Source organism: Streptomyces sp. NPDC096323 (assembly GCF_040302845.1).
GTDB lineage: Bacteria > Actinomycetota > Actinomycetes > Streptomycetales > Streptomycetaceae > Streptomyces.
The window spans coordinates 113452-344137 of sequence record NZ_JBEOSI010000010.1 but is presented as its reverse complement, the minus strand read 5'-3'; the positions used below and the strand labels follow the sequence as shown (position 1 = coordinate 344137).

Below are 230686 nucleotides of genomic sequence, written 5' to 3'. Positions count from 1 at the left end.
GACGGCACCCCTCCGGTGTCACCGGCCGTGGTGAGCCGGTGAATACCGTGCAACTGCGTCATCACGTCCCGCAGCGACCGGCAGTCCCGGGGACCCGGCCCCGGTGCCGGCCGCGCGACGCGGTGGCCGTCCTCCAGGGCGTCCGCCAGCACGGACAGCGCCGTCGTCACCCGTTCCACCTCGCCGGACGAGGGCCGCGGCACCCCGTTGCCGACCCGCAGCGCGCACGCGGTCGCCGCGTCGACGACCAGCTCGGCGGCCACCGTCACCGCCGACCAGTCGTGGCGCCGCTCGCCGAACGGCCCCGGCAGCTCGGCCGCTACGGTCTCCGCCGCGGCCCGGGCCTCTGCCAGCGCCCGGTACGAGGCGCCGCGCAGCGCCAGCCCCTGTACGTCGCCGCGCTGGCGGTCCCCGGCCGGGTCCGGCGCGTCCAGCACATGGCGCAGATACCGCTCCGTGCACCGCAGGGTGACGGCGAACCGGTGGCCGACCCGCACCCGGGGGTCGGTCACCCGCGGCAGATGGCCGACGAGCAGCACGATGACGCAGGCCAGGAACGTCTCCAGCAGCCGGGACGCCGCGGCCTCGGTGTCGCCCGCGGTGTGCACGAACGACAGCACCAGCACGGTGATCACCGCGGTCTGGAACGCGAAGTGGCGGGTGGACAGGGGCACCAGGGCCCCGGCCACGACGACCGCCGCCACGACGAGCGGCCGGCCGAGACCGCCGGCCGCGGCCATGAGCGCCACGAACACGAGGACGCCGGCCACGGTCCCCGCGAACCGGTTCACCACCCGCGAGAACAGCGGACCCATGTCCGGCTTCACCAAGAACGCCGCGGTGGCCGGCAGCCAGTACCAGTGGTCCTCGTGCAGCAGCAGCGCGACGGCGGCCGTGACCGAGACGCAGAGCGCCACCCGCAGCCCGTACTCACGCCCGGCCGCTGTGAACAGACCCGGGCGCAGACGTCGTTCCGTGCCGGTGGCCCGAGGACGTGCCGGGCCGTGCGGGGCAGGCGCGCCGGTCGTCGTCCGGTCGAAGACCACCGCGGCCTCCAGCACCGCCCGGTCGAAGGCGAGGCGTTCGACGGTGTCGGGCCGCGGGCTCGGCAGCGTACCCGCCGGTCCGCCGGAGCGGACCGCCGCGGCCAGCCGGCGGGGGCCCTCGGCCACGGCGTCCGGGACGGGCCGGCCCTCCCACAGCAGCGCGATGCTCGCCTCGCAGAGCGCGACCCCCGAGCCGAAACGCTCGGCGAGGACATGAGCCGCTCCACCGGACCGGCGCGGCCACGGGAGCAGCCGCATCAGCCGCAGCGCCTCGTCCGCCTGCTGCTGCGCGGCGACGAGCGCGCGCCGCGCGGAGAGCGCGCCCGGCCCGCCGAGTGCGCCCAGCGCGTCCGCGAGCGCGTCGAACACGGCGGCGACTGCCTCGCGTTCGCCGCTCCACCGCGTCGCCTCCCGCGACCGCGGGGTGCGCAGCAGCAGCCGCAGGACGACCAGCCAGAGCGCACCGGCCAGGAAGCACAGCGCCTTCAGCCATGCCGGCCCGCCCAGCGGCATCCCCATGCCGATCGTCGTGGCGACCAGCATCTGCAGCGCGGCCGCCGACCACACGGCGCCCCTGGCACTCAGCGCCCCCGAAACCCAGCCCACCAGGAAGAGCACGGGGACCGCCGCCCACCGCCCCGCCGACTCCGCGACCAGCGCGCCGGCGAGCAGCCCAAGCGATCCGGCCGCGGCCGGCAAACCTATGTGGACGAGCCCCTTGCGACGGGTGCCCGGCCGGTCGTTGACCCCCGCGAGCATCGCCCCGAGCGCGGCGAGGACACCCGCTCCCGGCTGCCCGGCGGCGATACCGGCCCCGAGCAGGGGACCCGCGCCGAGCGCGCCGCGCACCATCGCCGTACGGGGCACGGGGGCGCGGCGCAGCCGCGTCACATGGGCGAGCCAGATGGGAGCACGGCGCCCGGACCTCGTGCTCTGGGCCAGGATTGCCGGAACGCGCACCGCGGACCTCCTCGTTCACCGGCCGGACCATGGGTCCGGGGGCGGATGGAGCGGGCAACGGCGGCCGCGTACCCCGAACGTAACAGGGGGATTTGTCCGGCGGGCTGCGGCGATGTTTCGGGCGTGTGATCACCGGGGGAGCCGGCGGCTGGCGTCACCGGTCGATGTACTGGTGGTCGCTGACGATGAGGCCCGCCGCGTCGAGTACGAGAAAGTCGAAGCCCACGGAGACGGTCGCGCCCGTCGCCGCCTTCGCCATCTCCCAGTTGAAGCGTACGGTCCCGTGGTGACCGTCCGCGTTGGGCACGGCTCGGAAGAAGTGCGTGCCGGGGGCGACCCACTCGGCATGGGCGGCGGTCACCCGCGCCACCATGTCCGCACGGCCGCGCACTTCGCGTGACGGAGTGAAGTGCACGCACCCGGGGGCGAACAACTCGTCGACCAGGGCGCGGCGCAGGGCCTGGTCGGGCTCGTTCCACATCGCGATGTACCGGCGGGCGAGGGCGTTCAGGATGCCGGTGTCGGTGGTGTTCACGCGGGGGCTCCTTCTCGGGCGGACGGGGTGGCGGCGCTGCTCTTCACGGTGCTGCGGGGAAGGAACTGGACGAGCGCGGTGAGGACGAGGGCGACGGCGATCAGAAAGACCAGTCCGTGCCGGAAAGCGGTGGGCACCCCTTCGGTGACGCTGCCGTAGTAGACGATGCCGACCGCGCCCACCCCCAGTGCCCCGCCCACCTGCTGGGTGGTGGTGAGCGCGCTCGCGGCCGCGCCGGCGTGCTGCTGCGGGACCCCGGCCAGCGCGGACGTCATGATCGGACCCAGCGCCAGCCCCATGCCGATCCCGTCGAGGAGGAGCGCCGGTACGAGCCCGACGACGGCGACCTCCTGTCCCACCATGACCAGGAGCGCCGTGAGGCAGAGTGCCCTGGTGAGTCCGCCGATCGTGATCACCTGCCTGCCGAGGCGGCCCGCCAGCCGGGGCGCGATGAGCGAGGCGGCCAGATATCCGGCGCCGATCGGAGCGAAGGCGAGCCCGGCCTCCAGCGCGTCGAGGCCGCGGCCCTGCTGGACGTACAGCGCGAAGATCAGGAAATACGCCGCCATGCCCGACGTGAACGCCAGATACGTGAGCAGGCCCACGACGAAGCCACGTTGGCGGAACAGCGCCGGGTCGATCAGGGGCGAGTGCGGGAGCCGCCGCAGGCCGAAGGCCGCGAAGAGTGCCGCTGACGCGGCGAACGAGACCCAGGTCCATGCGGGCCAGCCCTGTTCGCGGCCCTCGACCAGCGGCAGGAGTGTGGCGGCGAGTGCCGAGGTGACCAGGGCGGCGCCGGGCAGGTCGAGGCGCGCGGCATCGTCGGCGCGCGTCTCCGGGATCACCCGCCCGGCGACCGCCAGCACGGTGATGCCGATGGGAACATTGAGCAGGAAGCAGGCCCGCCAGCCGAGTCCGAACAGGTCCGCCTGGATCAGGACCCCGCCGATCAGCTGTCCGAACACCGCTGCCAGCCCCATCGTCAGGGCGTAGGCATTGATGGCTCTGAGCCGCTCGGGACCCGCGTAGGCGGTGCGGATGATGGCGAGGACCTGGGGGGAGAGCAGCGCGGCGGCGGCGCCCTGGGCCACCCGCGCCACGACCAGCGCGGTGGCGGTCGGCGCGAAACCGCACGCGATCGAGGCGAGCGTGAACAGGGCGATGCCGAGCGAGAACATCCGGCGGCGCCCGTGGATGTCCCCGAGCCGCCCGCCGAGGATCAGCCCCGACCCGTAGGCCAGGGCGTATCCGGCGACGACCCACTCGATGGCGGCCGGGCCGGCGTGCAGATCGTGCTGGGTGGACGGGACGGCCACATTGACGATGAAGAAGTCGAGAACCGTGATGAACACGCCGGTCAGCACGGTCGGCAGAGTTCCGGAACGGGGCATGGCTGCTCCTTGGAAGGGGAGAGGGCTCGCTGCGGTGAGAATGGTCGGTCTACTTTCCTGCCCACAGTAGATAGACTGGTTGTTCTACCGTCAAGTGCGTGTCAGAATCGATGACGTGACGACGACGAGACCGGGCCCCCGCGAACGGCTGGTCGAGGCCGCCCGCGACCTCACCTACACCCATGGCGTACACGTCGGCGTGGACGCGATCCTCAAGAAGGCCGATGTCGCGCGCCGTTCCCTCTACCAGCACTTCGGTGGCAAGGACGGCCTGATCGCCGAGGTGCTGCGCAGTCACCCGACCCACGCCCGCTACACCGCGGTGATGGACGAGGCCGGTGATGATCCGCGGGCGCGCGTTCTCGCGGTGTTCGACGAGCTGGAGGCGATCACCCAGCGCCCGGGCTTCCACGGTTGCCGCTACACCACCGCCGATGTGGCCCTCACGGACCCGGCGCACCCCGCCCACGCGGAGGTCCGCGCCTTCAAGGACGGGCTGCACCAGCTGTTCGCGGCGGAGCTGGCCAGGTACGGACACCCGGACGCCGAGTTCGGCGCGGACCAGCTCCTGGTGCTCGTCGACGGCACACTGGCCCACGGCGTCACCCGCCCCGACGCGCACCCGGCGCTCGCCGCCCGGGACATGGCCGACATGTTGCTCGACCGCGGGCGCACCGGGCGCTGACGGCACGCGACGGGTGCGCGCGGCGCGGGACGCCGAGGCCCTACGCTCGAAGGTCTGATGACGACGATCCGTCCCACCTCGCCCGGCGCCAAGGCCGGAACCGAGTCCGTGCGCCGCAACAACCTCGGCCTCGTCCTGCGTGCCGTCCTCGAGGAGGGCGAGGCGACCCGCGCCCGGGTGGCGGCCCGTGTCGGGCTGACCCGGGCCGCGGTGTCCTCGCTCGTCGAGGAACTGCTGGCGCTCGACCACCTGACCGAGTCGGGCAAGACGTTCAGCGGCAGCGCCGGACGCCCCGGCACCGTGCTGAAGGTGTCGGACACCGGCCCCGCAGGGCTCGGCGTCGAGATCAACATCGACTACGTCTCCGTGTGCGCGGTCGGGCTCACCGGCACCGACCGGGTCCGCGTCACCGAACACACCGACAACCGCGACACCCCGCCGGCCGAGGTGCTCGCCCACGCGGCCCGGCTCACCAACCGGGTCATCACCTCGACCGGCGAGCAGGGGCTGAGGGCCGTCGGTGTCGAACTGGCCCTGCCCGGACTCGTCTCCGGCGGAATGGTCCGCCAGGCACCGAACCTCGGCTGGTACCGCGTCGCGGCCGAGGGCATCTTCGGCCAGGCGCTCAGCACGCTGCGGCCGGCCGGACGGGCCCTGGCGGTCAGTTCCGACAACGAGGCCAATCTGGCGGCCCTGGCCGAGCTGTGGTTCGGCGCCCTCGGCGACGCCGGCTCCTTCCTCTACCTCACCGGCGAGATCGGGGTCGGCGGCGCTCTGGTGCTCCAGGGGGAACTGCTGCGCGGCGCGCACGGTTTCGCGGGCGAGGTCGGGCACGTGGTCGTCGACCCCGAGGGCCCGCTGTGCGGATGCGGCGCGCGGGGCTGTCTCGAGCAGTACGCCGGTCAGGCGGCCCTGCTGCGTGCCGCGGGCATCGACCCGGCGGCGGGCGTGCGCGGACTCGGCGAGCTGGAGAGGCGGGCGGGCGCGGGCGACCCGGAGACCCTGGAGGTGCTGCGGGCGGCCGGTGACCGGATGGGCGTGGTGCTGGCCGGGGCGGTCAACCTCTTCGATCTGGACACCGTCGTGCTCGGCGGTATCTACCGGGGCCTGATGCCATGGCTCGCCGGGGCGGCCGAGGCGCAGCTCGCGGACCGGGTGGTGTCGGGCCGCTGGCGGAGCGACGGCCACGGGCTGCGGGCCTCCTCGCTCTCCGGCGACGCGGCCCGGGGCGCGGCGGCGCGCGTGGTGCGCGAGGTCCTGGACGACCCGGCGGCGTACGCGGCACGCTGAGAACGGGTCCACGCAGCAGGCCGCCCCGCCCGCCGTGCGTACGGCGAACGGGGCGGCACAAAAAGAAACGGGGCGGCACAAAAAGACGGGAAACGGCTACTTCCGGTGCGCCGCGATCAGCTCCTGGTACCACCGGTAGCTGTCCTTCGGCGTGCGCTCCAGCGTGTCGTAGTCGACCCGGATGATCCCGAACCGCTTCGCGTACCCCAGCGCCCACTCGAAGTTGTCCAGCAGCGACCAGACGTAGTACCCGCGCACGTCCACGCCCGCGTCCATCGCCGCCCGCAGGGCCGTCAGATGCGTCTGCAGGTACGCGACGCGGTCCGCGTCGTGCACCGAACCGTCCGCGTCCACGGTGTCGAACTCCGCCGAGCCGTTCTCCGTGATGTGCACGGGCGGCAGCGCGTCCCCGTATGTCTGCTTCAGCGCGGTCAGCAGGTCGGTGAAGGACTCCGGCACGACCGGCCAGTTCATCGCCGTCTTGCGGACGCCCCGGTACTCGCCCTCGCTGTAGCGGTTGTCGGTGGCGACACGCAGCGCCGGGTCGGCCTCGCGGTGCGGGGCGGCGGCGACCACGATGGGGCGGTAGTAGTTGATGCCCAGGAAGTCCATCGGCTGGGAGATCAGTTCCAGGTCGCCCTCGCGCCGGAAGTCCTGCGCGGTGATGAGCTCGCCCCAGGTCTCCTCCTCGGTGGCCGGGTAGCGGCCCGCGAGGATCGGCTCGGTCCACACCAGGTTGTGCTGGGTGTCCGCGCGGACGACCGCCGCGAGGTCGGCGTCCGACTCGGTCGCCGGGACGTTGCGGTCCAGGTTGAGTGTGATGCCCGCCTCGCGGACTCCCGCCGCCCGCAGCGCCTTCATCGCCAGGCCGTGGCCGACGAGCAGGTGGTGCGCGGCGGCCAGGGCCCCGCGGCCCTCCTTGGCGCCCGGCGCGTGCCGGCCGACCGAGTAGCCGAGGAACGCGCTGCACCACGGTTCGTTCAGCGTGATCCAGCGCGGCACCCGGTCGCCCAGGTGCTCCGCCATGATCGCCGTGAACTCCCCAAAACGCTCCGCGGTCTCCCGTACCCGCCAGCCGCCCTTGTCCTCCAGGGCCTGCGGCAGGTCCCAGTGGTAGAGGGTGGCGGCCGGCTCGATGCCCGCTTCCAGCAGCTCGTCGACCAGCCGGGAGTAGAAGTCCAGGCCCTTGGGGTTCACCGCCCCGCTGCCCTCGGGCTGGACGCGCGACCACGCTATGGAGAAGCGGTACGAGTCCACACCGAGGTCGCGCAGCAACGCCACGTCCTCGGGGTAGCGGTGGTAGTGGTCGCACGCCACGTCACCCGTGTCACCGCCGTCGGTCTTCCCCGGCGTGTGGCTGTAGGTGTCCCAGATGGACGGCCCGCGGCCGTCTTCGTCCACAGCGCCCTCGATCTGGTACGAGGCAGTGGCGGCGCCGAAGACGAAACCGGGCGGGAAGACCGGGAACTCGCTCATGAAAACCCTTACTTGACCGAGCCGCCGGTGATCCCGGCGGCGATGTATTTCTGCGACAGGACGAGCAGGACCGCGGCCGGCACGGCCGAGAGGACCGAGGCGGCCATGACCGACCCCCAGTCACCGACGTGGGCGCCGATGTACTGGTAGATGCCCAGTGTGATGGGCTTGACGTCGTCCGTGGTGTTCAGGGTCAGCGCGAACATGAAATCGCTCCACGCGTACAGGAACGAGAACAGGCCCGCCGTGATCAGGGAGTTGCGGCTCATCGGCAGGACGACCTGGATGAACGTACGCACGCGACCGGCGCCGTCGACCTCGGCGGCCTCGATGACCTCGCGCGGGATCGACACCATGAACGAGCGCATCAGCACGATCGCGAACGGAATGCCGAGCGAGGCGTCCGCGAGCATCAGGCCGAAGTAGGAGTTGACCAGGCCGAGGTCCACGTACGCGCTGTACAGGGCGTTCGCGATGACGATGCCCGGCACCATCTGGGTGATGAGCGTGCCGAAGACGATCGTCTTGCCGCCGCGCAGGTTGAACTGCGCCAGCCCGTACGCCGCCGGAGCGGAGATCGCCAGACAGATGGCCACGGCGCCCAGCGCCACGGCCAGTGAGGTCAGCAGGTTGCCGCCCTGCTCGCTGAGGGCGGAGGTGAATCCGGAGAAGTCCACGCCCGTCGGGACCGGGCCGACGTCGACCAGGCTCGCGTCCGGCTGCAGCGCGGTGTTGATCATCCAGTACAGCGGGAACAGCATCACCGCGAGGACGACGACGCCGAAGACGGTCGCACCCCAGCGGCGCTTGGGCCGGTGGACGGCGGGAGCCGGGGCGGCGGGGATCTGGGTGGTGGTCGCCATGCCGGTCACTTCCCCTCATTGCGGTTGGCGCGCAGGTAGAACACCGCGAAGACGGCGGAGATCAGGATCAGGATGTTGCCGACCACGGCACCGGCCCCGAAGTCCATCTGGACGAACGAGTTCTGGTACGTGAGCGTGCCGAGCGTCTGGGTGGAGTCGGCGGGCCCGCCGTCGGTGAGGGCGAGGACCAGGTCGAGGATCTTCACCGTCGACATGAAGCCGAGCACGAGCACCACGGTGATGACGGGCCTCAGCATCGGCAGGGTGACCGAGCGGAACGTACGCCAGGCGGACGCGCCGTCGAGCGCGGCGGCCTCGTTCAGCTCCTTGGGGACCTCCTGCAGGCCGCCGTAGAGGATCACCATGTTGAACGGGATGCCGATCCAGATGTTCACCAGGACCACCGAGATCAGCGCCATGCTGGTGCTCGTCAGCCACGGCGTGTCGGCGGGGAGGCCGACCGTGCCGAGGAACGAGTTGAGGACCCCGGTGTCCTGGTCGAAGATGCGCCGCCACACGATGCCGGAGACGACCATCGGGACCAGCCACGGCAGCAGGATCAGCGAGCGCAGGATGCCGTTGAGCGGGAAGCGGCGGGCGAAGAAGACGGCGAGGGCCAGGCCGATGCAGAACTGGCCGACGAGCGAGCCGACCGTGAAGAGGATCGTCTGCCACAGTGCCTTGCCGAACAGCCCGTCGTTGAAGACGTTGCTCCAGTTGTCGAAGCCGTTGAACGGCGCCTCACCGGTGAAGAAGGTGGACGGCGAGTAGTCCTGGAAACTCATCACGATGTTGCGGACGAGCGGATAGCCGAAGAACAGCGCCATGAAGATCACGGCGGGGGCGATGAACCCCCACTGGGCGAGCGCCCTGCGCCGCTTGGCGCTCCGCGGGTTCACGGGCTTCTTGGCCGCACCGGCGGCGGAGGCCTTCGGGTCGGCCGGCAGCGCGGCGGCCGAGGCTGTGGTGGATGACATGGTTCGTATACCTCAGTTCCCGCTCGTGACCTGCTGCTGGGCACGCTTGAGCGCGGCCTCGCTGGACTCACCGGTGAGCGCGGACTGGAAGGCGCTCTGCAGGGCCAGCGACGCGGACGACCACTTCGCGCCGAGCTTGGCGGTACGCGAACGGGCCGTGGCGACCTGGTCGGCGAGGGCGGCCAGCTCCGGAGTCTGCTTGCGCCACTCGGCGGCGGCCTTCTGGTTGGCCGGGACCATCCAGCTGTTGATCGCGTACGTGATCTCTTCCTGCTCGCCCGACATGCAGCCGATGATCCGGGCGGACATCTTCTCCCGCGCCTCGTCACCGGTGTTCGGCACGGTCAGCACCCCGCCGCCCAGCGGACCGACGGAGTCGTCGCCCGCCTTCGGGACGGGGATCTGGGCGATGCCCCAGTTGAGCCCCTTCTTCGCGTTGAGGGTCTCGACCTGCCACGGGCCGTTGATCATCATGGCGGCGTTGCCGGCCATGAACTGGTCGTTCACATCGGCCTGCGTCCAGTTGACCGTGGACTTGGACAGGGAGCCGTCCTTCAGGAGGCTCTTCCAGTAGTCCAGCGCCCCGGCCACCTGCGGGCTGTCGAGCTTCGTCTCGTCGCCGCCGTTGGACCACATGAACGGGGTGAACTGGAAGACGCCGTCCTCCGCGCCGCCCGCGCTCAGCGCGAGGCCGTACCGCTTGCCCTGGGTGAGCTTCTTCGCGGTGTCCCGCATCTCGGCCCAGGTGGTGGGCACCTGAAGACCGGCCTTGGCGAGGGTGTCCTTGTTGTAGAACAGCGCCAGGGTGTTCACGGTGCGCGCCGCACCGTAGTACGTCCCGTCGTACGAGCCGAAGTTGACGATTCCGTCGGGGATGTCCTTCGTCGTCAGACCGAGGTCCTTCAGCGGGATCAGCCCGCCCGCCTCGGCGAACGTCGGCATCTCCGAGGCGTCCAGCTGGAGCACGTCGGGCAGCGACTTCGAGGACGCCATCCGCAGGGCCTTCGTCATCACCTGCGCGGCGGGGACGCTCTGCTGCTCGATCTTCACCCCGAGCTGCTTGCTGCACCGGGCCAGGGTCTGGGCGTCCCAGCGGTGGTAGGACTCGTCGGTCGAGGAGTTCATCACGGTGTACACGTCCGCGTCGCGCTGCTGGCCGCAGCCGGACAGGACGACGCCGCCGAGCAGCGCCGAGACGACGGTGAGCGGGACGATGACCCGCCGGTGAGGACGGCGGCGCGGCCGGCGCATGCCGTCCGGAGAAGGTGCTGTCACGATGGTGCCCTTGCGTGAGAGGGGTGCCGGCCCGGGGGGACCACTGTGTCCCGACGAGGTGGATCCGTCCGCCCGGCGCGGGTCCGGCAGGCCCGCGCGGGGGAGAAGGGGTGTCCGACGGCGACGGTCCGCGCCGGACACCCCGGTGGCGTCAGCCGACGCCGAGCAGGTGCTCCATGGCGAGCTGGTCGAGCGCCTCGAAGGCCATCGAGCGCTGGGCCGCGCCGTCCACGTCGAAGTCCTCGTACGCGGTACGGTCCGCGAGCAGGGCCTTGACGCCGTCGGCGGCGGTGGGCTGCGCCAGCTCGTCCAGACGGGAGGCGGCCAGCGCCTCCTTGACGGCCGGGTCGGCGCGGAAGGCCAGCGCGCGCTCCTTGAGGATCAGGTAGTTGCGCATGCAGTTCTTCGCGGACTCCCAGACCCCGTCGATGCTGTCGGTGCGCACCGGCTTGAAGTCGAAGTGCAGCGGGCCGGCGTACTCCGAGCTCTCCAGCAGGTCGACGAGCCAGAAGGCCTGGCGCAGGTCGCCGGCGCCGAAGCGGAGGTCCTGGTCGTACTTGATGCCGGACTGGCCGTTGAGGTCGATGTGGAAGAGCTTGCCCGCCCACAGCGCCTGTGCGATGCCGTGCGCGAAGTTCAGCCCGGCCATCTGCTCGTGCCCGACCTCGGGGTTCACGCCGTACATCTCGGGGCGCTCCAGGCGCTCGATGAACGCCAGGGCGTGGCCGACCGTCGGAAGGAGGATGTCGCCGCGCGGCTCGTTCGGCTTGGGCTCGATCGCGAACCTCAGGTCGTAGCCCTGGTCCACGACGTACTCGCCGAGCAGGTCGAACGCTTCCTTCATGCGGTCCAGCGCGACCCGCACATCCTTGGCCGCGCCGGACTCGGCGCCCTCACGGCCACCCCAGGCGACGTAGGTCTCGGCGCCCAGTTCGACGGCGAGGTCGATGTTGCGGATGACCTTGCGCAGCGCGAACCGGCGGACGTCACGGTCGTTGGACGTGAAGCCGCCGTCCTTGAAGACGGGGTGCGTGAAGAGATTGGTGGTGGCCATGGGGACCTTGAGACCGGTGCGGTCCAGGGCGGCCTTGAAACGCGTGACGATCGCGGCGCGCTCGCTGTCGGAGGCGCCGAACGGGATGAGGTCGTCGTCGTGGAACGTCACGCCGTGCGCGCCGAGCTCCGCGAGGCGCTCGACGGACTCGACCGGGTCCAGGGCGGGGCGGGTGGCGTCACCGAAGGGGTCGTTGCCTCGCCAGCCGACGGTCCAGAGTCCGAAGGTGAACCGGTCGGCGGGGGTGGGGGTGAAGCGGTTCGACATTCTGCTGCCTCTTGTCGACATGGCCCGGACGGCTGCTCTGCCGCCCGACCGAATTGTTTGCTGACAGAACTAATACGGCATCTCGGCGTTTCTTTCTAGACCATCCTGGTGACACATCGGTCACGCAGGGGCAACACACCACCTCGCCGGGGGTCTTGCGGCTCGGATCGAGCGGGATCCGGGCGGCCGAGGGAGGTGTCGAAGCGCTTCGACAAAATATTTGTTTTGTGTACGATCAAAAGCGGGCGCCCCGACGACGTACCCCCGCACACACCTCCGTACCGGCTAAGGAAGACCCCCCATGAAGTTCACCGACGGCTTCTGGCAGATGCGAGACGGTGTGAACGCCTCGTACGCCACCGAGATCCGCGACCTCCGCCTCGACGCCGACCGCCTCACCGCCCACGCCTCCGTCAAGCGCGTGACGCGGCGCGGGGACACGCTCAACGCCCCCCTGATCACGGTGGAGGCGTACGCCGCCGCCGAAGGCGTCATCGGCGTCCGCATCACCCACCTGTCGGGCAAGCGCCGTCCCGGCCCGGAGTTCGAGCTTCCCGGTGCCGTCGGTGACACCTCGGCCACCACCCGTGACGAGGGCCCCACCGCCGAGCTCACCAGCGGACCGCTCACCCTGCGCCTCCCCACCGAGGGCGGCTTCGGCCTGGAGTTCCTCGACGCGGACGGCCGCCTGCTGACCGCCGCCGGGCGCAAGGGCACCGCATTCGCCACCGTCCAGGACGGCGGCCACCACATGTTCGCCCAGCTCGCCCTCGGCGTCGGCGAGACGATCCACGGTCTCGGCGAGCGGTTCACCCCGTACGTCAAGAACGGCCAGACCGTGGACATCTGGCAGGCGGACGGCGGCACCAGCAGCGAGCAGGCCTACAAGAACATCCCGTTCTACCTCTCCTCGCGCGGCTACGGCGTCTTCGTCAACCACCCGGGCAAGGTCTCCTTCGAGGTCGGCTCGGAGGCCGTCGGACAGGTGCAGTTCAGCGTCGAGGACCAGACGCTGGAGTACTTCGTCGTCGCCGGTCCCACGCCCAAGGACGTCCTCACCCGCTACACCGCGCTCACCGGCCGCCCGGCCCTGCCCCCGGCCTGGTCGTTCGGCCTCTGGCTGACCACCTCGTTCACCACCGACTACGACGAGGCCACCGTCACCTCGTTCGTCGACGGCATGGCCGAGCGCGGCATCCCGCTCTCCGTCTTCCACTTCGACTGCTTCTGGATGCGCGAGTACCAGTGGTGCGACTTCGAATGGGACCCGGACACCTTCCCCGACCCGGCCGGCATGCTCGCCCGGCTGAAGGACAAGGGACTGAAGATCTGCGTCTGGATCAACCCGTACATCGCGCAGAAGAGCGCCCTGTACGCGGAAGGCGCCGAGAAGGGCTACTTCGTCCTCACCCCCGACGGCGACATCTGGCAGTGGGACAAGTGGCAGGCCGGCATGGCGCTGGTCGACTTCACCAACCCCGAGGCCACCGCCTGGTTCCAGGCCAAGCTGAAGACCCTCCTCGACCAGGGCGTCGACGGCTTCAAGACGGACTTCGGCGAGCGCATCCCCACCGACGTCATCTGGCACGACGGCTCCGACCCGGAGCGCATGCACAACTACTACACGCACCTGTACAACAAGGCCGTCTTCGAACTCCTGGAGAAGGAGCGCGGAGCGGGCGAGGCCGTCCTCTTCGCCCGGTCGGCCACCGCCGGGGGCCAGCAGTTCCCCGTCCACTGGGGCGGCGACTGCTGGTCCTCCTTCGAGGCGATGTCCGAGTCCCTGCGCGGCGGCCTCTCCCTGTCCCTGTCCGGCTTCGGCTTCTGGAGCCATGACATCGGCGGCTTCGAGGGCACGCCCGACCCGGCGGTCTTCAAGCGCTGGCTCGCCTTCGGCCTGCTCTCCTCGCACAGCCGGCTGCACGGCTCCTCGTCCTACCGGGTGCCGTGGGAGTTCGGCGACGAGGCCGTCGCGGTCGCCAAGCAGTTCACCGAACTGAAGCACCGCCTCATGCCCTACCTGTACGGCGCCGCCGTCGAGGCCCACCGCACCGGCGTCCCGACCATGCGCCCGATGCTGCTGGAGTTCCCCGACGACCCGGCCACCCGCACGGTGGACCGCCAGTACCTGCTGGGCCCGGACCTCCTCGTGGCCCCCGTCTTCACCGAGGACGGCCAGGTCGAGTACTACGTCCCCGAGGGCACCTGGACCCACTTCCTGACCGGCGAGACCGTCACGGGACCCGCCTGGCACCACGGCACCCACGGCTTCGACAGCCTCCCGCTCCTGGTCCGCCCCGGCGCAGTCCTCCCGCTCGGCGCGGACGACCAGCGCCCCGACGCCGAATGGACCCAGAACCTTGAGCTGCGCGTGTACGCCCCCGAGGGCCTCGGCGACTTCACCCGCACGGTGACGGTCCCCGACCTCACGGGCGCCCCGGCCGCCACGTACGAACTGGTCCGCGAGGGCGGCACACTCCGCGTCACGGCGGACACGGACCGGCCGTACACGGTCGTGGTCGCGGGCGACGAGTCGCTGGACGTGGTCAAGGGCTGAGAGCGGGGGGCCGGCCCCTTCGGTCACGGCGCCGGCGCGTCGGGACGGAGGGCCGGCGGCCGGTACGCGCGGAGACCCGACGGCGCGCCCTGCCGCTCCCCGCCCGGCGAGGCCAGTCGAGCGGAACTGGCGTGGCGTCCCGTTGTGATGGCCCTCCAGGGCGCGTCGCTCAGGTGCAGGCTGATGACGCTGTGTCAGACAAAGCCTGTGAAAACTTCGGTGACGGCTTCGCCGGTCATGGTCGGGTCTCCTTCGCAAGGAGGCGGGTTCTCGCCGGTGGCGGCGTTCCGGAATCCGGCCACGGCGCCCTGGGGCGCTCCTGCGGGATCGGGGGCGGTCGAAGCGGTGTTCGTGGACGAATCCGGGGTGTTGCGGTACCTGACCTCGAACGGCGGCGTGTGCTGGGGTGTGACCGACCTGCCGGGCGGGCCGTACACGCTCGGCGGGGGCGACAGACAAGCAGGGGGGATCCTCGCCGTCACCGGATGCTCCGGGGACCCGGCCACGGTCAGCGTGTTCTGGACCGACGATTCGGGGACGCTCGGACAGCTGGAGCTGACCGGGGGAGGCTGGAGCGACTCGCCGCGGTACCCGGTGGGGCAGGTGCCGATCGTCAACGGTCTGAAGGCCTCCTATTCCCCGCCGGTCGGTGACGACCCGCCGCGCCCGGTCCTGTACGGCGCACGGGACTCCTCCACCCTGGTCGTCACCGCGTTCGACGGCGAGGCGTGGACCCCGTACCAGGTCTTCTGCGACCCGGACTTCGCGCCCCAGTACAACGGCATGGCGCTCACGCCGACCGAGGCCGGCGGCAATCCGCATTTCAATGTGGTCTTCAACGGAAGTGGCACGCCCGGCGTCACGCAGCTGTCCGGCTCGGGGGGCTTCAACGTCCTTACGCCGTGGCACACCCTCGGGTCTCCCGGGCTCAGCGGCGGGGTGGGCGTGGCCGGCGGCGTCTTCCCCGGAGGGCTCGTGGCGCTGACCCAGGCGTACTCCGAGGGTCAGCCGCTCAGTCCTGCCTGTGTCTACCTGGACGAGCAGCCGGACGGCGAGCGGAACCTGATGGTCTGGCCGGCCGGATTCACCGGGGCGATGGCGCTGCCGGTGCCGAATCTGGGGAGCCGGCTGGCTGTCGCCGGGCAGTCCGTGGCCGGCTTCAACACGACCGTGTACGTCATCGGCTCCGACAACAGCGTCTACGCCATCCCGCAGATCAGCACGTGCTTCGACGCCCAGACGCCGATCATGGGCCCCGCCTCGCAGATCTACGTCGGAGGTTCCGGAACGGACCCGGTGCAGCTCGGCCCGGACCAGGTGCCGGGCGACGCTCCCGCCCTGTTCGTCGTCGGTGACGACCAGAGCCTCTGGCTCTACGAACCCACCGGCCTGCCCGGCAGCTACAGCACGACGCTGCCCGGCTCCACCGGCCAGTGGACCGGCTGTCAGGTGCGGCAGAACAGCCCGCTACCGCCCGTCGAGCTGCTCAGCCCCATGCCCGCAGGCACGGCGCTGCCCACGGGCTCGAGCGTCAGCACGCCCCTGAACACCAGGCTGACCGTCCAGCCGACCGGACTGCTGCTCACCGCGGGCGACACCCCGGTGTGGTCCGTGCCCCTCGCCGGCGTCGGCGGTGCGATACTGACCGAGAGCGCCGACCTGACCGTCGTCGGCCTGTCCGGCGACACACTCTGGGCGTCGGGTACCGGCACCACCTCGGGTACGGCGAGCCTCAGGATCGTCGACGCTCCGCCCAGCGTGCAGCTCGTCGGGGACGACGGCTGTCCGTTCTGGTACTCGAACCGCACGTACGGCCCGTGTTCACCCGGCACCCCGATCGCCCCCGGCGCCCAGATCGCCGCCGACGGCGTGGTGCTGGTCATGCAACTCGACGGCAACCTGGTCCTGCTCGACCGGTCCGGTCAGCCGGTCTGGAACACCGGCACCGACGGCAGCGACGGCAACACCCCCGGGCACTCCGCCGCCTTCACCGATGCGGGCGCGCTGGAGGTCTGCGACAGCACCGGGGTGAACGTGGTGTGGAGCTCCGCCGGCTTCGGGGGCAGCCCCGGCGACACCCTCACTCTGTCGAGCGGCCCCGCACCCTGCCTGGAGATCACGTCCGCCGGTGCCCTCGTCTTCCGGGTCGGGCCGCCCCCACCCAGCAGCGACGACACCACCGGCTGCCCTCCCGGCTGGTGGTTCACCCCCGGCACCGGCATGACCGGCCATGAGGGCTCCCAACTGCTGATGCGGAACGAGCAGTTGCTGCTGTGGGACCAGGTCGGGACGGACTACTGGTCACAGCCCGGATCGGGTGCCGTGTTCACTGCCGACGGCGATCTGCAGCTGCTCGACGCACAGGGCGCCGCCATCTGGAAGGCAGGTGTGAACGGCGCCCAGCTCATCGTGGACAAGACTCCCGGCAGGCTCTGCATCGTCGACGAGCACGGCAACGACCTCTGGATCGTCCCCCCGTCCGGTTGACCGCGCGCCGACCGTCGATCCACTTCCCGAAGCCGCCGCCACCTTACGGAGACCGCCCGTGAGTACGCCGTACCCCAAGATGCCCTTCAGCGCGCAGGTCAGCAGCGTCCTGATCCAGGACGCCGTCAACACGAACAGCGTCATGGTCAGCCTCGATCAGGACCTTCCGCAGCGCGTGGCCCCCTGGGTCGGCACGTTCTGCAACCCGTTCAAGAACGGGCTGGCCGAGGCGTTCGTCATCACCGACACCGCTTCGGACGGGACCTCCAGCGGTACCTGTGCGCTGAACTACCTGGCCCAGGATCCCACCGCGGCGCACGGCTGGACCCTTACCCCGATCTCCGGTATCCCGGGCGGCTGCACGCCGGTATCGGTCGTCGCGTGCATGGCCGACGGGCTCCCCAACTTCTTCTGCAGCCTACGAGACTCCGGTGGTGCGTCGGGCGCCGTCTGGCACGGCCGGCTCGACGGAGAGGGCAACATCTCCTCGGAGACGCTCGGCTTCGGCATCCCGTCCGGGGTGTCGACGCTCAAGGTGGCCTACTACGACCCCGCTGTCGAAGGTCCCGCCAACGGTCCTCTCCCGACCACCGGCCCAGGTCCCTTCCCGATCGTCTACACCGTGCTCAGCACCGAGTTCCCGTGTGTCGGCACCTTGAACTTCGACGGAGACAGCTGGCACGGCAGCTTCGACGCCTGGGAGGTGCCGGGCTGGGACTCCCCCTACTCCGACTGGACACTGTTTCCGATCCCCGGGGAGTTCGGCAACTGGGTCATGGTCTCGGCCGACGGGTCGTCATCCGCCGCCAATTCGCTGAACTCGTATTCACTGCGGAACGGGAACCTGCTCACCCAGGATCCGTACGCCAGTACCGGCACTCCCGTCTCGCCTCCACCGGTCACGGCGGCTCAGTCGTTCGCCGGCGTCTGCTGGGAAGGGGTCGAATACGGCTCCCGGCCGTTGTACGTCGACACCAAGAGCGTGCCGTTCCTCTACGACGCCGAGTACGGCAGCATCGTGCTGCCCGTGAACACGAGCGGCACGATCACCGAGGCCCAGGCCGTGACCGACAGCGCGGGCATGACCTCGGTGTTCTTCACCGACTCGGACGAGAACCTGTTCTTCCTGACCCAGACGGGCTGCTTCACCAGCAGCTCCGCACCTGACAAGTACACGATCCAGTGGGCCCCCAGCATCGCGATCGCCGGCAGCTCCAACGACAGCGGCGGAGTCAACGAGGGCTGCTCCGCCCTGTATCCCTCGCTCTTCCCGGGCGATCCGCCCACCCTGTTCACCGCCAACGCCGCCGGCGAACTGAGGCTGCGCCAGCTCAACCCGGCCACCGCCGCCGGTCCGGGCGGCTGGATGAGCCACACCCCGTCCCTGGCCCAGGTGAGAACGTACGAGCTGGCGACCTACCGCACCCAGTTCACCCTCACCGACGTCAACGGCCTGCCGGTGGGCAACCGGAGGATCGAGGTCACCGCCTCGACGGTGACCGGCGCGGTCCTCAACGGCACCGTCCAGGTGATCGGGCCAGGCGACGGCCAGTCCGCCACCGTCACCACGACAGCGGCCGGCACCGCCACCGTCGCCCTCGTCGCGAGCGACTTCGCCCCGGCCACTCTCACCTTCGCCGACGTGCCGGGCCAGTCCGGTGCCGACGTCGACCCCGCGTTCGAGACGCGGACCGCCGCACCGGCCGCCCCCGTACAGGCCTACCTGGCGGGCAGTTCCGACGGCGTCAGCAACGGATGCCTCGGCACCACCGGCTCGCTCCCCTACATGGGCAGCGGCAACACGACCTTCACCTCCGACATGATCTCGGGGGCGCAGAACCCCAACCCCCAGCGTCCCGGCAGTCTGTTCCCCGGGGTGCAGGGCGACAACCCGGTCATGTCCGCCGACCAGGCGCACACGGCGGTCCAGAGCCTCATGGCCAAGGGAACCGGTCAGCCGAATAAGGGAGCGGACGGCGGCCTGGCGGGATTCATCATCAACCGTGACATCGTCACGGGCCGGCCCCGCTACCAGGAGTTCCACGACCGCGACGCCTACCGGCGGGAACTGGCCCACCACAACACCGTCATCGGCGAGAGCCTGTGGGGGGACATCAAGCGCATCGCGGACAGCATCTGGCAGGGCATCAAGTCGGCCGCGATGGAGGTGTATCACCTCGGCGTGAACCTCGTCGACGGCATCGTCCAGATCGCGGTCAAGATCGGCGACGCGATCGTCAACATCGGCAGCATCATTATCGAGGGCATCGAGGACGCGGTCAACGTCGTCATGGCCGTCTTCTCGGCCATCGAGGCGTATGTCAAGGACGTCATCGACTTCCTGAAGGCCCTGTTCGACGGCAAGGCGGTCTTTGCCTGCCAGAAGGCCCTGACCACCGCGCTGAACGACACCATCGACGCCGTGGCCGCCGCCCTGACCAACGCCCAGACGAACCTCGGTCCGAGCGGGACGTTCTTCTCCGATCTCACGGGCGATGTCCAGCGCTGGTTCCGTTCCGGCGCCGACGGCATCGGTTCGGACGAGACGCTGGGCACCAATTCCACGTTCCAGCAGTACGCCGCCGCGAGCACCGTCACGGGTAACACGAACTCGATCACGGCGACGGCCGCCGGCGGCACAGCGGTCTCGCCGTCCGACCTGACAGCGAGCCCGCATGCCCACTACCTGACCCATCAGACCTTCGGCGCGGTCCCACCGGTGGCCGGCGGCAACGGCAGCACGCGCGACGGCGGTCGGGCCCAGGCGCGGCCCGGGCCCACTCCGCTCACCTTCAGCGAGCTCATCGAGGACCTCGGCCGGCAGCTCACCGAGTCCCGCAAGGAAGACGCGGGCGACGACTCCGACCCGTTCTGGAATTTCTGCAAGGAACTGTACGCATCGGACGCGACGCAGGAACTGTTCCAGACGTTCGGCACAGCCCTCCAGCAGGTCGTCGCGTGGATCAAGACCCAGATCGATCCCTCCGACCCGAGCCAGTGGCAGAACGTCAGCGTCGGAGACCTCCTCGCGACGCTCGCCGACGAACTGATCGAGGCCTTCCTCGCCCTGCTCGATGTGGTGGTCGTCGACATCCTCGGGCTGATCGTGGACTGCATCGAGAGCATCAAGGCGTTCCTGGAGACGCAACTCACCGGACCACTGGCGCTCCCGCTCCTGCTGGGCTGGAACTTCTTCGCTCTGCTCGCCGGTGATCCGCTCGTCGACAGCATCACCATCGGGGAAGGGCTCACGCTGCTCGCAGCCGTGCCCGTGCACGTCATCGGCACCATCATCGAAGGAGAGTCCACGAGCCTGACCTGGCCCCCGGTCTCCGCCGCGCAGCGCCCCTCCGGCGACCGAGGTCCCGACCTCGCCGGTCCGTGGGAGTCGATCTACTACGTCAGCGGGGCGTTGTGCAGTGTCGCCGAGGGCTTCTGCCTCATGTACATGGACGTGTGCTCGGCGGCCGGCCAGTCCTGGTCGGAGGGCTGGGAGGCTTTCGGCGGTGTCGTCACCGCGCTCGGGATGGGCCTCAACGGGCTGTCGGTCGCGCTGACCCTCCCGCTTCCCCTGGACGCCCTCAACGCCTGGCCGATCGCCGACTGGTCCGTCGGAGCCCTCTTCGCCGCTCTTTCCACGGTCGGCTGGCAGTTGTTCAAAATGTACTATTTGAACAACTATCTCGGAGGCTTGACGCCGCCGGAATCCGAGGGGCTGAAGCTGTTCGCCCTGTCCATGTTCAACATGCTCCTCGGTCTGATCGATCTCGTCGTGAACATCGTGGGCGACTGCGTGGAGGGCGGCGCCTGGACCACCGATCGCATCCTGTCCGCCATCAGCGCGGGACTCGGCCCGATGGCCAACATCTTCTCTCCGTTCGGCACCCAGCCCCTCCAGGACTTGTTCGGGGCGGACGTGGCGTGGATTCCGCCGGTCGCCGACGTCACGAGCTACGTCGTCGGCGCGCTCATCGGCCTCTTCGCCAACCTGGGGGTGTAGGGCGCCGGTACCTCCCGCTCGAAGTACCGGCTCGGCGCGGCCCCGGTCGTGCGGCTTTCCCGTGCCGCGGGCCCGGCCGGGGATCCTCGCCGATCAGCGGCAGCGCGCGTAGCCGCATCAGGTCACTCCCGGGCGCGCCCGCCCGCCTCGCCGCGGCAAGGAATGCGATCGTGGACCAGCGGGTTCTCACCGTCGACAGCACGCGAGCGGCAACAGCACTGAGAGCGGATGGCCTTCACATGGGCGAGTTGATCCTGATCCGGCACGGCGAGACCGAGTGGTCCCGCAACGGACAGCACACAAGCCACACCGACCTGCCCCTGACACCCCTGGGTGAGCGCCAGGCCCGCGCCCTCGCACCCCTGCTCGCCGACCGCGACATCGCCCTCACCCTCGTCAGCCCTTCGGTACGCGCCCGGCGCACCGCCGAACTCGCCGGGCTGGCCGCACCCCGCATCACCCCCGAGCTGCGCGAGTGGGACTACGGCGCGTACGAGGGCATCACCACGCGCGAGATCCGCCGCACCCGTCCCAGCTGGAACCTCTGGACCGACGGCGTCGCCCCCGGCCCCGACGCCCACCCCGGCGAGACCCCGGCGGAGGTCGGCGAACGGGCCGACCGGGTACTGGCCGAGGTCGGGGAAGCCGCCGCGCGGGCGGGTGACGAGGACATCGTGCTCGTCGCCCACTCCCACTTCCTGCGTGTCCTGACAGCCCGCTATCTCGGCCTCACCCCGGCCGAGGGCAAGCTCTTCCAGCTCGCCACGGGCGCCGTGTCCCGCGTCGGCACGGAGCACGGGCAGCCGGTGATCACGGCCTGGAACGTGACCCTGCCGGAGAGCCTGTTCCCCACGGCCGTTCCGGAGATCCCCGAACACGCCTGAGCGCACCCGGGGGCGAGCGTCAGAGCCGGCCGTCTCTGAGCGCCGCCACGAAGGGCGCCCAGCAGCCCGTCGTGAACGTGATGGCCGGACCGCCGGGGGCGGCCTTGCTGTCGCGGACGGGGACGATGCCGGGGAGGTTGCCGGCGATCTCCACGCAGTCACCGCCGTCCCCGTTGCTGTACGACGACGTACGCCAGGCAGCGGTGCTCAGGTCAGGTGTGGTGCTCATGGCGTCGCGAACTCCTTCGCCGCCGAGACGATCCGGTCCAGGGATGCCTCCGGCGACAGAGCGGCAGCCCTGGCCAGATCGTATGCGGCGCTGTACTGGGCCACCAGCAGCGGTTCTTCGACGAGTTGACCGCTGTAGGCGCTTTCGGTGTACACGATGGCCGGAGCGTCGGTGAACCGCATCAGGAGCATGGACGCGTGCAGGAAGGGATGTGCCCCGGCGGAGAAGGGGAGTACCTGCGTCACCACGCGCGGGCGCGAAGCCGTCTGCTCGGCAAGGTGGTTGAGCTGCTCACCCATGACCGACGCGCCTCCGACCGGCACGAGCAGGGCGGCCTCGTGAATCATGGCCCACAGCACAGGCGCATCGGGCGAGTCGAGGAGATGAGCACGCTCCATGCGGGTGGTGACGTGCCCTTCGATGACTTCTGCGGCGGCGAAGGGATGCGCGGCCCGAGTGAGTGCCCGTGCGTAGCAGGCGGTCTGCAACAGGCCCGGGACGAGCATCGCCGTATAGCTGTCGATGGAGGACGCGTGCCCCTGGAGTTCGACGGCGTCCGCGAAGTACCCCGCCACCTTCGACTTCTGCGCCAGCCGGCACACCCGCTGAAGGTGCTCGCCGCTCCCCAGCAACTCGTCCAGCGCCCGGGACATCTCCAACTGCGGCCGGCGCGTCGCCGCCTCGAACTGGCCGATGTACGAGCCGGAGCAGAAGACCCGCTCACCCAACTCGCCCTGCGACAGTCCGGCCACCTCGCGCAGACGGCGTAACTCGGCGCCGTAGAAGGCGCGGGCGTCGGTGTACGGGTCCAGGTCCTTCGGCTGCGGCATGCCACGGAATGTAGCGGTTGCCCAGCGCCCCGCGCCTCCGAACGGCGCCCAGCCACCCGCACGAGTGGCCCCCCGAGAACGCGCCCGGCCGGCGCCCCCGCGAGAGGCACCGGCCGGTCGTGACGCGCGCGGGATCAGGAGATCAGCTCCACCTCCGCGAGCGTCGCCTCACCGTCGAGCACCAGGCGGTAATGCGCGTACAAGCCCCGCGCGTTCACCGAGAAGGCCCGCGTCTGCTTGTTCCAGGCGAACGACTGGCCGGACCGCTTGTCGAGGTCCTTCCAACTCGTGCCGTCCGACGAGCCCTGCAGCACCCAGCCGCCCGGGGCCTTGGCCGCCTCGCCCGAGGTCAGCGTGTACTGGACCGCGTTCGTCGCCGAGGGGAGCGGCAGCTCCACCGTGGAGACGGTGGCCGAGGTGGCCGAGGTGTTGTCGAACAGCGCGCCCGCGCCCTTGAGCACGTCCTTCTGCGGCGACGGCACCTTGTCGTCCTTCGTGATCGAGACCGGGGCGGCGTCCTTCCCCGTGCCCCAGGCCGACGGCTTCGCGCCCATGTCGAACTCGAGCACCCCGCCCTTGGCCAGCAGGTCGTGCGGCAGCGAGGTGGAGGTCCACTTCTTGCCGTTGACCTTCAGGCCCTGCACGTAGATGTTCTTCGCACTGTTCTTCGGAGCCTTGACGACCAGGTCGTGGCCGTTCTCCAGGTGCACGGTGGTCTTCGTGAACAGCGGGGAGCCGATCGCGTACTCGCCACTGCCCATGACCAGCGGGTAGAAGCCGAGGGAGGAGAAGAGGAACCAGGCCGACTGCTCGCCGTTGTCCTCGTCGCCGTGGTAGCCCTGGCCGATCTCGCTGCCCGTGTACAGACGGCCGAGGACCTCGCGGACCTTCTCCTGCGTCTTGTACGGCTGCGAGGCCGCGTCGTACATGTACGTGACGTGGTGCGCGACCTGGTTGCTGTGCCCGTACTGGCCCATCCGCACATCACGGGCCTCCGTCATCTCGTGGATGACGCCGCCGTACGAACCGACGTACTCCGGGCCCGCCGTCTCGGGGGTCGAGAAGTACGTGTCCAGCTTCTTGGCCAGACCGTCCCGGCCGCCGTACAGGTTGGCGAGGCCCTTGCTGTCCTGCGGGGCGGTGAAGGCGTAGCCCCAGCCGTTGGTCTCCGTGTAGTCGTAGCCCCAGACCTTCGGGTCGTACTGCTCGGAGGGAAGCCGCCAGTCGCCCTTGGCGTCCCTGCCCTGGAAGAATCCGGCCTTGTCGTCGAACAGCTCGACGTAGTTGCGGGCCCGGTTCAGGAAGTAGGCGGACTCGTCCTTGTAGTGCTGCTTGTGCGTCTTCTTGTAGAGCGCCTGGCCCATCTGCGCGATGCCGTAGTCGTTGAGGTAACCCTCCAGCGACCAGGAAAGGCCCTCGTGGGTCGAGGTGTTGGCGTACCCGGCGAACGGAGACGTCTCCATGCCCTTGCGGCCGACGCCCGAGGTCGGCGGGACGACGGTGGCGTTCTTCAGGGCCGCGTCGTACGCCGCCTCGGCGTCGAACTTCACGCCCTTGACGTACGCGTCGGCGAACGCGACGTCCGAGGAGGTGCCGGTCATCAGGTCCGCGTAGCCGGGGGAGGACCAGCGGGAGATCCAGCCGCCGTCCTTGTACTGCTGGACGAAGCCGTCGACCATCTCGCCGGCCTTCTTGGGCGTGAGGAAGGAGTACGCCGGCCATGTCGTCCGGTAGGTGTCCCAGAAGCCGTTGTTGACGTACACCTTGCCGTCGACGATCTTCGCGCCGGTGTGCGTCGGGGTGTCCGAGCCGACCTGCGGGGAGAAGGGGGAGGCGTACTGGTCCTTGCCGCCGACCTTCTCGAAGCCCGAGTTCGGGTAGAGGTAGAGGCGGTACAGGCTGGAGTACAGCGTGGTCAGCTGGTCGGCGGACGCGCCTTCGACCTCGACCTTGCCCAGCAGGCCGTCCCAGGCGTCCTGCGCCTGGTCCTCGACGCGGGCGAAGGAGCGCGAGGCGGGGATCTCGGCGGCGAGGTTCTGCTTCGCCTGGTCGATGCTGATCAGCGAGGTCGCCAGCCGGAGGTTGACGGTGCGGTCCTTGCCCGCGTCGAAGCGCAGGAAGCCCGTGACGTCCGCGCCGCCACCGCCGGAGAGCTTGCCGCTGTCGGTGACGGGCGCGTCGAAGACGCCGTACACGAACAGCCGGGTGGCGCCGGTCGAGCCGCCGCTCTTCACGTCGGAGAAGCCCGTGAAGGAGCTCGTCTCCGGGTCGAGGGTCAGCCCGCCGTCGTTGGAGACGTTGTCGAAGACCATGCTCGCGTCGTCACCGGGGTAGGTGAACCGCATCCGTGCCGCGTGGTCGGTCGGAGTCATCTCGGCCTTGAGACCGTTCTCGAACGTCACCCCGTAGTAGTGGGGCCTCGCCGTCTCGTTCTCGTGCCTGAACGGCAGCGCGCGCGCCGTGCGCGAGGCGTCCGGGGTGCCGGAGGCCGCCGACGGCATCAGCTGGAAGGTCTGCCGGTCGCCCATCCAGGGGCTCGGCTCATGGCTGGCGCTGAAGGCCTGCAGGGTGGGCAGGTTGTCGTCGTTGTTGCCGCGCGCGTAGTCGTACAGCCAGCTGGTCGATCCGGCGTTGGTGACCGGCGTCCAGAAGTTGAAGCCGTTGGGGACCGCGGTGGCGGGGAAGTTGTTGCCCCGGGAGAAGCCGCCGCTGGAGTTGGTGCCGCGCACGGTCGAGGCGTAGTCCGAGAGGTGCGCCTTGCGCTTCTCGGGCGCCTTGGGAGCGATCTTGACGTCGTCGATCCAGCCCTGGAACTTCGACGGCCCCTTGGGGGAGTCGTACGCGACCAGGATCCGGTCGACGGTCTTGCCGGCCGCGACCGCGCCGATCCGCGCGTCGACCTTGTTCCACTGGTTGACGTACAGCCGCTTGGCGTCCGCCTGGCCCGAGGGCGTCAGCAGGCCCCCGTTGGTGTCGGTGGCGCGCAGATCGCTGAGGTAGGTGCCGTCCGTGAAAGCGAGGTCCACCGCGACATGCGTGGCCGGGTAGGACAGATCCGTCTGGCCCATCTGGGGGTACACCAGGTAGGAAAGTTCGGTGTCCCGGGTGACGGCCGTGTTGACGTCGAAGATCTTGTTGTACGAGTAGGCCCGGCCGTCCGCCTTGTGCGTACCCGCGTACCGCAGCGCCTTCTTTCCGGTGAAGCCCGCACCGGCCTTGGCGGTGGGGGAGCCGGACGGGCCGCGGTCGATCTGGCTGCGCATGTCGTCGGGGGCGGGGGCGGAGGTGTCCCCGTCGGAGAACTGGACGTCGGCGAGCTGGGTCGCGTCCGAGGCGCCGTTGTTCTTCGTGATGTCCAGGCGGAAGTGCTGGTACGCCTTGTCCGCGGTGAAGTCGTACGACTTGGTCTGGAAGCGCTCGCTGAACGCCTGGCCGGTTCGGGTGTCCAGGTCCGTCCAGGTCTTGCCGTCCTCCGAGCCCTGGAGGGTCCAGTCCTTCGGGTCCCGCTCGTCGTGGTCGTCGGCGGAGGTCAGTGCGTACGTCACGACCTTGACCGGCTCTACGAGGTCGAACTCCACCCAGGCGGTGGGCTCGAAGGACAGCCACTTCGTGCCGGACTGTCCGTCGACGAGGTTCTCCTTGACCTCGCCGCCGCCCGTGTTCTCGTCACTGGCACGGACATCGGTGACCTTGTCGGTGACATTGCCCGGTATTCCGGCGGAGAAGCCGCCATCGATCCCCGATGCCCGCTTTTTGCCGTCAGGGCCCTCTTCCACGGTATTGCGCCAGTCCGGCTGCTTTTCATCTGCTTCGAACGATGAGCTGAATGTCCCGTCACCGGTGGACTTCTGACCTTGTGCAGCCCTTTCGGCCGAGGAGGCCGCGGCGGCGGTGGGAGCTGTCACGAGGAGGACGAGGGAGGCCGCTATCAGCGCGGCCGTGCTGCTTCGTCTCGTACGAGAACCATGTCGGGGCTGCATGACGAGCCATTCCTCCCGAGGAAGTGCGCTTGGACAACGTTGTCAGTGGGGGGCGCAGGAACCAGTAGGGAGTGAAGTGGCGGTGGGTGTCAAGGGTGTTGGATCAGGGCCCGGGTTCGAATCGACCGGAATGCGGAAATCGTTACATCCGAAGGAGGCCGTGCGGTGCCGAGGTGTCCGCGAGGTCTCAACTCGGGAAAGACTGCCGCCCAAACCTGCATTCGATCTTGCTCAGTTGGCGACAAGTGGACTATACCTGTCGGCGTCTGCACAGCTTCTTTCCAACTGTGCGGTCAGGGAGACACGGGGGCAGGACACCAGGGCGCCGCAGGTGCGTCCGCTGTTCGGGTTCCCCGCGCCCCCCACTGCAATGGCTAGCCTGAAATCTGTACCACCCAAGCGCAACTGAACGCGGTGGCGGGGCCCTTCGCCTGTGGCGAATATCGACGGGCGACCGGTACACACCGCCTGAGTCCTGGAGAAGGCGAGGACTTGAGCATGGGATCCACCCTCGGCGTAGGCCATCGCAGTCTGATCAGGAGCGTCGATCACCGCGCCATACACCTCGCAGCTGATCACCATCGGCGCCGTTGAGCGGCCCGAAACGACGGCGAATCACCCCGGGTGTGCCTCTCCGTCGATATCCCGCGCGGAGACTCATCCGAAGTCGCGCTCACTGAGAAGTGCGGCAAGCGCGTCGCCCACGTGGCCCTGGGGGCCGCACACGCAGTGAAACCCATCAAGATCGAATCGATCAGTGAGGATGCAGAGATGACGACTCGTATCGGGTCTCTTGACAGGCGGACGTTCCTGAGGGGGGCGATCGCGGCAGCGGCAGTCGCATCGATGGCGACTGCGTGCAGCTCTCCCTCCTCCGAAGGCGGTGGTCAGGGCGGCACGAAGGGCGAGACCTCGGCCAAGAACCCGTTCGGTGTCGCCAAGAACTCCAAGGTCGAAGCCTGCATCTTCAACGGCGGCTACGGCACTGACTATGTCGGTTACGCCAACAAGGTCATGGGCAGTCAGATCGCCGGCGTCACCGTCCAGGTCAAGCCGGTCGTCGACATCGCCCCGGAGCTCCAGCCCCGGTTCGTCGGAGGCAACCCGCCGGACCTCATCGACAACTCCGGTGAGGACCAGATCGGCTTCCTCAGCATTCTCGACCAGCTTGAGACGCTGGATGACGTATTCGAGGCCAATAACTACGAGGGCAAGAAGATCGCCGACACGGTCTACGCCGGCGTCAAGGATCCCGGAACGTTCAACGGCAAGTTCGTCGCGCTCAACTACGTGATGACGGTGTACGGCGTCTGGTACTCGAAGTCGCTGTTCGCGGCGAACGGCTGGACCGCGCCGAAGACCTGGGACGAGGCGTACGAGCTCGGCAAGAAGGCCAAGGCGAAGGGCAAGTACCTCTTCGTCCACGGCAAGGAAGCCGCGACGTACTACCAGACGCTGGTCATCGACTCCGCGATCAAGGAGGGCGGCGACGAGGTCCGGATCTCCCTCGAGAAGCTGGAGGCGGACTCCTGGTCGCAGAAGCCCATCCAGGACATCTTCAAGATCATGGAGAAGATGGTCAAGGAGGGCATGTTCGTCCCCGGCGGCTCCGGCACCCAGTTCCAGAAGGCGCAGGCGTCCTGGAGCAACGACCAGAAGGCTCTGCTCTACCCGACCGGTGGCTGGATCGAGAACGAGATGAAGAAGGCCACCAAGGCCGACTTCCAGATGACCGGTTTCCCGGAGATGGTGCTCAGCGCCAGTCCGAAGATGCCCTACGAGGCGGTTCGTGCTGCCGCGGGTGAGCCGTTCATCGTTCCCAAGAAGGCCAAGAACGCGGCCGGCGGCAAGGAGGTCCTGCGGGCGATGCTGTCCAAGGAGGCTGCCTCCAACTTCTCCAAGACGAAGCTGGCCCCGACCATCGTCAAGGACACCGTGCCCGCCGACGGCTATGGATCCACGGCGCTGGTCTCGCAGTCGAAGATGCTCGCCGACGCGGGCGAGAACATCTTCGACTACAAGTTCGTCAACGCATACGGGATCAACACCGACATGCTGGTGCCGTGGAACTCGTTCCTCGCCGGTGACCTTGACGCCGCGGGCCTGACCAAGGCGCTGCAGAAGATCTCCGACAAGATCCGGAACGACGACTCCATTCAGAAGTTCGAGGTCAGCTAGCATCACCATGAGTGACATGATCACCAAACCCGAGACCGCGAGCGGCCGGTCGACACCGGCCGCTCGCGGCGGGCGTCCCCGACGCCGCAAGCTCACCTTCGACCGGGTGACGTTCTTCCTCGCGTTCCTCGGTGTCCCGTTGGCCGTCTTCGTGACCTTCGTCCTGATCCCGTTCGTTCAGGCGATCTTCTGGGCCATGACCGACTGGCGCGGCTTCAGTCCGGACTACAAGTTCATCGGGCTGGACAACTTCACCAAGATGTTCCAGGACGACGTCTTCATGAAGGCGTTGCGCAATGTCGCGTTGCTGGCGGCCTTCGTGCCGTTGGTGACGTTGACGCTCGCCCTCGGGGTCGCGGTGGCCATCACCCTGGGTGGTCCCAGCAAGGGTCCTGTCCGAGGAATCCGGGGAGCGTCGTTCTACCGAGTCGTCTCGTTCTTCCCCTACGTCGTGCCGGCGATTATCGTCGGCCTGATCTGGGCGCAGATGTTCGACCCGAATGCCGGCCTGCTCAACGGCATGCTCACCAAGCTCGGGCTGGGCGGGTTCAAGGAGTTCGCCTGGCTGGGTGAAGAGTCGACGGCGATGCCGGCCCTGATGTTCGTCTTCGTCTGGGGCCTCGTCGGGTTCTACGCGGTGCTCTTCATCGCTGCGATCAAGGGAGTTCCTGCCGAGCTGTACGAGGCGGCCAAGATCGACGGGGCCGGCCGGTTCCGCACAACGATCTCGATCACCCTGCCCGCGATCCGGGACACTGTGCAGACGGCGTACATCTACCTGGGCATCGCCGCGCTGGACGCGTTCGTCTACGTACAGGCGCTGTTGCCGAACGGTGGACCGAACAACTCGACCCTGACGATCAGCCAGCGACTGTTCAATGTCGCCTTCCGCCAGGGGCAGTTCGGTTATGCCACCGCGATGGGGGTCGTCCTCGCCGTTGTCACCCTGGTGTTCGCGTTGCTGGTGTTCACCGTCAATCGCCTGACCGGCGGTGGCGAGGACAAGAAGAAAGCGCGTGGGTCCAAGGCTCGGCGTGCGGGAGCCAAGGGAGGTGCTCAGTGAGCGCCGTAACCGCAGACCGGAAGCTGGCGAGAGGCGCCGCAGGCAGTGACCGCAGGTTTGCGGTGTTCTCGCACTTCTTGCTGATCCTTTGGTCCGTGATCGTGATCGTGCCCATGTTGTGGGTGCTGATGTCGTCGTTCAAGTCGACCGGCGAGATTCTTTCGTCGCCGTTCACGCTGCCGGATCACTGGAGGCTCGAGAACTACTCGCACGCGTGGAGCGACGCGAGCATCGGGAAGTACTTCCTGAACTCGGTGGTCATCGTTGTCTCCGCGCTGTTCCTGGTGATGTTGTTGGGCTCGATGTGCGCCTATATCCTGGCGCGGTTCGAGTTCCCCGGACGCCGGCTGATCTACTACGTGATGCTGGCGGGGTTGACCTTCCCGGTATTCCTGGCGATCGTGCCGCTGTTCTTCCAGCTGCAGAACCTCGGGTTGCTGAACACGCGTCTGGGATTGATCCTCACCTACGTCGCTTTCGCGCTGCCGTTCACGATGTTCTTCCTCTATTCGTTCTTCCGGTCACTGCCGCATGACGTCTACGAGGCCGCGTTGATCGACGGTGCCGGTGACTGGCGGGCGTTCTTCCAGGTAATGCTGCCGATGGCCAGTCCGGGCATGGCCGCGGTGGCGATCTTCAACTTCCTGGGGCTGTGGAACCAGTTCCTGCTGCCGGTGGCGCTCAACACCGATCAGAACAAGTGGGTCCTGACTCAGGGAATGGCCGCCTACGCGTCCTCGCAGGTTTACGACGTCGACTACGGTGCGCTGTTCGCGGCGATCGTGATTACGGTGGTGCCCGTACTGGCCGTCTACGTCATCTTCCAGCGCCGGATCGCCGGTTCGGTGTCGCAGGGCACCTTCCGCTGACACCTGCTGTCCGACAGACCAAGTGCCCCGGCGGATTTCTCCGCCGGGGCACTTCGTCGTGCGGATCAGGACGAGGTTCCGGATTCCGGCTCGGGCGGGAGGCGGCGAAGGCCGTCGTACACACTCTGGCGCAGCCGGACAGCAGGGGCTCCGGGGCTGCTCGGGGAACTGGTCACCGCTGAACTGCTCGGCTCACCGCAACCTTTTCGTGACCTGAACGATCAGGTGATCGCTCGGGTGGAGCGCGCTCAGAGCGCCCCGAAGTCGCTGACCGGCCTGGCTCCGGCCGTGAACAGGGCGGCCGAGGCGGGCGACCCGAAGGCGTTGGAGATCAAACGAGGAGGAGCGCGTCGCCTCGTCGCCACAGCAGCACGCGTGCACCGCGCCGAGGGCCCGATCGTGCTCGCCGGATCCGTGCCGACCAGCGAAGGGATCCTTCGCTCGGCGGTAAGGGAACCTCTTGCCGCGAGGGGGACGGACCGATCCGTTCGGCGGGAAGCGGCGCCGGGGCGGCCGCGTGGACGGCGGCGGGCGAGGTTGTGAACCCAGCGGAGGCGGCCGTGCACGCCTCACTGCACCCAGAATTTACCGGCGGCAACCCGTCCGTATGGCTTCTGCGCCCGTCGCGTCCGTCTGACCTGCGCTTCTATCTCAACTGTGCTCAGAGGGGGCACCGCTCATTGGTGCCTTCCCCTGCTCAAGGTCTTGACGGATAGGAACCCCAAAGGCTCATCTTAGAGTTCACATGTTGGAGAGAGGGCGGGGTCTCATTGCTGCGATCCCGCGCGGGGGGCGGCCGTCGTGCCGTCTGCCATAGGCGGGAGTGGATGAGTCGATGGAGACTCCGGGGTCGCAGACATCTCTGCACCGGGCCAACCTGGAGCGGGTGGTGCGGGCCGTACGTATGGCGGGTTCGCTCACCCAGGCGGAGATCGCCAGGAGCACGGGCCTCTCCGCGGCCACCGTCTCCAATATCGTTCGCGAACTGAAGGACGGCGGCACCGTCGAGGTGACGCCCACCTCGGCCGGCGGCCGACGGGCCCGCAGCGTCTCCCTCAGCGGCGACGCGGGCATCGTCATCGGCGTCGATTTCGGACATACGCACCTGCGGGTGGCGGTCGGCAACCTGGCCCATCAGGTGCTCGCCGAGGAGTCCGAGCCGCTGGACGTGGACGCCTCGTCGGCCGAGGGCTTCGGACGGGCGGAAGCGCTGGTCAACCGGCTGATCGAGACCACCGGGATCAGTCCCGGCAAGGTCATCGGGGTGGGCCTCGGTGTACCCGGCCCGATCGACGTCGAGTCCGGCACGCTGGGCTCGACGTCGATCCTGCCGGGGTGGACGGGCATCAACCCCAGCGAGGAACTCGGCGGACGTCTCGGCGTGCCGGTGTACGTCGACAACGACGCCAACCTCGGGGCGCTGGGCGAGCTGGTGTGGGGGAGCGGCCGCGGGGTCCGCGACCTCGCCTACATCAAGGTCGCCAGCGGTGTGGGCGCCGGTCTGGTGATCGACGGGCACATCTACCGGGGGCCCGGCGGAACGGCCGGCGAGATCGGCCACATCACCCTCGACGAATCGGGCCCGGTCTGCCGTTGCGGCAACCGCGGGTGCCTGGAGACCTTCGCGGCCGCGCGCTACGTCCTGCCCCTGCTCAGGCCCAGCCACGGGCCCGATCTCACCATGGAGCGGGTGGTCCAGCTGGCCCGTGAGGGCGACCCGGGCTGCCGCCGGGTGATCGGCGACGTCGGACGGCACATCGGCAGCGGCGTGGCCAACCTGTGCAACCTGCTCAACCCGAGCCGCGTGGTGCTCGGCGGATCGCTCGCGGAGGCCGGCGAACTGGTCCTCGGGCCGATCCGCGACTCCGTGTCGCGCTACGCCATCCCCAGCGCCGCACGACAGCTCTCGGTGCTCCCCGGAGCCCTCGGCGGGCGGGCGGAGGTGCTGGGCGCGCTGGCTCTCGTACTCAACGAAATGGGCGATTCGTCCCTTTTGGAGAGCACTCTCCCCGCAGCGACCCCTGCCTTCACTTAGATAACGAATGGCACCGTTGTCATCTCGTTAAGGATTTACTCCTTGACGCCGCTCTCGCGGCCGAGTTGACTTCCAGCCACCTCGGCCGCAACGCTGCGGCCTCGTCAGGGAGGCACACCCGCAATGAACGCAATGACGCGACGCATCGTCATAGGCACGGCCGCCGTTTCGATGGCCGTCTCCCTCGCCGCTTGTGGCAAGGCCGGCGACGACAAGAAGGACTCGGCGGACTCGGGCAGCAAGACCAAGATCGGTCTGCTGCTCCCGGAGAACAAGACCGCTCGCTACGAGACGCTGGACAAGCCGCTGTTCATCGAAGCGGTCAAGAAGGACTGCGCGGACTGCGAGGTCGTCTACAACAACGCGGGCGGTGACGTCGGCCAGCAGAAGCAGCAGTTCGAGCAGCAGATCGCCGACGGCATCAAGGTCATCGCGATCTCCTCCGTCGACTCCGAGAAGTCCGCCGGGTGGATCGCCGACGCGCACAAGAAGGGCGTCAAGGTCGTCGCGTACGACCGCGCCATCGTCGGTGCCGACGCCTACGTCAGCCACGACAACGAGAAGATCGGCAAGCTCCAGGGCCAGGCCGTCCTCGACGCCCTCGGCTCCAAGGCGGCCACCGCCAACCTCGTCATGATCAACGGTGACGAGAAGGACCCGAACGCCGGCCTGTTCAAGAAGGGCGCTCACGCGTCCCTCGACGGCAAGGTCAAGATCGCCTACGAGGCGTCCGGCGAGTGGGACCCGAAGATCGCCGGCGAGAAGATGACCGCCGCCATCTCCTCGGTCGGCAAGGGCAAGATCAACGCCGTCTACTCCGCCAACGACGGCATGGCGGGCGGCATCATCACGTCGCTGGACAACGCCGGCATCAAGGACATCCCGGTGGGTGGCCAGGACGCCGAGCTCCCCGGTGTCCAGCGGATCATCGCCGGCACGCAGACCTTCACGATCTACAAGTCGCCGAAGCAGCTCGCCCCGACGGCCGCCCAGTTCGCCGTCAACCTGCTCCAGGGCAAGGACATCGGCGCCGCGGGCGAGACGGACGGCGTTCCGTCCACGCTGCTCGAGCCGACCGTGGTGAACAAGGACAACATCCAGTCCACCGTGGTCAAGGACGGCATCTACAAGGCCGCCGACATCTGCGTCGCGGACATCGCCGCCAAGTGCACCGCACTGGGCATCAAGTAGTCCCTCCTCGCGCCGGGGCCTCGCGGCCCCGGCGCGTACGGGTGTGATCCGCCGCATCGCGGAGTCCGCCCACCCCATGACTGTCCGGCATCCGGCCGGCCCAATACCCCGCTGCCGGCCGGGTGCCGGACATTCCTTTTCCCCAGTACTTCCAGTACGTCGACGCTGCCCCTCGTGGCGCGGCGTCTCCGCCGGTCAGGCGGTACATCCCCGCCGGTCAGGCGGCGAAGGAGATGGTTCACGTGTCACAGACGCCCGTGCTGGCGTTGCGTGGAGTCTTCAAGCGATTCGGAGCGGTCCAGGTCCTCTCCGGTGTCGATCTCGAAGTCCACGCCGGAGAAGTGGTCGCCCTGGTCGGCGACAACGGCGCAGGAAAGTCCACGCTGGTCAAGACGATCGCCGGCGTTCACCCCATCGATGAGGGCGTCATCGAGTGGGAGGGCGAGAAGGTGGACATCAACCGTCCGCACGACGCCCAGAACCTCGGCGTCGCCACCGTCTACCAGGACCTCGCGCTCTGCGACAACCTGGACGTCGTCGCCAACCTCTTCCTCGGTCGCGAGATCAAGAAGGGCGGCGTCCTCGACGAGGTCGCCATGGAGAAGCGGGCCCAGGACCTCCTGTCCACCCTCTCCATCCGTATCCCCAGCGTCCGTATCCCGGTCGCCGCGCTCTCCGGCGGCCAGCGCCAGGTCGTGGCCATCGCCCGTGCCCTGGTCGGCAACCCCAAGATCGTGATCCTGGACGAGCCCACCGCGGCCCTCGGTGTCGAGCAGACCGCACAGGTCCTCGACCTGGTGGAGCGGCTGCGCGAGCAGAACCTCGGCGTCATCCTCATCAGCCACAACATGGCCGATGTGAAGGCCGTCGCCGACAAGGTCGCCGTGCTGCGACTCGGCCACAACAACGGCATCTTCCCGGTGGCGACGACCAGCCACGAAGAAATCATCGCCGCGATCACGGGCGCCACCGACAACGCCGTGACCCGCCGCAAGTCCCGCAGCGCGGAGGCATCCAAGTGAGCAACATCAACGAGACTCCGGCCAAGGTCCCGGCCCAGGCGGAGGCCCCCGAGGCTCCCGCGGCAGCGGCCGGCGCGGTCAAGGTCGTCGACCCCCGCCTGCTCGTCCGCGAGCAGGGCTTCAAGGGCTACTGGACCGAGTTCAAGCGCAAGGTCCGCTCGGGCGAGATCGGCTCGCTGCCTGTCGTCGTGGGCCTGATCATCATCGGGATCGTCTTCCAGCTCGAGACCGGCAACTTCCTCACCTCGTACAACCTCGACCAGATCACGCTGTACGCGGCGGGCCCCGGCATCATGGCCGTGGGCATCGTCTTCGTACTGCTGCTCGGCGAGATCGACCTCGCGGTCGGTTCCGTCGCGGGTCTCGCGGGTGCGGTGTGGGCCGTGCTCGGCACGGACATGCCGGACGCCCTCGCCATCGTGCTCGGCATCCTGTCCGGCACGGTCATCGGCGCCTTCCACGGCATCGTCTTCGCCAAGATCGGCGTGCCCGCGTTCGTCGTGACGCTGGCAGGCTTCCTGGGCTGGGCCGGTCTGCAGACCTATGTGATGGGCGAGAAGTCCACCATCACCACCCCGCTCGGCAGCTTCGTCCGCGACCTGACCAGCTACTACTTCGCCGACGTCGCCGCCGCCTACGGTCTCGCCGTGTTCGTGATCGTCGCCTTCTACCTCGCGCAGCTGCGCGACTCGAAGCGCCGCAAGGCCGCAGAGCTGCCGCACCGCCCGCAGAGCGAGATCATCCTGCGTACCGTGCTGCTCGCCGTCCTGTGCCTGCTGGCCGCGTACGCGTTCAACCAGGAGCAGGGCCTTCCGCTCTCCCTGGTGATCTTCCTCGCGATCCTCGTCGTCACGGACTTCGTTCTGCGCCGCACCACTTACGGCCGTCAGGTCTTCGCGGTCGGCGGTGGCATCGAGGCAGCGCGTCGTGCCGGTATCAACGTGTCCTGGATCCGCATCTCGGTGTTCATGATCTCCGGCACGCTCGGTGCGGTCGGCGGTCTCTTCCTGGCCTCCGCGACCGGCGGCGCCGACCGTTCGCTCGGTGGCGGCAACCAGCTCATGATGTGCATCGCGGCAGCCGTCATCGGCGGTACGTCCCTGTTCGGCGGACGCGGCAAGGTCTGGTCCGCACTGCTGGGCATCCTGGTCATCCAGTCGATCGTCCAGGGCCTCAACCAGATGAACCTGTCGTCGAACGCGATCCAGTACATGATCACCGGTGGAGTCCTCCTCATCGCCGTGATCATCGACTCGGTCTCGCGCAAGACCCAGAAGACCGCGGGCCGCGCCTGACCACGGCACCGGCAGTACGTGCCCGGCACCCCTTCCCGGGGTGCCGGGCACTGTCACGTACCGGCGCGCGGTGGGGCAGCACACGCCCCGCCCGATGTCCGCGGGGGCGGGCGGAACATTAGACTCATCGGATCGGCATGCTCGACCAGCACAATCGCAAGGAGGCACGGTGACACAGCCGCGCGAAGCGCGTCAGGCACGGGCGGTGGCGGGCGACGGATGGGATCTGCTGTCGCGCATCGGCGGACCGCGTGACCTGGACCGGCTCACCCCCGAGCAGCTGGAGCAGCTGGCCGAAGAGATCCGGACCTTCCTCGTCGACGCCGTCTCCAAGACCGGCGGCCACCTGGGACCCAACCTCGGCGTGGTCGAGCTGACCATCGCCCTGCACCGGGTCTTCGACTCGCCGAAGGACAAGGTCCTCTTCGACACCGGCCACCAGAGCTATGTGCACAAACTCCTCACCGGCCGCCAGGACTTCTCGAAGCTCAAGAGCAAGGGCGGCCTCTCCGGCTATCCCTCGCGCGCCGAGTCCGCTCACGACATCATCGAGAACTCGCACGCCTCCACCGTGCTCGGCTGGGCCGACGGCCTCGCCAAGGCCAACGAGGTGCTGGGCAAGGACGACCACGTCGTCGCCGTCATCGGTGACGGAGCGCTCACCGGCGGTATGGCCTGGGAAGCGCTGAACAACATCGCCGCCGCCAAGGACCGCCCCCTCGTCATCGTCGTCAACGACAACGAGCGCTCCTACGCCCCCACCATCGGCGGCCTCGCCAACCATCTGGCGACCCTGCGCACCACGGACGGCTACGAGCGCTTCCTGGCCCGCGGCAAGGACCTCCTGGAGCGCACCCCCGTCGTCGGGAGGCCGCTGTACGAGACCCTGCACGGCGCCAAGAAGGGCCTCAAGGACTTCATCGCGCCGCAGGGCATGTTCGAGGACCTCGGGCTGAAGTACGTCGGCCCGATCGACGGCCACGACCTGGAGGCCCTGGAGTCGGCGCTCCAGCGCGCCAAGCGCTTCGGCGGGCCCGTCATCGTGCACTGCCTCACGGAGAAGGGCCGCGGCTACACCCCGGCCCTGCTGGACGAGGCCGACCGCTTCCACGCCGTCGGCAAGATCCACCCCGACACAGGCCTGCCCGTCGCCACCTCCGGCCTCGACTGGACCTCCGTGTTCGGCGAGGAGATGGTCAAGCTCGGCAAGGAGCGCGAGGACATCGTCGCGATCACCGCGGCCATGCTCCAGCCGGTCGGCCTGACCAAGTTCGAGAAGGCCTTCCCGGACCGGATCTACGACGTCGGCATCGCCGAGCAGCACGGCGCGGTCTCCGCGGCGGGCCTCGCCACCGGCGGTCTGCACCCCGTCTTCGCGGTGTACGCCACCTTCCTCAACCGCGCCTTCGACCAGGTCCTGATGGACGTCGCCCTGCACAAGTGCGGTGTGACCTTCGTCCTGGACCGGGCCGGTGTCACCGGTACGGACGGCGCCTCGCACAACGGCATGTGGGACATGTCGATCCTGCAGTGCGTGCCGACGCTGCGGATCGCCGCCCCGCGCGACGCCGACCAGGTCCGCGCCCAGCTGCGCGAGGCCGTCGAGGTCGACGACGCGCCGACGGTCGTCCGCTTCTCCAAGGGCGCGGTCGGCCCGTCGGTCAAGGCCGTCGGCACGGTCGGCGGCATGGACGTGCTCCGCGAGCCGGCCGCCGAGCGGCCGGACGTCCTGCTCGTCTCCATCGGGGCGCTGGCCCCGATGTGCCTGGAGATCGCGGACCTGCTCGACGCCCAGGGCATCTCGACCACGGTCGTCGACCCGCGCTGGGTCAAGCCCGTGGACGAGGCCATGGCCCCGCTCGCGGCGAAGCACCGGGTCGTCGTCACCGTCGAGGACAACAGCAGGGCCGGCGGCGTCGGCTCCGCGGTCGCCCAGGCGCTGCGCGACGCCGACGTCGACGTACCACTGCGGGACTTCGGCATCCCGCCGGTCTTCCTCGACCACGCCTCCCGCAAGGAGGTCATGGCCGAGATCGGGCTGACCGCGCCGGACATCGCCCGTCAGGTCACCGGTCTGGTCGCCCGGCTGGACGGCCGGTACGAGACCGAGGCGGAGAGCCGCTCCGTGGTGGAGCCCGTCCGGGACTGATCCGTACCACCGCGACCACCGCACGGCTGATTGGGCCGGTTGCCCACCCTCTTCGGGTGGCGCGACCGGCCCATTCGCGTGAATTCCGGCGGCGGACGGGTGCTGCGGACGGCCGGGGGGTGAACGGGTCCCGATCATGGCGTCCACGACGAGTGCGTGGAGGTACGCCGGTGAGCACACAGCAGGACCTGCCCCCCAGCGGAGACGGACTGTTCAGGACCAAGACGGTCGAACAGTCGATCCGCGACACCGAGGAGCCGGAGCACGCCCTCAGGAAGTCCCTCTCCGCCTTGGACCTCACGGTCTTCGGAGTGGGCGTCATCATCGGAACCGGAATCTTCGTGCTCACCGGCAAGGTGGCCAAGGAGACGGCCGGACCCGCCACGGCCATCGCCTTCGTGGCCGCGGGCGTCGTCTGCGCGCTGGCCGCGCTCTGCTACGCGGAATTCGCCTCCACCGTCCCGGTGGCCGGTTCGGCGTACACGTTCGCCTATGCCTCGCTCGGTGAACTGGTCGCCTGGATCATCGGCTGGGACCTGGTCCTGGAGTTCGCCCTGGGCACGGCGGTGGTGGCGGTCGGCTGGTCCGGCTATGTCCGCTCACTGATGGACAACGCCGGCTGGCACCTGCCGGACGCGCTCTCCGGTCCCGATGTGGCGGACGGATTCGGCTTCGACATCCTCGCCTTCGTCCTGGTGCTGGTGCTGACCGTCATCCTGGTGCTCGGCATGAAGCTCTCCGCCCGGGTCACGACCGTGGTGGTCGCCATCAAGGTGACCGTGGTCCTGATCGTGATCATCGCGGGGCTCTTCTTCATCGACACCGCGAACTACTCGCCGTTCATCCCCAAGGCCCAGCCGCAGCCGTCCGGATCGGGCCTGGACGCCCCGCTGATCCAGCTGATCTTCGGGTACGAGCCGACGAACTTCGGCGTGATGGGCATCTTCACCGCCGCCTCCGTCGTCTTCTTCGCCTTCATCGGCTTCGACGTCGTGGCCACGGCCGCCGAGGAGACCAAGGTTCCGCAGCGCGACATGCCCCGTGGGATCATGGCGTCCCTGTTCATCTGCACCGCGCTCTACGTCGCCGTATCGATCGTCGTCACCGGGATGCAGCACTACACCGAGCTGTCGGTCAGCGCCCCGCTCGCCGACGCCTTCAAGGCCGTCGGGCACCCCTTCTACGCCGGGGTCATCAGCTTCGGCGCCGCCGTCGGACTCACCACGGTCTGCATGATCCTGCTCCTGGGGCAGACCCGGGTGTTCTTCGCGATGAGCCGCGACGGCCTGCTCCCGCGGTTCTTCTCGAAGACGCACCCGCGGTTCCGCACCCCGTACCGCCCGACCATCCTGCTCGGCGTGCTCATCGCGGTCATCGCGGGCTTCACCAGCATCAACGAGCTCGCGACGCTGGTGAACATCGGCACCCTCTTCGCGTTCGTGGTCGTCGCGCTGGGCGTCATCGTCCTGCGCCGCACCCGCCCCGACCTGCACCGCGCCTTCCGCACGCCCTGGGTCCCGCTGGTCCCGATCCTCTCGGTCGCGGCGTCGGTCTGGCTGATGCTCAACCTGCCGGCGGAGACCTGGCTGCGGTTCGGCATCTGGATGGTCATCGGCGTGATCATCTACTTCGCGTACGGACGCGGCCACAGCCGGGTCAGCCGCACCCGGGTGTGAACGTGAACGACACCGAAGGCCCCGCCCGCCCGGGATCGGGCAGGCGGGGCCTTCGCGTGGCCTGCCGCTGTGTCAGCCGCCGGTGGCAGGCGACTTCTTGGCGGACTCGGGAATGGCGGAGTCCGTACGGATCGCCTTCCAGAGGGTGTCGGCCTGCGGCTGCGCGGAAATCACCCGGTTCGGATCGATCTTGTCGTAATTCACGGGGAGCATGATCGTCTCCATCGTGGCCGGGTCGACGCCGTTCATCGAACGGGCGAATTCGGTCAGCGACGTGAGCGAGGCGAGGCCCTCGTCCGTGGTGAGCGACTTGGTCGCGGAGTTGGCGATCTTGTAGGCGCTGGTCGGGCTGCCCAGCAGGTCCTGCTTCTTGACCTCGCTGAGGAGGGCGAACATGAACTGCTGCTGGAGCCCGATGCGTCCGAGGTCGCTGCCGTCACCGATGCCGTGCCTGGTGCGGACGTAGGCGAGGGACTCGGTGCCGTCGAGCTTCTGGGGCCCGGCCTTGACGTCGAGGCCGGTGGCCGTGTCGTGGATGTCCTGGGGGACGTCCACGGTGACGCCGCCGATGGCGTCGACGAGACCCTTGAACCCGGCGAAGTTGATCTCCAGGTAGTGGTCGATGCGTACGCCGGACATCTTCTCGACGGTCTTGACCACGCAGGCGGGACCGACCTGCGAGTAGACGGAGTTGAACATCTTGCGCTCCGCGGAGGGCACCTTGGTCCCGTCGGCCTTGGTGCACTCGGGCCGGGTCACCAGGGTGTCGCGGGGGATGGATATGGCGACGGCCTTGCTGCGGCCCTCGGGGATGTGCACGACCATCGCCGTGTCGGACCGGGCCCCGCCGACGCTGCCGCCGCCGCCCAGCTCCTTGTTCTCGGCCCCGGCGCGCGAGTCCGAGCCGAGGACCAGGAGGTTCTGCCCGCTGGTCGGGAGCTTCTCGGGGCGGTCCTCGCCCAGCGCCTTGTTGATGTCGACGCCCTTGATGTTGCCGTCGAGTTGGCTGTAGAGCCAGTAGACGGTGCCGCCGGCGGCGAGCAGCAGGACGAGCAGCACACCGAGGGTGATCTTGAGGCCGCGGCGCCGCTTGCGAGGTCCCCCTCTGCGCTTCCGTCCGCCGCCATGAGATGCCGTGCGGCCTTCGTGCGTGTCGTGGGACGTGGCGTCGTGGCTCATCGTGGTCGAGTCCTCAATTCTCGTGGCCCTGGGGAGGCTGTGGAGTGCCTGGGACTCGGGTGGGGGGTGTGGCCGGTCCATGTGTGCATGACTGAGCGTGCACTATAGAACAGACGATCGCCCGAATGGGCGCTTTGGCCGCCGGAGGGCGTCTCTGCCCGGCAGGACCAAGGCGTGGGCGACCCGCCGCAGAGCGGGGCCGTGCTGAGCATATGATGTGGTCGGCCCCGTGCGGGCAGGATGAAGAACTGGTGAAGTGGAGAGGGTGTCACGGGTCATGCGGAGAAGAGGAGCGGACTCCGCGATCAGTGCCTCACCTCTCGCCCCGTCGTCCGGGCGGGTCAGCGGAACGCCGCGCGGCCGCTGGATGCCGCTCGGCAAGGACGGCAGGCTCACGCTCTACGCCCGCACCGACGGCGGCCTCTTGCGCTGGACGCAGCAGAGCCCGGGCGGGGACCGATGGGACGGCCCGGACTTCGTGCCGGTCGCGGACCTCACCGACCTCACGGTCGTTCAGGGCGCGAACACGTACGTGCACTTCCTCGGGCGGCGCGAGCGTGCCGGTGCCGACGGGCCGAGCGTGGACTTCGTGCACGCCGTCCAGTACCAGACCGGCCGTCCGGTCACCGAATGGCGCTCCCTCGGCAACTTCTACCGCGACGCGGAGACGGGCCGGAAGGTCGGCCCGCCGGCCGGGGCCGTGGACGCACAGGGGACCGTATTCGTCTTCGTGCGCAACGCGGGCCGCGGGCTGCAGATGCGCCGTGAGGGCAAGGGCGGCAAGTGGGGAGCCTGGGAGGACCTCAAGGGGGCCGGGCTCGCCGCCGACCTCGTGCCTTCGGTGACCTCCGGCGGGATCGTGGAGGTCTTCGCTCCCAGTGACCGGGGGGTGCGGCAGTGGCGTCAGGAGGAACCGGACGGTCCGCTGCGGATCGCCCCGCCTTCGCAGTTTTATGCGCTGGAGGGTTCCGCGACAGCACTCGAGACGGCGCCGGAACGCCTCACCTATTACTGGACCGACGCGAATACGGCAGGGGTCGTCTCCTACCGCGCGGGCGCATGGCCCGTGCCCGTGGGCGGACAGCCGGGAGACGGCGCGGTTGTGGCCCTGCGCACCCCTCTCGACGGCTACGACTGCACGGTTCTCGCGCAGCGCGGGGCGGGCGGGACTCTGCTGATCGGTGTGTGCGGCACCGAGCAGGAGCAGGGTGGAGTCTGGTGGTCGGACACCGCCCAGGAGTGCGTCGGTGATCCAGCGCTCGCACTCGACGGACACGGTCGCGTCGTCGTCGCGCTGCGCGGTCAGGACGGGGTAGTTTCCATCGCCCGCCAGGAAGAGGGACCGGGGCTCGCGCTCTCGCCCCAATGGCAACGGCTGTGACCTGAACAGCACCTTCCGGGGCGCTGGGTGACACTTGTGGCTCACCTTGGCTTCATGTGATGTTTCCATGAAGCTATAGAAGGTTGTACAAAAACATGGTGGGATTCATCACGGGTATTTGACGCGTATGTCCGGTTTTTTGGCTGGACGTTGATCGGCTCTTTATGTGAAGGTTCTGTGACCTGCTCGCGAGTGAGCAGATGTGATCGTCCCGTGGGGCGGTCGTAACGGGGATGACAAGTTTCGGTCTTATATCGTCCGTCGTCCGGGCCCGAAGTGGTGCCCGGTCTTGGCTGGCGCTGGACCGCAGTGGCGTGGGTGGTGGATGCCTCGTGGTCGGTTCCGGCAATCCGGAGGCGGGATCGCTGGTTTCGGCGTACCGGTCTGTGGTGCCCGCGGGCGCGCGACGGGGCATTGTCCGCAAGGTGCCGGCTCCGCTCCGCTCAGCTGTGAAGTCTTCGTTCAGCTCCGTCGACGCCATCCGGTCTGCAACCGTCGTCTGGGCGATGGGCGGCCGCCGGAATGCACCCCGGCATAGCGCTGCCTCCACGCGCCGGGTGGTGCGCGTCGCAGGTCGGCACATGCATGCGCTGGTCGTGGAGGGCGCCACGGCGTGGGCGGCCCGGGCCCGCAATTTGCACATTCTTGTGGCGGCGCTGGAAGCCGGGGGAATCGAGTACTTCTGTGTCCGCGGTACCGCGAAGGATGTCCCGACAGTCGCGGTGCCGGTCGCGTCGCGCGAGTCTGCTGAGGAGATGCTCCGGATCGCCTTCGAGCAGACTCCGGGCTATGTGGGTGTGGCCACCGCGTCGGAGTCGGGGATGCGGCCGGGTGACGACGACAAGTCCTGGCGACAGCTGCGCAAGTACGACGCCCTCCGGATCGCCTGGTACGTCACCGACCCCACGCAGCACCTTGTCTTCGGGGTTCAGGAGGGGTGCGACCTCGAGTTCTGGACGGAGCGGGACGGTCAGTACGAAGCCCCCCGCCCCAATCGCGTGGTCGATCTCGTTCCCGCGGACACGCCGCGACCCCTCGCTCCGCAGGCCCTGTTTGCCCTCGTGCCGGGGGCATATACCACCGGCGTCACACGCACCCTGCCGGAGTTCACGCAGCCACTGCCGGATGACCACCTCTTCCCCGTCGACGTCGTATACACCTGGGTTGACGACGCCGACCCGGTATGGGCGGCGGAACGGGATGCAGCCCGCTCGGGCCGCCCGGGCGCGCCTGCTCCGAACCTGCACGCCCAGGCGGTGAACGATGCCCGTTTCACCAGCCGCGACGAGCTGCGCTACTCCCTGCGCTCCCTGCATCAATACGCACCGTGGGTGCGCAACATCTACCTGGTCACCGCCGGGCAGGTGCCGGCTTGGCTTGATACCGACGTGCCGGGCCTGCAGGTCGTCGACCATCGTGAGCTCTTTTCGGACATCAGCGCTCTGCCGACGTTCAACTCGCATGCCATTGAAAGTCAGCTGCACCGAATAGACGGATTGTCCGAGCACTTTGTGTACCTCAACGACGATGTGTTCCTTGGTCGCCCGCTCACTCCTGGACACTTCTTCCACGCCAACGGGCTGAGTAAGTTCTTCCAGTCCAAGGCCCTCGTGCCGACTGGTGCCCCGGACCACGGAGATCTTCCGGTGAACGCCGCAGGGAAGAACAGCAGGGCGCTGATCGAGCGGTCCTTCGGGACCAGGATCGCGCAGAAGATGAAGCACACCCCGCACGCCCTGCGCCGAAGCGTCCTCGCCGACATCGAACTGGTGTACAGCGAGGAGCATCGCCGCACCCAGCACTCGCGTTTCCGCTCACCACAGGACGTCCCGATCGCCTCTTCCCTGCACCACTACTACGGTTTTCACACCAGTCGTGCGACCGTCGGCAATTTGCGCTACGTCTATATCGACCTCGCCGCCGACCAGGCTCGGCGCCGCTTGAACTCGCTACTCGCCCGCCGTGACTTCGACACGTTCTGCCTCAACGACACGGTCGTGCATCCCGACCCCGAGGCGCAGGACCGTATGGTCCGGTCGTTTCTCGAGGGCTACTTTCCCGTCCCCAGCCGATACGAGCTGCCCGACGGGGCCACGGGTCCCACTCGACTTACCGACCGCCGCGCCCTCCACCCGAGTGTGGACGCGGTTCCCACCCACTACGGCCTCGACGACGGAGTCGCCCGATGAAGCTCCGACGACCACTGCGCGCACTGCGCCGCCGGATGCGCAGACCGATAACTCGCCTCCGGTCGTTTCTGCTGCGTCGTTTCTTCCTGCCCCGGCGCAAGGGCCGGTCGGCTGTCCTTCACTACGCCGCGGTGCTCGACGGCCAGACCGTCAATCTGCACGCCCGGATGCCTGGCTGGGCGCGGCCGGACGAGGGCGCCCGGATCGAATTGAGGCGCCGAGGCCGCCGGCTCGCCACATCAGCCAAGGTCTACACCGACCATGACGGAGGCGTCGCGATGGACGCCGCGATTCTGCTCGGGAGCGACGTGAACGGCCTGCCCCTGACTCCCGGCCGCTGGAAGATCAGGTTGCGCCTGTCACGGGGGCTGCGTCGGCGCGCGCTGCCCCTGCTCCTTGTCGATCTTCCCGTGCCTTACGGCGGCCCCACACGGCCCATGGAAGCGTCCGCGTCGACCGGAGCCCGATACCGGCTGGGCCGCAGTGTCACCGGGAGCGCCCGCGTGACATTCAGCCCGTCCCAGCCTTCGGCCGAGGTCGTGCGTGTCCGGGCGACCCACAGCGACGTCGAGGTCGCGTTCCGCACGGTCGGGGGCGAACCCGAAGCTCCCTGGGTGGAGTTCGTGGCTTCCGGGCGCCGGCTGGAGGCTGAGGTCGAACAGTCCGATGGGGGGCTGTGGCAGGTGTCCGTGCCGCTGCACCTTATGGTGCCGCGCCGTGACCGGGCCGAGCAGTGGGACCTGGTTCTGTGTTCGGACAACCTGCGTGACATGCGCCTGGGGCGGCGTCTGCACGACGTCCGCAACCCCGGACGGGTCTTTGCTTTCCGGCAGACCGCGATATCGCCCGTCGGAGGAAACCCCATGCTCGTACTGCCCCGCTACACACCCGCGGGTAACTTCCGCATCCAGTGCAGCCCGATGACGGAAGCCGCGTAACCGCCCACAATGAAGATCACCTTTCTCCTGCTCACTGCGGACGCCGTCGGAGGCACCGAACGAGCAGTGTTCAACCAAGCCGCCGAACTCGTGGGCAACCATGATGTGCGCGTGCTGAGCATTCTCAAGACCCAGCCGCAGTTGTTCTTTCCGATCGACGAACGCATTCGTGTCGACTATCTGATCGACCGGACCGGGCCCGCTCCCGTCCCGATCCGCCCCACCGGCCTGACCGCAGAGGCGTGGGCGCAGGTGGCCGATCGGCCGAGCACACTGGTGGATCCCGCCTGGGAAGCGGCATTCAGTAGACTGACCGACCTGGAACTGGAGTACGCACTCCAGCACACCGACACGGACCTGCTGATCACCACCACACCAGCGCTCATGGCGCTTGCGGTGCAGTTGGCACCCCCGCAGGTGATGACGCTCCACCAGGAGCACCGTGTATCGGAACTGCGTGGCGCCAGTGCGGAACCGCTTCTGCGCTACGCCTCCCGCCTCGACGCGCTCGCTGTGCTCAGCAACCGTACGCGCGACTGGTTCGCCGAGACTCTTGGCCACAGTGCTCCGCGCATAGATGTCGTCCCCAACGCGCTTCCGCGCGGGTTCCGGCCGCGCTCCACCCTGGAGACCCGGACCGTCGTCATCGCCGGTCGCCTGGTCGGCGAGAAGCAGATCGATCACGCCATCACCATCTGGGACATCGTTGCCCGCCAGCACCCCACCTGGACACTGCGCATCTTCGGTGACGGCCCGCTCGCCGGTGCCCTACGGCGACAGATCGATGTGCTCGGTCTGCAGGACAGCATCCAGCTCAATGGCAACTCCCCCCACTTGGCCGAGGAGTGGGCCAAGGCCAGCCTCGCTCTCATGACCTCGCGCAACGAGGCATTCCCGCTGGTGCTGACCGAGGCGCAGGCCGCCGGTGTGCCAGTGGTCTCCTACGACTGCCCCAACGGCCCGCGCGAAGTGGTTTTGGATGGGCAGACCGGCATACTCGTGCCGGCAGGTGACTCGGCTGCCGCCGCCCAGGCGCTCATCCGGCTCATCGAGGACGCCCCGCTGCGCCATGGCATGGGGCGCGCGGCCGCCGATTCGGTCGCCCGGCTTGCTCCGCCGGTGGTGACCGCGATGTGGGAGAAGATCTTCGCTGGGCTGGAAAGCGAGCGAGCATCCGGGCAGCGTGAGGCTCGTAAGGCCGAGCGGCAGGCCATGCACTCCTTGATGAGCGGCCAGGACGGGATTCTCCTTCCGGCCGCTCCGGTCCCTGCTACCTCTGTCGACTCCAAGGCCCAGCGCGCCTTGGAGGAGCGCCTGCTCCGTTCCGATCGAGGCCTCGTCCGCGACGGCGGGCAACTGTGCCGTCGCATGGGCAGCGAGTCGCCCTGGGACGTGGTCCAGCACAATCTGGCATTGGTCGGCACGGCGCTGGAGCGGGCGCAGATCCCGTACTTCGTCACACGCGACACCAACGTCCGGCATGCAGTCGCCGTTCACGTCTCCAATCGGGAGCTCGTCCTCAAGGCGCTCACGGCAGCGCACGGCGGCAGCGCGGTCTACGTGGCGCTGCTCAACGAACGCCAGAGCCCGACCGCCACAGTCCTGGCAGCGTTTGCCGAGCAGCATGCCCAGACCCCCTGCGCGGCTGTGCGCGTCTACCAGAACGCCGTCACGCCCGCCCGCACCCTGCGCCTCGCGGGGGTCTACGGCTGCACGATCAACTTCTGGGAGGAGGACCCGGAGGACCCGCACATGATGGTCTCCCCGGTCCGCACAGTTCTGGGCGACAAGGTGCCCACGCATACCATGCACGTGACCGCGACCGTGCTCGGCGGGCGTACCTATCCCACGATCGAGCCGTATGCCCATGCCGTCCACGGAGACGTCAAGTTCCCTATCGACGCCGTCTATACCTGGGTCAAGGGAGGCGACATTGCCTGGCTGGAGCGGAAGAACGCGGTGATGCACGCCCTCGGTATGCAGACCGAGGACTCGGCGAGCAGCGCCGCCCGCTTCCGTGACCGGGACGAACTGCGCTACTCGCTGCGCTCCATCGACATGTACGCCCCGTGGATTCGTACCATCTACCTTGTCACCGATCAGCAGGTGCCGGAATGGCTGGACCTGAGCCATCCGCGGGTCCGTGTAGTCGACCACAAGGAAATCTTCGCCGACCCGTCGGTGCTGCCGACCTACAACTCGCACGCCATCGAGAGCCAGCTGCACCGAATCGACGGGCTGGCCGAGCACTTTTTGTACTTCAACGACGATGTCTTCATAGGCCGTGTGCTCCAGCCGAGTATGTTCTTCCACAGCAACGGCGTCGCCAAGCACTTCATGTCCCCGACGACCGTGCCCGTGGGCCCCACCACTCTCGGCGACGAGTTCAACGTGAGTGCTGCCAAGAACAACCGAGGCCTGATAGCCCACACCTTCGGACAGGTTCTCGCGCACTCGTTCCTGCACGCACCGCACCCATTGCGCCGCAGTGTCCTCGCGGATATCGAGCGCTACTACCCGGATGCCGTCGCGGCGACCGCCGCCAGCCGCTTCCGAAGCCACTCCGACCTTGCGATCGCATCCTCTCTGCATCACTACTTCGGCTTCCACACCCAGCGTTCGATCCCAGGCAGCATCAACTGCGGCTTCGTCAACGTGGGCCTGAGCGAGCACAAGCAGCGGCTCTCCCGGCTACAGCTGAACCGCCCCCATGACGTCTTCTGCCTGAACGACTACCACGATGGCGATGTCACTGAGGACGAGCAGGACGCCGTCCTGGCGGCGTTCCTGCCCTCGTACTTTCCGGTGGCCAGCCAGTTCGAGGCGGGTTCACCACGCAACCAGCGCTTCCAGACCGGACATCTGCCGGGATGGCCACTGTGAGCGTGTCCCACACCGCCGGCGGTTCGTCAGCCGTTTTCGATCGGAGCGTCCACCAGCCATGACCCAGCCCGCCGAGGTGAACTCCGCCTCGCTGTTCCAGATTTTCGCCCACGCCGACGACGATCTCTACTTCGTCAATCCTGATCTGTACCGACTGCTGGCCGCAGGCCACCGTGTCACCAGCGTCTACCTCACCGCCGGTGAGGCGGACGGGCGCAACGTGGATACCCGCGACCCGCTGCGGGAGCAGGCTCCGATCGACTTCGCCGGCTACATGGAGGCACGCCAGAACGGCCTGCTTGCTGCCTACGCCACCATGGTCCTCGGCAAGAGGGAAGCCGTCTGGGCCCGGGAGCCGGTCGAGCTCGTACCGGGCGTGGCTGCGGAGCGGTGCTATCTCTCCGAGGCGCCGCATGTGCAGCTCTTCTTCCTGGGCCTGCGGATGGCGGATGCCGCGCATGGCTTCCCCGCCGACCAGCCGACGGCGAGGCTTACAAGTCTGTGGGACGGACGCGCCGCCCAGCAGCCCACACTTCTCGCCGCCGAGTCCGCCCTGCACCAGACGCAGGCCCTCGGCCGCGAGGACGTCGTCGCCGCGCTCACGCAGTTGCTCTCCTACGCGCAGCCCACTTTGGTGTGGAGCATGGATCCGGACCCGCTGCACGAGTCGTATGACGAGGCACGCGGTATCACGTCGAGTGACCATGCGGACCACACCGCCACCGCCCAGTTCGCCCGTGAGGCGCTCGGCCGTCACCTGCGTGCCGGAGGCCGTCCGCCGCTGATCGAGCACTTCACTGGGTACGGCAACAAGCACTGGCCGAACAACCTGAGCGAGCGCTCCCACGCGCTGAAGAAGTCCCTCGTCGACGTGTACGGGGGGGCCGACGGACACGTCTGCGCGCACCGCTACTGTGGCGACCTCCAACTCGGTGACGGAGCAGACATCCGCCGGTACGGGTGGAGCACCCGCAGCCGCTACCCGCACGGCACGCAGTGGCTGCACCGGCAGATGGACGGCCGGCTTGCCGCCTACGCGGTCCTCGGTGACCAGGCCGCGGTGTGGACCGAGACAGAAGCCGGCGCCGGACGCTTCGACGGCCCGCTCCTGCTGCCCGGCGGTGACCTCCTCCCGTGCCTCGCGGTCGCCCCCGACCGGACCGGCGGCGTCCACCTTGTCGGACTGCGGCGCGTCCAGGGCGCTGAGGGCCGGGTCGACGTCGATGTGGTGCGCATGTGGCGCCAGGGCCGCACCGGCTCCGTGCTGCCCTGGGAGTCCGCTGGCAACCCCGATGAGGCCACGCGCGACTGGCGGCGCTGCCGCGAGGTCGGCGTGCCCGCGGCCGTCGTGGACCCGGCCGGCCACCTCCACGTCTTCGTGCGCAATTTCTCGGTGGGCGTCAGTATGCGACGCGAGACGCCGGAAGGTCTGGCCGCCTGGGAGACGCTCGGCGGGCGCTGGATGCAGGACTCCCTCGCTACCGTGCTGCGTTCCACGGGCCGTATCGACATGTACGCCACGAACCGCACCGGAGGGGTGCGGTGGCGCCAGGAGACCGTATACGGACCGTTCAAGCTGGAGGACCAGTTGGTCACCGGCGTGCCCGAGAGCTGGAGGCCCGCCTCCGGCCTCACCCCCGTGCAGATCGGCCGTAACCGCATGGCGCTGTTCTACCGGGAGGAGGACTCCGGGGCGGTGATGCGCCACCAGCAGCGTCCCAACGGCACGTGGGAGCAGCACGTGGAGCGGCTCAGTGCTGACGGTGGCACCGGAGCGGTCGCCGCAGCTCGGCTGGTGGCCGCGGACCATGATCTCCTGGTCGTCGCCCGCAGGGACGAGCAGAGCAGGCCCGCGGTGACAGTGCTGCCCGCAGACGGCCGAGTCCCGGTGCGGCCCGACTGGGAACGCCACGAGATCCAGATGGTCGGGGCACCGGCGATCGCCGCCGACGCACACGGCCGCGCGGTCGTTGCGGCACTTGGCGCGGACGGTCGGCTGCACTGGGCCCGGCAGGAAGAATCACGGCCGGGTGTCGGGTTCGGCCCCTGGCGGGCGTGCTGACCCCGCCCGGGGCCACGTGACAACGGAGACGAGAAGAAGACATGCGAAAGATCTGCGTCATCGGTAACTCGGTGGCGGCCTCCCGAACCGAGGAGGAGGCGCCACTCGCGGGCTGGGGTCAGTACCTCGAGGAGTTCCTCGGACCCGACTGCGACGTACGCAACTACGCCCGCGACGCCATGACGCTGCGGAGTTACTACACCGAGCGATTCGCGGCGCTACTCACACTCGTCGGTCACGGCGACCTTGTGCTCATCGCCTTCGGCCACGTCGAGCAGCGCATCAACCAGCTCAACCGGTACCACGGCCCACAGGAGTTCAAGGAGTACCTGCGGCTGTACGTCGAAGCGCTCCGTGCCGAAGGTGCCGTGCCGGTTCTCGTGACCCCTGCCGCCCGCTGTGTCTTCGACACTGCGGCCAATCCGGTGGATACCCACGACGGATACCAGCAGCTCACTCTGGAGGCAGGCGCTGAACTCGGCTGCCCTGTCATCGACATGACTGCATCCACCACCCAGCTTCTTGGCGAGCTGGGACCCATGCGCGCCCGGGGTCTCTTCCGATGGCTGGACCCGGGAGAGCACCCGGCGCACCCGCAGGGCATCGTGGACGCCTCTCACTTCAACCACGCCGGGGCCCGGGAGGCGGCGCGACTGGTGGCGAGCGGTCTGGCCGGCGTACCGGGACTGCCGCCGGGGATGGTGGACGTCCAGCGGCTGGTGCCAGGGCCGATGCCGCCGGTGCAGACCGAGTTCACCGTTCAGCAGCCACAACTCGCGTTGACCGCGCAGCCCGAAGCAGCTGTCGCCCCGTCCTTCGCGTCGCCGGCCCCCGGAGCCCTGGTCGGTGCCGGACGCAAGCTGTCCGGAACGGCGCCGGAGGGCGCCGAGTATGTGATCTTCTTCGAGGAGGGCAACTACCTCGGAGGGACTCGCCCGGCCGAAGACAGGACGTGGCAGTGGCGGCGTGCCGTGCAGTGGCCCGCCGGTTGGCACAAGGTGACCGGTATTGCCCTGGCGGGCAACACGGTTTCCACGGCGGCGGAGACGGAGTTCGAGGTCCTCGACCAGTTGGAGGCTCCCGAGACGATTGGGCCGCGAAAGGGAGCGTGGAGCGGCCCCCGACCCCGATTTTCGGGCAAGGCCGGGCGTGGCGCTCAGAAGGTCATGGTGCTGGAGCAGGGCCGACTGATAGCCGAGGCCCCCGTGCAGGAGGACGGAAGCTGGCGGGTCGCTCACGCCCACGACTGGCGGCCGGGAACCTACACGGTGGAATTCGTGGCGGTGTTCAGCGCCATCCACTCGCCTCCGTCGCGGCTGGAACTGAAGGTGCACGGCGTCCCCGAGGACAGTTGGCTCCACACGTCGATGTCCGCGCGCGTGCCCTGCGGCCCGGGCTGCGAACACTATCCGGCGCTGCCTGCCTGGTGAGGGGTGCGGCGGACCGCCGGCCCGGCCACACAGCCGGTCGGCAGTCGCCCCACCCCTGAGTCATCCGGAACGGAGCCACTCCGTTATGCCGGAACCCTGGCCACGCCCGGCGGTGCCAGGAGCTTCTTCCCGTTCACCCGCTCCGAGACGCTTTCGCGGTCCAGGTGCGGCGTTCCATGCCCGTCAGGCGACGCCGACGCTTTCAATCATCACGTGGTGATCCGAGTACGCCGAGTCGGCCACCACGCACCAGCGCCTGGTCTCACTGCTGAACAGGTAGTCGATCTTCCCGCCGAATCCATGCGTCGGCCGCCCCGTTCGTGCCGTTCCCGTCTGGTCGCACTCCTGATACCCGGCGGTACCCGGCCCCGACGAGTAGAGGTCGGCCGGCCAGATCCGCGCATCGGTGTTGTTCGGGTCGTCCGGCGGGAGACTGTTGAAGTCACCGCCGAAGACGGTCCTGGGGAACGTGTTGACGACCGCCTTGATTTCCAGGAGCTGATCGTCCCGGTAATCCCAGGTGGGGTGATCAGGGTTGACACCAGGACCGGCGAAATGGGTGACACATAGCCTGGTGTCCCAGTAGGCGGCCGTCGCGCAGTGGAAGGGGTACTGCAGCCCGGTCCACGGCTGGGTCGTCGGATACCGCTGAGCATCGGCCATCTGGCCCTTGATGACGATCGCAGTACCGATGCGGTCGCTGCGGCCGTCGTCGTCGCCGCAGCGGCTGTTCCACTTGACCCCGTCCTGCGACCACTGGTACGGCTGGAAGCTTTTGCTCCATCCGGCGCCCAACTCGTTCATCAGCAGGGTGAGATCGTCTTCGCACACCTCCTCCAGCAAGGCGGCGTGCACCCAGGTGCTCAGGACGTGCTGCTTGACCACGCCGACCTTCTGCTGCGGTGTCCCCGTACCTTCGCAGTGCCAGCCCGCTCGCTGGGAGCCGCACATGTTCCAGGACATGACCTGCAGATTCTTCGGCTCCTCGGCCGCAGCTGTCGATGTCGCCAGAGCGGCGGTGCACACCAGAGCCGCCAACGCCCCGATGCACCCCCGGACAACGCGCTTGACCGAAGTCCTCACATGACCCCCCATGTTTGTTCGCGACTTTCCGGAGTGGGCAGCATACGGGGACGCAGCAGGTCAGGGGTCGCCTCCGAAAGCAACGAGGGCCGTACGGGAGCGAATCCCGTACGGCCCCCGCCGCGTGCACAGAGCCGGCGTTACGCCGGAACGCTCGCCACACCCGGTGCCAGGAACTTCTTCCCGTTCACCCGCTCCGAGACGCCCTCGCGGTCCAGGTACGGCGTGATGCCGCCCAGGTGGAAGGGCCAGCCCGCGCCGGTGATCAGGCAGAGGTCGATGTCCTGGGCCTCGGCGACGACGCCCTCGTCCAGCATCAGGCCGATCTCCTGCGCGACCGCGTCCAGGACGCGGTCGCGGGCCTGCTCCTCGGACAGGACGACGTCGCCCTGCTTCAGGAGTGCGGCGACCTCGGGGTCCAGCTCCGGCTTCCCGGAGTCGTAGACGTAGAAGCCGCGCTTGCCGGCCTTGACGACCGCGGCCAGGTTCCCGGAGACGGTGAAGCGCTCCGGGAAGGCGCGGTTCAGGGTCTCGGAGACGTGCAGGCCGATGGCCGGGCCGACCAGCTCCAGGAGGACCAGGGGCGACATCGGCAGGCCGAGGGGCTCCACGGCCTTCTCGGCGACGGCGACCGGGGTGCCCTCGTCGATGATGTTCTGGATCTCGCCCATGAAGCGGGTCAGGATGCGGTTGACGACGAACGCCGGGGCGTCCTTCACCAGCACCGCGGTCTTCTTCAGCTTCCGCGCGACGCCGAAGGCCGTGGCCAGCGAGGCGTCGTCGGTCTGCTCACCGCGGACGATCTCCAGCAGCGGGAGGATCGCGACCGGGTTGAAGAAGTGGAAGCCGACGACCCGCTCGGGGTTCTTCAGCTTCGACGCCATCTCGGTGACCGAGAGGGACGAGGTGTTGGTGGCGAGGATCGCGTGCGCCGGGGCGACCGCCTCGACCTCCGCGAACACCTGCTGCTTGACGCCGATCTCCTCGAAGACGGCCTCGATGATGAAGTCGGCGTCGGAGAAGCCCTCCGCCTTGTCCAGCACACCGGAGACCAGGGCCTTCAGACGGTTGGCCTTGTCCTGGTTGATGCGGCCCTTGCCGAGCAGCTTCTCGATCTCGGCGTGGACGTAGCCCACACCCTTGTCGACGCGCGCCTGGTCGATGTCCGTCAGGACGACCGGGACCTCGAGGCGGCGCAGGAACAGCAGGGCGAGCTGGCTGGCCATCAGGCCGGCGCCCACCACGCCGACCTTGGTGACCGGACGGGCCAGGGCCTTGTCCGGGGCACCGGCCGGGCGCTTGGCGCGCTTCTGGACCAGGTTGAAGGAGTAGATCCCGGAGCGCAGCTCGCCGCCCATGATCAGGTCCGCCAGGGCCTCGTCCTCGCGGTCGAAGCCGGCGCCCAGGTCGCCGTCCTTGGCCGCGGCGATGATCTCCAGCGCGCGGTACGCGGCCGGGGCGGCGCCGTGCACCTTCGAGTCGGCGATGGCCTTGCCGCGGGCGACGGCCTGGTCCCAGGCGTCACCGCGGTCGATCTCGGGGCGCTCCACCGTGACCGTGCCGTTCAGCACGTCCGCGGTCCAGATCAGCGACTGCTCCAGGAAGTCGGCGCCCTCGAAGAGCGCGTCCGCGATCCCGAGCTCGAAGACCTGCTTGCCCTTGAGCTGGCGGTTCTGGTTCAGCGAGTTCTCGATGATGACGGAGACCGCGCGGTCGGCGCCGATCAGGTTCGGCAGCAGTGCGCAGCCGCCCCAGCCGGGGACCAGACCGAGGAAGACCTCGGGCAGCGAGAACGCGGGCAGCGCCTTGGAGACGGTGCGGTACGAGCAGTGCAGACCGACCTCGACTCCGCCGCCCATCGCCGCGCCGTTGTAGTACGCGAACGTCGGGACCGCGAGGCCGGAGAGGCGGCGGAAGACGTCGTGGCCGCCCTTGCCGATGGCGAGCGCGTCCTTGTGCTCCTTCAGCAGCTCGACGCCCTTGAGGTCGGCGCCGACCGCGAAGATGAACGGCTTGCCGGTGATGCCGATACCGGTGATCGCGCCCTCGGCGGCCTCCTTCTCGACCTGGTCGATCGCGGCGTTCAGGTTCGCCAGCGACTGCGGTCCGAAGGTGGTCGGCTTGGTGTGGTCCAGGCCGTTGTCCAGCGTGATGAGGGCGAAGCGCCCCGCACCGGCCGGAAGGTCCAGGTGGCGTACGTGCGCCTGCGTGACGACCTCACCGGGGAACAGCTCGGCCGCACCCTTCAGAAGCTCAGTGGTGGTCGTGCTCACTTGTTGCCTCCGTCGAAGTTCGGGTTCTCCCAGACGACCGTGGCGCCCATGCCGAAGCCGACGCACATCGTCGTCAGGCCGTAGCGGACCTCCGGCTGCTCCTCGAACTGGCGGGCCAGCTGGGTCATCAGCCGGACACCGGACGAGGCCAGCGGGTGGCCGTACGCGATCGCGCCGCCGTACTGGTTGACGCGGGCGTCGTCGTCGGCGATGCCGTAGTGCTCCAGGAAGGCGAGCACCTGCACGGCGAACGCCTCGTTGATCTCGAAGAGACCGATGTCCGAGATGGACAGGCCGGCCTTCGACAGGGCCTTCTCCGTCGCCGGGATCGGGCCGTAGCCCATGACCTCCGGCTCGACGCCCGCGAAGGCGTAGGAGACGAGGCGCATCTTGACCGGGAGGCCGAGCTCGCGCGCGACGTCCTCGGCGGCGAGCAGCGAGGCGGTGGCGCCGTCGTTGAGACCAGCGGCGTTGCCGGCCGTCACGCGGCCGTGGGCGCGGAACGGGGTCTTCAGACCAGCCAGGGACTCCATCGTGGTGCCCGGACGCATCGGCTCGTCGGCGGTGACCAGGCCCCAGCCCGTCTCACCGGCCTCGGGGTTGGTGCGGCGCACGGAGACCGGCACCAGGTCCTGCTGGATCTTGCCGTTGGCGTACGCCTTGGCGGCCTTCTCCTGCGAACGCACCGCGTACTCGTCGGCACGCTGCTTGGTGATCGTGGGGTACCGGTCGTGCAGGTTCTCCGCGGTCATGCCCATGAACAGGGCGGACTCGTCGACCAGCTTCTCCGATACGAAGCGCGGGTTCGGGTCCACGCCCTCGCCCATCGGGTGGCGGCCCATGTGCTCGACGCCACCGGCGACGACGACGTCGTACGCGCCGAAGGCGATGGAGCCGGCCGTCGAGGTGACGGCGGTCAGGGCGCCCGCACACATGCGGTCGATGGAGTAACCGGGAACCGACTGCGGCAGCCCGGCCAGGATTCCGGCGGTGCGGCCGAGCGTCAGGCCCTGGTCACCGATCTGCGTGGTCGCGGCGATGGCGACCTCGTCGATCAATGCGGGGTCCAGGTCCGGGTTGCGGCGCAGCAGCTCCCGGATGGCCTTCACGACGAGATCGTCGGCGCGGGTCTCGTGGTAGATGCCCTTCGGGCCCGCTTTGCCGAACGGGGTGCGGACGCCGTCGACGAAGACGACGTCCCGGATGGTACGAGGCACGGTGGCTCTCCTCCAGGGTGCGGGATGGCACTGCTGCGGGGCACGCCCGGAAGCGTGCCGCCACCCACATGCTACTTGCGGGTAACCAGACTGCCCAGTCCTTGCGGCGGGAGCGGCGAAGGTCACATCCGCAAAATGGCCCGGTCGGCCCCACGAGGGGGCCGGCCGGGCCATGAAGAGAACGATGAGAGCGGCAGGTGCCGCGCCAACCTGGCGTGAATACGCCCCTGCCGGATGCCTGCTCAGGCCTCCGGAGCGAGCGCGCGCAGGAGGATCGGGGCGACTTGCCCGATCTGCCAGCTCCGCGCCCCGTATCCGGCGAGCGCGCTTTCGACCGTTTCCGGAGTCAGGTTCTTCGGCGGCTCCCAGCACACCCGGCGCACGGTGTCCGGGGTGATGAGGTTCTCCTGCGGCATGTTCAGGCGCTCCGCGAGCGCGGAGACCGCCGCGCGGGCGGCCGACAGACGGGCCGCGGCGGCCGGGTCCTTGTCCGCCCAGGCGCGGGGCGGCGGCGGTCCGGCCAGGGGCTGGCCGGGCTGCGGGAGCTCCGCGTCGGACAGTTCCTTCGCCCGGTCCACGGCCGCCTGCCACTGCTCCAGCTGGCGGCGGCCCATGCGGTGGCCGAAGCCGGGCAGCGCGGTCAGCGCCTGCACGTTCGGCGGAAGTGCCAGGGCGGCTTCCACGATCGCGGCGTCGCCGAGCACCTTGCCGGGGGAGATGTCGCGGCGCTGGGCGATGTGGTCACGCATGGTCCACAGCTCGCGGACCACCGCCATCTGCCGACGGCGGCGGACCTTGTGCATGCCGGACGTGCGGCGCCAGGGGTCCAGACGCGGGGGAGCGGGCGGTGCCGCCGCGATGGCGGAGAACTCCTCCTGCGCCCACTCCAGCTTGCCCTGCCGGTCGAGCTCGTCCTCGAGGGCGTTGCGCAGGTCGATCAGCAGCTCGACGTCGAGTGCCGCGTAGCGCAGCCAGGGCTCGGGCAGCGGGCGGGTCGACCAGTCGACGGCCGAGTGCCCCTTCTCCAGGGAGTAGCCGAGGACGCTCTCGACCATCGCGCCGAGGCCGACCCGGGGGAATCCGGCCAGCCGCCCGGCCAGCTCGGTGTCGAAGAGTTCGGTCGGCGTCATTCCTATGTCGCGCAGACAGGGCAGGTCCTGCGTCGCCGCGTGCAGGATCCACTCGGTGCCGCGCAGCGCCTCTCCGAGCCCGGAGAGGTCGGGGCAGCCCACCGGGTCGACGAGCGCGCTGCCCGCGCCGTCCCGGCGCAGCTGTACGAGGTAGGCGCGCTGTCCGTACCGGTAGCCGGAGGCGCGCTCGGCGTCCACGGCCACCGGGCCGGAGCCCGCGGCGAAGGCGGCGATCACCCCGGCCAGGGCATCGTCGGAGGCCACCACCGGCGGAATGCCCTCGCGAGGTTCGAGCAAGGGGATCGGCGCCGGGGCGACGTCGTCCGGGGGGGCGCCCCCGGTGGTTCGCAGTGAAGTGTCTGCTGCGGTCTCTTGGGCGTCGGTCACGTGTCAAGGGTATCTGTGTATGTACGAAGCCCGTCGACGGAATGATCCGCCGACGGGCTTCGATGCATGTAATCCAGCCGGTTCCGCATCTCCGCACACCGGCGGGGGTACGGATTCGGGGGAATCGTGGGAATCAGTGGATGATGCCCGTCCGCAGGGCGACGGCGACCATGCCTGCGCGGTCTCCGGTGCCGAGCTTGCGGGCGATTCGGGCGAGGTGGCTCTTGACGGTGAGGGCGGAGAGCCCCATGGAGACGCCGATGGCCTTGTTGGACTGCCCTTCGGCGACAAGCCGCAGGACCTCCACCTCGCGGCCGGACAGTTCGCGGTAGCCGCCCGGGTGGCTCGGGGCGCCGGGGGGCCGGCGGTGCATACGGGCGGCGGTGGCGCCGATGGGTGCGACGCCGGGACGGGTGGGGTGGCCGATGTTGGTACGGGTGCCGGTGACGACATAGCCCTTCACGCCGCCCGCGAGGGCGTTGCGTACGGCGCCGATGTCGTCGGCGGCCGAGAGAGCCAGGCCGTTCGGCCAGCCGGCGGCTCGGGTTTCGGACAGCAGGGTCAGCCCGGAACCGTCGGGCAGGTGGACGTCGGCTACGCAGATGTCGCGCGGGTTGCCGACGCGGGGACGGGCCTCCGCGATGGACGACGCCTCGATGACGTCACGTACTCCGAGTGCCCACAGATGGCGGGTGACGGTGGAACGGACGCGCGGGTCGGCCACGACGACCATGGCCGTCGGCTTGTTCGGGCGGTAGGCGACCAGGCTTGCGGGCTGCTCGAGGAGAACGGACACCAGGCCTCCTGGGGAGTGGCGGGAACGGGCCGGCTCGGGGATGAAGCCGGGGCGAACCGTGCTTGAAGGGTCATTGACTCCTTCGGCAGCAGACGCCTGCTCCTTTAGGGGAAGATCACTATTTGGTGAGTAACAATTCGGGCAAATAGGACGCGCGATCGATTGTACGAAAAGAGAACCGGTGCCTGTGCGAGGCTTGTGACTCTCTGTCAGGAACAGGAAAGGGTGACCGTCGAGCGGCCTGAACGCGGGGGACGTGCCGCCCTACGAAACCTGAGGCCCGCGCCGCTGCGGCAGCGTCACCACCGCCGCGTCCACCGGCTCCGAGGGCGGCAGACCGGCGATCTGACACAGCAGGTCGCCCCACGCCATCAGATGGGCCGCCGTGTCCGGCGCACCGCCCCGGCCCTCGCGCGGCGTCCACGACGCCCGGATCTCGATCTGCGTCGCCGGACGACGGGTCGCCAGCGCACCGAAGTAGTGCGAGCCCGCCCGGGTCACCGTGCCGCCCGCCTCCCCGTACGACAGACCGCGCGCCTCCAGCGCACCGGTCAGCCACGACCAGCACACCTCCGGCAGCAGCGGGTCGGACGCCATCTCCGGCTCCAGCTCGGCGCGCACCAGCGTCACCAGCCGGAAATTGCCCTGCCACGCCTCGTGCCCGGCCGGGTCGTGGAGCAGGACGAGACGGCCGTCCGCGAGATCGTCCTCGCCGTCGACGACCGCCGCCTCCAGCGCGTACGCGTACGGGGCCAGGCGCTTCGGCGGCCTCGTCGGCTCCACCTCCAGCTCGGGACGCAGGCGCGCCGAGCGCAGCGCGTCGACCGCCGAACCGAACGCGGGCGGGACGGAACCACCCTCCGCACTGTCCGTGCCGTCAGCACCATCGGATTGATCGGAGAAGTGTCCCTGCGCCGGAGCCATGCGGGGAAGAGTAGGCGGAACGGGAGCCGCGCGCGCGGAAGGACACCCGTGCGGGGCAGGGCTCATTCGGCACGCATGCGAAGATTCGGTGCGTGAGTGCCATTGACCGCCCCTCGGGCCACCAGACGAAGACCTCCGCCACCCACGACTCGGCGTTCCTGAAGGCGTGCCGGCGCGAGCCCGTGCCGCACACACCGGTCTGGTTCATGCGCCAGGCGGGGCGCTCGCTGCCCGAGTACCTGAAGGTGCGCGAGGGCATCCCGATGCTCGACTCCTGCACGATGCCGGAGCTCGTCGCCGAGATCACGATGCAGCCCGTCCGCCGCCACAAGGTCGACGCCGCCGTCTACTACAGCGACATCGTCGTCCCGCTCAAGGCCATCGGCATCGACCTCGACATCAAGCCCGGCGTCGGCCCGGTGATCGCCGAGCCGGTCCGCACCCGCGCCGACCTCGCCCGGCTGCGCGACCTCACCCCCGAGGACGTCTCGTACGTCACCGAGGCCATCGGGCTGCTCACCGCCGAGCTGGGAGCCACGCCGCTCATCGGCTTCGCGGGCGCCCCGTTCACTCTTGCGAGCTACCTCGTGGAGGGCGGCCCGTCCCGCAACCACGAGCACACCAAGGCCCTGATGTACGGCGACCCGGAGCTCTGGGCCGACCTGCTCGACCGCCTCGCCGAGATCACCGGCGCCTTCCTCAAGGTCCAGATCGAGGCCGGCGCCTCCGCGGTGCAGCTCTTCGACTCCTGGGTGGGGGCCCTCGCCCCCGCCGACTACCGCCGCTCCGTGCTGCCCGCCTCGGCGAAGGTCTTCGACGCCGTCGCCCCGTACGGCGTCCCGCGCATCCACTTCGGTGTCGGCACCGGTGAACTGCTCGGCCTCATGGGCGAGGCCGGCGCGGACGTCGTCGGCGTCGACTGGCGCGTCCCGATGGACGAGGCCGCGCGCCGCGTCGGCCCCGGCAAGGCGCTCCAGGGCAACCTCGACCCCGCCGTGCTGTTCGCCCCGACCGCCGCCGTGGAGGCCAAGACGCAGGAGGTGCTGGACGCGGCCGCCGGCCTGGAGGGCCACATCTTCAACCTGGGCCACGGCGTGATGCCCAACATGGACCCGGACGCGCTGACGCGGCTCGTCGAGTACGTCCACACCAGCACCGCGCGCTGACCGGCCGGAGGCGGGCGAAGCCCTAAGGGCAGCCCTCAGGCGGTGCCCGCCTCCCGCAGTGCCGTCACCGTCTTGCGGGCCGCAACCAGGACCGGGTCCCAGACGGGGGAGAAGGGCGGCGCGTAGCCCAGGTCGAGGGACGTGATCTGCTCCACGGTCATCCGGGCGGTGAGCGCCACGGCAGCCGCGTCCACCCGCTTCGCCGCCCCCTCACGGCCCACGATCTGCACGCCCAGCAGCCGCCCGGTGCGGTACTCCGCGAGCATCTTCACCGTCATCGGCCGCGCCCCCGGGTAGTAGCCCGCCCGGCCCGTCGACTCGATCGTCGCCGTGACGAAGCGCAGACCCACCGCACGGGCGTCCTTCTCGCGCAGACCGGTGCGGGCGATCTCCAGGTCGCAGACCTTGCTCACCGCCGTGCCGACCACGCCCGGGAACGTCCCGTAGCCACCGCCGACGTTGGAGCCGATGATCTGGCCGTGCTTGTTGGCGTGCGTGCCCAGGGCGATGTGGCGCGTGCGGCCCGCCACCAGGTCGAGGACCTCGACGCAGTCGCCGCCCGCCCAGATGTTGTCGTGGCCCGCCACCCGCATGGACAGATCGGTGAGCAGCCCGCCGTGCGGGCCGAGCGGCAGCCCGACGGCGCGGGCCAGCGTCGTCTCCGGCTCGACGCCGATGCCGAGCACCACCACGTCCGCCGGGTAGGACGCGCCGTCCGTCTCCACGGCGCTCACCCGGCCGTCCGCACCGGTACGGATCGCGGTGACGGCGGCGCCGTTCACCGTCGTGATCCCGAGCCCGTCCATCGCCTCGTGGACGAGGCGCCCCATGTCCGGGTCGAGCGTCGCCATCGGCTGCCTGCCGCGGTTGAGCACGGTCACCTCGAAGCCGTGATTCAGCATCGCCTCGGCCATCTCGACGCCGATGTACCCCGCGCCGACGACGACCGCGCGCCGGCCCTTCGCCCGGTCCAGGGTGTCCAGCAGCGCCTGCCCGTCGTCCAGGGTCTGCACGCCGTGCACCCCGGGCGCGTCCATGCCCGGCAGCGCGGGGCGCACCGGGCGGGCCCCTGTGGCGATGACCAGTTTGTCGAAGCCGGTCCACGAGGTCTCGCCCGAGTCCTGGTCCAGGGTGCGTACCCGCTGCCCGGCGACATCGATCTCCGTCACCTCGGTACGCGTCCGCAGGTCGATGCCGCGGGCCCGGTGCTCCTCGGGCGTACGCGCGATCAGGTCGTCCCGGTGCTCGACGTCACCGCCGACCCAGTACGGGATGCCGCAGGCCGAGTACGAGGTGAAGTGGCCCCGCTCGAAAGCGGTGATGGCCAGTTCGTCGGGGCCCTTGAGCCGGCGCGCCTGGGACGCGGCGGACATGCCCGCCGCGTCGCCCCCGATGACCACCAGTCGTTCCGCCGCCATGCCAGGTCCCTTCGACGCCACTGCGAAGGGCCCACGCTACGGCGCGGCCGGTCCCGGGGACGCGGCGGCGTCCCCGGGGAACCTCACTCGCCGGCCGTCGGCGGCTCCTGCGCCTTCCCGCCCCGGCGGCGCAGCAGCCGCCACACGACCAGCAGGACGGCCGCGGCGGCCAGGAACGGCGCCGTGGCGCCCACCGCCATGGCGAGCCACCGCAGCATCGTCAGGAAGGCGTGCCAGCCGCCGCTCAGCGCGTCCAGGAATCCGGGGTCCTCGTCCTCCTCGGGCGCCGTCTCCGGTTCCGTCAGGTCGAGCGTGATCGTGGCCAGCGCCGTACGGTCCTTGAGCGAGGCCTGCTGGGCGAGCAGGGACTCCAGCGAAGCCTGACGGCTGCTCAGTTCGCCTTCCAGCGTGACGACATCGGCGAGCTTGTCTGCCCGCTCCATCAGCTTGCGCACCCGCGCCACACTGGAGCGCTGGGTGGCGATCCGGCTCTCCACGTCGACGACCTGATCGGTGACGTCCTTGGCGGTGGACGTACGGGAGAGCAGCTTCCCCGCTCCGGCGAGTTCCCGCAGCACGTTGTCGTACTCCTCCTGCGGCACCCGCAGCACGAGATGCGAGGAGTCGTGTGTGTCGTCCACCTGCTCGGTCGTCTCGTTCGCGACCAGCCCGCCCGCGTTCTGCACGACCGTACGGGCGGTGGCGGCCGCCCTGGACGCGCTCTTGACCTCCACCGACAGGGCCGCGGTACGGATGACGTGCGTGGCGGTCACCGGATCCGGCTTCTTCGGTTTCCCCGACTCGGGCGCCCCCTCCTTGCTGTCCGCGGCCGCCTCCCCGGCGGGGGCACCCGCCTTGTTCCCGCTCTCGGCGGACAGGGCGCGCCCGCCGGCGTCCTCGTCGGAACTGCTGTCACCCGCGCCGCAGCCGCTCAGCGCGAGGACGGCGGTGAGCAGCCCGGCGGCGAGCGCGGTGCGCGAGCGGCGGGCCGCTCGTCTGCCGGTACGGGTGATGGGTGCTGCGTGCATAACTGTCCCCCCAGGACGGGTGATTGATGGCTTCGCTTCGACGTACGGGGTGGCGGTCCGGGTTTCGGTGAACCGGTTTCGAAGCGGTCACGGTCAGGACTCGGAAGAGGTTTGAGAGAGTGGGGGTATGCAGCGTTCAGCACACCGCGCGGACAGAACCCCCGGCCACGTCGTCGTCATCGGCGGCGGCATCGCCGGACTCGCGGCCGCACACCGGCTCCTGGGGACCGGCCTGAGGGTCACCCTCCTCGAGGCGACCGACCGGCTCGGCGGCAAGCTCATGACCGGCGAGGTCGCGGGCGTGCGGGTCGACCTCGGCGCCGAGTCGATGCTCGCCCGCCGGCCGGAGGCGGTCGCGCTGGCCCGCGCCGTCGGCCTCGGTGACCGGCTCCAGCCGCCCGCCACCGCCGCCGCCGCGCTGTGGACGCGGGACGCGTTGCGCCCCATGCCCAAGGGCCATGTGATGGGCGTCCCCGGCGACCCCTCGGTCCTCGGTGAGGTGCTCTCGCCCGAGGGCCTCGCCCGCATCGCCCAGGAACGCGAGCTGACCCCGACCGCCGTCGGCGACGACGTGGCCGTCGGCGCGTACGTGGCCGACCGGCTCGGCCGCGAGGTCGTCGACCGGCTGGTCGAGCCGCTCCTGGGCGGGGTGTACGCGGGCGACGCCTACCGGATCTCGCTGCGCGCCGCCGTACCGCAGCTCTTCGAGGTCGCCCGGCAGGAGGGCTCCCTGCTCGACGGGGTGACCCGCATCCAGGAGCAGGCCGCCGCCCGGCAGCAGACCGGACCGGTCTTCCAGGGGATCGACGGAGGGATCGGCACCCTGCCGGGCGCCGTGGCCGCGGCCGTACGCGCCGGCGGCGGCGAGATCCTCACCGAGACCCCTGTGCTCGGCCTGACCCGCAGCGCCGAGGGCTGGGACGTGCGCACCGACGCCCGGGTGATCGCCGCCGACGGCATCGTCCTCGCCGTCCCCGCCTGGTCCGCCTCCGCCCTTCTCGCCGCCGCCTCCCCGGCCGCGTCCGCCGAGCTCGCGGGCGTCGAGTACGCCTCGATGGCCCTGGTCACCATGGCCTTCCGGCGCTCCGACGTGACGGGCTCCCCGGCCTTCGACGGCCGCTCCGGCTTTCTGGTGCCCCCGGTCGACGGCCACACCATCAAGGCCGCCACCTTCTCCACCCACAAGTGGCAGTGGGTCGCCGACGCGGCGCCGGACCTGTTCGTCCTGCGGACCTCGGTGGGCCGCTACGGGGAGGAGGACCATCTGCACCGCGAGGACGGCGAGCTCGTCGACGTGTCGCTGAGCGACCTCGCCGCGGCGACCGGACTGGCCGCGAAGCCCGTCGCCACCGAGGTCACCCGGTGGATCGGCGGCCTGCCGCAGTACCCGGTGGGCCATCTCGGCCGCGTCGCCCGGATCCGCGAGGAGGTCGCCGTACTGCCCGCGCTGCGCGTCTGCGGCGCGGTCTACGACGGGGTCGGCATCCCCGCCTGCATCGCGAGCGCCCACCGCGCCGCGGACGAGATCGTCCGGGACCTCGCGGGAGTCAACGGCGGGGGGAACGGCACAGGGAACCCCGGAGAGATCATCGCCACGCCGACCCTGGTTCAGGGCACACGGAGCGAGGCGGGACAATAGCCGTATGAGTGCTCCCGAGACTGTGACATCAAGCAAGGCCCCCAACGCCGGCAAGAAGGCGAAGGACCTCAACGACGTCGTCCGTTACACCTTGTGGTCCGTCTTCAGGCTTCGCGACGTGCTGCCCGCGGACACGGACCGCGCGGCGTACTCCGGCGAGGTCCAGGAGCTGTTCGACCAGCTCGCGGCCAAGGACATCACCGTGCGCGGCACCTATGACGTCTCGGGCCTGCGCGCCGACGCCGACGTCATGATCTGGTGGCACGCCGAGACCTCGGACGCGCTGCAGGAGGCGTACAACCTCTTCCGGCGCACCCGGCTGGGCAAGAGCCTCGACCCGGTCTGGTCGAACATGGCGCTGCACCGCCCCGCCGAGTTCAACAAGTCGCACGTCCCGGCGTTCCTCGCCGACGAGACGCCGCGCGACTACATCAGCGTGTACCCCTTCGTGCGCTCCTACGACTGGTACCTGCTGCCGGACGAGGACCGTCGCAGGATGCTCGCCGACCACGGCAAGATGGCCCGCGGTTTCCCCGACGTGCGTGCCAACACCGTGGCCTCGTTCTCCCTCGGTGACTACGAGTGGGTGCTGGCCTTCGAGGCCGACGAACTGCACCGCATCGTCGACCTCATGCGTCACCTGCGGGCCTCCGAGGCGCGGATGCACGTCCGCGAGGAGGTCCCCTTCTACACCGGCCGGCGCAAGTCGGTCGCGGACCTGGTGGCCGGGCTCGCGTAGCGAGCGGGTTCCGATCACCCCAACCCGGAAGATCAGACGGCGGAACCCGCGGCACGGTGTGCCGCCCGCCGTTCCAGCGACACCGGGTTCGGCTCCCGGTGCGGCGCGCTCCCAGCGCGCCGCACCGGTGTCATTTACGGCAGGAGCCGTGCGGCGCGGCCGCCGCCGAGCGCGGCCCGCAGCGCCGGGTCGGCGACCGCGCGTACGCCGCGCACGGCGACCGCCACCAGCACATCACCCTGCGGACCGCCCCCGGCAGCCGTGCGCGCGTTCAGCAGCCGCTGCCCCGCGGGGGAGGCCCAGGAGCTGTACGAACGCACTTCCATCCGGGCGATGACGAGGCAGCCCAGAGTCAGCACGAGCGGCAGCCCGAACCAGACGAGCACGGGCACCCCCGAGCCGCCCGGGTCCTGCTCGCGGCCGGGTACGAGCAGCGCGGTGGCGCCGAGCACCGATATCAGCAGGGCGGCCCCGCGGACCGCCCGCAGCGCGGACACGATGTCCGTCCGCGCCCCGCGCGGAAGAGCCAGCCCGGCGGCGACGAGACGGTCGGCGAGGGCGCGCACGGCGTCGGCCGCGGCCGCTGCGGTGCGGACCGGCGTTATGGGGGACTGGCCCTGCGGGCCGATGGCGCGGATCACCGTGCGCTCCACCTCGTCACGGCCGTCCGGGTCGACCACCGTCGCCCAGCCGGTGTGCGCGAGCAGCAGCCGACGGCGCAGATGCATGGTGACGAGCGCCAGATCGGCGACCCGGTGCGGGCCGCCGGCCAGGAACGCGGTTTCGTACAAGGTGAGTTCGGCACTGTCCGCAGCGTCGGGCGACTTTCCCGGCGGGAGCAGGCGAGCGGCGGCGAGGCAGAGCCGGACACAGGACAGGGCCGCCGCACCCCATGCGACCAGCAGAAACAGAACCCAGAGCATGCCGGAGTTGTATGCGAGAACGGGCCGGAGCACCAGGGGATTTCCAGGATGCGGACAGTGACCGCTCAGGAACTGCTGCCACAACTGGAACCGGAACTGCAGCTGGACCCGGAACTGCAGCTGGACCCCGAACTGCTGCCGCAGCTCGATCCGGAACCGCAGCTGGAGCCCGAGCCGCAACCGGACCCCGAGGAACCGCACCCGCCGCCCCCGCTCCCGCCGCTGCTTCCGGCGGAGCTGCCGCAGCCGCCGTCGCCGGGACTCGACCCGGCGCACCACACCGTCGGTACGAGCAGCAGTCCGGAGGAGTCGGACGAATGGTGCGACGGCGAGGGCGTGGGCGCTCCCGCGGTCCGCATCCGGGCCGCCGTGACCAGATGCGCCCGCAGCGCCGGGTCGGTGAGCGCCCGCGGCCCGCCCGTCGCCACCAGATGCGCCGCGCCCGTCGCGTACGCGTGAGCGGTACGGAACTCCGCCGCGGCCCTGCGGCCCGCCTTGGTGATCCGGGCGCGGGCACCGCTCGCGACGACCATCCCGATGACGGTGCCGGCGACGAGGGCCGGGAACACCAGGAGGAAGAAGGGGAAGGTGTCGAAGTCGCCGTCCGACTCGACGGCCTGGCCGATGGTCAGCACGAAGGCGGCCGGGAAGCCGAGCAGGCAGCCAAGTCCTTGCGTCAGGCCCCAGCGGCGCCACTTCCGGTTCGTCCCGGGCAGGTTGAGCAGACCACGTGCGGCAAGGCCGTCGCCGAGCTCCTGGACGGCCGGGTGGCGCATCACCGCGTTCCGCAGCGTGTGCAGGGCTCCGCTCGGAGCCGCGGCATGCTCGTGGAGCACCGCCCGCTCCACCGGGTCGTGGGCGACGGACCGTTGCACCGCGACGATCCCGGGCCCGCCGACGATCAGCCGGCCGTCCTCGAGCATGGCGGCGAGCGCGGTGTCCACCACCCGGCCGGGCCCGCCGTTCAGGAACGCCACCTCGGACAGGTCGTGGGCCGGGCCGCCGAGCCCGTGGCGGGCGCGGCGGGAGCCAAGGATCAGCAGCGTCGAGGAGACCGCCACGGCAAGCGTCAGGACCAGGGCCAGTGCGTTCATCCCGGTCACCTTCCTACGAGTACGGAACGGGCCGCACGGGCCAGCCGGGCGGCGCGGCGGGGCGGCCGGGCAGCGGCCCGGTCCTGCCACCATTGGGTGAGCCGACGGCGGGCCGCCTCGTCGGCGGGGAGGCCGGCGATGAGCAGCTGCTCGGCGAAGTCCAGGGCGTCACGCCGGTAACCGTCGGACATCGGGCGGCTCCTGGCGTACGCGAGGAACGCGTCCCGGTAGCCGCGGCCCAGGATGTCCGGGAGTTCCGGGGCCACCTTGGCGACGACGTCGGCGCGCTTGGCGGCCAGGGCCCGGCTCTGGACGCCGAGCCTGCGGTGGTCGAAGCCCTCGGGCGCGGGGGTGCCGGCGACGAGGGCGGAGAGCAGCGAGGCCTGCGCGACCGCCACCCGGTCCCGCAGCGCGTCCGGGTCCCCGGCCTCCCGCGCCGCGGGACCGGCCCCCGTCGTACGCCGGACGGGCTGCCGCCGCACGCCGCCCCGGTCCGCGTCGAGCGTGGCGCGGATCGCGTCGAGTTCACCCGCCAGCTCGGAGGCCGGCGGGAAGTCGTCGTCGCGCTCCAGCAGGACCCCGGGCGGGGCGACGCGGGAGCGGAGTTCGGCGAGGACGTCGAGCACGGGCGCGGTGACGGGGTGGGCGTGCGTGTCGTGCCAGACGCCGTCCTTCTCCACGCCGCCTGCCACGTGTACGTACGCGATGGCCTCCACGGGCAGTTCGTCCAGGGCCGTGGCCGGGTCCTCGCCCCGGTTGACGTGGTTCGTGTGCAGGTTGGCCACGTCGATCAGCAGCCGCACCCCCGTGCGGTCGACCAGCTCCGCCAGGAACTGTCCCTCGGTCAGCTCCTCGTCCGGCCAGGAGATCAGCGCCGCGATGTTCTCCAGTGCCAGCGGCACCGGCAGCGAGTCCTGAGCCACCCGCACGTTCTCGCAGAGCACGTCCAGCGCCGCCCACGTACGCGGCACGGGCAGCAGGTGCCCCGCCTCCAGCACCGGCGACGCGGTGCGCGCGCCGCCCGCCCGGACGAACGCGATGTGCTCGGTCACCAAGGGCGCGCCCAGCAGGGCGGCCCGCGCCGCGAGGCCGGCGAGCCGGCCGGGGTCGGGGCGGTCGGCCCCGCCGAGGCCGAGCGAGACGCCGTGCGGCACCACGGTGACGCCGCGCTCCCGCAGCCGTACCAGGGAGGCCGGCAGATGGTCGGCGCAGAGGTTCTCCGCCACCGCCTCCACCCAGTCGATTCCCGGCAGCGCCTCCACCGCGTCGGCGATCTCCGGCCGCCAGCCGATCCCGATTCCCAGCTCCATGGTGTCCCCCTCCGCCGCTCCGTGCAGGGGTCATGGCCCCGCCGCACCGCGGTGAACCCGAAGAGGGGGACGTTCAGAGCTTGATTTGAGGTTCCCGGCACGCCCCGTCGGCCGGGCGCGCCTGTCACGGCATGGGCATCGGCATCGTGGAGGGACGCGAGGTGAACGACTGGTCCCCGGTCGGCGCCGCCGGGACCGGCTGCGGCAGGACCGAGCCCCTCGGCGCCACCGGCGGTCCGGTCGGGCTGGCCGTGGCCGCCCCCGCAGCCTCGCGGGCCAGGGCGTCGAAGTCGACGAAGCCGGTGGACTCCAGCATGGTGATGTGGTCGAGCACGGTCACGTTGGCGTCGCTCGCCAGCTGCCTGATCAGCGTGTTGCGCGTGGTGTGCCGGACCTGGGCGATCAACGCGAAGACCTTGCCGTGCGCGTTCCGCAGCAGGTTGGCGAACTTCCGCTCGTACTCCTCGCCGCTCGCCGCGGTCATCTCCCGCAGCCAGCCCTGCTGCTGCTCGGTCGGCTGGTTCGGCAGCTCCACCCCCAGCTTGGCGGCCACCTCACGCGACCTGCGGTCCAGATCCGTGTGCCCGACGACCAGATGGTCCCCGGCCGCCTTGATCGCCTCGGTCGGTGCCCGCTCGATCGCCTGCTGCCCGGCGGGCAGCTCCCAGAGCCCGGCCAGGCGGACCTTCACCAGGAAGTCCCGGTCGGTCGCGGAGAGCGGGCCCCACTGGGTCGCGGTGGCCGACGCGTCTAGGTTGGCCTGGCCGGTGCCGGAGCGGTCGGCGTACGACCAGACCGGATAGGCGAGGGCGCCGAGCGTGGCGACGAGCGCCGCGATGATGAGGGCCGTTCCGTTGATGCGTCGCACAGAGGTCTCTCCCGGGCCGAGGCGTGACGGCGTCCAATCAACCGCCGGTCGCAACGGCCGGGTACTGACCGGCCGTTCAACCTACCGGGCAGTATCGCCAGTGCGGCGGCGCCAGGAGGTACGTATCGGCGGACCGCTTTGTTCAGCGAGCCGGGAGAAATCCGCCGATGAGTGAGTACGTGAACGGCTCCCCGTCCGTCAGCGGCGCAGGGCCGGATGGTCGGCGACCACCGTGCACGAGCCCGGGGCGATCTCCGTGAACCCCGCGTCCCGCACCACCGGCAGCCCGCTCACCGTGAGTTCCCGCCAGCGGTCCGCGTCCGGGGTGGCGACCGAGAGCGGGAAACCCGCCTCGCGCCACGCCTTGCGCTCCGTCTCCGACAGCTCCCACCAGGCGAGCTGGGCCCCGTGCCCGGCCTGCGCCATCTCCTTGCCCGCCGACATGCCGAGCTCCGGGTTCAGCCAGAGCACCGGGCCCGTGAGGTCGGGCGCGGCCGGCGGTTCGGGGTCGTCCAGATCCGTGCCCGACACCTGGAGCTTCGCGAGCTCCTTCGGCCAGCCGTCCAGCGGCACCGGAGGGTAGACCCGCACCTCGGCCTCGTCCCCCACGACCGTGATGCCGGGAAGGGCACACGCCTTGCGCCACTCCGCCCCGCGCGCCCGCCGCACCACCTTGCGGATCCGGGCGTCCTGCCAGTCGCGCATCACCTGCGCCCACTCGCCCTCGCCCGTCGACCGCTCGTCGGAGAGCATCACCAGCACCGCCCGCGCGGCCGTGCGCAGCGCGTCGGTACGGGCCGGGGGCGCCGCCTTCTCGATGTGCACGACCAGGGGGAGCACGTACTGAGGTGCTTCGTCACGGTTCGTCCGCTCGGAACGGAAAGGGCTGGCCGCCGGCAGACCGGCGGGAACGGAAGGGGACTCGGGGATGTCGTCGCTGCTCACCCGTCCAGTCTGCCAGCCGCCCTGGAACCGGTCCTTGGCGGAATGAAGTCCTCCGGGTGAGGATGCCCCGCATGAAGAGCGATCTCTTTTCCAGCGAGCACATGGCACAGCAGGCCACCGCGCCCGGAATGACCCTGCAGAACGCCAAGTCCATCAAGTACGCGGTCAACGGCGAGATGCACGCGCGCCAGGGATCGATGATCGCCTTCCGCGGCGACCTCCGGTTCGAGCGCAAGGGCCAGGGCCTCGGCGGCATGCTCAAGCGCGCGGTCACGGGCGAGGGACTGCCGCTGATGGCGGTGCGCGGCCAGGGCGAGGCGTGGTTCGCGCACGAGGCGGCCAACTGCTTCATCGTGGAGATGGAGCAGGGCGACGTCCTCACCATCAACGGCCGCAACGTCCTGTGCTTCGACGCCACGCTCGCGTACGAGATCAAGACGGTGAAGGGCGCCGGGATGACCGGCGGCGGCCTCTTCAACAGCGTCTTCACCGGGTACGGGAAGCTCGGCCTGATGTGCGAGGGGCACCCCATCGTGATCCCCGTCACGCCCCAGCAGCCGGTGTGTGTCGACACGGACGCGGTCGTCGGCTGGAGCGCCCACCTGAACACCTCACTGCACCGTTCGCAGAGCGTCGGCTCCATGCTGCGCGGCGGCTCGGGGGAGGCCGTCCAACTGCGCTTGGACGGCGAGGGATTCGTGATCGTACGGCCGAGCGAGCTGAAGCCCGAGAAGGCGTCGTCGAACTGAGTACGGACCTCCTGCGCCTGCATGCGGTGGGCCGGCGGTACGGGCTCGCCGGCCCCTGGGTGCTGCGCGGCGTCGACCTGCGGCTGCCCGCGCGCGCCCTGGTGCGCGTCGAGGGCGCCAACGGCACCGGGAAGTCCACCCTGTTGCGGCTCGTCGCCGGGATCGACGCCCCCACCGAGGGCCGCATCACCGGCGGCCGGCCGCGCACGGCGTACGTCCCCGAGCGGTTCCCGGCGACGCTGCCGTTCACGGCCGCCGGATACCTCGTCCACCTGGGCCGGATCCACGGGCTGGGCCGGACCGAGGCGGCCGGGCGGGCGGCGGAGTGGCTGACCCGCTTCGGGGCTGCCGAGCACGCCGGCACCCCGCTCTCGGAGCTCTCCAAGGGCACCAGCCAGAAGGTCGCCGTCGCCCAGGCGCTCCTGGCGGAACCGGATCTGCTGGTCCTGGACGAGGCCTGGACCGGCCTGGACACCGCGGCCCGGGACGAACTGGACCGGGCCGTCGCCGCCCGCGTCGCCGCCGGATCCACCGTGGTCTTCGTCGACCACGACCCCCGCCGCCTGGCGGGCGCGGCCGATACGGTCCTGCGAGTCGACGGGACCGGGCTGACCGAGGCAACGCCCGCCCCGGCCGCGCGGACGAAGCCCGGCCGCCGGGTACGGATCGAGGTCACGGGCCCGCCCGGCACCCCGCTTCCCGCCGGACTGCCCGGCGGCCCCGTCCGGACCACCGCCCGGGACGGAGCGCTGGGGCTCACCGTCGACGCCGCGCACTCGGACGCCCTGCTGAGCGCCCTGCTCACGGCCCGCCCGCCCTGGCACATCAGGCACCTCTCCGCCCTGCCCGGCAACCCCGACGAGGCGGCATGACCGCGCTGATCCGCTACCAGACCGCCCTGCTGCTGCGCTCCCAGCGCTGGCTCGCCCCCGTACTGCTGTACGTGGCCTTCCTCGGCGTCGGCGTGCGCCCGGGGCAGCCCGTCCTGGACTCGCTCGGCTACACCGCGGCCGGGCTGCTCCCCGTCACCGCGTGGCTCGTGCAGGTCTGCGCCACCCAGGAACCTCCCGCCGCCCGAACGGTCGTCGCCGCGGCCGTGGGCGGGCAGCCGCGGGCCCACCTGGCGGCCCTGCTCGCAGCGCTGGGGTGCGCGGGCCTCCTGGGTGCGGCCGCCACCGCGGTCGTCCTGCTGATCAGTGAGCCGGCCGGCACGGACCACACGGTCGAGGTGCCGCTGCCGTCCGCCGGGCTCGCCGGACTGCTCGCCACCGCCTGCTGCGCCCTGCTCGGCGCGGCGGTCGGCGCCCTGTGCACCCGGCCGCTGCTGCACCGGCGCGGCTGGTCCCTCGCGGCCACGGTGCTCGGGGCACTGCTGGCCCTGGTGACCAGCGGATCGCCCGCGAAGTGCGCGGTGACGGGGCTGGTCACCGGCTCGTACACCGGGACGGTCCACGTGCCGGTACTGCCGTTCCTCGGGGCGGCGGCCGTGGCAACCGCGGCCGCCGCGCTGACCTGCAGGCTCACGTCCGTACGCGGCTGAGTAGGCTCGTACGCATGACCCAACCCGCGCAAGAGCCGTACTGCGAGACGCCGGCCGTTCCGATGACGCGCACCCTTGAAGGCCCCCCGTACGCCGAGTGCGTGCTGTGCCGGAAGCCGACCGAGTACGCCGAGTCCGTCAAAGGCATCACGCTCTGCCCGGTCTGTGAATGGCAGGAGGCCCAGCGCACGGCCTGCTCCGGCTGAGGGGCTGCGGCCGGGTCAGCCGGCCATCAGGTCCGACACCTTCACGAAGCGGTACCCACGCTTCCGCAGCTCGGGAACCACCTGGCCCACCGCCTCGTCCGTGACCGGAGCCGCGCTGCGGGTGCAGTGCATGACGACGAGCGAGCCGGGCTTCACCCCGTCCAGCACCTGCTGCGCCACCGCGTCCGCGTCCGTCGCGAACGCGTCGCCGCTGACGACGTCCCACTGCACGGCCGTCACCTTCTCCGGCACGAGCGCGCGCAGCGAGGCATCGTCGTAGCAGCCGCCGGGGAAGCGGAAGTACGGCACCACATGGCGCGCTCCGGTCTTCCGGATGGCGCCGAAAGCCCGCTCCACCTCGTTACGCATGGCGCCCTTGTCCACGGTCGGCAGTCCGTAGCAGGGGGAGGTGAAGGCGTAGTGGCTGTACGAGTGGTTGGCGATCTCGAAGAGCGGATCGGTGCCGATCGACCGGGCCTGGGCGGGATACTCCTCGGCCCACCGGCCGGTCATGAAGACGGTCGCCGGCACCTTCAGCCGGCGCAGCAGGGCGATCAGCTCCGGATTGTCGAAGTGCTCCCCGGAGGCCGCGCGCGGCCCCTCGTCGGCGGTCATGTCGGCGTCGAAGGTGAGCGCGACGACCTTGTCCGTGCGACTGGGCCCGCGCTCGAGGACCGGAGTGAGTCCGGCGGGGCCGGGCGCCATGGTGGGCGGGCCCTTCACGGACGGAGTCTTCACGGGCGGGGACGCGCTCGGGGGAGCGGCGGACGGGGAGGAGGGAGAAACCGGTGCGGAGTGCTGGGGCAGGGGTGCATGGACCGCGGTGGTGGACTTCCCGCCGTCCGAGCCGCAACCCGTCAGAGTCATGCCCAGCACAGCCGCCAGAGCCGTCCCCAGCGCGGCCGGTACCGTGAGTTTTCGTGCAGAGGTGGTCACTGACGGAACTTAGCCGATCGTATGACCGGTGGCGGGTCCGGCGCTCCGGCCGGAGACAGCTCGACGCACCGCTGCCTCCGACCGGCCCAGCGGACCGTCAGACGACCGCCCGGAGGACCGCGTCCACGGCCCCCACCACGGTCAGCGCCACGGCCCCGTCACCGCGAACGTCGTGCCGGGCGTGTAGCAGTTGACGAACATCGTCTCCTGGTCCGGCGAGAAGGTCACTCCGGCGAACTCGCCCCACTCCGGCTCCTCGGCCGTCCCGATGTTCTGCCGGCCGCGCGCCATCGCGTACACCTCGCCGCGCCGCGTCAGACCGAACACGTGCTGCGCCCCGCCGCCGTCCTCGCACACCATCAGGCCGCCGTCGGAGGCCAGGCAGATGTTGTCCGGCGACTCGCCCGGCAGCTGGATGTCCGTGTCGGGGCCGAAGGAGATGACCAGCGTGAGGCGGCGCCGCTTCGGCTCGTACCGCCAGACCTGCCCGAAGTGGTCGGCCGCCGACCCCTCGGCGCTGTGCGCGAAGCTGGAGACGAAGTAGACCGAGGAGCCGCCCCAGTAACAGCCCTCCAGCTTCTGGCCGTGGGTGATGCCCTTCGGCCCGAAGTCCTGGAAGCGGATGGCCGTCCCGGCGGCCAGCGGATCCGGTACGGGCACCCACTCGATGCCCTCGAAACACGTCCCGGTCTCCTGGACCGCGGAGAGGTCGGGGACCCCCGGCACCCGCATCGCCTCCAGTTGCCCACCGGCCCGGAGCGAGCCCGTGCCGCCGAGCGGTTTATGGGGCAGGAAGCGGTAGAAGAGGCCGAACGGCTTGTCGAACGCGTCCTCCGTCTCGTAGACGATGCCGTTGCGCGGATCGATCGCGATCGCCTCGTGCTGGAAGCGGCCCATCGCGGTCAGAGGGACGGCGCCGGTCCGGTGCGGATGCGCGCCGTCCACCTCGAAGATGAAGCCGTGGTCCTTGGTGTAGCCGTTGGTCCCGGCCCTGTCCTCGGTCTCCTCGCAGGTGAGCCAGGTGTCCCAAGGGGTACGTCCCCCGGCGCAGTTGACCGCGGTGCCCGCGATGGCGACGCGTTCGTCGAGGACGTTGCCCCGGCCGTCGAGCTCGAGCGTCGTACACCCGCCCTTGCCCATCGGGTCGTACGTGAGTCCCTCGACGGTCGGCACGGCGATCTCCGCGGTGACCCGGTTCTCGTGGTTGCGTACCAGTTGGACGTGCCCGCGGCGGCCGGCGAACGCCGCCATTCCGTCGCAGTGGCTGGGCACCGGCCCCTCGCCGGAGCGGAGCGGATCGCCCTCCCGGGACAGGACCCGGTAGCGGAACCCCTGGGGGAGATCGAGCAGTCCGTCCGGGTCGGGTACCAGCGGGCCGTAACCCGCGTGGCCGCGGGCGGCCGACGTGCCCGCGAAGAGTTCGGTGAACGCGCCGGTGAAGGCGATCGTGGCCACGGCCGCACCGCTGCCGGCCAGGACCTGACGCCGTGTCGCAGACGGTTGTGCTGATGCAGAGGACATGAGGCAACTTCCTGTTGGCGGACAGGAGAAGTGACTGCATGTGTCTACCACGCGACTCACCGCACGGGAACCACGCGGGTCACCGGCCTCATGCGTGTCCCGGGCCGCACCGGGCCCGGGACACGCCGTGAGAATCAGGCGAGCGAGGCGCTCAGCGTGATCGTCGTGCCCGTCAGCGCCTGGCTGACCGGGCAGTTCGCCTTGGCGTCCTCGGCCGCCTTGACGAAGCCCGCCTCGTCGAGGCCCGGTACCTCGCCCTCGACGGTGAGGTGGATGCCCGTGATGCCGGTGCCAGGCTGGAAGGTGACCTCGGCCTGGGTGTTCAGCCGGGTCGGCGGGGTGCCGGCCGTGGCGAGACCGTTGGAGAGCGCCATCGAGAAGCAGCTCGAGTGGGCCGCGGCGATCAGCTCCTCCGGGCTGGTCTTGCCGTTCGCCTTCTCCGCGCGGGACGGCCAGGAGACCGGGTACTCCCCGATACCGGAGGAATCGAGGGTGACGACACCCTTGCCCTCGAGCAGGTTGCCTTCCCAGACCGTGTGCGCCTGACGCGTGGTAGCCATGCTGGTTCCCTTCAAACGGAATGCGCGGTTGTACGGGGGTGGCGAAGGCACTCCGTCGTGCCTCGCCGTTGTCACGCCCCCGAACCTACTGCGCCACCAGCCCCTTCGCGTCACGCGCCAGCGCCGTCAGCCGGGAGATTGCCCGGAAGTACTTCTTCCGGTACCCGCCGTTCAGCATGTCCTCGCTGAACAGCCGGTCGAACGGCATCCCGGACGCGAGGACCGGAACCTCCCGGTCGTACAGCCGGTCCGCGAGTACCACGAGCCGCAGCGCGGTCGACTGGTCGGGCACCGGCTGCACCTCGGTGAGGCACACCGCCCGGATGCCGTCCGTCAGCGCGCCGTACCGGCTCGGATGGACGCGGGCCAGGTGGTCGAGCAGCGCGGGGAAGTCGTCCAGGCTGGCGCCCTCGGTCGCGTACGCCGCCCTGGTCACCTGTTCCTCGGAGTACGGCGGCGGGGCTTCGGGCAGGCCGCGGTGGCGGTAGTCCTCACCGTCGATGCGCAGCGGGCGGAAGTGCGAGGACAGCCCCTGGATCTCCCGGAGGAAGTCGGCCGAGGCGAACCGGCCCTCGCCCAGCTTGCCGGGCAGTGTGTTGGAGGTCGCGGCGAGCGCCACCCCCGCCTCGACCAGCCGGCTCAGCAGCGAGGACACCAGCACGGTGTCGCCCGGGTCGTCGAGCTCGAACTCGTCGATGCACAGCAGCCGGTGCCCGCTCAGCGTCCGCACGGTCTGCTGGAAACCGAGCGCGCCCACGAGGTTGGTCAGCTCCACGAAGGTGCCGAACGCCTTCAGCGAGGGCGCGGCGGGCGTGGCGTGCCAGAGGGAGGCGAGGAGGTGGGTCTTGCCGACGCCGTAGCCGCCGTCGAGGTAGACCCCGCGCGGGCCGGCGGGCGCCGCGGCCTTCTTGCCGCCGAACCACTTGCGCTTGCCGGCGCCGCTCGCGTGCGCCCCGCCGAGGCCTGCCGCGAAGTCGGCGAGGACCTTGACGGCCTCGGTCTGGCTCGGCTGGTTCGGGTCGGGGACGTACGTGTCGAAACGCACCGAGTCGAAGCGCGGCGGTGGCACCATCTCGGCGACCAGACGGTCGGCGGGGACGTGCGGCTCGAGGGCGCACAGGGACAGCGGGGCCGTTTCGGCTATGGGGCTGGACCCCGGCACGGCGGTGGAGGAGGACACAACCCCCCAGCTTAGGGCGTGCCAGACTGCCGCACATGCGACGCCTGTTCCCTGTGACTGATCCGACAGCGGCCGACGACCTGGGCGAGTGGAGTCTGGACGCCCTCGCCGACGCCTACGCCTACCCCGAGACCGACGGGCCGTGGCTGCGCGCCAACATGGTGTCGACCCTCGACGGCGCGGCCCAGCACGACGGCCGCTCCCAGCCGATCTCCTGCGAGAGCGACATGCGGATCTTCGGCACGCTGCGTGCGCTGGCCGATGTGGTGATCGCGGGCGCGGAGACCGTACGGCTGGAGGGCTACCGGCCCGCGCGGGCCCGGGAGGACTTCGCGGCGCGGCGGGAGGCGGCCGGCCAGGGGCCCGTGCCGGCGATCGCCGTGGTGAGCGGGAGTCTGGACCTGGACTTCTCGCTCCCGCTCTTCGTCTCGCCCCTGGTCCCGACGCTCGTGCTGACCGGCGCGGGGGCGCCGCCCGACCGGATCGCGACGGCCCGGAATGCGGGCGCCGAAGTGGTGATCGCGGGGGAGGGCTCCCGGGTGGATCCCGCCCGCGCCGTGCGGGAGCTGGCCGACCGCGGGCACCGGCGGCTGCTGACGGAGGGCGGGCCCCGGCTGCTCGGCCAGTTCGTGGCGGAAGGCGTGCTGGACGAGCTGTGCCTGACCCTGGCGCCCATGCTCACGGCGGGTGACGCGCAGCGGATCGCGGGGGGTCCCACGGTGCTTGTGCCGGAACGATTCTCCTTGGCATCACTGCTGGAAGAGGCCGGGTTCCTCTTCTCTCGGTACCGTCGGATCGGACAATGAGCGGAATATCCCGTTCCGGTTAGCGTTCGGTGGGCAGAATGAATCTCGCAGCCCCCGTGCGAGCACGGGGAAGGATGGTTTCAGCAGTGACCGGAGACGGCCACTGAAGCAGAAGGGCCCCTGTGGTGTTCACCAGCGTTTTGATGATCGAGAAGCCCCTCACCTCGGAGGACGTCGAGTTCGTCACCACCCTGCACGGTGAGGAGCAGGTCTCCTTCGTCGTCCTCATGCAGCCCCGTGGCGACCAGGCGGATGTGCTGTTGCGGGCCATCGACGACCTGGCGATGGGCGAACTGAAGGAAGCGGCCCGGGAGAGCGAGGTGCCGGAGGGCAAGAACGCCAGACAGTCCGCCGAGCTGTCGCTGGAGGTGTCCCTGGAGGCGCTGCGCCAGTCCGGCTCGGAAGCCGTCGGACAGGTGATCGAGGACCACCCCCTGGACAAACTCAAGTCCGTCGTCGACGAGGCGGAGGCCGACGAGGTCATCGTGCTGACGGCCCCGCACTACGTGGAGGAGTTCTTCCACCGTGACTGGGCGTCCCGTGCCCGGCACAAGGTCGGCGTACCCGTGCTCAAGCTCTTCGCGCACAGCGAGTAGACGGCGTACCGGCGCCCGGGCCCCGTCGCGCAGTGCGCAGGCGGCGTACCGGCGCCCGGGCCCGTCGCGCAGTGCGCAGGCGGCGTACCGGCGCCCGGGCCCGTCGCGCAGTGCGCAGGCGGCGTACCGGCGCCCGGGCCCGTCGAGCAGCGCACACTCGGCGTACCGGCGCCGAGGCTCCTCGGGCACGGCGCACAGGCGGCGCCCGGTGCTCAGGCTCCTCGCGCGCAGCGAATAGGCTGGGAGCCCCCGTCCGCACCACCCTGGGAGACACACGCATGGCACCCGGTATTCCTGCCGCCATGGAACGGCCGCACTTCATCGGCATCGGCGGCGCCGGAATGTCGGGCATCGCGAAGATCCTCACCCAGCGGGGCGCGAAGGTCGCGGGCAGCGACTCCAAGGAGTCCGCCACGGCCGAGGCGCTGCGCGCGCTCGGGGCGACCGTCCACATCGGGCACGCCGCCGGTCACCTGGCGGACGACGCCACCTGCGTCGTCGTCTCCAGCGCCATCCGCGACGACAATCCGGAACTGGTGCGCGCCGGGGAGCTCTCGATCCCCGTCGTGCACCGCTCCGACGCCCTCGCGTCCCTCATGGCGGGGCTGCGGTCCATCGCCGTCGCGGGAACCCACGGCAAGACGACCACCACGTCGATGCTCGCCGTCGCCCTCACCGAGCTGGCCCTCGACCCCTCGTACGCGATCGGCGGCGACCTTGCAGGTCCCGGCACGAACGCCACGCACGGCGAGGGCGCGATCTTCGTCGCCGAGGCCGACGAGAGCGACCGGAGCTTCCAGAAGTACGACCCCGAGGTCGCGATCGTCCTCAACGTCGAGCTCGACCACCACGCGAACTACGCCTCGATGGACGAGATCTACGACTCCTTCGAGACCTTCGCCGGCAAGATCGTCCCCGACGGCACCCTGGTGATCTCCGCCGACCAGTCCGGCGCGGTCGAACTGACCCGCCGGGTCCGCGACCTGTCCGCCCTCAAGGTCGTCACCTACGGGGAGTCCGAGGCCGCGGACGTACGCGTCCACAAGATCACCCCGCGCGGTCTGACCAGCGAGGTGACGGTCGTCCTCAAGGGCAAGTACCTCACCTTCACCGTCTCCGTACCCGGCCGCCACTACGCCCTGAACGCGGTGGCCGCCCTCGCCGCGGGCGTCGCCCTCGGCATCCCCGCGCACAACCTCGCCTCCGCCCTCGGCACGTACACCGGGGTCAAGCGCCGCCTCCAGCTCAAGGGCGAGGCGGCCGGCGTCCAGGTCGTCGACAGCTACGCCCACCACCCCACCGAGATGACGGCCGACCTCGAAGCGATGCGCGGCGCCGCCACCGACGCCCGGATCCTGGTCGTCTTCCAGCCCCACCTGTTCTCCCGCACCCAGGAACTCGGCACCGAGATGGGCCAGGCCCTCGCGCTGGCCGACGCCTCCGTGGTCCTCGACATCTACCCGGCCCGCGAGGACCCGATCCCCGGCGTCACCAGCAGCCTGATCATCGACGCCGCGAAGGCCGCAGGCGCCGATGTCGCCGCCGTGCACGACAAGGCGACGGTTCCCCAGGTCATCGCGGGAATGGCGAAGCCCGGCGACCTCGTTCTCACCATGGGAGCGGGCGACGTCACGGACCTCGGCCCGCAGATCCTGGACCACCTGTCGAGCTGAGGGAGTCACCGTGCCGTACGAGATCGAGAAGCCGGACGAGCAGTGGCGGGAGGAACTGTCTCCCGCCGAGTACGCCGTCCTGCGCAAGGCGGGCACCGAGCCGGCCTTCGTCGGCGAGTACACCGACACCAGGACCACGGGCGTCTACTCCTGCCGCGCCTGTGACGCGGAGCTGTTCCGCTCCGACACCAAGTTCGAGTCGCACTGCGGCTGGCCGTCCTTCTACGACCCGAAGGACACGGACGCGGTCGAACTGATTCAGGACCGCAGCCACGGCATGGTCCGCACCGAGGTCCGCTGCGCCCGCTGCGGCTCGCACCTGGGCCACGTCTTCGAGGGCGAGGGCTACCCCACCCCGACGGACCAGCGGTACTGCATCAACTCGATCTCGCTGCGGCTGACGCCCGAAGAGGACTGACCGCGACAGCCCGACGAGTGTCCGGCCGGTGCCCGCACAGGGAGCAGTGATTCTGTGCGGGCACCTCGCGTTCCGGATCCACTCGGTCTCATCGCCCCGCGGCCGACGCGGTGGCGCGAGGCAGCAGGAAGGTGACCAGAGGTGCGAGGGCGGCCCACGCCGCCGCGCCGGCCGGAATCGCGAGAGGGACCGGCAGATCGCCCCCGGCGGCCAGCAGACCGGCCAGCACGACGCCGTTGAGCAGACCGACGGCCGTTCCGGCCGCGACGTGCCACGGTGCCCGGGGAACCGCCGCCGCGACGGCCCGGCGTACCCCCAGGCCGGTGATCACCAGCACGGGGCCGCCCAGCACACCGAACAGCAGCGCTGTCCACCACGGCGACGGGGGCCAGAAGAGCAGAAACACCACGACGATCAGAGTGCAGAGCAGAGCCATGAGGAACAGGCCCGTGTCCGCATCCGATGCGTCGCGCGATGAACCGGTCGGCGCCCCCACGTACGCCGCCGCCGTGGCGACCAGGAAGACCGCAACGCACAGTGCGAGCGTCCAGACCGGGGACCAGCCGGTCAGCAGGGCGAACTGGGACCAGAGGGCGCCCGCGGCTAGCAGTCCGCTCCACGCCGATGCCCGGCCCGCTCCCGGCACCGTCTGCCCGGCGGGGGGCCGGACGGCCCGCCCTGTGGGCGGATCGGCCGGGAGTTCCGCCTCGGTCGGGGGTTCCGGCTCGGCCGGCGGGTGGACCGTGGGTTCCGGCTCGGTCGGCGGATCGGCTCGCTCCTGGGCCTTCGCACCCGCATCGGTCGCAGGGGCCCCGGAGAGCCCCGGGACGGCGGGGGACGCATTCCCGAGGCCGTCCAGCACCTCGCGCAGACTCTCGGACACCTCCTCGGCCGTGGCCGGCCGGAGGCCGGGATCCTTGTGCAGCAGACGGAGGACGAGGTGGTCGAGAGCGTCCGGAACGCTGGGACGCAGGCTCCTCACCGGTTCCGGTGGCCGGTTGAGGTGCTGGGCCAGTACCGACCATCCCGCGCCCTCGAAGGGCGGGCCGCCGGAAAGGAGCTCGTACAGCAGGCAGCCCAGCGAGTAGAGGTCGCTGCGCCCGTCGAGGGTCCGGTCGCCGCGCACCTGCTCCGGTGACATGTAGGCAGGCGTGCCGATCGTCGCCCCGGTGCCCGTGAGCCCGGTTCCGGACTCCTCGATCAGCCTCGCGATGCCGAAGTCGCAGATCTTCAGGTCGAGTTCGCCGTCTCCGTACACCATGACATTCGCCGGCTTGATGTCCCGGTGGACGACGCCGGCGCGGTGGGCGGCCGAGAGACCGGAACAGATCTGACGCCCCCAGGCCACGATGTCCTCGACGCTGCGCCGTTCCGTGGCGGCGAAGGCGGCCATGGAGCGGCCGGGAACCAGCTCCATGACCAGGAACAGCACGTGGTGCGTCCCGAGGGCGGCCTCTCCATGATCGTGGATGGTCACGATGCGCGGGTGGGTCAGACGGGCGGTGGCCCGCGCCTCCTGACGGAACCGCGCGATCGACTGGCTGGTCGTGAGAGCGCTCCGGGTGATGACTTTGACGGCCACGTCACGGTCGAGCCGGGAGTCGACAGCCCTCCACACCTGGCCCATCCCACCGGCCCCGAGCATCTCCATCAGCCGGTAGCGGCCTTCGAGCACCTCTCCACGCACCGAGTGCCCCCTTCGGTCGTCATGTGCGGGGTGTCCGACGCGGCGACCACGCCCCCGTCGGCTCCGGGCAGAAGCCTACGCAGCGACCGGCCGGGAAACCTCGCCGATCCAAGATCCCTCGGACCCGGTTCCGGAGGGCGGGCCCGCCGCGGGTGACGCCCCGGACGGCGTGGGGCGTCGGATCAGGCGTCGTCGCTGTCGGGCTTCAGCAACGGGTGCACCACGCCGGGGAAGACCCGGGCCCGCACGACCGACTCGGCCGAACCGCCCTGGATCACGGTCTCCGCCACGCCCCAGGGGCGGCCGGGCAGCTGGACGATCAGGGTGTACGAGGCGGAGCAGCCCGTGCACTCGTACCGGTCCACCCATGTCTCCACCTCGGTGGCGCTCCCCGGGTAGCGCGCCACGTGCCGGTGCCGGGCGTGGCAGCGCTCGCAGGTCTCGCCGGGCTCGCACGTACCGCCGCACGGGCAGGGCACGTCGAGGGACTCGGCCGGGCGCCACCGCTGCGTGAGGACGGCCTCACGCGTGGCTCCCATGTCCTTCATCGCCTTGAGATTGCGGGCGGCCACGTTGTACGACTCACCGGTCGCCGCCATCCGGTCGCGGATCACGTCCTTGCGCCCACGGTTCGTCGTCATCTGTTCCTCCTGGGGTTCACGCAGCCCGCCAGGAGCCCATGAGATCGGTAAGTACCAAGGTACCCGGCGCGTGGCGCCCCCGACGACTCGCTCGTTCAGCCCCGGCGCACCCGGCCCGCGATCCTCCGGCCGATCCGCCCGAGAGTGCGCCGGCCCCGGCGGTTCCAGTCGTGGAACGCCTCCGCCCGGCCGCTGCTCCCCGAGCGCCCCACGGCCTCCTCCACCGCCGCGACCTGGTCGGCGGAGAGTTTGCGCACGGCGGGGCGCAGCACCTCCTCCAGCAGGGCGGCGGCGGTCCGGCTCCAGTCGGCCCCGGCGTGCGGATGAGCCGTCCAGACGGCGAAGCAGTCACCCGCGTAGGCCGGATCGGACTTCAGACGGGAGCGGACGCCGGCACCGCGTGCGGCCCGGTCGTAGGCGGCGATGAGATCGGGGTCGCCGCTGTGCACGAGGGCGTACAGCTCGGCCTCCGGCCGGTCCGGTGCGAGCAGCCGCGTGGCGAGTGCCCCGAACGCGTGGCCGAGCACCTCCGGTTCCACGGGCTCGGCGTCCTTGCGCAGCGCGCGGGCCCGCTCCGCCCACTCCGGCGCCGCCGCGTCCGACCGGATCTCGCGGGCGAAGTCGAGGAGGAGCAGCGCGCCCCGTTCCCGGCCCGCGACCTCCTGGGGGAAGCCGCGCAGCAGGTCGTGGGCGAGATCGGGCGCCTCCTCGTCCGTGGCGGGGGCGCCGAGCGCCGCGCCGACCAGGTGCGACCAGGTGCCGGCCGTCCGGTGGGCGTCCGACGTGGCGGCCTCCAGAAGCAGCCGCGCCTCGCCCGCCGTCATCCCGATCTTCTCCGAACCCTCTCCCCACACCAGCCCCACGGCCGTCCGCAGCACCAGCGGCTCCGCGAACGGCGACATCCCGGCGGCCCGCAGCACCCGGTGCACCGCGCCCACCCGGTCCGCTCCGCAGCCGGCCTTCGCCACCGGTGCCTCGGCGCACATCCGCAGATGGGGCAGCGACTGTGTCCCGGTGAACGGCAGCGCCACCCGCCCCAGCAGCCGCTCGACCCCCGGCGGATCCTGCGGCGCGATCCGGTCGAGTGCGCCGAGCAGGGCCGTACGGACGTCGAACTGCTCGTCCATCAACTCCAGGAGCGCGGGACCCCAGCCGGGCTCACCCTCCCCGGGCTCCAGTAGCGCGGGTGCGAGCCGGTGGACGACCGGGCCCAGCAGCTCCGCGCAGTCCACGCCCAGCAGCCGGGCCACCCGCAGCAGCTGTACGGTCCTGGCGACGTCGAGGCCGGCGCCCGTGCCGCTCAGCTCGGTCAGGATCTCCGGGCCGAGCACCGAGGCGACGGCCGCGCCCTCGGGACCGTTGAAGGCGGTGCGGCCCGGCAACTCCACCGAGCCGTTGCCGCCACGGACCGCTTCCGTGACAAGCATGGCGGCCAGCGGGGCCGTGGCCGCCGCGGGGGAGCGGCCGTCGAGCGCGGCGAACAGCCGCCCCGCGGCGTCGAATTCGGGGCCGGTGCGGTCGTCCACTCCGGGTGCGGTCAGGGCGTCGACCAGCTGCCGGGTCCGCTTCGCGTCCAGGGCGTAGGGCCGCTCGGCGGCCCAACTCGCGGCGGCTGCCCGCCCGCCCGTGCCCAGCGTGATGCCCGCGCACAGGGCCGTCACGGCCAACGGCCCGGCGGCGAACGGTTCTCCGGGCAGCTCGGCCGCCTCCCGGAACAGCTCAGGCGCGCGGCTCCGCCAGATCCGGGCGGCCGTCTCGGCCCAGGCGTCGGTCACGGCTCCCTCGGGAGCCGGACCGGCACAGGCGTGGACGCGAAGACCGGGGCCGGTCAGGTCCTGCGCGTCCTGCGGGAGCACTCCCGCGATCTGCTGCGGAGCCCGCAGCGGGTGGCGGGTGTACGTGGTGAACGTCAGCCGTTCGGCGAAGCCGTCGGGCAGGGCGAGGCAGACCAGCGCGATCCACCGGGCCACGTCCGCGCTCTGCCGCTCGACGAGCACGATGCGTTCGGAGTCGTCCTGCCCGCACACCCGGCGCAGGTCGGCCAGGACACCGGCGAGCCAGGGGCCTCGGGAGACGGCGAAGTCGTTGAGCCCCTCGCGGTCCCGCGCGTGGCCGGTGGCGGGCAGACCGGCGAGCGGGCCGGGCTGCGTACGGTCCGGAGTCGTCGAGGCCCAGCGGCCGGACCGGCCGGCGGTGATCGGCAGGACGCCGCCCGGCAGCCGGGTGCCGGCGGGCAGGTGCACCGCGTGTGCGTGGAAGGCCACGGCGGATCCGGGCGCGGGGCGGACCGCCACGGTCCTGGCCAGCAGATGACTGCCGTCCGACAGCACGCTGAAGCTGAGCGCCTCGGGCAGCGCGCGCAGAGCGGAGCCGGTGAGCGCGGGAGTGGTGCCGGTGGGTGGCTCGTACGCCAGGAGCGGTCCCGCCTCGGTGAGCGCGGACGCGGGTATCGAGGCGTCAACTGCCGTAAAGCGGCCAGGTATTGCTTCGGCCTCGCCGGTGCCGGGATCGTCCCCGCCGGTCGCGGAGGTGTAGTGCAACTGCGCGAGGCTCATGCGTCGGCTCTCTTCGTCCCTGCCGTGAAGGTCCCCCTGCCACCCGCACCCGCCGTCCCGTGGTGGCAGCGCCGTCCCGGCAGAGCGACGACCCCGGTGGGGAGTGTTCCGCAGTCGCTGGGGCGACGCTATCAAGGACCCGCCCACCGCTGCGGCGAGAAGGCGGAGCAACGGAGCAACGGAGCAACGGAGCAACGGGGCAAGGGGACGGAGTGACGGTCAGGTTCTGGAGGCCGACGGCCCGTGGACCGTACGCAGCGCGTGCACGCGCTGCGTACGGTCCACGGGGCCGCGCATCCGGCCTCCTGGCCGGGCGCGCTACCGGTGCCGGTGATGGGGCGCGGTCACTGCCCGGGCGCCAGTACCGGGCTGTTGTGGTAGGCGGCGATGAGCCAGCGGCCGTCCCGCTTCTCGAAGACCCAGGTCGCGTTCACCTTGCCCGCGTCCGGAACCTCGGTCCGGCCGGGGAACAGGATGCCGGACTCGCTGACGACGATCGCAGCGTCCCCGCCGACGAAGCGAAGGCCCAACTGCCTGTTGTGCGTCGAGGTGTTCTTGAGCGGACCGGCGAAGGCGAGGGCCATGCTCTCGCGGATCGCCTCTCGGCCGTCCCGGAGCGCGCCGGTCATGATGGCGGTCGCGTCCTCGGTGTAGTCGGCGACCATGCCCTCGGCGTCGCCCTTCTCCCACGCCTTGTAGGAGTCGGCCAGGACGGCCTGGATGGCGGCCTTGTCTTCCGCACGACTGTCGGACATCGGATCTCCCTTGTGAGCGGTTCGCCGGGGGTCTCCGGGCGAACTCGTCACTACATACCGGCGGCAGGGCCGGAACTCATCGCGCGTACGGAAATGGATGTCGGACGGTCGCGAGTTCCTGGGCGTCGAGTCGCGCCGCCAGACGGAAGGACGCGAAGACCTCGGAATCCTGGAACACCGTATTGCGGCTGATGCCCGCGCTGGTGACGGTGAAGACCTGGAGCGTGTGCATCTCGTACCCCTCACCGACGCGCCGATAGGCGGCGAAGCCGGGCTGGCCGTTGGCGGTGACAGGTTTCAGCGACCAGTCCGTACCGGCGTGTTCGAAGACCCACTCCATGAACAGGCCGTACTCGCCGCGGCCCGCGAACCAGTTGATCACCGGCGGCATCTCCATGATCACGTCATCGGTGAGCAGCCGCTGGATTCCCTCGACATCAGCCCGTTCGAACGCCTTCATGTAACGATCGATCCAGGCACGCTGCTCGGCCGTCGAGGGCTCGTCGGCCTGCTCGTGCCCGCCCCCGGCGTCCTTCACCCGGGCACGTGCCCGCTGCAGCGAACTGTTCACCGACGCCACGCTCGTGCCGAGGATGTCCGCTGCCTCGGCCGCGGAGAAGCCGAGCACCTCACGGAGGATCAGCGCACCACGCTGACGCGCCGACAGATGCTGCAGTACGGCGGCGAACGCCAGGCGCAGGCTGCTGCGCTCGATCACCGTGCCGGCCGGATCAGCCGCCTCCAGCAACGAGTCGGGCAGGGGCTGGAGCCAGGCGACGTTCTCCCGCGACACGAGCGGCGCGAGCGGCTCGGACGCTGCCACCAGTCCCGAGGGCAGAGGCCGGCGGCCCCGGGCCTCCAGAGCGGTCAGGCATACGTTCGTCGCGATCCGATAGAGCCAGGTCCGCAGGGAACTGCGCGTCTCGTCGTACTGCTCGCGCGCCCGCCAGGCCCTCAGATACGTGTCCTGCACCAGGTCCTCGGCGTCATGAGCGGAGCCGAGCATCCGGTAGCAGTACGCCAGCAACTCCGAACGGAACCGTTCGGTCCTGCGATCGAAGTCCTCTGCGCCGGCCGCCGTCACGCCCACACCTCTCCGCCGCTGTCGAGGGCACGATACCCGCGGGCCGATGCCCGGCTCCGGCGTACCGACAGGCCGCTGTCACCGTCCAGGTCCGCAGGCGAGCACCGGAATAGACGGGCCCCTTCCCGACGATGTAGCGGTCGTCAGCACGACGGGTGACGCGGGCCGGGGAATGGACCGCGGCCCGGCGCAGGAAGGGGACGGGAGCCGATGAGCCTTCGCCAGTTCGAGTACGCCCTGGCCGTGGCCGAGGAGGGCTCGGTGACGGCGGCGGCGGAGCGGCTGCGCGTCGCTCAGCCGTCGGTGTCCCAGCAGATCCGTGGCCTGGAGCGGGAGCTCGGTGTGGAACTGTTCGCCCGCACGCCGACCGGCCTCGTGGCCACCGTCGTCGGCCGGGCGTTCCTGCGGGAGGCGGAGGCCGCGGTGAGCGCGGCGCGGCGTGCGAAGGCTACGGCGCGGGCCGGCGCCGATGAACTGGCGGGCGAACTGGTGGTCGCCGCGCAGATGGGCTTCGGTACGCGGCAGTGGCCGGGCGCCCTGGACGCGCTGCGGCGCCGCTACCCCCGGCTGGAGGTGACCGTCTTCGAGGAGCCGAGCTCCGCGGAGCTGGAGCGGCTGTGCCGCCGGGGCGTGCTGGACCTCGCCCTGATGGCGGCGTGCGAGCGCAGCCCATCCGACGCCCACCGCCTCGGCGACGAGGAGTTCGTCGTGGTGCTCGGCCCCGGCCACCGGCAGCTCACCGCGGACCGGGTCGACCTGCGTGAGCTGGCGGGGGAGGCGTGGGTGAGGTTCGACCGCGACAGCGCGCTCGACGGGGTGCTGCTGAGCGTGCTGCGGGACAACGGCCTGACCCCGGCCACCGCCGCCCGCGTGTCCCAGACGGCGACGGCCGTGCGCTGGGCCGCCCACGGGCTGGGCGCGACGCTCGTGCCCGCCTCCGCCGTGCCCCACGGCCACGAGCACCTCGCACGCCCGGTGTTCCCGGCCGTGTCCCAGCCCGTCATCGCCGTGCTCCGCCAGGGCGCGGGCCCGGGGGAGACCGCCCTGCTCGACCTGCTGCGCGGGGAGAGCTGGACCGGGCCGGCTTCCCTGCGCTGACCATTCGGGAACGCCGCGCGGTGGCGGCGTCCCCCGGGGCCGCCACCGCATTTCCCTTTCGGAATTCCGTGGAATCAGCCCCGGGGGAATTCCCCGCCGTCCACGGTGAGAATGTTTCCCGTCACCCAGCTCGCCCTTTCGGAAACGAGGAACAGCACCGCGTCGGCGATGTCATCGGGACGCCCCACGCGCCCCAGCGGCACGCCGCTGTTGTCCGCGCCCGTCCCCGGGACCATGCGCGCCCACTCCTCACGAGTGGCCTCGCCGCCGGGCGTCTCGGTCCTGCCGGGGCTGACGGTGTTGACCCGGACGCCGAACGGCGCCAGCTCCAGGGCCAGTCCCCGGCTGTAGTTCTCCAACGCGGCCTTCGCCGCCGTGTAGTGCAGGAACGGCGGGGGCGCGAACGGGGTCGCGGCCGAGGAGACGTGCACGATCGTCCCCGAGCGCTGTTCCCGCATCCCGGGTGCCAGTAGTGCGTCCAGCCGTACGGACGCCAGGTAGTTCAGCTCGAGTTGGTCCTGCCACTCCTCGTCGGGGATGTCCGCTGTGTGCCGGAACGGCCGGGCCCCGCCCGCGTTGTTGACCAGGATGTCCACCCCGCCGAGCACGTCCTGTGCGGCGGCGGCGAGCGTCTGCGCACCGGCTCGGGTCCGCACGTCGGCCTCGACGAAGGTGACACCTTCCGGTACCGCGCTCGCCGCCGACCGGGCGGTCGTGAGCACCTCGGCGCCCGCGTCGCGGAGTTGGCGCACGATGGCCGCCCCGATTCCCCGGGACCCGCCTGTGACCAGGGCCCGCTTTCCGGCGAGTTCCTGCTTTTCCGGTGCATTATCCGTATGGGGCATGAATCCGGTCCTCTCTCAAATGTGGTACGCGTCTGCTCGGCGGACATGGAATTCGTCGTCGCGAGCTGTTTTGACGGTACGTTCGGGAGAGAGCCAGAGGCAAAGACGAAATGTCAGCGGCTGCTATAGGGAATTCCTATGGCATCCCGGACCACGGCCCTGCGGTGGCCGGGTCAGGAGTCGAGCACGGCGGCGACGGACTCGATCTCGACGAGCTGGTCGTGGTAGCCGAGCACGGTGACGCCCATCAAGGTGCTGGGAACGTCGTGGTCGCCGAACGCCGCCCGGACCACCTTCCACGCGGTCCCCAGGTCCTCCTGCCGAGTGGACGCGACGAGTACGCGCGTGCTGATCACGTCCTGCAAGGAGGCGCCGGCGGCTTTCAGGGCGGTCCGCATGTTCTCCACGGCCTTCGCCGCCTGACCCGCGTAGTCCCCGACGGCCGCCGTGGAACCGTCCTCGTTCAGCGGGCATGCCCCCGCCAGGAAGATCAGCCGCGCCTCGGCGGGCGCGGTGGCCGCGTAGGCGTACTCGGCGACATCGGACAGGGCGGCTGCGCGAATCAGGGTGACGGCACTGGGCATGGTGGGACGGCTCCTCCGGTGGACGGGCGGGTGGGCGGGGCGGGGCGGTTACTCGAAGCGGGAGGGGTCGCCGGCTCCGCGTCGTACGATCTCCAGCTCGCCGCTGGAGAAGTCGATGACGGTGGTCGGCTCGGTGCCGCAGTCGCCGGAGTCGACGACGACGTCCACCTCGTGGTCGAGGCGCTCCTTGATCTCCCAGCCCTGAGTCATCGGCTCCTCCTCGTCGGGCAGGAGCAGGGTGCTGGAGAGCAGAGGCTCGCCGAGCTCCTCCAACAGGGCCTGGACGACGGCGTGATCGGGGATGCGGACGCCGACGGTCTTCTTCTTCGGGTGCAACAGCTGACGCGGCACCTCCTTCGTCGCCGGAAGGATGAAGGTGTACTGGCCGGGAGTCGCGGCCTTGATGGCGCGGAACACGTCGTTGTCGATCTGCACGAACTGCCCGAGCTGGGCGAAGTTCTGGCACATGAGCGTGAAGTGGTGGCGGTCGTCGAGGTTGCGGATCGCGCGGATGCGGGAGATGCCGTCACGGCTGCCGAGCTGACACCCGAGGGCGTAGCAGGAGTCCGTCGGATACGCGACGAGCGAGCCGGAGCGGATGCTTTCGGCCACGCTGGTGATGGTGCGCCGCTGGGGATTCTCGGGATGTACGTCGAAATACTTCGCCATCCGGCGAGTCTACGGCCGGGGCGGCAAGCGGTTCGAGGTGAAGGCGGGTACTTCTGCCCCTGAGAGGGGCAGGACAACCGTTTCGGGTGGTGGGGCTTGGCTCAAACCTTTTCGGCCATGTCGGGTCGAGCCCTGCTCCCGCACCGCCGGACCATGAATCGATGCCGAACCGATGTTGCATCATACACTTGACGTGCATGATGCATAGTTCATGCATGGTGCACACTTGTGGTATATATGTGCAAAAGAGGTCGCCCCGCCCTGCGGGGAGGCAAGCCCGGCAGTCGAAGGAAGCCTCGCGTGGACATGCCTGTGGACCGGATCGAGTTCGAGACCATGCTGCTCGGGCGGCACATGAATCTGCTCGCCTCACGGGGCGGCGGCCGGCTCGACCGGAGTGCCTACATTCTGCTCAGCCGCATCCGGGTCGAGGGTCCCATGTCCATCGGTCAGCTCCGGGACGCCTTCGGCCTGGACACGTCCACGCTCAACCGGCAGACCGCCGCGATGCTGCGCGCCGGAGTCGTCGAGCGCATCCCCGACCCGGACGGCGGCATCGCCCGGAAGTTCGTCATCACGCCGCAGGGCGAGCAGCGCCTGGACAACGACCGTACCGAGAACCTCAAGGGCCTGGAGACGCTGCTGGCCGACTGGACGCCGGAGGAGGCTGCCCAGCTCGCGGACAACCTCGCCCGCCTCAACCGTGACATCGAACGCCTCGACGGGCGGCCCTGGCCGCGGGACTGAGTGCGCCGGCGGCCGGGCGCACGGGCGGCCGCCCGCTCGGTTCAGTCCGAACGGGCCGCGCGCGTCTGCGACCGGTTGGCCTTGCGGATCGCGTCGAGCAGCTCGGACTTGGACATCCGTGACCGCCCGTCGATGTCCAGCCGCTGAGCAACACCGTAGAGATGCTCCTTCGAGGCACTTTCGTCGACGCCTTCTCCGCTGCGGCCACCCTGCTGCCGGGGCCGCGCCGACTGCGGGTCCGAGGGACCCTTGCGGCCGCCCTCCTTGCGCTCCCAGTGATCACCGACCTTCTCGTACATGTGCTTCAGCGCGCCGTACGCCACCCGGTGCGCACGTTCCCCTTCGCCGTACTGCTCGACGGCCGAGTCGTGGGCCTTGATCCACGTGTCCTGGGCCTCCTCGGGCGACCGTTCCAATGTCGACGGCAATTCCTGGCGTCCGGGCATGTCACTCACCTCCTGGGGTGCGGCTGTCCCGAGTGACCGGGTTCCCGTAGCCGGGCCGTGGTAAACGGCGGCGCCCGGAGCCTGACAGCGCCCTGACCCAGGCGGGTCCCGCCCGCGAATGGGTCACGCCTCTGCCCCGACCGGCTCCCGTACCTCCTCGTAGCCCTTCACCCTGCTGAAGCTCAAGCCGATGCGAAGGCTGCCGATGACCTGGGGCCGGATGAGCAAGCGGCCGGTGCCGGACGCGGTGATGGACGCCTGGTTCCGGCCGCTGTGGACCTCGCCGGAGATCCGCCGGGACCTGCGGAAGTACGTCCTGGGCGTGCCGCCCAAGGCCGAGCTCCTGCGCTGGGCGGAAGCGCTGCGCACCTTCGACCGGCCGGCGCTCGTAGCCTGGGCCTCGGAGGACCGGGTCATGCCGCCGGAACACGGACGCCGGCTCGCCGCGATGCTGCCCAAGGGCGAGCTGGTCGAGATCGCCGACAGCTACACCCTGATCCCGCAGGACCGGCCGGACGAGCTCACCCGGCACCTGAGGGAGTTCCTGCGCAAGGGATGAGGGCACGCGTCCGCCTCCGCCGAACAAAGGAGCGTGACCTCGCACCCGTACGCCACGGCGTGAAGCGGAGCTGCGGCGGCGCTTAAGAAAACCTCGATGGACCTGGGGCGCGGGGTACGGCAGATTTCTCCCTGACGGCGGAGGATGGTGCGCGGCAGCCGGTCGGACGCGCTGCCACGCCGTCCCTCTCATACTTCCCCGGGCCGCAGGCTTCCTCAGACATGCCCTGCGGACCCGGGGACATCAACGCCGCACCAGGTAACAGGGAGCCGCAGCCGTGAAGGCACTCGTGAAGCAGAAGGCCGAGCCGGGACTCTGGCTGATGGACGTGCCCGAGCCGGAGACCGGCCCCTCGGACGTCCTGATCAAGGTGCTCCGTACCGGCATCTGCGGCACCGACCTGCACATCCGTAATTACGACGGATGGGCCCAGCAGTCCATCAGGACCCCGCTCGTCCTCGGCCACGAGTTCGTCGGCGAGGTCGCCGCGATCGGCTCCGACGTCGTCGACATCGCCGTCGGCGACCTGGTCAGCGGCGAGGGCCACCTCGTGTGCGGCAAGTGCCGCAACTGCCTGGCCGGACGCCGCCACCTCTGCCGCTCCACGCTGGGACTCGGCGTCGGACGTGACGGGGCCTTCGCCGAGTACGTCGCGCTGCCCGCGTCGAACGTGTGGGTGCACCGGGTCCCCGTCGACCTGGACATCGCCGCGATCTTCGACCCGTTCGGCAACGCCGTGCACACCGCGCTGTCGTTCCCGCTGGTCGGCGAGGACGTCCTGATCACCGGCGCCGGCCCGATCGGCATCATGGCCGCCGCTGTCGCCAGGCACGCCGGCGCCCGCAACGTCATGATCACCGACGTCAGCGAGGCCCGCCTGGATCTCGCCCGCAAGGTCGGCGTCAGCCTCGCGCTCAACGTCGGCGAGCAGACCATCGCCGACGGCCAGCGGGAGCTGGGGCTGCGCGAGGGCTTCGACATCGGCCTGGAGATGTCCGGCCGCCCCGAGGCGATGCGCGACATGATCGCGAACATGACGCACGGCGGCCGCATCGCGATGCTCGGACTGCCGTCCGAGGAGTTCCCCGTCGACTGGTCCCGGATCGTCACCTCCATGATCACGATCAAGGGCATCTACGGCCGCGAGATGTACGAGACCTGGTACGCCATGTCCGTCCTGCTGGAGGGCGGCCTCGACCTCGCCCCGGTGATCACCGGCCGCTACGGCTACCGCGACTTCGAGGCGGCCTTCGACGACGCGGCGAGCGGACGCGGCGGCAAGGTCATCCTCGACTGGACCGCCTGACCGACCTCGTAACGGCCCGTACACACCAGGAGACACTCTTCATGTTCGACTCCGTACGCGACGACATGCGCACCACCCTCGAAGAGATCGAGGCCGCCGGGCTGCACAAGCCCGAGCGCGTCATCGGCACCCCGCAGTCCGCGACCGTGGCCGTCACCGCGGGCGGCCGCCCCGGTGAGGTGCTGAACTTCTGCGCCAACAACTACCTGGGCCTGGCCGATCACCCCGACGTGATCGCCGCCGCGCACGACGCGCTGGACCGCTGGGGCTACGGCATGGCCTCCGTCCGCTTCATCTGCGGCACCCAGGAGGTCCACAAGGAGCTGGAGCAGCGGCTCTCCTCCTTCCTGGGCCAGGAGGACACGATCCTCTACTCCTCCTGCTTCGACGCCAACGGCGGAGTCTTCGAGACCGTCCTGGGCCCGGAGGACGCGGTCATCTCGGACGCCCTCAACCACGCCTCGATCATCGACGGCATCCGCCTGTGCAAGGCCAAGCGCTTCCGCTACGCCAACCGCGACATGGACGACCTGGAGCGGCAGCTCAAGGAGGCGTCCGGGGCCCGCCGCCGTCTCGTCGTCACCGACGGCGTCTTCTCCATGGACGGGTACGTCGCCCCGCTGCGCGAGATCTGCGACCTGGCCGAGCGCTACGACGCCATGGTCATGGTCGACGACTCGCACGCCGTCGGCTTCGTCGGCCCCGGCGGTCGCGGCACGCCCGAGCTGCACGGCGTGATGGACCGCGTCGACATCATCACCGGCACGCTCGGCAAGGCGCTCGGCGGCGCCTCCGGCGGCTATGTGGCCGCCCGCGCCGAGATCGTCGCGCTGCTGCGCCAGCGCTCGCGCCCGTACCTCTTCTCCAACTCGCTCGCCCCGGTCATCGCGGCGGCCTCCCTCAAGGTCATCGACCTGCTGGAGTCCGCGGGCGATCTGCGCGAGCAGCTCAACGCCAACACCGCGCTCTTCCGTACCCGGATGACCGAGGAAGGCTTCGACGTCCTGCCCGGCGACCACGCCATCGCCCCCGTGATGATCGGGGACGCGGCGAAGGCAGGCAGGATGGCGGAACTGCTCCTGGAGCGCGGTGTGTACGTGATCGGGTTCTCGTACCCGGTCGTCCCGCAGGGCGCGGCCCGCATCCGCGTCCAGCTGTCCGCCGCGCACTCCACCGCTGACGTGAACCGCGCGGTCGACGCCTTCGTCGACGCGCGAGCGGCACTGGGGGCGTAGTCCCCGGCCGGGACGCCCCGCGCGACCTGGGAGAATAGGTCACATGATCGATGCACGGCGGCTGCGCATCCTGCGGGCGGTGGCGGATCACCGCACGGTGACCGCCGCGGCCGCCGCGCTGTATCTGACCCCCTCCGCCGTCTCCCAGCAGCTCGCCGCGCTGGAGCAGGAGACCGGACACCGGCTGGTCGAGCGGGGCGCCCGCGGCGCCCGGCTCACCCCCGCCGGCGAGATCCTGCTGACCCACGCCAACGCGGTGCTGGCCCAGCTGGAGCGGGCGGAGGCGGAGCTGGCCGCGTACAGCTCGGGCGACGCCGGTACGGTCACAGTCGCCGCGTTCGCCACCGGCATCGGCCTGGTCCTCGCCCCCGCGATCGCCGCCCTGAGCAGGACCGCGCCCGGCATCAAGGTCCGCGTCCAGGACGCGGAGGGCGACGCGAGCGTCCCCATGGTGCTGGACCGCCAGGTCGATGTCGCGGTCGCCGTCGAGTACCGGGGCGCGCCGGGCGAGGACGACCGGCGGCTGACCCGCGTACCGCTGTACTCGGAGCCGTTCGACGCGGTGCTCCCGGTGGGCCACCGGCTGGCCGGACACGAGCAGGTCGCCGTCGCCGACCTGGCCAAGGACGCCTGGATCGGGCCCTATCCGGGCAACCCCTGCCACGACGTGGTCGTCCTGGCCTGCGAGTACGCCGGTTTCGCACCGGACCTCGAACACTCCTCGGACGACTTCCACGCGGTGGTCGCCCTGGCGGGCGCGGGCGCCGGGGTCGCCCTGGTCCCGCGCACCGCGCTGCGCGGCATGGCCCTGACGGGCGTGGTGGTCCGCCCGGTGCACGGCAGCGCCCCGACACGCCGGGTCTTCGCGGCGGTGCGCCGGGGCGCGGAGGCCCACCCGCTGATCGCCCCGGTGCTGGACGCGCTGGCGGGGGCGGCGGGGGACGACGTGCTCGCGGCGGGCTGAGGAACGGGCCGAATCCGCACCCCGCCCTACGCGCCCTGCGCCGGCTGGAGCAGGTCCCAGCGGTTGCCGTACAGGTCCTCGAAGACCGCGACCGAGCCGTAGACCTCGTGCCGCGGCTCCTCCAGGAACCGGACCCCGGCCGCCAGCATGCGGGCGTGGTCACCGGCGAAGTCCTCCGTGTGCAGGAAGAAGCCCACCCGGCCGCCGGTCTGCGTACCGACACTGGCCGCCTGCGCCTCGTCCTTGGCCCGGGCCAGCAGCAGCCCCGTGCCCTCGGTGCCCCGCGGACGGACCACGACCCAGCGCGTGCCGTCGCCCCGGTCGGTGTCCTCCACCCGCTCGAAGCCGAGGGCGCCGGTGTAGAAGGCGAGCGCCTCGTCGTAGTCGCGGACGACCAGGGTGACCAGGGCGATGTGGGACATGGGATTCCTCGCGAGACGGAAGGGGACGGGAAGGCTCTTCGCGGGACAATATCCGCCATGGACACCAGCGACCTCACCGGGCTGACGGCCCGCGCCCGCCGCCTCGCCCTGGCCGGTGACCGCCGCATCCTGGGAATCGCCGGGCCGCCCGGCGTTGGGAAGTCCACCCTGGCGGAGCGGCTCGTCCGTGCGCTGGGACCGCTCGCCGTCCTCGTGCCGATGGACGGCTTCCACCTCGCCCAGGCCGAACTGGAACGGCTCGGCCGGGCGGAGCGCAAGGGCGCGCCCGACACCTTCGACGCCGCCGGGTACGCGGCCCTGCTCCGGCGGCTGCGGGCGCCGGAACCGGGGACCGTCGTGTACGCCCCCGCCTTCGACCGGTCCCTGGAACAGCCCCTCGCCGGCGTCCTCCCCGTACCGCCGGACGTCCCACTGGTCGTCACCGAGGGGAACTACCTCCTGTACGGGGAAGGGGCCTGGGCGCCCGTGCGGGGGCTGCTCGACGAGGTGTGGTTCCTGGAGCTCGACGACGAGGTGCGGGTCCGCAGGCTCGTCGACCGGCATGTGCGGTTCGGCAAGGAGCGGGCGTATGCCGAGCGCTGGGTGGCCGGTTCCGACGAGGCCAACGCGCGGCTCGTCGCCACCGGCCGCGACCGCGCCGACCTCGTCGTACGGCTCGCTCACGGCTCGCGGTCCTGACTGCTCGCGCACCACCGTCCGGGCGGGCAGGATGCAGGGAGCCGTTCCGCGCCGCCAGGAGGTCCCGCATGTCCAGCCCCAACCCGCCCTTGCCCTTCACCGCCGACGACTACCCGGCCCGGATGACGCGGGCCGCCGAGAGCGCCGCGGCCGCCGGACTCGCGGGCGTGCTGGTGGCGCCCGGGCCCGATCTGGTGTACCTGACCGGCTATCAGCCCCCCGCGGCCACCGAGCGCCTGACCCTCCTCGTCCTCACCGCCGGCCAGGACCCGGTCCTCGTCGTGCCGGCCCTGGAGGCCCCGGACGCGGAGAAGGCCGTCGGCGCGCCCGCGCTGACCCTGCGCGACTGGACCGACGGCAAGGACCCGTACGCACTCACCGCGCCGCTGCTCGACGCGAAGGGCCGGTTCGGCATCAGCGACAACGCCTGGGCGATGCACCTGCTCGGCCTCCAGCAGCTGCTGCCCGGCACGTCGTACGCCTCCCTCACCCAGGCCCTGCCGATGCTGCGCGCCGTGAAGGACGGCCCCGAGCTGGAACGGCTCGCCGCCGCGGGGGCCGCCGCCGATGCCACGTACGAGGAGATCCTGAAGGTCCGGTTCGCCGGCCGCAAGGAGACGGACGTGGCCGCCGATCTGGCGCGGCTGCTCACCGAGTCCGGGCATTCCCAGGTCGACTTCACCGTGGTCGGCTCCGGCCCCAACGGCGCCAACCCGCACCACGAGGCGGGGAGGCGCACCATCGAGCAGGGCGACATGGTGGTGCTCGACTTCGGCGGCCTCAAGCACGGTTACGGCTCCGACACCTCCCGTACGGTCCACGTCGGCGAACCCACCGCCGAGGAGCAGCGGGTCCACGACATCGTGCGGGAGGCCCAGAAGGCGGGCTGCGACGCCGTACGGCCGGGCGTCGCCTGCCAGGAGATCGACCGGGCCGCCCGCGCCGTCATCACCGAATTCGGCTACGGCGAGCGCTTCATCCACCGCACCGGCCACGGCATCGGCGTCACGACGCACGAACCCCCGTACATGATCGAGGGCGAGGAGCAGCCGCTCGTCCCCGGCATGTGCTTCTCCGTGGAGCCCGGCGTCTACCTGCCGGGCCGGTTCGGCGTCCGGATCGAGGACATCGTGACCGTCACCAAGGACGGCGGCCGCCGCCTCAACGCCACCCCGCGCGAGCTGGCGATCGTCGAGTAGCGGCGCCCCCCGACCGGGATCAGTCGTCCGCCAGCACCACGCACGACTCCGGCGGCAGGTGCAGCGCCCCGTCCGCGCCCGGCGGCTCGACGGGCAGCCAGGCCGCCAGGACCCTGCCCCCGCCGCCGCGGTGCCGGCCGCCGCCCAGCGGGATGGTGGCCGGCTTCTCGTCGAGGTTGACGGCGACCCGCAGGTCGCCCCGGCGAAACGCCAGCCAGCGGGCGTCGTCGTCGTACGCCGTCTTCACCGTCGCCAGATCCGGGTCGCTGAGGTCGGGCAGGGCGCGGCGCAGCGCGATCAGTTCGCGGTACCAGGCGTACAGCCGGGCGTGCGGTTCGCGCCGGGGCTCGCTCCAGTCCAGGCAGGACCGGTCGCGGGTGGCGGGGTCCTGCGGGTCCGGGATGTCCTCCTCGGCCCAGCCGTGCGCGCCGAACTCCCGCCGCCTGCCGGTGCGTACGGCCTCCGCGAGCTCCGGATCGGTGTGGTCGGTGAAGAACTGCCACGGCGTACGCGCGCCCCACTCCTCGCCCATGAACAGCATCGGGGTGAAGGGACCGGTCAGCACGAGCGCCGCCGCGCAGGCCAGCAGGCCGGGGGAGAGGGAGGCGGCGAGCCGGTCGCCGAGGGCCCGGTTGCCGATCTGGTCGTGAGTCTGGGCGTAGCCGACGAAGCGGTGCGCGGCGGTGCGGGTGACGTCGACGGGGCGGCCGTGCGTACGGCCCCGGAAGCTGGAGTACGTGCCGTCGTGGAAGAAGGCGCTCGTCACGGTCTTGGCGAGCCCGGCCAGCGGGGCTGCCGCGAAGTCCGCGTAGTAGCCCTGGGACTCGCCCGTCAGCGCGGTGTGCAGACAGTGGTGGAAGTCGTCGTTCCACTGGGCGTGCAGACCGAGGCCGCCCGACGCGCGCGGCGTCGTCGTCCGGGGATCGCAGAGATCGGACTCGGCGATCAGCGAGAGCGGCCGGCCCAGCTCGGCCGAGAGCGCGTCGGTGGCCGCGGACAGCTCCTCCAGGAAGGTCAGCGCCCGCGTGTCGGCCAGCGCGTGGACGGCGTCGAGGCGCAGGCCGTCCAGCCGGTAGTCGCGCAGCCAGGCGAGCGCGCTGCCCAGCAGGAAGGCCCGCACCTCGTCGGAGCCCGGCGCGTCCAGATTGACCGCCGCGCCCCACGGGGTGTGGTGCGTCTCGGTGAAGTACGGACCGAAGACGGGAAGGTAGTTGCCGGAGGGACCCAGGTGGTTGTGGACCACGTCCAGGACGACCGCGAGCCCCAGTCCGTGCGCCGTGTCGACAAAGCGCTTCAGCCCCTCGGGGCCGCCGTACGGTTCGTGCACGGCCCACAGCGACACCCCTTCGTACCCCCACCCGTGGACGCCGGGGAACGGGCAGACCGGCATCAGCGACACATGGGTGATGCCCAGCTCGACGAGATGCCCCAGCCGGGCCGCCGCCGCGTCGAAGGTGCCCTCGTCGGTGTACGTACCGATGTGCAGCTCGTACAGGACCGCGCCCGGCAGCCCGCGCCCCGCCCAGTCGCTGCGCCAGACGTACGCGTCGTGGTCGAGGACGGCGCTCTCGCCGTCCGGCCCGTCCGGCTGGCGGCGCGAGCGGGGATCGGGGCGCACCGGGCCGCCGTCGAGGGCGAAACCGTAACGGTCGCCGGCCGCGGCCTCCGCCTCGGTCCGCCACCAGCCGGCCCGGTCCGGATCAGGCTCCATCGTCCGCAGCTCACCCGACAGCCGCAGAGCGGCCGATTCCGCGTCCGGTGCCCATACCTCGAACAACATGCAGCGCTCCCTCGTTTCCGGCTACCGCCCATGGTCGGCAGACGGCGCGATCTTCGACCCGCGACACTGGATCGAGTCCGTAACTGGCGATTAAGGTCTGGATCTGGTTCTGGTTCTGATCATTGCCCTGCCAGGTTCTGACCTACTCACTCCCCCTTACGGCTGTGGAGGCTGAAATGACCGTGCCGCCCTTCCCGCCCGGTTTCCTGTGGGGAGCCTCCGCCTCCGCCTTCCAGACCGAGGGCGCCGCCGACACCGACGGCAAGGGGCCCTCCGGCTGGGACGCCTTCGCCGCGCAGCCCGGGCGGATCAAGGACGGCACCGACACCACGCGCGGCACCGGCTTCCACCGGCACTACCGCGAGGACGTCGCCCTTCTGGCCGGGCTCGGCGCCGACGCCTTCCGGTTCTCGGTGAGCTGGCCGCGCGTCGTGCCGGGCGGCAGCGGGCCGGTCAACCCGCAGGGGCTCGACTTCTACGACCGCCTCGTCGACGAACTCCGCGCCCACGGCATCACCCCGGCCCCCACCCTCTACCACTGGGACACCCCGCTCCCGCTGGACGAGGCCGGCGGCTGGCTCAACCGGGACACGGCCCACCGCTTCGCCGAGTACGCGGGCATCGTCGCCGAACGGCTCGCCGACCGCGTACCCATGTGGATCACGATCAACGAACCCGCGGAAGTCACGATGCTCGGTTACGCACTCGGCGAGCACGCCCCCGGCCGCGCCCTCCTCTTCGACGCGCTGCCCGCCGCCCACCACCAACTCCTCGCCCACGGCCTGGCCGTGCGCGCCCTGAGGGCCGCCGGTGCGGACAACATCGGCATAGCCGTCTCGCACTCCCCGGTCTGGACCGCGGGGGAGTCCGACGAGGACCGCTTCGGCGCCGAGCTGTACGACACCCTCACCAACCGGCTGTTCGCCGACCCGCTCCTCACCGGCCGCTACCCCGACGAGAACTTCGCCGCGCTGATGCCGGGCCCGGTCGAGGACGACCTGCGGACCATCTCCACCCCGCTCGACTGGTACGGCGTCAACTACTACAACCCGACACTCGTCGGCGCCCCCAGGGCCGGCGCCCTCGACACCTTCGCCGGCTTCGGCATACCAGCCGAACTCCCCTTCGGCATCCGGGAGATCGAGGGGTACGAAAAGACGGACTTCGGCTGGCCCGTCGTCGCCGACGGACTGCGCGAGACCCTCGTCCAACTGCGGGACCGCTACGGCGACCGGCTCCCGCCGCTCTACATCACCGAGAACGGCTGCGCCGTCGACGAACCCACCGCGGACCACCGCCGCATCGCCTTCCTCGACGGCCACCTGCGCGCCCTGCGGGAAGCCATCGACGCCGGCGTCGACGTACGCGGCTACTTCACCTGGTCGCCCACCGACAACATCGAGTGGACCGAGGGCGTCAGCAAGCGCTTCGGCCTGGTCCACATCGACTACGAGACGCTGCGCCGCACGCCCAAGGACTCGTACGCCTGGTACCGCGACGTCATCAGGCAGCAGCGCGCGAACGGCCGCTGACCGATGAAGCCCGATGGGCGGCCCTGGTCGCCCTGCATGGGATTCGGAGGCCCGCCCGGTGGACCGGTCAGTCGTCCCACACCATGTCGAAGGCTCGCTCGAAGTTGACGTAGCCCAGCCGCGCGAAGGACTTCGCCATCGGCACATTGCCGAGATCCGTCGCCGCCCGGATGCGCTCCACGCCGTCCTGTCCGGCGAGCACGCGGGTGCCCTCGGCGAGGAGTTCGTCGATGTAGCCGTGGCCGCGGTGCGCGGGCAGCACGCCGATGTACGCGATGACCGGGTTGTAGCTGTTGCGGGCGGGAATGACGAAGCCGACCGGCCTGCCGTCCGGGAGTTCGGCGATGCGCCACCACTCCTGCGGGGTCGAGTAGTGGGCGAACTCCTCGTCGTAGTGCTTCTCCGCGGCCTCGCGCGCCGTCAGGCCCGACGCCATATCCGCCTGGCCGTGGGCGTCGAGCGTGCCCTCCATCACCGGTGTCATCAGGGTGAGGAGATCCTCGCGCCCGGCGACCGTGCGGAACCGCAGCCGGCCGCTGTCGGCCGGCACGGGGGTGCCCGCACGCCACTCCAGGCGCAGCCGCTCCACGAGCATCCGGGCGCCGGTGCGCTCCATGACCCGGATGCGGGACTCGACGACGTCACGGGCCGCCGGGTCCTCACGCCAGTCGGGCGGTATGAAGCGGCCGTACTCCGGACGCGGGGCGCCTGCCGGAACGACGGCCGCGGTCGCCGCCTCCAGCAGCCGCAGCCCCGCCTCCCCGCGCTCGGGCTCCGGCAGTGTGTCGTCCAGGTCGAAGAAGTCGAGGAAGAGCGGGTCCTTGCCGTCCTTGCTCCACCAGGCGATCCGCGCCACCACCCGGTCGCCCCGCAGGGCCACCCACATCCACTCCGGGCGGCGGCGGCCCGTCACCAGGTCGTCCGCGAGCTCGTGGTCCAGGACGTAGGACAGCCGGCGGAACAGGCCGAGTTCCTCCGGGCCGCTCAGCGGACGGACGGTCAGATCGAGTGGTGCGTCGAGCACAAATCCCCCACAGGTGTACGGGCTCGCCCCGGCGGTCGCCGGGACGGCACGGCGGCCGACAGTAGCAACGTCCGGCGCGCAGCGCCCTGGATATTCGGGGTGGCCGCGCAGGTCAGGAAGGCGGAAAGCGGGGTTCTTCTGGACACTCCGGGGCGGTCGGCACGACAATTGACGTGTGACGTCCTCCTTCGAGTCCCACACGTACCCCGCGCGGCTCTCCGATGCCCAGCGCGACCGTGTTCTGGGTGTGCTCAGAGAGGGCGCGGCCCAGGGCAAGCTCTCCCACGACACCTTCATGCGGCGCATGGAACTGGCCCTGACCGCCAGCCGTTCCGAGGAACTCGAGGCGCTCACCGCCGACCTGGGGCGCAACGGCCGCTGGTCGCGGCCGCTGTTCCGGGCCGTGAGCGGTGTCTCCGGCTTCCCCGAGCGGGTGCGCAGAGCCTGGCGGGCCGAGCGGCTGCCCAAGCTCCTGCTCCCCGCGCCCAGTCCGCGGCCCCTGCGCATCGGCCGCGACCCGGGCAACGGACTGCGCCTCAGCCACGAGACGGTGTCCCGGATGCACGCCGAACTCACCGCGCACGGCGGCTGGTGGCTGCTGCGCGACCTCGGCTCGACCAACGGCACCTGCGTCAACGGCCAGCGCGTCACGGGGGCGGTGCCGGTGCGCGAGGGGGACCAGGTGAGCTTCGGCAGAATGGCCTTCCGCCTCTCCGCACCCGCGCCCCTGCCGCCCGCGTAACGCGCTGACCGCTGAGGCGCCCCGGCCGCGGGCCGCCTAACGGTCCGCGTCGGGCTCACCGGGACCGCCGCCGCGTTCACCGAGCCGCTGACCGTCTGCCGCCCGCCCCGGGGCCCGGTCCGGCCGGGGCTGAACGGGCCCGGCCGCCCCGTCACCCGGACGGCCGTACGCCGACTGCGGTGGCTCCGTTCAGGTGATCCCCTGGCAGGGAGCGCGCCGCGCACCGGCGCACCGGACACCCGGGGGTACGCCATGCAGGCAGACACGCCCCGTGACATACCGGCCCCGACGCCCTCGCCCGAACGCCGCACCGCCCGGCGCCCGTCCGCCCGGCCGCGCCGATCGGCCCGCGCCGGAGGCGGCCCCAGTGTCCTCGCGCCGGGCGCGGCCCATGATCCGTACCGGCTCTACCGGGTCCTCCGCGAGGAGTACCCGCTCTGCTTCGACGCGCCGCTGGGGGCCTGGCTCGTCAGCCGGTACGACGACGTCGCCACCGCCCTCACCGACCCGAGGTTCGCCGGCTACCCGCACGACGGAGCGCCCCGGGGCGGCCCGGCACCGGTCGGGCTCTGCCACGGAAGCGTCGGGTGCCTGCCCCGGGGCCGGCACGCCGTGGAGACCGGCTCCGTGCCCGGGCATCTGGCCGAGCGCGTCGAGCGGACCGCCTACGTACTGGCCCGGCGCATCGCCGGACGCCCTCAGGCCGACCTCGTCAAGGAGTTCTGCCGCTGGCTGCCCGCAGACGCCGGCACGGGTACGGCCGACGCCTCCCCCTGCGCCCGGCACACCGCTCTGCGCGAGACCGCGCTCGCCTCATTCCTCGCCAATCTGCTGGAGGACCCGGACCTGATGGCGGTCATGCGCATCGAACCCGCACTGACCGGCCGGGCCTGGACCGAGTCGCTGCGCCGTGACCCGCCCGTCCAGATCGTCCTGCGCCGCACCGTCGCCGAGGTCACCCTCAGCGGCGGCACCCTGCCGGCCCGGGCACCCGTCGCCTGCCTGATCGGCTCGGCCGGCCGCGACCCGGAACGGTTCGCCGCACCGGACGTCTTCGATCCCTTCCGCCGCGACCAGGACCGCGGCACGCCCGGCCCGGCGGGCTGCCCCGCCGTGCTGCTCGGCCGGCTGGAGGCCGAACTGGGCCTGCGCGCCCTGCTCGACGCGATGCCCGGCCTGCGCTGGGCGGACGGCTTCCGCCCGGCGGCCACGGGCCTGCTCACACGGGGGCCGCGGTCCCTTCTCGTCCGGCCGTAGACCATCCGGCCGTAGACCGTCAGGCCGTGGACCGTCCGCCCCGGCTGAGCAGTGCCACCGGCCGCTCCGCGAACAGCTCCGCCACCAGGACCGCCCCGCCGGAGAACTTCCGGCCCGGCGTCAGCAGGTCGTACCAGACGCCCTCGTCAGGCAGCGCCAGCTCGGTTCCGCGCCAGCCGCCCGACTCCGCGAGACGCAGCGACAGCCGGGTCACCGCGGTGACCACCTCGCCCGTACGGCAGAAGGCCAGGCAGTGCGCCGCCGCCGGACCGGAGGCGGTCAGCGGGGCGTACGTGCCCGACTCGCCGAACACCTCGGGCCGCTCCCGGCGCAGCCGCAGCGCCGTCTCGGTGAGCTCGGCCTTCTCGTCGGCGGGCGCCCCGTCGGGCGGCTGCCGGAACGGCCGCCGGTTGTCCGGATCGACCAGCGCCAGATACTCCCGCTCCGTGCCCTGGTAGAGGTCCGGCACCCCCGGCATCGTCAGGTGCACCAACGCCGCGCCCAGCCCTTGCGCCCTCACGTGCGGGGCGAGCGTCTCCGCGAAATCTTCGAGGAGCGCGCGCGCCGGACCGGTGCCGGCGGCCGGCCCGGAGGCGACGAAGTCCGTTGCCACCCGCTCGTACACCGGATCCGGTTCGGTCCAGCTCGTGAAGAGACCCGACTCGCGCACCGCCTTGAGCAGGGCGGGCTCCAGCCGGCCGGCCCGCTCCCCGGGCGGGAAGCCCACACAGCCGAACGCCGTCTGCCAGGCCTGCCAGGCGAGCTGCGGATCGGGCGCGGCGGGCCCCGACCGCGTCAGCCCGGCGATCAGCTCCGTCCACCGCCCGGGGCACTGCGACAGCACCGCGACAGCCGCCCGGACATCGGCACTGCGCTTGGTGTCATGGGTCGTCAGGGCCGTCCCGGTGGCGGGCCAGTCGCGGGCGAGGCGCGCACAGAAGGCGTGGAACTCCTCCGGAGCCACCGCCGGCTGCCCCGGATCGCCGCCCACCTCGTTGGCCGAGAGCAGCGGCACGTACCGGTAGTACGCCGTGTCCTCGACCGCCTTGGCCCGCAGCGCGGACGCCGTCTGGGCGAACCGGGCACAGAACGCCGCCCGGTCCGCTCCCGCGCCGAGCCGCCCCAGCGCCAGCTCCCGCACCACGTCGACGGCCGAGGCCTCCTCCCGTACCGAGAACGCCGCCTTGGCATCGCTCACCGCGACCGCGTCGAGCGTCGCCTCGGCCGTCTCCGTGCAGGGGCCGCCCGCCAGCACGTACGGGCGGTAGACCGGCACCCGGACCAGCAGTTCCCGCACGGCGGTGTGCAGGGCCCAGGGGGCGTGGTCGCGCAGCGCGGGGTCCTCGGCACATACGCGGGAGGCGAGCCGGGTCAGCAGCTCGGTCTCGGCGGCCAGTTCATGGGTGACCACCCGGTACGCGGCCCTGCGCACCGTCGCCGACCAGTAGCCGCCCCGGTCGCCGGCCGGGTCGGCGTACGCGCGGTAGCCGGCGGTCAGCTCGGCCGCGCCCTCCGGGTCGACGAAGAGCCCGTCGATCCGGTGCAGCGCGTCGTACCCCGTCGTCCCGGCGACGGCCCAGCCCGCGGGCAGCGGCTCGGAACCGGTGAGGATCTTCTCCACCACCGTCCACACCCCGCCGGTCGCCTCGGAGAGCCGCTCCAGATAGCCGGCCGGGTCGGCGAGCCCGTCCGGGTGGTCGATCCGCAGGCCGTCGACGACCCCGTCCCGTACCAGCTCCAGGATCTTGGCGTGCGAGGCGGCGAAGACCTCGGGGTCCTCCACCCGCACCCCGATCAGCTCCGAGATGGTGAAGAAGCGCCGGTAGTTCAGCTCGGTGCGGGCCAGCCGCCACCAGCCGAGCCGGTAGTGCTGGGCGTCCAGCAGCTCGGGCAGATCGAGGTGGGCGGTGCCGGCCCGCAGCGGGAACTCCTGCTCGCCGTAGCGGAGGACGTCCCCGTCGACCCGAAGCCGGTCCCTCTCCTCGCCGATGCGTCCGGCGAGCACGGGCAGCAGGATCCGGCCGTCTCCCGCCGCCCAGTCGATGTCGAACCAGCGGGCGTACGGGGAGCCGGGCCCCTCGCGCAGGACCTCGCGCAGCGCGTGGTTGTGCCGGGGGTCGGCGGCCATGTGGTTCGGCACGATGTCCAGGACGAGGCCGAGCCCGTGGTCGCGGGCGGTGCGCGCCAGCCGGCGCAGCCCCTCCTCGCCGCCCAGCTCGGCGCGCACCCGGCCGGGGTCGACGACGTCGTAGCCGTGCCGAGAGCCGGGCACGGCTTCGAGCACCGGGGACAGGTGCAGATGGGAGACGCCGAGGGAGGCGAGATACGGCACGGCGTCCTCGGCGGCCGAGAACGGGAACTCCGGCTGGAGCTGGAGCCGGTAGGTGGCGGAAGGCGTCATGGGAACGTTCGTACCCAGATCCGGGCCGCCTGTCTCACCCGGGCACGGACTTAGACCGACCGGCTGCCCCCGCCCCGGCTGCTTCGCCCATGCCGGACCGGCGCTCCCCCTCACACCGGCCCGGCTCTCACCTCACGCCGGCCGCTGAAGCACCACCATGCTCCGGCCCACCAGCGTCACCCGTTCGCCCGCCGCCACCTTCGGACCCGCACCGGTGAGCACCCCGTCCGGGCGGGCCGTGTCGACGACCGCCAGCCACTGCCGCCCGTGATTGACCGGGACGGCGAATTCCAGCGTCTCGGCGCTCGCGTTGAACATCAGCAGGAAGGAGTCGTCCGAGATCCGTTCCCCGCGCGGGCCGGGCTCCGAGATCGCGTGACCGTTCAGGAAGACCGTCAGCGCCTTGGCGTGCGCCGCCTGCCAGTCCCGCTGGGTCATCTCCTTGCCCTCGGGGGTGAACCAGGCGATGTCCGAGAGCTCGTCGTGCGTGCCTTCCACGGGACGCCCGTGGAAGAAGCGCCGGCGCCGGAAGACGGGATGGTCGCGGCGCAGCCACACCATCGCCCGGGTGAACTCCAGCAGACTGCTGCCGAGCCCGTCGCCGCCCTCCCCGTCCTGTTCCTCGGCGTCACCGTCACCGGCCTTGGCCCCGGCCGGGTCCGGCCAGTGCACCCATGACAGCTCGCTGTCCTGGCAGTAGGCGTTGTTGTTGCCCCGCTGGGTCCGGCCGAACTCGTCGCCGTGACTCAGCATCGGCACGCCCTGGGAGAGCATCAGCGTGGCGATGAAGTTGCGCATCTGCCGCTCGCGCAGCGCCAGCACCTCGGGCCGGTCGGTCTCGCCCTCCACCCCGCAGTTCCACGACCGGTTGTGACTCTCGCCGTCCCGGTTGCCCTCGCCGTTGGCCTCGTTGTGCTTGTCGTTGTACGAGACCATGTCGTGCAGGGTGAATCCGTCGTGGCAGGTGGTGAAGTTGATCGAGGCGAGCGGCCGCCGTCCGTCGTCCTGGTACAGGTCGGACGACCCCGTCAGCCGGCCCGCGAACTCGGCCAGGGTCCGGGGCTCTCCGCGCCACAGGTCCCGCACCGTGTCCCGGTACTTCCCGTTCCACTCGGTCCACAGCGGCGGGAAGTTCCCCACCTGGTAGCCGCCCTCGCCCACGTCCCACGGCTCGGCGATCAGCTTGACCTGGCTGACCACCGGGTCCTGCTGGACCAGGTCGAAGAACGACGACAGCCGGTCCACCTCGTGGAACTGCCGGGCCAGCGTGGCCGCCAGGTCGAAGCGGAAGCCGTCCACGTGCATCTCGGTGACCCAGTAGCGCAGCGAGTCCATGATCAGCTGGAGCACGTGCGGGGAGCGCATCAGCAGGGAGTTCCCGGTCCCCGTGGTGTCCATGTAGTAGCGCTGGTCGTCGGCGAGCCGGTAGTACGAGGCGTTGTCCAGCCCGCGGAAGGAGAGCGTCGGCCCCAGGTGGTTGCCCTCCGCCGTGTGGTTGTAGACCACGTCGAGGATCACCTCGATGCCGGCCTGGTGCAGGGCGCGCACGGCCTGCTTGAACTCCAGGACCTGCTCGCCGCGGTCGCCCCAGGACGCGTAGGCGTTGTGCGGGGCGAAGAAGCCGATGGTGTTGTAGCCCCAGTAGTTGGCGAGCCCCGCGTCCGCCAGCCGGTGGTCCTGGACGAACTGGTGCACCGGCATTAATTCGATGGCCGTGACGCCGAGCTCGGTCAGATGGGCGATGACCTCCGGATGGGCCAGCCCCGCGTACGTACCGCGCAGCTCCTTCGGCAGCCCCGGATGGAGCATCGTCAGGCCCTTCACATGGGCCTCGTAGATCACCGTGCGGTGGTAGTCCGTACGGGGCCGCCGGTCGTCGCCCCAGTCGAAGTACGGGTTGACGACGACGGAGGTCATGGTGTGCGGCGCCGAGTCGAGGTCGTTGCGCGCGTCGGGCCGGCCGAACGGATAGCCGTACACCGCCTCGCCCCACTGGATCTGCCCGGCGACCGCGCGTGCGTACGGGTCCAGGAGCAGCTTGGCGGAGTTGCAGCGGATGCCGCGCTGCGGTTCGTACGGCCCGTGCACCCTGAATCCGTACCGCTGCCCGGGCATCACCCCGGGCAGATAGGCGTGGCGGACGAAGGCATCGGTCTCCCTCAGCTCCACCGCCGTCTCGGAACCGTCGTCGTGCAGCAGGCACAACTCGATTCGGTGGGCGGCCTCCGAGAAGACCGCGAAGTTGGTCCCGGCGCCGTCGTACGTGGCACCGAGGGGGTACGCCTGTCCCGGCCAGACCTGCATAGATTCGACTCTTCCACTTCTGATGCGGTTGCCTGGGGAATGCGGGCTCCCTGAGGCAGATCTTCCCCGAAAACGCGGCCCTTACCTAGGACGTCGCCCGGTCCGGTCAACATCGGGCCCCTCCGTGTCGCCCGGTCCCGGAATCCGGGGCCCCACCCGGCCGGCTGTCCGGAATGCGGCTTGGGGTGGGGTGTTTAATCACTATGAATCCGCTCACTCCGGCTGATCTCGCCGTACGGAACAGGTGGGCGTCGTAGGGGAGTTGGGAAAGGAGCCTGTGCATCCGGCTGCACCGGCTCCCGCTCGCGGAGTACCCTTCCTTGATCGTTGGTGGGGGAGTGGAAGGCGGTGCGTGGGTGAGCTCGGGAGGGTTCGAGCTGCCCCCAGGTGACACGGGTCACGAGGGGGATCTGGCCGATGTCCCGCCCGGGGCGGTCTCGCTGGCGCAGCCTCTGGAGATCGGTGCGGAACTGGACTGGGGCGCGGACGCCTGGAGCGAGGTGCGCACGCGCGCCCAGCGGGCCGGGCGCGCCTACATCTGGCTGAATCTCGTCGAACAGCGGCTGCGCGCCGTCGTCGCCGCGGTGCTCCGGCCCATTTACGAGCCGGTCCACGGCGAGGACTGGGTGGTGGCCGCGGCGGGACCCGCCGGGCAGGAGTGGGTGCAGCGCGCGGTCGCCGTGCGGGAGGTGTCCCGTCGCAAGGGCTATCTGCTCGACCCGGCCGACGACAACGTCCTGAGCTTCCTCACGCTGCCGCAGCTGCGTGAGCTGATGGTCCAGCACTGGCCCTGCTTCGAGCCCTACTTCGACGACCGCCGCGACGTCGAGCTGGCGCTGGACGAGCTGGAGGTCGCCCGCAACGTGGTCTCCCGCAACCGGGCCCTCAACGAGGCGGTGCTCGCCCAGGCCGAGCGGGCCTCCGCCCGGCTGCTGGAGATCCTCGGCAGCGGCGCGGCTGTCCCGTCCGCCGACCGGCTGCCGGTCGACGCCGTGGAGGAGCTCGTCGGCGACCGGTACGCGGACGTGGTCTCCGTCCACTCCGACCGGGTGCGGCTCCAGCGCCAGCTGCCCGCCGAGGACCTCTTCGGCGGGTCGCGCCGGCTGGACGCGATCGGGATAGGGCTCAACCTGCTGGTGCAGAACTTCTCCGGGCGCCGCCTGATCCGGCTCGCCGAGTCGGGCTGCCGGGTACGGCTGCTCTTCATCAACCCGGCCAGCAGCGCGGTCAAGCGCAGGGAGCGGGAGCTCGGCCTGAAGAAGGGTGAGCTGAGCCGGTCGGTGGAGATGAACATCCTCCATATGCGCCGGGTCCGCTCCAAGCTCCGCGACCCGGGCGCCTTCGAGATCCACGTCTTCGACGAGACGCCCCGCTTCACCGCCTACCTGGTCGACGGCGACGGCGCCGACGCCGTGGGGGTCGTCCAGACGTACCTGCGCCGGGCGCGCGGCATGGAGGCGCCGGTGCTGGTGCTGCGGGGCGGCGGGCGGGCGGTCGTCCGCTCCGGCCAGGACAGCGAGCACGGACTGTTCGAGACGTACCGCGAGGAGTTCGAGTCCGTGTGGACGGACTCCCGGCCGGTCTCCTGAGGGGCCGGTCCGGGGCGTTGTCAGTGGCCCGTGCGAGGGTGGTCGTCATCTGGGGGAGCACCACGAAGGAGGTACGGGATGAGCTGGCACCGGCATGCGCTGGTCGGCTTCGACCTGGAGACGACGGGGACGGAACCGCTGGAGGCCAGGATCGTGACGGCCGCGGTCGTCGAGGTCGGCGGCCCGGACGGCGATCCGGTGAGCCGGCACGCCTGGCTGGCCGATCCGGGGATCCGGATCCCCGCACAGGCGTCGGCGATCCACGGCATCAGCAGCGAGCGGGCGGCGGCGGAGGGCCGGCCGGTGCGCGAGGTGGCCGACGAGATCGCCGACACCCTGACCGGCTACTGGCGGCGCGGCGTCCCGGTCGTCGCGTACAACGCGGCCTTCGACCTGACGCTGCTGACGGCCGAGTTGCACCGCCACGGCCTGCCCTCGCTGGGCGACCGGCTGGGCGGCGCGGGCATCGGGCCGGTGATCGACCCGTACACGATCGACCGGTCGGTCGACCGGTACCGCAAGGGCAAGCGCAACCTCGAAGCGGTCTGCGTCGAGTACGGCGTGGTCCACGGGGGAGCGCACGACGCGGCGGCGGACGCGCTGGCGGCGGTGCGCGTGGCGTACGCGATAGCCGTACGGCACGGCGCGGTGGCCGCCCTGACGGCTCCGGAGCTGCATGAGCGTCAGATCGCCTGGTACGCGGAGTGGGCCGCCGACTTCCAGCAGTTCCTGCGCCGCAAGGGCACGGCGGACGCGGTCATCGACGGCCGCTGGCCGGTGCGGGCCCTGGTGCCCGAAGTGACCTCGAGTTCGTCCGGCGTTTAGGACGCAGGGACCGTCCGGCGTTCAGGGCGAAGGGCACATCCGGCGTTCGGGGGCAAAAGGTTCAGAACGGGTACCACCGCACCGCCGCGTCCCCGTCCCGCAGGGACGCGACCCGGCGGCGGAACTCGGCCAGTGCCTTCGGGTTGGCCGGCGCGTGCTGAGCCACCCAGGCGCAGCTCGCTGTCTCCCGCGCCCCGCGCAGCACCGCGCAGCCGTCCCACTCCCGCACGTCCCACCCGTACGCGGAGGTGAACGCGTCATAGGCCTCGGCCGCCAGCCCGTACCGGTCCCGGGCCAGGGCGAGCACCACCAGGTCGTGCTCGCGCAGATCCGAGGAGAAGGTCTCCAGGTCCACCAGGACGGGCCCGTCCGGACCGACGTGGACATTGCGCGCGAGCGCGTCGCCGTGGATCGGGCCCGGGGGCAGATGGGGAACCAGGCCGGCGGCCGCTGCCGCGAAGCCGTCGCGGCGCTCGCGCAGATACGCGGCGTCGGCCGGATCGATCGCGTCACCGGCCAGGTCCAGCCACCGCTCGACGCCACCCAGCAGCTCCCGGCGGGGGAGGTCCAGGCACTCAGGGGCGGGCAGGGCGTGCACCGCGCCCAGCAGCGGCGCCAGATCCCGCGGCTCGGCAGGCCGTACCGCGTCCGGCAGCCGGTGCCACAGCGTCACGGGGTGTCCTTCGACCAGTCGCGCCCCGGGCTCGGCCGCCCGCACGGCGGGGACCCCGGCGGTGGCGAGCCACCGCGCCACGGCCACCTCGCGCTCCGCCCGGTCGCGCAGCTCCGGGTTCCGCACGGCGTCCCGGCCGACCTTGACGACCAGGTCGCCCAGGGCGAACACCGCGTTCTCGCCCAGCGCGATCAGCTCCGCTTCGCCGGTCAGTCCGGCGGCGGTCAGCACCTCGCGCGCTCGCATCTCGTTCATGGATCCGATTTTCGCATCCGTGCAGGCCACCTTGACGAACCGACGGCCCGTCAGCACGATGGCGGAGGCCACCTGAGCGGCCAGAACGGTATCAAGCCGGTCGAATGACGCAAGGGGGTCACCTCATGACATTGGCGAGTGCAACCGTGCAGTCCGGACGGCACGGCCCGCCGGGCGGTGAGCGCGGCAAGCGGCCCGGGCGCAGCAGCCGGAACGCCGGTACCTGGTTCCTGGTCCTCCCCGCCCTGATCCCGATCCTGATCCTCAGCGTCGGGCCCCTGCTCTACGGCATCTCGCTGGCCTTCACGGACGCCCAGTCGGGCCGCACCCGGTCCACGCAGTGGATCGGCGTACTGAACTTCCAGGACCTGCTCCACGACGGACTGTTCTGGGAGTCCTTCCGGATCGGCCTGCTCTGGGCGGTCGGCGTCACCGTCCCGCAGTTCGTCCTCGCGCTCGGCCTCGCCCTGCTGCTGAACGAGAACCTGCGGATGCGCTGGCTGGCCCGCGCCCTGGCCATCATTCCGTGGGCGATGCCCGAGGTCGTCGTCGGCATCATGTGGCGGCTCGTCTACAACCCCGACGCCGGCATTCTCAACGAGACGATCCGCGACCTGGGGCTCGGGGACGGCCGGGACTGGCTGACCGGCCTCGCCACCGCCCTGCCCGCGGTGATCGTCGTGGGCATCTGGGCCGGGATGCCGCAGACCACGGTGGCGCTGCTGGCCGGGCTGCAGAACACCCCGCACGAACTCCACGAGGCCGCCGCACTGGACGGCGCGGGCGCCTGGCGCCGGTTCCGTACCGTCACCTGGCCCGCGCTCAGACCGGTCGCCCTCTCCATCACCGCCCTGAACTTCATCTGGAACTTCAACGCCTTCGCCCTGGTCTACGTGCTGACCAGCGGCGGCCCCGGCGGCCGCACCCGGCTGCCGATGCTCTTCGCCTACGAAGAGGCTTTCCGCTACGGACAGTTCGGCTACGCCGCCGCGATGGGTTGTGTGATGGTCGCGGTGATCTCCGTGATCCTCGCCGTGTACCTCGCCGGACGGCTCAGGGGAGGCGAGGACCGATGAGTCTGCGCACCAGCAGATCCGCGCGCGCCGGACAGTACGCCGCGCTGCTCTGCTATCTGGTCTTCCTGGCCTTCCCGTTCCTGTGGCTGATCTCCACAGCCTTCAAACCCGCGCCCGAACTGGGCTCGCTGCACCCGACCTGGATCCCCGAGCATCCGACCCTGGACAACTTCCGGCAGGCCTTCGACGAGCAGCCGCTGCTCCGGGCCGCAGCCAACTCACTGATCGCCGCACTCTCCGCCGGTGTCATCGCCGTAGTCATCGCGACCCCGATGGCCTATGTGATGGCCCGCCACCGCACCCGGCTGTCCAGGGCCGCCACCGGCTGGGTCGTGGTCAGCCAGGCGTTCCCGTTCGTCCTGCTGATCATTCCGCTCTTCCTGGTCCTCAAGCACCTCCATCTGATCAACACGCTGTGGGGGCTGATCATGGTGTACGTGGTGTGGGCACTGCCCTTCGCCCTGTGGATGCTGGTCGGATACGTACGGGCCGTACCGCCCGAGCTGGAGGAGGCCGCGGCGGTCGACGGGGCGGGTAGGCTGCGGACGCTGGTCTCGGTCACCGCCCCGCTGCTGGCCCCCGGGATCGTCGCGACGGCGCTCTTCGCGTTCATCACCGCGTGGAACGAGTTCTTCTTCGCGCTCGTCCTGCTCAAGACACCGGAGAAGCAGACGCTGCCGGTCGTGCTGACCCATTTCCTCGGCGCGGAGGGCGCGAGCGACCTCGGCCCCCTGGCCGCCGCCGCGTTCCTGGCCACCCTCCCCTCGCTCGTCCTCTTCGCCGTCATCCAGCGGCGGATCACGGGCGGCATGCTCGCCGGGGCGGTGAAGAGCTGATGCGCGCAGTGGTACGTACGGCAGCGGCGGCGGCCACCGCACTCGCCCTGCTGCTCACCGGCTGCGGTGGCGACGGCGGCGGCCGGACGGACGGGAAGATCCGGATCCGCTTCCAGTCGCTGGCCTGGCAGAAGGAGTCCGTCGACATCAACAAGCAACTCGTGAAGGAGTGGAACGCGAGCCACCCCGACGTCGAGGTCCAGTACGTCCAGGGCAGCTGGGACAGCGTCCACGACCAACTGCTCACCTCCTTCGAGGGGGACGAGGCCCCGGACGTCATCCATGACGCATCCGACGACCTCGCGGACTTCGCGTACGGCGGCTACCTCGCCGATCTCCGCACGCTCCTCCCCGCCCGGCTCACGAAGGACATCCCCGCACAGAGCTGGCAGACCGCGACCTTCGACGGCGGGGTCTACGGGGTGCCGTTCCTCCAGGAGCCGCGGGTCCTGATCGCCAACACGAAGATCCTCAAGGAGTCCGGGGTCCGCGTCCCGACCCCGGAGAAGCCCTGGAGCTGGCCGGAGTTCCGGCAGGTCGCCAAGGAGCTGACGGTCAAGGGCCGTTACGGGATCGCCTGGCCGCTCAAGGAGCCGGTCTCCGTCACCCTCAACCTCGGCCTCTCGGCGGGCGGCCGGCTGTTCCACCGCGGCGCCGACGGCAAGGTGACCGTCGAGATGGGCGAGGGCGACCAGGTGGTCCCGCGCACCGTCCACGACCAGGTCAACACTGACCACAGCGCCGCCCGCACCGCGCTCGGCATGGGCGGCGGCGATACACTCCCCGGCCTCTTCGGCGGGAAGTACGCCATGGTTCCGCTCGGCTTCTCCTACCGCCAGCAGGTGGTCGAACAGGCCCCGAATGGCTTCGAGTGGACGGTGCTGCCCGCCCCGGCCGGCAGCGACGGCCTCGCCCAGGGGGTGAGCCCGCAGACCCTGTCCGTCGCCGAGGACAGCCCGCACAAGAAGGAGGCCGTGGAGTTCATCGACTTCCTGCTGCGGCCCGCGAACATGGTGCGCCTGGCCAAGGGCGACTGGATGCTGCCCACCGGCACTGCCGCCCTGGCCGACCCCTCGCTGCACACAGCCGACAGGGGCTGGGCGACAGGCGCCGCCCTCGCGACAGCCCTGCGCTCCGCGCCGGCCCAGTCCGTGCGGGGCTACCCCGAGTGGAAGGACAAGGTCGCCACGCCCGCGCTCCAGGAGTACTACAGCGGGGCGATCGACGCCGGCGAGCTGAGGAAGCGTCTGGTGGAGGACGGAAACCGGGTGCTGGCCCGATATCAGCGGTGACACCGGGGCGGTGCTGGACCCGCAGACGGAAGCGGCGGAAGCGAAGAGGCCGGCCACTGACTCCGCGTGCGATCGGGCGGATTTGTGCCCGACTTGGGGACCACTGGTCGGCTTCTTGTGACGAAGTCTTGTCGGGGACGTCACAGGCCCAGGAAGGGTCTTGATCTGCGCGCGTCAATCGGTAAGGGTTTCGAGCCAGCCCCCGGAGATCTTCCGGCCGAGGGCCAATCCCCCCACAAAGAATGACGAGGAGACCCCTCTTCATGGCAATTCACAAGCGCGCACGCCGGTTCAAGCTGACCGCCGCCATCACCGCGGTGGCCGCCGCCGCCGGAGTCACCCTGATGTCCGGCCCCTTCGCCGGAGCGGCACCCGCCCCCGCGACGGGCAAGATCTACGGCGCCGACGCGGCAACCGCCGTCTCCGGCAGCTACATCGTGATGCTGGACCACAAGGCCGACAAGGCCGCGCTCGCCAAGGAGTACGGCGGCAAGCTGAAGCGCACCTACAGCTCCGCCATCAACGGCTTCTCCGCGAGCGGCCTTTCGGAGACCGAGGCCAAGCGCCTCGCCGCCGACCCGGCCGTCTCCAAGGTCGTCCAGAACAAGAAGTTCCACGCGAGCGCCACTCAGGACAACCCGCCGTCCTGGGGCCTGGACCGCATCGACCAGGCGGAGACCGCAGGGGACCACGCGTACACCTACCCGGACAGCGCGGGCGAGGGCGTCACCGCTTACGTCATCGACACCGGAGTCCGCACCACGCACCAGGAGTTCGAGGGCCGGGCGAGCTCGGGCTTCGACGCCGTGGACAACGACGACAGTGCCGACGACGGCAACGGCCACGGCACCCACGTGGCCGGCACCATAGCCGGGGCGACGTACGGCGTCGCCAAGAAGGCCAAGATCGTCGCCGTCCGCGTCCTCGACGACGCCGGCTCGGGCACCACCGAGCAGGTCGTCGCCGGAATCGACTGGGTCACCGAGAACCACCAGGGACCGTCCGTCGCCAACATGAGCCTCGGCGGCGGTGCGGACGAGGCGCTCGACGCGGCCGTCAAGAAGGCCATCGCCTCCGGAGTCACCTTCGCGGTGGCCGCCGGCAACGAGTCGGGCGACGCGGGCGCGGGTTCCCCCTCCCGTGTCCCGGAGGCGATCACCGTCGCCTCGTCCACGGTGGACGACGAGCAGTCGTCGTTCTCCAACTTCGGCTCGGTCGTGGACCTCTACGCCCCGGGCTCCGACATCACCTCGTCGTGGAACGACAGCGACGACGCGACCAACACCATCTCCGGTACGTCCATGGCGACCCCGCACGTCGTCGGTGCCGCCGCCGTCTACCTGGCAGGGCACCCGGACGACACCCCGGCCGAGGTCGCGACGGCGCTGACCGAGGGGGCCACCCCGGACGCCATCGGCAACGCCACCGAGGGAACGGCGAACAAGCTGCTGAAGGTCGTCGAGTAACTGACCGGATGGCCACCGCGCCCTCCCCCACGGGGCGCGGCGGCCGCCCGGCTCGGAAGGATCCTCACTAGGGTGAGCCCATGATGATGTACGCGGCGCCGTCGCCCGGGACGAGCCCCCATCGGAGGCCCACCACGGCCGGGCGCCGAGCGGTGACCGCCGGGTCCGCGCCGGCGGCCGGAGGCGGCGCATGAGCGAGCCGACGCCTGGTGTGGCCGCGGCCGTCGAGGGCGAACTGCGCCTCCTCGACCCGGTGGTGCGGGCCTCCACCGAACTCCTCGTCCAGGTTCTCCACCCCGACTTCCACGAGGTCGACACCACGGGCCGCCGCTGGGACCGGGCGATGGTCATCACCTCGCTGACCTCGGACGAAGCCCCCCGGCCCGGGCAGCTCACCGCCTCACGGATGCGCGGGGTCCAGCTCGCCGACGAGCTCGTCCACGTCACCTTCGACTCCGAGGCCAAGGGAATGCGCGCCCACCGCAGTTCCCTGTGGCGGCTCACCGAGAAGGGATGGCTGTTGTACTACCACCAGGCCACCCCCTTCGTCACCGCGGCGGCCGCCGAGGAGTGAGGCGTCAGCGACGGGCTGCCCGCTGGGCCCGCGCCGTCCACCGTCCGTCCGTGCGGGCGATCCGCACCGGATGGCCGAAGCAGTCACTGACCTGATCGCTGGTCAGCACGGAGTCGGCCGGCCCCCGGGCCATACACCGCCCGCCGCGCAGCAGCATCGCATGCGTGGTCGAGGCCGGCAGCTCCTCCAGATGGTGGGTGACGAGCACGGTCGCCAGCTCCGGATGCTCCTCGCGCAGCTCGTCCAGAGCGTCCAGCAGCTGCTCCCTGGCGGCAAGATCCAGCCCGGTGGCCGGTTCGTCGAGCAGGAGCAGCCGGGGCCTGGGCATCAGCGCGCGGGCGATGAGCGTACGACCGCGTTCGCCCTGCGACAGCGCCGGCCAGCGCGATCCCGTCTTCGCACCCATGCCCATCATCTTCAGCAGCCGCTCGGCCCGCTCCCGCTGCTCCGCCCCCGGGGGCCGGCGCGGCAGCGGCTCGACGGAGTTGGTCAGGCCGGTCAGCACCACCTGGCCCACCGTCAACGGGGAGCGCAGCGGATGGCGCGGATCGACATGACCCAGCAAGGTGCGCAGCTCCCGCAGATCGACCCGGCCCAGGGTGCGCCCCAGCACCTCCACCGTGCCCCGGGTGGGGTGGGTGAGCGCGCCGAGCAGCCCGAGCAGGGTGCTCTTGCCCGCGCCGTTGGCCCCGAGCAGCGCCCAGTGCTCCCCGCTCCGCACGGTCAGCGAGACCGAGTCGAGCAGGACGTTCCCCTCCCGTACGAGGCTGACGCCGTCGGCGTGGATCACCGGCACGCCGGCGGTCGGGCCGGTCTGGGCGGGGACGGCGGTCCTGGTCACGTGCGGGTGCTCCTTCATGCGGGTGCGAGCGCCTCCAGGCGGCTCATGTCCTCGGTCGTCAGCCGGATCCTCCGCGCCCCCAGGTTCTCCGCGAGATGGGCGGCCGAACCGGTGCCCGGGGTCGGGCACAGCACGGGGGAGCGGTGCAGCAGCCAGGCGAGGGCGATCTGCCCGCGGGTGGCGCCGTGGCCCTCCGCGACCCCGTCGAGCGCCGCGGCGGAGTCTCCGGTCAGCGCGCCGTTGGCCAGCGGGAACCAGGGAAGGAACGCCAGGCCATGGGCCTCGCACACCTTCAGCACCGGGTACGACGCACGGTCGAGGAGGTTGAAGCGGTTCTGCACCGAGGCGATCCCGGTCAGGGAGAGCGCCTGCTCCAGCTGGTCGGCGGTGAGGGTGTCCAGACCGATGCAGCGGATCTTACCTTCCTGCCGCAGCGCATCCAGGGCGCCCAGCTGCTCGGCCATCGGCACCCGCGGGTCCAGCCGGTGCAGCTGGTACAGGTCGATCCGGTCGGTCCGCAGCCGGCGCAGACTTGCTTCGCACATCGCCCGCAGCTCCTCGGGCCGCCCCGCGATGTGCCAGGCGCTGTCACTGGTGCGTACGACACCGCCCTTGGTCGCGATGACGAGGTCGTCGCGGTACGGGTGCAGGGCTTCGGCCACCAGGTCCTCGGCCACACCGGGGCCGTAGTTGTCGGCGGTGTCGATCAGGGTGACGCCCTGCTCGACCGCCGACCGGAGCACCGCGGTCGCGTCCCGGCGGTCCCCGCGCGGGCCCCAGTACCCGGGGCCGGTCAGCTGGGCGGTGCCGTAGCCGAGACGGCGCACGGGCACCTCGCCGCCGAGGAGGAACGAGCCGTCGGGGGAGGAGAGTGACGCAGACATGAAGGAACACTAACTCCGGCGTCCGGCGCTCCCGCCGGCCGGTTCCTGTCGCCTTTCTTCAAGACGCGGGGCCGTGGCCGTTCCTAAGGTGACGTGCATGAAGACCGACCACGCCCACATGACCGAATGCGCCGCCGAAGCCGCCCGCGTGGCCCGCGGCATCCGCCCCGAGCAGCTCGACGCCCCCGTCACCCCCTGCGCCGGCTGGGACGTCCGGGCGCTCGTCAACCACTGGGTGCTCTACACCTCGCACGGCTTGGAGCACCGGGCCCTGCGCACGGAAATCCCCGAGGAGCTCGTCGCCCGCGACTTCACCGCCGACGCGGACTGGGCCGAGCGGTACGCGGCCCAGCTGGACCGCGCCGTCGCGGCCTGGTCGGACCCTGCCGTCTGGGAGGGCGCGATCGGCACCGGCGAGGCCGCCACCCCCGCCGCGGACACCGCCGCCATGCTCATCGAGGAGACGGCCCTGCACGGCTGGGACGTCGCCCGGGCCACAGGCCAGGAGTTCCGGCTCTCCGACGAGGCGGCCGCCCATGTCCTGGGCGTCGTCGAGAAGACGGCCGCGCTCTACCGCCAGTACGAGGGCTTCGCCGACGAGGTCACCATCGACGCCGGGGCCGACGACTTCACCCGCGCCCTCGCCCTCAGCGGCCGCGATCCGCAGTGGACCGCCGCGTAGAAGTGGCCCAGTTCCACGGGTGCTGAATGGCCCGGGGGAGTGAGCCACCGGCTGGCTAGGCTCATTCCATGACCACTCACCACAGCCCGGACACGGGCAGGGCCGTCGTCGACTTCTACTTCGACCCGGCCTGCCCGTTCGCCTGGATCACCTCCCGCTGGATGCTGGAAGTGGAGCAGCAGCGCGACATCGAGCTCCGCTTCCACGTGATGAGCCTCTACCTGCACAACACCGGCAACGAACTCCCCGACTGGTACCGCACGCTGGTCGACAAGTCGATCGGCCCGGTACGCGTCGCGGCAGCCGCTGCCGAACTGCACGGCGAGGGCGTGCTGCGCGAGCTGTACACGGCCTACGGAACCCGGATCCACCAACAGAAGAACGAGGACTTCGACGAGGTGATCGCCCAGTCCCTCGACGAACTCGGCCTGCCCGCCGAACTGGCCGCCGCCGCTCACGACCCGGCCCACGACGACGCGGTGCGCCGCAGCCATGACGCGGGCAAGGACCCGGAGGCGGACGGATACGTCGGCACACCCACCCTCCACGTCGACGGGACCGTCTGGTTCGGCCCCGTGCTGCGGGCGGTGCCACGCGGCGAGGAAGCGGCGCGGCTGTTCGACAGCTTCCGGGTGCTCGCGGGCCACGAGGACTTCTTCGAACTCAAGCGGACTCGCACCGGCAGCCTGGACGCGGGCTGAGCGGAGGTACGGGCACAGAGCCTAGGCGCTGACCCGGGTCGCCCGCGCTCCCCGGACACGTGCCTCGTCGTACCGGTCCAGCAGCAGCCGCGCCAGCTCGGGCGACGGGCCCAGCACGCCGGCCAGCACGTCCGCCCGGGCCTCGGCCGCTCCCGCCGCGATGCGGTCCGGGAGGCGGCCGGGGGCGATCACGTACGGGGCGACCGCCACCCGGCGCACCCCGTCGGCCCGCAGGGCCCGTACCGCGTCCTCGGTACGGGGATGAGATGCGGAGGCGAACGCAGGCCGCACGGAACACCAACCGGTGTGCCGCAGCTCCCGCGCGATTTCAGCGATCACTGCGATCGCCTCCGGGTCTGTGGAGCCCGCCGAGGCCAGGACGAGCCCGGTCGAGCTTCGGTCACCGGGGCGGACCCCGGCTTCGTACAACCGCCGCTCGAGGGCGGAGTTCAGCAGCGGCGACGGGCCGAGCACCTCGGCCTGCCGTACCCGCAACCGCGGCAGCCGGGCGCGTGCCTCGCGCAGGACCGCCGGGATGTCGGACTTGGCGTGGAAGGCGCGGGTGAGCAGCAGCGGTAGCGCCACCACCTCATCCGCACCCTCCGCGTCCAGCCGTTCCAGGACCCGCGGCACCGACGGTGCGTTGAAGTCCAGGAACCCGGTCTCCACCAGCAGCCCGGGCCGCAGCGCCCGTACCCGCGCGGTCAGCGCGTGCACGGTCGCCGCGTGCCGCGGATCGCGGCTGCCGTGGGCGATGACGAGAAGGACCGGAGATGTCATGGTCACTCAGCTCTTGACGAGGAGACCGCGGCTGCGCAGCACCCACCGCTCCAGCGGACTGAAGATGAGCAGATCGATCGCGATGCCGACGAACAGGATCAGGATGATGGCGAGGAAGATCCCCGGCATGTCCGCGTTGTTGCGGCCGTTCTCCAGCAACTGACCCAGCCCCAGGCCGAGGTCCGGCGACGAGGCGATGATCTCGGCGGCCATCAGCGAGCGCCAGGAGAACGCCCAGCCCTGCTTCAGGCCGGCCAGGTATCCGGGCAGCGCGGCCGGCATGACGATGAACCAGGTGCCCCGCAGACCGGTCGCACCGAGGGTCCGGCCCGCCCGGAGGAACAGCGGAGGCACCTGGTCGACGCCGGACACCAGACCGTTGGCGATCGACGGCACCGCGCCGAGCAGGATGACCGCGTACATCATCGAGTCGTTCAGGCCGAGCCAGATCACCGCCGGCGCCACCCACGCCACGGACGGCAGGGACTGCAGCCCGGACAGGATCGGGCCGATCGCGGCCCGGACGAACTTCACCCGGGCCACCAGCAGTCCGAGCGGTGTACCGATGGCGACCGAGAGCAGGAAGCCGAGCAGACCGCGAGAGACGCTGGTCCACACGACCTCGAGCAGGGTTCCCTGCCGCCACATGTCGCCGGCGCTGTCCCAGACCGCGGAGGGCGCGGGCAGCTTGTAGTCCTCGGTCACCTTCGCCCAGACGAGCAGCTGCCAGATGACCACGACCAGGGCCACCGCCAGCACGGGCGGCAGCACCTTGCGGAGCAGCACCTCGCGCAGCGGCGTGCGGTGCACCTGCACGGCGTCCAGCGCGTCAAGACCGGCCTCGAGACCGGCCAGGTCGTCCTGCTTCACCGCGTCGGGCCCGATCCCGCCGGACCCCGGTGCGTCCGACTTGATATCAGTGCTGGCCATGACGGCGGATCTCCCCACGCAGTTGTTCGGTGATCTCGACGGACAGTTCCGCCACCGCGGTGTCCTCGATGCGGCGCGGCTGCTTGATGTCGACCGTCCACTCCCGGGCGATCCGGCCGGGGCGGGACGAGAGCAGCACGACGCGCTCGGCGAGCCGTACCGCCTCGCGCACGTTGTGTGTGACGAACAGGACCGAGACGTTCGTCTCGCGCCAGATCCGGGTCAGCTCGTCGTGCAGCACGTCCCGGGTGATGGCGTCGAGCGCGGCGAACGGCTCGTCCATCAGCAGCAGCTGACTGTCCTGGGCGAGCGCGCGGGCCATCGCGACCCGCTGCCGCATCCCGCCCGACAGCTCGTGGACCCGCTTGCCGTACGCCCCGCTCAGGCGCACCAGTTCCAGCAGCCGCTCCGCCTCCGTACGGCGTTCCGACTTCGGTACGCCGCGCAGCCGCAGCGCCAGTTCGATGTTCTTGCCCGCGGTCAGCCACGGGAACAGCGCGTGCTCCTGGAACATCAGGGCCGGCCGCCCGCCGGGGGTCTCGATGGTCCCCCCGGTCGGGCGGTCGAGTCCGGCCACCAGGTTGAGCAGCGTCGATTTTCCGCACCCGGAGGCTCCCAGGAGGGTGACGAACTCGCCCGGGGCGACATCGAGGGTGATGTCGTCCAGGACCAGCTGCGCTCCCGTGGGTCCGGCGAAGGACTTCGAGACGTGTGCGATACGGGCGGCGTGCCCGACCGTGACACGGTCCTCGGCCTTGGTGAGGGCGTTCGCCATGGTCGTCACCTCCTGGGATCTTCGAGCGGCTGGGTTACTTGACGCCGAGACCGGCGTCGGCGACCTCGGGCTTGCCCGCGGCCTTGAGGACCTTGTTCAGCGGCTTCAGGTCGTAGATGCCGCCCAGGTCGGGCTGCTCCAGCAGGCCGGCCTTCACCGCGTGCTCGGCCTGCGCGTCGAGCGTGGCGGCCAGCGGGTCATCGGTGATCTGGATCGACTTCCAGGCCGGGTCGATGATCTTGGCGGGCAGTTCCTTGCCGGTGAGCTTCTTCAGCGCGGCGTTCGCGGACGCCTTCGCCTTGTCGGGGTTGGCGTTGATCCACGCGTTCGTGTTCACCGAGCCGCGCAGCACCGCCTCGACGACGTCGGGGTGCTCCTTGAGGAACTTCTGCGACACGATGATGTTCGTGATCACGAACTTGTCGTCCGGCCACAGCGTCGACTCGTTCAGCAGCTCCTGGGCGCCCTCGGCGACCAGCTTGGACGCGGTCGGCTCGGGGACCCAGGCGCCGTCGATGGAGCCGGACTTGTAGGCGTCCGGGGTCACCTTGTTGTCCGTGCGGAGGACGGAGACGTCACCCTTGCCGCTCTGGGCGTCGACCTTCCAGCCCTTTTCGGAGATCCAGTTGAGGAAGGCCACGTCCTGCGTGTTGCCGAGCTGCGGGGTGGCGATCTTCTTGCCCTTGACGTCGTCCAGGGTCTTGATCTTCTCCGGGTTGACGACCAGCTTCACACCGCCGGAGGCGGAACCGCCGATGATCCGCAGGTTCTTGCCGTGCGACTTGGTGTAGCCGTTGATGGACGGCGAGGGGCCGATGAAGCCGATGTCGATCGAGTCGGCGTTCAGCGCCTCGATCTCGGAGGGGCCCGCGTTGAACGTCGAGGTCTTGAGCCGGGTGCCGCCGAGCTCCTTCTGGAACAGACCCTCCTGGTCGCCCACGAGCGCGGTGGCGTGTGTGAGGTTAGGGAAGTACCCGATCCGCACGGTGTCGGCGGAGAGCTTCTTTCCGTCGGCGGAGACGTCTCTCTTCTTGACGTCGTCGTCCTTCGCCTCGGAGCCGTAGCCGCAGGCGGTGAGCACCACGGCGAGCAGCGGCAGGGCGGCGGCAGCGGCGATGCTGCGGCGGAGCGTGGTACGGGAGGCAGGCACGGGAGGATTTCCTCTCGGAGGCCCGGAGCTCACGCCCCTCGCAAGTACGGGGGCGCGGCCGGGAAGTCGGCAGGTCTTCGTCTGAACTGGCGATGCGGGCGGTGCGGTTGGTGCTGCCGGGCGCGCAGGCAGTGCGCGTACGTCAACGCGCACATCGCGCAACCCCGCCCTGGCCGCTGCCGAGGGCACCGCTGCCGACACGGCCGCCCTCCTTCGCGAAGGTCGAGAAGACGTCGGTGCTCATCAGAAGTCCCACTCCGCGTCGTCGTCGGCCGGGGCCTTCGCCTCGGCCACAGCGGCGAAGGAGGCGCCCGCCATGCCGGCCGAGAGCGTGGTGCCGTCCGCCGGGTCGATCAGCAGGAAGGAGCCGGTGCGGCGCGAGTCGGCGTAAGCGTCGAGCGCGAGGGGCTCGGCGGTGCGGACGACGACGCGGCCGATGTCGTTGGCGACGAGCTGCCCGGGCGCCGGGTGCTGGGAGAGGTCGTCCAGGGTCAGCCGGGAGGGGATGTCCTTGACGATCGCCTTGACCGTCCGGGTGGTGTGCTTGAGCAGCACCCGCTGGCCCACGGTGAGCGGCTGGTCGGCGACGTGGCAGACGGTCGCCTCGACGTCCTGGGTGACGGCGGGGGAGTCGTTCGCCGGCGCGATCAGGTCGCCGCGCGAGACGTCGACGTCGTCGGCCAGGCGCAGGGTGACCGACTGGGGGGCCCAGGCGATGTCCACGCTGTCCCCGAGCAGGTCGATCCCGGAGATCGTCGACGTACGGCCGGAGGGCAGCACGGTGACGGGCTCGCCGACCCGGAACACGCCGGCGGCGATCTGGCCGGCGTAACCCCGGTAGTCGGGGTGCTCGGCGGTCTGCGGCCGGATGACGTACTGGACGGGGAAACGGGCGTGGCAGGCGGTGAGGTCATGGCTGACCGGGACCGTCTCCAGGTGTTCCAGGACGGTCGGGCCGCCGTACCAGTCCATGTGCGCCGAGGGCTCCACGACGTTGTCGCCGGCCAGGGCCGAGATCGGGATCGCGGTGATCTCCGGGACGCCGAGGGAGGCAGCGTAGGCGGTGAACTCCTCGGCTATGGCGGCGAACACCGGCTCCGCGTAGTCGACCAGGTCCATCTTGTTCACCGCCAGCACCACGTGCGGGACGCGCAGCAGGGCCGCGACGGCGGCGTGCCGGCGGGTCTGCTCCACGACGCCGTTGCGGGCGTCGACCAGGACCACGGCCAGCTCGGCCGTGGAGGCGCCCGTCACCATGTTGCGGGTGTACTGCACATGGCCCGGGGTGTCCGCGAGGATGAACCGGCGCCGGGGCGTGGCGAAGTAGCGGTAGGCCACATCGATGGTGATGCCCTGCTCGCGCTCGGCCCGCAGCCCGTCGGTCAGCAGCGCCAGGTCCGGCGTCTCCTGGCCGCGCTTGCGGGACGCGTCCTCGACGGCCTCCAGCTGGTCGGTGAGGACCGACTTGGAGTCGTGCAGCAGGCGTCCGACGAGGGTGGACTTGCCGTCGTCGACCGACCCCGCGGTGGCGAACCGCAGCAGGGTGGTGGTCGACAACTGGTCGGCCAGCTGGGTGGGTGTGGTCATTTTAGAAGTACCCCTCGCGCTTGCGGTCTTCCATCGCGGCCTCGGACATCTTGTCGTCGGCGCGGGTCGCGCCCCGCTCGGTGAGCCGGGAGGCGGCGATCTCGGTGATCACGGCTTCCAGCGTGGTGGCGTCCGAGTCGACGGCGCCGGTGCAGGACATGTCGCCGACCGTGCGGTAGCGCACCTGGCGCGTCTCGGTCTTCTCGTGCTCCTTGGGCCCGCCCCAGTCGCCCGCGGTCAGCCACATGCCGGAACGGCTGAACACCTCGCGCTTGTGGGCGAAGTAGATCTGCGGGAGCTCGATGCCCTCGCGCTGGATGTACTGCCAGACGTCGAGCTCGGTCCAGTTGGAGATCGGGAAGACGCGGACGTGCTCCCCGACGGCGTGCCGGCCGTTGTAGAGCTGCCACAGCTCGGGGCGCTGGCGGCGCGGGTCCCACTGGGAGAACTCGTCGCGCAGGGAGAAGACCCGCTCCTTGGCGCGCGCCTTCTCCTCGTCGCGGCGCCCGCCGCCGAACACGGCGTCGAAGCGGTGCTGCTGGATCGCCTCGGTCAGCGGCACGGTCTGCAGCGGGTTGCGGGTGCCGTCGGGGCGCTCGCGGAGCTTCCCGGCGTCGATGTACTCCTGGACGGAGGCGACATGCAGGCGCAGCCCGTGCTCGGCGACCGTGCGGTCGCGGTACTCCAGGACCTCGGGGAAGTTGTGCCCGGTGTCCACGTGCAGCAGCGTGAACGGCACCGGCGCGGGCGCGAACGCCTTGAGCGCCAGATGCAGCATCAGGATCGAGTCCTTCCCGCCCGAGAACAGGATCACCGGCCGCTCGAACTCCCCCGCCACCTCACGGAAGATGTGCACCGCCTCCGACTCCAGGGAGTCCAGGTGGCTCAGTGCGTACGGGTTGGCGGTGCCTTCCGACACAGTCGCGACGGTCGTCACGCTGCACCCCTCTCGCTCAGCAGCGCGTACAGCTCCGCCGCGGACTCCTGGACGGTCTGCTGGTGCGACTCGATCCGCAGATCGGGCGACTCGGGTGCCTCGTAGGGGTCGTCCACCCCGGTCAGCCCGCTGATCTCGCCCGCCGCCTGCCTGGCGTAGAGCCCCTTCACATCGCGTACCGAGCACACCTCGACCGGAGTGGCGACGTGCACCTCCAGATACGGGGTGCCCTCGGCCTGGTGCCGCTTGCGGACCGCGTCACGGCTGTCCGCGTACGGGGCGATGACCGGGACCAGCACCTTCACGCCGTTGGCCGCCAGCAGTTCGGCGACGAAGCCGATCCGCTGGACGTTCGTGTGGCGGTCCTCGCGGGTGAAGCCGAGGCCCGCGGAGAGGAACTCGCGGATCTCGTCACCGTCGAGCACCTCCACCCGGTGGCCCTCGCCGCGCAGCCGCCCGGCGAGTTCGTACGCGATGGTGGTCTTGCCCGCGCTCGGCAGACCGGTCAGCCAGACGGTGGCTCCCGTCTCCGTCACGCTCATCGAAGTCTCCTGATCAGTCGTCATCAGTCGTGCAGCCCGCATTCGGTCTTGCCGCGCCCGGCCCAGCGTCCGGCCCGTGCGTCCTCGCCCTCCAGCACCCGCCGGGTGCAGGGGGCGCAGCCCACGGAGGCGTAACCGTCCATCAGCAGGGGGTTGGTGAGCACCCCGTGCTCGGCGACGTACGCGTCGACGTCGTCCTGGGTCCAGCGGGCGATCGGCGAGACCTTGACCTTCTGCCGCTTCTCGTCCCAGCCCACCACCGGGGTGTTCGCCCGGGTCGGGGACTCGTCGCGGCGCAGTCCGGTCGCCCAGGCCGCGTACGCGGTCAGACCCTCCTCCAGCGGCTTGACCTTGCGCAGCTTGCAGCAGAGGTCCGGGTCGCGGTCGTGCAGCTTCGCCCCGTACTGGGCGTCCTGCTCGGCCACGGTCTGCCGCGGGGTCAGCGTGATGACGTTGACGTCCATCACGGCCTCCACGGCGTCCCGGGTGCCGATCGTCTCGGGGAAGTGGTAGCCCGTGTCGAGGAAGACGACGTCCACGCCGGGCAGCGCCCGGGAGGCGAGGTGCGCGACGACCGCGTCCTCCATCGACGAGGTCACGCAGAAACGCTTGCCGAAGGTCGCGGTGGCCCACTGGAGGATCTCCAGTGCGGAGGCGTCCTCCAGCTCCCGGCCCGCGCGCTCGGCCAGGTCCTTGAGCTCGGCCGCGGAAAGCTCCCCGGCCTGCAGAGTGCCCGTCATATCCCGTCCCCTTCACCGTCGTTGCGCTGAAGCCCCCGGGTCAGCAGGCCCAGGAACTTCAGCTGGAACGCCCGGTTGCAGGACGCGCATTCCCAGGCCCCGTGCCCCGCCTCGTGCGGGCGCAGGTCCTCGTCGCCGCAGTAGGGGCAGTGGAACGGCGCGGCGCGTTCGCTCATGACAGCGACTCGGCACTGGCCCTGGCGGCCCAGGTGGCGAAGCGCTCGTCGTCCTCGCGCTCCTTCTGGAAGTTCGCCAGGACCCGCTCGACGTAGTCGGGCAGTTCCGCCGAAGTGACCTTCAGACCGCGGACCTTGCGGCCGAAGCCGGCCTCCAGGCCGAGCGCCCCGCCCAGGTGGACCTGGTAGCCCTCCACCTGGTTGCCCTCGTCGTCCAGCATGAGCTGGCCCTTGAGGCCGATGTCCGCGGTCTGGATGCGGGCGCAGGCGTTGGGGCAGCCGTTGATGTTGATGGTGAGCGGCTCGTCGAACTCCGGGAGGCGGCGCTCCAGTTCGTCGATGAGGGCGGCGCCGCGCGCCTTGGTCTCGACGATCGCCAGCTTGCAGTACTCGATGCCGGTGCAGGCCATCGTGCCCCGGCGGAACGAGGACGGCTTCACCTGGAAGCCGAGCGCCTCGAGACCGGCGGACAGGGACTCGACCCGGTCCTGCTGCACATCGAGAATGATCATCTTCTGCTCGACGGTCGTACGCACCCGGCCGGAGCCGTGCGCCTCCGCGAGGTCCGCGATCTTGGCCAGGGTGGAGCCGTCGACCCGTCCGACGCGCGGCGCGAAGCCGACGTAGAACCGGCCGTCCTGCTGTGCGTGTACGCCGATGTGGTCGCGCCACCGGCTGCTGGGCTCCGCCGGCGCGGGTCCGTCCAGCAGCGGGCGCTTCAGGTACTCGTCCTCCAGCACCTGGCGGAACTTCGCGACGCCCCAGTCGGCGACCAGGAACTTCAGCCGGGCGCGGTTGCGGAGCCGGCGGTAGCCGTAGTCGCGGAAGATCCCCACGACACCGGCCCACACGTCCGCGACCTCGTCCAACGGCACCCAGGCGCCCAGGCGTTCGGCCAGGCGCGGGTTGGTGGAGAGGCCGCCGCCGACCCAGAGGTCGAAGCCGGGACCGTGCTCGGGGTGCTCGACGCCGACGAAGGCGATGTCGTTGATCTCGTGCACCACGTCCTGCACCGGGGAGCCGGAGATCGCGGTCTTGAACTTGCGCGGCAGGTTGGAGAACTCGGGGCTGCCGATGTAGCGCTCGTGGATCTCGTCCAGCGCCGGGGTGCCGTCGATGATCTCGTCGGCGGCGATGCCCGCCACGGGGGAGCCGATCATCGTGCGGGGGCAGTCACCGCACGCCTCGGTCGTGGAGAGGCCGACGGCCTCCAGCTTCTCCCAGATCGCCGGGACGTCCTCGATGCGGATCCAGTGCATCTGGACGTTCTGACGGTCGGTGATGTCCGCGCTGCCCCGGGCGTACTCCTCGGAGATCTCGCCGATGACGCGCAGCTGCGCCGTGGACAGCCGCCCGCCGTCGATGCGGACCCGCATCATGAAGTACTTGTCCTCGAGCTCCTCGGGCTCCAGGACCGCCGTCTTCCCGCCGTCGATGCCGGCGCGCCGCTGCGTGTACAGGCCCCACCAGCGCATGCGTCCGCGAAGGTCGTTGGGGTCGATCGAGTCGAACCCGCGCTTGGAGTAGATCGTCTCGATGCGTGCCCGCACATTGAGGCTGTCGTCGTCCTTCTTGAACTGCTCATTGCCGTTCAGCGGGGTGTAGTGCCCCAGGGCCCACTGACCTTCGCCACGGTGACGCCCCGCTTTACGGCGGGGCGCGGCGGGCGCGGGCTGTTCCGGGGTAGCGGCCATGACAGTACGTCCTTCGGGACTGCAGGAGGGCGGCTCTGAACTGCACACTCGCGTTGAGGCGCGGCGGTGCGCAGGGTTTGCAGAGAAAGGGGGAGCGCGGCGGTGCTGGGACTCTCAGCTCGCCGGACAGATGGCGCTGGACATGCGGCCGAGGTCGACGTGGCGTCGACTCACCAAGGCAATTCCAGTTCCAGACATGACGGAAGCCTGTCACGCGGGTCTCGGGGCAGTCCACCACTATCCATGATGTGGACGGGGCTGTCCCGACAGGTGAGATGATGTGGCGCCCGTCACATGCGGGACAGGCGCCGGCCGACCGGAAAGCCGGACATCCATGTGCATTTCTTGCACGGCTCTACCGGCCGGACTCCGGCCAAGGCCCCGGGGTGGCGACATCGGGCTCCAGCTCGGTGCGGGTGTCGAACAGCCGGAAGCCCCGGCGCAGATAGTTGGCCATGGCGTGCGGACCGTCCTTGGAGCAGGTGTGCACCCACACCCGCTTCGTCGCGGGCCGCTCGGGCCACCGCTCCGCCAGGTCCCACGCACGGGCGACCCCGTACGAGAGCAGATGGCCCCCGATCCGGCGTCCCCGGAAGGCCGGGAGGAGACCGAAGTACATGATCTCGACCACGCCGTCGTCCTGCGGATCGAGCTCCACGTAACCGGCCGGCGTCCCGTTGGCGTACGCGACCCAGGTCTCCGCGCCCGGCCGGTCCAGCACCTCCTGCCACTGCGCGTACGTCATCGGCAGTCGGTCCGTCCACTGGATGTCGCCGCCGACCGCCGTGTAGAGGAACCGGCTGAACTCGGGCAGCGGCACCTCGGACCGGACGATCCGGACCTCGGGCCCCGGCGCCGCCGCGGGCTGCAGGTCGTCGGGGGAGGTCTGCTCGAGGGACCAGACGGTCACCTCGGCGAGGGCGGAATCGGCTGGACGCGCGGGGTTGCTCATGACTGCCAGGGAACCACGCCCCACCGCCCCGCCCCAAGCCGGTCCCGCGGAGCGGACGACCGGGACCTGCGGGAACAGCGCGCTCAGGAGGCGCCGCGGGCCGCCACCACCACCGGCGCCTTCGACCGCGGCAGCAGATCGCCCGGGTGCTCCGGGCCGATCACCTCCACCTCGACCCCCTCACGGAAGCGGTACGGGCGGTGCGCCAGCACCTCCGCGAGATGGCGCCGAAGCCGCGAGATCTCGGCCCGGACCGTCACTGTCCTGGTCGCATCGCCGAAGATGTCCTCCGCCAGCTCGGAGGCCGTACGCCCCTCCGGGTGCAGGGCCAGCGCGTACAGCAGCTCGGCGTGGCGCGGGGAGAGCCGCTGCGTCCATGTGCCCACCGGGCTCACCACGTTCACCAGGAGGCCGCCCGGCAGGCTCAGATCGAGCACCACCCGGCGCGGCGGGCTGTCCATCGCACCGTCCGCCACCTGCACCAGCCAGCCGCCAGGCAGCGGCTCCACCCGGCACATCCCGAGCGAGGGCAGCCACACCCGCCCCGGCTGCACGGACTTCGGCAGCGGCAGCCGCTCCACCGGCGGCATCCCGGTGACCGCGGCCAGCCAGCCGTTGGCGTCCACCGCCAGCGCCCGGCCCCCCAGCCGGCTCAGCATCGGCGCCGCCACCGAACGCAGCCGGTCGACCGACCGCAGGTGCCGGACCCTGATCTCGCTCTCCGCCAGCCGGGCCACCGAACCGACCAGGGCGAGCGTCGTGGGATGGAAGGTGTTCGCCGGCCCGCTGATGTCGACGATCCCCATCAGCCGGCCGTCCCGCGGATCGCGCACCGGCGCCGCCGCGCACGTCCACCCGTGCAGACTGCGGACGAAGTGCTCCGCGGAGTGGACCTGCACCGGCGCGCGCGAGGCGAGCGCCGTACCGATCGCGTTCGTGCCGGTGATCTCCTCCGACCAGGCCGCGCCCTCGGCCAGACAGATCTCGTCGGCCCGGCGCAGGATCCCGGTGTTGCCCTGGCGCCACAGCACCCGGCCCTCCAGATCGGTGACCACCATGATCTGCTGCGAGGCGTCCGCGATGCTCACCAGACCGTCGCTGAGCAGCGGCATCACCTCGCCCAGCACCGAGCTCCGGCGCCGGTGCTCGATCTCCTCCTGCTCCAGCAGGACGCTCTGGGTGGTCTGTTCCGGGTCGATACCGCTGCGCAGCACCCGGTCCCAGGAGGCGCCGATCTCCGCCCGCGGCCGGACCGGCATCGGCTGACCGGTCATCCGCGCCTCCCGGGCACGGTGGAGCAGGCGCGTGGACCGGTCGGACTCCTGCCCGGCCGGCCGCATCACCTCAGCAGGCCTTGCCTCCACGTCGGACTCCCCCCAGGACCTCTCGGTGCCAGTGCCACAGTCAGTGCGTACCAGGACCGTGCCAAGGGCTACGTGGCCATCCTGCCGCGTCGCGAGGTCCCGGTGTCGCAACTCCACCCAATGGTTGCAACCCTCTGCAACTCTGGCGACGGCCCCCCGGCCGTACAAGAGTGGCGGAACACCGAGCAGCGGGGTTCCGGCTCCGAAGTCCGGTGTGTACAGCATGGGGGGTGGTGCCGTGTCGGCGCAGCACCACCCCCTGTTGCTGGCCCCCCGGTCAGCGCTCCACGGGCCGGGCCCGTTCCACGACCGACGCCAGGTCCAGCGTGTGCGGCAGCGTCCCGAACGCCGCACCCCACTCCCCGCCCAGGCGTGACGCGCAGAACGCGTCGGCCACCTCCGGCGGAGCCCAGCGCACCAGCAGCGAACCCTGAAGCACCAGGGCCATCCGCTCCACGAGCCGGCGGGCGCGCGCCTCGATCCCCTCAAGATCGGCGAGCTCGGTCAGCAGGCCCTTGATCGCCCTGTCGAGCCGGTGGTCGGCGCCCCGCGCCCGTCCCACCTCCTGGAGGAACGCGTTCAGCGCCAGCGGCTCGCGCCGCAGGGCGCGCAGCACATCCAGCGCCTGTACGTTCCCCGAGCCCTCCCAGATCGAGTTCAGCGGAGCCTCGCGCAACAGCCGGGGCATCCCCGACTCCTCCACGTACCCGTTGCCGCCCAGGCATTCCAGCGCCTCGGCCACCAGCGGCGTGCACCGCTTCGTCACCCAGTACTTCGCCGTGGGCACCGCGATGCGCAGGAACGCCGACTCGCTCTCCGTCCCGGCGTCGTACGCGGCCGCGAGCCGCATCGCCAGGACCGTCGCGGCCTCCGACTCCAGCGCCAGATCGGCCAGCACGTTGCGCATCAGCGGCTTGTCGACCAGCACCCCGCCGAACGCGCTGCGGTACGTGGCGTGGTGCACGGCCTGCGCCACGGCCTGCCGCATCAGCGCCGCCGAGCCCGTCACACAGTCCAGCCGGGTCGCCGCCACCATGTCGATGATGGTGCGAACCCCGCGCCCCTCCTCACCGATCCGGCGCGCCCACGTCCCGTCGAACTCGACCTCCGCCGAGGCGTTGGAACGGTTGCCGAGCTTGTCCTTGAGCCGCTGGATCGCGAACACGTTCCGCGTGCCGTCCGGCAGCACCCGGGGCAGCAGGAAGCACGTCAGCCCGCCGGGAGCCTGCGCCAGCACCAGGAACCCGTCGGACATCGGAGCCGAGCAGAACCACTTGTGCCCGGTGAGCAGGTATTCGCCCTCACCGGACAGCGGCTCGGCCCGCGTGGTGTTGGACCGCACGTCCGTGCCGCCCTGCTTCTCCGTCATGCCCATCCCGAGGAGTGCCCCGGCCTTCTGCCCGGCCGGCCGCACCTCCTCCTCGTACACCCGCGAGGTCAGCAGCGGCTCCCATTCCGCCGCCACCGCGGGTTCGGTCCGCAGCGCGGGGATCGCCGCGTGCGTCATCGAGAGCGGGCAGCCGTGGCCCGCCTCGGCCTGGGTCCACACCAGGAAGCCCGCGGCCCGGCGCACATGCCCGCCGGGGCGGTCCCACGCGTCGGTGAGGCCCGCGGTGACGGCATGGCCGAGCAGCCGGTGCCAGGCCGGATGGAACTCCACCTCGTCGATGCGGTGCCCGTAGCGGTCGTGGGTCCGCAGCTTCGGCGGGTTCTCGTCTGCCTGCGCTCCCCACTCCGCGGCCTGGGCGGAACCGGCGGACCGGCCGAGCTCGGTGAGACCGGCCCGCGCATCGTCGAGCACGTCCGCCGGAAGGTGCCGTTCCACGGCTTCGGAGAGGGCCCGGTCCGCGCCGAAGACGTCGTAGCCGAGGAGCGGAGGGGCCTGGTTGGACACGGTGTGGGTGCTGGCTGCCATGCCGATACGGTAAGGACGTGCAGGCAGCAAATGAAACACCCGAGCGGTCACCGGGCCGGCTCCACCGGGCCAGAGTGCTCTATCGCAACGTGTCCAAGCGCCAACTGGTCTGGCAGTTGCTGAAGGACACCGTCAATTCGTGCATGGAGTACCGCATTCTGGGACTCGCCGCCGAGGCGGCGTTCTTCACCCTGCTGTCCCTGCCCCCGCTGCTCCTCGGACTGATCGGCCTGCTCGGGTACGTCGACGAGTGGACCAGCACCACGACGGTCGCCTCCATCGAGCGCAACATCCTCAGCGCCGCCCATACGGTGCTCTCCGAGCGCGGCGTCAAGGACTTCGCCAAACCGCTCCTGGCGGACGTCACCACCGGGGCCCGGCCCGACGTGATCTCCATCGGCTTCGCGATCGCGCTCTGGTCCGGCTCGCGCGCGGTCAACGTCTTCATCGACACCATCACCGTGATGTACGGGCTCGACGGTCAGCGCGGCATCGTCAAGACCCGGATGCTCGCCTTCCTGCTGTACGTGGTGGCGCTGCTGCTGGGCGCGGTCGTGCTGCCGCTGCTGGTGGTCGGCCCCGACCGGGTCGTGGAGTTCATCCCCTGGGGCACCGAGGTCATAAGCGTCCTGTACTGGCCGCTGGTCATATTGCTCTCCATCGCCTTCCTGACGACGCTCTACCACGTGTCCGTCCCCGTCCGCTCGCCGTGGATCGAGGACATGCCGGGCGCCCTGATGGCGCTGGCGATGTGGGTGCTCGGCAGCTTCCTGCTGCGGATCTACCTCACCAGTACGGTCGAGGGGCCCACGATCTACGGGTCACTGGCCGCCCCCATCGCCGTATTGCTGTGGATCGGCATCTCCGCGTTCGCTGTCCTGGTGGGCGCCGCGGTCAACGCGGCCATCGACCGGGTGTGGCCGTCGGTGGCGACCGCTGCGGCCCGCGCCGCCAACGACCGGGTGCGCGCGGTGCAGGCGGCCGAGATCGTGGCCCGCGCCCAGGCGGAGGCCCGCTACGGCAGCCTCTACGACGACGATGACGAAGGGGACGACGGCGACAGCCCGTACATGCCGTCCGAGTTCCCGGAACGGTGGTCGCGGTTCCTGCCGCCCGACGACGTCAAGTCCCGGCTGCAGCCGAGCCGGGAGAAGGACCAGGACAAGCCGCACCCGCAGGGCGACTGAGACCGGTCCGGCCCGTCAGACGGCGGGAGGGGCGGAAGCGGCGGGAGGGGCTCCCGGGGCCGTCGGCGCCTCTGCGGACGAGCCCGGCGACCACGACAGCTTGACGGTCAGATGGCCCTCCAGCGCGCTCTTGGCGATCACCGCCCCGGCCTCGGCGGTGATCTTCACCCCGAATTCGAGCTCCACCCCGTCCGGCTTCAGGGACCCGTCCCGGAACACCGCGAGCGCGGACTGCGCCGCCGACCGGATGCCCTGGAGCGCCTCGTCGAAGGTCCGTTCCGCCCGGGCCAGCGCATGCCCGTCGCGGGCGACCAGCTGCGCGCCCGGAGCGTGCCGGTCGACCTCGACCGTCACCGTCTCGCCGCTGTCGGTGGTGAACTGCATCAGTGCCGCCATGACCGCCCCCGCGTTCCGCCTGTCCGCTGTCAGTCGACGAGACTAGTGCCCTGTCCGGCCGGGAGGCAGTCCGCCGGTGACGTGCCCGGGTCCGTCAGCGCCAGGCCGAGGGCCGCGCGTTCGGTGACCCAGCGCGTCGGGCGGTGGCGCGGGTCGCCCGTCGTGGCGTGCAGTGCCCGGTGCAGCTCCAGCATCCGGGCCGCGCCGATCCGGTCGCCCCAGGCCAGCGGGCCCACCGGGTAGCCGAGACCGGTCGTCACCGCCAGATCGATGTCGGCCGGCGTCGCCAGCGCGCGTTCCGCGATCGACGCCGAGACCGACACGATGGACGCGAGCAGCCGCTGTGCGACCGAACCGGCCGTGTCCCGTACCACCGACACCGCGAACGGCTCGCCGCCGTCCGCTGCCCGCGCCAGCACCGCGCGGGCGTCCCGCGCCGCCGCCGGCTCCGCGGCCGGGGTCACGGCCAGCACCCGGCGGCGCCCGGCCGGCGGTAGCGGGTCCACCCCGAAGGTGCGCCCCGCCGGCAGCCCGTCCGCGGCCACGGCCGAGGCGACCGTGTTGCCCCAGACCGGAACGAGCACCAGCGCCCCGGCCGACGGCCGCGCGCCGGACCCCACCGTGGCGCCCGCCGCCGTCAGCGCCTCCCGGAGCGCGGCGGCGTCCGCCTCCCCGGCCCGGCTCGCGGCGACGACGTGCACCGGCCGGTTCGCATCGCCGGTGACCGGCGCCTCGGGCGTGGGCGCGGCAGCCTCGGAGCCGTACGGGAACCAGCCGCGCCCCGTCTTGCGGCCGTGGAGCCCGGCCGTCACACGGTTCGGGGTCAGATACGAGGGGCGGAGCCGGTCCTCGTAGCGGAAGCCCTCCCAGATGGAGTCGATGACGGCGGCGGTCACATCGAGTCCGGTGAGGTCCATCAGCTCGAAGGGACCCATACGCAGGCCCAGCACGTCACGTGCGATGCGGTCGATGTCCGCCGGGTCGCCGACCGTCTCCTCCAGCAGCGCCAGCGCCTCCGTCACCAGGCCGCGCCCGGCGTGGTTGACGAGGAAGCCGGGGGTGTCGGCGACGGTCACCGCCCGGTGTCCGCAGCTCTCCACGAGCGCGGTCAGCAGCGGCGGGATCTCCGGGCGCGTGGCGGCGCCGGGCACGACCTCGACGATCCGCATCAGCGGGACGGGATTGAAGAAGTGCAGCCCGGCCAGGCGCGTCGGGTCCTTCAGCCCGGCGGCGATCCGGGTCACCGACAGCGAGGAGGTGTTGGTGGCGAAGACGGCCGAGGCGGGCAGCGCCTGCTCCAGCCTGCCGAAGACCTCCGCCTTGGTGGCCAGATCCTCCCGTACGGCTTCCACGACCAGCTCGACGTCGGGGCCGTCGGCCCACGGATCGTCCAGCGGAACCAGCCGGTCCACGGCGGCGTCCGCGTCCTCGGCGGACATCCGGCCCTTCTGCACGGCCCGCTCCAGCATGGACCGTACGAAGCCGGCGGCCTCCGTCACCGCCTCCGTCCGCACATCGCACAGCTCGACGGTGTGTCCGGCCGTGGCCGCCCACTGGGCGATGCCGCGGCCCATGGCTCCGGCGCCGACGATCCTGATACGCATGGTGGTCATGGTCCTCTCGATGGGGTGGGTGGGTGGGTTGGCGGACGGGCGGGCGCGGATCAGCGCAGGTACACGCGGCCCGGGTCGACATCCTCGCGCAGCAGCCGCAACTCCGCCGCGGTCGGGGGCGGCACCTCGTCGACCGTGTCGGCGACCCGCAGGTCCCAGCCGGTGGCCGCCCTGACCTGCTCCACGGTGACCCCGGGCTGGACGGCGACCAGTCGCAGCTCCCCGCCCACGCCCTCGCGGGCCATGATGCCCAGCTCGGTGATGACCCGGGTCACGCCGGCGCCCAGCGGGCGGATGCCCTCGGCGAGCGCGCGGTCGGGCCCCGGCGTGGTGCAGAAGTCCAGCTCGGCCGGGAAGGAGCGCGGATGGTGGCGGCGCATCACCACGAAGACCTCGCGGGCGTTGGCCATTACCTCGACGCCGCCGCCCGAACCGGGCAGCCGGACCGTCGGGCTGTCCCAGTCACCGATCACCGAGGTGTTGAGGTTGCCCCGGCGGTCGATCTGCGCGGCACCGAGGAAGCCGACGTCGATATGGCCGCCCTGGAGCACACAGCCGAAGAGCATGGGCATCGAGATCACCGCCTCCGCGCCCGTGATCAGGACCGCGTCGGCGATGGTCTCCGGCAGGTGCGAGGGGTGGGCGCCGCAGACCCCGGACTCGTACACCACCTCGATGTCCGGGGCGACCGTCAGACGGGCCAGCTCGGTGGCGAGGGTCGGCAGCCCGATCCCGGCGAACACCGTGCGGCGCGCGGCCAGTTCGCGGGAGGCGACGACGGAGAGCAGCTCGGACGCGGTGGCGGTCATGGTCCGTTCCTTCTGTTGTCCCCACGCGGCGGTCCCTCCCAAGGCGCTCACAGCCGCCGCCCATAGTTGACCGGCTCGCTCAGCGCCTCGCCGACCGCGAGCCCCGCCCAGAACTCCTCGCCGAGCCTGTCGACGTACTCCGCATGGTCGGCCGTGCCGCGCACCCACTCGTCCAGCCAGTCCTGGAGCCGCCGCGGGTCCTTGCTGATGTGCGACCAGGCCCGGTAGAAGGCGTTGTCCCGGTCGTAGTAGCCCTGCGCGAACGAGGGGTGCGCCCCGCGCGGACAGTGGACCACCGCGTCGACCGCGCTTGCGGGGACCAGTGTGCGGTTGGGGTCCGCGCGGATCACCTCGTCGCCGACGATCTCCTCGACGACGACGATCGCCTTGTCCGCCGCGTACACCGCCTCGGCCTGGACGCCGGTCAGCCCCCATATCTGGGTGTTGCCCCGGCGGTCGGCGCGCTGCGCGTGGATGATCGTCACATCCGGGTTGACAGGCGGTACGACATAGATCTGCTCGGGCGCGCCGTCCGGACCCGGGTAGGGCGAAGTGACCTTGCGCAGCGCGCTGTTGACGGACGGCAGATCGCTGCCGCCGTAGGAACGCAGCGGGTAGAACGGCAGCCGCTGCGACCCCGCGAGATAGCGGCAGACCATCCCGTAGTGGCTGTACTCCTCGAAGGCGAGGGGCGCCGGATCCGCGCTCTCCACCCGCCGGCGGAGCTCACCGAGCGAGCCGGCCGACGAGTTGCCCACGAACGAGGAGACCAGCCGGGTCACACAGCCCGCGGCGAGCATCTGGTCCACGACGATGTCCGCGGTCATCCGTACGACGGTGAGGTCGCGGCGGCCCTGGCGGATGATCTCGTGCCCCGCCGCGGTCGGGACGAGATGGGTGAAGCCTTCGAGGCAGACAGTGGTGCCGTCGTGGACGAAGGCGGCGATCGCCGCCTTCATCGACATCCTCTTGTCGGCTCGGTCCGGTCGGTCCGTCGGGGCCACGGTGCTCCTCTGCGGGTGCGGGCGCGCGCGTCGCCCCACGGTGCCAGCGGCCATTGTTCGCTGTCCAATACCGAATTAAGCTCGGATCAAGACGACTGATTAATCAATGGGTGCTGAGGAAGAGGCGGGCATGGAGCTGCGTCATCTGTCGGCGTTCATCGCCGTGGCCGAGGAGCTGCACTTCGGCCGGGCCGCGAGGCGACTTCAGATGGCCCAGCCGCCGCTGAGCCAGCAGATCCGGCAGCTGGAGAAGGAGCTGGGCGTCCAGCTCTTCGAACGCAACACCCGCTCGGTACGGCTGACCAGCGCGGGGGAGTCCTTCCTCCAGCCGGTGCGGACCGTGCTCGACGACCTCGACACCGCGGTACGGGCCGCGAGGGCGGCCGGCCGCGGCGAGTACGGGCGGGTCCGCATCGGCTTCGCGGGCGCCTCCAGCCACGAGACGCTGCCCCGGCTGACCCGGGCGGTGCGCGCCGCCCACCCCGCCATCGAACTCGTCATGACCGGCCAGACGTACGCCAACGTCGCACTCGCCCGGGTCGCCGACGGCTCGCTCGACCTGGGATTCGTACGCCTGCCGGTGACGCAGCCGGGCGTGAGTTTCCGGGTCATCGACGAGGAGGAGCTGGTGTGCGCCCTGCCCTCCGACCATCCGCTCGCCGCCCGGGACAGCGTTCCGCTGGAGGTGCTGGCCGGAGAGCCGTTCGTCTCGTTCCCCGCGAACACCGGCTCCACCGTGCGTGATGCGATGGTCGGGGCGTGCGAGGCGGCGGGGTTCAACCCGCGGGTGGTGCAGGAGGCCCCCGACTCGTACACGATCCTCGCGCTGGTCGCCGCGGGCGTGGGGGTGACCCTGACCGTCACCTCCGTCCAGCACATCCAGCAGAGCGGCCTCGTCTACCGGCCCCTCGCCGGGCCGCCGATCAGGCGGCAGGCGGCGCTGGCCTGGCGGTCCGACAACCCCTCGGCCGCCCTGCGCGCGGTACTCGCCGTCGCGGAGGACGCGCTGCCCACGCCGTAGCGCCCGCTCATTGAGACGCGCCGCGTCTTGAATCAGAGGGAACTCGATATTGGACCGACTCAGTCGTCGAGTGGGAAGGTCAGGACACACCCTTGCCCTTGTCTGTCCCGCTCCCGGAAGGTCCCGCTGTGCCCGACCCGAACGACGTCGTGATCTGCGAACCGCTGCGCACCCCCATCGGCCGCTTCGGCGGGGCGTTCGCCGGGCAGACGCCGGCCTCCCTCGCCGCCCGCGTCATCGCCGAGGTCGTCGCCCGTACGGGAATCGACCCCGACCGGGTCGACGAGGTGATCCTCGGGCACGCCTACCCGTCCTCCGACGCCCCCGCCATCGGCCGGGTCGCCGCCCTGGACGCCGGGCTCCCGCAGTCCGTCACCGGCCTCCAGACCGACCGCCGCTGCGGCTCCGGGCTCCAGGCCGTCCTCGACGCGGCGATGCAGATCCGGGCCGGGTTCAGTGACGTGGTGATCGCCGGCGGCGTCGACGTGATGAGCGCCGCCCCGTACTACACGCACGACGGCCGCTGGGGCATCAAGGGCCCCGGCCTCCAGCTCCACGACTCGCTGGCCCGCGGCCGCGTCACCGCCGGCGGCGTCAACCACCCCGTGCCCGGCGGCATGATCGAGACGGCGGAGAACCTCCGCCGCGAGTACGCCATCAGCCGCGCCGACCAGGACGCCCTGGCCCTGCGCTCCCAGCAGCGCGCCGGCCGCGCCATGGCCGAGGGGAGGTACGAGGCGGAGACCGTCGCCGTCACCGTGAAGACACTCCCCCACTCTCGGCTGCGCTCGAGCGGGGGGACCCCCACGGGCGAGACGGTGGTCACCGCCGACGAACACCCCCGCCCCGACACCACCGCCGAACAGCTCGCCGCGCTCCGCCCGATCCTCGGCAAGTCCGACCCGGAGGCCACGGTCACCGCGGGCAACGCCAGCGGCCAGAACGACGCGGCGGCCGCCTGCCTGGTGACCAGCGCCGCCACCGCGGAGCGCCTCGGCCTCACCCCGCTGGTGCGCCTGGTCTCCTTCGCCCGCGCGGGCGTGCCCGCCGCCACGATGGGCATCGGCCCCGTCCCCGCCACCCGCACCGCGCTCGCCCGCGCCGGGCTCACCCTCGCCGACCTCGACCTGATCGAGCTCAACGAGGCCTTCGCCGCACAGGTGCTGGCCTGCACCCGCGAACTGGGCCTCGGCGAGAAGGACCACGAGGAGCGGATCAACGTCAACGGCTCCGGCGTGTCCCTCGGCCACCCCGTAGGCGCCACCGGCGCCCGCATCCTCGCCACCCTCACCAGGGAACTGCACCGCCGCGAGGCCCGCTACGGCCTGGAGACCATGTGCATCGGCGGCGGCCAGGGCCTCGCCGCGGTCTTCGAGCGCATCGCGCGCTGATGGACTCCGCCACCATCACCGCTTGGCGCACGGGGCCCGCCCTTGCCTGGCTCGCGTACCGGGAAGCCGGACAACGTGGCATCGGGACGCAGACCGATCTGCTCGCCTGAGCTCGGCCGCACGAAACGAACACGCGCCGCACCACGCAAGGGGAGACCATGGGCAGACAACGCATCACCGTCTGTCTGCCGCCCGTCCACCCCGACGCGCTGAGGCAGGCGATCGGGCAGGCCATGGCCCCCTTCTGGTACGACCGTGAGGACCGCCCCCACCCGGACTGGGTGGGGGCGTGGAGCTACTGGTTCGTCTCCGGGGCGGGCTGCCTCTTCGACGTGCTGCCCGGTCACGAGGACGACCCCCGCCTGGTGCGCTACGACGACTGGATCAAGGACCCCGAGGACCTGCCGCCCTCCCGCTGCCACGGCGGCCCGCGCGCCCTCCTCGACCTCGACACGCCCCGCGCCGCCGAGGCCCGCCGGGCGGGCGGCACGTGGACGGCGTACCACGCCTTCGCCGACCGCTACCCACCGGCGCTGCCCTTCCACCACTTCGCCGAGCGGGCCAGGACCCTGGAGCCCGAGCACGCCAGGGAGGCAGCCCTGGCCTCCTTCGGCGCGCAGCCCCTGATCCAGGCGATCGAGGCGGACCCCGCCCTGGAGGAGCGTTTCGGCTCCGACCCGGTCTTCCACTTCGACGAGGACCGGGAGACCTACGTGGCCCGCCATGTGACCGCCGTGCTGCCCACCCCCGCCCTGCTCACCCTGGACGGGCGCTGGGTGGAGGGCGGGGGCCCCGACCACGAGCAGATGTTCAACGCCTACCTGGACGGCCTGCCCGGCGACACCATGGTCGTGCGGGTCCTCTACCACTCGTGACGAACCGGCGCCGGGCTCGTCGCGCGCCGGGTTCCGGGATCAGCGCTTCATCAGGGCGAACACGCCCCACCCCAGGTACTCGCGCTGGTAACGGACGTGCAGCGCCGGTGCGGTGGCCAGCTCCGCGCGCATCTCGCCGGCCAGCTCGTCGTCGGGGTTCGCGTCGAGCCAGCGGCGGATGCTGAGCCACTGCGCCGCGACGTACCGGTCCCAGCCCTGCTGGTCGGCGAGCACCATCTCCACCACGTCCCAGCCCAGCTCCCCGAAGTGTTCGAGCAGCTCGGGCAGGGCGAAGAAGTCGTCCCGGGCCGTGGCGTGACACCCCTCGACGGCTTCCAGGTCCGGCGGCTCCCGGCGCCAGTACGGCTCACCGATCAGCAGCATGCCGCCCGGCCGCACCGAGCGCTCCAACAGCCCGACCGTGCCGGCCAAGCCGCCGCCGATCCAGGTGGCGCCCACGCACGCGGCCAGGTCGACGGGTTCCGGTGCGACATGCCCGGACGCGTCACCGTGCACGAAGGCGACCCGGTCCGCGACGCCCAGCTCCGCCGCCCGTTCGCCGGCGGCGGCGAGGAAGACGGTGCTGATGTCGACCCCGGTCCCTGTGGCGCCGTGATCGCGCGCCCAGGTGCAGAGCAACTCGCCGCTGCCGCAGGCCAGATCGAGGATCCGGGTCCGCGGAGTCAGGCGCAGGGCCCGGCCCAGGGTGGCCAGGTTCTCCTCGGTGAACGGATTGTGTACGCGATGGCCGCTCTCGCGGATGGTGAAGGCACGGGGAAGGTCCACGCCGGGGAAGCTAGGCCGTCCCGCCGCCGCCGTCCACCGAATTACCTGCCGTTCCAGGGGAACGCGCTCGCCGGCCGCGGGAATCTGCGTCCCCGCTTCGCCCCCCGTACAGATAGCTCGCGGCGCCGTTCAGCGTGGCCCGGCTCCACTCCGCCACCTCGGCCGGGCCCATCGCCGCCCAGTCCGGGGTCCGTTCGACCATCGCGTGCCCCAGCCTGCGGCCCAGGGCGACCAGCCGGGCGCCCTCGTCCGACCGCTCGTCGGCGTACCGTCGCAGCGCCTCGGCCGCGGACGACGAGGCGCGCAGGACCCGCTCGAGGCAGAGCGCGTCCTGCAGCGCCTTCGTCGCGCCGCTCGCGGTGTGCGGGCGGGTGATGCTCGCAGCGTCGCCCGCCAGCAGGAAGGGCGGCTCCGCGACCCGGGGCACATGGAAGTCGGCGACGTCGTGGCACGCCAGGGAGGTGTGCACGCCCCGGCCGACGACCTCGGCCCAGTCCGGGGGGAAATGCTCCTCGGCGACGCGCCGCACGTACTCTTCGCGGCCGGCGGCCCACGACGGCGGCGGAGGCGGGCCGTAGACGGCGTAGGCCAACAGCCGGGACCCCTCGACGGCGCCCGGGATCAGATAGAACACGCCGTGCCCGCCACGGAACCCCAGCGTGATCCAGGCGGTCCGCAGCAGTTCCCGCAGATGCGGCTGGGCCACGAGCGCGTCGAGCGGGAGGGTGCCGCGCCACACCACGTATCCCGCAGGAACCGGCCGCACCAGCGGCGCGACGGCCGAACGGGTGACGGACCGCGGCCCGTCCGCCCCGACGACGATGTCGTACCGTTCCTCCGAGTCCACCGTACGGATCACCGCCCCGCCCGACGGGTGGCGCACCACCTCCGTGACGGGGCGGCCCCGGTGGTACGTCACGCCGTCGGCATTGGCACGCAGGGTGCGCCAGAGCAGGCCCCAGTGACAGGGCGTCACCGCGCTGTCGTGCCGGGCCAGTTCCCGTGCGGTGCGCTGCCCCGGCACCCGGGCGAGCCATACCCGTGAAGGCACCGGTGCCGTCGGCATGCCGGCGTTCAGATACCCGGCCCCGACCAGTTCCGCGTGGAGCGGAGGCGGGACGACGATGCCGAACCCCCGGTCCTCCAGCGCCCCGTCGCTGCGTTCGTACACCGTGACGTCGGCCCCGGCCCTGACCGCGGCGATCGCCATGGCGCAGCCGGCGACGCTCCCGCCGACCACCCCGACGCGTAATCCGGCTCCCGCCACGTCCGCCACCGCTTTCTCCCGTTCGTGCCCGGCACCCATCTTGAGCCGCCGGGCGGGCACCGGCCCGCGAAACCGCGAAGGTCCGGCCGGACAGCTGCTCGCTGGCCGGCCGGACCTTCACGCGTACGCGGTGCTACATCACTTCTGCATGGCGCGGCTGCGGCGCATCAGCAGGCCGCCACCGAGCACCAGGGCGGCGCTGGCGCCACCCGCGATGCCCAGGTTGTCGTTGGTACCGGTGTGCGCCATCTGCGGCGGCTTGTGGTGCTTGGACGGCGTGTGGTGCCAGGTGTGCGTCGGAGGGTTGTGCGGGTGCCACGTGTGGGTCGGCGGGTTGTGCGTGGGCGGGTTGTGGTGCGGGGGGTGCGTCGGCGGGTTGTGGTGCGGCGGGTGGTGCGGGGGGTGCGACGGCGGGTTGTGCGGCGGGTGGGTCGGCGGGTTGTGGTGGTGGCTGGGCGGGCAGTTGTGGTCGTGGTGGTGCTTCGGGGGCTTCGGCGGCTTGTGCGGCTTCGGCGGGTGATGGGGGTGCCCCGGCTGGCAGGCGCAGTCGTGGTCGTGGCCGTGGTGCTTCGGCGGCTTGTGGTGCGTCGGCGGCTTGTGGTGGTGCGGGGGCTTCGGGGGTTCGACCGCACCCGACTCGTTCTCGCACTCGTTGCCGGCCGCGGGGTTCAGCGCGCCGATCACGTTGACCGTGTTGCCGCAGACATTGACCGGAACGTCGACCGGGACCTGGACCACGTTGCCCGAGAGCACGCCGGGGGAGTGGGCGGCGACAGCGTGGGCGTCCGCGCCCTGGGCGTCACCGGCCTCCGAGCCGCCGCCCTCGTTCTCGCACTCGTTGCCGAACGCGGGGTTCAGCGCACCGATCACGTTGACCGTGTTGCCGCACACGTTGACCGGGATGTGCACAGGCACCTGCACGGCGTTGCCCGAACCCACACCGGGCGAGCCGATCGCGGCGCCGTCGGCCGCGGCGTCGGCGAACGCGTAGCCGCCGGAGGCGGTCAGGATGCCTGACGCCGCCGCCATGACGAGCACGCTTTTACTCAAGGCTTTTCGCATGGTTGCCCCTTCTTAGGACATTTCGCGCGGGCGGTATTGACCCGCAATTCGTTCATCAGCCGGTGCGGAACCGGCGGGCCTGCCAGTTCAGCTGGGTGGGCGTCCCGTCGGGCGAGTCTGACGACACCCCTAACGACGCCGAAGCGAGGGAGAAACGTGGAACCGGTGAAAATTCTGTGATCACTCGGACGGGCTACGTGTATACGTTCGCCTGCGGGCGGGCGATCGATATACGCGTATGCGTGCACCTACGGGTTCTGTCCCCATGGTGCGTGACCGCCTTTCGCACGGGCGTCCGCACACTCCCGGCATTCGAGTGAATAGTGATAACCAAACGTCCGGAAGTCGGTTGGTCAGTGGGCTCCGGTACGGGGCATCCAGTACGAGAAGGGTTCATCGTGATCAAGAAGGTCCTGGCTACGGGAGCCGTCGCCGCCTCCATCCTCGGTCTCGGCGCGACGCAGGCGATGGCCATCGGCGACGCCGGCGGCACGACCTCCATCAACGGCAACGGTGCCTCTCAGTCCTTCGGCAACGCCGAGACGCACGGTGACGGCAGCCCGCAGTTCGGCCTGGTCCAGGGGTCGCTGAACAAGCCTTGCGTCGGCCTGCCGCTCAAGGCCAACGTCGGTTCGCTGATCGGCCTCATCCCGATCGCGGTCCAGGACGTCAACGTCCTGTCGTCGCCGCAGAACCAGCAGTGCACCGAGAACTCCACCCAGGCCAAGGGCGACGAGCCGCTGTCGCACATCCTGTCCGGCATCCCGATCCTCTCGGGCAACGGCGCCCACAACGGCTGATCCAGCCGCCAACAGGCCCGGGCCGTCGGCGTTCCCCGTCCGGCGGCCCGGGCCTGCTGCTGCCTTCCCGGTTCTTCCGAGGAATCCGAGGGAGCCGAGAAACAAGAAGCAACCGGACGACCACCACGGTGACGGTCCGTGACCGAGACTGCGTCATTCGGGCGGATTCCGAAGAATCTCCTCGGCGAAGAGTTTCGCTTACCGTCTGAAATCGTTACGAATCACAGCGGCGGAGTTACGAGCGATCAGGACCGCGCTCGTGCGGCACGAAAGTCGTGGCCGCTCCGGACTCCGTCGAAGAAAGGGATGAAAGTGAAGTACACCAAGATTGCCGCCGTCGCCGCCGGAACCCTCATGGCGATGGGTGCTGCCGCCCCGGCCTTCGCCGACTCCGGCGCCGGTGCCGCGGCCGTGCACTCCCCGGGCGTCCTGTCCGGCAACGTCGTCCAGGTTCCGATCCACATCCCGGTGAACGTCTGCGGCAACACCGTGAACATCATCGCGCTGCTGAACCCGGCCTTCGGCAACACCTGCGCCAACGTCTGATTCGCGCGCGCCGAATTCGTTCGGCACCGGTCTGCCCCGGATCGCATTCTCTGCGATCCGGGGCTCTCCTCTTTTCTGCGTCCGTCCCGGGAGTGCGCAGCCCTCCTCGATGCGGCGGAACGGCCGAAAGCGATTCCGCCGGCCCGGGCGCGGTGCGCCGGCGGCTGGGGGCGGACATCCGGGCGGGCGCGCGGGACGGATTACCCACAGTCCATCACCGAATCGTGTCCGGTGTCCTCCCCCGTACCCGAACCGGTGATTAGTCATGCAATCTGCCGAGACCTCGGGAAAGCAGCAGGGAAAGCGGTCCGGAGAAAAACCCGACCGCCCAGTTGCCCGGCCGCAATCGGATCGTTACCCAGAGAGAAAGCGGCAGAAGTCACAGCTAAAGAAGGCTGGTGCGGCGCGGGGACGCGACCGAAACGGATGCCGCTGCAGAAGGGAACCCGAAAGTGAAGTACGCGAAGACAGCTGCGTTCGTCGCCGGTTCCGTGGTTGCTCTCGGAACGGCTGCTCCCGCCTTCGCCGTTACCAACGCCACGGCCCCCAGCTTCAGCCTCGACGGCGGTGTCAACCAGGTGGTGGCCGCGGCCCCGCAGGCCGTCGACCCGGTCGTCGACACCGTCGGCGGCGCCGCCGAATCGCTGCAGAAGGACGGCACCCTCACCAAGGTCGCCGGCCAGGCCACCGGTGCGGCCAAGGGTGCCGCCCCGCTCATGGGCGGCCTCCCGATCGGCGGCTGACCGGTCCCCACGACGGCGGTTCCCGCCTCTCACCGAGGCACGCGCATCGCTCCGGTGCCGCGCACCGCGTAACCGCACGGACCGCGGAAGCACCGTTCGAGTGAAGCGCCACAACCATTCCCGCCACCGCGAGTTGATCAGGTCGCTCCGGACAGGCGGGCAACAGAAAACCCCAGAAGGGCTATTACATGATCAAGAAGATTATGGCCTCGGCAGCCGTCGCCGCTTCGATCGTCGGCGTCTCCGCCGCGGTCGCACCGCAGGCGATGGCCATCGGCGACGCGGGCGGCACCACCTCGGTCAACGGCAACGGCGCCGTCCAGTCCTACGGCAACTCCGCCACCCACGGTGACTGGAGCCCGCAGTTCGCGCTCATCCAGGGCTCGCTCAACAAGCCCTGCATCGCCCTGCCGGCCAAGGCCAACGTCGGTTCGCTGCTCGGTGCCATCCCGATCGCGGTCCAGGACATCAACGTCCTGTCGTCGCCGCAGAACCAGCAGTGCACCGAGAACTCCACCCAGGCCAAGGGTGACGAGGCACTGTCGCACATCCTGTCCGGCATCCCCGTCCTGTCGGGCAACGGTGTCGCCAACGACTAGTCGTTCCCGAGGCGACCACGGCTTCTGAGGCGTCCGCGGTTCCTGCATCACACATGGGGCCGACCCGTCCTCGCGGCAGCCGGATCTCCGGCCGCCCGGGACGAGTCGGCCCCACTTCGTGCGCCGGGGCGCGGCCGGAAGCTGCCCCGAAAGGACGGGTCCGCTGGGCCGGTTGCCGTAGCGGTGGCGGACGTGCATCGCCGTACCGGGTAAGGGCCCTTCATGGACCAGTACGACAGTCAGCGACGGCGGGACCCGCACCGGTACCCGCAGGACGGCACACCCATCTATGACCGCCTCCTCGCCGAGTGGCAGGCGGCGGCGCGCCGTGATGCCGCTCCGCCGGGTGGTGCGGAGCCCGGAACGCCGTGCGCGGGCAGCCTCGTTCCCGGGGCGCGCGTCTCCGGCGAGGGCTCACGGGGTTGACGCCGGGACGTCGAACTTATGCCGGATGGAACCCATTTGAGTGGAACCGCGGAACCGAAGCCTCCGTAAGAGGTTGATCAGTACGTTCCAGAACGGAACGCTCCGAAAGGTGAAGCGTGATGAAGAAGATGATGGCCGGCGCGGCAGTGGCCGTGTCCCTGGTCGGCCTGTCGGCCGCCGCGGCCCCCACGGCCATGGCGATCGGAAACGAGGGGGGCACCACGTCGGTCAACGGCAACGGCGCCCACAGCTCGTTCGGCAACAGCGTGACCCGGGGCGACGGCAGCCCGCAGGTCCAGCTGGTCCAGGGGTCGCTGAACAAGCTCTGCGTCGGAGCGCCGGTCAAGGCCAACGTGGGTTCCCTCGTGGGCATCCTCGTGCCCGTGGCGGTCCAGGACATCAACGTCCTGTCCTCCCCGCAGAACCAGCAGTGCGCCGACAACTCCACCCAGGCCAAGGGTGACGAGGCCCTCTCGCACCTGGTGAACGGCATCCCCGTCCTTTCCGGGAACGGTATCGCCAACAACTGAGTCCGGACACACCACCGCGGGCGGCCCGGCAGGTCCGGGCCGCCCGCGGCATGTGTGGTGAGGCGCCTGCACACGCGGATGCCCACCGCTCCACGGGGGGCGGTGGGCATCGTGCGTACGGGGGGCGGCAGGCGCAGGTCGCGCGCGGGCGGTCAGCGCAGGCTGCCTACCGGAAGCACGCAGTGGGCGGAGCTCGCGATGACCTCCGGGTCGCCCGCGAACAGCCGCAGTTCCTCCTCGCCCACCGGGAGCCCGGGGGCGCCCTGCGGCCACGGTCGGGTCGCGAACATCGCGTGCACCTCGCCCTCTTCGGTGGCGGCCGCCAGCCACTGGGGCGGCACGGGGTACTGGGCCGTGAAGTGAGGAAGCGTCAGGACGGCCTGGCCCGCCTGGACGAGGAGCTTCACGGGGAGGCCCGGCTTCTCGTCGGCGCGCACCGGGCCGCCACCGACCGGGAGCCCGCAGCGGCCCAGCGCGATGCGCATCGCGGCCTCGCCGACGGCCGGCCCCTCCGATCCGTCGCCCAGCGAGTAGGCGAGCAGGAAGGCGACATCGCGCCCGGTGTGGGGGTGCTCGCCGCTCCAGCCGATCAGGATGAGCGTGCCCAACTGGGCCTGGGTGAACGAGCCGGAGGCTGTCTGGGGGGAGGTCATGTCCGGCACCCTAACCGTCCGCGACCGGTCGATCTCCATGCGTATCACCCGATCGAGGGAGACCGCGTGACATTCCGTCCACAGCCCGCCGCATCGGCTGCCCGTCCGAACGGAGTGCCGTCATAAATACGTTGACGCCACCGGGCCGCCGCGGGCTATCGTGTGCAGCGTTGCGGACGGCGGAGAAGACCGCCGGTCCGGGCCGTGCGTGAAACCGGAGGTGAGGACATTGATGACTGTCGCTGCGATGGGCGCTGCCCACAAGCCGAAGAGCATCGTTCCCACCCCCGTGGCCGCCGGCTGACCTCCACCGAGCACGTCCGCGCCGCAGTGCGCGTTGCCGGGGCCACCCTGTGAAGGGTTTCCCTTGTCTTTCCCGTCTTCTTCTCCTTCCTCCTCTCTCTCCACTCTTCAGGGCTCCTCACCGTCGCACCCCCTGTCCGCCTACGGCTGGGACGACGGCTGGGCCGCCGAGTTCGCCCCGTACGCCGAACAGGGGCTGCTGCCCGGACGCGTGGTGCGCGTCGACCGCGGGCAGTGCGACATCGTCACCGCGCAGGGCACGATCCGCGCGGACACCGCGTTCGTCGTGCCCCGTGACCCGATGCGGATCGTCTGCACGGGCGACTGGGCCGCCGTCGACCCCGACGGCGACCCGCAGTTCGTCCGTACGCTGCTCCCGCGGCGCACCGCCTTCGTCCGCTCGACCTCGTCCAAGCGTTCCGAGGGCCAGGTGCTCGCCACCAACGTCGACCACATCGCCATCTGTGTCTCGCTGGCGGTGGAGCTCGACCTGGGCCGGGTGGAGCGGTTCCTCGCCCTGGCCATGTCGAGTACCGACGGTGACGCGCTCCTGCGTGACGTCGCGCCGGCGGGTGGCGGGGCCGCCGAACCCCTCGTCGTCCTGACCAAGGCCGACCTGGTCCCGGACGCCGTGACCCTGTCCCATCTCGTCCAGGACGTCGAGCGTCTCGCGCCCGGCGTGCAGGTGCTGCCCGTCAGCTCCGCCACCGGCGAGGGCGTCGACGTGTTCTCCGCGATCGTCTCCGGCGGTACGAGCGTGCTGCTCGGCGTCTCCGGCGCGGGCAAGTCCACGCTGGCCAACACGCTGCTCGGGCACGACGCGATGGAAGTGCAGGCCATCCGTGACATCGACGGCAAGGGCCGGCACACCACCACAACCCGCAACCTCCTGGTCCTGCCGTCCGGCGGTGTCCTGATCGACACCCCCGGGCTGCGCGGGGTCGGCCTGTGGGACGCGGAGGCGGGCGTCGGCCAGGTGTTCTCCGAGATCGAGGAGCTGGCCGCGCAGTGCCGGTTCCACGACTGCTCCCACGAGGCCGAGCCGGGCTGCGCGGTACTGGCGGCGATCGAGGACGGATCCCTGCCCGAGCGGCGCTACGACAGCTACCGCAAGCTGCTGCGCGAGAACCAGCGCATCGTCGCCAAGACCGATGCCCGGGTCCGCGCGGAGATCCGGCGCGACTGGAAGCGCAAGGGGGCCGAGGGCCGGGCCGCCATGGAGGCCAAGCGCGGCCGGGTGCGGTAGCCGGAGCCCTGGTCGGCGTCCGAAAACCGCGAGTACGGCGGTGTCCGAGGCCGCACACTGGACGGTGTGATGGACGAAGAGACCAGGTACGAGGCGGTGAGCAGCCGCGACGCGCGTTTCGACGGGGAGTTCTTCTTCGCCGTCGAGACGACCGGCATCTACTGCCGGCCGAGCTGCCCCGCCGTCACTCCCAAGCGCAAGAACGTCCGCTTCTACCCGACCGCGGCCGCCGCCCAGGGCAACGGCTTCCGGGCGTGCCGCCGCTGCCGCCCGGACGCCGTCCCCGGCTCCGCGGACTGGAACGTCCGGGCGGACGTGGTCGGCCGCGCCATGCGGATGATCGGGGACGGTGTGGTGGACCGGGAAGGCGTCCCCGGTCTCGCCCACCGCCTCGGCTACAGCGCGCGGCAGGTTCAGCGGCAGCTCAACGCGGAGCTCGGCGCCGGGCCCGTCGCCCTGGCCCGCGCCCAGCGCGCGCACACCGCAAGGGTGCTGCTCCAGACCACCGCGCTGCCCGTCACCGACATCGCCTTCGCGGCCGGTTTCGCCAGCGTGCGCCAGTTCAACGACACCGTCCGGCAGATCTACGCCCGCACTCCGAGCGAGCTGCGCTCCGAGGCCGGCACCGGGCTCGGAGCCGCGGTCCGTGAGGCCCGCACCACGGGCATCCCGCTCCGGCTCGCGCACCGGGGCCCGTACGCGGCCCGTGAGGTCTTCGACCTGCTCGCCGCCGAGACGGTCGCCCGGATCGAGGAGGTCAGCGGGGAGCCCGGAGCCCGGACCTACCGCCGCACCCTGCGCCTGCCGCACGGCACGGGCATCGCCGCCGTGGACGAGCGGTCCGCCGGCCACTGGCTGGAGGCCCGCATCCACCTCACGGACCTGCGCGACCTGACCACCGCGGTGCAGCGGCTGCGCCGCCTGTTCGACCTGGACGCCGACCCCTACGCCGTCGACGAGCTTCTCGGCGCCGATCCGCTGCTCGCCGCCGGGGTAGCCGCCCGCCCGGGGGTGCGCTCGCCGGGCACGGCGGACCCGGAGGAGTTCGCCGTACGGGCGCTGCTGGGCCCGGCGGCCGCCGGGGAGCTGGTCGCGGCGTACGGAAAGGTCCTGGACGTGCCCTGCGGCGGGCTCACCCATGTCTTCCCCGAACCGGGCGTGCTGGGGGATGCGGTGTCGCACCCCGGTCTGCGGGCACTCACCGCCGCCCTCGCCGACGGTGAGGTGCGGCTCGACGCCGGCGCCGACCGGGACGAGGCCGAGCAGGCGCTGTCGCGGCTGCCCGGTATCGGCCCGGCCACCGCCGCGCTGATCCGGATGCGCAGCCTGGGCGACCCGGATGTGGACCCGTACGGGACGCCGGGCTCGGACCGGTGGCGGCCCTGGCGCTCCTACGGCGTACGACGCGCGGAGACCACGGGGATCCCGCCGGGCACCAGGTCTCAGCCCCAGATCACCGCACCCAGCCACGCCCCCGTCACCAGCAGGCACGCGAACAGCTCGGCGAGCACGGAGTAGCCGGTCGCCCGCATCACCGAGCGGACCGACGCCCAGCCGGCCCCGCGACTGCCCAGCCGCAGCCGCTCCGCCCCGTAGATCACGCCCACGTACCCGGCGATCGCTCCGACCACCGGGACGACGAAGAATCCGATGATCCCGCCGATCCCGCCGAGCATCAGCGTCCGGCGTGGCGCCCCGGACTCGCGGGGGCGGCGCGGCGGCAGCAGCGGTTTGAGCGCCTGGTTCAGCAGCAGCAGTGCCGTGGCCCCGATCAGTACCCCCCAAGCCGCCGGCGTCATGTCCGTCAGCGCCCACCACAGGACGGCGGCCCACACGATCGCCTGACCGGGCACACCGGGCACCAGGACGCCGATCAGGCCGAGCAGCATGACCAGGCCGACGGCGACGAGCTGCCACACACTCATCTGACCAGCCTGCCGGAATCCGGCCGGTCCCGCCCGTCGTCGGAGCCTGCCCCGGGCCCGTAGACGCAGCTCAGAGGCTTGACGGCACTCTCTAGGGGCGCGGCTCGCGGGCGACCCAGCCCCGCTCGTACGCATGCCAGCCCAGCTGGAGCCGGGTCGACACCCCGGTGAGCTCCATCAGGCCCTTGACGCGGCGCTGCACCGTCCGCAGTCCCAGGTCCAGCTGCTTCGCCACGCTGGCGTCGGTCAGGCCGGCCAGCAGCAGCGACAGGATCTCCAGATCCGTCGGATCGGGCCCGGTCGGCCCTTCCCCGATCCGGCCGCTCTCACCGAGCCGCAGCGGCATCGCCTCCCGCCACACCGCCTCGAAGAGCCCCATCAGCGACTCCAGCAGCCCGGACGCGTGCACCACCAGAGCGGCGGGTTCCGCGCCGCGGCCGGTCAGCGGCACCATGGCCAGGGCCCCGTCCGCGACGACGAGTTTCGTCGGAACCCGGTCCACGACGCGGCACTGCTCGTTGCGGCTCAGCGCGGCCGAGAGCTCCACGATGCCCGACGGAAGCCCCAGCACCTCGCGTTCGACGACGACCCGGAACGACACCCCGCGCGTGGCGGCCTGCTCCTCGGACTCGTTGTCGAGCCCGCTGACCGCGATCGGGTTCCCGGTGACCAGGGCGCACACCTCGCTCGCCGCCCCCAGCTGCAGCTGATGGAAACGATGCGCCACCGCGCTCGCCCCGGTGACCACCTCGACGAGATCGTGCACGGCCGGCTCGGCGGCGTCCGCCCGGTACTCCTCGGCCAGCAGCACCGCCGCCAGCTCCGCCTGCTCCAGCTCGTGACGCTGCTGCGTCAGCAGTGCTCCCAGCGCCACGCCGGGCGGCGCCGCCACCCACCGCCCCGTACGGGCGGAGGACTGGGCGGCCAGTCCGTGCTGCTCCAGCCGCCGCAGTGCCCGCTCGGTGTCCCGTTCGGGCAGCGCGAGCCGGTGCGCGAGATCGGTGACCTCCGCGGCCCCCACCGCCACGAGCGCGCGGTAGGCCGACTCCTGTGTCTCGTCGAGACCTATGGCTCCCAGCATCCCCGGACCCCTCCGACCGTGTCGCTTCCCCGCTGCCGTGCTGCTCGGCGACCGGTCGTGGCGGAAAGCGGCCACGGCGTAAACCCGCCGGGGCACATCATCCCCGTACCGCCCGTCACTCTGCCAATGTGGCGCCACCGCAGCACCAACAACCTCCGGAATGCGGGCCTTTGGGCCTGTCCGTTCCGGTTTTACTTGGGGAGAGCGATGCGTCCGATATCGCGTACGGCACTGGGGGCGGCCACCGCCGCCGTCCTCGCCGTCACGGTGATCGCGCCGTCCGTGGCAGCGCCACAGGACGACGCGGGCACGAAGAGACCGCTGACCGGCAGCGCGGCCGCCACCGCCCAGGGGAACAAGCCCGTCACGGTCACCCTGGTCACCGGCGACAAGGTCCTGGTGAGCACGGACGGTTCGGGGAACGCCTCGGCCGTCGCGCTGCCCCGCGAGGACGGCACCGTCGCCCTCGTGCAGACCCGCCGCTCGGGCAAGGACCTGTACGTCTACCCGGACACCGCGGCGAAGGCGCTCGCCGAGCACACCGTCGACGAGGAACTGTTCAACGTCACCGGGCTCATCCGCCAGGGATACGACGACGCGCACACGGACTCCGTCCCGCTGATCGCGACCTACGCCCAGGGCCTCGCACGCAGCGCGCCGGCCACCCCGCACGGCGCCGAGCGCGGCCTCGCACTGCCGGCCATCGACGGTGTGGCGCTCAAGGCCGACAAGAAGCAGGCCGCCGGATTCTGGTCGGACGTCACCGGAACCGGAGCCGGCCGGTCCCGCTCCGCCGCCGGGCTGAAGAAGCTCTGGCTGGACCGCAAGGTCGAGGCCAGCCTCGACCGCTCCACCAAGCAGATAGGCGCCGACCTCGCCTGGGCCGCGGGCTACGACGGCCAGGGCACCAAGGTCGCCGTCCTGGACACCGGCGCGGACGCCGGACACCCCGACCTCCAGGGCCGGATCACCGAGTCGAGGAACTTCACCGACTCCGACACCACCGACGACCTCCAGGGCCACGGCACCCACACCCTCTCCACCGTCGGCGGCTCCGGCGCGGCAAGCGGCGGGAAGAAGAAGGGCGTCGCCCCCGGCGCGGACCTGCTCGTCGGGAAGGTGCTCAACGACAGCGGCTCCGGCGACTCCTCCTGGATCATCGCGGGCATGCAGTGGGCCGTCGACCAGAAGGCCGACGTCGTCTCCATGAGCCTGGGCACCCAGACGCCCACCGACTGCACCGACCCGATGAGCATGGCCGCCGAGGAGCTCGGCAGGAGCAAGGACACCCTGTTCGTCATCGCGGCCGGCAACTCCGGGCCGTCGCTCAACACCGTCTCCTCGCCCGGATGCGCGCCCAGCGTGCTGACCGTGGGCGCTGTCGACCGCGACGACTCCACCGCCTCGTTCTCCAGCCCCGGGCCCGCGATCGGCGCCCACACCCTCAAGCCCGAGATCGCCGCCCCCGGCGTCGGGATCTCCGCAGCCGCGGCGGGCGGCCGCGGCGTCTACGCCTACCAGTCGATGTCCGGTACCTCGATGGCCACCCCGCACGTCGCGGGCGCCGCCGCCATCGTCAAGCAGCGCCATCCCGACTGGACGGCCCAGCAGGTCAAGGCGGCCCTCGTGTCGTCCGCGAAGAGCGACATCCCCGGCGACGTTCGCGAGACCGGCGGTGGCCGGCTCGACGTCAAGGCCGCCATCGACACGACGCTCACCGGCGCGCCCGCCGTCCAGGGCGGCACCTTCAACTGGCCGCAGGACAGGACGGACCGCACCACGGTGCAGGTCCCGTACACCAACACCGGCACCGCACCGGTGAAGCTGTCGCTCACCGTCCAGGGCGTGACGGGCAACGACGGCTCCGCCGTCCGCTCCTCCGTCGCCGCACTCGGCGCGAAGAGCGTCACCGTGCCCGCCGGAGCGACCGTCGAGGTCCCACTGAAGCTCGACCCGGCCGCCCGTCTTCAGGACAGCCAGTACGGCGACGTCACCGGCCGGGTGCTGGCCACCGCCGCGGGCGGCGTCAAGGTCTCCACCCCGTTCTCCCTGTACGTGGGTGCCGAGACCGTCACCCTGCGCGTCAAGCTGATCGACCGTAACGGCGAGCCCGCCGCCGGCTCGTCCTCGCTCGACGTCATCGGCACCGACACCGCCACCGGGGAGCGCCGTTTCAACGACGGCTCCGCGGACCAGGTCTACGAGGTGCGCCCCGGCGCCTACTTCGTCTCCAGCTTCGTCATCTCGGCCGACCGCGACGACGTCACCGGGCGGCTCGCCGAATCGGTCGGCTACCTCGCCAGGCCCCAGCTGAACGTCACCAAGGACACCGTCCTGGTGCTGGACGCCCGCAGGGCGCACCGGCTGAAGGCGAAGACCGAGGACCGGACCACCGAGACCCGCGGCGCGACCCTCGCCTTCGGCCGCAGCTGGGACGACGCCTGGCTGCACGCGGGGTCGATCGCCGGGAACGGCGTCATCAAGGACTACCTGGTCGACATCCAGGGCAGGGCCCGCGACGGCGACTTCGAGTTCGACAGCTTCTGGCGCGCCTACGCCCCGCAGATCGAGAAGCTCGCGGTCGTCGGCGGCGCCACGCTGCACCCCACCCCCGCGTCCTCCGGATCCGTCAACCTCGACGGAACGGGCCAGGCCGCGCTCGTCGACGCCGGCACCGGCACCCCCGACGAGCTGAAGGCCGCCGGTGTCGCCGGCCGGATCGCGCTGGTCCGCGTCCCGGACGACGGCTACGTGGCCACCCAGGCCCGCAACGCCAAGGCCGCCGGAGCCGTGGCGGTCATCGCCCACCGCCCGTCCGCGGGCCCGTGGAAGCCGTCCGTCGGATACGGCGCGGCGCCCCTGCCCACGCTCGGCATCCAGGCGGACGAGGCGGCCGGCCTGAGCGCCGCGCTGGCCGCCGGACCGGTGAAGCTGAGCTGGAAGGCCACCGCGGTCAGCCCGTTCGTCTACAACCTGGCCTTCCCCGAGACGGGGACCGTCACCTCGGACCGCACGTACAGGGTCAGGGACAGGAGCCTCGGTACGGTCGAGTCCGCGTACGAGTCCATGGGCGTCGCGGCCGACTACGTGGACACCCTTCTCGCTGCCCGTCCCTACGGCGCCAGGTTCGGTGTCGGCGCAATGGACACCGTCGCCGCTCCCGGACAGCGCACCGAGTACTACTCGGCGGGCGACGGCTCCTGGCAGCGCTACATCTCCTCCAGCTTCCCCTGGGGCGAGTCCATGGTCGACAGGACCCGTACGTACGAGGCCGGTTCGCACCGCGCCGAGCACTGGTACGGCGGCATCCTCGCCCCCTCCGCGCCCCGCGACGACCAGGGCGAGGAGCAACTCGCCGCCGAACGCCAGGACAATCTGATCGGCGTCGCCCCGGGCTTCTGGAGCGACAGCGAACACGGCGGGCTCCAGGGCTCCTTCGGGGACATGGGCAGCCTGAGCCTCAGGAGCGGCGGCACGGTGATCGGTGAGACCGGCTGGCCGTCAGGGGTGTTCACCGTCCCGGCCGGGGACGCCGCGTACGAACTCACCATGAGGACCATGAAGGCCGGTCAGCCCGCCGCCGTGTGGAAGCGGTCGACCATGACCGAGACCACCTGGAAGTTCCGCTCGCACCGCGACGAGAACGCCTACTCCCAGGGCATTCCGCTGCTCTTCCCGGGCTACGCTCTGCCGTCGGACGGCCTGAAGACCCTTGCGGCGAAGGACGGTCAGCGGATCGGCCTGAGCGTCACCGGCCACGCCGGCTACACGCCCGGCACGCTCACGGCAGCCAGGGTCGCGTACTCGTACGACGGCGGCGAGACCTGGACCGAGGCCACCACCGCACAGCGGAGCGGCCGTTGGACCGCGACCGTGAACCACGCGGACGCGGCCGGCAAGGCGGTCACGCTGCGCACCGAACTGACCGACTCCCTCGGTAACTCCGTCGTCCAGACCGTGACCGACGCCTACGCCGTGCGCTGAGGTCGCGTCACCCGACCGGTCCGCCGGGCGTCCTTCCCGTGGGGGGTGGGGCCGCCCGGCGGACCTTTTCGTGGTGCCCCCTCGGCCAATTTTTCCGGATGTCCCGTTTTCGCGCGGCCTCCGCGGTGGACAATAAGGGCATGAGTCAGCAGGGGGAGAGGCGGCCCGCCGCCCATGAGGACGACTGGTGGCGCAGGCTGTACGACGATGCGGCCCCGGACACCGGGGCGAGCCAGGCGGCCGACAGTCTCGACGACCGCTTCGACTCGGCGTCGGACGCGGTGGCACCCGATGGTGGTGACGGGTACGGGGCCGCTGCCCGGGAGCCGGTGGGTGGTGACGTGTACGCGACGCCGGTGGGTGGTGAGACGTACGAGGCCGCCGCCGTGCCGGAGAGCGGTGAGGCGTACCGGGCCGGCGCCGGGGTGCCCGAGCCGAGGGTCGCGCCGTCGGGCCCCACCCGTACGGCGGAGGCGTCACCGACCCCGCCGCACGAGGCGGCCGCGCGTGCCCCGTGGGAGCCGCCGGCCGGCCCACCACGGCCCCGCACCTTCGCGGGGCCGCCACCAGCACCCCCCGCCCCCGCGGCCCCGCCCGCGCCGGTCCGGGCACCGGAACCGTCACCGCAGGCGGTGGCCCCCGAGCCGCCGCCGCCCGCCGACCCCCGCATCGCCCAGAGCCTTCCGGCCGGGGACGGCGCGGCACCGCCGCCGGCCGCACCCGCGCCGCCGGAACACCCGCCCGCGCCGCCGGAAGCGCCCGCAGCACCGCCGGCACCCGCCGAGGCCCCCACCGTCGTGGCCCGTCCGCACGACGCGCGGGACGCGGCCGCGCACGACACGGCCGCTCCGCCACTGCCCCGGCGCCCAATCGCCGAGCGGCCCCATGACCCCGTTCCGCCCGAACCCGCCCCCGAACCGGCCCCCGTTCCCGAGGCGGCGCCACCGCGTCCCCCCGTCGCCCACGTGGGCGCGAGGCCGCCCACGTACGACGCCGAACCCACCGCGCTGCCCGCGAGCGACCCGGGCGCACTGGACGGCCTCGTCGCCGACACCGTGCTCGACGGCGCCCGGTACGGCACGTACACCCTGCGGGCCGCCTCGGTGCGGGGCGACTCCGCCCGGTTCCGGGGCGAACCCCGGCGCGACGCGCTGCTCACGGCGCGGTTCGGCGCCGCGGAGGGCGCCCTGGTCCTGGTCGCCGTCGCGGGCGGCGCCCGGTCGTCCGAGAGCGCGCATCTGGCCGCGGCCGACGCCTGCCGCTGGATCGCCGAAGCCGTCGGACGCAGCCACGCCCGCCTCTCCGACGACATACGAGCGGGCCGCCGCGGCGACCTCAAGTCCGGGCTGCACCGGCTCACCGACCGCACCTACGGCAAGCTGCGCGCCCGCGCCGCCGAGCTCGGCCGCGAGCCGCACGCGTACACGGCGGGTCTGCGCTGCCTCCTGCTGTCCGCCGACCCCGCATGCCGCACCCGGGTCTTCTTCGGCGTGGGCGGCGGCGGGCTGTTCCGGCTGCGGGACGGCAGCTGGCACGACCTCGAACCGCTCGTGCCGCCCACCGGCACGCTCACCGGCGAGGCCGTGGTCGGCTTCGGCTCGGCCGCGCCCGAGAGCGGCCCCGAGGGTGACCGGCTGACCATGGATCTGGGCGTCGCCACCGCCCCGCCGCCGTACATCGAGGCCCCGGTCCCGCCGCCCGCCGAGCCGTTCCGTTTCCGGGCGTCGGTCGCCCGGCCGGGCGACACCCTGCTGCTGTGCAGCCCCGGCCTCGCCGAGCCGCTGCGAGGCGAACCGGCCCTGGCCCAGGAGCTCGCCGAGCGATGGGCACCCGCCGAGGCGCCCGGCCTCGGCGTGTTCCTCGCCGACACCCGGCTGCGGGTGAAGGGGTACGCCGACGACCGGACGGCGGTCGGCGTCTGGGAGGCGTAACCGCCCGGGGCATGGGTTGATGGACTCCGAAGAACCCGTCCGGCCGAGGTTTCACGCCCCGGCGGCCGGACAGCCGGACGTGCACGGAGCACAGGCAGAGGGAGTGCGCACCCATGGCCAAGCAGAACGTGTCGGAGCAGTTCGTCGACATCCTCGCCCGGGCGGGCGTCAAACGCCTGTACGGGGTGGTCGGCGACAGTCTCAACCCGGTCGTCGACGCGATCCGCCGCAACCCCGACATCGACTGGATCCAGGTCAGGCACGAGGAGACGGCCGCGTTCGCCGCCGGCGCCGAGGCGCAGGTGACCGGCGAGCTCGCGGCCTGCGCCGGCTCGTGCGGCCCCGGCAACCTGCACCTGATCAACGGCCTCTACGACGCCCACCGGTCCATGGCCCCCGTGCTCGCGCTCGCCTCGCACATCCCGTCGAGCGAGATCGGACTCGGCTACTTCCAGGAAACCCATCCCGAGCTGCTCTTCCAGGAGTGCAGCCACTACAACGAGATGATCTCCAACCCGCAGCAGATGCCGCGGCTGCTCCAGACGGCCATCCAGCACGCGATCGGCCGGGGCGGGGTCGCCGTCGTCTCGATGCCCGGCGACGTGGCCTCGCAGCCCGCGCCGGAGAAGGCAGCCGAGCACGCCCTGGTCACGTCACGGCCCAGCGTGCGGCCGGGTGACGCGGAGATCGACAAGCTCTGCCGGATGGTCGACGAGGCCAAACGGGTCACGCTGTTCTGCGGGAGCGGCACGGCGGGCGCGCACGCCGAGGTCATGGAGTTCGCCGAGCGGGTGAAGGCCCCCGTGGGCCATGCGCTGCGCGGCAAGGAATGGATCCAGTACGACAACCCGTACGACGTCGGCATGAGCGGGCTGCTCGGCTACGGGGCCGCGTACGAGGCCACGCACGAGTGCGATCTGCTGATCCTGCTCGGCACGGACTTCCCGTACAACGCCTTCCTCCCCACCGACGTGAAGATCGTGCAGGTCGACGTGCGCCCCGAACACCTGGGCCGTCGCTCCAAGCTCGACCTGGCGGTCTGGGGCGATGTCCGGGAGACGCTGCGCTGTCTGACGCCGCGGGTGAAGGCCAAGAGCGACCGCAAGTTCCTCGACCGGATGCTCAAGAAGCACGCGGACGCGCTGGAGGGTGTGATCAGCGCCTACACCCGCAAGGTCGACAAGCACGTCCCGATCCACCCGGAGTACGTGGCCTCGGTCCTGGACGAACTCGCCGACGACGACGCCGTGTTCACCGTCGACACCGGTATGTGCAATGTGTGGGCCGCCCGCTATCTGACGCCGAACGGCAAGCGCCGGGTGATCGGTTCGTTCAGCCACGGCTCGATGGCCAACGCGTTGCCGCAGGCCATCGGCGCACAGTTCACCGACCGGAACCGCCAGGTCGTCTCGATGTCCGGGGACGGCGGGTTCACGATGCTGATGGGGGACTTCCTGACCCTCGTCCAGTACGACCTGCCGGTGAAGGTCGTCCTGTTCAACAACTCCTCGCTGGGCATGGTCGAGCTGGAGATGCTCGTCGGGGGACTGCCGTCGTTCGGTACGACCAACAAGAACCCGGACTTCGCGGCCGTCGCCCGGGCCTCGGGGGCGTACGGAGTCCGCGTCGAGAAGCCCAGGCAGCTGGAGAGCGCGCTCAAGGACGCCTTCAAGCACAAGGGCCCTGCCCTCGTCGACGTCGTGACCGACCCGAACGCGCTCTCCATCCCGCCGAAGATCAGCGCGGACATGGTGACCGGCTTCGCGCTCTCCGCCAGCAAGATCGTGCTGGACGGCGGGGTGGGCCGGATGGTCCAGATGGCCCGGTCGAACCTGCGCAACGTGCCTCGCCCGTAGGGCCCTCGGGTCCGCGCCCGCCTGGTGTCAGGAACGCCCGCCGAACTGCCAGTTGTGGACCTCGATGCCGGCGTACCGGTCCGGGGTCAGGACGGCGCGTGCCGCGCCCGGGTCCGGCGCCCGGAGCAGCGCGGCCGTGCCCAGCCAGGTGTCGCCGTCGTCGGACAGCAACGGCCCGTAGGCGATCAGCTCGTCCGGGTCGGCAGGCACCGCGAGGTCGGCGGCCTGCCCGGCGCCGAGGCCGAGCACCAGGTAGCGGTTGCCGCCGGTCCGGCCACCGGGGAAGTCCCACATGGTGCGCCCCAGCAGGTTGCGCCATCGTCGCAGCAACACGTCCCGGTAGGCACCGGCCTGGTAGTTGGGCTCGTCGAAGGCGAACGCGCGGGCGGCGGCGGGATCCACCAGGTCCACGATGTGCACGCTTCCGGTGGGCGTGTCGCCGTCGTCGGCGAGGGTCGGGCCCCGGGCGATCAACTCCTTCGCGTATTCGTCCATGTAGGACCAGTGGTCTTCCAGCAGCTCGTCGCGCAGTGGGAGGGATCCGGGCCGGTCGCGGTGATAGCAGAGGAACTCCATGCGTACAGGATCTCTTCCCGGCGCGACCAGGTCGAGCAGGATTCGCCGGCCTCAGAGCAGACGCAGGGTCCCGGGCCCCGTACGGTCCTGGATGATCTCCACCAGCCGGTCGAAGAGAGTGGGCCCGAGGCCCTGGGAAGCCCGCGCCGACTCCGCGAGCAGGCCGGGCCGGTTGCTCGCGTGGGCCCGGCCGGCCAGCCGGTGCAGGTACCGGGCGGTCTCCTCGTGCCCCAGCGCGCGTGCGGACCGCGCGTGGTCCCGCCACTCGATGACGAAGTCGCCGTCGTCCGGCGTGCCCATTCCGCCGCTCAGGCAGTCCGCGAAGGCGTCGAGGTTCCGGCCGAAGTAGCCGCCGGGCCCGTTCACCGCCTCGCCGATCACGTCCCAGAAGCGCTCCGGGCCGGTGACCCGGGAGCCGTCGATCACATAGGTCACGGTCATGGGGGGAGCGTACAAGCGCGTCGTCCGGTGATCCGCGCCGCAGGTGGGGGGCTACGACGCGGACCGGACCGGGGTGCGGCTCAGCAGCCGTGGTCGACGAGGTCGAAGGTCTCGTAGTGGTCGGCGGTGTAGTAGTCCTCCTGGACCTCCTCGCCCGTGACGATGCGTCGTGCGCCGCGGGTCGGGGAGCCGGGAGTGATGACGGTGTACTCGTGGTAGTAGCCGGTGCCCTGGGCAGGCAGCACGCCTTCACGGTTCTGGAAGACGGTCCCGTCCTGGTCGTACGGGAAGGGGCCGCCGGCGTCGATGAGATCGAGGGTGTCGTGCGCCTCGGACGGCAGCGCCGAGTAACAGATGCTGCCGACCGCTGCGGTGGCGGCGGTCGCGGGCGCCGTGACGGGTCCGCCGACGAAGAGGACGGACAGGAGGGCGGCGACGCCGCCGAGCGTGGTGATCCGTGGGGGGATTCGCATAGCCACCATGATGACGCGCGTAGACGCGCTCCCGTCAACGCCAACAAGAGTGAATTTTCTGGAAGTTGACCGTGAGGGTCGCCGGCCGCCGTTCTGTGTGCCGGAACGGCGCGTGCGGGGGAGGTTTCGCACGGATTGATGCCAACGGAAGCGTGACAGCGCGTACGCGGGGCATGCATTGCGTGAGGAAGTCCGAAGCGGAGGGGGGCGATTCACTGTGTGGGCGGGGGAAACGATGGAGCGTCAGGAACAAGCCCGACTGCACCGCAGAGTCGGCCGGGCCGATGTGGCGGCCGTCGCAGAAGTGCGGTGTGCGGTACGGGAGTTACTGCGGTACCGATGGAAGGAAGAGCCCGCGCAGGTGGCCGAGCTGCTGCTCAGCGAGCTCGTGACCAACGCGCTGGTCCACACCGATGACGGAGCGGTCGTCGCCGTGAGCGTGGCGCAGCAGGGGCTGCGCGTGGAGGTACGGGACTTCGTCCCGGGCATGCCCGTGTCGCACGTACCGGACGCCGACGACGGTACGCACGGCAGGGGACTGGTCCTGGTGGAGAGCCTCGCGGACTCCTGGGGGATCAGCCCGCATGCGCTGGGGAAGGTGGTCTGGTTCGAGCTGGACGGTGAACGGCCCTGACGGTCCCGGTGGTCCGTCAGGGCCGTCTTCCGGCAGGCCGTGGCCCGGCGCTCAGCCGAACTGCTGCTCCAGATCCTTCAGCTTCTGCTCCAGCGAGTCGAGCCGGGGCAGTGCCTGGGTGTCGTCCTCGGCGGTGAGGTCGTCCGTTCTGGGATCAGTCGCGCTCAGCTCCGGGACGCCCTCGGAGTTCGGGCCGTTCACGGCTTGCAGGGATGGCCGGGGGCGCAGGGGCAGCTGTCCCGGCTCGGATATGGCGGGCTCCGCGACGGACTGCGCGGAGCCCGTCGCGGGGGCGATGGCCTGGACGTCCACCTGGGAGCCGCCCCGGCCGCCCCGTCCCCAGGCGCGGTTCTGCCGGTTCAGGGCCTTGATCTGCGCCCGGTCCAGCTTCTCCTGATCCCTCCTGCGAAGGCGGTTCTGCTCCTTCTCCCGGCGGTCCTCGCGCACCTCGTCGACCGCTTCGTCCAGCGTGCGTACGCCTTCCAGCAGCATCAGCGACCAGGCGCCGAAGGTCTCCCGGGGCGCGCGCAGCCACCGTACGATCCGGATCTGCGGCAGCGGACGCGGCACCAGACCCTGCTCGCGCAGCGCGGCCACGCGGGTCTGCTTCAGGGCCCGGTCGAAGAGCACGGCCGCAGAGAGCGACATCCCCGCGAAGAAGTGCGGAGCGCCCGCGTGGTTCAGGCCGCGCGGCGCGTGCACCCAGTTGAACCAGGCGGCGGCGCCTGCGAACGTCCACACCAGCAGCCGCGAACCGAGCGCTGCGTCACCGTGGCTGGCCTCGCGCACAGCGAGCACGGAGCAGAACATCGCCGCCCCGTCGAGGCCGAACGGCACCAGGTACTCCCAGCCCCCGGAGAGGCCGAGGTTCTGCGTGCCGAAGCCGACGAGCCCGTGGAAGGAGAGCGCGGCGGCGACCGCCGCGCAGCAGAACAGCAGCACGTACGAAGCGGTGGCGTAGAGCGCTTCCTTGCGTCTGCGCCGTTCCTCGCTGCGTTCCCAGGAGTCCTCGGCCGCGGATGCGTCAGAGGCGCGCTTGCCGCGCGCGACCACCGCCACCGCCGCCATGACCCCCGCCAGCAGCACGGCGGCCGGAAGCAGCCAGTCAAGCGATATGTCGGTCAGTCTCATGCGCGGTCCCTTGTGTCGCGAGAGGGCGTTTCGGCCGCCATCGTGCCGGGGATTGCCGCGCGTTCAGGTGGTTTCGGGGCAAGAGAACGCCAATGGGGTGGCGGAGTCGACGGATATCCGCGATCTGATCGAATAGCCGTACGACGCAGGGGAGATGCGTTCGATTCGTGTCACCCTCGCGGGCGGTGTGGATCCCGGGCCGCCCGGTCGGTCTCAGGGGGCGGGTGCGGGCTTCCGGACCCGTCGGTCTCAGGGGGCGGGTGTCAGCTTCCGGACCCGGTCCGCGTCGCAGGTCCGCGGGCAGGTGACGCAGGTGTCCTCGGGCCGCACCGTGTAGAACATGCAGCAGCTCGCCCGGTCGCGGGTGGGCAGCGACTCGCCGTCCGGACCGGTCAGCTCCCGGAAGCCCGCGGTGCCGACGTACGGCTTCGTGGTTCCGGGCAGAAGCACCTCGAGTTCGGCCATCGCGCGGCGCTCCTCACCGAGGAGATGGGCGATGTACCAGAGGCCCTCGACGATCTCGTCCGTCGCCATGCCCCACAGGGCCCGCTTGCCGCGCCGCATCCGCGGGCCGAAGCCGTCGAGCACCGGGCCGAGGTGTCCGGCCACGGACGCGAGCACCTCGGCGCGCAGCGCGGCCTCGTCCGCCACCACGCGCGCCCCCGGCAGCTCAGCCGCCGGATCGCCGGGCAGACAGGTGAATTCCCGTACGCGCACGGTCAGATGGCCCAGCGCCCGCTGAAAGAAGACGTCCTCGACGGGGATCCGGGGCACCCGCCGGTGCAGGAACCACGGCACCGTCACCAGCAGGCAGGCCGGCCAGGCGTACCGGTGCAGTCCGAATCCGGCGACCACATCGGGCCGCGCCCGCTGCCCGTAGTCCCGCAGCACCTGCGCGTCGTCCCAGGCGAGGAAGGCGTCCAGCCCGCCGCCCCCGGCCGCGAGCTCCTGGGCGCCGACCCAGCCGACGCCGCCGGGGGCGGGCTCGCCGTCGTCGAGCGCCTCGGCTCGCAGCCCGGGAAAGACCTCGGCCAGACGCGCGTACGCGTCCGTCACCGCCGAGGCCGTTGTGCCCGGAAGCAGAGTGGGAAGGGTCATGCAGGGACCACCGAATCGCGATCGTTTGCAGGTTAGCCTTACCTTACCCGACCGGATCGATGTTTGAACTGCAGCCTCCTGCGCCTATCGTGCACAGGAGGCGCCGCGCACGCGAGCCGCGCCCGCGACCGGCCGAGGAGGTACCCGTGGAGCAGGGCAGAGCCCGCCAGGACGCGTGGGCGCCGCACACGTCCGTCTCTCCCGTGTCCGCCTCCTCGTCCCTCCGGGTGCCGGAGCAGGCCCGCGGCGAGCACACCCACAGCGAGCCGCCGGCCCCCCGGGTCACCATCCAGCGGCACTCGGTACGCGGCCAGATCCTGGAAGCCCTGCGCGCCGCCCTCGTCGACGGCGAGCTGATCCCCGGGCAGGTCTACTCCGCCCCGGCGCTCGGCGCCCGCTTCGGGGTCTCCGCCACCCCCGTGCGCGAGGCGATGCAGCAGCTGGCCGTGGAGGGGGCCGTCGAGGTCGTCCCGAACCGCGGGTTCCGGGTCGCCGAGCGTGGGCCGGGCGAGCTGGCCGAGCTGGCCGAGGTGCGGGCGCTGCTCGAAGTCCCCGTCATGCTGCGGCTCGCCCGCACCGTGCCGGCGACGAGCTGGTGCGCCCTGCGCCCGCTGGCCGACGCCACCGTCGCGGCGGCGGCCGTCGGCGACCGGGCGAGCTACGCGGAGGCCGACCGGGCCTTCCACGGAGCGGTGCTCGCCCTGGCAGGCAACAGCCAACTGGTGATGGTGGCCGACGAACTGCACCGCCGTTCCCAGTGGCCCCTGGAGGGCAACCCCGTCACCCGCCGCGCGGACCTGCTGGCGGACGCGTCCGAGCACACGGCCCTGCTCGACGCGCTGATCGCCCAGGACGTGACCGTGGTGCAGTCACTCGTACGAGAACACTTCGCCGGCTCGGGCGGCTGAGGACGGGCGGGGGCCGGCCCCCGCCCGTCGCCTCAGTTCGCCTCGGCCGTCCGCGGACCCGGCAGGTCCAGGTGCGGCGCCAGCCAGGTCGGCACGCCGCCGAGCAGCCGGAACAGCCGCCCCGCCTCGGCGCGCAGCCGCGTCGCCGCCTCCGGCTCGGGCTCGGCGTCCGCCATGGCGATGAGCGCCGGAGCCGTACCGACCAGATAGCCCAGCTCCTCCCTGATCCGCAGGGACTCCGCGAAGCCGTGCCTGGCCTCCGCCAACTCGCCCTCGCGCAGGGCGATCAGGGCCAGATGGCGCCAGGTGGAGGAGAGCAGCAGCGCGTCCCCCTGGGCGGTGGCGCCCGCATGGGCCCTGCGGTACGCGGCGCGGGCGGCCTGCGGCGAGTCGGCGATGTTCTGCGCGATCAGGCCCCGCCGGAAGTCCAGCAGCGGGCGGCCCGGGGCGGCCGGGGCCAGGAGCGCCGCGGCGCGGCTGAGCGCCACCCGCGCCTCGTCGGCCCGGTCCCGTACGCCGAGCAGGGTGGAGGCGTAGGCGAGATAGCCGCGCTCGCAGGCGGCGGCGCCCCGCTCGGCATCGTCGTGGGCCATGGCCTCGGCGGTGCGCAGCGCGTCCTCCGCCTCGGTCCAGCCCTCTCCGGTGTAGAGACACCGCTCGATCAGCAGCGCCGTGCGCTGGAGGGCCGCGGCCGGGTCGGTGGCGGCGTCGTGTTCGAGCAGTGCCGCGGCGTCCGTCCAGCAGGCGCGTGACCGCAGCCGCCATACCGCTGTCTGGAGCGGCGGATCGTCATCTGCTGTCGTTCCGGAACCAGACATGGCGGTATCCGCCACATTGCCCTCCCCGAGCGCGCCGTCGAGCTTGGAGAACGTCCGGTCGTTCAAGGGAGGGTCGTCACCTACCCCCACGGCCGGACGCTCTGAGTCTGGCCGCATCACAGCACGGAATGGCACGCCGGGCCAAGAGGTCGAGGCAATGTCAGGTGAAACTTTTCACAATCGGCCGAATCCCGTGGGGGCCTCCGTGCCCCGTGAAATCAGCTCATGCGCAGGGCGAGGAAGAAATCGAGCTTGTCCTCGAGCCGCGAAAGGTCACGACCCGTCAACTGCTCGATTCGCCCGACGCGGTAGCGCAGCGTGTTGACGTGGAGGTGCAGCCGGGCCGCGCAGCGGGTCCACGATCCGTCGCAGTCCAGGAACGCTTCCAAGGTTGGGATGAGTTCCGCGCGGTGGCGCCCGTCGTAGTCGCGCAGCGGGTCGAGCAGCCGAGCGGTGAACGCACGACGGACGTCGTCGGGCACGAACGGCAGCAGCAGCACGTGCGAGGCCAGCTCGTGGTGGCCCGCCGCGCAGACCCGCCCCGGGCGTGCCGCCGCCACCCGGCGGGCGTGCCGGGCCTCCTCCAGGGCGCCGCGCAGCCCCTCCGGCGAATGCACAGAGGCGCTGACACCCAGTGTCAGGCGGCCGTCGTCCGCGAGGCCCGCCGAGAGCGGCGTGCGCACAGCGGCCAGCAGGGAGTCGGCGTGCAGCGCGGGGTCCTGCGCGGGGCCCCGCGCCGGGTCTTGGGAGACGTCCGCTTCCGGCCGGACATCGGCGAGCGCGGGCAGCGGTACGAGCGCGATGGCCTCGTCACCCGTATGGGCGACCGCGAACCGGTCGGCCGAATCCGGCCCGGTCACGGCCGGGTCGACCAGGATCTCCTCCAGCAGCGCCTGGGCGACCGGGCCGCCCGCGATGCCGGACCCGGAGCCGCCGGGCGCGTCCGCCTGGTCCCACTCGACCCGGGCCACCACCACCTGCCAGTGCGGCGCGCTGCCGAGGCCGGGCAGCAGGACCGGGGCGGCCACCCGCAGCCGCGCCGCGATCTCCGCGGGCGGGGCGCCGGCCTGGACCAGCTCCAGGACCTCCTGGGCTAGCCTGCGGCGCACCGTACGGGCCGCGTCGCGACGGTCCCGTTCCACCGCGATCAGCTGCGTGACGCCCTGGAGGAGGTCGAGGCGCGCGGCCGGCCAGTCGCCGGCGTCGGCCTCGACGGCAAGCAGCCAGTCCGAGAGCACCGACTCCCGCACATCGCGGGAGGCCGGCACGGCTCCCCGGCCGTGGTTGCGGATCGGGAAGAGCGAATACGTCACCCCGTCGACGGTGACCCGGTGCGGGGCGCGGCGGCCGGAGCGCATGGCGGCCAGGTGCAGCCCGGCGAGCTCCGCGCCGACGGGGCCGGACAGCGGAGCCCCGGCGCCCGCGATCTGCCTGCCGGTGGGCGAGAGCACCCAGGCGTGCAGGTCGAGGTCGGAGCCGAGGAGATCGAGGACCACCTCCGGACCGCCGCCCGTCGGGCCCGAGGTCATCAGCCGGCGGTGCCGGTCCACCACGGCGGCCAGATCGCCCGCCCGCTCGCCGGACACCTGGCGGACCACATGCTCGGTGATCGTTGCGAACGCGACGGTCTCGTGGACGGCGAAGAGCGGCAGCCGGTGGTGACGGCACGCCTCGACCAGATCGTCCGGGATGGCGCCGAGCTCCGCCTCGCCCGCCGCGAGCCCGGCGACCCCGGCCCCCGACAGGATCCGTACGAACGGCTCCGAGTCCTTCGCGTCCCGGTGCCAGGCCAGGCCGGTCAGCACCAGTTCGCCGCCCGTGAGGTAGCGGCTGGGGTCCCGAAGGTCAGTGGTCATCACGCCACGGACCGACCGGTCCAGCTCCTCGTCGCCGCCGAGCAGCCGCAGGCCCAGCGCGTCGGTCTCCAGCAGTGCGCGCAGCCGCATCTCGTCGCCGCCGATCTCATTCGTTGGTGCGGGTGAAAACTGGGTATTGCGGTGAGGTCACCGATGCCCGCCATTCGTTCGAATCTACAAGACGAGGGCGGAGACCAGCCAACTCCTTCATGGTTTCGGTGACTGCACCAGGTGGAGCAGGGCTTGTGTACTGAGTCACACACCACGTGAACAAGACATGAACAAGTCTCGAGGGCCGGCCGTTCCCAGCCCCGGCGAACAACCGATTGAGAAGAAGAGAGCCACTCATGGACTTCCTTCGCCCCGCCAGCTGGGAGGAGGCGCTCGCCGCCAAGGCCGAGCACCCGACGGCTGTGCCCATCGCGGGCGGCACCGATGTGATGGTCGAGATCAACTTCGACCACCGGCGGCCCGAATACCTCCTGGACCTGAACCGCATCGGTGAGCTGTCCGAGTGGGAGGTGGGCCAGGAGAGCGTACGGCTCGGCGCCTCCGTCCCGTACAGCCAGATCATGGACCACCTGCGGGCCGAGCTGCCCGGCCTCGCGCTCGCCTCGCACACCGTCGCCTCGCCGCAGATCCGCAACCGCGGCGGCGTCGGCGGCAACCTGGGCACCGCCTCACCCGCCGGAGACGCCCACCCGGCGCTGCTCGCCGCGGGCGCCGAGGTGGAGGCCGAGTCCGTCCGCGGAACGCGGCTCATCCCCATCGACGAGTTCTACACCGGCGTCAAGCGCAACGCCCTGGCGCCGGACGAGCTGATCCGGGCCGTGCACATCAAGAAGGCCGACGGGCCGCAGCAGTACTCCAAGGTCGGCACCCGCAACGCGATGGTCATCGCTGTCTGCGCCTTCGGCATGGCCCTGCACCCCGAGACCCGCACCGTCCGCACCGGCATCGGATCCGCCGCCCCGACACCCGTACGGGCGAAGGAGGCGGAGGACTTCCTGAACGCCGCGCTGGAGGAGGGCGGGTTCTGGGACAGCCGGACCATCATCACCCCCTCCGTCGCCAAGCAGTTCGCCACGCTCGCCGCGGCGGCCTGCAACCCGATCGACGACGTGCGCGGCACCGCGAGCTACCGCCGGCACGCGGTCGGGATCATGGCCCGCCGGACCCTCGGCTGGACCTGGGAGTCGTACCGCGGCAACGGCCGCAGCACCGAAGGAGCCGCCTGATCATGCGTGTCAATTTCACGGTCAACGGCCGCCGTCACGAGGCCGACGACGTCTGGGAGGGCGAGTCCCTCCTGTACGTCCTGCGTGAGCGGATGGGCCTTCCCGGCTCCAAGAACGCCTGCGAGCAGGGTGAGTGCGGTTCCTGCACCGTCCGCCTCGACGGGGTGCCGGTCTGTTCCTGTCTGGTCGCCGCCGGTCAGGTCGAAGGCCGCGACGTCGTCACCGTCGAAGGCCTCGCCGACTTCGCCGCCCACCGCGCCGAGGCCCACCCCGGCACCGGCTGCGCGTCCGGCGCCTGCGGCACCGCGCTCGACCAGGCGCGGCGCTGGGAGGCCAGGCCGGCCGGCGACGAGACCCGCGACACCGGCGAACTCTCGCCCGTCCAGCAGGCCTTCATCGACGCCGGAGCCGTCCAGTGCGGCTTCTGCACCCCCGGCCTGCTGGTCGCCGCCGACGAGCTCCTGGAGCGCAACCCGGAGCCGTCCGACGCGGACATCCGCGAGGCGCTCTCCGGCAACCTCTGCCGCTGCACCGGCTACGAGAAGATCCTCGACGCGGTCCGCCTCGCGGCCGCCCGCGCGGAAGAGACGGTCTGAACCATGGGCGTCACCGGTTCCCCCACCAACATCAACCAGGGCACCCGCACCAAGGGCGGCATCGGCGAGTCCACGCTGCGCCCCGACGGGATCCTGAAGGTCACCGGCGAGTTCGCGTACTCCTCGGACATGTGGCACGAGGACATGCTCTGGGGCCACACCCTGCGCTCCACCGTCGCGCACGCCGAGATCGTCTCGATCGACACCTCCGAGGCGCTCGCCACCTCCGGCGTCTACGCCGTACTCACGTACGACGACCTGCCCGCCGCGATGAAGAACTACGGCCTGGAGATCCAGGACACCCCGGTCCTGGCCCACGGCAAGGTCCGCCACCACGGCGAGCCGGTGGCGATCGTCGCCGCCGACCACCCGGAGACCGCCCGCCGCGCCGCCGCGAAGATCAGGATCGACTACCGCGAACTGCCGGTCGTCACCGACGAGGCCTCCGCGACCGCCGAGGGCGCACCCCTCATCCACGAGGGCCGCGACGACCACCACATCGGGCACGTCCCGCACCCCAACATCGTGCACCGCCAGCCGATCATCCGCGGCGACGCGGACGAGGCCGCCAAGAAGGCCGACGTCATCGTGCGGGGCGAGTACACCTTCGGCATGCAGGACCAGGCCTTCCTCGGCCCGGAGTCCGGTCTCGCCGTGCCCTCCGAGGACGGCGGCGTCGACCTGTACGTCGCGACCCAGTGGCTCCACTCGGACCTCAGGCAGATCGCCCCCGTCCTCGGCCTGCCCGAGGACAAGGTCCGCATGACGCTCTCCGGCGTCGGCGGGGCCTTCGGCGGCCGCGAGGACATCTCGATGCAGATCCACGCCTGCCTGCTGGCGCTGCGCACCGGCAAGCCGGTGAAGATCGTCTACAACCGCTTCGAGTCCTTCTTCGGGCACGTGCACCGTCACCCCGCCAAGCTCTGGTACGAGCACGGCGCCACCCGTGACGGCAAGCTCACGCACATGAAGTGCCGCATCGTGCTCGACGGCGGCGCCTACGCCTCCGCCTCCCCGGCCGTCGTCGGCAACGCCTCCTCGCTCTCCGTCGGCCCGTACGTCATCGACGACGTCGACATCGAGGCGATCGCCCTCTACACCAACAACCCGCCGTGCGGCGCGATGCGCGGCTTCGGCGCGGTCCAGGCCTGCTTCGCCTACGAGGCGCAGATGGACAAGGTGGCCGCCCAACTCGGCATGGACCCTGTCGAGTTCAGGCAGCTCAACGCCATGGAGCAGGGCACCCTGCTGCCCACAGGCCAGCGGGTCGACTCGCCCGCCCCCGTCGCCGAACTGCTGCGCCGGGTCAAGGCCAGGCCGCTGCCGCCCGAGCGCCAGTGGGAGAGCGCCGGCGAACACCCGGACGTACGGGCGCTGCCAGGCGGACTGTCCAACACCACGCACGGCGAAGGCGTCGTACGCGGGATCGGCTACGCGGTCGGCCTGAAGAACGTCGGCTTCTCCGAGGGCTTCGACGACTACTCCACCGCCCGGGTGCGCATGGAGGTCATCGGCGGCGAACCCGTCGCGACCGTGCACACCGCCATGGCGGAGGTCGGACAGGGCGGCGTCACCGTGCACGCCCAGATCGCCCGTACCGAACTGGGCGTCTCCCAGGTCACCATCCACCCGGCCGACACCCGCGTCGGATCGGCGGGCTCCACGTCCGCGTCCCGTCAGACGTACGTCACCGGCGGCGCCGTGAAGAACTCCTGCGAGGCCGTCCGCGAGCAGGTCCTGGAGATCGGCCGCCGCAAGTTCGGCACCTACCACCCCGCCTGGGCCACCGCCGAACTCCTCCTGGAGGGCGGCAAGGTCGTCACCGACGGCGGCGAGGTGCTCGCCGATCTGGCCGATGTACTGGAGGGCGAGGCGGTCGACGTCGAGCTGGAGTGGCGCCACCGGCCCACCGAGGCCTTCGACCTCCGTACCGGACAGGGCAACGGCCACGTCCAGTACTCCTTCGCCGCGCACCGCGCGGTCGTCGAGGTCGACACCGAGCTCGGCCTGGTCAAGGTCATCGAACTGGCCTGCGCGCAGGACGTCGGCAAGGCGCTCAACCCGCTCTCCGTCCTCGGGCAGATCCAGGGCGGCACCCTCCAGGGCATGGGCGTCGCCGTCATGGAGGAGATCATCGTCGACCCGAAGACCGCGAAGGTGCGCAACCCGTCCTTCACGGACTACCTCCTGCCCACCATCCTCGACACCCCGACCATCCCGGTCGATGTGCTCGAACTCGCCGACGACCACGCCCCGTACGGGCTCCGTGGCGTCGGAGAGGCCCCCACCCTGTCGTCGACCCCGGCCGTCCTCGCGGCGATCCGGAACGCGACGGGTCTCGAGCTCAACCGGACCCCGGTCCGCCCGGAGCACCTCACCGGCACCTGACCGGCGGCTCCCCTCCAGCTCTCCGGGCGGTGCGCGCCCCCAGGGAACGTCACACTTCCTCGGCCCGCACCGCCCGGAGGAACCAAGTCCCGCACCGCTCGCGGGCTTGCCCCCACGCACCGCACCAGCAGTAACCCGTTCGCCTCGGGCCGTCCCCCGGGTCGTGCAGCCAGAGCATTCATCCCAAATCCCGCATTTCGATTCTTCATCGCGGGTGCCCCTGTGAACCTTGGGAGTCAGGCATCATGACCCAGCAGTCAGTAGAGCCGAAGACCAGTGCGCAGGACGCGGGCCCCGGCTCGCGCGTCCCCGCCGGAAGATCCTGGCTCGACCGGTACTTCCACATATCCGAGCGCGGCTCCACGGTCGCCCGTGAAGTGCGGGGCGGCGTCACGACCTTCATGGCCATGGCGTACATCCTGCTGCTCAACCCGCTGATCCTCGGCGGCAAGGACGTCGACGGAAACCTGCTCAGCCAGCCGGGGCTGATCACCGCGACCGCGCTCGCGGCGGCGGCGACCACCCTGCTGATGGGCTTCGTCGGCAAGGTCCCCCTCGCGCTCGCCGCGGGACTCAGCGTCTCCGGCGTCCTGTCCTCACAGGTCGCCCCGCACATGACCTGGCCGCAGGCCATGGCCATGTGCGTGATGTACGGCCTGGTGATCTGCCTGCTGGTGGTCACCGGTCTGCGTGAGCTGATCATGAACGCGATCCCGCTCCCGCTGAAGCACGGCATCACCATGGGCATCGGGCTGTTCATCGCCCTGATCGGCCTCTACAAGGCCGGTTTCGTGGGCAAGGGCACCGCGACGCCGGTGACCCTCGGCCCGACCGGCGAGCTCGCCGGCTGGCCCGTTCTCGTCTTCGCGGTGACCCTGCTGCTGATCTTCATGCTCCAGGCCCGCAACACCCCCGGCGCGATCCTCATCGGCATCGTGGTCGGCACCGTCGTCGCCGTGGTGATCAACAAGGTCGCCGGCGTCGACCCGAAGATCTGGAGCAGCGGCCCGCCCGAGCTCAAGGGCTCCGCGGTCTCCTCGCCGGACTTCTCGCTCTTCGGGGACGTCGAGTTCGGCGGCTGGGGCGACGTCGGCGCGATGACCGTCGGATTCATCGTCTTCACCCTGGTGCTGGCCGGCTTCTTCGACGCGATGGCCACCATCATCGGTGTCGGTACGGAGGCCGAGCTGGCCGACGACAAGGGCCGGATGCCGGGCCTGTCCAAGGCGCTGTTCATCGACGGCGCGGGCGGTGCGATCGGCGGTGTCGCCGGAGGCTCCGGCCAGACCGTGTTCGTCGAATCGGCGACCGGCGTCGGGGAGGGCGCCCGGACCGGGCTCGCCTCCGTCGTCACCGGCCTCTTCTTCGCCGCCTGCCTCTTCTTCACCCCGCTCACGGCCATCGTGCCGGCCGAGGTGGCGTCCGCCGCCCTGGTCGTCATCGGTGCCATGATGATGCAGAACGCCCGGCACGTGGACTGGAGCGACCGTTCCGTCGCCATCCCGGTCTTCCTGACCGTGGTCCTGATGCCGTTCACGTACACCATCACCACCGGTGTGGCCGCGGGTGTCATCAGCTACGTCGCCATCAAGGCGGCCCAGGGCCGGTCCCGCGAGATCGGGGCCTTCATGTGGGGGCTGACGGTGATCTTCGTCGTCTACTTCGCCCTGCACCCGATCGAGAGCTGGCTCGGCGTCAGCTGAGCCGTCCTCCACACATCCGCCAAGGAGACCGAGATGCTGGACATCGCCGAGGAGCTCGACCGGTGGGCCGGGCAGGGACGCGACTTCGCCGTCGCCACCGTCGTGGCCGTCGGCGGCAGCGCGCCCCGGCAGCCGGGTGCCGCACTGGCCGTCGACCGTGACGGCACGGCGATCGGCTCGGTCTCCGGCGGATGTGTGGAGGGCGCGGTGTACGAACTGTGCCAACAGGCCCTCGACGACGGCACGACCGTCCGCGAGCAGTTCGGCTACAGCGACGAGGACGCCTTCGCGGTCGGCCTGACCTGCGGCGGCGTCATCGACATCCTCGTGACACCGGTCCGGGCGGACGACCCCGCCCGCCCGGTGTTCGCCGCCGCGCTCGCCGCCGCCTCGCGCGGGGAGCCCGCGGCCCTGGCCCGGATCACCGAAGGGCCCGCCGAACTCCTCGGCCGGCCGCTGCTGGTCCACCCCGACGGCGGTTACGAGGGCGGGCTCGGCGGACACCCGGAGCTGGACCGCACCGCGGCAGCGGAGACCCGCGCCATGCTGGACGCGGGCCGCACCGGCCCCCTCACCATCGGCGCTGACGGCTCCCGGTGCGGGCAGCCGCTCACGCTGCTCGTCGAATCCAGCGTCCCGCCGCCCCGGATGATCGTGTTCGGGGCCATCGACTTCGCCTCGGCCCTCGTGCGGGCGGGGAAGTTCCTCGGCTACCACGTCACGGTGTGCGACGCCCGTCCCGTCTTCGCGACCGAGGCACGCTTTCCGGACGCCGACGAACTGGTCGTCGACTGGCCGCACCGCTACCTGGCCGCCACGCAGGTCGACGCGCGTACCGTGCTGTGCGTCCTGACGCACGACGCCAAATTCGACATCCCGCTCCTGGAGGCGGCGTTGAAACTGCCGGTCGCCTATGTCGGCGCGATGGGCTCGCGCCGCACCCATCTGGAGCGCAACGACCGGCTGCGCGAGGCCGGTGTCACGGAACACGAACTCGCCCGGCTGCACTCGCCGATCGGCCTCGACCTCGGAGCCCGTACCCCCGAGGAGACGGCCCTGTCGATCGCCGCCGAGATCGTCGCCGACCGACGCGGCGGCAGCGGAGTCCCCCTCACCGGTGCCCACACCCCGATCCATCACAGCGGCCCGCTGCCACCGGCCGGGCGCATCGGTTTCGTGGCCTGAAACGGGCCGCCGGTGCTGTCCGGGAAACGGCGGTTCTCCGCCGCGGCGGCTTTCCGCCAGCGGTAGTCGCTGACGAACCGGTACGACAACCGGTAGATCAGCTGCATGACATCTACGCCCTCCACCGCCGCCGACCGGGCGAGACCCGCTCGCGCGCGGCGCCGAGCCCTCCTCATAGCGATCTCCGTCGCCCTGGTGGGCGGCGCGCTGCTTCCCGTCACGGCAACCGCGTCCGCCACGGCCGGACCCGCACCGGCCGCCGACCGGGCCGCCTCCGTCCGCGCGTACGACATCACCCTGATCACCGGCGACGTCGTCCACTACGCGGACGGCGCCGGCAAGCAGGACACCGTCACCGTGGACCGCCCCGACGGCGCGGTGGGCGGGGTCCACGTCCAGCAGGCCGGGGACGACGTCTACGTCCTGCCCGACGAGGCCGGCGGCCTGATCGCCGCCGGCAAGCTGGACCGCCGCCTCTTCAACGTCACCGCGCTCGCGAAGATGGGCTACGACGACGCGCGGAGCAACGGCATCCCGCTGATCGCCACCTACCCGGCGGGCAAGGCCCGTTCGCTGCCCGCCGCCCCGCGCGGCAGCAGGACCGTCCGGACGCTGGAGTCCGTCCACGGCGCGGCACTGAAGGCGGGCAAGGACACCGCGCGCGCCTTCTGGGACGACATCGCGCGCACCTCCACGGCCCGTGCGCTGGACAACGGCATCGCGAAGCTGTGGCTCGACGGACGCGTCGAGGCCGCCCTCAAGGACTCCGTACCGCAGATCAACGCCCCGCAGGCATGGGCCGAGGGGTACGACGGCAAGGGCATCAAGGTCGCGGTGCTGGACACCGGCATCGACACCGACCACCCGGACGTCAAGGACCGCATCCTGGAGACCCGGAGCTTCGTGCCGGGCGAGGAGGTCGACGACAAGAACGGGCACGGAACGCACGTCGCGTCCACCATCGCCGGTTCCGGCGCCGCCTCCGACGGGGTCAACAAGGGCGTCGCCCCGGCGGCCGGCCTGCTCGTCGGCAAGGTACTGAGCGACGAGGGCTCGGGGGCCGACTCCGGCATCATCGAGGCGATGGAGTGGGCGAAGGCGGAAGGCGCCGACGTCGTCTCCATGAGCCTCGGCTCCAGCATCCCGGACGACGGCTCCGACCCGATGGCCCAGGCCGTCGACTCGCTCTCGGCCGACGGTGGCCCGCTGTTCGTCATCGCCGCGGGCAACGCGTACGGCGCGGGCACGATCGGCTCGCCCGGCTCCGCCGACAAGGCCCTCACCATCGCCGCCGTCGACAAGCAGGACAACCGCGCGGACTTCTCCTCCATGGGCCCGCTGACCCGCTCCTACGGCCTCAAGCCGGACCTCTCCGCACCCGGCGTCGACATCAGCGCGGCCGCCTCGCAGTCGGTCCCCGGCATCGAGGGCATGTACCAGTCGATGTCCGGTACGTCGATGGCGACCCCGCACGTCGCGGGCGCCGCCGCCCTCCTGAAGGAGCGTCACCCCGACTGGACCGGTCAGCGCATCAAGGACGCGCTGATGACCTCGTCCAAGGTGCTGCCCGCCTACACCCCGTACGAGCAGGGCACGGGCCGCCTCGACGTGAAGGCGGCCGTCGACACCCGGATCGAGGCGACGGGTACCGTCGCGGTCGCCACCTACGACTGGCCGCACAGCGCGTCCGACCCGGTCGCCGAGCGGACGATCACGTACCGCAACAGCGGCGTAGAGGACGTCGCGCTCGACCTGGCGACGGACAGCGGATCGGACGCGTACACGTTGTCGGCGAAGCAGCTGACCGTCCCGGCCGGCTCGACGGCGGATGCCGTCCTCTCGCTCGACCCGTCGAAGGTCGCGGCGAACACCACGTTCTCCGGACAGGTGATCGCGAAGGACGCCTCGGGCGCCACCGTCGCGCACACCGGGTTCGCGCTGAACAAGGAGCAGGAGCTCTACGACCTGACGCTGGAGCTGCGTGACCGCTCGGGCGAGCCGATGGACGGCGTCGTCGTCCTCGCCGCGCTCGGCGACCCGTACCTGACCCCCGTCCAGGTGTCCGGCAGCACCACCCTGCGGATGCCCCCGGGCACGTACACCGCCTGGTCCGCCGCCGACATCAAGGGCGACACCGCGGACTCACGGGCCCTCGCCTTCCTGGCGGCCCCCGAGATCATCCTGGACAAGCCCACCACCGTCGCGCTCGACGCCTCCGAGGCCCACAGGGTCAGCGTGCGGACGCCGCAGGAGACGGAGACCCGGCAGCTGCGCTACGACATGGCGCGCACCGCTCCGGACGGCACCGTCCAGCGCGACGCGTACCAGATCCCGCTGACGTACGACCAGCTGTGGGCGAGCCCCACCAAGAAGGTCACCCAGGGCACCTTCAGCTTCCTGACGCGCTGGCGCCAGGGCGAGAAGCTGATCGACCTGACGGCCGGTGGCCGTGACGTCCCGGTGGCCGTGCAGGGCGGTTCGGCCGTCGCCGACGACAGCCGGCAGCAGCTCGCCGGCGTCTTCGCGGGCAACGGCGCCGCCGCCGACTACGCGGGCCTCGACGCCAGGGGCAAGGCCGTCGTGATCCGCAGCAGCGACGCGGTCACCCCCACCGACCGGGCCGCGGCCGCGATCGCCGCCGGCGCCAAGGCGCTGTTCGTCGTCAACACCGGCGACGGCGTGCTCATGGAGCCCTACGCCGACTACGGCACCACGCTCCCCATCCCGGTCGCCTCCGTTCAGCGCCTCGCGGGCGAGGGCCTCGTGAAGGCCGCCCAGCACGGCCAGAAGGTCACCGTCGACCAGCGCAAGTTCGCGCGTTACGTGTACGACCTCGTCGACCGCCACGACGGCACGATCCCGGACCGCTCGCTCGCCTTCGCCCCGGACACCCGCGGGCTCGCGAAGGTGGAGAACACCTTCTACGGCCACCGGGACGTCGTCGGCGGCGGCTACCGCTACGACATCCCCGACTACGGCTTCGGCATCGGCTTCGCCGAGTACGAGAAGTACCCCGCCACCCGCACCGAATGGGTCAACCCGCTGCCGGGTGCCTCGTTCTGGTACGAGGACCACGCGGTCTACAACGCCGCCGGCACCGACACCGCGCTGGAGGAGCGCAGCGCCGAACTGGACTACACCGCGGGCCGCACCTACCGCGCCGACTGGTTCGCACCGGTCACCCGGCCGCGCCTCGGGACCGGATACTGGGGGCCTTTCCGCTCGCAGTGGGGCGACATCCAGTACAACATCACGCCGTGGACGGACGGCGGCGCCGGTCACTCCGGCGCCATGCCGGACATGGAGTACGACACCGGGAAGGCCGCGGTGTACCAGGGCGACAAGCTGCTCGACGAGTCCCCGGGCCGCGCGGGCTACGTCGGGAACCTGGCCGCGGAGAAGCTGCCCTACCGTCTCGTCCTCGACGCCTCGCGCGACGCGGACACCTGGAAGACCTCCGTCCGCACGCACTCGGAGTGGTCGTTCGTCTCGGGCGCGCTCGACCCCGAGGGCCCGTACCAGGCGGACATCCCGATGCTTCAGCTGGACTACGACGTGGCGACCGACCTGGCCGGTGACGTGGAGGCCGGGGAGTGGACCGAGATCGGTCTGTCGTCCACGACCCAGGAGTGGCTGGAAGGTGCCGTGAAGGCGTCGAAGGCCTCGCTGTCGGTCAGCTACGACGACGGGAGGACCTGGAGCGCGGTGCAGCTGAAGAAGGACTCGGCCGGTTCCTGGACCGCCCGGTTCAAGACCCCGAAGAAGGGCGCCACCGCCGTCTCGCTCAAGGCGCACGCCGAGGCCGGTGACGGTCTGGCAGTGGACCAGGAGATCATCCGGGCCTTCGGCCTGAAGTGACCTGCTGAGCCCTCCGGTTCAGGCGGCCGCACACCCGTGGGAAGGGTGCGCGGCCGCCCCTCTTCACACCCTGGGATGTTGCACCGCCCGTTCACGGCCGGAGATGAGACCGGGACGCGTCACCGCCGCCGCGCACACCAGCGCCGGGGCCGCCGCCAGTGCGAAGCACAGGGCGAGCGGCAGCCGGTCCACGAGCAGCCCGACCACGGCGGTGCCGCCCGACGCCCCGGCGTTGAACGCGGTGTTGACCCAGGCGCCCGCCTGCGTGCGCCGGTCCGCGCCGGCCGACTCGTCGGCGATGAGATACGCGGTCGTCAGCGCCGGTGCGACGAAGAGCCCGGCGACCGCCGCGACGCCGACCAGCACGTACAGACGCGGCGACACCCCGGCCACCACCAGCGCCGCAGCCAGCGCCGCGGCGGCCACGGGCAGCCGCACCCGGCTTGCCGACTTCCATCGGACCGCCCCGTAGGCCAGGCCGCCGACGGCGCTCCCAGCGGACAGAGCCGCCAGCACCCAGGACACCGCCGCCGGCTCCCCGAGCCGGTCCGTCGACGCCACCACCAGGAGATCGAGCGCCCCGAGGCAGAATCCCACGGTCGCCGTCACCAGCACCGCGTGCCGCAGCGCCGTGATGCCGCGCAACTGCAGCCGGGGCGCGGCGGACGCGTCGGCCGGGAGCGTGTTCACCCGCGCACGGGAGACCGCCGGCGACGACACCAGCGCCAGTGCCCCCGCGAGCACGAGCACCGCACCGGCCAGCACACCGGCCGCCGGCTCGGTGACCGCCACGACGATGCCCACCAGCAACGGGCCCGTCACATACAGCAGTTCCTCGGCGACACCGTCCAGGCTGTACGCGCGCCGCAGCAGCTCCGGGTCGGGGACGAGGCTGCTCCACAGCGTCCGCATGACCGGCCCCAGCGGCGGCGTGCAGGCGCCCGCCGACACGGCGAGAGCGCCCAGGACGAGGGGCGGGGCGCCCGGCCGCCAGGTGGCCAGGGCGAGGACCGTGAGCAGTGCCGCGTACAGCCCCGCCATCGGCGGCAGCACCCGGCGCGGCCCGTGCCGGTCGATAAGCGCCGCCCGGGCGGGGGAGAGGAAGACGCTCGCGGCCCCGAACAGGGCCATCGCGGCACCGGCCATGGAGTACGAGCCGGTGGCGTCCTTGAGTGCGAGCAGGAGGGCAAGAGGGACGACTCCGTACGAGAGGCGCCCCAGCAGTGCGGCACCGAAGGTGCGTGCGGCATGGGGAGTACGGAGCACGGCGGCGTACGAAGGCGCGCGCGAGGGCGCGGCAGAAGGCGTGAGCATGATGACATTCCTCGTGAGGGCGGCGCAGAGACCCGGCGCTGCGGGCATGCGGGACACCGAAGTGCCGCACCCGGTCAGCGGGTGCGGTCAGCGCGGGGTCCTACGCACGAGGAATGGACATGCGGGCAAATTAGCAGAGCGCGCGCCGCGACGGCAGGGGCCCGTCCTACCCGGTGATGTCCGGTTGTGCCGCCAGAACGGCCTCCGCCGCCTCGTCCAGCCGGGGCAGGAACCCGAGGACCTTCTCCCGCCGGTCCAGCAGATCCTCGGTGCACGTGATCCCGGTGAGCTCCGCCACCGTTGCCCGGAACGCGGGCAGTCGCGCGGAGTGCAGCGCCGGGGCGTCCACGGCCAGCACGGCGTGGCAGCGGGCCAGCGTCGCGACGATCCAGAAGACCGCCTCGCGGTGCTCGCCCCGGTCGAGCAGCTCCAGGCTGCCGTCGACGGCGATGGGGCGCGCCCGCGCGGTGAGATCGCTGCTGAAGAAGAACGGGGTGCGCGCCACCGGGACCGTGGCGTCGAACGTCCGCGTCAGCTCGCCCACATGGTGCCGCACCACCCGCTCGGAGACATCGGCGCAGCCGAGGAGTTCCAGCAGCTCGCTGTAGAGCTCCGGCTGTTCGTACGCGGTGAGGACGTCGCGTACGGCGCGGTAACGCAGCCGGACGGTCGGGTTGCGCAGGGCGGCGACCAGCAGGACGTGAGTGGTGACCGAGGCGGGGAACATCCAGGCCGGGACCTGCTCGTGAAACGGGGCCGAGGTGTCGAACGCGGCGAGGCGGCCCTCGACGCGCTGCCGGGCGTCCAGACACCGGCGGCGCACCCGGCCCCGCTCGGGGAAGCGGGGCGAGACGTACGCGCACAGGGCGCGCAGCTCGCCGGTGGGGTCGTCGATGACGGTGTCACGGCGGAAGCTGCCCGCCAGATGGTACGAGGAGAGCACGGCCTCCGGGTCGCGCAGTTCGGCCCACGGCACGTAGGTGACCTCCAACAGGGCGCCGTTGTACCAGAGTTTCCCGAGCTTGGCGGGCGGCGGGCCTCCGTCCTCCGTGACGACCATGACATCGACGTCGGAGGAGGGCGCCAGCTCGGCTTCGTCCGGCCGGCCGACCGTCGACCCGCTGAAGTACGCCCCGCGGTAACCGGGGGTGGTACGGGCATGGGTGGCCACCCAGCGGACCGCGGCGGCGCGTGCCGCTCCGACTCTCACCTGCGGGACTCCTCGGGGAAACCTGGGCTGACGGGGGGCTCTCCCCGACTCCTACGGGGTGCCCCGGCCGTTCGTCAAGCGCTTCCGTCAGGTCCGGCATCCGCGCACCGTTGCCGGGTATGGTCGGTTTCGTTCCGCAACCCCGTCCCGACGCTCCCGGTGAGGTTCGCGATGCGAAAGATCATCTACTCCATGTCCATGTCCCTCGACGGCTACATGGAGGGACCGGGCCGGGACATCAGCTGGAACCGGGTCGACGACGAACTGCACCGGTACTTCAACGAACGGATCGCGGAGCTGGGCGGATTCCTCCACGGGCGGGTGGTCCACGAGCTGATGGCGGACTTCTGGCCCACCGCCGACCAGGACCCGGCCAACGCCGGGCCGATGGCCGAGTTCGCCCCCATCTGGCGGAACATGCCGAAGTACGTCTACTCCCGGACCCAGGAGCGGGTGGACTGGGCCACCGAGGTCTTCCACGACGTCGTCCCCGAAGAGGTCATGGCGCTGAAGGAGCAGCCCGGCGGGGACCTGTCCGTCGGCGGCGCCGGCCTCGCCGCGTCCTTCGCGGCGCTCGGTCTGATCGACGAGTACCGGGTCTACGTCCATCCGGTCCTCATCGGCCGCGGCACGCCCATGTTCCCGACGACGGACACCCTCACCGCACTCCGGCTCACGGGGACCCGCCCCTTCGGCAACGGGGTGGTGGAGCTGCGGTACGAGCGGGAATGAACGCGCCTGCCGGTGCCGGACCGTGGGGCCGCAGGGCCGCGGGCCGGCACCGGCGCCGGGTCAGCGGCCCGCCTGGAGCGCCGCCCAGGTGTCCGGTCCCGCGATCCCGTCGGCCGTCAGGCCGCGGCTCGTCTGGTAGCTCCGGACCGCCGTCGCCGTTCCCGGGCCGTAGGTTCCGTCGGCGCCGACCGTCGAGCCGAGCGCCGCGGTCAGCGCGCGCTGGAGCCGCTTCACCGCCTCGCCCGAGGCGCCCTCGGCGAGCGTGGAGGTGGTGCCGGCCGACAGCAGCGCGGTCCAGGTCCTGGCTCCGACGACGCCGTCCGCGTCCAGCCCGCGCGCCGACTGGAACGCCGTCACTGCGCTCTGCGTGGCCGCGCCGAAGCTGCCGTCCGCCTCGCCTGCCGGGTAGCCCTGCGCGTTGAGCAGCGTCTGGACGGCCCTGACCTGTTCGCCCGTCGAACCGTTGCGCTGGGTCGCGTACGAGGTGAAGCTCAGCCCGTCGGCGGTCGTGGTGGTGCTCCCGGCGACCAGTTCCATGTAGCGGGTCCAGTTCCAGTACGGGCCGGGGTCGGTGTGGTCGTTGCCCGGCGCCTCGCTGTGCCCGATGATGTGCGCCCGGTCCTTCGGGATGCCGTACCGGTCGCACAGATACGCGGTCAGGGCGGCCGAGGACCGGTACATCGAGTCCGTGAACCAGGACGGGTCGTCGATGAAGCCCTCGTGCTCGATGCCGAGCGCCGATGCGTTGGCGCTCTTGGCGTGGTACGCCGTGTCCTTGTCCCGCACCATCTGGGTGATCTGGCCGTCCGACGAGCGGATGACGTAGTGGGCGCTCACCTCGGACACCGGGTCCTGGAACCAGCTGATCGAGCCCGCGTACGAGCCCTGCGTGACATGGATGACCACCTTGTCGATGGTCGCGGAGCGGCCCGTGGCGTAGTTGTTCGGGTCGGCGGGCACCCACAGCGCGGACGGGTAGTCGGTGCTCCGGGTGTCCGGGGCGGGGGTGGCGAGCGCACCCTTCTGCGGTGACACCGGGCGGCCCGTCACCGAGATCCGCTCGCCGCCCGGGGTGGCGGTGTCGAGCCCGTCCGCGAGGAACGTGTAGACGGCGTCGGCGTAGAGGGCGGCGGCCAGGCCGTCGGCGCCGCTGTACCGGGCGACGGCCGGGTACCAGGCGCCGAGGTCGTCGCGGTCCCGCGCGTCCAGCCCGAGCTTGTCCGCGTAGCCGCGCAGGACGGCCGCGCCGCCGAGGATGTTGGCCGCCGTGTCGGTGCGCAGCTCGGCCAGGGGCTTCCCGGTGAGGCCGGCCGCCTGCTCCAGCGTCCGGTGCGTGGGGTTGCTGACCAGGTGCATCACGCCGAAGCCGTTCGCCTGGCTGGGGCGCCCGGAGTGGCCGTCGAGGCGGGTCTCGCCGTAACCGACGGCGGCGAGCAGATCGCGGGGCACGTCGAACCTCTGGGCGGCCCGCTCGAAGGCCCGGTTCATCGGGTGCCCGGGGTCCGTCCCGGCGAGGGCCGGGGCGCCGGTCGCGGCCAGGACGGTGGCGGTGAGGGCCGCCAGCACGGAGGTGCGGGCCTTGGTGTGGGCGGCGGCGCGAGTGGGCATACCTGCTCCTGCTCTGTGGGGGAGAAGAACGGCCCCCGGCCCGGGTGGGATGGGCGGAGGGCCGCGAAGCCCGCTCAGGGTATGCACCGCCCAGGGCATGACAAAGGAGCCGAACGGTGTGTTGAACTCCCCTTCACTCCAATGGAGTTGAGGGGCGCGCGGCAGGTCCCGGGCGCCGGACCCGGCCGTCCGGACCCCCGTGGCGGCGCGGGTCCGGACGGCGGGTGCTACCAGCGGTCGCGGTGGATGACGTCGGCCACCGGGCGGCGCCGGACCGGGCCGAAGTTGCCCTGCGGCCATCCGACGGGAATGGCCGCGAAGGTCTGCATGTCCTCGGGGATGCCGAGGGCTTCCTTCCACTCCTGTTCCAGCATCAGGTGCCAGATGGTGATGTTCGCCGCGAGCCCCAGCGCCCGGGCGGCGAGCAGGACGTTCTGGACGCCCGGATACACGCACGAGCCCTCGGCGAGCGCCTGGAAACGGGTCTGGGTGCTCATCATGTGCTCGACCCCTGCCGGGCCGAGCGCCTGCGCGTAGACGGCCAGGCCCTCCTCCTCGATCCGGGGCTCCGGGAAGCGGTAACAGGGCACGATCAGCGCCGGCGTGTCGGCGAAGTGGTCACGCTGGTACTCGATCGCGGCGACCATCCGGCCGTACGCGGCGTCGTCCATGCCCTTCGGCGCGTACTTGCCGGTCGTCGCCAGATACGCGTCCACGCACCGCTTCCACAGCGGCGCCAGACGAGCCATCACCTCACGGTCCGTCACCACCACGTACTCGTAACACTGCATGTTGCCGCCGCTGGGGCCCCAGACGGCGGCCTGTATGAGCTGCTCAAGCGTCTCGTCCGGCACCGGCTCCGGTTTGAGGCGGCGCATCGCGCGCATCGTGGACATGGTGGAGAACAGGGCCTCGGCCTCGGCCGTGCCGGCTGCCTGCGTCGTTTCGGTCGTCATGATCGCGGATTTTACGGGCGAAGCGGGGCTGTGAGGAGGCCCGTTGATCAGTCTCCGGCCCGTGCGGTCCGCCGCGGCCGGACCGCACGGGCGCGTCAGCGGATTCGCACACCTGGACAGCCCCCCACCGCACGGGGGAACGCGGACGGGACCCGCCGCCGACAGGGCGTATAAAAGGTTCCTCCGGACCAGCCGGCGTCCCCCGAAGGCACGCAGACCCCACGCGGCAAGGCGTCACCGCGTACGACAGCGGAGGAGTGCCTCATGAGCACGGCAGACGAGATCAGCACCTTGCTGGTGGCGAATTTCGGAACCGACCCGGTGGCGATCAGCCCGCAGACGTCGCTCCGTCAGCTCAGGCTGGATTCCCTGGCCCTGGAGGAGCTGCGGCTCCTCATCGAGGACCGGATGGGCGTCGACCTCGACGACGTCCAGCTGACCTCGCGCGACACCGTCGGCCAGTTGGTCGACGCCGTGCACCGCAAGGCCGCGGCATGACGGCCCCGTACCGCCACCGCCCCGAGCCGTTCGCCGCCGCCGTCACCGGCATCGGCCTGGTCACCGCGGCCGGAATCGGCGCCGCCGCCACCTGGCGCGGCGTGTCCGAGGTGGCCGACGCCCCCTCGGTCCTGCACCGGCCCGAACTCCAGGGTCTGCCCTGCGACTTCATGTACACCATCACCGGCCTCGACACGAGGGCCGTGCTGGGGGTCGCGACCCTGCGGCTCATGGACCGCTTCTCGCAGCTCGCCGTCATCGCCGCCCGCGAGGCCGTCGCCGACGCCGGACTCGACCCCTCGGTCTGGGACAGCGGCCGCGTCGCCGTCGTCATCGGCTCCGCCCACGGCGGACTGCCCTTCTACGACGAGCAGCACACCGCCCTCACCGAGCGCGGCGCCCGCCGGGTGTCGCCGAAACTGGCCCCGCTCACCGTCGTCAACGGCGCCGCCAGCAGCGTCGCCACCGACCTCGGAGCACGCGGCCCGAGCCAGGCCGTCTCCACCGCCTGTTCCTCCGGCACCGTCGCGATCGGCACCGCCCACCAGATGCTGCGCACCGGCGCCTGCGACATCGTCGTCGCGGGCGGCGCCGAATCCGTCTGCTCCCGGCTGCTGATCGCCAGCGCCTGCCAGCTGAAGGCCGTCTCCACCCGGACCGACGACCCCGAGGCGGCGTGCCGGCCCTTCGACACCCACCGCGACGGCTTCGTCGTCGGCGAGGGCGCCGGCCTCCTCGTCCTGGAACGCCCCGAACACGCGGCGGCCCGGGGCGCCACCGTCCGCGCCCGCATCGCCGGCTACGGGGCCTCCAGCGACGCGTACTCCGCCGTCGCACCCGACCCCGACGGGCTCGGCATCGAACGGGCCCTGCGCACCGCACTCGCGGACGCCGGGGTGGCCGCCGCCGACATCGGCCACGTCAACGCCCACGGCACCTCGACCGTGGCGAACGACCTGATCGAGGCCACGATGCTGCGCCGGGTCCTCGGCGAGCACCCGCTGGTCACCTCGACCAAGGCGATGACCGGCCACACCCTCGGCGCCGCCGGCGGCATCGAGACCGCGCTCACCGTGCTCGCCCTTCAGCACCAGCTCGTGCCGCCCACCGTCAACCTCGACGCCCCCGACCCGGAGATCCCCGTCGACGTGGTGAGCAAGGAGGCCAGGCCGGGCGTGTTCGAGGCCGCCGTGAAGACCTCGCTCGGCTTCGGCGGGCACAACGCCGCACTCGTCGTCACCCGGGCCTGACCGCGCAGCGGACGTAAGGACGAGAAGCCAAGGACCAAGGACCAATGACCATGCCCGACGAGATCGTCCGGAACCTGTCGGTACACGGGCTGCGCTACAGCTACCGCGTCCTCGCACAGCCCTCGCCCCGCACCGAACCGGTCGTCATGCTCGGCGGCGCGCTGCAGGGGATGTACGGCTGGCCGCAGATGGACGAGCACCTCGGCCCGCACGCCACGGTCGTCACCGCCGACCTACCCGGCATGGGCGGCGCCGATCCGCTGCCGCCCGGCACCGGCGATGACCTCCTGTACGCCGCAGTCGCCGGCATCATCGACGACCTGGGCGTGGACCGGGTCAACCTCTTCGGCTTCTCCTACGGCACGTCGATCGCGTTCGGCTGCGCCCGGCAGGACCCCGGCCGGATCGCCCGGCTGGTCCTCGGCGGCGTGCCCGCGCACATCAGCGAAGCGCAGCGGAGCCAGTGGGGGCGGGCCGTCGAGCGGCTGGGGGCCGGCGACATGGAGGGCCTCGCCACCCTGACCGCAGAGGCGCTGATGTGTCTGGACCCGGCGCGCCGCGTCCACCGCAGGGAGCTCGCCCGGCGCTATGTCCGGCGGTCGTTCCTGCACGCGCTGACCCATTCCCCGCACGCGGCGCAGTCGCTGCGCCGGGCGCTGGGGCACCGGCCGGACTTCTCCGGCGGGCTGAGCGGGGTGCCCGCGCTCGTCTTCGCGGGCGAGCACGACACCGTGACCTCCCCCGAGCGGCAGCGCGCTTTCGCGGCGACGATCGAGGGCAGCCGCTTCCTGACGATCGGCGACTCCGACCACTGGGTCGTCCTCGAACGGCCCGACGACGTCGCGGACCTGGCCGCCCGCTTCTTCACCGACCGCCCCCTGGAGGCGGCACCCGCCCTGCGACCGCTCGCCGCGCTGCCGCGCCCAAGGACGGGCGCGGCAGGCACGGTCCTGCCGCGGCCGGGCCGCTGAGCGGCCCGGCCGGCCGGATCAGGGGCGGCCTTCGACCTTGACGCGCACGATCTGCGGGTCGTGGTCGCTCGCCTGGTCGGCGAACTCCGCGTTGATGTGCACCACGTCGTAGTCGAACCGCCCGATGCCGGGGCTCGTCAGGATGTGGTCCAGCGTCTGGGAGTTGCCCTCGTACACATAGCTGTACTGCTCGTCCGCCGGCAGCGTGGTGATGAGCGGCTTGAGCGCCTTGCCGGCCGTCAGCGCGGACATCGTCGGCGAGAACGCGAAGTCGTTGAGGTCGCCGAGCGTGACGACCCGCGCCGACTTGTCCGCCGCCAGCAGGGACTTCACGAAGGTGTTGACCTCCGCCGCCTGCTGGACCCGCTTCGTCTCCGAACTGCGCGACGGCTCCTGGTAGCGGCCGTGCAGAGGCTGGTCGCCGCCCTTGGAGGTGAAGTGGTTCCCGATGACGAACACCGGCTTGCCGTGGAAGCGGAATTCGCCGACCAGGGGCTTGCGGCTGTCGGCCCACGCCCCGCTCGCCGGGTCGATGCGGCCCGGCGACACCGACAGGGTGACGCCCTTCTTGGTGGGCACCGCGGTCACCGCCGTGGTCGCGTCGCCGCCCGGACGGTCCACGAAGGAGACGCGGTCCGGGTTGAAGAGGAAGACGTTGCGGATGTTGCCGCCGGGCTCACCGCCGTCCTGGCCGTCCTGCGGGGCGACGTACCGCCAGTCGTAACGGGGCCCGCCCGCCGCGACGATCGCGTCGGTGAACCGCTGCAGCGTCGCCTCGGAGCCGACCGTGCCGTCGCTGACCGCGCCGTTGTCGTCCTGGATCTCCTCCAGCGAGACGATGTCGGGGGACGAGAGGTTCACCGCGACGCCCTCGGCGAGCGTGTCGAACTTGGCCTGGTCGTCCAGCGCGTCCAGGTTCTCCACGTTGTACGTGGCGACGGCCAGCTCGCCGCCCTTCTGCGGCCGCGTGACCTCGCGGCGGAGGTGATGGTCGGTGAGCGTGCCGAGCTCGGTCGCCTGGAGGTTGTAGCCGCCGAACGAGGCGTAGTCGATCACGCCGGTGGTGGTGCCGGACAGCACGTCGCCCACGTTCCCGACGGGGAAGGGGCGCGTGGTGTCGAGCGACATCACCTTGATCCGGCCGCTGTTCTGGTCGGTGTACGAGGAGTACAGCGTGCCGCCGCGCCGGGTCGGGTTCTGCTCCGGGTCGACGGTCACCCAGATCTCGTCGTACGCGGTCGTGGCACCGGTGACGCGGGTGTCGGCGATCTGTACGCGGCTGCCTTCGAGGGCCTCGTAGAGGTCGAGGGCGTACGCCGACGGCTCCAGCGGCAGCGCGTCGATCGAGCCGCCGCCGCCCGAGGGGACGTAGGCGGCGGGCAGCGCGGCCGCGTCGAGCACCACCGGCGCCGGCAGGGCGTTGCCGGACGAGAGGACCGTGGTCCTCGGGGCGGTGATCTCGGTGATGGACTGGGTGGTGGCCGACGGGTAGTACTCGTCGACCTTGCCGCTGATCAGTACGGAGTCGCCCACCGCGACCGCCGGGGCGGCGGAGCCCGTGTAGACGAAGACGCCTTCGCCGGTGCGTGCGTCCGCGTCCGGGGTGGCGTCCTGGATCCAGAAACCGCGCGAACCCGTGGTGCGCACCGCGGTCACGATGCCGGGGACACCGGTCACCGCCTTGCCGTCGAGCGGGGAGACCCGGGTGGTGCCCTGGATGTCGTGCACGCGCACGGTGCCGGGCTCGGTCGGGTTGCCCGGGTCGCCCGGGTCAGTGCCGCCGCCGGACGTCTGCCCCGCGGCGTTGACGGGGGTGGGGGCGGCGGGGGACAGGTCCGCGCCGTTGTCGTCGGTGTCGGCCAGGGAGGCCGCGCGCGCCACGGACGCGGTGGCGGAGGCGCCAGTGGCCGGTCCGCTGCCTTCCCGGACGACCGCGGAGCCGTAGCCGACCAGGTCGACGACGCGGGCGTCGGCGGCACAGTCCGCCGCGGTCTTGCAGCTCAGCGGCGTGGTGCCGGAGACGAGCGCGACGGTGCCGCTGGCGGCGGACATGGCGACGGTGCCTGTGGCGTCCGGGGCGGGCAGGGCGACCGTGCCGCCGGTCCCGGCCGCTTGGGCGACCAGATAGCGGCCGCCGGGCGCGACGGAACCGGTCAGCGCCGAGACCTGCCACAGGGAGCCCGCGGACGGGGCGCCGGGCAGGTACTGGACGCTGAACCCGGACAGGTCGTACGCGGCGGAGCCGGCGTTGGCCAGCTCGACGAAGTCGCGGGTGAGCGTGGCTCCCGAGTTCCCGCCGCCGCCGTACACCTCGGAGATCACGGCGGTCGCGGACGGGGCCGCGAAGGCGGCGGGCAGCGCGGTCGCCGAGAGGGTCACGGCGACCGCGCCGGCCAGCAGGACGGAACGGGATCTGGATATGCGCACGGAGACTGCCCCTCAGAGTGTGATGAGGGGCATAAGCTATGCGCGTAGAACCGGTCGTGACAAGGGATCAGAGGTTAATTCCAGGAATCGCCCCGGCGGCCGGCCGGGGCGCGGGATTCAGGGGGCGTGGCAGCCCGTCGCCCGGGCTACCGCCGGTGCCTCAGCTCGCTGACCCGGAAGTCGCTGATCCGGAAGTGGCTCAGCACGGTGCGGAACGCGAAGTGCCCGCCCGTGTAGGGCTCGGGGTCGCGGTAGTCGAAGACCAGTCGCCCGTTGTCCCACCACTGGACCGTCGACCCGTCCGAGACGATCCGTACGTGGTTGGGTTCGTTGGCGGTCAGGAGCGGTTCCGTGTAGTCGAGCAGCAGCGGGCGGACGGCGGCCTCGCCGATGTAGCGCCGCAGTCGGGTCGTGGTGTTGTAGTTCGCGCCGTAGCCCGAGTAGTACGTCGTGAGGTAGTCGTACTCGGGGAGCGCGCCGCCGCGCCGGGTGGCGAAGAGGTCGCCGGGGGAGCGGACATCGCTCGCGTTCCAGAAGTTGTTGAGGTCGGAGACCCGGTCGTTGGCCCCGCCCTCGGAGACCGGGGTGGCGGTGTACTCCAGAAGGTAGGGACCACGCAGCGGCTGCCTGAACCAGACCGTGGCGCCGCCGGGCACATCGATGTCCAGAACGCCGCGCGAGGCGGTGACGCTGCCCCCGCTCTCCAGCTCGGCCGACCACTGACCGAGGCCGTGCCGGAACGAGTCGGAGGCGATGAGCCGGCCGCGCCGGGGGTGGGGCGGGCGCGGTGCCGCGGCTGCGGTGGCCGGGACCAGGGCCGACAGTGCGGCTGCGGCGGCCAGGGCCCCGAAACCGCGGCGGGTCGTGGGCGTCATGAGGTGAGGACTCCTTGGGTGCGGCGGGGGAGGAGGCGGACAGAGAAGCACTGTGGCGGTTGAAACGTTTCGACGCCAGTGTTGTGGGTGATCCCGCAACGGAACCGAAATACGCCGACCACGTTTCAACCGGATCCCGTCCCCACTACCGTCCGAGACGGTGGCGCACCACCGCAACGTGTCGGCTGTACACGCCACTTGTGCGGCTGTCCATGATGCGGGCAGTGGTTTGACCGGGTTACGTCATTCCGGCTACCTTGCGCGACATGCAGCGAACCACACACCTGACGACGCGAGGTCATGTCGACCTCAAGCGTGTGTGCTCCGCCGCGTGTCATCAGGACTGAGAGCACGGCGCCCGCGCGTCCGGCCACCGGGACATTCCCCCCGGGTTGGTCCCCGGATCACGCAGGGTGTTTCTCGCCACGGGACAGCAGACCGCCGAGCTGACACCACGTCAGCATGCGTCTGCCACGCCCTCCTTCGAGGAGCGCGCACCGCGTCACCCGCTGCCATCAAGGACCTGGAAGACACGTGAAGAGTCCGTCCGCGGCCGCCCGCCGCCCCAGCCCGCTGCTTCGCGCCGACATACCCTCCGCCGGATCTGCCCGCCGCGTCGGGGGTACCGGATCCGTGCTCGGGGCGATCCTCGACCACGGGCCGGTCGCCCGCTCCACTGTCGCCCGTCTCACCGGCCTCTCGCCCGCGTCCGTCAGCGGGCACGTCGGCCGGCTGCTCGCCCGCGGACTGGTCCGGGAGAGCGCGGAGACCTCCGGGCCCAAGGGGCTCGGCCGGCCGCACATCCCCGTCGAGATCGACACGGGCCGCTACCTGGTGGCCGGGGCGCACATCGCCGTCGCCCACTCCACCGTGTCCCTGATGGATCTGCGGGGCCGGATCGTGGCCGAGGAACGGCAGCCGCACCGCACCACTGACCCCCGCCGGATGCTCGGTGAACTCGTCGCCCGTCTGGGCCGGTTGGCCGCCGCGCACGGAAGCGGACGCACGGTGCTCGCCCTGGGCTTCGCCACCGGCCACCGGGTCGACCCCGTGGCCGGTGTGATCGTGGAGCATCCCCAGCTCGGCTGGCGCGATGTGCCGGTCCGCGACATCCTCGGCGCCGCGACCGGTCTGCCGGTCCATGTGGACAGCCACTCCCGGGCGTTGGCGCGGGCCGAGCAGCTGTTCGGCGAGACGTCGACCCGGACCAGCACGGTCCTGCTGTTCGTCGGCGCCGTCGTGGACGCCGCCTTCGCCACCGAGGGGGCCATGCACCGGGGTCCGCGCTCCGGGGCCGGCAGTGTGGCGCATCTGCCGCTCGGGGCAGGCGGGACGGGCGGCACGGAACCGTGCGCCTGCGGGCGGTCCGGGTGCCTCCAGTCGGAGGTGTCGGAGCGGGCCATGGTGCGGCGTGCTGCCGGGAAGGGGCTGGCCGTCGGATCGTTTCCGGAGCTGCTGGAACAGGCGCTGGCCGGTGAGGAGCGGGCCGTCGCGCTGTTCCGCCGCAGGGCGCGCCTGGTGGGCCGGGCCGCGGCGCTCCTGCTGGACATGTTCGATCCCGAGGTCCTCGTCGTCGTCGAGCCGGGAGTCGGCCGGATCCCGGAGTGTATGGATGACCTGCGGGCGGAGGTGGCGGAGCGTTCCTGGGTCTGCGACGACCCGGAGCGGGTCGTCGTGCCGACCAGCTTCACCGGTTCGGTCCTGGCGACGGCCGGGGGCGCGGTGGCGCTCGGTGCGCTGTACGCCGACCCCCTCGGTGCCTGGCCCGCGCCGGCGGCGGCCTCCTGACGCCCCTTCGATTCCGTACGCGACTTAATTCAGGCAGTTGCATTGTTGACCGGACGCCGGACCGAACGAGATGATGGATTCATGACCAGCCGACAGCGGAATTCAAGGTACGCGTCCTCGGCGACGCGTGACTTCCGCTCGGCTGCCGCGCCGGCGCCGATTTCCGCCCGGCCGCTGTGTTGTCGCCCCTGTCCGGGCCTCCGGTAAACACCTGCTGAATTTCGTCCGAGTCCGCGCACAATGCGCCGCCTCGCGCTTTCGGCCTGCATTTTTTTCGTGCATCCCAGGCAATTCCCTGCCTCCTTTCCAGATTTCCACCCCGGGAGAGACGTTGACCGTCACCGTGTCCTCATACCTGGCGCCGTCCGCGAAGGGTGTCGCCCCCGACCGGTTCAAGAAGGCGTTCCGCCGCTATCCCGCCGGAGTCGTCGTCATCACCGCCGACGCGGGCCACGGCCCCATCGGCTTCACCGCGACCTCGCTCAGTTCGCTGTCGCTCGATCCGCCGCTGGTGTCGTTCGGCATCGGTACCGGCACCTCGTCCTGGCCGCACATCGAACGGGCCGGCACCGCCGTCGTGAACTTCCTCGGCGCCGAACAGCAGACCCTGGCCACCACCTTCGCGACCAGCGGCATCGACCGGTTCGCCGCGCCCACCCGCTGGCGCCGCCTGCCGGAGGGGGAGCCGGTGCTCGACGGGGTGACCGGCTGGCTGCGGCTGGAGACCGAGCAGATCGTCCCGGCCGGCGACCACCGCATCGTCATCGCCCGGGTGGTGGACGCCCGGCTCGACGAGGGACGCAGCCCGCTCCTCTTCCACGACGGCTCCTACCACTCCCTCTGACAGCCGCCCACCCCGGAAACCTACGGATCAGGAATTCACCATGACACGCCACGACACACACAGGACCGTCGGCCGCAGGTCGTTTCTCGCCCTCGCCGGCGGAACGGCCATCGGCGCTCTCGCCGCCTGCTCACCCCAGGTCAAAACAGCGGCGAGCGCCGAGCCGTCCGGGAAACTCCCCTCGGGGGCGCCGCCGCCAGGCACGAAACTCTCCGTAGCCGTCCACACCACGCAACTCCAGCTCAAGCCGGCCGGACTGGAGAAGGATCTCCACTTCACCGTCTCGCAATGGCCCAATCTGGCCGCGGGCCCCGATATCATCCAGGGATTCCGGGCCCACTCCATCGACCTCGCGGTCAACGCCGGAATTCCGCCGATCCAGGCCCATGCCATCGGCGTCGGAGCGAAGATCGTCGCCGTACAGGCCCGGAACCGTCCCTCGTACGTTTTCGCGACCGCACCCGGCTCGGAGATCAGGTCCGTGGCCGACTTCCGCGGGAAGAAGATCGGTTTCTCCCAGGGCCAGGCACAGGGCGTCGTCGTCCTGCGCGCGTTGAAGAAGGCGGGCATCGCCAACAAGGACGTCGAACTGGTCGCCCTGCCCAGCACCCAGTTCCTCACCGCCCTGCAGTCCCGCCAGGTCGATGTGGCACCGTTGGCCGAACCGACCCTCACCAAGTACCTCGACCAGTACGGGAAGGACGGGGCGCGCGGGGTGACGACCGACGTCGTGGACCTGCTCACGGTCCTCTGGGCGCCCAACGAGGTGCTGAACGACCCGGCCAAGGCCGCCGCCGTCCGCGGTTTCATCCCCGTGTGGGCCCGGGGACTGACCTGGGCCTGGGAGAACAGCGACGAGTGGATCGACACCTACTACGTCAAGGACCAGGGCGTATCCCGCGAGGACGGCAAGCGCATCATCGCCTCCCTCCACAAGCCGCAGTTCCCCGTCAGCTGGGACAAGGCCATCGCCTGGGAGCAGGAGACGGCCGACCTGATGGCCGAGGGCGGCTTCGTACCGAAGCAGGACGTCGCCGCACTGTTCGACCGCCGCTTCGAGGGGATCGCGGCCAAGGCCGTGGCCGACCGGTACCGGGAGACGTCATGACCGAACTGCTGACGAACACCCGCACGACAAGCCGCACGGCCACCAGCGCCGCGCCCGGAGAGACCGGGGGACCGGACCGGGGGCGCCCTGCGGAGGTCAAGAGCACCGCGCCCGCACCGCGCACCACTCGCAGACGCCTCGGCCCGGGCCGCGCCATCCCCTTCGGGCGGCTGATCGGCCCGGTGCTGGTCATCGCCCTGTGGTGGTTCGCCTCGGCCATCGGCTACCTCGACCCGCGCATCCTGTCCGGACCCGGCACGGTCCTGTCCACCGCGTCCGACCTCATCTCCAGCGGCCGGCTCCAGGACAACGTCCTCATCTCGCTCCAGCGCGCCGGGCTCGGCCTGCTCTTCGGAGTGGCCGCCGGGGTCCTCCTCGCCGTCGCCGCCGGGCTCAGCCGCACCGGCGAGTACCTCCTCGACGGGCCGCTCCAGATCAAGCGCGCGATCCCGTCCCTGGCCATGCTCCCGCTGCTGATCCTCTGGCTCGGCATCGGCGAACAGATGAAGGTCACCGTCATCGCGCTCGGCGTCGCGGTGAACATGTACATCAACACGTACGCCTCACTGACCGGCATCGACAGCAAGTACGTGGAACTCGCCGAGGGCCTGGACCTGAGCCGGGCGCAGTTCGTCCGCAAGGTCGTCGTGCCCGGTTCGCTGCCCGGGTTCTTCGTCGGGCTGCGCCTCGGCGTCACCGCGTCGTGGCTCGGGCTGATCGTCGTCGAGCAGGTCAACGCCACCAGCGGCATCGGTTACATGATGTTCCAGGCCCAGCAGTACGCCCAGTCCGACGTGATCATCGTGGGCCTGGTGGCCTACGGGATCTTCGGCTTCGCATCGGACGCGGCGGTACGCGCCGTCGAGAGGAGGGTCCTGTCATGGCGACGCACGCTGGCGGGGTGAACCCCGCCCACGGGACCGGCACGACCGCGCTCGCGGACCCCGCCATCCGCACCAGGAATCTCGTCCGCCGGTTCGGCGACCGCGACATCCTCAAGGAGCTCGATCTCACCGTCGCACCGGGCGAGTTCACCGCGCTGCTCGGGCGCAGCGGCTCCGGCAAGTCCACCCTGCTGCGTGCCGTCGCCCGGCTCGATCACACCGTCGAGGGCTCCGGCGAACTGACCGTCCCCGACCGGGTCTCCCTCTCCTTCCAGGACTCCCGGCTGCTGCCCTGGCTCCGGGTGATCGACAACGTGACCCTCGGGCTGCGTGGCCCCAAGGCGCGCGAACGCGGGCTCACCGCCCTCGCCGAGGTCGGCCTGGAAGGCCGCGACCGGTCCTGGCCGCACGAGCTGTCGGGCGGCGAACAGCAGCGCGCCGCACTCGCCCGCGCCCTGGTCCGCGAGCCGGAACTCCTCCTGGCCGACGAACCGTTCGGGGCCCTGGACGCCCTGACCCGGATCAAGATGCACGGCCTGCTGCGCGAACTCTACGAGCGCCACCGCCCCGCGGTGCTCCTGGTCACGCACGACGTCGACGAGGCCGTCGAACTCGCCGACCGGGTCCTCGTCCTGGAGGACGGCCGGATCTCCGTCGACCTCGCCGTCGACCTGCCCAACCCGCGCTCCCGCCGCGACCCCCGGTTCCAGGAGTACCGCGACACCCTGCTCACCGCCCTGGGGGTCACCCAGCCCCACACCCTCCCGGACCAGAAGGAATCCCATGCCCGGCAAGCCTGAGCGCAAGCAACTGCACCTCAACGCCTTCCTGATGTCCACCGGCCACCACGAGGCGTCCTGGCGGCTTCCGGAGAGCCCGGCCGAGGCCAACGCCGACATCGAGCACTACAAGAACCTTGCCCGGATCGCCGAACGCGGCAGGCTGGACTCGCTGTTCCTCGCCGACAGTCCCGTCCTGATGGGCGACCCCGGGCGGCGGCCCGCCGCCAAACTGGAGCCGACCGTCCTGCTCACCGCGCTCGCCGGGGCCACCCGCCACATCGGTCTGATCGCCACCGCGTCGACGAGCTACAACGAGCCGTACAACCTGGCCCGCCGCTTCGCCTCGCTGGACCACGTCTCATCAGGCCGGGCCGGCTGGAACATCGTCACCACCGCGGGCGCCGACGCGGCCCGCAACTTCGGCCTGGACGACACCCCGCTGCACCGCGACCGCTACCGGCGGGCCGGCGAGTTCGTCGAGGTGTCCACCAAGCTCTGGGACAGCTGGGCCGACGACGCAGTGATCGCCGACAAGGAACGCGGCGTCCACGCCCTGGCCGAACGGGTCCGGAAGATCGGCCACCGCGGTGAGTTCTTCCGCGTCGACGGCCCCCTGAATGTACAACGCCCCCCGCAGGGCTATCCGTTGCTCGTGCAGGCCGGATCGAGCGAGGACGGCAAGGACTTCGCGGCGCGGTACGCGGAGGCGGTGTTCACCGCGCAGCAGACCCTGGAGGAGGGCGTCGCCTTCTACAAGGACGTCAAGCAGCGCGCGGAGGCCCTCGGCCGCCACCCGGACGGCATCAAGATCCTGCCCGGCATCGTGCCCGTGATCGGTGACACCGAGGCGGAGGCCCTGGCGCTGGACGCCGAACTGGACCACCTCATCGTTCCCGAGTACGCCAAGCGCCAGCTCGCGCAGGGCCTGAAGCTCGCGCCCGAGGACCTGGACCTCGACGCGGAACTCCCCGAGGACATCCCCACCGAGGACGAGATCGAGGGGGCCAAGAGCCGATACACCCTCATCGTGGAACTGGCCAGGCGCGAGCGGCTGACGGTACGTCAGCTCATCGGGCGGCTCGGCGGCGGCCGGGGCCACCGCACCTTCGCCGGCACCGCCGAGCAGGTCGCCGACACCATCGAGCAGTGGTACGACAGCGGGGCCGCCGACGGTTTCAACATCATGCCCGCCGTCCTGCCGTCCGGGCTGGAGGTCTTCGTCGACCGGGTCGTCCCGATCCTCCAGGAACGCGGCCTCTTCCGTACGGAGTACACGGCGAGCACCCTGCGCGGACATTACGGGCTGCCGCGGCCCGCCAACCGGCTCTTCGAGACCGTCGACCGCAGTGAGGGCCACTTCGGCATCGGTCTGGCGGAGGTCCGCTGACGGACTGCCCGGACGGGGCGGCCGGGAGACACCGGCTGCCCCGTCCGAGGGCCGTCGCTGCCGGTCATGCCCCGGGCACGCGGTCCAGGAATCCGCTGACCGAGCTGATCCGCCCGTCGTCGGCGAGGGTGATCACGTCCGAACCTGCGACGGGCGCCGAACCATCGGCCGCGGCGACCAGTTCCCAGCTGAAGCGGGCGAGGGCGTGGTGCCCGTCCACCGCGCCGGCCGGCCGGAAGGCGAACCCGGGGAACTGCTTCTGGGCGCCGCCGATCGCGGCGGCCAGCTCCTCGTGCCCCCGTACGTCGGCCAGCGGGTCGGTGTACGTGGCGTCCTCGGTGAACGCGGCGGCGACGGCCTTCTCCAGCTCCTCGGGGCCGGCGGCGTTCCAGGCGGCGAAGTAGCGCTGGACGGCCTCGTCGTAAGCGGTCATCGTGCGGTCCTCTCCCTCGGCCCCGGCCGCTGGGCCGGAGCGCTGTGCTGGTGAGGAACACGATGTCCGACGGGGCCGGAGGCGTCGATTACCTCCGGGGTAAGGGCGAAAGGGAAGACGCGTCGGTCCGGTGCTTCACAATGACAGCCGGCCGTGCTTCACAGCTACAGCCGGCCGTCCGGAATCACGTGCATGGCGGCCTCCTCGGCGGACGCCGCCGCGCCGTCGATCCCGACATCCTCGCCGGCCATGGTGTCCGGTTCCTTGAGGTCCAGGTCCCGGGTCAGCCGGCCGGCGCGGACCTCCCCGACCTCCCCGTCCCAGGGCTCCCCGTCCCCGTCGGGCAGATCGCCCATGTCGTCGCCGGGAGGATCGGCGGCCTCGGGCAGCTCCCGTGCCAGCCGGCCGTCCAGCGGCTCCCCGGTGAGCTGCTCGGACGCGGTGGTGCCCCGGTCCTCCACGGCCCAGGGCCGCTCCGGCGGCGAGTACCCCTCGTCCAGGGCGTCGGCGAGCTGCCGGTTGTGGAGGGTCTCCTCCGTGTCGAGCTGCTCGACGGGGTCGGAGGCGTCCCGCTCCTGGGGCTGGTACACATCGTCGCCGCGAGGGTCGGCACCATCCATGACAATTCCCTTCCCGGTGTCGGGGATCCCGGGTCATGCCTGCCGTACGACGCGGGAGCAAGGGGCGTTTCAGCCCGATCGCCAATGAACTTCCCTTACCTTCTTCAGGATAGGCAGCCGGGGCCGGGGCCCGCACCGTGCGGCCGTGCGCGGGCGGGGAGGGCCGGTCTGCGAGACCATGGAGGGTGCAGGCCGGACCGCGGACGCCGCGGAAGGAGAGCGCGTCCGGAAGACCCGGTCCGGACAGGCTGCCCGAAGGCCGTCGTGGGAGAGGCCGTCATGGATTACCCGGAGAGTTATCAGCTGGTGTTTCAGTCGTCGGCCGTGGAGGACGACGCAGTGATCGTCCGGCGGACCACGCAGTCGGGGGCGGGCGGATATCCGGTCTACGAGGACGAGACCGGGATCATCCGCGCGGAGATCAGTGAACGCGGAGAGGTGCGCATGATCGCCAGTGGCGGGCACCAGATGCTGGGGACGCCGCTGGTGGTGCCGGAGCAGAACGCCTGACTGCGTCCACCCGTGCCCCCGGGGGCGTCCCTACGCCCTCGGGGTCTTTATCACGCGCGCACGCCCACCGACATCGCGCCGAAGCAGGACAATGCGTGGCGAGCTGTCCAACACTTGGTCGAAATTTTGCCCCCGAGGGGCTGCATCCGGGGTGCACCAGGCACACTCGACCTGTAGGAATCTGGCCACGAAGAGGATCACGCATGATCACGTTGAAGAAGGAAGACGGCCCGGCGGATCTGGACGGGGTGACCCACCTGTCCATCGGGGTGTCGTGGGATGCCACCGTCGGCGCCAGTGGCGGGCTGATGGGGAAGCTTCGCCAGAAGAAGGGCACCGACCTCGACCTGATCGCGATCGCGATGCAGGGCGCGGAGCCCGTACGCCTGGCCGGCCTGGACTCCCTGGACCCGCTGGGCAACGGCTCGCTCGCCCACAGCGGCGACAACCAGACCGGGCACGGTGACGGCGACGACGAGACGGTGACGGTCGATTTCGCCAGGATCCCGGCCAACATCACGTCCATCGTCTTCATCGCCGCCGCGTACAAGAAGCACAGCTCCTTCCAGAGCGCGCGCAACATCAGCTTCAAGGTGTACGACGCGACGGGCGGCACCACCCAGCAGGTCGCCGACATCTGGCCGAGCCTGCTCAGCAGCGACAACGGCTGCGCCGTCGCCAAGGCCATGCGGGCCGGCGGGAGCTGGAAGCTCGAGGTGATCAACGAGACGGGGAAGATCAAGCAGGGCGACGAGCAGGCCCTGATGCGTTTCGCGGTCAGCAAGTAACACCTCTCGCCCGTGAGCCCCCGGCCCCGGTCCGCACGCGGCGTTCAGTCGACCCGCCGCGTACGGACCGGGGCCGCGGCGTTCCCGGCGGCCAGCGGCGAACGCGCCAGTTCCACGCAGCCCGCCGCGATCAGGCCTAGCGCCAGCAGCTCCGGCAGCAGCCACCAGCCGGTGCGCAGCTCCTCGCCGAACAGGGCCACCCCGTACAGGATGCTGATCAGGGCGTCCCCCAGAGTCAGACAGGGCTGGACCGCGACCAGCGTCCCCGCCTGCAGCGCGTTCTGCAGGAGGAACAGTGCCCCGACGCCTGCCACGGCGGTGGCGTAGAGCTGCCAGGACGTGAAGAGGGCCGCCACCCCGCCGCCGCCGTCGAGCCGTGCCATGGCGTCCTTCATCAGGGCCGCGGTGAGTGCGTACGCACAGGCCGCGGCCAGGCCCAGCAGCGCCGCCCGGGCATTGCCGCGGGTGGCCAGGGCGCCCGCGATCAGGGCCGCCTCGAACAGGGCCGTCAGGATCAGCGCCGGCACCCACGCCAGTCCCCGCACCGTGGCGCTGCCGCCGGCCGGAGCGGCCGACGCCATGCCGAGGGCCAGGCCGCACGTCACGGCGGCCACCCCGAACCACACCGGCCGGGGCACCCGCACCCGCATCACGAAGCCCGCCATCAGAAGCGTCGCCGGCAGTTCGATCACGAAGATCGGCTGCACGACGGCGATGGGGCCGGTGGCCAGTGCCACGGCCTGGCAGACGGCCGCGACGATCACCAGGCCGATCCCGGCCAGCCACACCTTCTGGCGCAGCAGATGACCGATGAGCGACAGCCGCATCGCGTCGCTATCGGGGGCGGTGAGGGCGGCGCGGCGCTGGAGGACGGAGGCCGCGCCGTTGCTGAGCGCGGTCAGGACGGCGAACAGGACGCTGATCACCGGTCCATGATGGGGGTGGTGCGGCGCGCAGCCCGGGATCCCGCCGGGCAGCGGCATGGCGGGGGCATGCCGGCCGGGGATGTCACGCCATCAGGACCGGAACTGACCGCATGGCCGCGTAGCGTGCCGTTCATGCCCGTGAAGAAGAAGCCCTCCGCCGCCGCCCCGGCCACCGTGCTCACGCCGCGGGCACTGGGGCGCGCGACGCTGGAACGCCAACTCCTGCTCCGTCGTACGGCGATGAGCGCGAAGGACGCGGTCCGCCATCTCGTCGGACTCCAGGCGCAGAACACCAAACCGCCCTACTACCAGCTGTTCGCCCGGCTGGAGGGTTTCCAACCGGCCGAGCTGGCGGGGCTGATGGAGTCGCGAGACGTCCTGCGCATCGTCACCCTGCGCTCCACCATCCACACCCATACCGCCGACGACGCCCTGACCCTGCGTCCCCTCGTCCAGGAGGCCCGCGACCGGGAGCTGAGGATCTTCCGCAAGGGGCTCGTGGGTGTGGACCTGGACCGGTTGCAGGACCTCAGCAGGGCGTACGTGGAAGAGGCGCCCCGCACCCCGAAGGAGATCCGCGCGCATCTCCTCGCCGAGTGGCCCGATGCCGACCCGCAGGCGCTGAGCACGGCCGCCCGCTGTCTGCTGCCGCTCGTCCAGGTCACCCCGCGCGGGGTATGGGGGAAGAGCGGCCAGGTCGCGCTGACCACGGCGGAGCACTGGCTCGGCAGGCCCTCCGCACCGGTCCCCGCGCCCGACGCCACCGTGCTGCGCTACCTCGCCGCCTTCGGACCCGCCTCGGTCAGGGACATGCAGTCGTGGGCCGGGCTGACCCGGCTGCGCGAGGCCTTCGAACGGCTCCGCCCGCAGCTGGTCACCTTCCGGGACGAGAACGGCGTCGAACTCTTCGACCTCCCGGACGCCCCGCGCCCCGACGAGGACACCCCCGCCCCGCCGCGCTTCCTGCCCGAATTCGACAACGTCCTGCTCGGCCACGCGGACCGGACCCGCGTGATCCCGCCACGGTTCAAGGGGCGCAACGGGGTGGGGAACCAGGCGTACGGCAGCGTGCTGGTCGACGGATTCCTCACGGCGATCTGGCGACTCGAGCCCGGCGGGGCCGGCGCGCCGACGACGGTGACCGTGCAGGAGCTGCGCCCGTTCACCGCGACCGAGCGGGACGAGGTCACCGACGAGGCCGTGGCCCTGCTCTCCGTGATGACGACGGCGATGACGGACGGCAGGGGGCACGACGTCCGCTTCGCCCCGTTCATCGACTTCGACAACAACTGATGTTCCGAGACGGCGGGTGAGTCCGCGGGCTACGGCAGCAGCCCCGCCCGCCGGGCCGCGACGACCGCCTCCAGCCGGGTGTGCGCGCCCAGCTTCCGCATCGCGGAGCGCAGATAGCCCTTCACCGTCTCCGGCCGCAGCCCGAGCCGGCCCGCCGCCGCCGCGTTCGTGGCGCCCGCAGCGACACAGGCGAGGACGTCCACCTCGCGCGGCGCCAGCTGGAACCCGCGCGCCCTCGGCACCCGGGCACCCGCCGCGGCGGCCAGCCGCCCGCACACCACGAGCAACTCGTCGCGCAGCGCCGGGTCGACGACCTTCGGCGCGAGGGCGCGCAGCTCACGGTGCGCCTCCCGGACGTCCTCCCACGCCCCGGGTGCGGCCAAGGGGTCGGTGACCTCCTCCCGGGTCACGGCGAGCAGCTGCTGCACCTCGTCCCGGACGGCCAGCGCCTGCTCCACGTCACGGGCCGCCGCCACCGCGGCGTCGAACGTACGGTCCCCGAGCGTGAGCGGCGCGCGCAGCGCCCCGTACAGCACCCCCCGCACCTTGCGGCGGACGACGACGGGCACGGCGACCACCGAGCGCAGGCCCTCCGCGGCCACGGCCGTGTCGTACTCATGGCTGATGTGGCGCGAGGAGGCGTAGTCGGTCACCGCGCACGGCCGCGACAGCGCGATCGCCTTCCCGCCGAGACCGCTGCCTGCCGAGATGACGAGCCCGCGCAGGGCCGTGGTCTGCGCCCCGTTCAGCTCCGCGATCCTCGCGTGGCGGGTGTCGGAGAGCAGCCCGCCGAAGGCCACGGGCAGCCCGCTCGTCCGGCGCAGCCGCAGCAGCGCCGCTTGCATCTCGACCGCATCGACCGATTCCGGCACGCTGACGCCTCTCCGCCCGGCCCCGGGGACACGGCATCCCCCACGGCACCCCCGTTCGGGGGTGGTGAGACCTGGGTCACTGTTTACATGATGTTAAGCGACCGGGCTGAGAGAGTGACCGGTCCGGTCCGCAATGAGGAGGGCACATGTCGGCATCCAGTGCGACGGAGACGTTCCGGGCCGCCCGGGACTTTCTGCTGCGGCACCGCGAGGACTACACCGCGGCCTACGAGGGCTTCCGCTGGCCCCGCAGCGACCACTTCAACTGGGCGCTCGACTGGTTCGACGTCATCGCCGAGGGCAACGACCGCACCGCCCTGCACATCGTGGAGGAGGACGGCGGGCGCACCGAGATGTCCTTCGCCAGGATGTCCGCCCGCTCCAACCAGGCCGCGAACTGGCTGCGCGCCCAGGGCGTACGGGAGGGCGACCGCATCCTCGTCATGCTCGGCAACCAGACGGAGCTCTGGGAGACCGCGCTCGCCGCGATGAAGCTGCGCGCCGTCGTCATCCCCGCGACGCCGCTGCTGGGCCCCGTCGACCTGCGCGACCGCGTCGAGCGCGGCCGGGTCCGGCACGTCCTGGTGCGGGACGCCGACACCGCCAAGTTCGACGAGGTGCCCGGCGACTACACCCGGATCTCCGTCGGCGCCGCCACCGAGGGCTGGATCTCGTACGCCGGGGCCGACGAGCAGCCGGAGACGTTCACGGCGGACCGCGAGACCGACACCGACGAACCGCTGATGCTCTACTTCACCTCCGGCACCACCGCCAGCCCCAAGCTCGTCGAGCACACCCATGTCTCCTACCCCGTGGGCCACTTGTCGACGATGTACTGGATCGGGCTCAAGCCCGGCGACGTCCACCTCAACATCTCCTCGCCCGGCTGGGCCAAGCACGCCTGGTCCAACCTCTTCGCACCGTGGAGCGCCGAGGCGACCGTCTTCATCTTCAACTACACCCGCTTCGACGCCGGCCGTCTCATGGCAGAGATGGACCGCTCGGGCGTCACCAGCTTCTGCGCCCCGCCCACCGTCTGGCGCATGCTCATCCAGGCCGACCTCTCCCAGCTGAAGACCCCGCCGCGCGAGGTCGTCGCGGCGGGCGAACCGCTGAACCCGGAGGTCATCGAGACGGTCCGGCGGGCGTGGGGCGTCACCATCCGGGACGGTTTCGGCCAGACGGAGACCGCCGTGCAGGTCGCCAACACCCCCGGACAGGTCCTGAAGGCCGGTTCGATGGGCCGCCCCAGCCCGGGCTTCAAGGTCGTCCTCCTCGACCCGGTCAGCGGCGAGCCCGGCGCCGTCGAGGGCGAGATCTCCCTCGACCTGTCCAGCCACCCGGTCGGCCTGATGACCGGATACCACGGCGATCCCGACCGCACCGCCGAGGCGATGGCGGGCGGCTACTACCGCACGGGCGACATCGGCACCCGCGACGCCGACGGCTACATCACGTACGTCGGGCGCGCCGACGACGTATTCAAGTCCTCCGACTACAAGATCTCCCCGTTCGAGCTGGAGAGTGCCCTGCTGGAGCACGAGGCCGTCGCCGAGGCCGCCGTCGTACCGGCCCCCGATCCGGTGCGGCTCTCCGTCCCGAAGGCGTACATCGTGCTCGCCGAGGGCTGGGAGCCCGGACCCGACACCGCCAAGGTGCTGTTCGCCCACTCCCGGGCCGTGCTCGCCCCGTACAAGCGGGTCCGCCGGCTGGAGTTCGCCGAGCTGCCCAAGACCGTCTCGGGGAAGATCCGCCGCATCGAGCTGCGCGAGCGGACCGCCCTGGGCACCGGCACGGAGTACAGCGAGGGGGACCTGACATGACCGAGCCGTCCTACGCCCACGGCACCGGCACCACCGCCTTGCTCGGCGACACCATCGGCCGCAACCTCGACCGGGCGATCGAGGCGTTCCCGGACCGCGAGGCGCTCGTCGACGTACCGTCCGGCCGGCGCTGGACGTACGCCGAGTTCGGTGCGGCCGTCGGTGAACTGGCGCGGGCGCTGATGGCCTCGGGCGTGGCGCAGGGGGACCGGGTCGGCATCTGGGCGGTCAACTGCCCGGAGTGGGTGCTCGTCCAGTACGCGACCGCGCGCATCGGCGCCGTCATGGTCAACATCAACCCCGCCTACCGCGCGCACGAGCTGGAGTACGTGCTGAAGCAGGCGGGGATCTCCCTGCTGGTCGCCTCGCTCGCCCACCGCACCAGCGACTACCGGGCCCTGGTCGACGAGGTCCGGGCGGACTGCCCCGCCCTGCGCGCCGTGCACTACATCGGCGACCGCTCCTGGGACGAACTGCTCATCGCCGCCGCATCCGTGTCCGCGGAAGAACTCGCCGTACGCGAGGCCGGGCTGTCCTGCGACGACCCGATCAACATCCAGTACACCTCCGGCACCACCGGCTTCCCCAAGGGAGCCACCCTCTCCCACCACAATATCCTCAACAATGGCTATTTCGTGGGGGAGTCGGTCGCCTACACCGAACAGGACCGCGTCTGTCTGCCGGTGCCGTTCTACCACTGCTTCGGCATGGTCATGGGGAACCTCGGCGCCACCTCGCACGGCGCCTGCATCGTGATCCCGGCCGAAGCGTTCGAGCCCGCCGCCGTCCTCGCCGCCGTCCAGCAGGAGCGCTGCACCTCGCTGTACGGCGTGCCCACCATGTTCATCGCGGAGCTGAACCTCCCCGGCTTCGCCTCGTACGACCTCTCCTCGCTGCGCACGGGCATCATGGCCGGTTCACCCTGCCCGGTCGAGGTGATGAAGCGGGTCGTCGCCGAGATGCACATGGACGAGGTCTCCATCTGTTACGGCATGACGGAGACCTCCCCCGTCTCCACCCAGACCCGCCGCGACGACGACCTGGAGCGCCGCACCGGCACGGTCGGCCGCGTGCTGCCGCACATCGAGGTCAAGGTCGTCGACCCGGCGACGGGCGTCACGCTGGAGCGCGGCGCGTCGGGCGAACTCCGCACCCGCGGCTACAGCGTGATGCTCGGCTACTGGGAACAGCCCGAGCGGACCGCCGAGGTGATCGACGCGGGGCGCTGGATGCACACCGGGGACCTCGCGGTGATGCGCGAGGACGGTTACGTGCAGATCGTCGGCCGGATCAAGGACATGATCATCCGGGGTGGAGAGAACGTCTACCCGCGCGAGATCGAGGAGTTCCTCTACCGGCACCCGAAGGTCGCCGATGTGCAGGTGGTGGGCGTGCCGGACAAGCGGTACGGCGAGGAGATCCTGGCCTGCGTCATCCCCGCGGACCCGGCCGACCCGCCCACCCTGGAGGACGTCAGGACCTTCTGCCACGAGCAGCTGGCCCACTACAAGATCCCGCGGCTGCTCCAGATCATGGAAGCCTTCCCGATGACGGTCAGCGGGAAGGTCCGGAAGATCGAACTACGGGAGAACTACGGCCGGTAGACGGCTCCGTAGGCGGCTCGCCAGGCGGCAGGTCCGGTGCGCGGCAGGCGGACGGCGGCGGTTCGGCTTTGGGGCGCTGTCAGGCGGCTTCGATGATGTCGCCGGCGGCGCCCTGGGTCGCGGCCGCCCACTCGATCAGGAGTACCTCGTAGGCCGCGGACTCCACGGGGGACCAGTCCTGGCCGGCGCGCGCGTCCACGAGCGCACGGATCGCCTCGTTCGCCTCGACGGCGGCGGGGTGGGCCGGCTGTGCGGGGGTGGTGCTGTGCGACGGCGTCGCGGGTATCGCGGGCGATACCGGTGTCACGCAAGACGCGGACGTCACGGGCCCCACAGGTGTCGCGGGTGTCGAGGGTGGAGAAAGCCGTGGAGTTAAGACCATGCGCCCCACTCTAGGGCCCGCCACTGACAACGGACCGAACATCTGTGGCCCCTGGCTCGAACGTGACCGAAAGCACTCACTGTGGCCGGACGGATTCTGTGAGGTACGGCACGTCGCGCCGCATGCAGACCCGCGGCCAGTGGTCGAGGCCGTGTTCCGCCTCCTCGGCGCGAATCTTGCGCAGTCCGTCGGTGAGGCCGGATTCCGTCAGTACGCGGAAGCCGAGCCGGGTGTAGTACGGCGCGTTCCACGGGACATGGGAGAAGGTCGTCAGGGTCAGCGCGTGCAGGCTCTCGCGGGTGCCCCAGGCCGCGGCATGGTCGATGAGTGCGCTGCCCAGACCGCGCCGGGCGGCCGAGGGATGGACGGAGACCTGCTCGATGTGGGCGGCGCCGTCGACCGGGTCGGCGATCAGATAGGCGAGGGGCCGGTCGTCCGGGCCGGTGCTCACCCAGGCGCGGCCGGCCGCCCGGTAGCCGTCCAGCAGTTCCAGGGGCGGCGGATCGTCATCGGCCACGCGGGACATGCCGAGGGAGCGGAAGGGTTCGCCTGCGGCGCGCTCGATGTCCTGGAGGAGCGGGAGATCCGAGCGGCGGGCGGGACGGATGCGCATGCTTCAGTATGGCGCGGACGCCTGCCGGGCCGACTGCCTCCTGCCGGGATCAGGCGCCGGTGCTGAGGAGTTCGTCCGCCGGGCTGTTCACCGGCTGCGGAGTCCCCGTGAGGTCCATGACGAACAGCGGGATGCCGAGCCCGTCCGCCCGCTCCCGGGCGTCCGGCGCGTATCCGGCGAGGGAGAAGAACACGCTCGAGGCCGAGGCGCTGAGCGCGTTGAGCCAGAGGCATTCGATGTCCCGCAGGGTGGCCGGCCGGGTGGTGGAGTCGACCTGCGCGACCAGGCCGGCCGCCCGCAGGTCGATCCGGGAGGCCGGGCGTTCGGCGGCTTGTACGACGTCGCGGTAGCCCAGCCACTTCAGGTACAGCGCGGCGGAGGCGACCGCGTCGCGCGCGGTACGGATCGTCAGCGGCCGGAACGCGGGCCGCGGGGCCGCGGCCGTACGTGGCAGCGGGATGTGCGCCGGCCGTGCGTGCCGGGAGGCCGGTCCGGGGGCCGCGACCGGGCGGACCGGGATCCGCAGCAACGCGCCGCACGGGCAGCACAGTTCCGGCTGCGGCCACTGGTCGTGCCGGCCGCAGCCGCGGCAGCGCACGGTCACCCAGTCGTCGTTCCAGGTGCGGTGGGTGATCGGCGTGACGGGGGCGCCGCGCAGCAGGGGCGGGACGGTCGGTGCGCCGCACGGGCACTGGTAGACGGGCGTCACGTACGCGTGGTCGCGGCGGCAGGCCGGGCACCGTACCGGCACTGATTCCACCTCGCCACTCCTCACGGCAGACGACCGTGCGGCCGGCGCCCGGATTCCGGGCCGGCTCCGCTCCGTACCTCCATGCTCCACCAAGAGCGAGGCCGCCGGGAGGGACTTGAGGCACTTCGCGGCGCCGGCCCGCCTTCGCGGCCTCGCCGGCTGCCTCCCTTGACGCCTGTCCGGACGCACCTTAGATTTGCTTCCGTATAGCAGAATCAAACTTCCGTAATGCGGAATTGGCGCTCTCAGGTGGCGCGACAGAGCCCGACTCCACCCAGGTCCGAGCAGGAGCACTCAATGCCTCGAATGACCGCTGCCCGAGCGGCAGTTGAGATCCTCAAGCGCGAAGGCGTCAGCAACGCGTTCGGTGTGCCGGGCGCGGCGATCAACCCCTTCTACGCGGCCCTCAAGGCCTCCGGCGGGGTTCATCACACGCTGGCCCGCCACGTCGAGGGCGCCTCCCACATGGCGGAGGGCTACACCCGGGCCCGCCCGGGGAACATCGGCGTCTGCATCGGTACGTCGGGACCGGCCGGCACCGACATGATCACCGGCCTCTACTCCGCCATCGCGGACTCGATCCCGATCCTGTGCATCACCGGCCAGGCGCCGACCGCGGTGCTCCACAAGGAGGACTTCCAGGCCGTCGACATCGCGTCGATCGCGAAGCCGGTCACGAAGGCGGCCACCACCGTCCTGGAGGCCGCGCAGGTCCCGGGTGTCTTCCAGCAGGCCTTCCACCTGATGCGCACGGGCCGGCCGGGCCCGGTCCTCATCGACCTCCCGATCGATGTGCAGCTGACCGAGATCGAGTTCGACCCCGATCTGTACGAGCCGCTGCCGGTGCACAAGCCGGCCGCGACCCGCAAGCAGATCGAGCGCGCGGTGGAGATGCTGAACGCCTCCGAGCGGCCGCTCCTCGTCGCGGGCGGCGGCATCATCAACGCCGACGCCTGCGAACTCCTCGTGGAATTCGCCGAGCTGACCGGCGTCCCGGTCGTCCCGACCCTGATGGGCTGGGGCATCATCGCCGACGACCACGCGCTGAACGCGGGCATGGTCGGCCTCCAGACCTCGCACCGCTACGGCAACGCGAACTTCCTGGAGTCCGACTTCGTCCTCGGCATCGGCAACCGCTGGGCCAACCGCCACACCGGCAAGCTGGACGTCTACACCAAGGGCCGCACGTTCGTCCACGTCGACATCGAGCCCACCCAGCTGGGCAAGATCTTCGCCCCCGACCTCGGCATCGCCTCCGACGCCAAGGCCGCGCTGGAGCTGTTCGTCGAGGTGGCGCGCGAGCTGAAGGCGGCCGGCCGGCTCAAGGACCGTACGCAGTGGGCCGCCTCCACGCAGGAGCGCAAGGCGACCCTTCAGCGGCGCACGCACTTCGACAACGTGCCGCTGAAGCCGCAGCGCGTGTACGAGGAGATGAACCGGGCGTTCGGCCCGGAGACCCGGTACGTCACCACGATCGGCCTCTCCCAGATCGCCGGCGCGCAGATGCTGCACGTCTACCGGCCGCGCCACTGGATCAACTGCGGCCAGGCGGGCCCGCTCGGCTGGACCATCCCGGCGGCGCTCGGCGTCGCGACGGCCGACCCCGAGGGCTCCGTCGTCGCGCTCTCCGGCGACTACGACTTCCAGTTCATGCTGGAGGAGCTCGCGGTCGGCGCGCAGCACCGCATCCCGTACGTGCACGTCCTGGTGAACAACTCCTACCTGGGGCTGATCCGTCAGGCGCAGCGGGGCTTCGACATCGACTTCCAGGTCAACCTGGAGTTCGAGAACCTCAACTCCCCGGAGCTGGGCGTCTACGGCGTGGACCACGTGAAGGTCGTCGAGGGCCTGGGCTGCAAGGCGATCCGGGTCACCGAGCCGGACCAGCTGCTGCCGGCCTTCGAGGAGGCGAAGAAGCTGGCGGCGGAGTTCCGGGTGCCGGTGGTCGTGGAGGCGATCCTGGAGCGGGTCACGAACATCGCGATGAGCGGTACGGATATCGCCTCGGTGAACGAGTTCGAGGACGTGGCGTCGGAGCCGGGCCATGCGCCGACGGCGATCCGCCCGCTGACGACGGCCTGACCGCGTACGGCCCTGAGGCCCCCGTCTTCCCGTTGAACGGGAGGCGGGGGCCGCGTCATTGTGTCCTCGATCGCCGGACGGGCGGAAGAGATGTCCTCGATCGCCGGACGGGCTCTATTTTGCCGGACGCCTGTAGCGCAAACCGAGCCATCCGGCAGCGCGAACCCGCCCGTCCGGCTGTGCAACCCAGCCCGTCCGGCGTTTGAGGACGGAACCGGTCACCCAGTGGGGCGCCGCGCACGCGAAAGGGCGTGGAGCACGGGACCGTAATCCGTGCTCCACGCCCTGGCGAAAGGGAATGACAGGGGCCGCGGCGGGGTGCGAGTGGGCGAAGGGGCCGGCCCCTTCAGGTCAAGGACCGGAACCGCCGCCCGCACCACCGCACTGGCATCGCACCACCGCCGCACCCCCGTCCTGCCCGCACCGCGCGCAACCCCTCATCCGGGTGGGCGCGACGGCGCGGGCAGGGCTTACCGAAGGCTCAGTCCTCGCGCAGGGCGCGGACGGCCTCCTCCACGCGCTTGCCGTACTCGGCATCCGCGGCGTGGAAGTGGGCGAGGTTCTTCTCGATCACGTCGTCGCGCGTGACCTGCGAGAGGCCGCCCGCGATGTTGGCGATCAGCCGGCCCTTCTCGTCGTCCGACATCAGCCGGTACAGCTCACCCGCCTGGAAGAAGTCGTCGTCCTTGGTGTGGGCGGGCGCCTCGTGCGTGCCGGTCCAGCCCTGGACGGGCAGCGGGGCGGAGTGCGCCGCGTCCGTCTGGGCGGGGCCCGCGTACGAGTTGGGCTCGTAGTTCTTGTCGTGCCGGGCGCCGTTGCGCGTGGCGTGCAGCCCGTCGCGGCCGTAGTTGTCGACGACGGCGGTGCGCGGTGCGTTCACCGGCAGGTGGGTGTGGTTGACGCCCAGCCGGTAGCGGTGCGCGTCCGCGTAGGCGAACAGCCGGCCCTGGAGCATCTTGTCCGGCGACGGACCGATACCGGGCACGAAGTTGTTCGGGGAGAAGGCGGCCTGCTCCACCTCGGCGAAGACGTTGTCCGGGTTGCGGTCCAGGACCAGCCGGCCTACCCGCTGGAGCGGGTAGTCGCCGTGCGGCCACACCTTGGTGACATCGAACGGGTTGAAACGGTAGTCCGCCGCCTCGGCGGCCGGCATGAGCTGCACGTACAGCGTCCAGGACGGGTTCATACCGCGCTCGATGGCCTGGAGCAGGTCCGTCTGGTGGGAGTTGGCGTCCTTGCCGACGAGCTCCGCGGCCTGGTCGGCCGACAGCGAGCGCACGCCCTGGTTCGTCTTGAAGTGGTACTTGACGAAGAAGGCCTCGCCCGCGGCGTTCGTCCACTGGTAGGTGTGCGAGCCGAATCCGTTCATGTGGCGGTAGGAGGCGGGGATGCCCCGGTCGCCCATCAGCCAGGTGACCTGGTGCGTGGCCTCGGGAGAGTTCGCCCAGAAGTCCCAGACGTTGTCCGGCTCCTGACGTCCCGTGAACGGGTCGCGCTTCTGCGAGTGGATGAAGTCGGGGAACTTGATCGGGTCCTTGATGAAGAAGACCGGGGTGTTGTTGCCGACGAGGTCGTAATTGCCCTCGTTCGTATAGAACTTGAGGGCGAAGCCGCGTGGGTCGCGCACCGCGTCCGCACCGCCGAGCGAGTCGGCGACGGTCGAGAACCGGATGAACGTATCGGTGCGGCGGCCCACCTCGGAGAGGAAGTCCGCGCGGGTGAAGCCGGTGACGTCGTCGGTCACCTCGAAGTAGCCGTACGCGCCGGAGCCCCGGGCGTGCACCACGCGCTCCGGGATGCGCTCCCGGTTGAAGCGGGCGAGCTTCTCCAGGAGGTGACCGTCCTGGAGGAGGATCGGGCCGCCGGCGCCGGCGGTGGCGGAGTTCTGGTTGTCGGCGACCGGGGCGCCGGACTCGGTCGTAAGCACGCGCTGCGTCATGGTGTCGGGGCGACCTTCCGTACGGGCTGCTGAACTGCGACGGCCTGGGGGCCTGGGGGCGTGTCCGCGAGCGTAAGTACGCTCCGAGCCCGACGTCAACAGTTTGTTGAAATTCGTGGTGAGGGGCGGTGCGAGAGGTGTTCCGGACGGCGCCGGCGCCTGGGCGCGACAGGACAGGTGTCAGCGCCGACGCCGTCCGGAAGTCTGTGGGGCCGGGGGAGTTCCGCACCCCGGCGAGGGTGGTGCCGGCCGGGCCCGCCAAGGGCCCGGCCGCATCGGTCAGCCCCGGACGGGCTGACCGGACAGGCGCTCGACCGAGCGCAGCAGCGCCGAGTGGTCCAGGCCGCCGTCGCCCTGCGCACGCAGCGAGGCGACGAGCTGGGCGACGACGCCGCCGACCGGCAGCGCGGCGCCGACGTTGCGGGCGGCGTCGGTGACGATGCCCATGTCCTTGTGGTGCAGGTCGATCCGGAAGCCCGGAGTGAAGTCCCGGTTCAGGAAGTTGTCCTTCTTGCGGGTCAGCACGGTCGAGCCGGCCAGTCCGCCGTTCAGGACGTCGAGCGCGGCGGCGAGGTCGACCCCGGACTTCTCCAGGAAGACGACGGCCTCGGCGCAGGCCTGGATGTTGACGGCGACGATCAGCTGGTTGGCCGCCTTCACCGTCTGGCCGGAGCCGTGCGGACCGCAGAGCACGATGGTCTTGCCGAGCGCGTCGAGCAGCGGCTTCGCGGCGTCGAAGTCGGCCTGCTCGCCGCCCACCATGATGGACAGCACGGCCTCGATGGCACCGGCCTCGCCGCCCGAGACGGGGGCGTCCAGGACCCGGACGCCCTTCTCGGCGGCGTTCTTCGCGAGATCCACGGAGGTCTGCGGGGTGATCGAGGACATGTCGATCAGCAGCGCGCCGCGCTTCGCGTTCTCCAGGATGCCCTCGGAGCCGTACGCGATCGCCTCGACCTGCGGGGAGGCGGGCACCATCGTGATGATCACGTCCGCGTCCTTGACCGCCTCGGCGATCGAGGAGGCGCCGGTGCCGCCGGCCGCGGCCAGCCGGTCGACCTTGTCCTGCTCCAGGGTGTAACCGGTGACTTCGTAACCGGCCTTGATCAGGTTCTCGGACATGGGCGAGCCCATGATGCCGAGCCCGATCCACGCAACCTTGGGGAGGTTGTTGCTCATGAGGGTGCCTTCCGATAAGCGTGTGTACAGGGAGTCAGCGGGCGGCCCGCGCGGTGGCCGGGAGCCACTCGAAGGACTCGGCGCTCGGCCGGTCGCCCGGCTTGTACTCCAGGCCGACCCAGCCGTCGTAACCGGCCTTCGTCAGCTCGTCGAGGAGCTGCTCCAGCGGGAGCGAGCCGGTGCCGGGCGCGCCGCGCCCCGGATTGTCCGCGATCTGGACGTGACCGGTCCGGTCGGCGTACGCCGCGACGACCTGGCTGAGGTCCTCGCCGTTCATCGACAGGTGGTACAGGTCCAGCAGGAACTTCGCGTTGCCGAGGCCCGTCGCCGCGTTGATCCGGTCGACGACCTCGATGCCGGCCGGTGCGCTCACCAGCGGGTAGCGCGGAGATTCCGGCTTGTTGAGGGTCTCGATCAGCAGGACGGCCCCGATCCGGTCGGCCGCGCGGGCGGCGAGGACCAGGTTCTCCAGGGCGAGTTCGTCCTGCACGGCCGGGTCGACGCCGTCGGCCCGGTTGCCGTACAGCGCGTTGAGCGCCTTGCAGCCGACCGAGGCGGCGAAGTCTGCCGCCACCTCGATGTTGGCCCGGAAGCGGTCCGACTCCGTGCCGGGCACGGAGAGCGCGCCGCGGTCGGGGCCGGGGAGCTGTCCGGCGTAGAAATTCAGCCCCACCAACTGGGTGCCCGCCTCGTCGAGCGCCTTCTTCAGCGCGTCGAGCTCGGCTTGCGGAGGGGTGGGGGTCTCGATCCACGGCCACCACAGCTCGACCGCGGTGAAGCCCGCCGCGGCGGCTGCCGCGGGTCGCTCCAGGAGCGGGAGTTCAGTGAAGAGGATCGAAAGGTTCACATCGAAGCGCTGGTCCGGGTAGCCCATGAGGGTTTCGGCGCTCCTTCCGTATTGCGGAAGTTAGTTTCTGCTTAACGGAAGATTGCCCGGAGGGTGGGGGCGGTGTCAAGGGGTGCCCGGAAATTCGGGCCGGCCATGGCAGGTCCGGACGCACGAAAGCGGGGCGGAGGCCCAACGGCCCTCCGCCCCGCCCTCGGCTTCCCTACCGGCTCACCCGGCCGGCACCGTGTCCTGGAACACCGTCCCCGCCGTGCGGTACGCGCTCACCCGGGCATTGACCTGCGCCGGTGTGAGGACCTGGTCCTTCACGTGCAGGACGTAGTCGACCTGCTGGTCGTACGAGCGAGGCGTCGTGCTCGTCTGCCCGGCCAGATCGATCAGCCATTGGTTGAAGTTGATCGACATACCCCGCTCCGGCAGGTAGGCCGCGCCGTGGGTGCCGAAGGCCTGGCCGTCGATGTAGTACGTGATCGCGTGGTCGTCGATCGTCACGACCAGGTCGTGCCAGCCCGCGTAGCTCTGCCGGGCCTCGCTGTGCGCGTTGACCGCCTCCCACGGGTCGGGGCGGTAGGTCTCCCACGAGGTCGTGTACAGGATGTTGCCGCTCTCGCCCCAGCCGCCGTTCGGCAGATACTCGAAGTCGTACTCCGCGTAGTCGTCCGCCATCGGCGCCTTGAGGTCGTTGATGGTGAAGAACGTCTGGACGAGGTGGTCGCCGTCCGGGCCCGACACGGGAGCGTCGCTGAACTTCACCCGCGCCGCGTACGTCCCGTTCCGGAACTTCATCGACTGCGTCAGGATCTCCGTCTGCTTCGTCGACTCGCCGCTGCCCGCGGTCGACGTCGCGAGGTTCATCACCGAGTTCCCGCTCTGGTTGGCGAACGTGACGTTCTCGGGCGCCCATGTGGCGCCCGGAACGCCGGGACCGCCGGAGTTCGAGCGGACGCTCCAGCCGTGCGCGGCGATCCGCGGGTCCGTGTGACCGGTGTAGTTGAAGTCGTCGAAGAGAGCCGGCGCGCCCTCCGGCGGATCGGTCGGGTCCGTGGGGTCGGTGGGATCGGTCGGGTCGTTGCCCCCGGGCGCCTCGCCCCAGACCGTGGTGCCGGAGAGCTGCGCGGTCACCTTCGACCAGTCGCCGTACGCCGTCCGGCCGGCGTCGAAGGAGTAGTCGTCGCTCTGCAGCAGGGGCTGCCAGTTCGAACGGTAGAACCGCAGCTGCATGTCGCCCGTGTCGGTGCCGGCGGCGAGCGATCCCGCGCCCGATGTGAAGCCGATCTCCAGATAGCGGTCGGCGGTGGCGGTCGGGGAGGCGAGCGCGCCGAACGTCCCGGTGATGTTCGCGCAGCCCTTCACCGCCCAGGAGCAGGCGAACCGGTAGGTGTCGCCCGCCGTGTCCCCCTTGAAGTAGTAGCGGACCTTGACGTTGCTGAGCTGTACGGAACCGCTTCCGGTGTTGCGCACCTTCAGCCAGGGTTCGCTCTGGTCGGCCGTGACCCCGGACGCGCTGGTGCGGTACTGCACGGCGAGCGGCCCGCCGGCGGCGCTCGCCGGCGACGGGACGGCAGCCAGGGCGGTGCAGCCCAGTGCCAGGGTGGCGGCGGCCGCCGCCGCCGTGCGGATCCGGGTTTTCGCGAGTGACTTCATGAAACCTGTTCCTCTCCGGAACGGTCGTGGGGGAGTGGTTCTTGCGGAGGTGGCGCTGTTCCTGGAGGCCTATCGAGGCGGGGAAGCGGTCTGGAGCGACCGCGGGTTCAAGGGGCGGTAGCGCACGCCCAGGGCGTCGAGCCGTGCCGTGTGCCGGTCCAGCCGGGACAGGAAGCCGGGCCAGTCGCTGCGACCGCCCGCCCAGGCGCGGTCCGCGAGGGCGCACAGCCGCGGGTAGGTCAGGTACTCGATCTGCTCCGGCGTGCTCGCGTACTCCGTCCACAACTGGGCCTGGGTGCCCAGCACCCGGTCCGCGTCCGCCGCCTCCCAGCCCTCCGGCACCGGCCGGTTGCCGTGGACGGCCCGCAGGCCGACGGGCGGTCCCGGCTGCGCGGCCGGCTCGCCCGGGTCCGCGGACTGGGCGTAGTCGAGGTACGTGGTCCGGTGGTGCGCGGTGACCACCTGATGGCCGCGGCGGGCGGCGGCCAGGGCGTGGGCCGGGTCGCGCCACGTCATCACCGTGAAGTCGAGGGGGAGTTCGGTGCCGGTCTCGGCCCAGCCGACCGGGCGCCTGCCGTGCTCGGCCAGGAAGGACCCGATCCGGCCCATGAACCAGCCGTGCAGCGCCCGGGCGTCGGGCAGCCCCTCGGCGGCGGCCCGCGCCAGCGCCGCCGGGCTCGTCTCCCACTCGGTGGTCGGGCACTCCTCGCCGCCGATGTGGATGTACGGCGAGGGGAAGACGTCCATGACCTCCTCCAGCACGGTCCGGCAGAAGTCGAAGACCTCCTCGTGGACGCCGAACACCGTGTCGCAGACGCCCCAGCGGGTCCACACGTCCAGCCGCCTCGACGGATCGTTGCCCAGCTCGGGCTGGGCAGCCAGCGCCGCGCGCACATGGCCCGGCATCTCGATCTCGGGCACCACGCGCACCCCGCGCGCCGCCGCGTAACGGACCAGGTCCCGCAGCTCCTGCCGGGTGTACGCCCCCGAGTGGGGAATCCCGTCGTAGCTCTCGTCGCCGCGTCCCGGCGGGCCGGACATCGACTGCCGGCGGTGGCCGCCGATGCCGGTCAGCCGCGGGTAGGCGGGGACGGGCATCCGCCACCCCTGGTCGTCCGTGAGGTGGAGATGCAGGGTGTTGAGCTTGTGCAGCGCCATCAGGTCCACGTACCGGCGCAGGTAGGACACCGGCTGGAAGTGCCGGGCGACATCGAGCATCGACCCGCGCCACGGGTACGCGGGCACATCGCTGATCTCGACACAGGGAAGCACCCATGGCGCTTCCCCCCGCGCCGCGCCCGACAGGGCCTCGGCGGGCAGCAGCTGACGGATCGTCTGGACGCCGCAGAGCAGGCCCGGCAGTCGCGCGGCCCGCAGCAGCAGGGAGTCGGGGCCGATGGTGAGCCCGTACCCCTCCTCGCCGAGTCCGCCCAGCTGCGGATCGAGTGCCAGCACGATGCGGCCGGTGGCGGAGGGCGCCAGGGGCAGGCCGGTGGCCGGGGCGAGGAGGGTGCGCAGCAGGTCGGCGGCGCCCTCCGCGCCGGGGTAGGCCCGCACGCGGGTGTCCTGGTCGAGGGTGAAGCGGCCGGGGCGGGCCGAGACCTTGCGGGGGCGGGGTACGAGGGACTGTTCAGGGCGTGACGAGGGCATGGAAGGCCTCCGGATTCGGATCTCGGGCCTCAGCCCTTGACGGCGCCGGCCGCGAAGCCGGAGGTGACATGGCGCTGGAGCAGCAGGAAGACGGCCAGCGCGGGCAGGGCGAAGAGCGTGGAGGCGGCCATGGTGGCGCCCCAGTCGGTGCCGAAGGTGTTCTGGAACGACGACAGCCAGACCGGCAGTGTGCGGCTGTCCTGGTGCTTGATGATCAGGAAGTTGGCGTACGCGAACTCGTTCCACGCCGTGATGAAGCCGAACAGCGAGGTCGCCATCAGCCCCGGTGCGAGCAGCGGCAGCGCCACCCTCCGGAACGCGCCGGTCCGGGTGCACCCGTCGACCTGTGCGGCCTCCTCCAGCTCCGGTGGAATGGTGGCGATGAAGCCGCGCAGCACCACGATCGAGAACGGCAGCGTGACCATGAAGTAGACGAGCGTGAGGGTCGGCAGCCGGTCGAGCATGTCCGTGTCGCGGGAGATGATGTAGATGGGGATGATCAGCGACTCCCAGGGCGCCATCTGCGCGATGAAGACCATGAGCATGAACTGCCGGCGCCCCTTCCAGCGCATCCGGGCCACCGCGTACGCCGAGCCGATGGCGACGAGCAGGGCCAGCAGGATCGCGCTGAGCGTCACCAGGATGCTGTTGCGCCAGAACAGTTCGAACCCGTCGGCCTGCACGGCGGTGCGGAAGTGGTCGAGCGTCCAGGTGTGCGGGAAGAGCTTCGGATCGGCGGACTGGATGTCCTTCGACGGTTTGAACGCGGTCGAGATCATCCAGTAGACGGGGAACAGACAGACCAGGACGGTCAGTACGGCGGCGGCGTTCAGCGGGAGCCGCCGGACCCTCGGGCGCAGCAGGGTCATCAGGACTCGTCCTCCTGTCGGAGCATCTGGCGGAAGTACAGGACGAGCACGCCGGACATCAGGACCACAGTGATCATCGAGGCGGCCGAGCCCAGGTCGTAGCGCTGCCCCGCGAGTGCCGTCTGCACCGCGTACACGGGCAGGATCGTGGTGGCGTCGCCGGGACCCCCGCGGGTCATCACCCAGATCTGGACGAACGCCTTGAACGTCCAGATCACTTCGAGCGAGAAGACCAGCAGGAAGATCGGCCGGAGCATCGGGAAGGTGACCGAGCGGAAGATCCGGGAGGCGGACGCCCCGTCCAGCCGAGCCGACTCGTACAGCTCCGCCGGGACCGTGGTGAGCGCCGAGTAGACGGTGATCGCCGCGAACGGCACCGACTGCCAGACGATCAGCAGGACCAGGATCGAGAAGGCGGCGGTGCCGTGCGCGAACCACGGGTAGCGGTCGAAGGAGGAGAAGCCCGCCTCGGTCAGCAGCCGGTTGACGATGCCGAACTCGGAGTGGAACAGCCACTGGAAGACCGTGGTCGCCGCCACCACGGGCATCGCCCACGCCAGCACGAGGGAGCTGAGCACCACGGTCCGGCCGAACCGGCCCAGCCGCTCGGTCATCAGCGCGACCAGGGTCGCGATCACCATGATCAGGACCACGTTGACCGCCATGAACAGGAAGGTGCGCCGCACCACCTCCCAGAACCTCGGGTCGGACAGCAGCGTCCGGTAGTTGCGCAGTCCGACGAACTCCGCGTCGCCCATGATCAGCTGGCGCAGCCGGAAGTCCTGGAGCGAGATCAGCACGGCCCGCAGCAGCGGGTACAGCAGCAGATACAGCATGCCGCCGACGGCGGGTGCGATCAGGGCGTACGGCCACAGGCCGCGCGGCTCCCCGGACCGCCGCCGGCGCGGCGGTCCTGCCGTGCCGGTCGCCGGGCGGCGCAGGTCGCTGGGTACGGTCCGTTCCCGGATGACCGACACGGCGCGCCTCCTCTCGGTGTTCTGGTGGACGGTCGGGAAGGGATCAGGAAGCGGTGTTCATGGCCCGGGTGATGTCGGCGGAGGCCTTGGCGGCCTCCTTCGCGGGGTCGGCGCCGGTCAGGACGGCGGCCATGTAGTCCTTGATCGGGTTCTCCGCCTCGACGGCCGCCCAGCCGGGCGTGTTGGGCGTCGCGTGCCCGTTCGCCGCGCCGACCGCCATCGCGGCCGCCCCGGGATCACCCGCCACCGCCGAGGCGAGCGTCGTCCGGTTCGGTACGTAGCTCATGGCCACGGCCAGCTTCTTCTGCCAGGCGTCACCGGTGAGCTCCTTGACGAAGGTCAGCGCCGCGTCCTGATGCCCGGACGCCGTCGGGATCACCAGGTCGGAGCCCCCGGTGAAGACGGCGCCCGGGGTGTCCGCGCTCTTGCCCGGGATCGGGAAGAAGCCGAGCTTCCCCTTCAGCTCCGGGTTCTTCTCCATGACTACGTTGGCGCCGCCCGGGGTGGAGATCACCTGGGCCACCTTCCCCTGGGCCATCACATCGGCCTGCGGCGGTGAGTCCTCGTCCGAGTCCTTCGGCCCCTTGCCGAGCGCCTGGAGCTGCTCGTAGAACTCCATCCCGCGCAGCGCCTCGGGGGTGTCCAGCGCGCCCTTCCACTTCCCGCCGGACTCGGTGGCGAGGTCGCCGCCCTCGTCCCAGACGAAGCCGGCCAGCGCGTACCACATCTGTCCGGGCAGGTAGATGCCCTGCGTGCCACCCTTGTTGAGTTTCCCGGTTGCCTCGATCCACTGCTCGCGCGTCTTGATCGCGGACGCGTCGACCCCCGCCTTCTCGAACAGATCGGTGCGGTAGACCACGACCCGGTTGGCCGCGTAGTACGGGATGCCGTACTGCTTGCCCTCGTACGCCCCGGGCTCGGCGAGTCCCTTGAGCCAGTCCTTGCCGCCCAGCTCGTCGACCTTGTCGCTGAGGTCGAGCAGCCCGCCGCTCTGGGCGAACTGCGCGACCTGGGTGTTGCCGCTCTCGATCACGTCCGGGGCGTCGTTGCTGGCGAGCGCGGCGGTGATCTTCTCGCCGATGCCGTCCCACTCCTGGATCTGGACCCGGACCTTGATCGTGGGGTGGGCGGCCTCGAAGCCCTTCACGAACTCCTTCTGGAACTGTGCGGAGACGCTGTCGCGCATCAGCCACACGTCGATGTCCCTCTGCCCGCCACCGGACTTCCCGGGAGAGTCGGACGACGAGCTGCAGGCACTGAGAACGGCGGCCATCACGAGCGCGGACCCACCGGCAAGCAAGCGGTACTTCACGGTTCACCTCTGGGAGACAGGACCTGACCACCTGACCAGTGAAGCCCACTGGGCAGCTCACCTCTTGATGGTGGATGAAGGTGGCATAGACCAATGAGACCGTCAACCCCCTTGGTGCGTAACGATTTTTCTTGATCTCGCGTAGAAGTGAGCCGAGATGATTTGCCGGAGACCGGTTACACTTCCTTTGACCAGTAGCCGAGTCGGCCCCACTGGTTGCTCAACTGGTAAGTGAGGCACGGGTCAGGAGGGGGCAGCGCATGGACGCCGACGCATCGGGGACGGTGCTCAAACGGGAACGGGCCCGCGACGCCGTACTGGAGCTGATCGAGTCGCGCCACCCGGGAGACGCCATCCCGTCGGAGCGCAGTCTCTGTGCCACGCTCGGCGTCTCCCGGCCCACCCTGCGCGCCGCGATCGACGAGCTGGTGGCCGCCGGGCTGCTGGTGCGCGAGCACGGCCGGGGGATGTTCGTCGCACCCGAGAAGATCACCCAGGAGCTGGTCTCGGCCGACCTCGCCCTGTCGGTCCCGCAGGCGGCGGGGACCTGGTCGAGCCGGCTGCTGGAGTTCACCACCCTTCAGGCAGGCGCCCGGGTCGGCCGCAAGCTGCGGATGTCGCCCGCGGCGGAGATCGTGTACGTCGCCCGGCTGCGGCTGGTCGACGGCGCCCCGATGGCGATCGAGCACCTGCACATCAGGGCGGAGCTGGTCCCGGGCCTGTCGGCCCAGGAGCTGGAGAGCGGCGACCTGTACGAGCACCTGCGCGAGCGCCACGACGTGCACGTCCACGAAGCGGTCCAGGCCATCGAGCCCACCGTGGTCACCCGGGCCGAGGCCCGGCTCCTGGACGTGCCGGAGCTCTCCCCGGCCCTCCTCTTCGAGCGGCTGACCTCGGACACCACCGGCTGCCCCGTCGAGTACGTGCACTCGATCTACCGCGGCGACCGCTACCGGATCGTCTCCCGCCTGGCCCTCGGCCCGGCGGCCACCGTGGAGCCCGTGGAGGGCGGACACCACCCGGGGATCCCGCCGGGGGACTTCGCCCAGGGGGACCCGATCACGTCGTCCACCCGGGGCGACATCCAGTCCGGCGACTGACCCGGAGCCCGCCCCCGTACCGCCGACGCCCGCCGCGCAAGGGCGCTAGGGTCGTGCCCGAGCGAGCCGTGGGTCACCCCGGACGCGGTGCGACACATGTGGGAGGCACAGTGCGCTTGAGAGTGGAGTTCACCACCGAGCCGTTCGATCTCGACGAGGCGCCGGCCCACGCGGTCGTGGCCCGTGAGGTCATCCAGTCGGCCGAACTGGACGCGGTGGACGTCGGCCCCTTCGGCAACACGGCGGAGGGCGGCGCGGACGAGGTGCTCACCGCGGTGGACTCCCTGCTGCGCAAGGCCCTGGCATCCGGTGCCACCCGGGTCTCGCTCCAGGTCAATGTGATCGGGGAGGACCCGAAGTGACCGGACCCGCGGAGCACCCCGTCGTCACCCCTGGCCCCGTCGCCCCCATGGATCACCCCGCCTTCGCCGACGGCCATCCCCTCGTCGCCGCCGTCAAGCCACTCGTCGACGCCATGGGCGCCGAGCTGCTCGGACCCGAGCAGGCGCAGCCCGACGACGTGGTCCTGGCCTGGGAGGGCGAGGACGTCATAGCCGTCCGGCTGCCCCAGCTCTCCGACTCGCTGGACCACATCCTGGCCGCGATGGAGCGCCGGCACGGCATGCCGCTCGCCGAGCTGGACCGCAGGACCAAGCAGGAGGTCGTCCGGACCCTGGAGGCACGCGGTGCCTTCTCCGTACGGCACGGCGTCGAGACCGTCGCCGGGGCCCTGGGGGTGTCCCGCTTCACCGTCTACAACTACTTGAACAGGGAAAACGCCGCCAAAGGCGACTAGTTGACCCCTCAAGCAGATGTGAACGGCAGATGAACGCGCAGGCCGTCGTCCGGACCATCGGGCGACGGCTTTTTACATGAACGGAATTTCAACAAAGTGTTGACGTGGTGTTGTGGAGGGCGTTAGCTATCCGCAGCCCGACCAACGCACAGCGAAAAACAGCCACGGAGGCTCCCGTGACTTCGAGCTCCACGCCGGGCCTCGCCCGGTTCAACACCCTGGCGGACGACGAGGCGGCCACCGCGCTGCACGAGGTCTGTGCCAGTGCGGCCTGGGGAAGAGCGATCCTCTCCCAGCGCCCGTACGCCACCGCAGAAGCCCTGTACTCCGCGAGCGACACCGCCACGGCGGGACTCGGCGCGCAGGACCTGGCCGACGCCATGGCCGGTCACCCGCCGATCGGCCGCCCGAAGCCCGGGGACCCGACCTCCTCCCGCGAACAGCGGGGGATGGCCGGCGCCACCGAGGAGCTCAAGGCCGAGATGCTCGCACTCAACCTGGCCTACCAGGAGCGGTTCGGACATGTCTTCCTGATCTGCGCCACCGGGGCCACCGGTGAGCAGATGCGCGACGCGGTGAAGTCCCGGACCGGGAACTCGCCGGAGCAGGAGCGAGAGATCGTGCGCACCGAACTGGGCAAGATCAACCGTATCCGCCTCAGCCGTCTCGTATCAGAGGGCTCCGAGGAGTCCGCAGAAGAAGGAGAGTGAAGGTCGTGAGCACCTTCGCCACCGCATCGGTGTCCACCCACATCCTGGACACCAGCATCGGCCGCCCCGCCGCGGCCGTCCCCGTCTCGCTCGCCGCCCGCACGGGCGGCGACGCGCGGTGGGTGACGCTCGGCGGATCCGCGACCGACGCGGACGGGCGCTGCAAGGACCTGCCGGCCCTGCCGGAAGGCACCACCCACGTACGGCTCGACTTCGAGACCGAGTCGTACTTCACAGCCAAGAAGCAAGCCGAGGCGCAGCAGGACGCCCCCCGCGTAAGGGACAGCGGCGCGTTTTTCCCGGAGGTGGCGATCACGTTCGCCGTCACCCCGGGCGAGCACTATCACGTACCGCTGCTGCTCAACCCGTTCGGCTACTCCGTATACCGAGGGAGCTAGCAGACACATGCCCACGATTCTCGGCCAGAACCAGTACGGCAAAGCAGAGAACCGCGTCGTCAAGATCACGCGGGACGGCGACACGCACCACATCAAGGACCTGAACGTCTCGGTCGCGCTCTCCGGCGACATGGACGACGTCCACTACTCCGGCTCCAACGCGAACGTCCTGCCCACGGACACCACCAAGAACACGGTGTTCGCGTTCGCCAAGGAGCACGGCATCGAGTCCGCCGAGCAGTTCGGCATCCACCTCGCCCGTCACTTCGTGACGTCGCAGGAGCCGATCAAGACCGCGCGGATCCGGATCGAGGAGTACGCCTGGGAGCGCATCGCCACCTCCGACGGCAACTCGCAGTTCATCGGTTCCGACGAGGTCAAGCACTCCTTCGTCCGCAAGAACCAGGAGATCCGCACCTCCCAGATCACCTTCGACGGTGAGAAGTGGCAGGTCATCTCCGGTCTCAAGAACCTCACGGTGCTGAACTCGACCAACTCCGAGTTCTGGGGCTACGTCAAGGACAAGTACACGACGCTCAAGGAGGCGTACGACCGCATCCTGGCCACCGACGTCTCCGCCCGCTGGCGCTACAACTGGACCGACGACGAACAGCGGATGCCGAACTGGGAGAAGTCCTACGAGCAGGCGCGCAAGCACATGCTCCAGGCCTTCGCCGAGACGTACTCCCTCTCGCTCCAGCAGACGCTGTACCAGATGGGCTCGCGCATCATCAACGGTCGCAGTGAGATCGACGAGATCCGGTTCTCGCTGCCGAACAACCACCACTTCCTGGTGGACCTGGAGCCGTTCGGCCTCAAGAACGACAATGAGGTCTACTTCGCGGCCGACCGTCCGTACGGGCTCATCGAGGCCACCGTGCTGCGTGACGGCATAGAGCCGCAGATCCCGGTCGACATGACCAACCTCTGACGCGGCGCCGCGCCGGTTCCCGTCCGTCCACAGCGGACGGGGGCCGGCCGGGCCGGAGGGAAACCCCATGGCACAGCCTGCACTTGGGCCCGCAGAAGCAGAAGGCCCATGTCCCACCCCGCCGGAGCGAGCAGTCCACCCGGTGGACGAGAAGCCCGCCCCCTCGCGGCTCGTCCCTGCCGCGCTCCAGCACATCGCCGCCATGTACGCGGGCGTCGTCACCCCACCGCTCATCATCGGCCAGGCCGTCGGCCTCGACCAGGCGGGTATGACCCGGCTGATCGCGGCCGGCCTCCTGATCGCCGGCTGCGCCACCCTCCTGCAGACACTCGGCATCGGGGGCTTCGCCGGAAACCGGCTGCCGTTCGTCAACGCTGCCTCCTCGGCCGGCATCGCACCGATGCTCGCCATCGTCGAGACCAGCGCCCCCGGCCACCAACTGCCCGCGATCTACGGGGCGGTGCTCGTCGCCGGCGCGTTCTGTCTCGCCGTCGGCCCGTTCTTCGGCAGGCTCCTGCGGTTCTTCCCGCCGCTCGTCACCGGCGTCGTCATCACGCTCATCGGCGTCACCCTGATGCCGGTCCCCGTCTCCTGGGCCCAGGGAGGCGACAGGACGGCCGTCGACTTCGGCGCCATGAAGTACCTCGCCCTGGCCGCCTTCACCCTGGTCGTCATCCTTGTCGTCCAGCGCTTCGGGCGCGGCTTCCTCAAGCAAGTGGCCGTGCTCATCGGGCTGTTGGTGGGCACGCTGGCCGCCGTACCGTTCGGGCTGGCCGACTTCTCCGCCATCGGATCCGCGCCGGTCGCCGCCCTGCCCACGCCCTTCGCCTTCGGCGCACCGGAGTTCCAGCCAGCGGCGATTCTCTCCCTGTGCATCGTGATGCTCGTCCTGATGACGGAGTCCTCCGCCGGAATGCTCGCGCTCGGCGAGATCTGCGAGCGGCGCACCGACGGCCGGACCATCACCCGCGGACTGCGCACCGACGGCATCGCCACCCTCGTCGGACCGGTCTTCGGCGGATTCCCCACCAGCGCCTTCGCGCAGAACGTCGGCGTGGTGTCGCTGACGAAGGTGCGCAGCCGCTATGTCGTCGCGGCCGCCGGCGGCGCCCTGCTGGTCCTCGGCTTCTTCCCCGTACTCGGCGCGGTCGTCTCGCTCGTCCCCATGCCCGTGCTCGGCGGCGCCGGCATCGTCCTGTTCGGCTCGATCGCGGTCAGCGGCATCCGTACGCTCTCCGAGGCCGGACTCGACGACAGCTCCAACATCATCCTGGTCGCCGTGGCGCTCGGCGCGGGCATCATCCCGCTCGCCGCGCCCGGCTTCTACGCGGGCTTCCCGTCCTGGGCGCAGACCGTCCTCGGCTCCGGCATCAGCGCCGGAGCGCTCGTCGCGGTCCTGCTCAACCTGTTCTTCCACCATCTCGGCACCCACAGCCGCACGGCTGTGGCACTCAAATCCTCCTAGGGTCCTGCCGTGCCCGCATCGCAGATGAGAGAAGGAAGCACCATGGCAGCACCGGCAGCCCCCGACCGAGTGGAACGCATCGTCATCGAGAACTGCTCGATCGCGACCGTCGACGCCGACGACACCGAGTACGCCTCGGGCCATGTCGTCGTCGCGGGCAACCGCATCGAGTCCGTCGGCGCCGGCCGGGCACCGGCGGGCCTGGACAACGTCGTACGCCGCATCGACGGCACCGGGCACCTCGTCACGCCCGGACTGATCAACACGCACCACCACTTCTACCAGTGGATCACCCGCGGCCTGGCCACCGACCACAACCTCTTCGAGTGGCTGGTCGCGCTGTACCCGACCTGGGCGCGCATCGACGAGCCGATGGCCCGCGCCGCCGCGCAGGGCTCGCTCGCCATGATGGCCCGCGGCGGGGTCACCACCGCCATGGACCACCACTACGTGTACCCGAAGGGCTCCGGAGACCTGTCCGGCGCGATCATCGGAGCCGCCCGTGACATGGGCGTACGCTTCACCCTCGCCCGCGGGTCCATGGACCGCAGCGTGAAGGACGGCGGGCTGCCGCCGGACTTCGCCGTGGAGAGCCTCGAAGGCGCGCTCGCCGGCACCGAGGCGACCATCGACGCGCACCACGACGCCTCCTTCGACGCGATGACGCAGATCGCCGTCGCGCCCTGCTCCCCGTTCTCCGTGTCCACCGAACTGATGAAGCAGGGCGCGGAGTTGGCGCGCCGACGCGGAGTCCGGCTGCACACGCACGGTTCGGAGACCGTGGAGGAGGAGAAGTTCTGCCACGAGCTGTTCGGCATGGGCCCGACCGACTACTTCGAGTCGACCGGGTGGCTCGGCGCGGATGTGTGGATGGCGCACTGCGTCCACATGAACGACTCCGACATCGCCGCGTTCGCCCGCACCGGCACCGGCGTCGCGCACTGCCCGTCCTCCAACGCCCGCCTCGCCGCAGGCATCGCCCGGGTCCCGGACATGCTCGCCGCGGGCGTCCCGGTCGGCCTCGGCGTCGACGGCACCGCGTCCAACGAGTCCGGCGAACTCCACACCGAACTGCGCAACGCCCTCCTCATCAACCGCCTGGGCCCGCACCGCGAACGCGCCCTTAACGCCCGTCAGGCCCTGCGCCTGGGTACGTACGGAGGCGCCCAGGTCCTCGGCCGCGCGGACCAGATCGGCTCCCTGGAGCCGGGCAAGCTCGCCGACCTCGTGCTCTGGAAGCTGGACACCCTCGCCCACGCCTCCATCGCCGATCCGGTGACCGCCCTGGTGTTCGGCGCCGCCGCCCCCGTCACCCTCTCGCTCGTCGACGGCAAGCCCGTCGTCGAGTCGAACCACCTGATCACCGTGGACGAGGACGC

196 protein-coding genes and 1 pseudogene (2 of these 197 running past the window's edge) are annotated in these 230686 nt (G+C 71.1%); 98 read left to right on the top strand and 99 right to left on the bottom strand.

What is annotated here, in order from left to right:
- The 3 genes from ABTX18_RS27760 to ABTX18_RS27750 form a co-directional block, all read right to left on the bottom strand.
- Positions 1–2006, bottom strand: partial view of an FUSC family protein gene (locus ABTX18_RS27760; protein WP_352125485.1) — the 5' portion only. It extends 22 nt beyond the left edge of the window; 2006 of the gene's 2028 nt are visible here — the first part of the coding sequence; the start codon lies at positions 2004–2006; the stop codon falls past the left edge of the window.
- Positions 2007–2160: 154 nt separating this feature from the next.
- On the bottom strand, positions 2161–2541 hold the full coding sequence (locus ABTX18_RS27755) for a nuclear transport factor 2 family protein (RefSeq protein ID WP_352125484.1): 381 nt from the start codon (positions 2539–2541) through the stop codon (positions 2161–2163).
- Positions 2538–3932 carry an MFS transporter gene (locus ABTX18_RS27750; RefSeq protein ID WP_352125483.1) on the bottom strand — a complete coding sequence of 465 codons (1395 nt, stop codon included), beginning with the start codon at positions 3930–3932 and terminating at the stop codon, positions 2538–2540. Before ABTX18_RS27750 ends, ABTX18_RS27755 begins: the two co-directional genes overlap by 4 nt.
- Before the next feature lie 115 nt (positions 3933–4047).
- Between ABTX18_RS27750 and ABTX18_RS27745 the strand changes: the two genes are divergently transcribed.
- Complete coding sequence (locus ABTX18_RS27745; protein ID WP_352125482.1) at positions 4048–4617, top strand: TetR/AcrR family transcriptional regulator; 570 nt, start codon at positions 4048–4050, stop codon at positions 4615–4617.
- Between the two features lie 57 nt (positions 4618–4674).
- Positions 4675–5907 carry an ROK family protein gene (locus ABTX18_RS27740; RefSeq protein ID WP_352125481.1) on the top strand — a complete coding sequence of 411 codons (1233 nt, stop codon included), beginning with the start codon at positions 4675–4677 and terminating at the stop codon, positions 5905–5907.
- Between the two features lie 96 nt (positions 5908–6003).
- On the opposite strand, the gene ABTX18_RS27735 is transcribed toward ABTX18_RS27740, so the two are convergent.
- From ABTX18_RS27735 to xylA, 5 genes are all read right to left on the bottom strand, one after another.
- Positions 6004–7383, bottom strand: a complete 1380-nt coding sequence (locus ABTX18_RS27735; protein WP_352125480.1) for a GH1 family beta-glucosidase — start codon at positions 7381–7383, stop codon at positions 6004–6006.
- A gap of 8 nt (positions 7384–7391) precedes the next feature.
- Positions 7392–8246, bottom strand: a complete 855-nt coding sequence (locus ABTX18_RS27730; RefSeq protein ID WP_352125479.1) for a carbohydrate ABC transporter permease — start codon at positions 8244–8246, stop codon at positions 7392–7394.
- A gap of 5 nt (positions 8247–8251) precedes the next feature.
- Positions 8252–9223, bottom strand: a complete 972-nt coding sequence (locus tag ABTX18_RS27725; protein ID WP_352125478.1) for a carbohydrate ABC transporter permease — start codon at positions 9221–9223, stop codon at positions 8252–8254.
- Positions 9224–9235: 12 nt separating this feature from the next.
- The gene (locus ABTX18_RS27720; protein WP_352125569.1) at positions 9236–10474 is read right to left on the bottom strand and encodes an ABC transporter substrate-binding protein; all 1239 of its coding nucleotides are present in this window, start codon (positions 10472–10474) and stop codon (positions 9236–9238) included.
- A gap of 175 nt (positions 10475–10649) precedes the next feature.
- Positions 10650–11819, bottom strand: a complete 1170-nt coding sequence (gene xylA, locus ABTX18_RS27715; RefSeq protein ID WP_352125477.1) for a xylose isomerase — start codon at positions 11817–11819, stop codon at positions 10650–10652.
- 301 nt (positions 11820–12120) lie between these two features.
- Between xylA and yicI the strand changes: the two genes are divergently transcribed.
- From yicI to ABTX18_RS27695, 4 genes are all read left to right on the top strand, one after another.
- Positions 12121–14376 carry an alpha-xylosidase gene (gene yicI / locus ABTX18_RS27710; RefSeq protein WP_352125476.1) on the top strand — a complete coding sequence of 752 codons (2256 nt, stop codon included), beginning with the start codon at positions 12121–12123 and terminating at the stop codon, positions 14374–14376.
- A gap of 276 nt (positions 14377–14652) precedes the next feature.
- Entirely contained in the window at positions 14653–16863 is a 2211-nt protein-coding gene (locus tag ABTX18_RS27705; protein WP_352125475.1) for a hypothetical protein, read from the top strand.
- Positions 16864–16921: 58 nt separating this feature from the next.
- Entirely contained in the window at positions 16922–20863 is a 3942-nt protein-coding gene (locus tag ABTX18_RS27700; RefSeq protein WP_352125474.1) for a phage tail family protein, read from the top strand.
- Between the two features lie 239 nt (positions 20864–21102).
- Positions 21103–21747 carry a histidine phosphatase family protein gene (locus tag ABTX18_RS27695; protein WP_352125473.1) on the top strand — a complete coding sequence of 215 codons (645 nt, stop codon included), beginning with the start codon at positions 21103–21105 and terminating at the stop codon, positions 21745–21747.
- Positions 21748–21766: 19 nt separating this feature from the next.
- On the opposite strand, the gene ABTX18_RS27690 is transcribed toward ABTX18_RS27695, so the two are convergent.
- The 3 genes from ABTX18_RS27690 to ABTX18_RS27680 all read right to left on the bottom strand — a co-directional run bounded on the left by ABTX18_RS27690 (position 21767) and on the right by ABTX18_RS27680 (position 26786).
- Positions 21767–21976, bottom strand: coding sequence for a DUF397 domain-containing protein (locus tag ABTX18_RS27690; RefSeq protein WP_352125472.1), 210 nt, complete (start codon positions 21974–21976; stop codon positions 21767–21769).
- Complete coding sequence (locus tag ABTX18_RS27685) at positions 21973–22806, bottom strand: helix-turn-helix domain-containing protein (RefSeq protein ID WP_352125471.1); 834 nt, start codon at positions 22804–22806, stop codon at positions 21973–21975. The genes ABTX18_RS27690 and ABTX18_RS27685 overlap by 4 nt, the downstream gene beginning before the upstream one ends.
- A 134-nt stretch (positions 22807–22940) precedes the next feature.
- The gene (locus ABTX18_RS27680; RefSeq protein ID WP_352125470.1) at positions 22941–26786 is read right to left on the bottom strand and encodes a GH92 family glycosyl hydrolase; all 3846 of its coding nucleotides are present in this window, start codon (positions 26784–26786) and stop codon (positions 22941–22943) included.
- 846 nt (positions 26787–27632) lie between these two features.
- Between ABTX18_RS27680 and ngcE the strand changes: the two genes are divergently transcribed.
- The 9 genes from ngcE to ABTX18_RS27630 all read left to right on the top strand — a co-directional run bounded on the left by ngcE (position 27633) and on the right by ABTX18_RS27630 (position 40264).
- Positions 27633–28964 carry an N-acetylglucosamine/diacetylchitobiose ABC transporter substrate-binding protein gene (gene ngcE / locus ABTX18_RS27670; RefSeq protein ID WP_352125468.1) on the top strand — a complete coding sequence of 444 codons (1332 nt, stop codon included), beginning with the start codon at positions 27633–27635 and terminating at the stop codon, positions 28962–28964.
- A gap of 7 nt (positions 28965–28971) precedes the next feature.
- Positions 28972–30027 (top strand): carbohydrate ABC transporter permease, encoded by a 1056-nt coding sequence (locus tag ABTX18_RS27665; RefSeq protein WP_352125467.1) that lies wholly within the window; start codon positions 28972–28974, stop codon positions 30025–30027.
- Positions 30024–30896 carry a carbohydrate ABC transporter permease gene (locus ABTX18_RS27660; protein WP_352125466.1) on the top strand — a complete coding sequence of 291 codons (873 nt, stop codon included), beginning with the start codon at positions 30024–30026 and terminating at the stop codon, positions 30894–30896. The genes ABTX18_RS27665 and ABTX18_RS27660 overlap by 4 nt, the downstream gene beginning before the upstream one ends.
- 835 nt (positions 30897–31731) lie before the next feature.
- Entirely contained in the window at positions 31732–32931 is a 1200-nt protein-coding gene (locus ABTX18_RS27655; RefSeq protein ID WP_352125465.1) for an ROK family transcriptional regulator, read from the top strand.
- 123 nt (positions 32932–33054) lie between these two features.
- Entirely contained in the window at positions 33055–34122 is a 1068-nt protein-coding gene (locus ABTX18_RS27650) for a sugar ABC transporter substrate-binding protein (RefSeq protein WP_352125464.1), read from the top strand.
- Positions 34123–34355: 233 nt separating this feature from the next.
- Positions 34356–35144, top strand: coding sequence for an ATP-binding cassette domain-containing protein (locus tag ABTX18_RS27645; RefSeq protein ID WP_250967024.1), 789 nt, complete (start codon positions 34356–34358; stop codon positions 35142–35144).
- Positions 35141–36439, top strand: coding sequence for a sugar ABC transporter permease (locus ABTX18_RS27640; RefSeq protein WP_352125463.1), 1299 nt, complete (start codon positions 35141–35143; stop codon positions 36437–36439). Before ABTX18_RS27645 ends, ABTX18_RS27640 begins: the two co-directional genes overlap by 4 nt.
- 169 nt (positions 36440–36608) lie before the next feature.
- A complete protein-coding gene (gene dxs, locus ABTX18_RS27635) occupies positions 36609–38588 on the top strand; it encodes a 1-deoxy-D-xylulose-5-phosphate synthase (RefSeq protein WP_352125462.1) in 1980 nt (659 codons plus the stop codon).
- Between the two features lie 170 nt (positions 38589–38758).
- The gene (locus tag ABTX18_RS27630; RefSeq protein WP_352125461.1) at positions 38759–40264 is read left to right on the top strand and encodes an amino acid permease; all 1506 of its coding nucleotides are present in this window, start codon (positions 38759–38761) and stop codon (positions 40262–40264) included.
- Between the two features lie 72 nt (positions 40265–40336).
- Here ABTX18_RS27630 and ABTX18_RS27625 read toward each other — a convergent pair whose 3' ends face one another.
- Positions 40337–41443 (bottom strand): LCP family protein, encoded by a 1107-nt coding sequence (locus ABTX18_RS27625; RefSeq protein WP_352125460.1) that lies wholly within the window; start codon positions 41441–41443, stop codon positions 40337–40339.
- Positions 41444–41720: 277 nt separating this feature from the next.
- Between ABTX18_RS27625 and ABTX18_RS27620 the strand changes: the two genes are divergently transcribed.
- The 6 genes from ABTX18_RS27620 (at position 41721) to ABTX18_RS27595 (ending at position 52326) form a co-directional block, all read left to right on the top strand.
- Entirely contained in the window at positions 41721–42824 is a 1104-nt protein-coding gene (locus ABTX18_RS27620; RefSeq protein ID WP_352125459.1) for a PLL family lectin, read from the top strand.
- A gap of 581 nt (positions 42825–43405) precedes the next feature.
- Positions 43406–45013, top strand: a complete 1608-nt coding sequence (locus ABTX18_RS27615; protein WP_503061215.1) for a stealth family protein — start codon at positions 43406–43408, stop codon at positions 45011–45013.
- Entirely contained in the window at positions 45010–45951 is a 942-nt protein-coding gene (locus ABTX18_RS27610) for a hypothetical protein (protein ID WP_352125457.1), read from the top strand. The genes ABTX18_RS27615 and ABTX18_RS27610 overlap by 4 nt, the downstream gene beginning before the upstream one ends.
- 9 nt (positions 45952–45960) lie before the next feature.
- Positions 45961–48834, top strand: coding sequence for a stealth family protein (locus tag ABTX18_RS27605; RefSeq protein ID WP_352125456.1), 2874 nt, complete (start codon positions 45961–45963; stop codon positions 48832–48834).
- Positions 48835–48892: 58 nt separating this feature from the next.
- The gene (locus tag ABTX18_RS27600) at positions 48893–50896 is read left to right on the top strand and encodes a PIG-L family deacetylase (RefSeq protein WP_352125455.1); all 2004 of its coding nucleotides are present in this window, start codon (positions 48893–48895) and stop codon (positions 50894–50896) included.
- 41 nt (positions 50897–50937) lie between these two features.
- Positions 50938–52326, top strand: a complete 1389-nt coding sequence (locus ABTX18_RS27595; RefSeq protein WP_352125454.1) for a GDSL-type esterase/lipase family protein — start codon at positions 50938–50940, stop codon at positions 52324–52326.
- Positions 52327–52509: 183 nt separating this feature from the next.
- On the opposite strand, the gene ABTX18_RS27590 is transcribed toward ABTX18_RS27595, so the two are convergent.
- From ABTX18_RS27590 to ABTX18_RS27560, 6 genes are all read right to left on the bottom strand, one after another.
- Positions 52510–53289 (bottom strand): endonuclease/exonuclease/phosphatase family protein, encoded by a 780-nt coding sequence (locus tag ABTX18_RS27590; RefSeq protein WP_352125453.1) that lies wholly within the window; start codon positions 53287–53289, stop codon positions 52510–52512.
- Between the two features lie 260 nt (positions 53290–53549).
- Complete coding sequence (locus ABTX18_RS35890) at positions 53550–55682, bottom strand: 3-hydroxyacyl-CoA dehydrogenase NAD-binding domain-containing protein (protein WP_503061214.1); 2133 nt, start codon at positions 55680–55682, stop codon at positions 53550–53552.
- A complete protein-coding gene (locus ABTX18_RS27575) occupies positions 55679–56899 on the bottom strand; it encodes a thiolase family protein (RefSeq protein WP_352125452.1) in 1221 nt (406 codons plus the stop codon). The genes ABTX18_RS35890 and ABTX18_RS27575 overlap by 4 nt, the downstream gene beginning before the upstream one ends.
- Before the next feature lie 242 nt (positions 56900–57141).
- A complete protein-coding gene (locus ABTX18_RS27570; RefSeq protein WP_352125451.1) occupies positions 57142–58416 on the bottom strand; it encodes an HRDC domain-containing protein in 1275 nt (424 codons plus the stop codon).
- 133 nt (positions 58417–58549) lie between these two features.
- Positions 58550–59212 (bottom strand): helix-turn-helix transcriptional regulator, encoded by a 663-nt coding sequence (locus ABTX18_RS27565; RefSeq protein ID WP_352125450.1) that lies wholly within the window; start codon positions 59210–59212, stop codon positions 58550–58552.
- A gap of 264 nt (positions 59213–59476) precedes the next feature.
- Complete coding sequence (locus tag ABTX18_RS27560; protein WP_352125449.1) at positions 59477–60136, bottom strand: DUF3000 domain-containing protein; 660 nt, start codon at positions 60134–60136, stop codon at positions 59477–59479.
- Positions 60137–60228: 92 nt separating this feature from the next.
- Between ABTX18_RS27560 and hemE the strand changes: the two genes are divergently transcribed.
- Positions 60229–61302 (top strand): uroporphyrinogen decarboxylase, encoded by a 1074-nt coding sequence (hemE, locus tag ABTX18_RS27555; RefSeq protein ID WP_352125448.1) that lies wholly within the window; start codon positions 60229–60231, stop codon positions 61300–61302.
- 35 nt (positions 61303–61337) lie between these two features.
- Here hemE and ABTX18_RS27550 read toward each other — a convergent pair whose 3' ends face one another.
- Together ABTX18_RS27550 and ABTX18_RS27545 are read right to left on the bottom strand one after the other, a co-directional pair.
- Positions 61338–62720, bottom strand: a complete 1383-nt coding sequence (locus tag ABTX18_RS27550; protein ID WP_352125447.1) for an FAD-dependent oxidoreductase — start codon at positions 62718–62720, stop codon at positions 61338–61340.
- Positions 62721–62803: 83 nt separating this feature from the next.
- Positions 62804–63748, bottom strand: coding sequence for a DUF4349 domain-containing protein (locus ABTX18_RS27545; protein WP_352125446.1), 945 nt, complete (start codon positions 63746–63748; stop codon positions 62804–62806).
- A gap of 127 nt (positions 63749–63875) precedes the next feature.
- Here ABTX18_RS27545 and hemG point away from each other — a divergent pair, with 127 nt between their 5' ends.
- Together hemG and hemQ are read left to right on the top strand one after the other, a co-directional pair.
- Complete coding sequence (hemG, locus tag ABTX18_RS27540; protein ID WP_352125445.1) at positions 63876–65387, top strand: protoporphyrinogen oxidase; 1512 nt, start codon at positions 63876–63878, stop codon at positions 65385–65387.
- Positions 65388–65391: 4 nt separating this feature from the next.
- A complete protein-coding gene (gene hemQ, locus ABTX18_RS27535; RefSeq protein WP_352125444.1) occupies positions 65392–66126 on the top strand; it encodes a hydrogen peroxide-dependent heme synthase in 735 nt (244 codons plus the stop codon).
- Between the two features lie 134 nt (positions 66127–66260).
- Here the strand turns inward: hemQ and ABTX18_RS27530 are convergent, their stop codons facing one another.
- The 5 genes from ABTX18_RS27530 to ABTX18_RS27510 form a co-directional block, all read right to left on the bottom strand.
- A complete protein-coding gene (locus tag ABTX18_RS27530) occupies positions 66261–67049 on the bottom strand; it encodes a TIGR04222 domain-containing membrane protein (RefSeq protein WP_352125443.1) in 789 nt (262 codons plus the stop codon).
- 65 nt (positions 67050–67114) lie between these two features.
- Positions 67115–68143 carry a TIGR04222 domain-containing membrane protein gene (locus ABTX18_RS27525; RefSeq protein WP_352125442.1) on the bottom strand — a complete coding sequence of 343 codons (1029 nt, stop codon included), beginning with the start codon at positions 68141–68143 and terminating at the stop codon, positions 67115–67117.
- 5 nt (positions 68144–68148) lie between these two features.
- Positions 68149–69453, bottom strand: a complete 1305-nt coding sequence (locus ABTX18_RS27520; RefSeq protein WP_352125441.1) for an MbnB/TglH/ChrH family RiPP precursor modification enzyme — start codon at positions 69451–69453, stop codon at positions 68149–68151.
- 124 nt (positions 69454–69577) lie between these two features.
- Positions 69578–70321, bottom strand: a complete 744-nt coding sequence (locus tag ABTX18_RS27515; RefSeq protein WP_352125440.1) for a DUF4142 domain-containing protein — start codon at positions 70319–70321, stop codon at positions 69578–69580.
- A gap of 198 nt (positions 70322–70519) precedes the next feature.
- Positions 70520–71266, bottom strand: coding sequence for a peptidyl-tRNA hydrolase (locus tag ABTX18_RS27510; RefSeq protein ID WP_352125439.1), 747 nt, complete (start codon positions 71264–71266; stop codon positions 70520–70522).
- A gap of 71 nt (positions 71267–71337) precedes the next feature.
- On the opposite strand from ABTX18_RS27510, the gene ABTX18_RS27505 reads away from it, so the two are divergent.
- From ABTX18_RS27505 to ABTX18_RS27490, 4 genes are read left to right on the top strand one after another with little or no spacing between them, the layout of a single operon-like run.
- Positions 71338–72015, top strand: a complete 678-nt coding sequence (locus ABTX18_RS27505; protein ID WP_352125438.1) for an AIM24 family protein — start codon at positions 71338–71340, stop codon at positions 72013–72015.
- An 11-nt stretch (positions 72016–72026) separates the two neighbouring features.
- Positions 72027–72887: an ATP-binding cassette domain-containing protein gene (locus ABTX18_RS27500; protein ID WP_352125568.1), complete on the top strand. Its 861-nt coding sequence runs from the start codon at positions 72027–72029 to the stop codon at positions 72885–72887.
- On the top strand, positions 72884–73555 hold the full coding sequence (locus ABTX18_RS27495) for an ABC transporter (protein WP_352125437.1): 672 nt from the start codon (positions 72884–72886) through the stop codon (positions 73553–73555). Before ABTX18_RS27500 ends, ABTX18_RS27495 begins: the two co-directional genes overlap by 4 nt.
- Before the next feature lie 14 nt (positions 73556–73569).
- Positions 73570–73761 carry a hypothetical protein gene (locus tag ABTX18_RS27490; RefSeq protein ID WP_352125572.1) on the top strand — a complete coding sequence of 64 codons (192 nt, stop codon included), beginning with the start codon at positions 73570–73572 and terminating at the stop codon, positions 73759–73761.
- A 15-nt stretch (positions 73762–73776) separates the two neighbouring features.
- Here ABTX18_RS27490 and ABTX18_RS27485 read toward each other — a convergent pair whose 3' ends face one another.
- The 4 genes from ABTX18_RS27485 to zapE all read right to left on the bottom strand — a co-directional run bounded on the left by ABTX18_RS27485 (position 73777) and on the right by zapE (position 77958).
- Positions 73777–74628, bottom strand: coding sequence for a polysaccharide deacetylase family protein (locus ABTX18_RS27485; RefSeq protein WP_503061221.1), 852 nt, complete (start codon positions 74626–74628; stop codon positions 73777–73779).
- Positions 74629–74838: 210 nt separating this feature from the next.
- Positions 74839–76218: an alkaline phosphatase PhoX gene (locus ABTX18_RS27480; protein ID WP_352125436.1), complete on the bottom strand. Its 1380-nt coding sequence runs from the start codon at positions 76216–76218 to the stop codon at positions 74839–74841.
- A 134-nt stretch (positions 76219–76352) separates the two neighbouring features.
- Complete coding sequence (locus tag ABTX18_RS27475; protein ID WP_266784161.1) at positions 76353–76778, bottom strand: OsmC family protein; 426 nt, start codon at positions 76776–76778, stop codon at positions 76353–76355.
- An 85-nt stretch (positions 76779–76863) separates the two neighbouring features.
- Positions 76864–77958 (bottom strand): cell division protein ZapE, encoded by a 1095-nt coding sequence (gene zapE / locus ABTX18_RS27470; protein ID WP_352125435.1) that lies wholly within the window; start codon positions 77956–77958, stop codon positions 76864–76866.
- A gap of 35 nt (positions 77959–77993) precedes the next feature.
- Here zapE and ABTX18_RS27465 point away from each other — a divergent pair, with 35 nt between their 5' ends.
- The 4 genes from ABTX18_RS27465 to msrB all read left to right on the top strand — a co-directional run bounded on the left by ABTX18_RS27465 (position 77994) and on the right by msrB (position 81451).
- A complete protein-coding gene (locus ABTX18_RS27465; protein ID WP_352125434.1) occupies positions 77994–78764 on the top strand; it encodes a pyrimidine reductase family protein in 771 nt (256 codons plus the stop codon).
- A gap of 143 nt (positions 78765–78907) precedes the next feature.
- Entirely contained in the window at positions 78908–79360 is a 453-nt protein-coding gene (locus ABTX18_RS27460) for an indole-3-glycerol phosphate synthase (RefSeq protein WP_352125433.1), read from the top strand.
- 278 nt (positions 79361–79638) lie between these two features.
- Positions 79639–81033 carry a UDP-N-acetylmuramate--L-alanine ligase gene (gene murC / locus ABTX18_RS27455; RefSeq protein WP_352125432.1) on the top strand — a complete coding sequence of 465 codons (1395 nt, stop codon included), beginning with the start codon at positions 79639–79641 and terminating at the stop codon, positions 81031–81033.
- A gap of 10 nt (positions 81034–81043) precedes the next feature.
- Positions 81044–81451 (top strand): peptide-methionine (R)-S-oxide reductase MsrB, encoded by a 408-nt coding sequence (msrB, locus tag ABTX18_RS27450; protein ID WP_352125431.1) that lies wholly within the window; start codon positions 81044–81046, stop codon positions 81449–81451.
- Between the two features lie 88 nt (positions 81452–81539).
- On the opposite strand, the gene ABTX18_RS27445 is transcribed toward msrB, so the two are convergent.
- From ABTX18_RS27445 to ABTX18_RS27425, 5 genes are all read right to left on the bottom strand, one after another.
- Positions 81540–83138: a serine/threonine-protein kinase gene (locus tag ABTX18_RS27445; protein ID WP_352125430.1), complete on the bottom strand. Its 1599-nt coding sequence runs from the start codon at positions 83136–83138 to the stop codon at positions 81540–81542.
- 182 nt (positions 83139–83320) lie between these two features.
- A complete protein-coding gene (locus ABTX18_RS27440) occupies positions 83321–83779 on the bottom strand; it encodes a hypothetical protein (RefSeq protein WP_352125429.1) in 459 nt (152 codons plus the stop codon).
- Positions 83780–83874: 95 nt separating this feature from the next.
- On the bottom strand, positions 83875–86334 hold the full coding sequence (locus ABTX18_RS27435) for a GTPase-associated protein 1-related protein (RefSeq protein WP_352125428.1): 2460 nt from the start codon (positions 86332–86334) through the stop codon (positions 83875–83877).
- Between the two features lie 344 nt (positions 86335–86678).
- Positions 86679–87089 carry an SgcJ/EcaC family oxidoreductase gene (locus ABTX18_RS27430; RefSeq protein WP_352125427.1) on the bottom strand — a complete coding sequence of 137 codons (411 nt, stop codon included), beginning with the start codon at positions 87087–87089 and terminating at the stop codon, positions 86679–86681.
- Between the two features lie 76 nt (positions 87090–87165).
- Positions 87166–88173 carry a sigma-70 family RNA polymerase sigma factor gene (locus ABTX18_RS27425; RefSeq protein WP_352125426.1) on the bottom strand — a complete coding sequence of 336 codons (1008 nt, stop codon included), beginning with the start codon at positions 88171–88173 and terminating at the stop codon, positions 87166–87168.
- 210 nt (positions 88174–88383) lie between these two features.
- On the opposite strand from ABTX18_RS27425, the gene ABTX18_RS27420 reads away from it, so the two are divergent.
- Positions 88384–89271 carry a LysR family transcriptional regulator gene (locus tag ABTX18_RS27420; RefSeq protein WP_352125425.1) on the top strand — a complete coding sequence of 296 codons (888 nt, stop codon included), beginning with the start codon at positions 88384–88386 and terminating at the stop codon, positions 89269–89271.
- 74 nt (positions 89272–89345) lie between these two features.
- Here ABTX18_RS27420 and ABTX18_RS27415 read toward each other — a convergent pair whose 3' ends face one another.
- The 3 genes from ABTX18_RS27415 to ABTX18_RS27405 all read right to left on the bottom strand — a co-directional run bounded on the left by ABTX18_RS27415 (position 89346) and on the right by ABTX18_RS27405 (position 91369).
- Positions 89346–90116, bottom strand: coding sequence for an oxidoreductase (locus ABTX18_RS27415; protein WP_352125424.1), 771 nt, complete (start codon positions 90114–90116; stop codon positions 89346–89348).
- Between the two features lie 173 nt (positions 90117–90289).
- Entirely contained in the window at positions 90290–90700 is a 411-nt protein-coding gene (locus ABTX18_RS27410; RefSeq protein WP_352125423.1) for a RidA family protein, read from the bottom strand.
- A gap of 48 nt (positions 90701–90748) precedes the next feature.
- Positions 90749–91369, bottom strand: a complete 621-nt coding sequence (locus ABTX18_RS27405; protein ID WP_352125422.1) for an L-threonylcarbamoyladenylate synthase — start codon at positions 91367–91369, stop codon at positions 90749–90751.
- A gap of 300 nt (positions 91370–91669) precedes the next feature.
- On the opposite strand from ABTX18_RS27405, the gene ABTX18_RS27400 reads away from it, so the two are divergent.
- Positions 91670–92116: a MarR family winged helix-turn-helix transcriptional regulator gene (locus ABTX18_RS27400; RefSeq protein ID WP_352125421.1), complete on the top strand. Its 447-nt coding sequence runs from the start codon at positions 91670–91672 to the stop codon at positions 92114–92116.
- 41 nt (positions 92117–92157) lie between these two features.
- On the opposite strand, the gene ABTX18_RS27395 is transcribed toward ABTX18_RS27400, so the two are convergent.
- Positions 92158–92562, bottom strand: a complete 405-nt coding sequence (locus ABTX18_RS27395) for a ChaB family protein (RefSeq protein ID WP_352125420.1) — start codon at positions 92560–92562, stop codon at positions 92158–92160.
- 166 nt (positions 92563–92728) lie between these two features.
- Between ABTX18_RS27395 and ABTX18_RS27390 the strand changes: the two are divergent.
- The 4 genes and pseudogenes from ABTX18_RS27390 to ABTX18_RS27375 form a co-directional block, all read left to right on the top strand.
- Positions 92729–93121, top strand: a pseudogene (locus ABTX18_RS27390) (alpha/beta fold hydrolase); the annotation flags it as partial.
- Between the two features lie 277 nt (positions 93122–93398).
- Positions 93399–94427 (top strand): L-threonine 3-dehydrogenase, encoded by a 1029-nt coding sequence (gene tdh / locus ABTX18_RS27385; RefSeq protein WP_352125419.1) that lies wholly within the window; start codon positions 93399–93401, stop codon positions 94425–94427.
- A 41-nt stretch (positions 94428–94468) separates the two neighbouring features.
- Positions 94469–95662 carry a glycine C-acetyltransferase gene (locus ABTX18_RS27380; RefSeq protein ID WP_352125418.1) on the top strand — a complete coding sequence of 398 codons (1194 nt, stop codon included), beginning with the start codon at positions 94469–94471 and terminating at the stop codon, positions 95660–95662.
- 43 nt (positions 95663–95705) lie between these two features.
- Positions 95706–96626, top strand: a complete 921-nt coding sequence (locus tag ABTX18_RS27375; RefSeq protein ID WP_352125417.1) for a LysR family transcriptional regulator — start codon at positions 95706–95708, stop codon at positions 96624–96626.
- 26 nt (positions 96627–96652) lie between these two features.
- Here the strand turns inward: ABTX18_RS27375 and ABTX18_RS27370 are convergent, their stop codons facing one another.
- Positions 96653–97048, bottom strand: a complete 396-nt coding sequence (locus ABTX18_RS27370) for a VOC family protein (protein WP_352125416.1) — start codon at positions 97046–97048, stop codon at positions 96653–96655.
- A 57-nt stretch (positions 97049–97105) separates the two neighbouring features.
- Here ABTX18_RS27370 and ABTX18_RS27365 point away from each other — a divergent pair, with 57 nt between their 5' ends.
- Positions 97106–97747, top strand: coding sequence for a nucleoside/nucleotide kinase family protein (locus ABTX18_RS27365; protein WP_352125415.1), 642 nt, complete (start codon positions 97106–97108; stop codon positions 97745–97747).
- A gap of 68 nt (positions 97748–97815) precedes the next feature.
- Complete coding sequence (locus tag ABTX18_RS27360; RefSeq protein ID WP_352125414.1) at positions 97816–98946, top strand: M24 family metallopeptidase; 1131 nt, start codon at positions 97816–97818, stop codon at positions 98944–98946.
- Positions 98947–98965: 19 nt separating this feature from the next.
- Here the strand turns inward: ABTX18_RS27360 and treZ are convergent, their stop codons facing one another.
- The gene (gene treZ, locus ABTX18_RS27355; RefSeq protein WP_352125413.1) at positions 98966–100726 is read right to left on the bottom strand and encodes a malto-oligosyltrehalose trehalohydrolase; all 1761 of its coding nucleotides are present in this window, start codon (positions 100724–100726) and stop codon (positions 98966–98968) included.
- A 176-nt stretch (positions 100727–100902) separates the two neighbouring features.
- Here treZ and ABTX18_RS27350 point away from each other — a divergent pair, with 176 nt between their 5' ends.
- On the top strand, positions 100903–102258 hold the full coding sequence (locus ABTX18_RS27350; RefSeq protein WP_352125412.1) for a GH1 family beta-glucosidase: 1356 nt from the start codon (positions 100903–100905) through the stop codon (positions 102256–102258).
- Positions 102259–102325: 67 nt separating this feature from the next.
- Here the strand turns inward: ABTX18_RS27350 and ABTX18_RS27345 are convergent, their stop codons facing one another.
- Positions 102326–103282 (bottom strand): GNAT family N-acetyltransferase, encoded by a 957-nt coding sequence (locus ABTX18_RS27345; protein ID WP_352125411.1) that lies wholly within the window; start codon positions 103280–103282, stop codon positions 102326–102328.
- Between the two features lie 175 nt (positions 103283–103457).
- Here ABTX18_RS27345 and ABTX18_RS27340 point away from each other — a divergent pair, with 175 nt between their 5' ends.
- Together ABTX18_RS27340 and ABTX18_RS27335 are read left to right on the top strand one after the other, a co-directional pair.
- Positions 103458–104024 carry an FHA domain-containing protein gene (locus ABTX18_RS27340; RefSeq protein WP_352125410.1) on the top strand — a complete coding sequence of 189 codons (567 nt, stop codon included), beginning with the start codon at positions 103458–103460 and terminating at the stop codon, positions 104022–104024.
- Between the two features lie 252 nt (positions 104025–104276).
- The gene (locus ABTX18_RS27335) at positions 104277–105281 is read left to right on the top strand and encodes a cytochrome P450 (protein ID WP_352125409.1); all 1005 of its coding nucleotides are present in this window, start codon (positions 104277–104279) and stop codon (positions 105279–105281) included.
- A 19-nt stretch (positions 105282–105300) separates the two neighbouring features.
- Here ABTX18_RS27335 and treY read toward each other — a convergent pair whose 3' ends face one another.
- Together treY and glgX are read right to left on the bottom strand one after the other, a co-directional pair.
- The gene (treY, locus tag ABTX18_RS27330) at positions 105301–107682 is read right to left on the bottom strand and encodes a malto-oligosyltrehalose synthase (RefSeq protein ID WP_352125408.1); all 2382 of its coding nucleotides are present in this window, start codon (positions 107680–107682) and stop codon (positions 105301–105303) included.
- Positions 107683–107814: 132 nt separating this feature from the next.
- The gene (glgX, locus tag ABTX18_RS27325) at positions 107815–109986 is read right to left on the bottom strand and encodes a glycogen debranching protein GlgX (protein WP_352125407.1); all 2172 of its coding nucleotides are present in this window, start codon (positions 109984–109986) and stop codon (positions 107815–107817) included.
- Between the two features lie 356 nt (positions 109987–110342).
- On the opposite strand from glgX, the gene ABTX18_RS27320 reads away from it, so the two are divergent.
- Both ABTX18_RS27320 and ABTX18_RS27315 read left to right on the top strand, forming a co-directional pair.
- Complete coding sequence (locus tag ABTX18_RS27320) at positions 110343–111575, top strand: DUF5919 domain-containing protein (protein ID WP_352125406.1); 1233 nt, start codon at positions 110343–110345, stop codon at positions 111573–111575.
- A gap of 78 nt (positions 111576–111653) precedes the next feature.
- Positions 111654–112400: a 3'-5' exonuclease gene (locus tag ABTX18_RS27315; RefSeq protein ID WP_352125405.1), complete on the top strand. Its 747-nt coding sequence runs from the start codon at positions 111654–111656 to the stop codon at positions 112398–112400.
- A 61-nt stretch (positions 112401–112461) separates the two neighbouring features.
- Here ABTX18_RS27315 and ABTX18_RS27310 read toward each other — a convergent pair whose 3' ends face one another.
- Complete coding sequence (locus tag ABTX18_RS27310) at positions 112462–113328, bottom strand: phosphotransferase enzyme family protein (RefSeq protein WP_352125404.1); 867 nt, start codon at positions 113326–113328, stop codon at positions 112462–112464.
- A 125-nt stretch (positions 113329–113453) separates the two neighbouring features.
- On the opposite strand from ABTX18_RS27310, the gene ABTX18_RS27305 reads away from it, so the two are divergent.
- The 5 genes from ABTX18_RS27305 (at position 113454) to ABTX18_RS27285 (ending at position 118572) form a co-directional block, all read left to right on the top strand.
- Entirely contained in the window at positions 113454–114404 is a 951-nt protein-coding gene (locus tag ABTX18_RS27305) for a carbohydrate ABC transporter permease (protein ID WP_352125403.1), read from the top strand.
- Positions 114401–115240 carry a carbohydrate ABC transporter permease gene (locus ABTX18_RS27300; RefSeq protein WP_352125402.1) on the top strand — a complete coding sequence of 280 codons (840 nt, stop codon included), beginning with the start codon at positions 114401–114403 and terminating at the stop codon, positions 115238–115240. Before ABTX18_RS27305 ends, ABTX18_RS27300 begins: the two co-directional genes overlap by 4 nt.
- The gene (locus ABTX18_RS27295; RefSeq protein WP_352125401.1) at positions 115240–116532 is read left to right on the top strand and encodes an ABC transporter substrate-binding protein; all 1293 of its coding nucleotides are present in this window, start codon (positions 115240–115242) and stop codon (positions 116530–116532) included. The genes ABTX18_RS27300 and ABTX18_RS27295 overlap by 1 nt, the downstream gene beginning before the upstream one ends.
- A 263-nt stretch (positions 116533–116795) precedes the next feature.
- Positions 116796–117998, top strand: coding sequence for a S8 family peptidase (locus ABTX18_RS27290; RefSeq protein ID WP_352125400.1), 1203 nt, complete (start codon positions 116796–116798; stop codon positions 117996–117998).
- Positions 117999–118188: 190 nt separating this feature from the next.
- Positions 118189–118572: a nuclear transport factor 2 family protein gene (locus ABTX18_RS27285; protein WP_352125399.1), complete on the top strand. Its 384-nt coding sequence runs from the start codon at positions 118189–118191 to the stop codon at positions 118570–118572.
- Between the two features lie 4 nt (positions 118573–118576).
- On the opposite strand, the gene ABTX18_RS27280 is transcribed toward ABTX18_RS27285, so the two are convergent.
- Both ABTX18_RS27280 and ABTX18_RS27275 read right to left on the bottom strand, forming a co-directional pair.
- Complete coding sequence (locus ABTX18_RS27280) at positions 118577–119413, bottom strand: ABC transporter ATP-binding protein (RefSeq protein WP_352125398.1); 837 nt, start codon at positions 119411–119413, stop codon at positions 118577–118579.
- Positions 119414–119427: 14 nt separating this feature from the next.
- Positions 119428–120297, bottom strand: coding sequence for an aldo/keto reductase (locus tag ABTX18_RS27275; protein WP_352125397.1), 870 nt, complete (start codon positions 120295–120297; stop codon positions 119428–119430).
- A gap of 97 nt (positions 120298–120394) precedes the next feature.
- On the opposite strand from ABTX18_RS27275, the gene ABTX18_RS27270 reads away from it, so the two are divergent.
- Together ABTX18_RS27270 and ABTX18_RS27265 are read left to right on the top strand one after the other, a co-directional pair.
- A complete protein-coding gene (locus ABTX18_RS27270) occupies positions 120395–120979 on the top strand; it encodes a TIGR03086 family metal-binding protein (RefSeq protein ID WP_352125396.1) in 585 nt (194 codons plus the stop codon).
- A 68-nt stretch (positions 120980–121047) separates the two neighbouring features.
- The gene (locus ABTX18_RS27265; protein ID WP_352125395.1) at positions 121048–121680 is read left to right on the top strand and encodes a mycothiol-dependent nitroreductase Rv2466c family protein; all 633 of its coding nucleotides are present in this window, start codon (positions 121048–121050) and stop codon (positions 121678–121680) included.
- Positions 121681–121701: 21 nt separating this feature from the next.
- On the opposite strand, the gene ABTX18_RS27260 is transcribed toward ABTX18_RS27265, so the two are convergent.
- From ABTX18_RS27260 to ABTX18_RS27195, 14 genes are all read right to left on the bottom strand, one after another.
- On the bottom strand, positions 121702–122460 hold the full coding sequence (locus tag ABTX18_RS27260; RefSeq protein ID WP_352125394.1) for a sirohydrochlorin chelatase: 759 nt from the start codon (positions 122458–122460) through the stop codon (positions 121702–121704).
- Positions 122461–122466: 6 nt separating this feature from the next.
- A complete protein-coding gene (locus tag ABTX18_RS27255) occupies positions 122467–123390 on the bottom strand; it encodes an ABC transporter permease (protein WP_352125393.1) in 924 nt (307 codons plus the stop codon).
- Positions 123377–124165 carry an ABC transporter ATP-binding protein gene (locus ABTX18_RS27250; RefSeq protein WP_352125392.1) on the bottom strand — a complete coding sequence of 263 codons (789 nt, stop codon included), beginning with the start codon at positions 124163–124165 and terminating at the stop codon, positions 123377–123379. The genes ABTX18_RS27255 and ABTX18_RS27250 overlap by 14 nt, the downstream gene beginning before the upstream one ends.
- Positions 124166–124199: 34 nt before the next feature.
- Positions 124200–125315, bottom strand: a complete 1116-nt coding sequence (locus ABTX18_RS27245; RefSeq protein WP_352125391.1) for an aliphatic sulfonate ABC transporter substrate-binding protein — start codon at positions 125313–125315, stop codon at positions 124200–124202.
- Between the two features lie 243 nt (positions 125316–125558).
- The gene (locus ABTX18_RS27240; RefSeq protein ID WP_352125390.1) at positions 125559–126902 is read right to left on the bottom strand and encodes a sulfate adenylyltransferase subunit 1; all 1344 of its coding nucleotides are present in this window, start codon (positions 126900–126902) and stop codon (positions 125559–125561) included.
- 1 nt (position 126903) lies between these two features.
- Positions 126904–127839: a sulfate adenylyltransferase subunit CysD gene (gene cysD, locus ABTX18_RS27235; protein WP_352125389.1), complete on the bottom strand. Its 936-nt coding sequence runs from the start codon at positions 127837–127839 to the stop codon at positions 126904–126906.
- The gene (gene cysC / locus ABTX18_RS27230; protein WP_352125388.1) at positions 127836–128405 is read right to left on the bottom strand and encodes an adenylyl-sulfate kinase; all 570 of its coding nucleotides are present in this window, start codon (positions 128403–128405) and stop codon (positions 127836–127838) included. The genes cysD and cysC overlap by 4 nt, the downstream gene beginning before the upstream one ends.
- Positions 128405–129121 (bottom strand): phosphoadenylyl-sulfate reductase, encoded by a 717-nt coding sequence (locus tag ABTX18_RS27225; protein WP_352125387.1) that lies wholly within the window; start codon positions 129119–129121, stop codon positions 128405–128407. Before ABTX18_RS27225 ends, cysC begins: the two co-directional genes overlap by 1 nt.
- The gene (locus tag ABTX18_RS27220) at positions 129118–129297 is read right to left on the bottom strand and encodes an IS1 family transposase (protein ID WP_136324340.1); all 180 of its coding nucleotides are present in this window, start codon (positions 129295–129297) and stop codon (positions 129118–129120) included. The genes ABTX18_RS27225 and ABTX18_RS27220 overlap by 4 nt, the downstream gene beginning before the upstream one ends.
- Positions 129294–130991: a nitrite/sulfite reductase gene (locus ABTX18_RS27215; protein WP_352125386.1), complete on the bottom strand. Its 1698-nt coding sequence runs from the start codon at positions 130989–130991 to the stop codon at positions 129294–129296. The genes ABTX18_RS27220 and ABTX18_RS27215 overlap by 4 nt, the downstream gene beginning before the upstream one ends.
- A gap of 114 nt (positions 130992–131105) precedes the next feature.
- Entirely contained in the window at positions 131106–131189 is an 84-nt protein-coding gene (locus tag ABTX18_RS27210; RefSeq protein WP_309486338.1) for a putative leader peptide, read from the bottom strand.
- Positions 131190–131346: 157 nt separating this feature from the next.
- Positions 131347–131943, bottom strand: coding sequence for a GNAT family N-acetyltransferase (locus ABTX18_RS27205; RefSeq protein WP_352125385.1), 597 nt, complete (start codon positions 131941–131943; stop codon positions 131347–131349).
- Between the two features lie 83 nt (positions 131944–132026).
- Positions 132027–133283: a helix-turn-helix domain-containing protein gene (locus ABTX18_RS27200; RefSeq protein ID WP_352125566.1), complete on the bottom strand. Its 1257-nt coding sequence runs from the start codon at positions 133281–133283 to the stop codon at positions 132027–132029.
- A gap of 301 nt (positions 133284–133584) precedes the next feature.
- The gene (locus ABTX18_RS27195) at positions 133585–135222 is read right to left on the bottom strand and encodes an acyl-CoA dehydrogenase family protein (protein ID WP_352125384.1); all 1638 of its coding nucleotides are present in this window, start codon (positions 135220–135222) and stop codon (positions 133585–133587) included.
- 74 nt (positions 135223–135296) lie between these two features.
- Between ABTX18_RS27195 and ABTX18_RS27190 the strand changes: the two genes are divergently transcribed.
- Positions 135297–136409, top strand: a complete 1113-nt coding sequence (locus ABTX18_RS27190; RefSeq protein ID WP_352125565.1) for a YihY/virulence factor BrkB family protein — start codon at positions 135297–135299, stop codon at positions 136407–136409.
- Positions 136410–136424: 15 nt separating this feature from the next.
- Here ABTX18_RS27190 and ABTX18_RS27185 read toward each other — a convergent pair whose 3' ends face one another.
- From ABTX18_RS27185 to ABTX18_RS27170, 4 genes are read right to left on the bottom strand one after another with little or no spacing between them, the layout of a single operon-like run.
- On the bottom strand, positions 136425–136805 hold the full coding sequence (locus ABTX18_RS27185) for a CU044_2847 family protein (protein ID WP_352125383.1): 381 nt from the start codon (positions 136803–136805) through the stop codon (positions 136425–136427).
- A gap of 29 nt (positions 136806–136834) precedes the next feature.
- Entirely contained in the window at positions 136835–138409 is a 1575-nt protein-coding gene (locus ABTX18_RS27180) for a 3-hydroxyacyl-CoA dehydrogenase (RefSeq protein ID WP_352125564.1), read from the bottom strand.
- 59 nt (positions 138410–138468) lie between these two features.
- Positions 138469–139227, bottom strand: a complete 759-nt coding sequence (locus tag ABTX18_RS27175; protein WP_352125382.1) for a CoA-transferase subunit beta — start codon at positions 139225–139227, stop codon at positions 138469–138471.
- Positions 139228–139274: 47 nt separating this feature from the next.
- A complete protein-coding gene (locus ABTX18_RS27170) occupies positions 139275–140192 on the bottom strand; it encodes a CoA transferase subunit A (protein WP_352125563.1) in 918 nt (305 codons plus the stop codon).
- A gap of 169 nt (positions 140193–140361) precedes the next feature.
- On the opposite strand from ABTX18_RS27170, the gene ABTX18_RS27165 reads away from it, so the two are divergent.
- The 3 genes from ABTX18_RS27165 to ABTX18_RS27155 all read left to right on the top strand — a co-directional run bounded on the left by ABTX18_RS27165 (position 140362) and on the right by ABTX18_RS27155 (position 143518).
- A complete protein-coding gene (locus tag ABTX18_RS27165) occupies positions 140362–141252 on the top strand; it encodes a LysR family transcriptional regulator (protein ID WP_352125381.1) in 891 nt (296 codons plus the stop codon).
- A 128-nt stretch (positions 141253–141380) separates the two neighbouring features.
- A complete protein-coding gene (locus ABTX18_RS27160) occupies positions 141381–142643 on the top strand; it encodes an acetyl-CoA C-acetyltransferase (protein ID WP_352125380.1) in 1263 nt (420 codons plus the stop codon).
- Positions 142644–142801: 158 nt separating this feature from the next.
- Positions 142802–143518 carry a hypothetical protein gene (locus ABTX18_RS27155; RefSeq protein ID WP_352125379.1) on the top strand — a complete coding sequence of 239 codons (717 nt, stop codon included), beginning with the start codon at positions 142802–142804 and terminating at the stop codon, positions 143516–143518.
- 39 nt (positions 143519–143557) lie between these two features.
- Here ABTX18_RS27155 and ABTX18_RS27150 read toward each other — a convergent pair whose 3' ends face one another.
- From ABTX18_RS27150 to ABTX18_RS27140, 3 genes are all read right to left on the bottom strand, one after another.
- A complete protein-coding gene (locus ABTX18_RS27150; RefSeq protein WP_352125378.1) occupies positions 143558–144304 on the bottom strand; it encodes an SAM-dependent methyltransferase in 747 nt (248 codons plus the stop codon).
- 10 nt (positions 144305–144314) lie between these two features.
- The gene (locus tag ABTX18_RS27145; RefSeq protein WP_352125377.1) at positions 144315–145580 is read right to left on the bottom strand and encodes an FAD-dependent monooxygenase; all 1266 of its coding nucleotides are present in this window, start codon (positions 145578–145580) and stop codon (positions 144315–144317) included.
- Between the two features lie 129 nt (positions 145581–145709).
- Positions 145710–146609, bottom strand: coding sequence for a chaplin (locus ABTX18_RS27140; RefSeq protein WP_503061220.1), 900 nt, complete (start codon positions 146607–146609; stop codon positions 145710–145712).
- 422 nt (positions 146610–147031) lie between these two features.
- On the opposite strand from ABTX18_RS27140, the gene ABTX18_RS27135 reads away from it, so the two are divergent.
- The 5 genes from ABTX18_RS27135 (at position 147032) to ABTX18_RS27110 (ending at position 150277) form a co-directional block, all read left to right on the top strand.
- Positions 147032–147433, top strand: coding sequence for a rodlin (locus ABTX18_RS27135; protein WP_352125375.1), 402 nt, complete (start codon positions 147032–147034; stop codon positions 147431–147433).
- A gap of 312 nt (positions 147434–147745) precedes the next feature.
- Positions 147746–147979: a chaplin gene (locus ABTX18_RS27130; RefSeq protein WP_352125374.1), complete on the top strand. Its 234-nt coding sequence runs from the start codon at positions 147746–147748 to the stop codon at positions 147977–147979.
- 452 nt (positions 147980–148431) lie between these two features.
- Complete coding sequence (locus tag ABTX18_RS27125) at positions 148432–148722, top strand: hypothetical protein (protein ID WP_352125373.1); 291 nt, start codon at positions 148432–148434, stop codon at positions 148720–148722.
- Positions 148723–148910: 188 nt separating this feature from the next.
- Positions 148911–149321: a rodlin gene (locus ABTX18_RS27120; RefSeq protein WP_352125372.1), complete on the top strand. Its 411-nt coding sequence runs from the start codon at positions 148911–148913 to the stop codon at positions 149319–149321.
- 545 nt (positions 149322–149866) lie between these two features.
- Positions 149867–150277 (top strand): rodlin, encoded by a 411-nt coding sequence (locus ABTX18_RS27110; RefSeq protein ID WP_352125370.1) that lies wholly within the window; start codon positions 149867–149869, stop codon positions 150275–150277.
- Between the two features lie 152 nt (positions 150278–150429).
- Here the strand turns inward: ABTX18_RS27110 and ABTX18_RS27105 are convergent, their stop codons facing one another.
- Positions 150430–150930, bottom strand: coding sequence for a DUF5949 family protein (locus ABTX18_RS27105; RefSeq protein WP_352125369.1), 501 nt, complete (start codon positions 150928–150930; stop codon positions 150430–150432).
- A gap of 367 nt (positions 150931–151297) precedes the next feature.
- On the opposite strand from ABTX18_RS27105, the gene rsgA reads away from it, so the two are divergent.
- Both rsgA and ABTX18_RS27095 read left to right on the top strand, forming a co-directional pair.
- Complete coding sequence (gene rsgA / locus ABTX18_RS27100; RefSeq protein ID WP_352125368.1) at positions 151298–152479, top strand: ribosome small subunit-dependent GTPase A; 1182 nt, start codon at positions 151298–151300, stop codon at positions 152477–152479.
- Between the two features lie 69 nt (positions 152480–152548).
- Complete coding sequence (locus ABTX18_RS27095) at positions 152549–153997, top strand: DNA-3-methyladenine glycosylase 2 family protein (protein WP_352125562.1); 1449 nt, start codon at positions 152549–152551, stop codon at positions 153995–153997.
- On the opposite strand, the gene ABTX18_RS27090 is transcribed toward ABTX18_RS27095, so the two are convergent.
- Both ABTX18_RS27090 and ABTX18_RS27085 read right to left on the bottom strand, forming a co-directional pair.
- Positions 153922–154404: a DUF456 domain-containing protein gene (locus tag ABTX18_RS27090; RefSeq protein WP_352125367.1), complete on the bottom strand. Its 483-nt coding sequence runs from the start codon at positions 154402–154404 to the stop codon at positions 153922–153924. The genes ABTX18_RS27095 and ABTX18_RS27090 overlap by 76 nt on opposite strands.
- Positions 154405–154495: 91 nt before the next feature.
- Complete coding sequence (locus ABTX18_RS27085; protein WP_352125366.1) at positions 154496–155485, bottom strand: helix-turn-helix domain-containing protein; 990 nt, start codon at positions 155483–155485, stop codon at positions 154496–154498.
- 207 nt (positions 155486–155692) lie between these two features.
- Between ABTX18_RS27085 and ABTX18_RS27080 the strand changes: the two genes are divergently transcribed.
- The 3 genes from ABTX18_RS27080 (at position 155693) to ABTX18_RS27070 (ending at position 163256) form a co-directional block, all read left to right on the top strand.
- Positions 155693–159469: a S8 family serine peptidase gene (locus ABTX18_RS27080; protein WP_352125365.1), complete on the top strand. Its 3777-nt coding sequence runs from the start codon at positions 155693–155695 to the stop codon at positions 159467–159469.
- Positions 159470–159609: 140 nt separating this feature from the next.
- Entirely contained in the window at positions 159610–161400 is a 1791-nt protein-coding gene (locus ABTX18_RS27075) for a protein phosphatase 2C domain-containing protein (protein WP_352125364.1), read from the top strand.
- Positions 161401–161513: 113 nt separating this feature from the next.
- Entirely contained in the window at positions 161514–163256 is a 1743-nt protein-coding gene (locus ABTX18_RS27070; RefSeq protein WP_352125363.1) for a pyruvate dehydrogenase, read from the top strand.
- Between the two features lie 27 nt (positions 163257–163283).
- Here the strand turns inward: ABTX18_RS27070 and ABTX18_RS27065 are convergent, their stop codons facing one another.
- From ABTX18_RS27065 to ABTX18_RS27055, 3 genes are all read right to left on the bottom strand, one after another.
- Entirely contained in the window at positions 163284–163832 is a 549-nt protein-coding gene (locus ABTX18_RS27065) for a YciI family protein (RefSeq protein WP_352125362.1), read from the bottom strand.
- A gap of 51 nt (positions 163833–163883) precedes the next feature.
- Positions 163884–164273 (bottom strand): barstar family protein, encoded by a 390-nt coding sequence (locus ABTX18_RS27060; RefSeq protein ID WP_352125361.1) that lies wholly within the window; start codon positions 164271–164273, stop codon positions 163884–163886.
- A gap of 80 nt (positions 164274–164353) precedes the next feature.
- Positions 164354–164746: a guanyl-specific ribonuclease gene (locus ABTX18_RS27055; protein WP_352125360.1), complete on the bottom strand. Its 393-nt coding sequence runs from the start codon at positions 164744–164746 to the stop codon at positions 164354–164356.
- A gap of 235 nt (positions 164747–164981) precedes the next feature.
- On the opposite strand from ABTX18_RS27055, the gene ABTX18_RS27050 reads away from it, so the two are divergent.
- The gene (locus ABTX18_RS27050) at positions 164982–165380 is read left to right on the top strand and encodes an ATP-binding protein (RefSeq protein WP_352125359.1); all 399 of its coding nucleotides are present in this window, start codon (positions 164982–164984) and stop codon (positions 165378–165380) included.
- Positions 165381–165431: 51 nt separating this feature from the next.
- On the opposite strand, the gene ABTX18_RS27045 is transcribed toward ABTX18_RS27050, so the two are convergent.
- Positions 165432–166511, bottom strand: a complete 1080-nt coding sequence (locus ABTX18_RS27045) for a DUF2637 domain-containing protein (RefSeq protein WP_352125358.1) — start codon at positions 166509–166511, stop codon at positions 165432–165434.
- Positions 166512–166760: 249 nt separating this feature from the next.
- Complete coding sequence (locus ABTX18_RS27040) at positions 166761–167609, bottom strand: (2Fe-2S)-binding protein (RefSeq protein ID WP_352125357.1); 849 nt, start codon at positions 167607–167609, stop codon at positions 166761–166763.
- Positions 167610–167755: 146 nt separating this feature from the next.
- Between ABTX18_RS27040 and ABTX18_RS27035 the strand changes: the two genes are divergently transcribed.
- A complete protein-coding gene (locus ABTX18_RS27035; RefSeq protein WP_352125356.1) occupies positions 167756–168517 on the top strand; it encodes a GntR family transcriptional regulator in 762 nt (253 codons plus the stop codon).
- A 32-nt stretch (positions 168518–168549) separates the two neighbouring features.
- Here ABTX18_RS27035 and ABTX18_RS27030 read toward each other — a convergent pair whose 3' ends face one another.
- Both ABTX18_RS27030 and ABTX18_RS27025 read right to left on the bottom strand, forming a co-directional pair.
- Positions 168550–169335, bottom strand: a complete 786-nt coding sequence (locus tag ABTX18_RS27030) for a hypothetical protein (RefSeq protein ID WP_352125561.1) — start codon at positions 169333–169335, stop codon at positions 168550–168552.
- Between the two features lie 218 nt (positions 169336–169553).
- Entirely contained in the window at positions 169554–171281 is a 1728-nt protein-coding gene (locus tag ABTX18_RS27025) for a PucR family transcriptional regulator (RefSeq protein ID WP_352125355.1), read from the bottom strand.
- 257 nt (positions 171282–171538) lie between these two features.
- Here ABTX18_RS27025 and ABTX18_RS27020 point away from each other — a divergent pair, with 257 nt between their 5' ends.
- From ABTX18_RS27020 to ABTX18_RS27000, 5 genes are all read left to right on the top strand, one after another.
- On the top strand, positions 171539–172429 hold the full coding sequence (locus tag ABTX18_RS27020; protein ID WP_352125354.1) for an FAD binding domain-containing protein: 891 nt from the start codon (positions 171539–171541) through the stop codon (positions 172427–172429).
- A gap of 2 nt (positions 172430–172431) precedes the next feature.
- Positions 172432–173025 (top strand): (2Fe-2S)-binding protein, encoded by a 594-nt coding sequence (locus ABTX18_RS27015; RefSeq protein WP_352125353.1) that lies wholly within the window; start codon positions 172432–172434, stop codon positions 173023–173025.
- A 3-nt stretch (positions 173026–173028) separates the two neighbouring features.
- Positions 173029–175413: a xanthine dehydrogenase family protein molybdopterin-binding subunit gene (locus ABTX18_RS27010; protein WP_352125352.1), complete on the top strand. Its 2385-nt coding sequence runs from the start codon at positions 173029–173031 to the stop codon at positions 175411–175413.
- A 245-nt stretch (positions 175414–175658) separates the two neighbouring features.
- Entirely contained in the window at positions 175659–177116 is a 1458-nt protein-coding gene (locus tag ABTX18_RS27005) for an NCS2 family permease (protein ID WP_352125351.1), read from the top strand.
- Positions 177117–177149: 33 nt separating this feature from the next.
- Positions 177150–178301 carry an XdhC family protein gene (locus ABTX18_RS27000; RefSeq protein ID WP_352125350.1) on the top strand — a complete coding sequence of 384 codons (1152 nt, stop codon included), beginning with the start codon at positions 177150–177152 and terminating at the stop codon, positions 178299–178301.
- Here the strand turns inward: ABTX18_RS27000 and ABTX18_RS26995 are convergent.
- Positions 178253–178408: a hypothetical protein gene (locus ABTX18_RS26995; RefSeq protein WP_352125349.1), complete on the bottom strand. Its 156-nt coding sequence runs from the start codon at positions 178406–178408 to the stop codon at positions 178253–178255. The two genes, ABTX18_RS27000 and ABTX18_RS26995, sit on opposite strands and share 49 nt — an antisense overlap.
- On the opposite strand from ABTX18_RS26995, the gene ABTX18_RS26990 reads away from it, so the two are divergent.
- Positions 178407–182159 carry a S8 family serine peptidase gene (locus ABTX18_RS26990; RefSeq protein ID WP_352125348.1) on the top strand — a complete coding sequence of 1251 codons (3753 nt, stop codon included), beginning with the start codon at positions 178407–178409 and terminating at the stop codon, positions 182157–182159. The two genes, ABTX18_RS26995 and ABTX18_RS26990, sit on opposite strands and share 2 nt — an antisense overlap.
- A gap of 63 nt (positions 182160–182222) precedes the next feature.
- Here the strand turns inward: ABTX18_RS26990 and ABTX18_RS26985 are convergent, their stop codons facing one another.
- Both ABTX18_RS26985 and ABTX18_RS26980 read right to left on the bottom strand, forming a co-directional pair.
- On the bottom strand, positions 182223–183473 hold the full coding sequence (locus ABTX18_RS26985) for an MFS transporter (RefSeq protein WP_352125347.1): 1251 nt from the start codon (positions 183471–183473) through the stop codon (positions 182223–182225).
- A gap of 166 nt (positions 183474–183639) precedes the next feature.
- Positions 183640–184683 (bottom strand): hypothetical protein, encoded by a 1044-nt coding sequence (locus tag ABTX18_RS26980; protein WP_352125346.1) that lies wholly within the window; start codon positions 184681–184683, stop codon positions 183640–183642.
- 171 nt (positions 184684–184854) lie between these two features.
- On the opposite strand from ABTX18_RS26980, the gene ABTX18_RS26975 reads away from it, so the two are divergent.
- Positions 184855–185415, top strand: coding sequence for a dihydrofolate reductase family protein (locus ABTX18_RS26975; RefSeq protein ID WP_352125345.1), 561 nt, complete (start codon positions 184855–184857; stop codon positions 185413–185415).
- Positions 185416–185475: 60 nt separating this feature from the next.
- Here the strand turns inward: ABTX18_RS26975 and ABTX18_RS26970 are convergent, their stop codons facing one another.
- Both ABTX18_RS26970 and ABTX18_RS26965 read right to left on the bottom strand, forming a co-directional pair.
- On the bottom strand, positions 185476–187023 hold the full coding sequence (locus ABTX18_RS26970) for a peptidoglycan-binding protein (RefSeq protein ID WP_352125344.1): 1548 nt from the start codon (positions 187021–187023) through the stop codon (positions 185476–185478).
- A 227-nt stretch (positions 187024–187250) separates the two neighbouring features.
- Positions 187251–187979: a nitroreductase family protein gene (locus ABTX18_RS26965; RefSeq protein ID WP_352125343.1), complete on the bottom strand. Its 729-nt coding sequence runs from the start codon at positions 187977–187979 to the stop codon at positions 187251–187253.
- Positions 187980–188243: 264 nt separating this feature from the next.
- Between ABTX18_RS26965 and ABTX18_RS26960 the strand changes: the two genes are divergently transcribed.
- From ABTX18_RS26960 to ABTX18_RS26950, 3 genes are read left to right on the top strand one after another with little or no spacing between them, the layout of a single operon-like run.
- Entirely contained in the window at positions 188244–188477 is a 234-nt protein-coding gene (locus ABTX18_RS26960; protein ID WP_352125342.1) for an acyl carrier protein, read from the top strand.
- The gene (locus tag ABTX18_RS26955) at positions 188474–189727 is read left to right on the top strand and encodes a beta-ketoacyl-[acyl-carrier-protein] synthase family protein (RefSeq protein ID WP_352125341.1); all 1254 of its coding nucleotides are present in this window, start codon (positions 188474–188476) and stop codon (positions 189725–189727) included. Before ABTX18_RS26960 ends, ABTX18_RS26955 begins: the two co-directional genes overlap by 4 nt.
- 50 nt (positions 189728–189777) lie before the next feature.
- Positions 189778–190698 (top strand): alpha/beta fold hydrolase, encoded by a 921-nt coding sequence (locus ABTX18_RS26950; RefSeq protein WP_352125340.1) that lies wholly within the window; start codon positions 189778–189780, stop codon positions 190696–190698.
- Between the two features lie 18 nt (positions 190699–190716).
- Here ABTX18_RS26950 and ABTX18_RS26945 read toward each other — a convergent pair whose 3' ends face one another.
- Both ABTX18_RS26945 and ABTX18_RS26940 read right to left on the bottom strand, forming a co-directional pair.
- Positions 190717–193125 carry a DUF8508 domain-containing protein gene (locus ABTX18_RS26945; RefSeq protein ID WP_352125339.1) on the bottom strand — a complete coding sequence of 803 codons (2409 nt, stop codon included), beginning with the start codon at positions 193123–193125 and terminating at the stop codon, positions 190717–190719.
- Between the two features lie 146 nt (positions 193126–193271).
- Positions 193272–194000: a DUF6250 domain-containing protein gene (locus ABTX18_RS26940; RefSeq protein WP_352125338.1), complete on the bottom strand. Its 729-nt coding sequence runs from the start codon at positions 193998–194000 to the stop codon at positions 193272–193274.
- A gap of 534 nt (positions 194001–194534) precedes the next feature.
- Between ABTX18_RS26940 and ABTX18_RS26935 the strand changes: the two genes are divergently transcribed.
- From ABTX18_RS26935 to ABTX18_RS26910, 6 genes are all read left to right on the top strand, one after another.
- Positions 194535–195788 carry an ROK family transcriptional regulator gene (locus ABTX18_RS26935; protein ID WP_352125337.1) on the top strand — a complete coding sequence of 418 codons (1254 nt, stop codon included), beginning with the start codon at positions 194535–194537 and terminating at the stop codon, positions 195786–195788.
- A gap of 331 nt (positions 195789–196119) precedes the next feature.
- Positions 196120–196632, top strand: coding sequence for a flavin reductase family protein (locus tag ABTX18_RS26930; RefSeq protein WP_352125336.1), 513 nt, complete (start codon positions 196120–196122; stop codon positions 196630–196632).
- A gap of 40 nt (positions 196633–196672) precedes the next feature.
- Positions 196673–197740 carry an ABC transporter substrate-binding protein gene (locus tag ABTX18_RS26925; RefSeq protein WP_352125335.1) on the top strand — a complete coding sequence of 356 codons (1068 nt, stop codon included), beginning with the start codon at positions 196673–196675 and terminating at the stop codon, positions 197738–197740.
- Positions 197737–198645, top strand: coding sequence for an ABC transporter permease (locus ABTX18_RS26920; RefSeq protein ID WP_352125334.1), 909 nt, complete (start codon positions 197737–197739; stop codon positions 198643–198645). The genes ABTX18_RS26925 and ABTX18_RS26920 overlap by 4 nt, the downstream gene beginning before the upstream one ends.
- Positions 198621–199424: an ABC transporter ATP-binding protein gene (locus ABTX18_RS26915; protein ID WP_352125333.1), complete on the top strand. Its 804-nt coding sequence runs from the start codon at positions 198621–198623 to the stop codon at positions 199422–199424. The genes ABTX18_RS26920 and ABTX18_RS26915 overlap by 25 nt, the downstream gene beginning before the upstream one ends.
- The gene (locus ABTX18_RS26910; RefSeq protein WP_352125332.1) at positions 199408–200793 is read left to right on the top strand and encodes an LLM class flavin-dependent oxidoreductase; all 1386 of its coding nucleotides are present in this window, start codon (positions 199408–199410) and stop codon (positions 200791–200793) included. The genes ABTX18_RS26915 and ABTX18_RS26910 overlap by 17 nt, the downstream gene beginning before the upstream one ends.
- 64 nt (positions 200794–200857) lie before the next feature.
- Here the strand turns inward: ABTX18_RS26910 and ABTX18_RS26905 are convergent, their stop codons facing one another.
- Positions 200858–201226 carry a nuclear transport factor 2 family protein gene (locus ABTX18_RS26905; RefSeq protein WP_352125331.1) on the bottom strand — a complete coding sequence of 123 codons (369 nt, stop codon included), beginning with the start codon at positions 201224–201226 and terminating at the stop codon, positions 200858–200860.
- Positions 201227–201390: 164 nt separating this feature from the next.
- Positions 201391–201846 carry a DUF5709 domain-containing protein gene (locus ABTX18_RS26900; RefSeq protein ID WP_352125330.1) on the bottom strand — a complete coding sequence of 152 codons (456 nt, stop codon included), beginning with the start codon at positions 201844–201846 and terminating at the stop codon, positions 201391–201393.
- Between the two features lie 279 nt (positions 201847–202125).
- On the opposite strand from ABTX18_RS26900, the gene ABTX18_RS26895 reads away from it, so the two are divergent.
- Positions 202126–202356: a DUF6296 family protein gene (locus ABTX18_RS26895; protein WP_352125329.1), complete on the top strand. Its 231-nt coding sequence runs from the start codon at positions 202126–202128 to the stop codon at positions 202354–202356.
- Positions 202357–202559: 203 nt separating this feature from the next.
- Positions 202560–203144, top strand: a complete 585-nt coding sequence (locus tag ABTX18_RS26890) for a TerD family protein (RefSeq protein ID WP_352125328.1) — start codon at positions 202560–202562, stop codon at positions 203142–203144.
- A 44-nt stretch (positions 203145–203188) separates the two neighbouring features.
- Here the strand turns inward: ABTX18_RS26890 and ABTX18_RS26885 are convergent, their stop codons facing one another.
- Positions 203189–204070, bottom strand: a complete 882-nt coding sequence (locus ABTX18_RS26885) for a DMT family transporter (RefSeq protein ID WP_352125327.1) — start codon at positions 204068–204070, stop codon at positions 203189–203191.
- Between the two features lie 132 nt (positions 204071–204202).
- Between ABTX18_RS26885 and ABTX18_RS26880 the strand changes: the two genes are divergently transcribed.
- The gene (locus tag ABTX18_RS26880; protein WP_352125326.1) at positions 204203–205363 is read left to right on the top strand and encodes a winged helix DNA-binding domain-containing protein; all 1161 of its coding nucleotides are present in this window, start codon (positions 204203–204205) and stop codon (positions 205361–205363) included.
- Positions 205364–205392: 29 nt separating this feature from the next.
- Here ABTX18_RS26880 and ABTX18_RS26875 read toward each other — a convergent pair whose 3' ends face one another.
- Positions 205393–206235, bottom strand: coding sequence for a response regulator transcription factor (locus tag ABTX18_RS26875; protein ID WP_352125325.1), 843 nt, complete (start codon positions 206233–206235; stop codon positions 205393–205395).
- Positions 206236–206381: 146 nt separating this feature from the next.
- On the opposite strand from ABTX18_RS26875, the gene ABTX18_RS26870 reads away from it, so the two are divergent.
- Together ABTX18_RS26870 and ABTX18_RS26865 are read left to right on the top strand one after the other, a co-directional pair.
- Entirely contained in the window at positions 206382–208058 is a 1677-nt protein-coding gene (locus ABTX18_RS26870; RefSeq protein WP_352125324.1) for an AMP-binding protein, read from the top strand.
- Positions 208055–209662 carry an AMP-binding protein gene (locus tag ABTX18_RS26865; RefSeq protein ID WP_352125323.1) on the top strand — a complete coding sequence of 536 codons (1608 nt, stop codon included), beginning with the start codon at positions 208055–208057 and terminating at the stop codon, positions 209660–209662. The genes ABTX18_RS26870 and ABTX18_RS26865 overlap by 4 nt, the downstream gene beginning before the upstream one ends.
- A 79-nt stretch (positions 209663–209741) precedes the next feature.
- Here ABTX18_RS26865 and ABTX18_RS26860 read toward each other — a convergent pair whose 3' ends face one another.
- From ABTX18_RS26860 to ABTX18_RS26850, 3 genes are all read right to left on the bottom strand, one after another.
- Positions 209742–209948, bottom strand: coding sequence for a hypothetical protein (locus tag ABTX18_RS26860; RefSeq protein ID WP_352125560.1), 207 nt, complete (start codon positions 209946–209948; stop codon positions 209742–209744).
- 172 nt (positions 209949–210120) lie between these two features.
- Positions 210121–210657 (bottom strand): GNAT family N-acetyltransferase, encoded by a 537-nt coding sequence (locus ABTX18_RS26855; protein ID WP_352125322.1) that lies wholly within the window; start codon positions 210655–210657, stop codon positions 210121–210123.
- A gap of 49 nt (positions 210658–210706) precedes the next feature.
- Positions 210707–211417, bottom strand: coding sequence for a hypothetical protein (locus tag ABTX18_RS26850; protein ID WP_352125321.1), 711 nt, complete (start codon positions 211415–211417; stop codon positions 210707–210709).
- 297 nt (positions 211418–211714) lie between these two features.
- Between ABTX18_RS26850 and gcl the strand changes: the two genes are divergently transcribed.
- Positions 211715–213490, top strand: a complete 1776-nt coding sequence (gene gcl / locus ABTX18_RS26845; protein ID WP_352125320.1) for a glyoxylate carboligase — start codon at positions 211715–211717, stop codon at positions 213488–213490.
- Positions 213491–213971: 481 nt separating this feature from the next.
- Here the strand turns inward: gcl and ABTX18_RS26840 are convergent, their stop codons facing one another.
- From ABTX18_RS26840 to ABTX18_RS26805, 8 genes are all read right to left on the bottom strand, one after another.
- Positions 213972–215429 carry a catalase gene (locus tag ABTX18_RS26840; protein WP_352125319.1) on the bottom strand — a complete coding sequence of 486 codons (1458 nt, stop codon included), beginning with the start codon at positions 215427–215429 and terminating at the stop codon, positions 213972–213974.
- Between the two features lie 279 nt (positions 215430–215708).
- On the bottom strand, positions 215709–216608 hold the full coding sequence (locus tag ABTX18_RS26835) for a 2-hydroxy-3-oxopropionate reductase (RefSeq protein WP_352125318.1): 900 nt from the start codon (positions 216606–216608) through the stop codon (positions 215709–215711).
- Positions 216609–216642: 34 nt separating this feature from the next.
- Positions 216643–217482 carry a TIM barrel protein gene (locus tag ABTX18_RS26830; protein ID WP_352125317.1) on the bottom strand — a complete coding sequence of 280 codons (840 nt, stop codon included), beginning with the start codon at positions 217480–217482 and terminating at the stop codon, positions 216643–216645.
- A gap of 183 nt (positions 217483–217665) precedes the next feature.
- Complete coding sequence (locus ABTX18_RS26825) at positions 217666–219099, bottom strand: cellulose binding domain-containing protein (RefSeq protein ID WP_352125316.1); 1434 nt, start codon at positions 219097–219099, stop codon at positions 217666–217668.
- Positions 219100–219168: 69 nt separating this feature from the next.
- Complete coding sequence (locus ABTX18_RS26820; RefSeq protein ID WP_352125315.1) at positions 219169–220749, bottom strand: beta-N-acetylhexosaminidase; 1581 nt, start codon at positions 220747–220749, stop codon at positions 219169–219171.
- A 29-nt stretch (positions 220750–220778) separates the two neighbouring features.
- Entirely contained in the window at positions 220779–221618 is an 840-nt protein-coding gene (locus tag ABTX18_RS26815) for a carbohydrate ABC transporter permease (RefSeq protein WP_352125314.1), read from the bottom strand.
- A complete protein-coding gene (locus ABTX18_RS26810) occupies positions 221618–222595 on the bottom strand; it encodes a carbohydrate ABC transporter permease (protein ID WP_352125313.1) in 978 nt (325 codons plus the stop codon). The genes ABTX18_RS26815 and ABTX18_RS26810 overlap by 1 nt, the downstream gene beginning before the upstream one ends.
- Positions 222596–222638: 43 nt before the next feature.
- Positions 222639–223907 (bottom strand): extracellular solute-binding protein, encoded by a 1269-nt coding sequence (locus tag ABTX18_RS26805; RefSeq protein ID WP_352125312.1) that lies wholly within the window; start codon positions 223905–223907, stop codon positions 222639–222641.
- 260 nt (positions 223908–224167) lie between these two features.
- On the opposite strand from ABTX18_RS26805, the gene ABTX18_RS26800 reads away from it, so the two are divergent.
- The 8 genes from ABTX18_RS26800 to ABTX18_RS26765 all read left to right on the top strand — a co-directional run.
- On the top strand, positions 224168–225007 hold the full coding sequence (locus ABTX18_RS26800) for a GntR family transcriptional regulator (protein ID WP_352125311.1): 840 nt from the start codon (positions 224168–224170) through the stop codon (positions 225005–225007).
- Positions 225008–225129: 122 nt separating this feature from the next.
- Complete coding sequence (locus ABTX18_RS26795) at positions 225130–225369, top strand: YkoF family thiamine-binding protein (RefSeq protein ID WP_352125310.1); 240 nt, start codon at positions 225130–225132, stop codon at positions 225367–225369.
- Between the two features lie 47 nt (positions 225370–225416).
- Positions 225417–225803 carry a helix-turn-helix domain-containing protein gene (locus ABTX18_RS26790; protein ID WP_352125559.1) on the top strand — a complete coding sequence of 129 codons (387 nt, stop codon included), beginning with the start codon at positions 225417–225419 and terminating at the stop codon, positions 225801–225803.
- Positions 225804–225979: 176 nt separating this feature from the next.
- Complete coding sequence (gene uraD, locus ABTX18_RS26785) at positions 225980–226513, top strand: 2-oxo-4-hydroxy-4-carboxy-5-ureidoimidazoline decarboxylase (RefSeq protein ID WP_352125309.1); 534 nt, start codon at positions 225980–225982, stop codon at positions 226511–226513.
- Positions 226514–226518: 5 nt separating this feature from the next.
- Positions 226519–226911, top strand: coding sequence for a hydroxyisourate hydrolase (gene uraH / locus ABTX18_RS26780; RefSeq protein ID WP_352125308.1), 393 nt, complete (start codon positions 226519–226521; stop codon positions 226909–226911).
- Between the two features lie 7 nt (positions 226912–226918).
- Entirely contained in the window at positions 226919–227842 is a 924-nt protein-coding gene (gene pucL / locus ABTX18_RS26775; protein WP_352125307.1) for a factor-independent urate hydroxylase, read from the top strand.
- Positions 227843–227909: 67 nt separating this feature from the next.
- Entirely contained in the window at positions 227910–229307 is a 1398-nt protein-coding gene (locus tag ABTX18_RS26770) for a nucleobase:cation symporter-2 family protein (RefSeq protein WP_352125306.1), read from the top strand.
- 42 nt (positions 229308–229349) lie between these two features.
- A protein-coding gene (locus ABTX18_RS26765) for an 8-oxoguanine deaminase (protein WP_352125305.1) crosses the window boundary here: on the top strand, positions 229350–230686 show its 5' portion. The gene runs 61 nt beyond the window's last position; the window shows 1337 of its 1398 coding nt (coding positions 1–1337); the start codon lies at positions 229350–229352; its stop codon lies off the right edge, out of view.

What these genes read in the sequence shown, in the direction of transcription:
- ABTX18_RS27410 (WP_352125423.1), bottom strand. Translation starts at nt 90,700, where the DNA reads ATGCCCAGTGCCGTCACCCTGATTCGCGCAGCCGCCCTGTCCGATGTC.
- ABTX18_RS27420 (WP_352125425.1), top strand. Translation starts at nt 88,384, where the DNA reads ATGAGCCTTCGCCAGTTCGAGTACGCCCTGGCCGTGGCCGAGGAGGGC.
- ABTX18_RS26955 (WP_352125341.1), top strand. Translation starts at nt 188,474, where the DNA reads ATGACGGCCCCGTACCGCCACCGCCCCGAGCCGTTCGCCGCCGCCGTC.
- ABTX18_RS27485 (WP_503061221.1), bottom strand. Translation starts at nt 74,628, where the DNA reads ATGACTCTGACGGGTTGCGGCTCGGACGGCGGGAAGTCCACCACCGCG.
- ABTX18_RS27025 (WP_352125355.1), bottom strand. Translation starts at nt 171,281, where the DNA reads ATGCGGCTGCGCGCACTGCTGGAGACCGACGCGCTGGGCCTGCGGCTG.
- ABTX18_RS27730 (WP_352125479.1), bottom strand. Translation starts at nt 8,246, where the DNA reads ATGGCGACCACCACCCAGATCCCCGCCGCCCCGGCTCCCGCCGTCCAC.
- ABTX18_RS27475 (WP_266784161.1), bottom strand. Translation starts at nt 76,778, where the DNA reads ATGGCTACCACGCGTCAGGCGCACACGGTCTGGGAAGGCAACCTGCTC.
- ABTX18_RS27380 (WP_352125418.1), top strand. Translation starts at nt 94,469, where the DNA reads ATGTTCGACTCCGTACGCGACGACATGCGCACCACCCTCGAAGAGATC.
- ABTX18_RS26895 (WP_352125329.1), top strand. Translation starts at nt 202,126, where the DNA reads ATGGATTACCCGGAGAGTTATCAGCTGGTGTTTCAGTCGTCGGCCGTG.
- ABTX18_RS27040 (WP_352125357.1), bottom strand. Translation starts at nt 167,609, where the DNA reads ATGACCCTTCCCACTCTGCTTCCGGGCACAACGGCCTCGGCGGTGACG.
- ABTX18_RS27055 (WP_352125360.1), bottom strand. Translation starts at nt 164,746, where the DNA reads ATGCGAATCCCCCCACGGATCACCACGCTCGGCGGCGTCGCCGCCCTC.
- ABTX18_RS27560 (WP_352125449.1), bottom strand. Translation starts at nt 60,136, where the DNA reads ATGGCTCCGGCGCAGGGACACTTCTCCGATCAATCCGATGGTGCTGAC.
- ABTX18_RS27600 (WP_352125455.1), top strand. Translation starts at nt 48,893, where the DNA reads ATGACCCAGCCCGCCGAGGTGAACTCCGCCTCGCTGTTCCAGATTTTC.
- ABTX18_RS27105 (WP_352125369.1), bottom strand. Translation starts at nt 150,930, where the DNA reads ATGACCTCCCCCCAGACAGCCTCCGGCTCGTTCACCCAGGCCCAGTTG.
- ABTX18_RS26890 (WP_352125328.1), top strand. Translation starts at nt 202,560, where the DNA reads ATGATCACGTTGAAGAAGGAAGACGGCCCGGCGGATCTGGACGGGGTG.
- ABTX18_RS27305 (WP_352125403.1), top strand. Translation starts at nt 113,454, where the DNA reads ATGACATTGGCGAGTGCAACCGTGCAGTCCGGACGGCACGGCCCGCCG.
- hemQ (WP_352125444.1), top strand. Translation starts at nt 65,392, where the DNA reads ATGAGTGCTCCCGAGACTGTGACATCAAGCAAGGCCCCCAACGCCGGC.
- ABTX18_RS27080 (WP_352125365.1), top strand. Translation starts at nt 155,693, where the DNA reads ATGCGTCCGATATCGCGTACGGCACTGGGGGCGGCCACCGCCGCCGTC.
- treY (WP_352125408.1), bottom strand. Translation starts at nt 107,682, where the DNA reads ATGACGCCTTCCGCCACCTACCGGCTCCAGCTCCAGCCGGAGTTCCCG.
- ABTX18_RS26950 (WP_352125340.1), top strand. Translation starts at nt 189,778, where the DNA reads ATGCCCGACGAGATCGTCCGGAACCTGTCGGTACACGGGCTGCGCTAC.
- ABTX18_RS27210 (WP_309486338.1), bottom strand. Translation starts at nt 131,189, where the DNA reads ATGTCTGGAACTGGAATTGCCTTGGTGAGTCGACGCCACGTCGACCTC.
- ABTX18_RS27295 (WP_352125401.1), top strand. Translation starts at nt 115,240, where the DNA reads ATGCGCGCAGTGGTACGTACGGCAGCGGCGGCGGCCACCGCACTCGCC.
- ABTX18_RS27090 (WP_352125367.1), bottom strand. Translation starts at nt 154,404, where the DNA reads ATGAGTGTGTGGCAGCTCGTCGCCGTCGGCCTGGTCATGCTGCTCGGC.
- ABTX18_RS26905 (WP_352125331.1), bottom strand. Translation starts at nt 201,226, where the DNA reads ATGACCGCTTACGACGAGGCCGTCCAGCGCTACTTCGCCGCCTGGAAC.
- ABTX18_RS27615 (WP_503061215.1), top strand. Translation starts at nt 43,406, where the DNA reads ATGCATGCGCTGGTCGTGGAGGGCGCCACGGCGTGGGCGGCCCGGGCC.
- ABTX18_RS27735 (WP_352125480.1), bottom strand. Translation starts at nt 7,383, where the DNA reads ATGAGCGAGTTCCCGGTCTTCCCGCCCGGTTTCGTCTTCGGCGCCGCC.
- ABTX18_RS27175 (WP_352125382.1), bottom strand. Translation starts at nt 139,227, where the DNA reads ATGACCGCCACCGCGTCCGAGCTGCTCTCCGTCGTCGCCTCCCGCGAA.
- ABTX18_RS27545 (WP_352125446.1), bottom strand. Translation starts at nt 63,748, where the DNA reads ATGCACGCAGCACCCATCACCCGTACCGGCAGACGAGCGGCCCGCCGC.
- ABTX18_RS27045 (WP_352125358.1), bottom strand. Translation starts at nt 166,511, where the DNA reads ATGAGACTGACCGACATATCGCTTGACTGGCTGCTTCCGGCCGCCGTG.
- ABTX18_RS27015 (WP_352125353.1), top strand. Translation starts at nt 172,432, where the DNA reads ATGCGTGTCAATTTCACGGTCAACGGCCGCCGTCACGAGGCCGACGAC.
- ABTX18_RS27725 (WP_352125478.1), bottom strand. Translation starts at nt 9,223, where the DNA reads ATGTCATCCACCACAGCCTCGGCCGCCGCGCTGCCGGCCGACCCGAAG.
- ABTX18_RS26900 (WP_352125330.1), bottom strand. Translation starts at nt 201,846, where the DNA reads ATGGATGGTGCCGACCCTCGCGGCGACGATGTGTACCAGCCCCAGGAG.
- ABTX18_RS26960 (WP_352125342.1), top strand. Translation starts at nt 188,244, where the DNA reads ATGAGCACGGCAGACGAGATCAGCACCTTGCTGGTGGCGAATTTCGGA.
- ABTX18_RS27005 (WP_352125351.1), top strand. Translation starts at nt 175,659, where the DNA reads ATGACCCAGCAGTCAGTAGAGCCGAAGACCAGTGCGCAGGACGCGGGC.
- ABTX18_RS26790 (WP_352125559.1), top strand. Translation starts at nt 225,417, where the DNA reads ATGGATCACCCCGCCTTCGCCGACGGCCATCCCCTCGTCGCCGCCGTC.
- ABTX18_RS27415 (WP_352125424.1), bottom strand. Translation starts at nt 90,116, where the DNA reads ATGCCCCATACGGATAATGCACCGGAAAAGCAGGAACTCGCCGGAAAG.
- ABTX18_RS27480 (WP_352125436.1), bottom strand. Translation starts at nt 76,218, where the DNA reads ATGTCCTCTGCATCAGCACAACCGTCTGCGACACGGCGTCAGGTCCTG.
- ABTX18_RS26865 (WP_352125323.1), top strand. Translation starts at nt 208,055, where the DNA reads ATGACCGAGCCGTCCTACGCCCACGGCACCGGCACCACCGCCTTGCTC.
- ABTX18_RS27300 (WP_352125402.1), top strand. Translation starts at nt 114,401, where the DNA reads ATGAGTCTGCGCACCAGCAGATCCGCGCGCGCCGGACAGTACGCCGCG.
- ABTX18_RS27250 (WP_352125392.1), bottom strand. Translation starts at nt 124,165, where the DNA reads ATGGCGAACGCCCTCACCAAGGCCGAGGACCGTGTCACGGTCGGGCAC.
- ABTX18_RS27085 (WP_352125366.1), bottom strand. Translation starts at nt 155,485, where the DNA reads ATGCTGGGAGCCATAGGTCTCGACGAGACACAGGAGTCGGCCTACCGC.
- ABTX18_RS27315 (WP_352125405.1), top strand. Translation starts at nt 111,654, where the DNA reads ATGAGCTGGCACCGGCATGCGCTGGTCGGCTTCGACCTGGAGACGACG.
- ABTX18_RS27000 (WP_352125350.1), top strand. Translation starts at nt 177,150, where the DNA reads ATGCTGGACATCGCCGAGGAGCTCGACCGGTGGGCCGGGCAGGGACGC.
- ABTX18_RS27505 (WP_352125438.1), top strand. Translation starts at nt 71,338, where the DNA reads ATGAAGAGCGATCTCTTTTCCAGCGAGCACATGGCACAGCAGGCCACC.
- ABTX18_RS27550 (WP_352125447.1), bottom strand. Translation starts at nt 62,720, where the DNA reads ATGGCGGCGGAACGACTGGTGGTCATCGGGGGCGACGCGGCGGGCATG.
- ABTX18_RS27665 (WP_352125467.1), top strand. Translation starts at nt 28,972, where the DNA reads ATGAGTGACATGATCACCAAACCCGAGACCGCGAGCGGCCGGTCGACA.
- ABTX18_RS27165 (WP_352125381.1), top strand. Translation starts at nt 140,362, where the DNA reads ATGGAGCTGCGTCATCTGTCGGCGTTCATCGCCGTGGCCGAGGAGCTG.
- ABTX18_RS27740 (WP_352125481.1), top strand. Translation starts at nt 4,675, where the DNA reads ATGACGACGATCCGTCCCACCTCGCCCGGCGCCAAGGCCGGAACCGAG.
- ABTX18_RS26770 (WP_352125306.1), top strand. Translation starts at nt 227,910, where the DNA reads ATGGCACAGCCTGCACTTGGGCCCGCAGAAGCAGAAGGCCCATGTCCC.
- ABTX18_RS27645 (WP_250967024.1), top strand. Translation starts at nt 34,356, where the DNA reads ATGGTTCACGTGTCACAGACGCCCGTGCTGGCGTTGCGTGGAGTCTTC.
- ABTX18_RS27170 (WP_352125563.1), bottom strand. Translation starts at nt 140,192, where the DNA reads ATGTCGATGAAGGCGGCGATCGCCGCCTTCGTCCACGACGGCACCACT.
- ABTX18_RS27650 (WP_352125464.1), top strand. Translation starts at nt 33,055, where the DNA reads ATGAACGCAATGACGCGACGCATCGTCATAGGCACGGCCGCCGTTTCG.
- ABTX18_RS26975 (WP_352125345.1), top strand. Translation starts at nt 184,855, where the DNA reads ATGCGAAAGATCATCTACTCCATGTCCATGTCCCTCGACGGCTACATG.
- glgX (WP_352125407.1), bottom strand. Translation starts at nt 109,986, where the DNA reads ATGCAGGTCTGGCCGGGACAGGCGTACCCCCTCGGTGCCACGTACGAC.
- ABTX18_RS27060 (WP_352125361.1), bottom strand. Translation starts at nt 164,273, where the DNA reads ATGACCGTGACCTATGTGATCGACGGCTCCCGGGTCACCGGCCCGGAG.
- ABTX18_RS27155 (WP_352125379.1), top strand. Translation starts at nt 142,802, where the DNA reads ATGGGCAGACAACGCATCACCGTCTGTCTGCCGCCCGTCCACCCCGAC.
- pucL (WP_352125307.1), top strand. Translation starts at nt 226,919, where the DNA reads ATGCCCACGATTCTCGGCCAGAACCAGTACGGCAAAGCAGAGAACCGC.
- ABTX18_RS27750 (WP_352125483.1), bottom strand. Translation starts at nt 3,932, where the DNA reads ATGCCCCGTTCCGGAACTCTGCCGACCGTGCTGACCGGCGTGTTCATC.
- murC (WP_352125432.1), top strand. Translation starts at nt 79,639, where the DNA reads ATGGCACCCGGTATTCCTGCCGCCATGGAACGGCCGCACTTCATCGGC.
- ABTX18_RS27530 (WP_352125443.1), bottom strand. Translation starts at nt 67,049, where the DNA reads ATGCTCTGGGTTCTGTTTCTGCTGGTCGCATGGGGTGCGGCGGCCCTG.
- ABTX18_RS27460 (WP_352125433.1), top strand. Translation starts at nt 78,908, where the DNA reads ATGATCGAGAAGCCCCTCACCTCGGAGGACGTCGAGTTCGTCACCACC.
- ABTX18_RS27405 (WP_352125422.1), bottom strand. Translation starts at nt 91,369, where the DNA reads ATGGCGAAGTATTTCGACGTACATCCCGAGAATCCCCAGCGGCGCACC.
- ABTX18_RS27350 (WP_352125412.1), top strand. Translation starts at nt 100,903, where the DNA reads ATGACCGTGCCGCCCTTCCCGCCCGGTTTCCTGTGGGGAGCCTCCGCC.
- ABTX18_RS26995 (WP_352125349.1), bottom strand. Translation starts at nt 178,408, where the DNA reads ATGCAGCTGATCTACCGGTTGTCGTACCGGTTCGTCAGCGACTACCGC.
- ABTX18_RS27520 (WP_352125441.1), bottom strand. Translation starts at nt 69,453, where the DNA reads ATGGAGCTGGGAATCGGGATCGGCTGGCGGCCGGAGATCGCCGACGCG.
- ABTX18_RS27020 (WP_352125354.1), top strand. Translation starts at nt 171,539, where the DNA reads ATGGACTTCCTTCGCCCCGCCAGCTGGGAGGAGGCGCTCGCCGCCAAG.
- ABTX18_RS27255 (WP_352125393.1), bottom strand. Translation starts at nt 123,390, where the DNA reads ATGGCCAGCACTGATATCAAGTCGGACGCACCGGGGTCCGGCGGGATC.
- hemG (WP_352125445.1), top strand. Translation starts at nt 63,876, where the DNA reads ATGCAGCGTTCAGCACACCGCGCGGACAGAACCCCCGGCCACGTCGTC.
- ABTX18_RS27065 (WP_352125362.1), bottom strand. Translation starts at nt 163,832, where the DNA reads ATGGAGTTCCTCTGCTATCACCGCGACCGGCCCGGATCCCTCCCACTG.
- ABTX18_RS26925 (WP_352125335.1), top strand. Translation starts at nt 196,673, where the DNA reads ATGACACGCCACGACACACACAGGACCGTCGGCCGCAGGTCGTTTCTC.
- ABTX18_RS26815 (WP_352125314.1), bottom strand. Translation starts at nt 221,618, where the DNA reads ATGACCCTGCTGCGCCCGAGGGTCCGGCGGCTCCCGCTGAACGCCGCC.
- ABTX18_RS27240 (WP_352125390.1), bottom strand. Translation starts at nt 126,902, where the DNA reads ATGACCACACCCACCCAGCTGGCCGACCAGTTGTCGACCACCACCCTG.
- ABTX18_RS27610 (WP_352125457.1), top strand. Translation starts at nt 45,010, where the DNA reads ATGAAGCTCCGACGACCACTGCGCGCACTGCGCCGCCGGATGCGCAGA.
- ABTX18_RS27365 (WP_352125415.1), top strand. Translation starts at nt 97,106, where the DNA reads ATGGACACCAGCGACCTCACCGGGCTGACGGCCCGCGCCCGCCGCCTC.
- ABTX18_RS26840 (WP_352125319.1), bottom strand. Translation starts at nt 215,429, where the DNA reads ATGACGCAGCGCGTGCTTACGACCGAGTCCGGCGCCCCGGTCGCCGAC.
- ABTX18_RS27075 (WP_352125364.1), top strand. Translation starts at nt 159,610, where the DNA reads ATGAGTCAGCAGGGGGAGAGGCGGCCCGCCGCCCATGAGGACGACTGG.
- ABTX18_RS27050 (WP_352125359.1), top strand. Translation starts at nt 164,982, where the DNA reads ATGGAGCGTCAGGAACAAGCCCGACTGCACCGCAGAGTCGGCCGGGCC.
- ABTX18_RS27595 (WP_352125454.1), top strand. Translation starts at nt 50,938, where the DNA reads ATGCGAAAGATCTGCGTCATCGGTAACTCGGTGGCGGCCTCCCGAACC.
- ABTX18_RS27685 (WP_352125471.1), bottom strand. Translation starts at nt 22,806, where the DNA reads ATGCCGCAGCCGAAGGACCTGGACCCGTACACCGACGCCCGCGCCTTC.
- ABTX18_RS26965 (WP_352125343.1), bottom strand. Translation starts at nt 187,979, where the DNA reads ATGACGACCGAAACGACGCAGGCAGCCGGCACGGCCGAGGCCGAGGCC.
- ABTX18_RS27195 (WP_352125384.1), bottom strand. Translation starts at nt 135,222, where the DNA reads ATGGCAGCCAGCACCCACACCGTGTCCAACCAGGCCCCTCCGCTCCTC.
- ABTX18_RS26970 (WP_352125344.1), bottom strand. Translation starts at nt 187,023, where the DNA reads ATGCCCACTCGCGCCGCCGCCCACACCAAGGCCCGCACCTCCGTGCTG.
- ABTX18_RS27180 (WP_352125564.1), bottom strand. Translation starts at nt 138,409, where the DNA reads ATGCGTATCAGGATCGTCGGCGCCGGAGCCATGGGCCGCGGCATCGCC.
- ABTX18_RS27490 (WP_352125572.1), top strand. Translation starts at nt 73,570, where the DNA reads ATGACCCAACCCGCGCAAGAGCCGTACTGCGAGACGCCGGCCGTTCCG.
- ABTX18_RS27360 (WP_352125414.1), top strand. Translation starts at nt 97,816, where the DNA reads ATGTCCAGCCCCAACCCGCCCTTGCCCTTCACCGCCGACGACTACCCG.
- ABTX18_RS27625 (WP_352125460.1), bottom strand. Translation starts at nt 41,443, where the DNA reads ATGAGCCACGACGCCACGTCCCACGACACGCACGAAGGCCGCACGGCA.
- ABTX18_RS27525 (WP_352125442.1), bottom strand. Translation starts at nt 68,143, where the DNA reads ATGAACGCACTGGCCCTGGTCCTGACGCTTGCCGTGGCGGTCTCCTCG.
- ABTX18_RS27620 (WP_352125459.1), top strand. Translation starts at nt 41,721, where the DNA reads ATGCGGAGAAGAGGAGCGGACTCCGCGATCAGTGCCTCACCTCTCGCC.
- ABTX18_RS26830 (WP_352125317.1), bottom strand. Translation starts at nt 217,482, where the DNA reads ATGGGCTACCCGGACCAGCGCTTCGATGTGAACCTTTCGATCCTCTTC.
- yicI (WP_352125476.1), top strand. Translation starts at nt 12,121, where the DNA reads ATGAAGTTCACCGACGGCTTCTGGCAGATGCGAGACGGTGTGAACGCC.
- ABTX18_RS26800 (WP_352125311.1), top strand. Translation starts at nt 224,168, where the DNA reads ATGGACGCCGACGCATCGGGGACGGTGCTCAAACGGGAACGGGCCCGC.
- ABTX18_RS27495 (WP_352125437.1), top strand. Translation starts at nt 72,884, where the DNA reads ATGACCGCGCTGATCCGCTACCAGACCGCCCTGCTGCTGCGCTCCCAG.
- ABTX18_RS26990 (WP_352125348.1), top strand. Translation starts at nt 178,407, where the DNA reads ATGACATCTACGCCCTCCACCGCCGCCGACCGGGCGAGACCCGCTCGC.
- ABTX18_RS27395 (WP_352125420.1), bottom strand. Translation starts at nt 92,562, where the DNA reads ATGCCCGGACGCCAGGAATTGCCGTCGACATTGGAACGGTCGCCCGAG.
- ABTX18_RS27200 (WP_352125566.1), bottom strand. Translation starts at nt 133,283, where the DNA reads ATGCGGCCGGCCGGGCAGGAGTCCGACCGGTCCACGCGCCTGCTCCAC.
- ABTX18_RS27590 (WP_352125453.1), bottom strand. Translation starts at nt 53,289, where the DNA reads ATGTCCTGGAACATGTGCGGCTCCCAGCGAGCGGGCTGGCACTGCGAA.
- ABTX18_RS26825 (WP_352125316.1), bottom strand. Translation starts at nt 219,099, where the DNA reads ATGAAGTCACTCGCGAAAACCCGGATCCGCACGGCGGCGGCGGCCGCC.
- ABTX18_RS27095 (WP_352125562.1), top strand. Translation starts at nt 152,549, where the DNA reads ATGGACGAAGAGACCAGGTACGAGGCGGTGAGCAGCCGCGACGCGCGT.
- treZ (WP_352125413.1), bottom strand. Translation starts at nt 100,726, where the DNA reads ATGTTGTTCGAGGTATGGGCACCGGACGCGGAATCGGCCGCTCTGCGG.
- ABTX18_RS27185 (WP_352125383.1), bottom strand. Translation starts at nt 136,805, where the DNA reads ATGGCGGCACTGATGCAGTTCACCACCGACAGCGGCGAGACGGTGACG.
- ABTX18_RS27695 (WP_352125473.1), top strand. Translation starts at nt 21,103, where the DNA reads ATGGGCGAGTTGATCCTGATCCGGCACGGCGAGACCGAGTGGTCCCGC.
- ABTX18_RS26870 (WP_352125324.1), top strand. Translation starts at nt 206,382, where the DNA reads ATGTCGGCATCCAGTGCGACGGAGACGTTCCGGGCCGCCCGGGACTTT.
- ABTX18_RS27435 (WP_352125428.1), bottom strand. Translation starts at nt 86,334, where the DNA reads ATGAGCCTCGCGCAGTTGCACTACACCTCCGCGACCGGCGGGGACGAT.
- ABTX18_RS26880 (WP_352125326.1), top strand. Translation starts at nt 204,203, where the DNA reads ATGCCCGTGAAGAAGAAGCCCTCCGCCGCCGCCCCGGCCACCGTGCTC.
- ABTX18_RS27465 (WP_352125434.1), top strand. Translation starts at nt 77,994, where the DNA reads ATGCGACGCCTGTTCCCTGTGACTGATCCGACAGCGGCCGACGACCTG.
- ABTX18_RS27285 (WP_352125399.1), top strand. Translation starts at nt 118,189, where the DNA reads ATGAGCGAGCCGACGCCTGGTGTGGCCGCGGCCGTCGAGGGCGAACTG.
- ngcE (WP_352125468.1), top strand. Translation starts at nt 27,633, where the DNA reads ATGGCGACTGCGTGCAGCTCTCCCTCCTCCGAAGGCGGTGGTCAGGGC.
- ABTX18_RS27030 (WP_352125561.1), bottom strand. Translation starts at nt 169,335, where the DNA reads ATGTCTGGTTCCGGAACGACAGCAGATGACGATCCGCCGCTCCAGACA.
- ABTX18_RS27205 (WP_352125385.1), bottom strand. Translation starts at nt 131,943, where the DNA reads ATGAGCAACCCCGCGCGTCCAGCCGATTCCGCCCTCGCCGAGGTGACC.
- ABTX18_RS27260 (WP_352125394.1), bottom strand. Translation starts at nt 122,460, where the DNA reads ATGACATCTCCGGTCCTTCTCGTCATCGCCCACGGCAGCCGCGATCCG.
- ABTX18_RS26915 (WP_352125333.1), top strand. Translation starts at nt 198,621, where the DNA reads ATGGCGACGCACGCTGGCGGGGTGAACCCCGCCCACGGGACCGGCACG.
- ABTX18_RS27120 (WP_352125372.1), top strand. Translation starts at nt 148,911, where the DNA reads ATGATCAAGAAGATTATGGCCTCGGCAGCCGTCGCCGCTTCGATCGTC.
- ABTX18_RS27430 (WP_352125427.1), bottom strand. Translation starts at nt 87,089, where the DNA reads ATGTCCGACAGTCGTGCGGAAGACAAGGCCGCCATCCAGGCCGTCCTG.
- xylA (WP_352125477.1), bottom strand. Translation starts at nt 11,819, where the DNA reads ATGTCGAACCGCTTCACCCCCACCCCCGCCGACCGGTTCACCTTCGGA.
- ABTX18_RS26855 (WP_352125322.1), bottom strand. Translation starts at nt 210,657, where the DNA reads ATGCGCATCCGTCCCGCCCGCCGCTCGGATCTCCCGCTCCTCCAGGAC.
- cysC (WP_352125388.1), bottom strand. Translation starts at nt 128,405, where the DNA reads ATGACGACTGATCAGGAGACTTCGATGAGCGTGACGGAGACGGGAGCC.
- ABTX18_RS27265 (WP_352125395.1), top strand. Translation starts at nt 121,048, where the DNA reads ATGACCACTCACCACAGCCCGGACACGGGCAGGGCCGTCGTCGACTTC.
- ABTX18_RS27110 (WP_352125370.1), top strand. Translation starts at nt 149,867, where the DNA reads ATGAAGAAGATGATGGCCGGCGCGGCAGTGGCCGTGTCCCTGGTCGGC.
- ABTX18_RS26940 (WP_352125338.1), bottom strand. Translation starts at nt 194,000, where the DNA reads ATGACGCCCACGACCCGCCGCGGTTTCGGGGCCCTGGCCGCCGCAGCC.
- ABTX18_RS27720 (WP_352125569.1), bottom strand. Translation starts at nt 10,474, where the DNA reads ATGCGCCGGCCGCGCCGCCGTCCTCACCGGCGGGTCATCGTCCCGCTC.
- ABTX18_RS27270 (WP_352125396.1), top strand. Translation starts at nt 120,395, where the DNA reads ATGAAGACCGACCACGCCCACATGACCGAATGCGCCGCCGAAGCCGCC.
- ABTX18_RS27220 (WP_136324340.1), bottom strand. Translation starts at nt 129,297, where the DNA reads ATGAGCGAACGCGCCGCGCCGTTCCACTGCCCCTACTGCGGCGACGAG.
- ABTX18_RS27275 (WP_352125397.1), bottom strand. Translation starts at nt 120,297, where the DNA reads ATGTCTGCGTCACTCTCCTCCCCCGACGGCTCGTTCCTCCTCGGCGGC.
- ABTX18_RS26835 (WP_352125318.1), bottom strand. Translation starts at nt 216,608, where the DNA reads ATGAGCAACAACCTCCCCAAGGTTGCGTGGATCGGGCTCGGCATCATG.
- ABTX18_RS27010 (WP_352125352.1), top strand. Translation starts at nt 173,029, where the DNA reads ATGGGCGTCACCGGTTCCCCCACCAACATCAACCAGGGCACCCGCACC.
- ABTX18_RS27375 (WP_352125417.1), top strand. Translation starts at nt 95,706, where the DNA reads ATGATCGATGCACGGCGGCTGCGCATCCTGCGGGCGGTGGCGGATCAC.
- ABTX18_RS27655 (WP_352125465.1), top strand. Translation starts at nt 31,732, where the DNA reads ATGGAGACTCCGGGGTCGCAGACATCTCTGCACCGGGCCAACCTGGAG.
- ABTX18_RS26985 (WP_352125347.1), bottom strand. Translation starts at nt 183,473, where the DNA reads ATGCTCACGCCTTCTGCCGCGCCCTCGCGCGCGCCTTCGTACGCCGCC.
- ABTX18_RS26920 (WP_352125334.1), top strand. Translation starts at nt 197,737, where the DNA reads ATGACCGAACTGCTGACGAACACCCGCACGACAAGCCGCACGGCCACC.
- ABTX18_RS26910 (WP_352125332.1), top strand. Translation starts at nt 199,408, where the DNA reads ATGCCCGGCAAGCCTGAGCGCAAGCAACTGCACCTCAACGCCTTCCTG.
- ABTX18_RS27310 (WP_352125404.1), bottom strand. Translation starts at nt 113,328, where the DNA reads ATGAACGAGATGCGAGCGCGCGAGGTGCTGACCGCCGCCGGACTGACC.
- ABTX18_RS27335 (WP_352125409.1), top strand. Translation starts at nt 104,277, where the DNA reads ATGCAGGCAGACACGCCCCGTGACATACCGGCCCCGACGCCCTCGCCC.
- ABTX18_RS27440 (WP_352125429.1), bottom strand. Translation starts at nt 83,779, where the DNA reads ATGACGACGAACCGTGGGCGCAAGGACGTGATCCGCGACCGGATGGCG.
- gcl (WP_352125320.1), top strand. Translation starts at nt 211,715, where the DNA reads ATGACCGCTGCCCGAGCGGCAGTTGAGATCCTCAAGCGCGAAGGCGTC.
- ABTX18_RS27370 (WP_352125416.1), bottom strand. Translation starts at nt 97,048, where the DNA reads ATGTCCCACATCGCCCTGGTCACCCTGGTCGTCCGCGACTACGACGAG.
- ABTX18_RS27215 (WP_352125386.1), bottom strand. Translation starts at nt 130,991, where the DNA reads ATGGCCGCTACCCCGGAACAGCCCGCGCCCGCCGCGCCCCGCCGTAAA.
- ABTX18_RS27070 (WP_352125363.1), top strand. Translation starts at nt 161,514, where the DNA reads ATGGCCAAGCAGAACGTGTCGGAGCAGTTCGTCGACATCCTCGCCCGG.
- ABTX18_RS27680 (WP_352125470.1), bottom strand. Translation starts at nt 26,786, where the DNA reads ATGCAGCCCCGACATGGTTCTCGTACGAGACGAAGCAGCACGGCCGCG.
- ABTX18_RS26820 (WP_352125315.1), bottom strand. Translation starts at nt 220,749, where the DNA reads ATGCCCTCGTCACGCCCTGAACAGTCCCTCGTACCCCGCCCCCGCAAG.
- ABTX18_RS27290 (WP_352125400.1), top strand. Translation starts at nt 116,796, where the DNA reads ATGGCAATTCACAAGCGCGCACGCCGGTTCAAGCTGACCGCCGCCATC.
- ABTX18_RS27605 (WP_352125456.1), top strand. Translation starts at nt 45,961, where the DNA reads ATGAAGATCACCTTTCTCCTGCTCACTGCGGACGCCGTCGGAGGCACC.
- ABTX18_RS27690 (WP_352125472.1), bottom strand. Translation starts at nt 21,976, where the DNA reads ATGAGCACCACACCTGACCTGAGCACCGCTGCCTGGCGTACGTCGTCG.
- ABTX18_RS27225 (WP_352125387.1), bottom strand. Translation starts at nt 129,121, where the DNA reads ATGACGGGCACTCTGCAGGCCGGGGAGCTTTCCGCGGCCGAGCTCAAG.